The 226,717-nt window shown below is 69.2% G+C and carries 210 protein-coding genes, 1 tRNA gene and 3 pseudogenes (1 of these 214 only partly in view); 92 read left to right on the plus strand and 122 right to left on the minus strand.

Annotation, left to right across the window (positions count from 1 at the left end):
• Positions 1–161 carry the final stretch of a DUF998 domain-containing protein gene (locus QFZ26_RS07150; RefSeq protein WP_307040621.1) on the plus strand. Its footprint begins 529 nt before the window's first position, so the window shows 161 of its 690 coding nt (coding positions 530–690); its start codon lies off the left edge, out of view; it ends in the stop codon at positions 159–161.
• Positions 162–228: 67 nt separating this feature from the next.
• Here the strand turns inward: QFZ26_RS07150 and QFZ26_RS07155 are convergent, their stop codons facing one another.
• Positions 229–840, minus strand: a complete 612-nt coding sequence (locus QFZ26_RS07155) for a TetR/AcrR family transcriptional regulator (RefSeq protein ID WP_307040623.1) — start codon at positions 838–840, stop codon at positions 229–231.
• A 68-nt stretch (positions 841–908) separates the two neighbouring features.
• Between QFZ26_RS07155 and QFZ26_RS07160 the strand changes: the two genes are divergently transcribed.
• Positions 909–2,402, plus strand: a complete 1,494-nt coding sequence (locus tag QFZ26_RS07160; protein ID WP_307040625.1) for a DHA2 family efflux MFS transporter permease subunit — start codon at positions 909–911, stop codon at positions 2,400–2,402.
• Between the two features lie 76 nt (positions 2,403–2,478).
• Here QFZ26_RS07160 and QFZ26_RS07165 read toward each other — a convergent pair whose 3' ends face one another.
• Positions 2,479–2,772 carry a DUF4190 domain-containing protein gene (locus QFZ26_RS07165; RefSeq protein ID WP_307040627.1) on the minus strand — a complete coding sequence of 98 codons (294 nt, stop codon included), beginning with the start codon at positions 2,770–2,772 and terminating at the stop codon, positions 2,479–2,481.
• A gap of 207 nt (positions 2,773–2,979) precedes the next feature.
• The gene (locus QFZ26_RS07170; protein ID WP_307040629.1) at positions 2,980–3,432 is read right to left on the minus strand and encodes a hypothetical protein; all 453 of its coding nucleotides are present in this window, start codon (positions 3,430–3,432) and stop codon (positions 2,980–2,982) included.
• Between the two features lie 383 nt (positions 3,433–3,815).
• Between QFZ26_RS07170 and QFZ26_RS07175 the strand changes: the two genes are divergently transcribed.
• Complete coding sequence (locus QFZ26_RS07175; protein WP_307040631.1) at positions 3,816–5,276, plus strand: DUF6421 family protein; 1,461 nt, start codon at positions 3,816–3,818, stop codon at positions 5,274–5,276.
• Positions 5,269–5,940: an SDR family NAD(P)-dependent oxidoreductase gene (locus QFZ26_RS07180; protein ID WP_307040633.1), complete on the plus strand. Its 672-nt coding sequence runs from the start codon at positions 5,269–5,271 to the stop codon at positions 5,938–5,940. The genes QFZ26_RS07175 and QFZ26_RS07180 overlap by 8 nt, the downstream gene beginning before the upstream one ends.
• Before the next feature lie 32 nt (positions 5,941–5,972).
• On the opposite strand, the gene QFZ26_RS07185 is transcribed toward QFZ26_RS07180, so the two are convergent.
• The 7 genes from QFZ26_RS07185 to QFZ26_RS07215 all read right to left on the minus strand — a co-directional run bounded on the left by QFZ26_RS07185 (position 5,973) and on the right by QFZ26_RS07215 (position 13,650).
• Complete coding sequence (locus QFZ26_RS07185; protein ID WP_307040635.1) at positions 5,973–6,665, minus strand: hypothetical protein; 693 nt, start codon at positions 6,663–6,665, stop codon at positions 5,973–5,975.
• Between the two features lie 130 nt (positions 6,666–6,795).
• Positions 6,796–8,091: an MFS transporter gene (locus QFZ26_RS07190; RefSeq protein ID WP_307044978.1), complete on the minus strand. Its 1,296-nt coding sequence runs from the start codon at positions 8,089–8,091 to the stop codon at positions 6,796–6,798.
• A gap of 29 nt (positions 8,092–8,120) precedes the next feature.
• On the minus strand, positions 8,121–8,375 hold the full coding sequence (locus QFZ26_RS07195) for a hypothetical protein (RefSeq protein WP_307040637.1): 255 nt from the start codon (positions 8,373–8,375) through the stop codon (positions 8,121–8,123).
• Between the two features lie 83 nt (positions 8,376–8,458).
• The gene (locus tag QFZ26_RS07200; protein ID WP_307040639.1) at positions 8,459–8,851 is read right to left on the minus strand and encodes an SHOCT domain-containing protein; all 393 of its coding nucleotides are present in this window, start codon (positions 8,849–8,851) and stop codon (positions 8,459–8,461) included.
• Positions 8,852–8,951: 100 nt separating this feature from the next.
• A complete protein-coding gene (locus QFZ26_RS07205) occupies positions 8,952–9,509 on the minus strand; it encodes an EXPERA domain-containing protein (protein WP_307040641.1) in 558 nt (185 codons plus the stop codon).
• Positions 9,510–9,564: 55 nt separating this feature from the next.
• Complete coding sequence (locus tag QFZ26_RS07210) at positions 9,565–10,380, minus strand: DeoR/GlpR family DNA-binding transcription regulator (RefSeq protein WP_307040643.1); 816 nt, start codon at positions 10,378–10,380, stop codon at positions 9,565–9,567.
• 108 nt (positions 10,381–10,488) lie between these two features.
• Positions 10,489–13,650: an NPCBM/NEW2 domain-containing protein gene (locus QFZ26_RS07215; RefSeq protein WP_307040645.1), complete on the minus strand. Its 3,162-nt coding sequence runs from the start codon at positions 13,648–13,650 to the stop codon at positions 10,489–10,491.
• Between the two features lie 237 nt (positions 13,651–13,887).
• Here QFZ26_RS07215 and QFZ26_RS07220 point away from each other — a divergent pair, with 237 nt between their 5' ends.
• From QFZ26_RS07220 to QFZ26_RS07235, 4 genes are all read left to right on the plus strand, one after another.
• Positions 13,888–14,220 (plus strand): YciI family protein, encoded by a 333-nt coding sequence (locus QFZ26_RS07220; RefSeq protein WP_307040647.1) that lies wholly within the window; start codon positions 13,888–13,890, stop codon positions 14,218–14,220.
• A gap of 2 nt (positions 14,221–14,222) precedes the next feature.
• The gene (locus QFZ26_RS07225; RefSeq protein WP_307040649.1) at positions 14,223–15,476 is read left to right on the plus strand and encodes an RNA polymerase sigma factor; all 1,254 of its coding nucleotides are present in this window, start codon (positions 14,223–14,225) and stop codon (positions 15,474–15,476) included.
• A gap of 86 nt (positions 15,477–15,562) precedes the next feature.
• Positions 15,563–16,903, plus strand: coding sequence for a sensor histidine kinase (locus QFZ26_RS07230; protein ID WP_307040651.1), 1,341 nt, complete (start codon positions 15,563–15,565; stop codon positions 16,901–16,903).
• The gene (locus QFZ26_RS07235) at positions 16,900–17,658 is read left to right on the plus strand and encodes a response regulator (RefSeq protein WP_307040653.1); all 759 of its coding nucleotides are present in this window, start codon (positions 16,900–16,902) and stop codon (positions 17,656–17,658) included. The genes QFZ26_RS07230 and QFZ26_RS07235 overlap by 4 nt, the downstream gene beginning before the upstream one ends.
• 17 nt (positions 17,659–17,675) lie before the next feature.
• On the opposite strand, the gene panD is transcribed toward QFZ26_RS07235, so the two are convergent.
• Entirely contained in the window at positions 17,676–18,086 is a 411-nt protein-coding gene (gene panD, locus QFZ26_RS07240) for an aspartate 1-decarboxylase (RefSeq protein WP_307040655.1), read from the minus strand.
• A 306-nt stretch (positions 18,087–18,392) separates the two neighbouring features.
• Here panD and QFZ26_RS07245 point away from each other — a divergent pair, with 306 nt between their 5' ends.
• From QFZ26_RS07245 to QFZ26_RS07255, 3 genes are read left to right on the plus strand one after another with little or no spacing between them, the layout of a single operon-like run.
• On the plus strand, positions 18,393–18,734 hold the full coding sequence (locus QFZ26_RS07245; RefSeq protein WP_307040657.1) for an ArsR/SmtB family transcription factor: 342 nt from the start codon (positions 18,393–18,395) through the stop codon (positions 18,732–18,734).
• On the plus strand, positions 18,727–19,203 hold the full coding sequence (locus QFZ26_RS07250; protein ID WP_307040659.1) for an SRPBCC family protein: 477 nt from the start codon (positions 18,727–18,729) through the stop codon (positions 19,201–19,203). The genes QFZ26_RS07245 and QFZ26_RS07250 overlap by 8 nt, the downstream gene beginning before the upstream one ends.
• Positions 19,203–19,763: a dihydrofolate reductase family protein gene (locus tag QFZ26_RS07255; RefSeq protein WP_307040661.1), complete on the plus strand. Its 561-nt coding sequence runs from the start codon at positions 19,203–19,205 to the stop codon at positions 19,761–19,763. The genes QFZ26_RS07250 and QFZ26_RS07255 overlap by 1 nt, the downstream gene beginning before the upstream one ends.
• Before the next feature lie 10 nt (positions 19,764–19,773).
• Here the strand turns inward: QFZ26_RS07255 and QFZ26_RS07260 are convergent, their stop codons facing one another.
• Positions 19,774–21,165 (minus strand): MFS transporter, encoded by a 1,392-nt coding sequence (locus tag QFZ26_RS07260; protein WP_307044980.1) that lies wholly within the window; start codon positions 21,163–21,165, stop codon positions 19,774–19,776.
• Between the two features lie 216 nt (positions 21,166–21,381).
• Between QFZ26_RS07260 and QFZ26_RS07265 the strand changes: the two genes are divergently transcribed.
• Positions 21,382–22,266, plus strand: coding sequence for an ABC transporter ATP-binding protein (locus QFZ26_RS07265; protein WP_307040663.1), 885 nt, complete (start codon positions 21,382–21,384; stop codon positions 22,264–22,266).
• Positions 22,263–23,396: an ABC transporter permease gene (locus tag QFZ26_RS07270; protein WP_307040665.1), complete on the plus strand. Its 1,134-nt coding sequence runs from the start codon at positions 22,263–22,265 to the stop codon at positions 23,394–23,396. The genes QFZ26_RS07265 and QFZ26_RS07270 overlap by 4 nt, the downstream gene beginning before the upstream one ends.
• A 24-nt stretch (positions 23,397–23,420) precedes the next feature.
• On the opposite strand, the gene QFZ26_RS07275 is transcribed toward QFZ26_RS07270, so the two are convergent.
• Positions 23,421–27,452, minus strand: a complete 4,032-nt coding sequence (locus tag QFZ26_RS07275; protein ID WP_307040666.1) for a phage tail protein — start codon at positions 27,450–27,452, stop codon at positions 23,421–23,423.
• A 111-nt stretch (positions 27,453–27,563) separates the two neighbouring features.
• Here QFZ26_RS07275 and QFZ26_RS07280 point away from each other — a divergent pair, with 111 nt between their 5' ends.
• Together QFZ26_RS07280 and QFZ26_RS07285 are read left to right on the plus strand one after the other, a co-directional pair.
• Complete coding sequence (locus QFZ26_RS07280) at positions 27,564–28,637, plus strand: threonine aldolase family protein (protein WP_307040668.1); 1,074 nt, start codon at positions 27,564–27,566, stop codon at positions 28,635–28,637.
• Positions 28,638–28,825: 188 nt separating this feature from the next.
• Positions 28,826–29,428, plus strand: a complete 603-nt coding sequence (locus tag QFZ26_RS07285) for a nitroreductase family protein (protein ID WP_307040670.1) — start codon at positions 28,826–28,828, stop codon at positions 29,426–29,428.
• A gap of 15 nt (positions 29,429–29,443) precedes the next feature.
• Here the strand turns inward: QFZ26_RS07285 and QFZ26_RS07290 are convergent, their stop codons facing one another.
• From QFZ26_RS07290 to QFZ26_RS07300, 3 genes are read right to left on the minus strand one after another with little or no spacing between them, the layout of a single operon-like run.
• On the minus strand, positions 29,444–29,926 hold the full coding sequence (locus QFZ26_RS07290; RefSeq protein ID WP_307040672.1) for a heme-degrading domain-containing protein: 483 nt from the start codon (positions 29,924–29,926) through the stop codon (positions 29,444–29,446).
• Positions 29,923–30,972: a zinc-dependent alcohol dehydrogenase family protein gene (locus tag QFZ26_RS07295; RefSeq protein WP_307040676.1), complete on the minus strand. Its 1,050-nt coding sequence runs from the start codon at positions 30,970–30,972 to the stop codon at positions 29,923–29,925. The genes QFZ26_RS07290 and QFZ26_RS07295 overlap by 4 nt, the downstream gene beginning before the upstream one ends.
• A 26-nt stretch (positions 30,973–30,998) precedes the next feature.
• Positions 30,999–32,558, minus strand: coding sequence for a carboxylesterase/lipase family protein (locus tag QFZ26_RS07300; protein WP_307040678.1), 1,560 nt, complete (start codon positions 32,556–32,558; stop codon positions 30,999–31,001).
• 69 nt (positions 32,559–32,627) lie between these two features.
• Between QFZ26_RS07300 and QFZ26_RS07305 the strand changes: the two genes are divergently transcribed.
• Entirely contained in the window at positions 32,628–33,890 is a 1,263-nt protein-coding gene (locus QFZ26_RS07305; protein WP_307040680.1) for an MFS transporter, read from the plus strand.
• Between the two features lie 15 nt (positions 33,891–33,905).
• Here QFZ26_RS07305 and QFZ26_RS07310 read toward each other — a convergent pair whose 3' ends face one another.
• Positions 33,906–36,131: an ATP-dependent Clp protease ATP-binding subunit gene (locus QFZ26_RS07310; RefSeq protein WP_373460695.1), complete on the minus strand. Its 2,226-nt coding sequence runs from the start codon at positions 36,129–36,131 to the stop codon at positions 33,906–33,908.
• 149 nt (positions 36,132–36,280) lie between these two features.
• Positions 36,281–36,784: a hypothetical protein gene (locus tag QFZ26_RS07315; RefSeq protein WP_307040682.1), complete on the minus strand. Its 504-nt coding sequence runs from the start codon at positions 36,782–36,784 to the stop codon at positions 36,281–36,283.
• 106 nt (positions 36,785–36,890) lie between these two features.
• On the opposite strand from QFZ26_RS07315, the gene QFZ26_RS07320 reads away from it, so the two are divergent.
• Entirely contained in the window at positions 36,891–37,601 is a 711-nt protein-coding gene (locus QFZ26_RS07320) for a YceI family protein (protein WP_307040684.1), read from the plus strand.
• 77 nt (positions 37,602–37,678) lie between these two features.
• Here the strand turns inward: QFZ26_RS07320 and QFZ26_RS07325 are convergent, their stop codons facing one another.
• Complete coding sequence (locus tag QFZ26_RS07325) at positions 37,679–38,551, minus strand: alpha/beta fold hydrolase (RefSeq protein WP_307040686.1); 873 nt, start codon at positions 38,549–38,551, stop codon at positions 37,679–37,681.
• Between the two features lie 116 nt (positions 38,552–38,667).
• On the opposite strand from QFZ26_RS07325, the gene QFZ26_RS07330 reads away from it, so the two are divergent.
• The gene (locus tag QFZ26_RS07330; protein ID WP_307040688.1) at positions 38,668–39,108 is read left to right on the plus strand and encodes a nitroreductase family deazaflavin-dependent oxidoreductase; all 441 of its coding nucleotides are present in this window, start codon (positions 38,668–38,670) and stop codon (positions 39,106–39,108) included.
• 30 nt (positions 39,109–39,138) lie between these two features.
• Here QFZ26_RS07330 and QFZ26_RS07335 read toward each other — a convergent pair whose 3' ends face one another.
• The 8 genes from QFZ26_RS07335 to QFZ26_RS07370 all read right to left on the minus strand — a co-directional run bounded on the left by QFZ26_RS07335 (position 39,139) and on the right by QFZ26_RS07370 (position 46,735).
• Positions 39,139–40,323 (minus strand): FAD-dependent oxidoreductase, encoded by a 1,185-nt coding sequence (locus tag QFZ26_RS07335; RefSeq protein ID WP_307040690.1) that lies wholly within the window; start codon positions 40,321–40,323, stop codon positions 39,139–39,141.
• A complete protein-coding gene (locus QFZ26_RS07340) occupies positions 40,310–41,044 on the minus strand; it encodes a methyltransferase domain-containing protein (protein ID WP_307040691.1) in 735 nt (244 codons plus the stop codon). The genes QFZ26_RS07335 and QFZ26_RS07340 overlap by 14 nt, the downstream gene beginning before the upstream one ends.
• 1 nt (position 41,045) lies before the next feature.
• Entirely contained in the window at positions 41,046–42,188 is a 1,143-nt protein-coding gene (locus tag QFZ26_RS07345) for a type III polyketide synthase (RefSeq protein WP_307040694.1), read from the minus strand.
• Positions 42,185–42,550 (minus strand): SHOCT domain-containing protein, encoded by a 366-nt coding sequence (locus QFZ26_RS07350; RefSeq protein ID WP_307040695.1) that lies wholly within the window; start codon positions 42,548–42,550, stop codon positions 42,185–42,187. The genes QFZ26_RS07345 and QFZ26_RS07350 overlap by 4 nt, the downstream gene beginning before the upstream one ends.
• Positions 42,551–42,553: 3 nt before the next feature.
• The gene (locus QFZ26_RS07355) at positions 42,554–42,982 is read right to left on the minus strand and encodes a DUF6325 family protein (protein ID WP_307040697.1); all 429 of its coding nucleotides are present in this window, start codon (positions 42,980–42,982) and stop codon (positions 42,554–42,556) included.
• Positions 42,983–43,066: 84 nt separating this feature from the next.
• Positions 43,067–43,738, minus strand: a complete 672-nt coding sequence (locus tag QFZ26_RS07360) for a GAP family protein (protein WP_307040699.1) — start codon at positions 43,736–43,738, stop codon at positions 43,067–43,069.
• A 30-nt stretch (positions 43,739–43,768) separates the two neighbouring features.
• On the minus strand, positions 43,769–45,418 hold the full coding sequence (locus QFZ26_RS07365; protein WP_307040700.1) for a SulP family inorganic anion transporter: 1,650 nt from the start codon (positions 45,416–45,418) through the stop codon (positions 43,769–43,771).
• A 30-nt stretch (positions 45,419–45,448) separates the two neighbouring features.
• Positions 45,449–46,735: an ion channel protein gene (locus QFZ26_RS07370; RefSeq protein ID WP_307040702.1), complete on the minus strand. Its 1,287-nt coding sequence runs from the start codon at positions 46,733–46,735 to the stop codon at positions 45,449–45,451.
• A gap of 166 nt (positions 46,736–46,901) precedes the next feature.
• On the opposite strand from QFZ26_RS07370, the gene QFZ26_RS07375 reads away from it, so the two are divergent.
• On the plus strand, positions 46,902–47,306 hold the full coding sequence (locus QFZ26_RS07375) for an SHOCT domain-containing protein (RefSeq protein WP_307040704.1): 405 nt from the start codon (positions 46,902–46,904) through the stop codon (positions 47,304–47,306).
• 69 nt (positions 47,307–47,375) lie between these two features.
• Here the strand turns inward: QFZ26_RS07375 and QFZ26_RS07380 are convergent, their stop codons facing one another.
• Positions 47,376–47,870, minus strand: a complete 495-nt coding sequence (locus tag QFZ26_RS07380) for a DUF2017 family protein (RefSeq protein ID WP_307040706.1) — start codon at positions 47,868–47,870, stop codon at positions 47,376–47,378.
• Positions 47,867–48,157, minus strand: a complete 291-nt coding sequence (gene clpS, locus QFZ26_RS07385; protein WP_307040708.1) for an ATP-dependent Clp protease adapter ClpS — start codon at positions 48,155–48,157, stop codon at positions 47,867–47,869. Before clpS ends, QFZ26_RS07380 begins: the two co-directional genes overlap by 4 nt.
• 223 nt (positions 48,158–48,380) lie before the next feature.
• Between clpS and QFZ26_RS07390 the strand changes: the two genes are divergently transcribed.
• Genes QFZ26_RS07390 through QFZ26_RS07410 form a run of 5 tightly spaced genes read left to right on the plus strand, consistent with a single transcriptional unit; the run spans position 48,381 to position 51,674 of the window.
• Positions 48,381–49,208, plus strand: a complete 828-nt coding sequence (locus tag QFZ26_RS07390; protein ID WP_307040710.1) for an alpha/beta fold hydrolase — start codon at positions 48,381–48,383, stop codon at positions 49,206–49,208.
• Positions 49,205–50,653, plus strand: a complete 1,449-nt coding sequence (locus QFZ26_RS07395; protein WP_307040711.1) for a sensor domain-containing diguanylate cyclase — start codon at positions 49,205–49,207, stop codon at positions 50,651–50,653. The genes QFZ26_RS07390 and QFZ26_RS07395 overlap by 4 nt, the downstream gene beginning before the upstream one ends.
• A gap of 50 nt (positions 50,654–50,703) precedes the next feature.
• On the plus strand, positions 50,704–51,006 hold the full coding sequence (locus tag QFZ26_RS07400) for a DUF7882 family protein (RefSeq protein ID WP_307040713.1): 303 nt from the start codon (positions 50,704–50,706) through the stop codon (positions 51,004–51,006).
• 43 nt (positions 51,007–51,049) lie between these two features.
• Entirely contained in the window at positions 51,050–51,364 is a 315-nt protein-coding gene (locus QFZ26_RS07405; protein ID WP_307040715.1) for a DUF7882 family protein, read from the plus strand.
• A gap of 40 nt (positions 51,365–51,404) precedes the next feature.
• Positions 51,405–51,674, plus strand: a complete 270-nt coding sequence (locus QFZ26_RS07410) for a hypothetical protein (protein ID WP_307040718.1) — start codon at positions 51,405–51,407, stop codon at positions 51,672–51,674.
• Here QFZ26_RS07410 and QFZ26_RS07415 read toward each other — a convergent pair.
• Together QFZ26_RS07415 and QFZ26_RS07420 are read right to left on the minus strand one after the other, a co-directional pair.
• Positions 51,666–52,442, minus strand: a complete 777-nt coding sequence (locus QFZ26_RS07415; protein WP_307040719.1) for an EAL domain-containing protein — start codon at positions 52,440–52,442, stop codon at positions 51,666–51,668. The two genes, QFZ26_RS07410 and QFZ26_RS07415, sit on opposite strands and share 9 nt — an antisense overlap.
• A gap of 121 nt (positions 52,443–52,563) precedes the next feature.
• Entirely contained in the window at positions 52,564–53,694 is a 1,131-nt protein-coding gene (locus QFZ26_RS07420; RefSeq protein WP_307040721.1) for a class I SAM-dependent methyltransferase, read from the minus strand.
• 104 nt (positions 53,695–53,798) lie between these two features.
• Between QFZ26_RS07420 and QFZ26_RS07425 the strand changes: the two genes are divergently transcribed.
• Positions 53,799–54,515 (plus strand): hypothetical protein, encoded by a 717-nt coding sequence (locus QFZ26_RS07425; RefSeq protein WP_307040723.1) that lies wholly within the window; start codon positions 53,799–53,801, stop codon positions 54,513–54,515.
• A 9-nt stretch (positions 54,516–54,524) separates the two neighbouring features.
• On the opposite strand, the gene QFZ26_RS07430 is transcribed toward QFZ26_RS07425, so the two are convergent.
• The 6 genes from QFZ26_RS07430 to QFZ26_RS07455 form a co-directional block, all read right to left on the minus strand.
• Positions 54,525–54,941, minus strand: a complete 417-nt coding sequence (locus tag QFZ26_RS07430) for a heat shock protein transcriptional repressor HspR (protein ID WP_307044984.1) — start codon at positions 54,939–54,941, stop codon at positions 54,525–54,527.
• 9 nt (positions 54,942–54,950) lie between these two features.
• Positions 54,951–55,937 (minus strand): DnaJ C-terminal domain-containing protein, encoded by a 987-nt coding sequence (locus tag QFZ26_RS07435; protein WP_307040725.1) that lies wholly within the window; start codon positions 55,935–55,937, stop codon positions 54,951–54,953.
• Positions 55,938–56,035: 98 nt separating this feature from the next.
• Positions 56,036–56,701 (minus strand): nucleotide exchange factor GrpE, encoded by a 666-nt coding sequence (locus QFZ26_RS07440; RefSeq protein ID WP_307040727.1) that lies wholly within the window; start codon positions 56,699–56,701, stop codon positions 56,036–56,038.
• Between the two features lie 2 nt (positions 56,702–56,703).
• Entirely contained in the window at positions 56,704–58,578 is a 1,875-nt protein-coding gene (gene dnaK, locus QFZ26_RS07445) for a molecular chaperone DnaK (RefSeq protein ID WP_307040729.1), read from the minus strand.
• 186 nt (positions 58,579–58,764) lie between these two features.
• On the minus strand, positions 58,765–59,394 hold the full coding sequence (locus tag QFZ26_RS07450) for a TOPRIM nucleotidyl transferase/hydrolase domain-containing protein (protein WP_307040731.1): 630 nt from the start codon (positions 59,392–59,394) through the stop codon (positions 58,765–58,767).
• 30 nt (positions 59,395–59,424) lie between these two features.
• Positions 59,425–62,475 carry a helix-turn-helix transcriptional regulator gene (locus QFZ26_RS07455; protein ID WP_307040733.1) on the minus strand — a complete coding sequence of 1,017 codons (3,051 nt, stop codon included), beginning with the start codon at positions 62,473–62,475 and terminating at the stop codon, positions 59,425–59,427.
• A 29-nt stretch (positions 62,476–62,504) separates the two neighbouring features.
• Here QFZ26_RS07455 and QFZ26_RS07460 point away from each other — a divergent pair, with 29 nt between their 5' ends.
• From QFZ26_RS07460 to QFZ26_RS07470, 3 genes are all read left to right on the plus strand, one after another.
• Positions 62,505–66,314: a S8 family serine peptidase gene (locus QFZ26_RS07460; RefSeq protein WP_307040735.1), complete on the plus strand. Its 3,810-nt coding sequence runs from the start codon at positions 62,505–62,507 to the stop codon at positions 66,312–66,314.
• 264 nt (positions 66,315–66,578) lie between these two features.
• On the plus strand, positions 66,579–67,484 hold the full coding sequence (locus QFZ26_RS07465; RefSeq protein ID WP_307040737.1) for a serine protein kinase RIO: 906 nt from the start codon (positions 66,579–66,581) through the stop codon (positions 67,482–67,484).
• A 78-nt stretch (positions 67,485–67,562) separates the two neighbouring features.
• The gene (locus tag QFZ26_RS07470) at positions 67,563–68,159 is read left to right on the plus strand and encodes a hypothetical protein (RefSeq protein WP_307040739.1); all 597 of its coding nucleotides are present in this window, start codon (positions 67,563–67,565) and stop codon (positions 68,157–68,159) included.
• Between the two features lie 45 nt (positions 68,160–68,204).
• Here QFZ26_RS07470 and QFZ26_RS07475 read toward each other — a convergent pair whose 3' ends face one another.
• From QFZ26_RS07475 to QFZ26_RS07490, 4 genes are all read right to left on the minus strand, one after another.
• The gene (locus QFZ26_RS07475) at positions 68,205–69,890 is read right to left on the minus strand and encodes a fucose isomerase (protein ID WP_307040740.1); all 1,686 of its coding nucleotides are present in this window, start codon (positions 69,888–69,890) and stop codon (positions 68,205–68,207) included.
• 11 nt (positions 69,891–69,901) lie between these two features.
• A complete protein-coding gene (locus QFZ26_RS07480; protein ID WP_307040742.1) occupies positions 69,902–72,439 on the minus strand; it encodes a GH116 family glycosyl-hydrolase in 2,538 nt (845 codons plus the stop codon).
• The gene (locus QFZ26_RS07485; RefSeq protein WP_307040744.1) at positions 72,436–73,935 is read right to left on the minus strand and encodes an FGGY-family carbohydrate kinase; all 1,500 of its coding nucleotides are present in this window, start codon (positions 73,933–73,935) and stop codon (positions 72,436–72,438) included. Before QFZ26_RS07485 ends, QFZ26_RS07480 begins: the two co-directional genes overlap by 4 nt.
• Positions 73,936–74,101: 166 nt before the next feature.
• Positions 74,102–75,091 (minus strand): LacI family DNA-binding transcriptional regulator, encoded by a 990-nt coding sequence (locus QFZ26_RS07490; protein ID WP_307040746.1) that lies wholly within the window; start codon positions 75,089–75,091, stop codon positions 74,102–74,104.
• Between the two features lie 159 nt (positions 75,092–75,250).
• Here QFZ26_RS07490 and QFZ26_RS07495 point away from each other — a divergent pair, with 159 nt between their 5' ends.
• The gene (locus QFZ26_RS07495; RefSeq protein WP_307040748.1) at positions 75,251–76,375 is read left to right on the plus strand and encodes a glycoside hydrolase family 172 protein; all 1,125 of its coding nucleotides are present in this window, start codon (positions 75,251–75,253) and stop codon (positions 76,373–76,375) included.
• Positions 76,376–76,449: 74 nt separating this feature from the next.
• On the opposite strand, the gene QFZ26_RS07500 is transcribed toward QFZ26_RS07495, so the two are convergent.
• From QFZ26_RS07500 to QFZ26_RS07525, 6 genes are all read right to left on the minus strand, one after another.
• Positions 76,450–77,520, minus strand: a complete 1,071-nt coding sequence (locus QFZ26_RS07500) for an epoxide hydrolase family protein (protein ID WP_307040750.1) — start codon at positions 77,518–77,520, stop codon at positions 76,450–76,452.
• 23 nt (positions 77,521–77,543) lie between these two features.
• Positions 77,544–77,846, minus strand: a complete 303-nt coding sequence (locus tag QFZ26_RS07505; protein ID WP_307040752.1) for a DUF7882 family protein — start codon at positions 77,844–77,846, stop codon at positions 77,544–77,546.
• 143 nt (positions 77,847–77,989) lie between these two features.
• On the minus strand, positions 77,990–78,814 hold the full coding sequence (locus QFZ26_RS07510) for a carbohydrate ABC transporter permease (RefSeq protein WP_307040754.1): 825 nt from the start codon (positions 78,812–78,814) through the stop codon (positions 77,990–77,992).
• Between the two features lie 15 nt (positions 78,815–78,829).
• The gene (locus tag QFZ26_RS07515) at positions 78,830–79,810 is read right to left on the minus strand and encodes a carbohydrate ABC transporter permease (RefSeq protein ID WP_307040756.1); all 981 of its coding nucleotides are present in this window, start codon (positions 79,808–79,810) and stop codon (positions 78,830–78,832) included.
• 68 nt (positions 79,811–79,878) lie between these two features.
• A complete protein-coding gene (locus QFZ26_RS07520) occupies positions 79,879–81,219 on the minus strand; it encodes an ABC transporter substrate-binding protein (protein ID WP_307040758.1) in 1,341 nt (446 codons plus the stop codon).
• A gap of 65 nt (positions 81,220–81,284) precedes the next feature.
• The gene (locus QFZ26_RS07525) at positions 81,285–82,415 is read right to left on the minus strand and encodes a DUF4185 domain-containing protein (protein ID WP_307040761.1); all 1,131 of its coding nucleotides are present in this window, start codon (positions 82,413–82,415) and stop codon (positions 81,285–81,287) included.
• Between the two features lie 233 nt (positions 82,416–82,648).
• Between QFZ26_RS07525 and QFZ26_RS07530 the strand changes: the two genes are divergently transcribed.
• The 4 genes from QFZ26_RS07530 to QFZ26_RS07545 all read left to right on the plus strand — a co-directional run bounded on the left by QFZ26_RS07530 (position 82,649) and on the right by QFZ26_RS07545 (position 89,306).
• The gene (locus tag QFZ26_RS07530; RefSeq protein ID WP_307040763.1) at positions 82,649–83,626 is read left to right on the plus strand and encodes a hypothetical protein; all 978 of its coding nucleotides are present in this window, start codon (positions 82,649–82,651) and stop codon (positions 83,624–83,626) included.
• A 161-nt stretch (positions 83,627–83,787) separates the two neighbouring features.
• Positions 83,788–86,904, plus strand: a complete 3,117-nt coding sequence (locus QFZ26_RS07535) for a right-handed parallel beta-helix repeat-containing protein (protein ID WP_307040765.1) — start codon at positions 83,788–83,790, stop codon at positions 86,902–86,904.
• Positions 86,905–86,962: 58 nt separating this feature from the next.
• Entirely contained in the window at positions 86,963–87,751 is a 789-nt protein-coding gene (locus tag QFZ26_RS07540) for an endonuclease/exonuclease/phosphatase family protein (protein WP_307040768.1), read from the plus strand.
• A gap of 148 nt (positions 87,752–87,899) precedes the next feature.
• Complete coding sequence (locus QFZ26_RS07545) at positions 87,900–89,306, plus strand: MFS transporter (RefSeq protein ID WP_307040770.1); 1,407 nt, start codon at positions 87,900–87,902, stop codon at positions 89,304–89,306.
• A 51-nt stretch (positions 89,307–89,357) separates the two neighbouring features.
• Here QFZ26_RS07545 and QFZ26_RS07550 read toward each other — a convergent pair whose 3' ends face one another.
• Positions 89,358–89,999: a TetR/AcrR family transcriptional regulator gene (locus tag QFZ26_RS07550; RefSeq protein ID WP_307040772.1), complete on the minus strand. Its 642-nt coding sequence runs from the start codon at positions 89,997–89,999 to the stop codon at positions 89,358–89,360.
• A gap of 154 nt (positions 90,000–90,153) precedes the next feature.
• Here QFZ26_RS07550 and QFZ26_RS07555 point away from each other — a divergent pair, with 154 nt between their 5' ends.
• From QFZ26_RS07555 to QFZ26_RS07580, 6 genes are all read left to right on the plus strand, one after another.
• Entirely contained in the window at positions 90,154–92,652 is a 2,499-nt protein-coding gene (locus QFZ26_RS07555; protein ID WP_307040774.1) for a beta-glucosidase family protein, read from the plus strand.
• 62 nt (positions 92,653–92,714) lie between these two features.
• Positions 92,715–94,370, plus strand: a complete 1,656-nt coding sequence (locus tag QFZ26_RS07560) for an ABC transporter substrate-binding protein (RefSeq protein ID WP_307040776.1) — start codon at positions 92,715–92,717, stop codon at positions 94,368–94,370.
• An 81-nt stretch (positions 94,371–94,451) separates the two neighbouring features.
• Complete coding sequence (locus QFZ26_RS07565; protein ID WP_307040778.1) at positions 94,452–95,459, plus strand: ABC transporter ATP-binding protein; 1,008 nt, start codon at positions 94,452–94,454, stop codon at positions 95,457–95,459.
• A complete protein-coding gene (locus QFZ26_RS07570; RefSeq protein ID WP_307040780.1) occupies positions 95,456–96,436 on the plus strand; it encodes an ABC transporter permease in 981 nt (326 codons plus the stop codon). The genes QFZ26_RS07565 and QFZ26_RS07570 overlap by 4 nt, the downstream gene beginning before the upstream one ends.
• Before the next feature lie 5 nt (positions 96,437–96,441).
• A complete protein-coding gene (locus QFZ26_RS07575; RefSeq protein ID WP_307040782.1) occupies positions 96,442–97,476 on the plus strand; it encodes an ABC transporter permease in 1,035 nt (344 codons plus the stop codon).
• Positions 97,473–98,570, plus strand: a complete 1,098-nt coding sequence (locus QFZ26_RS07580; protein WP_307040784.1) for an ABC transporter ATP-binding protein — start codon at positions 97,473–97,475, stop codon at positions 98,568–98,570. The genes QFZ26_RS07575 and QFZ26_RS07580 overlap by 4 nt, the downstream gene beginning before the upstream one ends.
• Positions 98,571–98,677: 107 nt before the next feature.
• Here QFZ26_RS07580 and QFZ26_RS07585 read toward each other — a convergent pair whose 3' ends face one another.
• Both QFZ26_RS07585 and QFZ26_RS07590 read right to left on the minus strand, forming a co-directional pair.
• Positions 98,678–101,881: an ExeM/NucH family extracellular endonuclease gene (locus QFZ26_RS07585; RefSeq protein WP_307040786.1), complete on the minus strand. Its 3,204-nt coding sequence runs from the start codon at positions 101,879–101,881 to the stop codon at positions 98,678–98,680.
• Positions 101,882–102,086: 205 nt separating this feature from the next.
• Positions 102,087–102,680: a nucleoside deaminase gene (locus QFZ26_RS07590; RefSeq protein ID WP_307040787.1), complete on the minus strand. Its 594-nt coding sequence runs from the start codon at positions 102,678–102,680 to the stop codon at positions 102,087–102,089.
• 409 nt (positions 102,681–103,089) lie between these two features.
• Between QFZ26_RS07590 and QFZ26_RS07595 the strand changes: the two genes are divergently transcribed.
• Together QFZ26_RS07595 and QFZ26_RS07600 are read left to right on the plus strand one after the other, a co-directional pair.
• Positions 103,090–103,686, plus strand: a complete 597-nt coding sequence (locus QFZ26_RS07595; RefSeq protein WP_307040789.1) for a CGNR zinc finger domain-containing protein — start codon at positions 103,090–103,092, stop codon at positions 103,684–103,686.
• Between the two features lie 77 nt (positions 103,687–103,763).
• A complete protein-coding gene (locus QFZ26_RS07600; protein WP_307040791.1) occupies positions 103,764–104,498 on the plus strand; it encodes a sirohydrochlorin chelatase in 735 nt (244 codons plus the stop codon).
• Here QFZ26_RS07600 and QFZ26_RS07605 read toward each other — a convergent pair.
• Positions 104,495–104,596 carry a hypothetical protein gene (locus tag QFZ26_RS07605; protein WP_307040793.1) on the minus strand — a complete coding sequence of 34 codons (102 nt, stop codon included), beginning with the start codon at positions 104,594–104,596 and terminating at the stop codon, positions 104,495–104,497. The genes QFZ26_RS07600 and QFZ26_RS07605 overlap by 4 nt on opposite strands.
• Before the next feature lie 142 nt (positions 104,597–104,738).
• On the opposite strand from QFZ26_RS07605, the gene QFZ26_RS07610 reads away from it, so the two are divergent.
• The 4 genes from QFZ26_RS07610 (at position 104,739) to QFZ26_RS07625 (ending at position 108,953) form a co-directional block, all read left to right on the plus strand.
• Positions 104,739–105,968, plus strand: a complete 1,230-nt coding sequence (locus QFZ26_RS07610) for a DUF222 domain-containing protein (protein ID WP_307040795.1) — start codon at positions 104,739–104,741, stop codon at positions 105,966–105,968.
• 68 nt (positions 105,969–106,036) lie between these two features.
• On the plus strand, positions 106,037–106,342 hold the full coding sequence (locus QFZ26_RS07615; protein WP_307040798.1) for a hypothetical protein: 306 nt from the start codon (positions 106,037–106,039) through the stop codon (positions 106,340–106,342).
• 70 nt (positions 106,343–106,412) lie between these two features.
• Positions 106,413–107,840, plus strand: a complete 1,428-nt coding sequence (locus tag QFZ26_RS07620) for a hypothetical protein (RefSeq protein ID WP_307040800.1) — start codon at positions 106,413–106,415, stop codon at positions 107,838–107,840.
• A 447-nt stretch (positions 107,841–108,287) separates the two neighbouring features.
• Positions 108,288–108,953 (plus strand): rolling circle replication-associated protein, encoded by a 666-nt coding sequence (locus tag QFZ26_RS07625; RefSeq protein WP_444876238.1) that lies wholly within the window; start codon positions 108,288–108,290, stop codon positions 108,951–108,953.
• Positions 108,954–109,129: 176 nt separating this feature from the next.
• Here the strand turns inward: QFZ26_RS07625 and QFZ26_RS07630 are convergent, their stop codons facing one another.
• Positions 109,130–110,533, minus strand: a complete 1,404-nt coding sequence (locus QFZ26_RS07630; RefSeq protein ID WP_307040804.1) for a recombinase family protein — start codon at positions 110,531–110,533, stop codon at positions 109,130–109,132.
• A 439-nt stretch (positions 110,534–110,972) separates the two neighbouring features.
• On the opposite strand from QFZ26_RS07630, the gene QFZ26_RS07635 reads away from it, so the two are divergent.
• The 11 genes from QFZ26_RS07635 (at position 110,973) to QFZ26_RS07685 (ending at position 122,129) form a co-directional block, all read left to right on the plus strand.
• Positions 110,973–112,697 (plus strand): nitrite/sulfite reductase, encoded by a 1,725-nt coding sequence (locus tag QFZ26_RS07635; protein ID WP_373460696.1) that lies wholly within the window; start codon positions 110,973–110,975, stop codon positions 112,695–112,697.
• Entirely contained in the window at positions 112,694–113,437 is a 744-nt protein-coding gene (locus QFZ26_RS07640) for a phosphoadenylyl-sulfate reductase (RefSeq protein WP_307040806.1), read from the plus strand. Before QFZ26_RS07635 ends, QFZ26_RS07640 begins: the two co-directional genes overlap by 4 nt.
• Entirely contained in the window at positions 113,434–114,357 is a 924-nt protein-coding gene (cysD, locus tag QFZ26_RS07645; RefSeq protein ID WP_307040808.1) for a sulfate adenylyltransferase subunit CysD, read from the plus strand. The genes QFZ26_RS07640 and cysD overlap by 4 nt, the downstream gene beginning before the upstream one ends.
• On the plus strand, positions 114,357–115,745 hold the full coding sequence (locus tag QFZ26_RS07650) for a sulfate adenylyltransferase subunit 1 (protein WP_307040810.1): 1,389 nt from the start codon (positions 114,357–114,359) through the stop codon (positions 115,743–115,745). The genes cysD and QFZ26_RS07650 overlap by 1 nt, the downstream gene beginning before the upstream one ends.
• On the plus strand, positions 115,742–116,866 hold the full coding sequence (locus tag QFZ26_RS07655; RefSeq protein WP_307040812.1) for an ABC transporter substrate-binding protein: 1,125 nt from the start codon (positions 115,742–115,744) through the stop codon (positions 116,864–116,866). Before QFZ26_RS07650 ends, QFZ26_RS07655 begins: the two co-directional genes overlap by 4 nt.
• 8 nt (positions 116,867–116,874) lie before the next feature.
• Positions 116,875–117,618, plus strand: coding sequence for an ABC transporter ATP-binding protein (locus QFZ26_RS07660; protein ID WP_307040814.1), 744 nt, complete (start codon positions 116,875–116,877; stop codon positions 117,616–117,618).
• A complete protein-coding gene (locus QFZ26_RS07665) occupies positions 117,608–118,528 on the plus strand; it encodes an ABC transporter permease (protein WP_307040816.1) in 921 nt (306 codons plus the stop codon). Before QFZ26_RS07660 ends, QFZ26_RS07665 begins: the two co-directional genes overlap by 11 nt.
• 113 nt (positions 118,529–118,641) lie before the next feature.
• Entirely contained in the window at positions 118,642–119,436 is a 795-nt protein-coding gene (gene cobA / locus QFZ26_RS07670) for a uroporphyrinogen-III C-methyltransferase (RefSeq protein WP_307040819.1), read from the plus strand.
• Positions 119,433–120,848: an FAD-dependent oxidoreductase gene (locus tag QFZ26_RS07675; RefSeq protein ID WP_307040821.1), complete on the plus strand. Its 1,416-nt coding sequence runs from the start codon at positions 119,433–119,435 to the stop codon at positions 120,846–120,848. The genes cobA and QFZ26_RS07675 overlap by 4 nt, the downstream gene beginning before the upstream one ends.
• Complete coding sequence (gene fdxA / locus QFZ26_RS07680) at positions 120,845–121,174, plus strand: ferredoxin (RefSeq protein WP_307040822.1); 330 nt, start codon at positions 120,845–120,847, stop codon at positions 121,172–121,174. The genes QFZ26_RS07675 and fdxA overlap by 4 nt, the downstream gene beginning before the upstream one ends.
• Entirely contained in the window at positions 121,167–122,129 is a 963-nt protein-coding gene (locus QFZ26_RS07685) for an NAD(P)/FAD-dependent oxidoreductase (RefSeq protein ID WP_307040825.1), read from the plus strand. The genes fdxA and QFZ26_RS07685 overlap by 8 nt, the downstream gene beginning before the upstream one ends.
• A gap of 128 nt (positions 122,130–122,257) precedes the next feature.
• On the opposite strand, the gene QFZ26_RS07690 is transcribed toward QFZ26_RS07685, so the two are convergent.
• Positions 122,258–123,181, minus strand: a complete 924-nt coding sequence (locus QFZ26_RS07690) for an NADP-dependent oxidoreductase (protein WP_307040827.1) — start codon at positions 123,179–123,181, stop codon at positions 122,258–122,260.
• A gap of 231 nt (positions 123,182–123,412) precedes the next feature.
• Between QFZ26_RS07690 and QFZ26_RS07695 the strand changes: the two genes are divergently transcribed.
• Both QFZ26_RS07695 and QFZ26_RS07700 read left to right on the plus strand, forming a co-directional pair.
• Positions 123,413–123,679 carry a hypothetical protein gene (locus QFZ26_RS07695; RefSeq protein WP_307040829.1) on the plus strand — a complete coding sequence of 89 codons (267 nt, stop codon included), beginning with the start codon at positions 123,413–123,415 and terminating at the stop codon, positions 123,677–123,679.
• A 154-nt stretch (positions 123,680–123,833) separates the two neighbouring features.
• The gene (locus tag QFZ26_RS07700) at positions 123,834–124,484 is read left to right on the plus strand and encodes a uracil-DNA glycosylase (RefSeq protein ID WP_307040831.1); all 651 of its coding nucleotides are present in this window, start codon (positions 123,834–123,836) and stop codon (positions 124,482–124,484) included.
• A 32-nt stretch (positions 124,485–124,516) separates the two neighbouring features.
• Here QFZ26_RS07700 and QFZ26_RS07705 read toward each other — a convergent pair whose 3' ends face one another.
• The 4 genes from QFZ26_RS07705 to QFZ26_RS07720 form a co-directional block, all read right to left on the minus strand.
• Positions 124,517–125,317: an ABC transporter permease gene (locus QFZ26_RS07705; RefSeq protein WP_307040833.1), complete on the minus strand. Its 801-nt coding sequence runs from the start codon at positions 125,315–125,317 to the stop codon at positions 124,517–124,519.
• Positions 125,318–125,325: 8 nt separating this feature from the next.
• Entirely contained in the window at positions 125,326–126,228 is a 903-nt protein-coding gene (locus QFZ26_RS07710) for an ABC transporter permease (RefSeq protein ID WP_307040836.1), read from the minus strand.
• Positions 126,228–127,406, minus strand: coding sequence for an ABC transporter substrate-binding protein (locus QFZ26_RS07715; RefSeq protein WP_307040838.1), 1,179 nt, complete (start codon positions 127,404–127,406; stop codon positions 126,228–126,230). The genes QFZ26_RS07710 and QFZ26_RS07715 overlap by 1 nt, the downstream gene beginning before the upstream one ends.
• 106 nt (positions 127,407–127,512) lie before the next feature.
• Entirely contained in the window at positions 127,513–128,562 is a 1,050-nt protein-coding gene (locus QFZ26_RS07720) for an ABC transporter ATP-binding protein (RefSeq protein WP_307040839.1), read from the minus strand.
• A 135-nt stretch (positions 128,563–128,697) separates the two neighbouring features.
• On the opposite strand from QFZ26_RS07720, the gene QFZ26_RS07725 reads away from it, so the two are divergent.
• Positions 128,698–129,471, plus strand: a complete 774-nt coding sequence (locus tag QFZ26_RS07725; RefSeq protein ID WP_307040841.1) for a FadR/GntR family transcriptional regulator — start codon at positions 128,698–128,700, stop codon at positions 129,469–129,471.
• A 4-nt stretch (positions 129,472–129,475) separates the two neighbouring features.
• The gene (locus QFZ26_RS07730) at positions 129,476–130,261 is read left to right on the plus strand and encodes a PDC sensor domain-containing protein (RefSeq protein ID WP_307040843.1); all 786 of its coding nucleotides are present in this window, start codon (positions 129,476–129,478) and stop codon (positions 130,259–130,261) included.
• A gap of 18 nt (positions 130,262–130,279) precedes the next feature.
• On the opposite strand, the gene QFZ26_RS07735 is transcribed toward QFZ26_RS07730, so the two are convergent.
• Together QFZ26_RS07735 and QFZ26_RS07740 are read right to left on the minus strand one after the other, a co-directional pair.
• Entirely contained in the window at positions 130,280–130,915 is a 636-nt protein-coding gene (locus QFZ26_RS07735) for an alpha/beta hydrolase (protein ID WP_307040845.1), read from the minus strand.
• A gap of 61 nt (positions 130,916–130,976) precedes the next feature.
• Positions 130,977–131,627 (minus strand): TetR/AcrR family transcriptional regulator, encoded by a 651-nt coding sequence (locus tag QFZ26_RS07740; protein WP_307040847.1) that lies wholly within the window; start codon positions 131,625–131,627, stop codon positions 130,977–130,979.
• A 95-nt stretch (positions 131,628–131,722) separates the two neighbouring features.
• On the opposite strand from QFZ26_RS07740, the gene QFZ26_RS07745 reads away from it, so the two are divergent.
• Positions 131,723–132,628, plus strand: coding sequence for an alpha/beta hydrolase family protein (locus QFZ26_RS07745; RefSeq protein WP_307040849.1), 906 nt, complete (start codon positions 131,723–131,725; stop codon positions 132,626–132,628).
• A 49-nt stretch (positions 132,629–132,677) separates the two neighbouring features.
• Here QFZ26_RS07745 and dcd read toward each other — a convergent pair whose 3' ends face one another.
• Positions 132,678–133,283 (minus strand): dCTP deaminase, encoded by a 606-nt coding sequence (dcd, locus tag QFZ26_RS07750; RefSeq protein ID WP_307040851.1) that lies wholly within the window; start codon positions 133,281–133,283, stop codon positions 132,678–132,680.
• 129 nt (positions 133,284–133,412) lie between these two features.
• Here dcd and QFZ26_RS07755 point away from each other — a divergent pair, with 129 nt between their 5' ends.
• Together QFZ26_RS07755 and QFZ26_RS07760 are read left to right on the plus strand one after the other, a co-directional pair.
• On the plus strand, positions 133,413–134,957 hold the full coding sequence (locus tag QFZ26_RS07755; RefSeq protein WP_307040853.1) for a glucoamylase family protein: 1,545 nt from the start codon (positions 133,413–133,415) through the stop codon (positions 134,955–134,957).
• Positions 134,958–135,031: 74 nt separating this feature from the next.
• Positions 135,032–135,102 (plus strand) — tRNA-Gly (locus QFZ26_RS07760).
• 43 nt (positions 135,103–135,145) lie between these two features.
• Here the strand turns inward: QFZ26_RS07760 and QFZ26_RS07765 are convergent.
• From QFZ26_RS07765 to QFZ26_RS07775, 3 genes are all read right to left on the minus strand, one after another.
• On the minus strand, positions 135,146–135,991 hold the full coding sequence (locus tag QFZ26_RS07765) for a carbohydrate ABC transporter permease (RefSeq protein WP_307040855.1): 846 nt from the start codon (positions 135,989–135,991) through the stop codon (positions 135,146–135,148).
• Positions 135,988–136,938: a carbohydrate ABC transporter permease gene (locus QFZ26_RS07770; RefSeq protein WP_307040857.1), complete on the minus strand. Its 951-nt coding sequence runs from the start codon at positions 136,936–136,938 to the stop codon at positions 135,988–135,990. The genes QFZ26_RS07765 and QFZ26_RS07770 overlap by 4 nt, the downstream gene beginning before the upstream one ends.
• Positions 136,939–137,008: 70 nt before the next feature.
• A complete protein-coding gene (locus QFZ26_RS07775) occupies positions 137,009–138,298 on the minus strand; it encodes an ABC transporter substrate-binding protein (RefSeq protein ID WP_307040859.1) in 1,290 nt (429 codons plus the stop codon).
• A gap of 167 nt (positions 138,299–138,465) precedes the next feature.
• Here QFZ26_RS07775 and QFZ26_RS07780 point away from each other — a divergent pair, with 167 nt between their 5' ends.
• Positions 138,466–139,611 carry a mandelate racemase/muconate lactonizing enzyme family protein gene (locus QFZ26_RS07780; protein WP_307040861.1) on the plus strand — a complete coding sequence of 382 codons (1,146 nt, stop codon included), beginning with the start codon at positions 138,466–138,468 and terminating at the stop codon, positions 139,609–139,611.
• Positions 139,612–139,640: 29 nt separating this feature from the next.
• Here the strand turns inward: QFZ26_RS07780 and QFZ26_RS07785 are convergent, their stop codons facing one another.
• Positions 139,641–140,321 carry a GntR family transcriptional regulator gene (locus QFZ26_RS07785; protein WP_307040863.1) on the minus strand — a complete coding sequence of 227 codons (681 nt, stop codon included), beginning with the start codon at positions 140,319–140,321 and terminating at the stop codon, positions 139,641–139,643.
• Between the two features lie 35 nt (positions 140,322–140,356).
• Positions 140,357–141,400 (minus strand): aldo/keto reductase, encoded by a 1,044-nt coding sequence (locus QFZ26_RS07790; RefSeq protein WP_307040865.1) that lies wholly within the window; start codon positions 141,398–141,400, stop codon positions 140,357–140,359.
• A 167-nt stretch (positions 141,401–141,567) separates the two neighbouring features.
• Between QFZ26_RS07790 and QFZ26_RS07795 the strand changes: the two genes are divergently transcribed.
• From QFZ26_RS07795 to QFZ26_RS07830, 8 genes are all read left to right on the plus strand, one after another.
• Entirely contained in the window at positions 141,568–142,608 is a 1,041-nt protein-coding gene (locus QFZ26_RS07795; protein WP_307040867.1) for a phosphotransferase family protein, read from the plus strand.
• Positions 142,605–143,918, plus strand: a complete 1,314-nt coding sequence (gene eno / locus QFZ26_RS07800; protein ID WP_307040869.1) for a phosphopyruvate hydratase — start codon at positions 142,605–142,607, stop codon at positions 143,916–143,918. Before QFZ26_RS07795 ends, eno begins: the two co-directional genes overlap by 4 nt.
• A 31-nt stretch (positions 143,919–143,949) precedes the next feature.
• Positions 143,950–144,807 carry a fumarylacetoacetate hydrolase family protein gene (locus QFZ26_RS07805; protein ID WP_307040871.1) on the plus strand — a complete coding sequence of 286 codons (858 nt, stop codon included), beginning with the start codon at positions 143,950–143,952 and terminating at the stop codon, positions 144,805–144,807.
• A gap of 15 nt (positions 144,808–144,822) precedes the next feature.
• Positions 144,823–145,695: an SMP-30/gluconolactonase/LRE family protein gene (locus QFZ26_RS07810; protein WP_307040873.1), complete on the plus strand. Its 873-nt coding sequence runs from the start codon at positions 144,823–144,825 to the stop codon at positions 145,693–145,695.
• Positions 145,692–146,543: an SDR family NAD(P)-dependent oxidoreductase gene (locus tag QFZ26_RS07815; RefSeq protein WP_307040875.1), complete on the plus strand. Its 852-nt coding sequence runs from the start codon at positions 145,692–145,694 to the stop codon at positions 146,541–146,543. The genes QFZ26_RS07810 and QFZ26_RS07815 overlap by 4 nt, the downstream gene beginning before the upstream one ends.
• Positions 146,527–147,549: a mannonate dehydratase gene (locus QFZ26_RS07820; protein WP_307040877.1), complete on the plus strand. Its 1,023-nt coding sequence runs from the start codon at positions 146,527–146,529 to the stop codon at positions 147,547–147,549. The genes QFZ26_RS07815 and QFZ26_RS07820 overlap by 17 nt, the downstream gene beginning before the upstream one ends.
• Positions 147,546–148,295 carry an SDR family NAD(P)-dependent oxidoreductase gene (locus QFZ26_RS07825; protein ID WP_307040879.1) on the plus strand — a complete coding sequence of 250 codons (750 nt, stop codon included), beginning with the start codon at positions 147,546–147,548 and terminating at the stop codon, positions 148,293–148,295. Before QFZ26_RS07820 ends, QFZ26_RS07825 begins: the two co-directional genes overlap by 4 nt.
• A 148-nt stretch (positions 148,296–148,443) precedes the next feature.
• Entirely contained in the window at positions 148,444–152,067 is a 3,624-nt protein-coding gene (locus tag QFZ26_RS07830; protein ID WP_307040881.1) for a galactose-binding domain-containing protein, read from the plus strand.
• An 89-nt stretch (positions 152,068–152,156) separates the two neighbouring features.
• Here QFZ26_RS07830 and QFZ26_RS07835 read toward each other — a convergent pair whose 3' ends face one another.
• From QFZ26_RS07835 to QFZ26_RS07885, 12 genes and pseudogenes are all read right to left on the minus strand, one after another.
• A complete protein-coding gene (locus QFZ26_RS07835) occupies positions 152,157–152,525 on the minus strand; it encodes a hypothetical protein (RefSeq protein ID WP_307040883.1) in 369 nt (122 codons plus the stop codon).
• A 154-nt stretch (positions 152,526–152,679) separates the two neighbouring features.
• On the minus strand, positions 152,680–153,654 hold the full coding sequence (locus QFZ26_RS07840) for a hypothetical protein (protein ID WP_307040885.1): 975 nt from the start codon (positions 153,652–153,654) through the stop codon (positions 152,680–152,682).
• Complete coding sequence (locus QFZ26_RS07845) at positions 153,651–156,098, minus strand: glycoside hydrolase family 38 N-terminal domain-containing protein (protein ID WP_307040887.1); 2,448 nt, start codon at positions 156,096–156,098, stop codon at positions 153,651–153,653. Before QFZ26_RS07845 ends, QFZ26_RS07840 begins: the two co-directional genes overlap by 4 nt.
• The gene (locus tag QFZ26_RS07850) at positions 156,077–156,871 is read right to left on the minus strand and encodes an amidohydrolase family protein (protein WP_307040888.1); all 795 of its coding nucleotides are present in this window, start codon (positions 156,869–156,871) and stop codon (positions 156,077–156,079) included. Before QFZ26_RS07850 ends, QFZ26_RS07845 begins: the two co-directional genes overlap by 22 nt.
• A 26-nt stretch (positions 156,872–156,897) precedes the next feature.
• Positions 156,898–157,221, minus strand: coding sequence for an L-rhamnose mutarotase (locus tag QFZ26_RS07855; protein WP_307040890.1), 324 nt, complete (start codon positions 157,219–157,221; stop codon positions 156,898–156,900).
• A gap of 68 nt (positions 157,222–157,289) precedes the next feature.
• Positions 157,290–157,601 (minus strand): GH36 C-terminal domain-containing protein, encoded by a 312-nt coding sequence (locus QFZ26_RS07860; protein WP_307040892.1) that lies wholly within the window; start codon positions 157,599–157,601, stop codon positions 157,290–157,292.
• 66 nt (positions 157,602–157,667) lie between these two features.
• A pseudogene (locus QFZ26_RS18850) lies at positions 157,668–157,883 on the minus strand (alpha-galactosidase); the annotation flags it as partial.
• A gap of 40 nt (positions 157,884–157,923) precedes the next feature.
• Positions 157,924–159,423 (minus strand): annotated as a pseudogene (locus tag QFZ26_RS07865) (alpha-galactosidase); the annotation flags it as partial.
• Between the two features lie 30 nt (positions 159,424–159,453).
• Positions 159,454–160,545, minus strand: a complete 1,092-nt coding sequence (locus QFZ26_RS07870) for an enolase C-terminal domain-like protein (RefSeq protein WP_307040896.1) — start codon at positions 160,543–160,545, stop codon at positions 159,454–159,456.
• A gap of 30 nt (positions 160,546–160,575) precedes the next feature.
• A complete protein-coding gene (locus QFZ26_RS07875; RefSeq protein WP_307040898.1) occupies positions 160,576–161,529 on the minus strand; it encodes a carbohydrate ABC transporter permease in 954 nt (317 codons plus the stop codon).
• Positions 161,529–162,416 carry a carbohydrate ABC transporter permease gene (locus tag QFZ26_RS07880; protein WP_307040900.1) on the minus strand — a complete coding sequence of 296 codons (888 nt, stop codon included), beginning with the start codon at positions 162,414–162,416 and terminating at the stop codon, positions 161,529–161,531. Before QFZ26_RS07880 ends, QFZ26_RS07875 begins: the two co-directional genes overlap by 1 nt.
• 129 nt (positions 162,417–162,545) lie before the next feature.
• Positions 162,546–163,862, minus strand: coding sequence for an ABC transporter substrate-binding protein (locus tag QFZ26_RS07885; protein WP_307040902.1), 1,317 nt, complete (start codon positions 163,860–163,862; stop codon positions 162,546–162,548).
• 208 nt (positions 163,863–164,070) lie between these two features.
• Here QFZ26_RS07885 and QFZ26_RS07890 point away from each other — a divergent pair, with 208 nt between their 5' ends.
• A complete protein-coding gene (locus QFZ26_RS07890; RefSeq protein WP_307040904.1) occupies positions 164,071–164,769 on the plus strand; it encodes a GntR family transcriptional regulator in 699 nt (232 codons plus the stop codon).
• 38 nt (positions 164,770–164,807) lie between these two features.
• Here the strand turns inward: QFZ26_RS07890 and QFZ26_RS07895 are convergent, their stop codons facing one another.
• From QFZ26_RS07895 to QFZ26_RS07905, 3 genes are all read right to left on the minus strand, one after another.
• Complete coding sequence (locus tag QFZ26_RS07895) at positions 164,808–165,371, minus strand: dihydrofolate reductase family protein (RefSeq protein ID WP_307040906.1); 564 nt, start codon at positions 165,369–165,371, stop codon at positions 164,808–164,810.
• A 41-nt stretch (positions 165,372–165,412) separates the two neighbouring features.
• On the minus strand, positions 165,413–166,654 hold the full coding sequence (locus tag QFZ26_RS07900) for a serine hydrolase domain-containing protein (protein WP_307040908.1): 1,242 nt from the start codon (positions 166,652–166,654) through the stop codon (positions 165,413–165,415).
• 167 nt (positions 166,655–166,821) lie between these two features.
• Positions 166,822–168,135, minus strand: coding sequence for an ATP-dependent DNA helicase (locus QFZ26_RS07905; RefSeq protein WP_307040910.1), 1,314 nt, complete (start codon positions 168,133–168,135; stop codon positions 166,822–166,824).
• A gap of 154 nt (positions 168,136–168,289) precedes the next feature.
• Between QFZ26_RS07905 and QFZ26_RS07910 the strand changes: the two genes are divergently transcribed.
• Positions 168,290–169,336, plus strand: coding sequence for a hypothetical protein (locus QFZ26_RS07910; protein ID WP_307040912.1), 1,047 nt, complete (start codon positions 168,290–168,292; stop codon positions 169,334–169,336).
• 23 nt (positions 169,337–169,359) lie between these two features.
• Here QFZ26_RS07910 and QFZ26_RS07915 read toward each other — a convergent pair whose 3' ends face one another.
• The 5 genes from QFZ26_RS07915 to rpmB all read right to left on the minus strand — a co-directional run bounded on the left by QFZ26_RS07915 (position 169,360) and on the right by rpmB (position 172,740).
• Positions 169,360–171,336 carry a cytochrome c oxidase assembly protein gene (locus tag QFZ26_RS07915; RefSeq protein WP_307040914.1) on the minus strand — a complete coding sequence of 659 codons (1,977 nt, stop codon included), beginning with the start codon at positions 171,334–171,336 and terminating at the stop codon, positions 169,360–169,362.
• Between the two features lie 106 nt (positions 171,337–171,442).
• Positions 171,443–171,730 (minus strand): HU family DNA-binding protein, encoded by a 288-nt coding sequence (locus tag QFZ26_RS07920; RefSeq protein WP_307040916.1) that lies wholly within the window; start codon positions 171,728–171,730, stop codon positions 171,443–171,445.
• A gap of 297 nt (positions 171,731–172,027) precedes the next feature.
• Positions 172,028–172,333 (minus strand): 30S ribosomal protein S14, encoded by a 306-nt coding sequence (gene rpsN, locus QFZ26_RS07925; RefSeq protein WP_307040918.1) that lies wholly within the window; start codon positions 172,331–172,333, stop codon positions 172,028–172,030.
• A 3-nt stretch (positions 172,334–172,336) separates the two neighbouring features.
• Complete coding sequence (rpmG, locus tag QFZ26_RS07930) at positions 172,337–172,504, minus strand: 50S ribosomal protein L33 (protein ID WP_022892462.1); 168 nt, start codon at positions 172,502–172,504, stop codon at positions 172,337–172,339.
• The gene (gene rpmB, locus QFZ26_RS07935; protein ID WP_307040925.1) at positions 172,504–172,740 is read right to left on the minus strand and encodes a 50S ribosomal protein L28; all 237 of its coding nucleotides are present in this window, start codon (positions 172,738–172,740) and stop codon (positions 172,504–172,506) included. Before rpmB ends, rpmG begins: the two co-directional genes overlap by 1 nt.
• Before the next feature lie 250 nt (positions 172,741–172,990).
• On the opposite strand from rpmB, the gene QFZ26_RS07940 reads away from it, so the two are divergent.
• Positions 172,991–173,383, plus strand: a complete 393-nt coding sequence (locus QFZ26_RS07940) for an MmcQ/YjbR family DNA-binding protein (RefSeq protein WP_307040928.1) — start codon at positions 172,991–172,993, stop codon at positions 173,381–173,383.
• Here the strand turns inward: QFZ26_RS07940 and QFZ26_RS07945 are convergent.
• The 8 genes from QFZ26_RS07945 to QFZ26_RS07980 all read right to left on the minus strand — a co-directional run bounded on the left by QFZ26_RS07945 (position 173,380) and on the right by QFZ26_RS07980 (position 179,756).
• Positions 173,380–174,039 carry a hypothetical protein gene (locus QFZ26_RS07945; RefSeq protein ID WP_307040931.1) on the minus strand — a complete coding sequence of 220 codons (660 nt, stop codon included), beginning with the start codon at positions 174,037–174,039 and terminating at the stop codon, positions 173,380–173,382. The two genes, QFZ26_RS07940 and QFZ26_RS07945, sit on opposite strands and share 4 nt — an antisense overlap.
• Before the next feature lie 46 nt (positions 174,040–174,085).
• Positions 174,086–175,426, minus strand: a complete 1,341-nt coding sequence (locus tag QFZ26_RS07950) for a glutamate decarboxylase (RefSeq protein WP_307044988.1) — start codon at positions 175,424–175,426, stop codon at positions 174,086–174,088.
• Between the two features lie 230 nt (positions 175,427–175,656).
• The gene (locus QFZ26_RS07955) at positions 175,657–176,052 is read right to left on the minus strand and encodes a Fur family transcriptional regulator (protein ID WP_307040932.1); all 396 of its coding nucleotides are present in this window, start codon (positions 176,050–176,052) and stop codon (positions 175,657–175,659) included.
• Entirely contained in the window at positions 176,049–176,891 is an 843-nt protein-coding gene (locus tag QFZ26_RS07960) for a metal ABC transporter permease (protein WP_307040934.1), read from the minus strand. The genes QFZ26_RS07955 and QFZ26_RS07960 overlap by 4 nt, the downstream gene beginning before the upstream one ends.
• A complete protein-coding gene (locus QFZ26_RS07965; RefSeq protein WP_307040936.1) occupies positions 176,891–177,859 on the minus strand; it encodes a metal ABC transporter permease in 969 nt (322 codons plus the stop codon). The genes QFZ26_RS07960 and QFZ26_RS07965 overlap by 1 nt, the downstream gene beginning before the upstream one ends.
• 14 nt (positions 177,860–177,873) lie before the next feature.
• Positions 177,874–178,662, minus strand: coding sequence for a metal ABC transporter ATP-binding protein (locus QFZ26_RS07970; RefSeq protein WP_307040938.1), 789 nt, complete (start codon positions 178,660–178,662; stop codon positions 177,874–177,876).
• A gap of 4 nt (positions 178,663–178,666) precedes the next feature.
• Complete coding sequence (locus QFZ26_RS07975) at positions 178,667–179,389, minus strand: metal ABC transporter substrate-binding protein (RefSeq protein ID WP_307044991.1); 723 nt, start codon at positions 179,387–179,389, stop codon at positions 178,667–178,669.
• A complete protein-coding gene (locus QFZ26_RS07980) occupies positions 179,349–179,756 on the minus strand; it encodes a metal ABC transporter substrate-binding protein (RefSeq protein WP_307040940.1) in 408 nt (135 codons plus the stop codon). Before QFZ26_RS07980 ends, QFZ26_RS07975 begins: the two co-directional genes overlap by 41 nt.
• Positions 179,757–179,909: 153 nt before the next feature.
• Here QFZ26_RS07980 and QFZ26_RS07985 point away from each other — a divergent pair, with 153 nt between their 5' ends.
• On the plus strand, positions 179,910–180,395 hold the full coding sequence (locus QFZ26_RS07985) for a GNAT family N-acetyltransferase (RefSeq protein WP_307040942.1): 486 nt from the start codon (positions 179,910–179,912) through the stop codon (positions 180,393–180,395).
• Positions 180,396–180,399: 4 nt separating this feature from the next.
• Here the strand turns inward: QFZ26_RS07985 and QFZ26_RS07990 are convergent, their stop codons facing one another.
• The 4 genes and pseudogenes from QFZ26_RS07990 to QFZ26_RS08005 form a co-directional block, all read right to left on the minus strand.
• Positions 180,400–181,854: a dihydrolipoamide acetyltransferase family protein gene (locus QFZ26_RS07990; protein ID WP_307040944.1), complete on the minus strand. Its 1,455-nt coding sequence runs from the start codon at positions 181,852–181,854 to the stop codon at positions 180,400–180,402.
• A 61-nt stretch (positions 181,855–181,915) separates the two neighbouring features.
• Positions 181,916–182,876: pseudogene (locus QFZ26_RS07995) on the minus strand (alpha-ketoacid dehydrogenase subunit beta).
• Positions 182,877–183,001: 125 nt separating this feature from the next.
• Positions 183,002–184,135: a thiamine pyrophosphate-dependent dehydrogenase E1 component subunit alpha gene (locus QFZ26_RS08000; RefSeq protein ID WP_307040946.1), complete on the minus strand. Its 1,134-nt coding sequence runs from the start codon at positions 184,133–184,135 to the stop codon at positions 183,002–183,004.
• 16 nt (positions 184,136–184,151) lie between these two features.
• Positions 184,152–185,330: a histidinol-phosphate transaminase gene (locus QFZ26_RS08005; protein WP_373460698.1), complete on the minus strand. Its 1,179-nt coding sequence runs from the start codon at positions 185,328–185,330 to the stop codon at positions 184,152–184,154.
• Here QFZ26_RS08005 and QFZ26_RS08010 point away from each other — a divergent pair.
• Positions 185,329–185,718: a phage holin family protein gene (locus QFZ26_RS08010; RefSeq protein ID WP_307040950.1), complete on the plus strand. Its 390-nt coding sequence runs from the start codon at positions 185,329–185,331 to the stop codon at positions 185,716–185,718. The genes QFZ26_RS08005 and QFZ26_RS08010 overlap by 2 nt on opposite strands.
• A gap of 33 nt (positions 185,719–185,751) precedes the next feature.
• On the opposite strand, the gene QFZ26_RS08015 is transcribed toward QFZ26_RS08010, so the two are convergent.
• The 3 genes from QFZ26_RS08015 to QFZ26_RS08025 all read right to left on the minus strand — a co-directional run bounded on the left by QFZ26_RS08015 (position 185,752) and on the right by QFZ26_RS08025 (position 188,694).
• On the minus strand, positions 185,752–187,239 hold the full coding sequence (locus tag QFZ26_RS08015; RefSeq protein ID WP_307040952.1) for a hypothetical protein: 1,488 nt from the start codon (positions 187,237–187,239) through the stop codon (positions 185,752–185,754).
• A complete protein-coding gene (locus QFZ26_RS08020; RefSeq protein ID WP_307040954.1) occupies positions 187,224–187,709 on the minus strand; it encodes a hypothetical protein in 486 nt (161 codons plus the stop codon). The genes QFZ26_RS08015 and QFZ26_RS08020 overlap by 16 nt, the downstream gene beginning before the upstream one ends.
• 97 nt (positions 187,710–187,806) lie before the next feature.
• The gene (locus QFZ26_RS08025; RefSeq protein ID WP_307040956.1) at positions 187,807–188,694 is read right to left on the minus strand and encodes an aminoglycoside phosphotransferase family protein; all 888 of its coding nucleotides are present in this window, start codon (positions 188,692–188,694) and stop codon (positions 187,807–187,809) included.
• A 135-nt stretch (positions 188,695–188,829) separates the two neighbouring features.
• Between QFZ26_RS08025 and QFZ26_RS08030 the strand changes: the two genes are divergently transcribed.
• Both QFZ26_RS08030 and purB read left to right on the plus strand, forming a co-directional pair.
• Positions 188,830–189,357, plus strand: coding sequence for a low molecular weight protein-tyrosine-phosphatase (locus tag QFZ26_RS08030; RefSeq protein WP_307040958.1), 528 nt, complete (start codon positions 188,830–188,832; stop codon positions 189,355–189,357).
• On the plus strand, positions 189,354–190,733 hold the full coding sequence (purB, locus tag QFZ26_RS08035) for an adenylosuccinate lyase (protein ID WP_307040960.1): 1,380 nt from the start codon (positions 189,354–189,356) through the stop codon (positions 190,731–190,733). The genes QFZ26_RS08030 and purB overlap by 4 nt, the downstream gene beginning before the upstream one ends.
• Before the next feature lie 21 nt (positions 190,734–190,754).
• On the opposite strand, the gene QFZ26_RS08040 is transcribed toward purB, so the two are convergent.
• The 5 genes from QFZ26_RS08040 to QFZ26_RS08060 form a co-directional block, all read right to left on the minus strand.
• Positions 190,755–191,045, minus strand: coding sequence for a hypothetical protein (locus QFZ26_RS08040; RefSeq protein ID WP_307040962.1), 291 nt, complete (start codon positions 191,043–191,045; stop codon positions 190,755–190,757).
• Positions 191,042–191,650: an HdeD family acid-resistance protein gene (locus tag QFZ26_RS08045; RefSeq protein WP_307040965.1), complete on the minus strand. Its 609-nt coding sequence runs from the start codon at positions 191,648–191,650 to the stop codon at positions 191,042–191,044. The genes QFZ26_RS08040 and QFZ26_RS08045 overlap by 4 nt, the downstream gene beginning before the upstream one ends.
• Positions 191,651–191,715: 65 nt before the next feature.
• The gene (locus QFZ26_RS08050) at positions 191,716–193,089 is read right to left on the minus strand and encodes an NAD(P)(+) transhydrogenase (Re/Si-specific) subunit beta (protein ID WP_307040967.1); all 1,374 of its coding nucleotides are present in this window, start codon (positions 193,087–193,089) and stop codon (positions 191,716–191,718) included.
• Positions 193,086–193,376: an NAD(P) transhydrogenase subunit alpha gene (locus QFZ26_RS08055; protein WP_307040969.1), complete on the minus strand. Its 291-nt coding sequence runs from the start codon at positions 193,374–193,376 to the stop codon at positions 193,086–193,088. Before QFZ26_RS08055 ends, QFZ26_RS08050 begins: the two co-directional genes overlap by 4 nt.
• The gene (locus QFZ26_RS08060; protein ID WP_307040971.1) at positions 193,376–194,593 is read right to left on the minus strand and encodes a Re/Si-specific NAD(P)(+) transhydrogenase subunit alpha; all 1,218 of its coding nucleotides are present in this window, start codon (positions 194,591–194,593) and stop codon (positions 193,376–193,378) included. The genes QFZ26_RS08055 and QFZ26_RS08060 overlap by 1 nt, the downstream gene beginning before the upstream one ends.
• A gap of 340 nt (positions 194,594–194,933) precedes the next feature.
• On the opposite strand from QFZ26_RS08060, the gene QFZ26_RS08065 reads away from it, so the two are divergent.
• Together QFZ26_RS08065 and QFZ26_RS08070 are read left to right on the plus strand one after the other, a co-directional pair.
• Positions 194,934–195,137, plus strand: a complete 204-nt coding sequence (locus tag QFZ26_RS08065) for a DUF1905 domain-containing protein (protein ID WP_307044993.1) — start codon at positions 194,934–194,936, stop codon at positions 195,135–195,137.
• A gap of 91 nt (positions 195,138–195,228) precedes the next feature.
• Complete coding sequence (locus QFZ26_RS08070) at positions 195,229–195,942, plus strand: IclR family transcriptional regulator (RefSeq protein WP_307040973.1); 714 nt, start codon at positions 195,229–195,231, stop codon at positions 195,940–195,942.
• Positions 195,943–195,951: 9 nt separating this feature from the next.
• On the opposite strand, the gene QFZ26_RS08075 is transcribed toward QFZ26_RS08070, so the two are convergent.
• Positions 195,952–197,844 carry an FAD-binding monooxygenase gene (locus QFZ26_RS08075; RefSeq protein WP_307040975.1) on the minus strand — a complete coding sequence of 631 codons (1,893 nt, stop codon included), beginning with the start codon at positions 197,842–197,844 and terminating at the stop codon, positions 195,952–195,954.
• Between the two features lie 149 nt (positions 197,845–197,993).
• Between QFZ26_RS08075 and QFZ26_RS08080 the strand changes: the two genes are divergently transcribed.
• The gene (locus QFZ26_RS08080) at positions 197,994–198,953 is read left to right on the plus strand and encodes a hypothetical protein (RefSeq protein ID WP_307040977.1); all 960 of its coding nucleotides are present in this window, start codon (positions 197,994–197,996) and stop codon (positions 198,951–198,953) included.
• Here QFZ26_RS08080 and QFZ26_RS08085 read toward each other — a convergent pair.
• Positions 198,919–200,301: a pyridoxal phosphate-dependent decarboxylase family protein gene (locus QFZ26_RS08085; protein WP_307040979.1), complete on the minus strand. Its 1,383-nt coding sequence runs from the start codon at positions 200,299–200,301 to the stop codon at positions 198,919–198,921. The genes QFZ26_RS08080 and QFZ26_RS08085 overlap by 35 nt on opposite strands.
• A 204-nt stretch (positions 200,302–200,505) precedes the next feature.
• On the opposite strand from QFZ26_RS08085, the gene QFZ26_RS08090 reads away from it, so the two are divergent.
• Positions 200,506–201,912 carry a ricin-type beta-trefoil lectin domain protein gene (locus QFZ26_RS08090; protein ID WP_307040981.1) on the plus strand — a complete coding sequence of 469 codons (1,407 nt, stop codon included), beginning with the start codon at positions 200,506–200,508 and terminating at the stop codon, positions 201,910–201,912.
• Positions 201,913–201,994: 82 nt separating this feature from the next.
• Here QFZ26_RS08090 and QFZ26_RS08095 read toward each other — a convergent pair whose 3' ends face one another.
• The 4 genes from QFZ26_RS08095 to QFZ26_RS08110 are packed head-to-tail and all read right to left on the minus strand — an operon-like array spanning position 201,995 to position 204,298.
• Positions 201,995–202,759 (minus strand): ABC transporter permease, encoded by a 765-nt coding sequence (locus QFZ26_RS08095; protein ID WP_307040982.1) that lies wholly within the window; start codon positions 202,757–202,759, stop codon positions 201,995–201,997.
• Entirely contained in the window at positions 202,756–203,574 is an 819-nt protein-coding gene (locus tag QFZ26_RS08100; RefSeq protein ID WP_307040984.1) for an ABC transporter ATP-binding protein, read from the minus strand. The genes QFZ26_RS08095 and QFZ26_RS08100 overlap by 4 nt, the downstream gene beginning before the upstream one ends.
• Positions 203,571–203,945, minus strand: a complete 375-nt coding sequence (locus QFZ26_RS08105) for a DUF1048 domain-containing protein (RefSeq protein WP_307040986.1) — start codon at positions 203,943–203,945, stop codon at positions 203,571–203,573. The genes QFZ26_RS08100 and QFZ26_RS08105 overlap by 4 nt, the downstream gene beginning before the upstream one ends.
• A gap of 2 nt (positions 203,946–203,947) precedes the next feature.
• Positions 203,948–204,298: a PadR family transcriptional regulator gene (locus QFZ26_RS08110; protein WP_307040988.1), complete on the minus strand. Its 351-nt coding sequence runs from the start codon at positions 204,296–204,298 to the stop codon at positions 203,948–203,950.
• A gap of 258 nt (positions 204,299–204,556) precedes the next feature.
• On the opposite strand from QFZ26_RS08110, the gene QFZ26_RS08115 reads away from it, so the two are divergent.
• The gene (locus QFZ26_RS08115) at positions 204,557–205,180 is read left to right on the plus strand and encodes a M15 family metallopeptidase (RefSeq protein ID WP_307040990.1); all 624 of its coding nucleotides are present in this window, start codon (positions 204,557–204,559) and stop codon (positions 205,178–205,180) included.
• Between the two features lie 402 nt (positions 205,181–205,582).
• Here QFZ26_RS08115 and QFZ26_RS08120 read toward each other — a convergent pair whose 3' ends face one another.
• A complete protein-coding gene (locus QFZ26_RS08120) occupies positions 205,583–206,191 on the minus strand; it encodes a TetR/AcrR family transcriptional regulator (RefSeq protein WP_307040992.1) in 609 nt (202 codons plus the stop codon).
• Positions 206,192–206,262: 71 nt separating this feature from the next.
• On the opposite strand from QFZ26_RS08120, the gene QFZ26_RS08125 reads away from it, so the two are divergent.
• Together QFZ26_RS08125 and QFZ26_RS08130 are read left to right on the plus strand one after the other, a co-directional pair.
• Complete coding sequence (locus tag QFZ26_RS08125; protein WP_307040993.1) at positions 206,263–208,503, plus strand: MMPL family transporter; 2,241 nt, start codon at positions 206,263–206,265, stop codon at positions 208,501–208,503.
• Positions 208,500–208,640: a hypothetical protein gene (locus QFZ26_RS08130; RefSeq protein WP_307040995.1), complete on the plus strand. Its 141-nt coding sequence runs from the start codon at positions 208,500–208,502 to the stop codon at positions 208,638–208,640. Before QFZ26_RS08125 ends, QFZ26_RS08130 begins: the two co-directional genes overlap by 4 nt.
• Before the next feature lie 530 nt (positions 208,641–209,170).
• Here QFZ26_RS08130 and dnaB read toward each other — a convergent pair.
• The 6 genes from dnaB to QFZ26_RS08160 all read right to left on the minus strand — a co-directional run bounded on the left by dnaB (position 209,171) and on the right by QFZ26_RS08160 (position 214,417).
• Positions 209,171–210,544: a replicative DNA helicase gene (gene dnaB, locus QFZ26_RS08135; protein WP_307044995.1), complete on the minus strand. Its 1,374-nt coding sequence runs from the start codon at positions 210,542–210,544 to the stop codon at positions 209,171–209,173.
• Positions 210,545–211,036: 492 nt separating this feature from the next.
• Positions 211,037–211,489: a 50S ribosomal protein L9 gene (gene rplI / locus QFZ26_RS08140; protein ID WP_307040998.1), complete on the minus strand. Its 453-nt coding sequence runs from the start codon at positions 211,487–211,489 to the stop codon at positions 211,037–211,039.
• Positions 211,490–211,500: 11 nt separating this feature from the next.
• The gene (rpsR, locus tag QFZ26_RS08145) at positions 211,501–211,761 is read right to left on the minus strand and encodes a 30S ribosomal protein S18 (RefSeq protein ID WP_022892391.1); all 261 of its coding nucleotides are present in this window, start codon (positions 211,759–211,761) and stop codon (positions 211,501–211,503) included.
• Between the two features lie 75 nt (positions 211,762–211,836).
• On the minus strand, positions 211,837–212,358 hold the full coding sequence (locus QFZ26_RS08150; RefSeq protein ID WP_307041000.1) for a single-stranded DNA-binding protein: 522 nt from the start codon (positions 212,356–212,358) through the stop codon (positions 211,837–211,839).
• A 5-nt stretch (positions 212,359–212,363) separates the two neighbouring features.
• Positions 212,364–212,783: a 30S ribosomal protein S6 gene (gene rpsF / locus QFZ26_RS08155; protein ID WP_307041002.1), complete on the minus strand. Its 420-nt coding sequence runs from the start codon at positions 212,781–212,783 to the stop codon at positions 212,364–212,366.
• 191 nt (positions 212,784–212,974) lie between these two features.
• Positions 212,975–214,417 (minus strand): CCA tRNA nucleotidyltransferase, encoded by a 1,443-nt coding sequence (locus QFZ26_RS08160; protein WP_307041004.1) that lies wholly within the window; start codon positions 214,415–214,417, stop codon positions 212,975–212,977.
• 127 nt (positions 214,418–214,544) lie between these two features.
• Between QFZ26_RS08160 and QFZ26_RS08165 the strand changes: the two genes are divergently transcribed.
• The 6 genes from QFZ26_RS08165 (at position 214,545) to QFZ26_RS08190 (ending at position 222,502) form a co-directional block, all read left to right on the plus strand.
• Positions 214,545–216,929 (plus strand): DUF6049 family protein, encoded by a 2,385-nt coding sequence (locus QFZ26_RS08165; protein ID WP_307041005.1) that lies wholly within the window; start codon positions 214,545–214,547, stop codon positions 216,927–216,929.
• A complete protein-coding gene (murJ, locus tag QFZ26_RS08170; RefSeq protein ID WP_307041007.1) occupies positions 216,922–218,544 on the plus strand; it encodes a murein biosynthesis integral membrane protein MurJ in 1,623 nt (540 codons plus the stop codon). Before QFZ26_RS08165 ends, murJ begins: the two co-directional genes overlap by 8 nt.
• Positions 218,545–218,706: 162 nt before the next feature.
• Positions 218,707–219,681: a thioredoxin-disulfide reductase gene (gene trxB / locus QFZ26_RS08175; RefSeq protein WP_307041010.1), complete on the plus strand. Its 975-nt coding sequence runs from the start codon at positions 218,707–218,709 to the stop codon at positions 219,679–219,681.
• A gap of 40 nt (positions 219,682–219,721) precedes the next feature.
• On the plus strand, positions 219,722–220,045 hold the full coding sequence (gene trxA, locus QFZ26_RS08180; RefSeq protein WP_307041012.1) for a thioredoxin: 324 nt from the start codon (positions 219,722–219,724) through the stop codon (positions 220,043–220,045).
• 151 nt (positions 220,046–220,196) lie between these two features.
• A complete protein-coding gene (locus tag QFZ26_RS08185; RefSeq protein ID WP_307041013.1) occupies positions 220,197–221,525 on the plus strand; it encodes an aminotransferase-like domain-containing protein in 1,329 nt (442 codons plus the stop codon).
• A 17-nt stretch (positions 221,526–221,542) separates the two neighbouring features.
• Complete coding sequence (locus tag QFZ26_RS08190) at positions 221,543–222,502, plus strand: D-alanine--D-alanine ligase family protein (protein WP_307041015.1); 960 nt, start codon at positions 221,543–221,545, stop codon at positions 222,500–222,502.
• A gap of 54 nt (positions 222,503–222,556) precedes the next feature.
• On the opposite strand, the gene QFZ26_RS08195 is transcribed toward QFZ26_RS08190, so the two are convergent.
• The 4 genes from QFZ26_RS08195 to QFZ26_RS08210 all read right to left on the minus strand — a co-directional run bounded on the left by QFZ26_RS08195 (position 222,557) and on the right by QFZ26_RS08210 (position 226,575).
• Positions 222,557–223,537 carry a ParB/RepB/Spo0J family partition protein gene (locus QFZ26_RS08195; RefSeq protein ID WP_307041017.1) on the minus strand — a complete coding sequence of 327 codons (981 nt, stop codon included), beginning with the start codon at positions 223,535–223,537 and terminating at the stop codon, positions 222,557–222,559.
• Positions 223,537–224,454 carry a ParA family protein gene (locus tag QFZ26_RS08200; RefSeq protein ID WP_307044997.1) on the minus strand — a complete coding sequence of 306 codons (918 nt, stop codon included), beginning with the start codon at positions 224,452–224,454 and terminating at the stop codon, positions 223,537–223,539. The genes QFZ26_RS08195 and QFZ26_RS08200 overlap by 1 nt, the downstream gene beginning before the upstream one ends.
• A 1,260-nt stretch (positions 224,455–225,714) precedes the next feature.
• Positions 225,715–226,125 (minus strand): VOC family protein, encoded by a 411-nt coding sequence (locus tag QFZ26_RS08205; protein WP_307041019.1) that lies wholly within the window; start codon positions 226,123–226,125, stop codon positions 225,715–225,717.
• 9 nt (positions 226,126–226,134) lie between these two features.
• On the minus strand, positions 226,135–226,575 hold the full coding sequence (locus tag QFZ26_RS08210) for a helix-turn-helix transcriptional regulator (RefSeq protein ID WP_307041021.1): 441 nt from the start codon (positions 226,573–226,575) through the stop codon (positions 226,135–226,137).
• Positions 226,576–226,717 lie beyond the last annotated feature (142 nt).

Genomic DNA, 226,717 nt, shown 5'->3' on the forward strand with positions numbered 1-226,717 from the left:
CGGCGGCGACGTCGCGCGTGATCGGCGTGCTCTGCCTCGTGCTCTGCATCCCCTTCGGCCCCGCGATGAGCGTGCGGCTCTTCCTGGGCGTCGCGCTGGGCTTCGCCTGGATCGCGGCGTACGGGATCTCGCTGCTCCGCGAGCGGCCGAGCGCGCGGTAGCGACAGCGGGTCGGTGCGGGACGGATGCCTCAGCGGCATCCGTCTCGCGCCGCTGCGCCGCCGAAGCTCACCAGGGCTCGCCCGCCCCCGGCAGGAGGGTGCGCACCTTCTCGACCGCGTCGGGGAAGCACGCCTCGAGCACCTCGGTCGCCGAGACCTCGGTGCCGTACTCGCCCGTGAGGCGCAGGCCGACGACCGTGTTGATGACCATGCCGGTGGCGATGAACGCGCGGGTCTCCTCGGTCGTGAACCCGGCCTCGTCGCGGGCGAATCGCCAGATGTCGCTGAAGCCCGCGCGTGCGACGCGGCCGATCTCGGGCTCGCCGCCGAGCGCCGTGGAGTTCGCGATGACGGGGAGCATGCCGCGCTCGGCGAGGAGCCCGGTGTACGCCGTACCCATGCGTTCGGCACGGGTCTCGATGGGACCCGGCAACGCCCGCCGGAACTCGTCGATGAGCCGGTCGTAGGCGCGCTGGATGACCTCGATGAAGAGCTTCTCCTTCGTGCCGAACATGCGCACGACGTAGGGCTGGCTGACGCCCGCAGCGCGCGCCACCTCGTCGGTGGTCGTTCCCACGTAGGTCTTCGCGCCGAAGACGGCGGTCGCCGCCCCGAGGATGAGCTCGCGACGGTCGGCGGCCTTCATGCGCGTGACTGGACTGACTTCTTCGGCCGACATGCTTGACATGTTATCAGCTGATTACTTATCGTCTCTAGTAATCATCCGATAACCACAAGGGAGCATCCGTGTCCACCACCCTCGAAGCCGCCGTCGGGCGGTCGACGCGCCGGCCGAGCCCGCTCTGGCTCGTGCTCATCGCCACCGCCCTGCCGATGTTCATGGCCACCCTCGACAACCTCGTCATGACGAACGCGCTGCCGGTGCTGCACGCCGAGTTCGGGGCATCCGTCGAAGAGCTCCAGTGGTTCATGAACGCCTACACACTCGCCTTCGCGAGCACGATCCTGATGGCCGTCGCCCTGGGTGACCGCTTCGGGCGCCGAACCGTCTTCGTCATCGGCATCGTCGTGTTCACTCTCAGCTCGGTGCTCGCCGCACTCGCCACCGACCCCGGCCAGCTCATCGCGGCTCGCGCGGCACAGGGCTTCGGCGCGGCCGCGGTCATGCCGCTCTCGCTGACGCTGCTCGCCGGTTCGGTGCCGCTCGCGCGCCGACCCCTCGCAATCGGGATCTGGGGCGGCGTCGCCGGCCTCGGCGTCGCGACCGGTCCGCTCATCGGCGGTGCCGTGATCGAGGGATGGGCATGGCAGGCGATCTTCTGGATCAACGTGCCCATCGGCGTGATCTCGGTGGCGCTCGCGCTGGTCGCGCTGCCCAACAGCTTCGGTGCGCGGCTCCGGGCCGACGTCATCGGCCTCGTGCTCTCGGGCCTCGGCCTGCTCGGCGTCGTCTACGGCATCGTGCGCGGCAACGACGCGGGCTGGAGCAGCTTCGAGGTGCTCGGCAGCCTCATCGTCGGCGGTGTCCTGCTGCTCGCGTTCATCGCGTGGGAGGCACGCTCGTCGGCTCCACTGCTGCCGCTCCGGCTCTTCCGCGACCGCAGTTTCACCGTCGCGAACCTCGCGGGCTTCGGCTTCAGCTTCGGCGCGTTCGGCTCGATCTTCATCCTCATCCAGTTCCTGCAGGTCGTGCAGGGGTCGACGCCGCTCGAGGCGGCGCTGCAGACCTCGCCGTGGACCCTCGCGCCCATGGTCGTGGCGCCGCTGGCCGGCCTCTTCGCCGCACGCGTCGGCACCCGCGCGCTGATCGTGGCCGGGCTGCTGCTCTTGAGCGGCGCCCTGTTCTGGCTCTCGCAGCTGCTCGACGCGGACATCGAGTACTCGGCGTACGTCGTGCCGTTCATCGTGGCGGGCATCGGCATGGGCCTCGTCTTCGCCCCGTCGTCGACCGCGGTGCTCGCGACGATGGTGCCCGACGACCATGCGAAGGCGAGCGGCACGAACTCGATGCTGCGCGAGGTCGGCGTCGCGCTCGGCATCGCCGTGTCGACGGCCGTCTTCACGGGCGCCGGTGGCGCCCTCACCCCCATCGACTATGCGGTCGGCGCCCAGCCCGCGGTGATCGTGGGTGCTGCGGTGCTGCTCGTGTCGGGGCTCGTCGCGATGCTGCTGCCCGTGGGTCGCGCCGTCGCCGTGAACTCAGCGCGATCGTCAACGACGGCTCCGCCGACCGGCCGCACCCAATCCGAGCCCGAGCCCGAGCCCGAGCTCGTGCACTGAGTCCCGCGCGTGGAACGACGGAGTCCCCGTCCGGCTCGGCCGGGCGGGGACTCCGTCTGCGTTCAGACCTGTGGACCTAGTTGGTCGTGATGAGGTCGGGGTTCGCCGCCATCGCCGCGAACACCGTGATGTAGATGATGATCCAGAAGGCGATCGACGCGAAGCCGATGATGATGGCGGCGATGGCGAGGCCGCGGCCGCGCTCACCCGTCTTCTTCACCTGGCTGAGGCCGATGAAGCCGAGGATGATCGCGACGACGTTGAGCTGGACGATCGCGAGCACGAAGGCGACGATCGAGAGGACGTTCCACTTCTCGGTCGGGGCCGGCTGCGCGGCGGGTGCGGAAGCGGGAGTGGTGGGTTCAGTCATGTCTGAGTCCTTGCTGTGTGTGATCGAAGAGTGCCGAACGCATACTGACAGTGCTGAACTCCGCTGTCAACGAACGTGAGGGAGCGTCGCATCATTCGCCGACGCGCGCGGAACGCGGCGCGCACCTCGAGCACGCGAACAGGCGCGGTGGTCGGGGTCGACCGCACCGCGCCTGTCAGCGATCTGCAGGGGTGTATCCGATGGTCGTCAGTCCGTGCCGTTCAATGGCGACTGGTCGTCATCGACCGTGACCGACGGCTCGCTGTGGAACTCGCGGCGCGCTTCAGCGGTCCACGGGGTGGGGGTGGGTGACTGCTGCTGCGCGTCCGCGCCGTGGAACTCGCGACGCGCTTCAGCGGTCCACGGGGTGGAGGCCCGCCGCTGCACGGCGGGCGCGCCGTGGAACTCCCGGCGCGCCTGAGCGCTCCAGGCGCGCGCCGCGCCGGGTTGCACCGCCTGCTCGATCGACCCTGTGAGGCGGGTCGGCGAGAGGTCGTCACGCACGATGACGTGACCGCGTGCCAGGCCGAGCGAGGCGCCGGCCACCGGGCTCAGGTCGTCGTGCACCTGGCCGCCCTGCGCGGCTGCTCCTGCAGAACCGCTCATGAGTACTGCAAGCGTCGCGACGATGGCCACCGTCGGCGCTGTCCTTCTGTTCATGGCTCCATTCCTTCCGGGTGGGGTGCCACTCCTTCGAGTGGGGGATGCCACGAAGCTACGAGCGGCCGCGACGGGCGACATCCGGGCGGTCACGGTCCGGATGCGCCGAAAGCACTGAGGATTTCTCAGTGCCTGTGCCGGAAAGGGACTCCATACGGAGCCTCGACCGAACGAGGTGAGCCGGCCGTCCCGACCTGTCGCCGAGGAGCCGCGCGCGCCGTCTGGCGATCTCGGTCGTGAATTCTTGCGGTGGCGCAAGAATCCTGCGCCGGGGGACAACCAATCGCGGACGCCCGGCTCGTAGCCTTGGAGGGGCCGGCGAATCCCGCCGCACCCATTCACCGCGCAGACGCGCACGCCCTCACCGAGGAACGGAGGTTCACATGTCGAGCACCACCAGTGTCGACGCCATCATCGGCGAACCCGAGGTCCTCGAAGACGAGGTCACCGCCGCCGACCTCGCGCTCGCCGACGGCGTCGAGACCGATGCCGCATGGCTCCGCCTCAAGCAGGCGGCGACCGCGCTGCAGTCACTCCAGGTGAAAGACGGGTCCGTCCCCGAGGCCGGCGACCGGCCAGAGGCCTCCGCCCTCGTCGACGCCATCGTCGAGTCGATCGAGACGCTCGCGCCGCGTTTCCCGCACGAGCGCGCGTACCTCGCGGCATCCGTCACCGACTTCCGCCGCTGGCAGGCTGAGGGCTTCGGTGTGCCCGACTTCCTCGACTCGCTCCTCGAGTTCCAGCCGCAGCGCCACCGGGTCGACGGCATCCGTCACCTCGTGGTGTTCCCGATGTACACGCAGAACGGGTCGACCGACCGGCACGTCGAGGCGCTCGTGGTCGAGACGATCTGGCCCGAGTTCATCGCGGCGCTCGAAGCCGGCGACTACGGCAACAAGCTCTTCGTGAGCCTGCGGCTCGTCGACTTCACTCCGGGCTACGACACGAACTCGGCGGTGCTGTTCCCCGAGACGGTCGCGATGCGCGAGATCCCGCCGTTCACGTGGGGCGCGATCTTCCAGGACCGGGAGGCGGCGCGCTACCGCAAGGTGGTTCGCGCAGCATCCGAGATCACGAAGCTCGAGCTGCCCGCCGACGCCACGGCACTGCTCGACGACCAGGGGCTCGCAGAGCGCACCTTCGTGATGTGGGACATCATCCACGACCGCACGCACATGCGCGGCGACCTGCCGTTCGACCCGTTCATGATCAAGCAGCGCATGCCGTTCTTCCTCTACTCGCTCGAGGAACTGCGGTGCGACCTCACCGCGTTCCGCGAGTCGGTGAAGATCGAGCGGCAGCTGCGCAAGCGGGCCGATGCCGACGAGTACCTGACCGAGGTCGAGCAGCAGCTGCTCGAACACGGCAAGCTCGTGCAGTACGCGGTGATCTTCGACCGCATCTTCCGCTTCGCGATCACCGGCTCTCGCGTGCGCAACTACGACGGGCTCGGCGGCCAGCTGCTGTTCGCGTGGCTGCACCAGAAGCACGTGCTGAACTGGACCGACACCGCGCTCGACTTCGACTGGGCCGGCGTGCCCGACGCCGTGGTCGAACTGGGCGACGCGATCGACGAGCTCTACTGGAAGTCGATCGACCGGCCGAAGACGGCGCACTGGCTCGCCGCGTACGAACTCGTGCGCAGCGTCGTCACGCCGAACCCGGCGTCGGTGTGGGCCGAAGGCCTGCCGCGCGAGGTGCTCGCCGGTGCGCCGAAGGGCTACACCGACCTCGTGATGGACGACGAGTTCCCCCTGTCGATGTTCTACGAGGCGCTCGACAAGAAGATGAAGTCGGTCATCGAGTCGACCGTCGGCATCACGGCGGCGACGCCCGATGCCTGACAGGCACGACACGGCTGACCTGTCCGGCCGGACCGTGCTCATCGCGGGAGCGACGAGCACCTCCGGCCGGGCGGTCGCCCGCGCCCTCCTCGACGCCGGGGCCCGCGTGGTCGCGGTCGGCAGCGACGAGGGCCGCATCGAAGCCCTCGAAGCCGAGCTGCCCGGCGTCGTCGGTGAACGCGCCGATCTCACCGATGGCGACGACGTGCTCGAGCTCGCCATGCGCGTGCACGCGCGCGTCGGCGACGTCGACGGGGTCGTGCACCTCGTCGGCGGCTGGCGCGGCGGCGGCGGCATCCCCGGCCAGACGCAGGAGGACTACCTCGTGCTCGAGCGCTCGTTCACCGCGCTTCGATACGTGAGCCGTGCCTTCTGGGACGACCTCATCGCCTCGACGGCAGGCCGCATCGCGATCGTCTCCTCGACGACCGTCGAGCACCCCACCGCGGGCGGCGCGAACTACACGGCAGTGAAGGCCGCGAGCGAGTCGTGGATGCGTTCGCTCGCCCAGGGTTTCGCGAAGTCCGGGTCGCCTGCGGCGGCGGTCACGTTCCGCGTGCAGGCGCTTGCGGGGCTCGAGGCACAGCTCGCGGCATCCGTCGTCGACCTGTGGAACTCGGATGCCTCTGCGCTGAACGGCGCGGTCACGACGCTCGCGCCCTGACCGGCGCGCGGCAGCGGTGCCGGCACCGCGGCTCAATCGCCGCCGGTGCGCGGCGTGGGTGTCGGCGTCGGCGTGGACAGCGGCGCATCGGGCTGCGCCATGGTGCGCCGCTGCTCGCTGGTCCAGTGCACGGCGGCTCCCCAGCAGCCCGCATCCTCCCAGGCGACGTCGTCGCCCGTGCCGGCGGTGCCCGAGAAGGCGAGCTCCCAGGCGGCCGCCGCCTGGGATGACAGCCCGGGCGGCCTCGCCGGCGCCATCGCGTCGGGATCCTTCGCCTCGGTCGTCCACCACTCCCAGTGGCGGTACTCGTGTCCGGCGTCAGCCATGCAGTCACGCACGACCTGCTGGAAGGCCAGCCACGCCCGCTGCTCTTCGGGGCTCGGCGGGCCCTCGGGGGCACCGGTCTCGGGCACCGGCGACGGCGGCGGCGACGCGGAGGGCGGCGGTGCGCCGGCTGAGGGCGGTGGGAGCATCGGGGTGTCGTCGGACGCCTCGGCACCATCGGCCTCGTCGGCGGCATCGGACTCGGCGGACCCACCGGTCGAGCCATCGCGTGCATCGCCGGCCTGGACCTCGAATCCCTCGGCGGACGCCGTCGGGACGGGTCGCGGCGACCGTGCGTCGTAGAGCACGGGAGAACCGGTGGTCGCGACGGCGACGCCGATGAAGACCGAGCCGACGAACAGCACGCCGGCCCCGGCGCTGAGCAGGAGGATCTTTCGCACGCCGCCCTCCCCACTGCCGCCCGGCGGGATGGCTCGGCCGCCCGGACGTGTCCGGCCATCGTACTCGCCCCCCGAACGGGGGTCTATGGTGTGACGGAGATCCGTGTCGGCGAGGGTTCCGCGTGGGGGCTCACGTGGTGGGCGGCGCCGTGGGCGCGTCATCCGTCTGCGGCTGCGACGCGACCTCGGTCGCGACATCCGCCGGGTCTCCCTGACGCCGGCTGAGGAACAGGAACGGCACCGCGAGCACTTGCACGACCCCGCTCACGAGCATCGAGCCGGGGTACCCCCAGATGTCGGCCGAGCGTCCGAGGATCGGCTGGAAGACGGCACCGCCGGCACTGCCGAGCAGCGAGTCGAACGAGAGGACCGTCGCGCGCTGCTTCGACGGGATCATGTCGTTGAGGTACGCGCGGTGCACGGGATCGTCGATCGAGGACGCGATGCCCCACGCGGCGAGCAACAGGAGCGCCACCCAGAAGTTCGTCGTGAACGCCAGGGCGATGAGCACCACCACGCTCGAGAGGGTCGCGAGCAGGATCGCCGAGGTGCGCTTGCGGAAGAGCCGCCGCACGTACGGCGCGAGGATGCCGCCGACGATGCCCGCCCCCGAGAGGATCGCGGCCGCGAGCCCGGCGATCGAGTAGGCGCCCTCGTCACCCCAGAGCTCGAGCAGGTACGGCTGCAGGGCGTAGAACACGTAGAAGCCGACACCGGTGGTGAACGGCGTCGCGAGCATGAGCCAGCGCACGGGCGGATTGCCGAGACCGTAGCGGACCGACGCCTTGAACACCGTCTTCGTGGCCGAGATCGGCCCGGCGCCGCGTTCGGGTGTGAAGCCCTGGTCGCGCATGAGCAGCGCGGCGACGATGAACATGAGCACGAGCACCCCGCCGCGGATCAGGAACGGCACGCCGAGGTCGGTCAGCTGCGCCACGATGCCGCCGAGCACCGAGCCCGCGAGCATCGCGACGCTGCCCACGATCATCGCCCGGCCGAACACGGTCTCGAGACTCCCGCGGTACTCGGTCGCGTGGAGCGCATCGACGAGCCACGCGTCGACTGCACCCGAGAAGAACGTGAACCCGAGCCCGAGCAGCATCGAGACGACCGCCCACGCCCAGAACGGCGACTCCCAGACCCACAGCAGCCAGTAGAGCACCGTCGTCGCGGCGAGGGTCACGGTGCCCAGCAGGTACGACGCGCGTCGCCCGAGCGTGTCGGCGACGACGCCCGTCGGGATCTCGAAGATGAACATGCCGAGGCTGAAGAACGCGTTCGCGGCGAACGCCTCGAGGTTCGACAGCCCTGCGTCGAGTAGGAACAGGGTGTTGATGCCCCAGATGAAGGAGGCGGCGAGGGTGTTGCCGAGCGTCAGGGTGTAGTAGACGGCCTGCACCCGGCGCGCGGCCGGGTTCGGCGGCATCGACTCCGCGGTGGCGTGCTGGCGACGTGTCACCCGTTCATCATGCTCGCCTCGCGGCCGGCAGCCAAGACCCGGTCTTCCCGGGCGTCGCCCGACCGTGCAGGGCGAGTGGGCGAGAGCCTCCGCACATGGCGCCCTTGCTGATCGCCGCGACGCCGACTGAGGTCGCTCGTGTACCAGCGGCCCCACGCGAGCACGGCACGGTCGATGCGAGGCACGGATGGCGCGAGCTGTCGCGCCTCGAACAGCGGCTCGCCGAGCGGCGCGGTCTCGTCGGCGGTCATGCGCGAGTTGGCAAGGGGCTCTCCCGCGACGACGCAAAGGGCCCGTTCGGCGGTTGCACGAACGGGCCCTTCGACGTGTACTCCTATCCGGCGGCCATGGCCTTCGACTTCAGCAGGTCGAACTCGCCCTGGCTGATGGTGCCCGCGTCGAGCAGGGCCTTGGCCTTCGCGATCTCGTCGGTCGAGCTCGTGCTCGCGACGCTGCGGATGTAGGCGTCGGTCTCGCTCCGAGCCTGCTGCTGCTCCCGAGCAGACCGCTCGGCCATGCCGCGGCCGCGCGCGATCAGGTAGACGAGTGCGCCGAGGAACGGGCAGAGCACCAGGAAGATGACCCAGAGCGCCTTGACCCATCCGTTCATCGTGTGATCGCGGAAGATGTCGGCGATGATCGAGAACAGCACCATGAGGTACGCGATGAACACGTACACCCAGAAGAACCACCAGATCACATCCCAGAAGCTGGTCCAGATGCTCATGCGAACCTCCATCGTCGTCGTGGTGCCCGGGCATCCGGCGGAGTCGGTCCGCCGTGATGTGAGCACAAGCTAGCACCGCGGTTCGCTCGGCCGATAGAGCTCAGAACCGCCGCGTGAAGGGCATCGGCCTGCGCATGCGAATCAGCAGCACGATCGGGATGAGCACGTAGGGCAGGTTGAACGCGAGGAACTTCACGGGATTCGGGGTCAGGAACTCGGGCTCACCGAAGAACTCGACGCCGAACACGATGATGCCCGTGATCGAGGCGATCATGGTCGCGTAGACGACGCTCGGCAGCTGGATCCAGTTCCAGGCCCTGATGAGCGAGATGACGAGCAGCAGGTAGAAGACCGGGTAGACGAACGCCGAGAGACCCGTGACGATCCGCATCCACACGGGTGGGTCCATGAAGAGCGGGTCGGTGTCGTGCGCGTACCAGTGGTTGGCGTTCACGAGGAAGTTCGTCGACGGCTGCGAGAAGTCCACGCCGAGCGTCGGCAGCATGTCGCTGATCATGCTCGTCACCGTGAACAACGAGAACACGACGATGAGGAACCAGTCGAAGGGGCGCTCGCGCAGGCGGAGGTTCGGGGGCGGCACCGGTTCGGTGGATGCCGCAGCAGGGGTCGATGCGTCAGGGGTCGTCACAGCGGTCATGCGCCCAGAGCGTAGCGGTCGGACGTCCCGCGACGCCACGATCCGCGTGCGACGGTCACGGGAGGGCCGCGCCGATCGCCGATGAGGTGCGCTCCGCGAGTCCGCCGGCGGGCACTGCGACCCGGAGTTGCACGCCGGCCGCGACCAGCTGGTCGAGTTCCCCCTGATCGGCAGCCACATCGGTGACGAGCATGTCGATGCGCTCGGTCTCGACGGTCTGCACCATCGAGTCGACGCCGACCTTCGTGTGATCGGCGAGCACGACGACGCGCTTCGCGGAGTCGACGGCCGCGCGGTCGATGCTCGCCACGTGCATGTTGGGCGTGCTCAGCCCGTTCGCCGCAGTGAGCCCGTTGCCCGAGAGGAACACCTTGTGGAATCGCAGGCGGGAGACCGCCTTCTCGGCCTCGCCGCCGATCACGCCGCGGATGCTGCCACGGAGGATGCCGCCGATGAGCAGCACCTCCACGTCGGGCGCATCGAAGAGGGCGTTCGCGACGAGCACCGACGTCGTCGCGACCATGAGCCGCCGACCGGTCAGCCGCTGGGCGAGCGCCTGCGTGGTGGTCCCCGGGCACAGCATGATGACATCGCCGTCATCGACGAGCTCGGCGGCGAGCGCCGCCATCGCGAGCTTCTCCTCGGCCGCCACCACGGCCTTCTCCCGGTAGCTCGGTTCATCCATCCTCGAGCGGCCGACGGATGCCCCGCCGCGATGCCTGACGACGAGGCCGACCGCCTCGAGGGCCTTCAGGTCGCGCCGGATGGTGATCTCGGAAGCGCGCACCATACGCGCGAGGTCGGCGACCGACGCGGATCCGTGCACGGAGAGCGCCGACAGGATCACCTGGCGGCGCTCCTCGGTGAACATCTGGGACCCTCCCCTGCGAGGCTTCAGCCGGTGGCTGTCCGGTCGTCATCCAGCCTAGGCGGATGGTGCCGGGGGCACCGGATCCGGCGATCCGGTGCCCCGGCCAGGTCAGCTCCCGCTGCAGGTGACCTTCGCGTCCGCCCAGTCGGCGTGGTCGAAGTTCTTGCCGTTGGTCGCCTCATCGGCCACGAGGCGCAGACGCTGCACGCCACTGACGTCGATGCTGAGCGGCATGGCCGCGTCGTCGTTCGTGAGCACCCGCGTCTCGCCGAGCAGCACGCCGTCGCCGTAGACGAGGAACTTCACCGAGCCGATGCCGCTCTCGCCGGGCGTCTCGAGCACCTCGTCGTCGATGCCCACGACCGCGTCGAAGGCCGAACAGGTTCCGCCGAGCCACGCGGTGATCGCACCCGTGGCGTGCATGCCGACGCCCTTCGGGTAGGTCACGTCGTCGATCTCGATGGGACGTCCGTCGTTCGCGGCAGCCTGCCCGTTGGACAGGTCGCGCTCGACCGGGCCGTAGCCGTTCGACTGCTCGAGCCACTCGAGGTCGGAGACGAAGTTCACTCCGCTGAGCGGCCTCGGCGTCACCCACAGCGTCGATTGGCTCGCCGCCGTGCGCACTTCGTTGCCGATGCGGTACGTGACCTCGACCGGGATCTCGACCCTGCCGCTCACGCCGTCCTCCGGAACGGTGAGGGTCCAGGATGCCTCGAGCGCCTCGCCCGTGGCGAGCGACTTCGCTGTGACGCTCTCACCCTCGACCCCCCATCCGTCGGGAACCACCGGCGAGACGGCGACCTTCTTCGCGTCGGCGTCGACGGCGAACGAGGCGTGGAGCTCGACCGTCGACCCCGGCGCGACGTCGGCGGAGGACGGCTCGACCGTGAGGTCGACCGCTGCCCATGGCTCGGCGGGGTCGAGGCAGCTCTCGCGTCGGGGCTTGTCGAGGCAGACGATCGCGGCGAACCCGCCGTTGGTCGCCGTCGGGATCGAGATGGTCTGGTCCTTGGTCGTGTGCGTCGTGGTGAGCACGGTCGCGGAGCCGTTGGTCCCGTCATCCGTCAGCAGGTCGACGATGAGGTGCTTGCCCCCGAACTGCGCGAGCGGCAGCTGCAGCGCATCGCCGGATCCGGCGCGCATGCCGCCGATGTACCAGCGGTCTCCGGCGCGTCGTGCGAGCACGATGTCACTCGCCGGGGTGCCGCTCACGAGCTGGGTCTCGTCCCAGTGCGCGGGCAGGCTCTGCAGGAAGCGCTCGGCGTTCGGCTCGGCGGCGTACGCCTCCGGCTTGTCGGAGAGGTGCTGCCAGCCCGACTCGTAGACGATGCTCATCGCGACCTCGTGCGCCTTCGACGAGTTGCCGTTGCCGCGCGAGAAGGTGACCGGCGTCCAGTCCATCGATCCCACGACGTTGCGCGCGAACGGAACCATCAGGCTCCGGGCGGGGCTGATTCCGTTCTCCGCCCCGCGCACCGCCTCGTAGCTCATGATGTGCGGCCAGGTGCGCTGCATGCCGGTGGGCAGCGATGCGCCGTGGAAGTTGATCATGAGGTGGTTGGCCGCGGTGTCGGCTGCGATCTGGTCGTACCACTGGTGGATCACCTGGCTGTCGGTGTCCATGAAGTCCACCTTGATGCCCGTGACCCCCCACGAGGCGATGCGGGGCAGCCACTCGTCGCGCTGCTCCTGCGTGCGAAGGTCACGGCTGTGGAACCAGATGATGACGTCGACGCCCTTGGTCTCGGCGTAGCGCACGGTGCGCGGCACCCAGCTCGCGTCCCAGCCCTCGTCGAGGAGCACGTACTCCCAGCCGTTGCGGGCGGAGAGGTCGATGAAGTCGCGCTGGCGCGCCTCGTCCTTCGGGCTGTTCCAGTCGGTGAGCCAGCTCCAGCTCGAGACGCCCGGCTTGATCCACGACGCGTCCTCGTCGTCGAGCTGGTTCGGCGTCGCGAGGTCGTCGACCAGCGTCGACTCGACGATCGTGTCGAGGCCGCCCACGATGGCGACACGCCACGGGGTCGAGAGGTCGCCGGTGGTCGTGACCGGTGCACCCTGGAAGAGGTCCACGCCGTAGCGCAATGTGCCCGCGGCGTGCGCGAGGTGGGAGCCGGAGTAGTCGCCGTGCAGGTCCGCCTCCGTGAGCAGCACATAGTGCCCGCCCTGCTGGAACAGGGCCGGGTAGCCGACGTTGCCCGTGCCGTTCGAGGCCGTCGCGGAGGTCTGCATCCATTCGGCCTCGTAGTTCACGGCGTAGGAACGCTGCATCCACGCGGCGCCGTCGACCGGGAGCTCCCATGCTCCCGACTCATCGTCGACGCGGTGTTCACCTTCGCCGGCGACGAGGTAGCGGTAGGCGGCACCGTCGTCGGAGAGTCGCACGGCGATGGCGAACCGCCCACCCGCTTCGTTCGCGAACTCGAACACCGACTCGCTGAAGGTGTACGCGCGCTCCTCCTGCTTGCCGGTGACCATCGTGTACGCATCGGCGACGACGCTGTCGGTGCGCCCGACGAACGTCAGTCCGTCGCGGAAGTCGCCGTCGCTGCCCATGATGCCCAGACGAGTCGCCTGCACGAGCGTGGTCTCACCGTTCACGACGTCGAGCGCCACGCGCCCGGCGGAGTCGAGCTTCAGCACGCCGTCGATGGTCGAGCCCTCGGGTCCGTCGAGGTCCCACTGCTCGACGACGACCGGCTCCTCGGGAGCCTCGTCGCCGCACGCGAGCTTCGCGTCGCCCCAGTCGGCGTGATCGAAGTTCTTGCCGTTGGTGGCCTCGTGAGCGACGAGCCGCAGCACCTCGATGCCCGTGACATCCGCCGCCAGCTCGACGGCCGGGTCGTTGCCCGTGACGACGCCGGTCTCGGCCAGCAGCGCCCCGTCGCCGAACACCTGGAACCGCACGGTGCCGACTCCCGACGTCACCTCGTCGTCGAGTCCGACCATCGCGCTGAACGCGGTGCAGTTCGCGCCGAGCTCGACCGACAGCGCACCCGTGGCGTGCATGCCGATGCCCTTCGGGTAGACGATGCCGCCGATGGTGATCGGTTTGCCGTCGCCGGCGGCGGATTCCCCGTTCGACGCGTCGCGCTCGATCGGCCCCCAGCCGTTCGATTCGTTCAGCCAGGGAAGGTCGGAGACGAACACGTCGCCGATGGGCACGTCGGCGAACGCCGGTGGGGCCGAGAGGGCGACGAGACCGCCACCGATGAGTGTTCCGGTCACGACGGCCGCGATGGCGGTTCGCCGGCGATGAGTGTGGCGGGGCACGAGGTCTCCTTCGACGGTCGCGACCCTCGTTCGAGGGCCCGGGCTCAGGCTAGGAAGCGGTGATCGAATCGGTCAACGAAGTGATCGGTATCGATCAGAAGTCGACCGTGCAACGATCAGTTCCGATCACGGGATGTCGCCGAGTGCCACGTATTCGGTGGAGCTGTCGATTCCGCCGATCGGTCGGCGTCGGTATGGTGACGGCGTGATCACGCGCCGCACGAGGAGGATGACCACATGTCGAAATACCTGATCCTGATCTTCCAGGACGCGGCGGCCGCACAGCCCCCGGGCGACACGGTGAGCGTGCGCTACCGCGAGTTCATGGAGCGTCACGGCGCATCGCTGCGCGGCGGCGTCGCGCTCGAGAATCCCGACACCGCCACGTCGATCCGGCGCGACGAAGCCGGGGAGCCGATCGTCACCGACGGCCCGTTCGCCGAGTCGAAGGAGGCGCTCGGCGGCACGTTCCTCATCGAGGCGGCCGATCTCGACGAGGCACTCGCGATCGCCAGGGAGGTTCCCGCCGGGATCGGCGTGGAGGTCCGGCCGGTTCGGCTGGTGAGCTGAACGTGTCGGCCGCCAGCTCCGAGGTCACCGAAGCGGTCGAGCGGGCGCACCGCGAGTGGGCCTTCGTGCTGGCGGCCACGATCCGGGTTGCGGGCGACATCGAGTCGGCCGAGGAGGCGGTGCAGGACGCGTACGCGAGCGCGCTCGCGACCTGGGGAAGCCGCGGCATCCCGTCGAATCCGGCCGCGTGGCTGACCGTCACGGCGCGCCGGCGGGCACTCGATGTCCGACGGCGTGAGGCGACCGCGCGGCGGGCGCTGCCGAAGCTCCTCGAGCCGGAACCGGCGGCGGTCGACGAGCTGGCCGACGTCGGAGACGACATCCCCGACGAACGGCTCCGCCTGATCTTCACGTGCTGCCACCCGGCACTCGCCCCCGAGGCGCAGGTCGCCCTGACCCTGCGCCTCGTGTGCGGCCTCTCGACCGCCGAGATCGCCCGGGCCTTCCTCGTACCCGAAGCCACCATGGCGGCGCGCATCACCCGCGCGAAGCGCAAGATCCGCGTCGCGGGAATCCCGTACCGCGTGCCCGAGGGCCGCGAACTCCGCCCTCGCCTCGAACAGGTGCTCGCGGTCGTGCACCTCGTGTACACGACCGGGCACACGGCTCCATCCGGGGCCGAGCTGATGCGACGAGACCTCGCCGAGCGCGGTCTCGAACTGGCACGGATGCTTCGCGCGCTGCTCCCCGCCGACCCCGACGTCGCCGGGCTGCTCGCGCTCATCATCCTGACCGACGCGCGCCGGGACGCCCGCGCCGACGCCGACGGCCGACTCGTGCTGCTCGAAGACCAGGATCGGGCCCGCTGGGATCGCGACGCGATCACCGAGGGTGTCGCACTGGTCCGGGCGTCGTTGCTCGCGCTGCCCACCGGCCGGTTCGGCCTGATGGCGGCCATCGCCGCTGTTCACGATGAGAGCCCGTCGTGGGCGCACACCGACTGGGGCGAGATCCTCGCGCTCTACGACCTGCTCCGCGAGGTCTGGACGTCGCCGGTCGTCGAGCTGAACCGTGCGATCGCGCTCAGCTTCGCCGTCGGCCCGCAGCACGGCCTCGAGCGGCTCGACGAGCTCGCCGCGGATCCGCGGCTGGCGCGGTATCCGTACCTGTCCGCCGCACGAGCGGACTGCCTCAGGCGCCTGGGCCGCATCGCCGAGGCACGGATCGCGTACGACGAGTCGCTGATCCTCACCGACAACGAGGTGGAGCGAGAGTTCCTCACGGCACGCTCCCGCAGTCTCGACGCCGGGCCCTGATCCCGGGCATCCGTGAGCGCGTGCTCGACGCGCATCTCCGCCATGCGGCGGAGTCGGCGGCGGCACCCACTCGCTAGCGTGGAGCGATGACCGCCATCGCAGCGTCGCCCGTCGAGGGCGTCGAGTGGGTCCGGCCGCGCCCCCGACGCCGCCAGCGCCGCAACGACCTCGTCCTCGCCGTCGTGCTCGCCGTCGGCACCGCCGCGAGCGTCGTGCTGTACCGCGTCACCGGATGGGGCGAGGATGCACCGTGGTGGGGCTCGGTGCTCTGGGTCGCGGCGATGACGCTGCCGCTCGCAGCACGGCGGTGGTGGCCCGAGATCGTGGCGCTCGTGGCATCCGTCGCCTTCATCGTCGGCGCCCTCGCCGAGGTCGGCGAGGCGCTGTTCTCGAACATCGCGTTGTTCATCGCGATCTACACGGTGGGTGCGTGGGGCCGCAGCCGCCTGCGGGCGAACGTGGTGCGCGGCGTCATCGTGGCTGGCATGTTCGCGTGGCTGTTCTGGGGCCTGATCGTCGGCTCGATGACGCCCGACCAGATGCCCGAGATGTCCCGCGAGGGCATCATCTCGCCGTACCTCGCGTTCGGCCTGATCAACGTGCTGACGAACCTGCTGTACTTCGGCGGCGCCTGGTACTTCGGCGACGCCGCGTACCGGTCGGCCCGCTCACGAGCCGAGCTCGAGGAGCGCACGGCAGAGCTCGCGGCCGAGCGCGAACGCACCCGAGCGCAGGCCGTGGCGATCGAGCGGCTGCGCATCGCGCGCGAGCTGCACGACGTGGTCGCGCACCACGTCTCGGTGATCGGCGTGCAGGCCGGCGCCGCCCGGCGGGTGATCGCGAGGGATCCGGATGCCGCCGCCGCATCGCTCTCCGCGATCGAGTCGAGTGCCCGCGACGCCGTCGACGAGCTGCACGGGCTCCTCGGAACACTCCGGGGCATCGACACCGGCGGCGTGCCCATGCCGTCGCTCGACGGACTCGCCGACGATGAGCCGGCCCAGACCTCCACGAGCACCCGCGGCCTCGACCGCATCGACGAGCTCGTGGCCGAGTCGGCCGCGGCGGGGCTGCCGACCACGCTCGCCATCGTCGGCGAGCCGCGCGACGCCTCACCGATCATCGGGCTGAGCGCCTATCGCATCACGCAGGAGGCCCTCACGAACGTGCGCAAGCATGCGGGCGCCGCCGCCACCGCCGACGTGCGTGTTCGCTGGTCCGACGACGTCGTCGAGGTCGAGGTGACGAACACGGGGGCGGTCGGCACCGGTGAGGCGCCGGGGGGCGCGCCCCGACTCGGCCAGCTCGGCATGCGGGAGCGGGTCGCGGCGGCAGGCGGCACGCTCGAACTCGGCGCCCGCGCCCGGGGCGGCTACCTCGTGCGGGTGCGGTTCCCGCTGCGCCGCAGCGAAGAGGCGCACGCGTGATCCGCGTGCTCGTCGTCGACGACCAGGCCCTCGTGCGCGGCGGATTCCGCACGATCCTCGACTCCGAAGACGGCATCGAGGTCGTCGGCGAGGCGTCGAACGGTGATGAGGCGATCGTGCGCGTCGCCGAGCTCGACCCCGATGTCGTCTGCATGGACGTTCAGATGCCAGGCATGGACGGGCTCGAGGCGACCCGGCGCATCACGGCGGACGCGGCATCCGCTGCCGCCGTGCTGGTGCTCACGACGTTCAACCGCGAGGACTACCTGTTCGCGGCGCTCGAGGCGGGCGCGAGCGGGTTCCTGTTGAAGAACTCGAGCCCCGAGCAGCTCATCGAGGCGGTGCAGGTCGTCGCGCGGGGCGACGCGCTGCTGTCACCGGATGTCACGCGGCGGGTGATCGAGGCGGTGGCGGTCCGCGCGCCGCGGGGTGCCGCAACCGCAGACGCGCCGAATGGAGGGGGACACGGCGACCCGGATCCCATGACCGGCAGCACCGACAGTACCGACCTGTCTTCGGCGCCACGTCCTGTTCCCGGAGCGGAGACCCTCGGCACACTCACGAGCCGCGAGCGCGAGGTGCTCGAGCTGCTCGCCGAGGGCATCTCCAACGCCGAGGTCGCCGAGCGGCTCTGGGTCGGCGAGGCGACCGTGAAGACCCACGTCTCGAAGGTGCTCATGAAGCTCGGCCTGCGCGACCGCGTGCACGCCGTCGTGTACGCCTACGAGCACGGAGTGGTGCGGCCGCGGAGCTGAAGTGCCGGCTGCGCCGGTCAGGCCGCGTTCGGGGAGGGTTCCACCCCGGGCGCACCGGGCTCCGCGGCATCCGAGCCGAGCGCGACGATCGCGTTCGCCGCGTCGACGTGCACGATGCGCGGGCGGAAGGTGCGGGCGGCTGCCTCGTCGAACTGGGCGTACGAGATGAGGATGACCAGGTCGCCCTCATGCACGAGGTGGGCCGCGGCCCCGTTGATGCCGAGCACGCCCGAGCCACGCTCACCCTCGATGACGTAGGTCTCGAGGCGGGCGCCGTTCGTGACGTCGACGATCGAGACCTGCTCGCCGGGCAGCAGGTCGGCGGTATCCATGAGCTCACGGTCGACCGTCACCGAGCCCACGTAGTGCAGGTCGGCGTGCGTCACGGTGGCCCGGTGGATCTTCGACTTCAGCATGGTGCGCAACACGCGTTCCAGCCTATGGGCGGGCAGCCCGGGCGATCGTGCGTCACGTCACGCAGGACCTGCGCCGTCACAGCGCCACCTGCGGCTCATGACGGCGGATCTCCTGCGCAACTCGCCCGCGCGGCGAGTCAGGCGTCGAGGTCGAGTACGCGCAGCTGCGCGGTGCGCTCGCTCGGGGCGTCGCCCGTGTCGAGGGCGGCCTGCACGTTGCGAACCTGAGGTGTCATCTCACGATTCTGGCGCAGGGGTTGACGGACACCTCCCCTCGTTCCTATAGTTAAGCGAATCATTAATTAAGGAGTTGCTTACGTGGCGGACGCGACCGACGAGCTCAGCCTCGTGTTCCAGGCGCTCGCCGATTCGACGCGACGCGCGATCATCTCGCGCCTCCGCGCCGGGCCGGCGACCGTCGGTGAACTGGCCGAGCCGTTCGCCATGAGCCGACCGGCGATCTCGCAGCACCTCAAGGTGCTCGAGCGCGCGGGCCTCATCGAGCGCACCGCCGACGCGCAGTGGCGCAGGTGCACCCTCCGCACGGCACCGCTCGACGAGGCATCCGCCTGGGTCGACCGACACCGCGACGAGTGGAACGAGCGCTTCGACCTGCTCGATGAGCGACTCCGCGAGCTGAAAGGACAGACGGATGCCTGAGCAGACCGCCTCCGCAACGAAGCAGTTCACCATCACCCGCGTCTTCGACGCACCGCGCGACGTGGTGTGGCGCGCGTGGACCGACCCCGACGAGGCCGCCATTTGGTGGCACCCCCGTGGCATCGCCACGCCGCGCGAGAGCGTCGAGCTCGACGTGCGCCCCGGCGGCCGCTACCGCTACACGATGATCGCGCCCGACGGCACCGAGTACCCGACGGCTGGCGTCTACCGCGAGATCACCCCGCCCGAGCGACTCGTCATGACCTGGGGTTCGCCCGGCGACGCCGACGACATCGCGCCGGTGCTCACGATCGACCTCGCCGAACACGGCGAGCGCGGCGAGCAGACGCGCATGACCTTCCACGTGCTCGGCATCGAGGCCGCGCCGGGCGACGAGAACGTCTACGACGGCTGGGACTCGGCGTTCGACGTGCTCGTCGAGCACCTCGATGAGCAGGGGGCGCGCTGATGGGCCGCCTCACGGTCGAGCAGGTGGTGACGGTCGACGGATACGCGGCCGAGCCCGACGGCGGGATCCGGTTCTTCGAGGCGTTCGGGCCGGGAGACCTGAACGACGCGGAGCAGCTCGCGTTCATGGAGCACGTCGATGCGATCCTCTTCGGCGCGACCACCTACCGGATGTTCGCCGACTACTGGCCGACCACCGACCCAGCAGCCGAGCGGGTCGCCGAGCCGATCAACCGGCTGCCGAAGTTCGTGATCTCGAACTCGCTCGACGAGGCGCCCTGGGGCGATGGCTCGATCGAGATCCTGCAGGGCGACGGCGCCGAGTCGACGGCCGCGCTCAAGGAGCGGTTCGAGCACATCATCGTATGGGGCAGCCTCACCCTCGCCGACGCGCTGCTTGAGGCAGGCCTCGTCGATGAGCTGCGGCTCCGCACGGTGCCCATCCTCATCGGCGAGGGACGATCATTCACTCCGGCGACACTCGGCTCGCGCCGCCTCGAGCTCGAGGGCGTCACGCCGCACACGAGCGGCTACGTGGGCATCTCGTACCGCGTGCGCTGAGCAGGAGCGTTCACGCCCGTCGGTCGGCCGATTCCTGAGCGGCGTGCGGCGCCGCGGCCTCGGCGGCGTCGGCATCAGCGCCGGCCTCGGGCGCATCGGGCTCCGCCTCGCGACCGCGCTGGTACTCCTCCGACAGCAGCCGATACGAGCGGGTGCCGAAGGCGAGCAGGGCGAGCGCCACCATGATGAGCCCGGAGAAGAAGAACACGAGGGCGATGCCGCGGGCCTCGCCCTCACCGAGCAGCCAGCCCCAGGTCGCCTGCCCCGCGTCGGACTCCATGTACGGGATGATCCAGAACTCCGCGATGGGCGCGATGAGGAACGCGGTGATCGGGGCGGCGGCGGCCTCGAACGCCTGCGCGAAGCCGAACACGCGGCCCTGCCGCCGGAACGGCACGACCTTTTGGATGACGGTCTGCTCGGCGGCCTCGACCACCGGGATCAGCGTCATGTAGAGCCAGATGCCGAGTGCGTAGAGCGGCCACCACTCACGGATCGTGAACAGGGCACCGAGCAGGCCCATGACGATGACGACATGCAGCATCGTGCGGATCGGGTTGCGGCCGAGCCCCCACTTCGCGATCGCGAGTCCACCGATGATGAACCCCGTCGCGGTGACCCCGAGCACGACGCCCCACGCCTCGACGGGGAACAGCGTGAGGCCGTATGGGTCCATCAGCGCCATGTAGACGCCGCCGATGAGGTTGTTGAACGTCGAGAACAGGATGAGGGCGAAGAGCCCCGGCGCACTCCGGATCGCGGCGATGCTGCCGCGGAGGTCGATGGCCGGTGGCCGCCCGCCCTCGGTCTCGGGCCGCGCTTCGGGGATGCGCACGAAGAGCAGGTGCACGAGCGCGAGCAGGGTCGCCGCGATCGCGATGACGAGGGTCCAGCCCATGCCGAGGAAGCCGATCGCGAGACCGCTGAACACGCTCGTCACGATGAACGCGAGGCCCTGCACCGTGCCGACCATGCCGTTCGCGTTCGCGTGGCGCTCTTCGGGCACGAGGAGCGTGACCGTCGTCGAGAGGGCGATGTTGCGCATGTTCTCGACGACCGAGCCGAAGAGGATGATGCCGGAGAAGAGCCAGAACCACGGCCCGCCGAGGTCGACGAGCTCGGACTCGGGATGCGCGAGGTACAGCAGGCCGGCGATGACGAACGACACGAGCGTGATCACGCTCGAGAGCACCATCACCCGGTGCTTCTTGTGCCGGTCGACGATCGTGCCGAAGAAGATCGAGAACACGGCGATGAGCAGCATGTACGCGCCGCCGATGATGCCCGTCGCGAGCACCGACCGCGTCTCGAGGTAGACCCAGAACGTGAGCGCGAACCAGAGGAAGCTCGTCGTGACGTTCGCGAGCATCGTGTTCGCGAGCACCTGGATGAAGATGCGCATGCCGTTGGGCGGCGGCGACACGCTCGACGGCCGCGCCGGCGCCTGCTGCTGCACCTCGGACTCCCCTGATCCGTTCGTCACCGTGCGATCGTAACCAGCGCCCCCGACATCCGGGAACCCCCCATCCGCCGCACGGCGGAGGCCGGTCCCGTGCGGGACGGTGAAACCCGTCGGGCGGTGGATGCCCCCCCCACGCGGCATCCGTAGCGTGAAGGCATGCTCGAACTCCACGACGTGACCAAGCGCTACGGCGAGCGCCTCGCCCTCGATGACGTGAGCTTCACCGTCGGCGACGGCCGGCTCACCGGCTTCGTCGGCGGCAACGGCGCCGGCAAGACCACGACCATGCGCATCATCCTCGGCGTGCTCGCCGCGGACTCCGGCAGCGTCGCGATCGACGGCACCGCGGTGACGACCGCCGATCGGCGCCGCTTCGGCTACATGCCGGAGGAGCGGGGCCTCTACCCGAAGATGCGAGTACTCGAGCAGACCGTCTACCTCGCGCGCCTGCACGGCTGGAGCGCCGCGGCCGCGCGCCGGAACGCCCTCGAGCTGCTCGAGCGCCTCGGACTCGGCGAGCGCGTGAACGACACGATCGAATCGCTCTCGCTCGGCAACCAGCAGCGCGCCCAGATCGCCGCCGCACTCGTGCACCGGCCGGAGGTGCTCGTGCTCGACGAGCCCTTCTCGGGCCTCGACCCGATGGCCGTCGAGACGGTGCAGGGCGTGCTGGCGGATGCCGCGGCATCCGGTGCCCCGGTGCTCTTCTCCTCGCACCAGCTCGACATCGTCGAGCGCCTCTGCGACGACCTCGTCATCATCGCCGGAGGGCGCGTCGCCGCGGCCGGCACCGGCGACGCCCTGCGTGCCGAGCACGGCTCGGAGCGCTGGGAGCTCCTGACCTCGGGCGACGCCGGGTGGCTCCGGCAGCAGCCCGGCATCAGCGTCGAGGCGTTCGACGGCGGATGGGCCGTGTTCGAGGCCGAGACGGATTCCGCGCGCCAAGCGGCCCTCGCCGAAGCGGTCGCCCGCGGCGAGGTCATCAGTTTCAGTCGCGAGCAGACGTCGCTCGCCCAGATCTTCAAGGAGGTCGTGCGATGAGTCTCGACAGCCGCGCTCCGCGCAGCACCCGGCCGGCCGGCGAGGAGCGGCGGGCTCCCGGCTTCACCGACAACGTCGGCCTCATCGCGGGGCGCGAGATCACGATGCGCGTTCGGAGCAAGGCGTTCCTCATCTCGACCGGAGTGCTGATGCTCGCCGTCCTGGCGTCGGTCGTGCTCGGCAGCATCTTCGGGGCGCAGGCCGAGACCACGAAGGTGGCCGTGGTCGCGGGCGCGTCGGCCGTGGTCGACGGCGACGAATCGCTCGATGCGGTGCCGGCCGCCAACGAGGCGGAGGCGGAACAGCTGCTGCGCGACGGCGAGGTCGAGGCGATCGTGGCGCCCGCGGCATCCGACCCCCTCGGCATCGTGGTGATCGGACTCGACTCGGAGCCGAAGTCGGTGGTCTCCGCGCTCTCGGTGAGGCCCACGGTCGAGCTGCTCGACCCGGCGGCCGTCGACCCGACGCTCGCGTACCTCGTCGCATTCGGATTCGGCATCGTGTTCTTCATGTCCGCCCTCACCTTCGGCACGACGATCGCGCAGTCGGTCGTCGAGGAGAAGCAGACCCGCGTCGTCGAGATCCTGCTGTCGACGGTGTCGGCGCGGGCCCTGCTCACCGGCAAGGTGATCGGCAACAGCGTGCTCGCGTTCGGCCAGATCATCGCCATCGCGGTGCTCGCGATCCTCGGGCTCATCGTGACCGGCCAGCGCGTGCTGCTCGGCGGCCTCGGGACATCCGTCGTCTGGTTCGTCGTGTTCTTCGCGATCGGCTTCGTGATGCTCGCCGCCCTCTTCGCCGCGACCGCTGCCATGGTGTCGCGCGCAGAGGACATCGGTTCGGTCACCACGCCCGTGACGATGCTCGTGATGATCCCGTACTTCCTCGTGATCTTCTTCAACGACAACCCCACGGTGCTCGCGATCATGAGCTACGTGCCGTTCTCCGCGCCGGTCGGCATGCCGATGCGGATCTTCCTCGGTGACGCGGCGTGGTGGGAGCCGTTCGTCTCCCTCGCGATCCTGCTCGCGACGGCGGCGCTCGCGGTGTGGGTCGGCGAGCGCATCTACCGCAACTCGCTGCTGAAGACGGGCGCCCGGGTGAAGCTCGCGGAGGCGCTGCAGGGCTGACCGGGCACGCGGCCGCCGTCCGGGTCACCGGCGGCGGCCGCGCGGAGTGAGCTCGAGGCGCTCGGCCTTCTCCTTCACGGATGCCTCGTGCATCACCTCCTGCCGCACCAGGTCCATGATGTTGTCGTACTGCTGCCTGGCTGCGGCCTCCACCAGGCCCGAGGCGGGACTCGGCGGCTCGTTGCCGCGGCGTTCACCGTTCGTCTTGGCCGCGCCGCCCTCCTTCATCTCGTTCTCGGCCCGGATCGCGTCGATGGTGCGGGACACCGCGTCCTTGCGGGCGGTCTCGACGGCTCCCTGGATGCGGGCCAGGGCGTCATCGGCATCGCGGTCCGACAGTCCGACCTGACCTGAGACGCGGCCCCGGCTGATGTTCTCCACGATGCGCGAGTCCACCAGCAGGTTCTTGATGGTGTAGCTCATGGCATTGTCGGCGGGCGTCTTGATGCGGGCCGCGCGCTCGTAGATCATGATCGTCGTCTGCCGGTTGTCGGCGCGCGAGCCGCGCCACGGCATGTACTGCTTCAGGGCCGCCCAGACGGACTTGCCGACCGCGAACGGGATGACGTGCTCGGACTCCGTCCAGTGCAGGCGGTGTCCGCCGCGGTTGCTCGGCGGCTTCGCCCCGTGCATGCCGATCGTTCCGATCCCCGGCGCAGGCCCGACGGGCTCGCCGCGGCTCTTGCGTCCCGACGTGGTGACGAAGGCGGTGGTGGCATCGACCAACTGCCGGAAGAGCGCGGCGGCCTGGTCCTTGAGTCCTTCGGCACGGGCCTTGGCCGCGGCGTCCTGCGGCGAGGCATCCAACGTCCTGACGGTCGCGACGTAGTCCCTGATCGTCGCCCGGTAGCGCGCCTCGAGCTCTCGCACGGTGGGGGTTGGCGCCGCCTGCGCGCTGGGCTGCGGCGTCGAGGCGGTGTAGAGCAGCTCGGGTGCACCCTTCTTCGAGTACACGGAGTGCTTCTCGCCGTTCGCCTCGAACTCCTGGCGGAACGCGATGCCGAGCATGCGGTCCTTCAGCTTGCGGATGGCTTCGCCGGCTCCGGCGACCTTGCCCTTGGCCCACGCCTTCCCCGCCTCCGCCTTGCCCTTCACCCAGGCCCTGCCCGACTCGACCTTCGCCTTCACCTTCGCGCTGATGCCCTTGGCCGCGCGGATGATCGGGCCGGCGAGCTTCAGCCCGGTCTTGATCACGAAGTCGAGTGCCTTGTTGACCGGCTTCTGGAGCGCCTGCACGATCGAGCGGATCTTCTCGCCGATGCCGCCGATGCCGAGCACGCTGGCGATGAAGCCGATGAGGATCGGCACCATCTGGCCGAGTGCGCTCTCGATCTTGTCGACGACCGCCGAGACGTTGCCCTTCGCGATGTCGACGACGCCGTCGATGACGGTGTTCACGAACTGCGCGATGCGCGCCGCGTTGTTCACGAAGAACATCACGACGTCGTAGATGAGCTTGCACGCCTTGATGAAGGCGGCCGCCGGGTTCAGCAGGCTGATGAGCCAGGTGATGCCCGCGGTGATGATCTTCGTGATCACGAAGTCCTCGAGCTGCGTCAGGATCATGTCCTTGATGTCGCCGACCTTCTCGACGAGCTTGTCCCAGAGCCCGGCGACACCCTGCTCCTTCATCACCTGGAAGATCTCGACGCCCTTCTCCACTGCGGCCATCGCCTTCTCGCCGATCTGGAGCACGATCCGGTTGCGGATGTTCGCCCACGTGAGGCCGAAGACCGACGCGAGCAACTTGACGACGCCCTTGAGGTCGAAGGTGTCGGGGATCTCGATGCCGGCGTCGCCCAGTTGGCCGAACAGCCACCCCATGAGTCCCTTCTTCAGGTGGGTGGTGATGTTGGCGAAGAACTTGTCGATGCCACCCTTGATGCCGCTGATCAGGTTGCCGAGGAAGCCGACCGGGTCGCCGATGATGTCGCCGATGACGCTCGCCGCTCGCGCCAGCACGTTCGCGAGCATCGAGGCGAGCTCGCGGATGGTGTTGATCACGGCCTTGATCGCGCCGATCGCCTTGTCGACGAGCCCCTTGTTCTCGGCCTGCAGCGCCTCGATGCGCTCGTCGAGGCCCTTGCGAGCCTCGACGTACTTCGTGGCGAGGGTCTGGACGACCTCGTTCTCCTTGTCCTTCACGTCGCTCTCGAGCTGCTCGAAGCGGTCGCCGATCTCCGTGGCGGCCTCGGAGCCGACCTTCTGCAGGTCTTGCGGGAGCGACTTCACGTAGCTCGCGATCTCGGCCCGGCCCTTCGCGATGCGCTGCTTCGCCGCCGTGAGGTCGGCGGCCACGATGTCGGCCACGCGCGAGATGACGCCGTCCATCTTCGCGAGGTACAGCTCGCGACCGGCCTCGTAGAACTCGTTGACCTTGTCCGGCATGCCGAAGAGCTTGTCCTTCGCCCAGCGGATGCCTCCGAGCCATCCGCCGTACCGGTCCTTCTTGTAGGCCGACATCTTGGCTGCGACATACGACTCGAAGGCGGCCTTCGCGCCGGCCTCGCCACGCTCGAACTCCGCCTCGACCTTGGGGTCGAGCCCCTCGAGGATCTTCTTCACGTCGGCCTCGGTCGCGTTGAAGATGCCCTGGATCTTGGCCGTGACCTCGGCGCGCTTCTGCTCGTCCTTGGACTTCGCCTTGCCCTTGTCGGCGACGAGCTTGGCGAGCGCGGCGCCCTTCGCGCCCTGCATCCCCTGCACGCCGGCCGCGGTCGCGGCGCCGGCCTGCACCTTCCCCTGCGCGATCGTCGCCTGCTCCTGCTGGCGGTATTCACCCGGCGCCGTGTCGGCGTGCTCGGCGGCGGTGCGCTTGTCGGCCAGCGCACCCTGGAACGACGGCTCGCCGGACTTCGCGAGCTGCTCGTCGGTGACGTGGGCGTCGGTCATCTCCTGGCCGACCTCGTGCTTGCCGGCCTCGAGGTTGACCTGTTCGGGCGGTGCCGTCTTGGGCACCGCGCCTGCCGCCGGGATCGGAGCGACCTGGCCGGGGTCCTCCTGGGGCATCGGCGTCACCGGCTTCGCCACCGCCTTGGACTGGTCGGGTGGCGCCTCGGTCGCCGTTTCGATGTCCTTGGCCGATCCCTCCTTGCCCTGGGTGACGAGGCCCTTCACCTCGCCCTTGACCTCGCCGGCCTTGCCGGACTCCGCGTAGTCGTCGGCCTCCTTCAGCGTCTTCGGCGACTTCGCCTCGATCGCCGCCTTCACCGCGGCGATGAACGCCTTCTTGTCGAAGCTGCCCGGCTGCTGCGCGTCCATCGAGTCGGCCTTCGCGGCCTTCGCCTGACCTGCGATGTCGTCGGTGGGCGGCACGGCGGCATCCTGCGCCTCCTTCGCCTTCGACGCGGCGGGCGGATGTGCGCGCTTCGCCGAGGCGAACCCCTTCACGCTGCCCGTGACCTGCGCGAACGCCGGGTCCTGTGCGGGTTTCACGCCCGGCGGCGCCACCGGTGGCAGCAGCAGCTTGTCCGCCGTCAGCGGCACGGGTGCTGCGGCCGCCGCGATGGCACCGGACATCGAGGCGACGGATGCCCCGCCCGCGCCCTTCGCCGCAGCGCCCCGCAGCTTCGGCTTCGCGGCGGCGGCCTTGCCGAGCGGCGAGACGGCGGGCACGGGCTTCGGCGGCGGAACCGGCTTCTTCGGTGGGACGGAGCCCGGGCCGAAGCCGGTCCGCGTCACCGAGAGCGCGGAGGCGGGCGGCTTCACGCCCTCGAGGTCGACCGGGATGCCGACGGCCTTGGCCTCCTTCAGCCCCTTCTCGACGGTGTCGACCTCCGGCTCGTCGCGCTTGACCTCGCGGATCGCGGCGTCGATCTCGACACGGGCTTCGTCGCCGGGCCACTTCAGCTTCGCGGCCATGAGGGCGCTGACGGCGGCGTTGCCGGCGCTCCGCTGGAGGGCGAGCATCGCAGCCGGGCCGCCCGAGCCGCCCGAGCCGCCCGTTTCACGCGGCGAGGCGCGCCCTCCTGCACCGGCGGTCCGTTGTCGGCCGTCGGTGAGGGCGCTGGTCATCGCAGCCCGAGTGGCGATGGCCGAGTGTTGTGCGCCGGCCATGCTTCGAGCGTGACCCGCAGGGTCGTGCTCGACGCGCCCGGGCAGGCCGGCGGCGGGGCATCCTCAGCTGCCCGAACGGGCAGCACTGCGCCGAGGTGGGAGGATGGGTCGGTGACCGATCAGCTCCACGACAGCGCCCTCCGCGGCTTCGCCTCCGACAACTACTCGGGCGTGCACCCGGTGGTCCTCCTCGCGATCGCGACCGCCAACAGCGGCCACCAGGTCGCCTACGGCGAAGACGTCTACACCGAGCGCCTCCAAGAGGTGTTCGCCCACCACTTCGGCAACGGCGTCGAGGCGTTCCCCGTCTTCAACGGCACGGGGGCGAACGTCACCGGCCTGCAGTCGATGCTGCCCCGCTGGGGAGCGGTGATCTCGGCGTCGACCGCGCACATCAACTCCGACGAGGGCGGTGCGCCCGAGCGCGTGGGCGGCATCAAGCTCCTCACGGTGCCGACGCCCGACGGCAAGCTCACCCCCGAGCTCATCGATCGCGAGGCATGGGGCTGGGGCGACGAGCACCGCGCACAGCCGCTCGTCGTGTCGATCACGCAGACCACCGAGCTCGGCACGGCGTACTCCGTCGAGGAGATCCGCACGATCGCCGACCACGTGCACGAGCACGGCATGAAGCTGCACATGGACGGCGCGCGCATCTCGAACGCCGCCGCCTCGCTCGACCTGCCGCTGCGGGCCTTCACCCGCGACGCCGGCGTCGACGTGCTGAGCTTCGGCGGCACCAAGAACGGGGCGCTCGGCGCCGAGGCGATCGTGGTGCTGAACCCCGCGGCATCCGAGGGCCTGAAGTACCTGCGCAAGCTCAACATGCAGCTCGCCTCGAAGATGCGCTTCGTCTCGGCGCAGCTCATCGCGCTGCTCGAGGGCGACCTCTGGCTCGAGAACGCGAGCCACTCCAACGCGATGGCCCGGCGGCTGCGCGACGCGCTCGATGCGGGCATCGCCGCGGGTGAGCTGCCCGGCCTCGGCTTCACCCAGCAGACGCAGTCCAATGGCGTCTTCGCGACCCTGCCGGCGGGCGTGGCCGACCGGTTGCGCGAGCGCTTCCGGTTCTACGACTGGGATGCCGCGCGGGGCGAGGTGCGCTGGATGTGCTCGTTCGACACGACCGAAGACGACATCGACGCGTTCGTCGATGGCATCCGCGAGGAGCTCGCGCGCGCCTAGCCGCGTTCGCGTCGGCCTGCGCGCCCGCCCTGGGCCCGCCCTGAGCCCGCCTCGGCCCGCTCGAGTGCGGGCTCGGCTGCCTTCCTGAGAGCATGCATAAACATGGAATAACGGATGGCCCGCGGCGTTGTACCGGGCGGGACGACGATGCCCCGGCATCCATTCGCTCGCCAGAAAGCCGCACTCGCATGACGCTCATCACCGACCTCACGTCCAACAGCTCGCGCAACGCCGACACCGACGCGCCGCTCATCACCCCACTCGTCGAGCGCTGGAGCCCACGCGCCTACGATCCGACCGCCGAGGTCGCCCCCACGGTCATCCGCACGATCCTCGAGGCCGCGCGCTGGGCCCCGTCGGCGAACAACGTGCAACCGTGGCGCTTCATCGTCGCCCGCCGCGGCACCGCCGCGTTCGCGACCGTGCACGACGCGATGGCCGGCTTCAACCAGGCTTGGGCCGACTCGGCCGCGCTTCTCATCGTGAACGTCGCCGAGACCGTCGACGTCGAAGGCAAGGCCCGGCCGTGGGCACGGTACGACCTCGGCCAGGCGGTCGCGCACCTCACGGTGCAGGCGCAGCACGAGGGCCTGCACACCCACCAGATGGGCGGCTTCGACGCGGCGAAGATCCACGCCGCATTCCACCTCGCCCCGAGCCTCGAGGTCGTCTCGATCACCGCGATCGGCGTGCTCGGCGACCCCGACACGCTGCCCGCCCCGCTGCGTGAGCGCGAGGTCGCGCCGCGGCTGCGCAAGCCGCTCGCCGAGCTCGTGCTCGCGGGCGAGTAGTCGGCGCGAGCCGACTCAGCCGGCGCGCTGCTCGCGCAGGTACGCCCGCAGCTGCTCGACCACCAGGTCATGGTCGTCTTCCTGGGGCAGCCCCGAGACGCCCACGGCCCCGATGATGCCGGCACCGACGATGCGGATCGGCACCACCCCGCCGTGCGCCGCGTACTCGCCCGGGTCGAGTCGGGCGTTGGTGTTGAAGTCCTCGCCCTTCGCGCGGAACTCCTCGCCCACGAGCATGGACGCATGCCCGAAGCGCTGCACCACGCGGTGCTTGCGATCGAGCCACGCGTCGTTGTCGGCACTCGCGCCGGGAAGCGCCGTGTGGAAGACGCGCTGGGGACCGAACCAGATCGCGATGGCGACCGGATGCCCCGCCGCCACCGCCGCGGCACGGAGGCGACCGCCGAGCTCCCAGGCATCGTCGAGCGTGAAGCGGCTGAACTGGAGTTCCGCCTCTTCGGCGAGGAGCCGGTCGAGCAGGTCGAGTGAGCCGCTCATGGCCGCAGCAGCACCTTGATCGCGCGGCGCTCGTCCATTGCCGCGTACGCCTCGGCCGCGTCGGCGAGCGGGAGCTCGAGGTCGAACACCCGGCCGGGCTCGATCGCCCCCGAGAGCACGTCGGGCAGCAGCTCCTCGATGTAGCCGCGCACCGGTGCGATGCCCCCGTTCACGCCCACGTTGCGGTTGAAGAGCGGTCGCACGGGCAGCTCGGGCCCGCCGTTCGGGGCGCCGACGTAGCCGACCATGCCGCCAGGGCGGGTCGAGCGGATGGCCTGGTCCATCGACTCCTTCGTGCCGACGCACTCGAGCACCCGGTCGGCGCCGATGCCGTCGGTGAGCTCCTGCACGCGGGCGATGCCCTCGCTGCCGCGTTCCTCGACGATGTGCGTCGCCCCGAACTCCCGGGCGAGCGCTTGGCGCTCCGGATGTCTCGACATCGCGATGATCGTCGTCGCCCCCAGTCGCTTCGCCGCGATGATCGCGCACAGCCCGACCGCGCCGTCGCCGACGACGGCAACCGAGTCGCCTGGCGCGACGCCGGCCGAGACCGCGGCGTGGTGCCCGGTGCCCATCACATCGGAGAGCGTGAGCAGCCCCGGTACCTGCTCGTCGGCGATCGGGCCGGGCACGGACACGAGGGTCCCGTCGGCGAGCGGCACGCGCACGCGCTCGCCCTGGCCGCCGTCGGCGAACCCCCCGAGCTGGTCGTCGCCGCCCCACCAGCCGCCGTTCAGGCACGAGGTGGTGACGCCGTTGCGGCAGTTGATGCAGGTGTTGTCGCACACGTAGAACGGGGCGATCACGAAGTCGCCCACGGCGACAGCGGCGACATCCGGCCCGACCGCCTCGACCACGCCGACGAACTCGTGGCCGATGCGGTGCGCCTCGTGCGTCGGGGTGATGCCGCGGTAGGGCCACAGGTCGGAGCCGCACACGCACGCGGCGACCACCCGGACGATCGCATCGCCGCCGGTCGAGAGCGTGGGATCGGGCACGGTCTCGACGCGGATGTCACGTGGGGCGTGGATGACAGTCGCAAGCATGACCCCGAGCCTACGCGTGGCGCCCCTCAGACGTGCGGCACGAACTCCTGCCACGCGAGCCGCTTGCCGCGTCGCGGGTCGAACTCGACGCGGTCGACGCGATCGAACACGAGGGTCCGTCGTTCCCGCTCGTCGTAGTGCGGCCAGTCGGGCCCCGGAGCGCCGGATGCCGCGAAACCGGCCCAGTGCCGTTGCATCCGTCGCCCGACCTCGCGGAACATGCGTCGCCCGCCGAGCAGCGTGAGCGCCGCGCCGACGGGGGTGTCGAACTTCTCGAAGAGGGCGAAGAGCTCGAGCCCGTGCGTGGCATCGAGGCCGAGGAGCCTGGCGGTGCGCGGCGCTGCGTCGAAGCGGTAGCAGTACACCGGCGCGAAGCGCGAGTGGCGTTCGGCGACCTTCACGGTGGGGAACCAGAACGTGAAGTCGCCGCCGAAGTCGGCGGCGGGTCGTCGCTCGGGCAGGCCCGGGTACTGCCGCTTGATCGCCTTGCGCGCCTTCTTGCTCGTGTTCGCGAAGATGGCACGGATACGTGTCTTCGTCGTCGGCAGGATGCCGATGCGTCCTTCGAACAACGAGCCCTCCCGGTCGTTCGTTCCGATGACGAGCGGCACCCGGTGCGCGAGGCCGTCGCGGAACGCGTCGAGTGGGCGGTGCGGCAGGACGTCGCCATCGATGACCGGGGCGAGGCTGATCGTGCCGGGGTGCTCATCAGGCGTGCGGATGCTGAGCGCGGTCGTCGCCTCGGCGAGCAGCATCGGGTCGGCCGCGCAGAGCATCGCCGCCGCGGCATCCGTCGATTCGCTCTCGACGTCGTCGTCATCGACGAGCCCGCTGAGGATCCCGACGTACTCGCGCGCCCACTGCGCGGCCGTCTCGGGAAGGTAGACGGCGTTCGCGGGCGAGCTCTGGGCGATCGCGCGCGCGAACAGCCCTTCGGCGGCCGGCACGGTGAGCAGCGTCGTGACGGCGTTGGCGCCCGAGGACTCGCCGAACAGCGTCACGTTGCCGGGGTCGCCTCCGAACGCGCGGATGTTGCGGCGCACCCAGTCGAGGGCGGCCACCTGGTCGCGAAGCCCGAGGTTGCACTCGATCGGTCGCTCGGACGTCGAGTAGGCGCGGAAGTCGATCCAGCCGAGTGCGCCGAGCCGGTAGTTGAGGCTCACATAGACGACGCCATGGCGGCGCGCGAGGCGCTCACCCTGGCGCGGGTACTCGCCCGATGAGCCGACGCTGTACGCGCCGCCGTGGATGAACACCATGACGGGCCGCCCTCGACCCGGCGCATCGCCGTCGTCCGGGGAGATGACATTCACCGTCAGGCAGTCCTCGCTACGCGGCAGGTGGCCGGCGGCGCCGATGAACTGACCCTTCCGCTTCTGCGGAGCGACCGGGCCGAACTCCTCGGCATCGCGCACGCCGTCCCAACCGGGTACCGGCCGCGGCGCACGGAAACGAGCGTCGCCGGCGGTCGACGCCGCGTACGGGATGCCCCGCCAGCGCCGCACCCCGTTCGTCCGCGTTCCTCGCACGGCACCCGCGTCCGTCTCGATGACGAGCTCGCGTGGCGTCCCCTCACGCAACAGCATGACGGCAGCGTAGAGCCGGAAGGTGAACCCCGGGTGTGCGATGTCGGTGGAGTCCGGCAGAATGCTCTGGTGATCAGCATCAGGAGCTTCTGGGGCGCACTGCCCCGTGAGGGGCGATGGCTGCTGTCGACCGTCGCGATCCAGACGCTCGGCCGTGGGCTGACCCTGCCGTTCACGATCATCTACCTGCACGAGGTGCGCGGCTTCGACCTCGGCCTGTCCGGCGCGCTGATGAGCCTCATCGCCATCGTCGGTCTCATCGTCACGGGCCCGGGCGGCACCCTCATCGACCGGTTCGGCGCCCGCAAGATCCTGCTCGTCGGGCTGGCGGCGATGATCGCCGGCTGCACGCTGCTCGCCTTCGCGACCCACCCCGCGGTCGCGGCCGTCGGCCTGATCCTCATCGGGGTGAACTTCGGCGTCTCGTGGCCCGGCTTCAACGCTTTGATCGCCGCGGTGGTCAAGGGCGACCTTCGTCAGCAGTACTTCGGCGTCAACTTCGCCCTCGTCAACCTCGGCATCGGCGTGGGCGGCATCATCGGCGGGTTCTACGTCGACGTCGACTCCCCCGAGACGTTCACGGTGATCTTCCTCGTCGACGCCATCAGCTGCCTCATCCCGGCGGCGCTGCTGCTCGGGCCGCTCCGACACGTGAGAACCCAGTCGGTGCCCGACCACGGCGCGCCGCCCGTCGGCGGCTACCGCGAGATCCTTCGCCAGCCCGCTGTGCTGTGGCTGACGCTGCTCACCTTCCTCGCGATGTTCATCGGCTACGGCCAGATGGAGGCCGGCTTCCCGGCCTACGCGCGGCAGGTGGCCGAGGTCTCCACCCAGGTGATCGGCTTCGCGTTCGCCGTCAACACCGTGGTCATCGTCCTGCTGCAGTTCACGGTGCTCAGGCTCATCACCGGCAAGCGGCGCACTCGCGTCATGTGGGTGATGGCGCTCGTGTGGGCGGCATCGTGGTTGATCCTGGGCGCGGCGGGGCTGCTGCCCGACTCGCTGGCGGCCGCGATCGGAGTGCTGGCGTTCATGGGCGTGTTCGCCTTCGGCGAGACCCTGCTGCAACCCACCGTGCCCGCGATCTACAACGACCTCGCCTCCGATCACAACCGCGGCCGCTACAACGCCATCAACTCGGCGGCGTTCCAGGGTGGGGCGATCGCCGGGCCGATCGCGGCCGGCCTACTGCTCGACCAGGGTCTCGACGCCGTCTACATCGGTGTCATGGTCGTCGGATGCCTCGGCATCGGCGTCCTCTCCACCGCGCTCGAGCGCCGCATCCCCGCGAGCGCCAACGGCGTGCCCACGCCCGAGTCGGTCAGCGGCTGACGCCGCCCACCAGCCTCACTCGTCGATGATCTCGGCATCGACGACGTCGTCGTCGGCCGGCCCTGCGTCACGGTCGCCGAGCACGACCTCGGCCTTCGCGACCGTGAGCGATTCCCCATCGTCGGCGAGCGCGACCATGACGTGGTCGCCGTCGCGGATCTCGCCCGTGAGCAGGGCCCGCGCGAGGCGATCGTCGATCTCGTGCTGCATGAGCCGGCGCAGGGGCCGCGCCCCGTAGAGCGGGTCGTACCCGCGCTCGGCGAGCCACGCCCTGGCGTCGGGCGTGACGCCGAGCTCGAGGCGACGCTCGTGCAGGCGGGTCGAGAGCCGGTCGATGTAGAGGTTCACGATCTCGCCGAGCTCGTCCTCGGTGAGCGACGAGAAGACGACGATGTCGTCGAGCCGGTTGACGAACTCGGGCTTGAACGCCTGCCGCACGGTCTGCAGCACCGCCTGCTCCTTCTCGTTCCACGAGAGCGTCGGGTCGATGAGGTACTGCGATCCGAGGTTCGAGGTCAGCACGAGGATGACGTTGCGGAAGTCCACCGTGCGCCCCTGGCCGTCAGTGAGGCGCCCGTCGTCGAGCACCTGCAGGAGCACGTCGAACACCTCGGGGTGCGCCTTCTCCACTTCGTCGAGGAGGATCACCGAGTACGGGCGCCGGCGCACGGCCTCGGTGAGCTGGCCGCCCTGCTCGTAGCCGATGTATCCAGGGGGCGCTCCGACCAGGCGTGAGACCGAGAACTTCTCGCCATACTCCGACATGTCGATGCGCACCATGGCGTGCTCGTCGTCGAAGAGGAAGTCGGCGAGGGCCTTCGCGAGCTCGGTCTTCCCGACACCGGTCGGGCCGAGGAAGAGGAAGGAGCCGGTCGGCCGGTTCGGATCGCTGATGCCCGCGCGCGAACGACGCACGGCGTCGGCGACCGCGGCGACGGCGCGCTTCTGGCCGATGAGCCGCTTGCCGAGCTCGGACTCGAGGTGCAGCAGCTTCTCGGTCTCGCCCTGGAGCAGTCGGCCGACGGGAATGCCGGTCCACGCGGCGATGACCTGCGCGATGTCCTCTTCGGTGACCTGCTCGTTCACCATGCGCGGCTCGTCGGGCGCATCTTCGGCCTGCTCGGCCTCGACGAGGTCGCGCTCGAGCTGCTTGATGGTCTCGTACTCGAGCTTCGAGGCGCGAGCGTAATCGGCCTCGCGCATGGCGCGGTCGCGCTCGGTGATCGCCTCGTCGAGTCGCTTCTTGAGTTCGCCGACACGGTTCAGTCCCATGCGCTCCCGCGCCCAGCGCGCCTCGAGCTCCGCGAGCTCGCGCTCCTGCTCGACGAGGGTCTCGCGCAGCTTCGCGAGCCGCTCCTTCGAGGCGTCGTCCTTCTCCTTCTTCAGTGCGAGTTCTTCGAGCCGCATGCGGTCGACCTGGCGCTTGAGCTGGTCGATCTCGACGGGAGAGGAGTCGATCTCCATCTTGAGGCGCGACATCGCCTCGTCGACGAGGTCGATGGCCTTGTCGGGCAGCTGCCGCGCTGAGATGTAGCGATTGGAGAGGGATGCCGCGGCGACGAGCGCGGCATCCGAGATGGTCACGCCGTGGTGCGCCTCGTAGCGTCCCTTGAGCCCGCGGAGGATCGCAACGGTGTCTTCGACGCTCGGCTCGCCGACGTAGACCTGCTGGAAGCGGCGCTCGAGCGCGGCGTCCTTCTCGACGTACTCGCGGTACTCGTTGAGGGTCGTGGCGCCGATGAGGCGCAGCTCGCCGCGGGCGAGCATCGGCTTCAGCATGTTCGACGCGGCCACGGAGCCCTCGCCGCCGCCCGCGCCCATGAGCAGGTGCAGCTCGTCGACGAACGTGATGATGCGGCCCTCGGCGTCGTTGATCTCCTTCAGCACCGCCTTCAGGCGCTCCTCGAACTGGCCGCGGTACATCGCTCCGGCAACGAGCGCCGAGATGTCGAGCGCGATGAGCTGCTTGTTCTTGAGCGACTCCGCCACGTCGCCCGCGACGATGCGTTGCGCGAGCCCCTCGACGACCGCGGTCTTGCCGACGCCGGGCTCGCCGATGAGCACCGGGTTGTTCTTCGTGCGCCGGGTGAGCACCTGGCTGACGCGCCGGATCTCGGCGTCTCGCCCGATGACGGGGTCGAGCTTGCCCGCCTTCGCGATCTCGGTGAGGTTGACGCCGTACTGTTCGAGCGCCGACTTCTGCTCCTCTTGCGAGCTCGGCGCGCCCTGCATGTTCGCCACGGGAATCCCTTCTTCAAACTTGAGCCTACTAGACTCAACTTTGCCGGGAGGGTTGATATTCCGGATTCCGACCGAATCTCCCCCGATTCACGTTAGGCGGATGCCTCGGGGCACGCCAGCCCCTGGCCGCCAGCGCGGGTGCCGTCGCTTCAGCCGCGCACGTCGGCGACCATCTTCGTGCTTACCACGCCGTCGGGCGTCGGCACGTCGAAGCGCACGGGCATGCCGGCGTGGCCGAGCGCGAACCAGAACGTCGCGACCGGGCTCTCGGCGCCGGGCCCGAGCCGGGTGTCGTAGCGCAGGCAGTCGACCCGCCCGATGGGCAGCTCGAGCGTCTCGCGCGAGCGCGTCGTGCGATCGGATGGGAACGCCGCGTGCTCCTGCAGCTCGAGCCACGTCGACCGCTCCCGCTCGATCTCGCCCTCGACGCCGCCATCGGCGCCGACCCGCCAGTGCTCGATGACCGCGCCGGACTCGTCGCCCTCGGCGAATCGGTTCACGCGTTCGAACGGCTCGCCCTGCCCCGGCTCCACGAGCAGTCGGATGAGCCGCCCGTCGGGGCATCCCGCCCGGATCTCGTCGGCCGTGAAGGGCGTCGGGAGCAGGCCGGGGCCGAGGACGTGCGGATCGGACAGGTCGGGCGCGTCGCTCATGGCGCCATTCTGCGTCATCCGCCGTCATGCGCGCAGGTTCGCGGCGAATTCCATGGTTCCTCAGACGTTCGTCGGCAAGGCTGGAAGCCCGACGACTTGGAGCAGCATGCAGCGACGTACGAAGATCATCACCGCCTCGATCGTCGCGGGCGCCCTGCTGCTCGGTGGCGTGGCGGCGATAGCGGCCCCGATCTTCTATCGGGACGTCATCGTCGGCGAAGCGGATGCCGCGCCCACCGTCACTGCGGCGCCGAGCGCGACCGATGCTGCGACCGACGCCGCGATCGACCCGGCCGACCTCTCCGGCGACTGGACGGTGGCCGACGGCTCGTTCGCGGGCTACCGCGTCGACGAAGTGCTGAACGGCACGGATGTCACGGTCACGGGCCGGACCGACGAGGTCACCGGATTGCTCACCGTCGAAGGGCTCGAGCTCACGGGAGCCGAGCTCACGGTCGACGTCGCCTCGATCGCCACCGACTCGAGCTCGCGCGACTCCTACTTCCGCGACAACGCGCTGCGGGTGTCGCAGTTCCCGACGGCGACGTTCGTGCTGACCGACACCGTCACCGCGGCCGCCCCGCCCGCCGTCGGCGGCGTGCAGACCATCAGCGCCACGGGCGACCTCACGATCGCCGGCGTGACGAGGTCGGTGACGGTCGAGCTCGAGGCGGTGCTGAACAGCACCGACGGACAGGTCGCCGGCAGCATCCCGATCACGTTCGCGGACTTCGGGGTCGAGGCGCCGAACCTCGGGTTCGTGTCGGTCGAGCCCGACGGCTTCATCGAGTTCTCGCTCGTCATCCGCCCCGCCTGAGTTGCGCGATCACCACCGATCGCGCACGCCCATCCGCTGCCGACGCTCCGTGACGCCTGCGGGCCTCGCGGCGGCGGTCACCGATCCCTGCTGAAGAACTCCCCGAGCACATCTGCCACCTCGCGAGGCGCCTCCTCCGCCATGTGATGGCCCGATTCGATGCGGTGCCCTTCGACGTCGTCGGCCCAGTCCTTCCAGATCAGTCGTGGATCGCCGTGCAGTTCCTCGAGGTCGTCTCGCGTCGACCACATCAGGCACAGCGGAACCTCGATCCGGCGCCCGGCCGCGCGGTCGGCCCGCTCATCGTCGGCGTCGATCGTGAGGCCCGCACGATAGTCCTCGAGCATGGCCCGGACGGTGGCCGGGTCGCGGATCGCGGTCATGAGCTCGGCATGGTTGGCCGCGCCCATCGTCGCGGGGTCGGCCTTCGGCCGGTACCACGCCTCGGGATCGGCCATGATCACCCGCTCCGGCACGTCGGGCTGCGCGAAGAAGAACCAGTGCCACCAGGCGGTCGCGAAGCGTGCATCGGTCCGCCGAAGGTGCTCGGTGATCGGAATGCAGTCCATGAGCGCGACCCGCTGGACGAGGTCGGGGTGGTCGAGCGTCAGACGCATCGCGACGTAACTGCCGCGATCGTGTCCCGCGAGCAGGATCCGGTCATGACCGAGCTGGCGGGCCACCTCGCGGATGTCGGACGCGGCCGCCCGTTTCGAATGAGGCGCATGGTCATCTTGGGGTGCCGGTCCGCGTGAGCGCCCGTACCCGCGCAGGTCGGGGCAGACGACGCTGAATCCGTGCTCGAGCAGCAGGGGTGCCACTCGGTGCCACGTCGCCGATGTGCGGGGATGCCCGTGCAGCAGGTACACGGCAGGACCGCTGCCGGCGTGACGCACGAAGATGCTCGCGGCGCCGGTGTCGACCACGGTCGTCTGGAACTGTTCGAACACCCTGCCGAGCCTGCCATCGTCGCACGATCGGCGCCACCGGGTCTGCAACGGTGGATGGCGCATCGGAATGCGCCGCGGCCGCAATCGGTTGCGATGAGAAGACGACAGGAGGGCACATGCCACTCGAGGGAGAGTACGCGCCGAGCACGTCCGCCTGGGCGCGCAAGCAGGCCGAGGCGTTCGAGGCATCCGGCGGCACTGAGGCGAACATGTTGCGGGGCAAGCCGATCGTCGTCGTCACGAACGTCGGTGCGAAGTCGGGCAAGCTGCACAAGAACGGGCTGATGCGCGTCGAGCACGAGGGCGAGTACGCAATCATCGGCTCCGATGGCGGCGCGCCGAGGCATCCGGCCTGGGTGTTCAACCTGCGCGCGCACCCGCACGTCGAACTGCAAGACGGCGGCGAGAAGCACGACTACGTCGCACGCGAGGTGTCGAGCGACGAGCGCGAGCTCTGGTGGGCGCGCGCACTCGAGGTCTGGCCCGCGTACGCCGGTTACCAGGAGAAGACCGACCGGCTGATCCCGGTGTTCGTCCTCACGCGCATCGTGGTCTGAGCGGGGAAGAGCGGTGCACGGGCTGCGCGCTCAGAGCCAGCGCATCGTGAACGCGTTCGCGAGCACCACCCGCAGCGGCGGCACGGCGAGCACGCGCACCACGGCATTGCGAGCGGTGAGGCGGATGCCCCGGGCCGGGGCGCCCATCGCCATGTTGAACGCCGCCTGACGGATCGCTCGCGTGGCCGCGCTGCGACGCGCGCGATCGTAGGCGCCGAACGCCTCGAACGGCGCACCGATGTCGAGCGCCGCGGCGAGCTCGTGGTCGAGTCGCACGGCGTCGAGCCATCCGAGGTTCATGCCCTGCCCGCCGATGGGACTGATCTCGTGCGCGGCGTCGCCGACGAGGGCGACGCGTCCACGCGACATCCGCTCGGCCAGGTGCTGCCGCGCCTCGAACGCGCTCGGCTCGCCTGCCGCCTCGACGTCGAACGCCGCGCCGGTGCGCGATCGCACGATGGTCGCGAGCTGCTCGGCCGATGGCGCGACCGGCGGGCGACGCAACCTCGCGACCCAGCGCCGGCCGCCGTCGGGAAGCGGGAACGACTCCACGACGCCCGCCCGCTCGAAGTGCAGCAGGGCTGTCGAGGGCTCGCCGGTGTCGTCGCGAGTGTCGCACATCACGTAGTGCGCCCGCCCTCGCCTCGGCCGCCACGACAGGCCGAGCAGGTCACGGATGCCGCTGCGCACCCCGTCGGCACCGACAGCGTAGCGCGCCCCGACGCGCACCGGTGCGCCGGCCGCCTCGCCCGTGACCTCGATGTGGGTGCCGCGGTCGCGCAGCCCGGTCACCTCGACACCGCGGCGGAGGCTGTCCGGCCGCAGCTCCTCGAGCCGGCGCTCGAGGAGCTGCTCGGTCTCGAGCTGCGGCAGCGACCACACCGTGCCGGCCCGCGCGAACGAGAGGGCCCCGAGCACGCGCCCGTCGCACGTGACCCGGCCGCTGCGGATCTCGACGCCACGGGCGCGCACGGCGGGCTCGAGCCCGACGAGCCCGAGCGCGCGGAGGCCGGGCGGGTGGATGCCGATGGCGCGGGAGCGCCCGCCGCGCTCGATGCGCCGCTCGAGCACGACCACGTCGATCCCGCGCTTCGCGAGGAGGCAGGCGAGGAGCAGGCCCACCGCGCCGGCGCCGACGATGACGACGTGGCGGGGCTCGTGCGGCTCGGCCGGCTCGTGCGGCTCGGCTGCGGCCGACGGGTCAGCCGGCGGCATCCGCGCTCCAGATGACCTCGAGGCGAGACGGGAAGGCTCGCCGCACGCGCCAGCCCGGCGGCAGCGTCGCGGCGAGCTCGGCGGCCGTGTGGCTGCGGCGGATCGACGTGAGCCCGTCGGGGCGGATGTAGGTGCCCGAGAGGAGGTTTCCGGCGAACGGCAGCGTGCCGAGCGCGAAGCCGGCATAGCCGAGGCGGCTGCGTTCGATGTCGCCGTGCACGGCGATGCCGCCGGGGCCGAGCAGCCGCTCGGAGTCCGCGAGGAGCGCGCCGAGCTCGTGCCCCCCGAGGTGGTGCAGCACGTGGTTCGAGACGACGAGGTCGAAGCGCTCGCCGGCGTCGGCCAGGTCGCTGCTCATGGCGCGCCGCAGGATGAGCCCCGGCGGTGAGGGTTGCGCCGAGGCCCAGGCGATGGCTCGCGCGTCGGGATCGATCGCGGTGACCTCGAGCCGGAGTCCGTCGGCCTCGGCCCAGCGCAGCAGTCGTCGCGGAAGGTCAGCGCTGCCCGTGCCCACGTCGAGCATTCGCGTGGTACGACTCGAGGTGAGCCGTGGTCGCACCCAACGGCGGTACACGGCGCGCTCGCCCGAGACGACGGCGTTGACGAGCCGGAACCGCGCGTAGGTCTTGTCGAGCATTGCGGGGTCGGCGCCGGCGTCGTCCATCAACTCGCGCGCGCCGTCGTCGCGCACCGCGAGCGCCGCGAGCCCGGCCCGTGTCATGTCAGGCGCGCACCGTCATGAGCGCGGTCTCGACCGTGAGGCCCGGGCCGAACGCCATCGCGGCGACGCGATCGCCGTCGCCGGCGGCCTCGGACTCGAGGATGTTCTGGAGCACGAACAGCACGGTCGCGCTCGACATGTTGCCGTAGTCGCGCAGCGTCTCACGCGCGGGCACGAGCTGCGCCTCGGTGAGGCCGAGCCGCGACTCCACCTTGTCGAGGATGCTGCGGCCGCCCGGATGGATCGCCCAGTGCTCGACGGCGTCGCTCGAGCCGTCGGTCGCGAGCGCCTCGGCGAGCGCGGCGTCGTGCTCGAACAGCGGCTCGAGGGCCCCCGTGATGTGCTCGTCGATGATCGCCGGGATCGCGTTCGAGAGCACCATCTCGAAGCCGTGGTCGCCGATCTTCCACGCCATGTCCCCCTCGCCGACGGGCGTGATGCGGGTGGCGAAGCGGTCGAGGTCGAGCGTGCGCTCGCCGTCGGCGGGCGGACGCGACGTGACGATGCCCGCGGCGGCACCGTCGGCGAAGAGCGACGAGGCCACGATCGTGTCGGGGTCGTTCGACGAGCGCAGGTGCAGCGTGCACAGCTCGACGCTCACGACGAGCACGACCGCCGAGGCATCCGCTTCGCAGAGCTGTGCCGCGAGCCGGAGCGCGGGAATCGCCGCGTAGCACCCCATGAAGCCCAGGTGGTAGCGCTGCACGCCCGCCGGCAGCCCGAGCTCGCGGGCGACCATGAAGTCGGGCCCTGGCGCGTAGAAGCCCGTGCACGAGACGGTCACGACATGCGTGACGTCGGATGCCTCGACGCCCGGGCACTGCTCGAGCGCCGCCCGGCCGGCGCCCACGTAGAGCTTCGTCGCCTCTTCGGCGTAGATCTCATTGCGGGCCTTGGTGCCCGGCAGCAGGAGCTCGCCGCTCTCGACGTCGAAGAAGACCGGCACCTCGGGGTGCGCGTCGCGGCTGAGCTCCTCGAGCACCGTGTAGCGGGTCTCGATGCCCGACACGTTGAAGGAGGTCGCCACGATGCGCTGTGCGAGACGGTTCAGCCCGGGTTGCGACGCGAAGACGTCGCGCACCTCGGGCTGAACCAGCGTCGTCGACGGCACCGCCGTCGAGATCGCCCGGAGGGATACCGTCACCCGAGCAGCTTCGCCTTCGCCGCCGCGAACTCGTCGTCGCTCAGGATGCCCTGATCGCGCAGCGCCCCGAGCTTCTGCAGCTCGGCGACGAGGTCGGTGCCGCCCGCGGCGGCGGGTGCCACGGCAGCCTGCTGCGAGGCGACGCCCATCGCGGCCTGCTGCTGCGCGACCGCGTTCGCCGCCGCAGCATCCATCTGCGCCTGCTGCTGCATCGCCTCGTACTGCTGCGCCTCGTACTCCTGGTTGGCCTTCGCCTGCTGGTGGTGCGCCACTCCGCCGCTCACGACGGCGGCGGTGCCTGCGACGACGGCGGTGCGCGCGGCGATCCTGAGTGCCGGGCGTCCGAATCTCCTGAATGGCATCTTCTACTCCACTTCGGCTTCAGCCAGTACGGCGTTCACGACCGGCGCGGGAATGCGCTCGGTGTGCAACACGACGCCGCCGGAGGCGGCGAACTTCGACGCGAGGCGCTTGGCCCACAACAGCTCGACCGCGAGGAGTGCACCCGATGTGCCGGGCGGGATGCCCTGTGCGAGCTCTTGCGCGTCGTCGTCGGCGACGAGACCGACGGCCTCGAGTTCGACGGTGCCGAAGCCGTATTCGTCGCTCACGTCGGCGAACTCGGTGACGGTCACCTCGCCGTCTTCGGCCCGGGAGATCACGAGCAGGTCGAGCAGCCTGATCTCACCGCCCTCGATGAGTTCGCCGATCGCCTCGAGCGTGCTGTCGTCGGGCCGGTCGCCTGCGAACCCCACGAGGTACAGCTCGACAGGACCGTACTCGAAATCCGCCATGATTCCCCCTTCAGCCGGTGTGATTGCAGACTAACCGCGCGCCCTCGGCCGCGCTAGCGCCGGATTGGAACTCAAGGCCAGGGCTCAGAAGCTGCCGAGGCCCTTGCCGATCAGGACCACGCCGATCACGAGCAGCAGCACCGCCATGACCGTCGCGTTGTTCTGCACGAGCCACGTGCGCAGCCCTTCGAGCGGCGCGGCCATGCGCTTCGACGCGAGCAGGTACGCGATCACGGGGATCGCAACCGTCGACGCCGCGATCAGCGTGAAGACCACGATCGCCCAGGTGATCTCGCCGCCCGTGAGCCCTGCGGTGCCGATGACGACGCCCGCGGCGATCGCCATCAGGAGGTTCTTCGGGTTCACGGCCGAGAGCAGGAAGCCGAGGCCGAACGACTTGCCGGCGGTCATCGTGTCGATGGCCGCCATCCACTTCGGGAGTGCGGCGTCCTCGCCGGGCTTCGGGCGGCTGCGCCACTGCCGCAGCGCGAGGAAGAGCAGGGCAGCGCCGAGGAGGATCTTGATCGTCCCGGCGATCGGCTTCGAGGCATCCGGATCCTGTTCGGGGATGACCGATGCGAGCAGCGTGAACAGCACGATCGCGACGACGATGCCGAGCACCCAGCCGATGAGGAACCCGACGCTCGTGCCCTTCGCCTTCGGCGAGAGCAGCATCAGGATGGCGGCGATGATCGGCACCGGGCTGATCGCGACGCCGAGGGCGAGCGGGAGGATGTCTCCGATTGCGGATCCCATGAGGTGTCCCTTCGTGCGGCGCGGCCGCGTTCAGTTCGTTCGGTCGGCGAGCGCGGCGATCGCGGCACGGTTGGTGTCGAAGACCGGGCTCTCGCCGAGGAGGCCGAGTTGCTCGAGCCGCGACCGGGCGTCGACCCGCACGCGGCTGAATCCGAGGGCGATACCCCGGGCGGTGAGCCAGCTCGCGAGCGCCTCGAAGCTCTCGGCACCGGTGACGTCGACGTCGGTGACCGCCTCCATGTCGACGACCACGTGCCGCACGGACCCCTCGGGCGCCGCCAGCACCGCTCGCTTCACGGCATCGGAGAAGACCGAGCCGTTGGCGAAGAACAACGGTGCGGCGAGTCGGACGACGACGACGCCCGGCGCGGTCACGCTGCCCCTCGGCGCCTCGTCGAGGAGCGACTCTCCCGGCTCGCCAGTTCCGGCCAGCACGTCGATGGCGGGACTCGCGGCGCGCTTCGCGAGGTTGATGAGGGCGAGCACGAAGGCGACGAGGATGCCGGGGATCGAGCCGATGAAGAGCGTCACGAGGAAGCACGCCAGGCCGATGAGGAACTCGAAGCGGTCGGTGCGCCAGAGCCGCACGAGGTCGCGGATGCCGAGCAGGGGGATGATCGCGATGGCGACGATCGCGCCGATCGCCGGCGATGGGATGTCCTCGAGCAGCGCGGTGCCGAAGACGAGGAGCAGCAGCGTGCCGGCCGCCATGATGAGCGAGGGCAGCTGGGTGCGCGACCCGGCCTGGTCCATGGCCGCCGTGCGGGAGGTGGAGGAGCCCACGGCGAACCCGCCGGTCGCGCCCGACGCGATGTTGCCCAGGCCGAGCGCGAAGAGGTCGCGGTTCGGACTCGTCGCGTACCCCCGCTTGTCGCCGTAGGCACGGGAGATGAGGAGCCCTTCGGCGGTCGTCACCATGGTGAGCGCCATCGCCGACGGGATCAGGGCGAGCCACATCATCCAGTCGATGGCCGGCCACGTCAGGGCCGGCGGACCGGCCTCGACCGGCCCGAGCACGGCGACCCCTGCGCCGTCGAGGTCGGCGACCGCCACGAGGACCGTGGCGAGGATGAGCACCACGAGCGCCCAGGGAACGGCGCGGGCGAACCGGCGCCCGAGCAGCAGCACCGCGATCGAGGCCGCCGAGATGAGCATCGACCAGCCGTTGATCGTGCCGAGGCCGGTCACGAGCCCGACGACCTTGTCGACGAACTCGCCGCCCGAGTCGATCTTGACGCCGAGCATCTTCGCGACCTGGCTCACGAGGATGTCGAGGGCGAGTCCGCCGACGAAGCCCACGAGGATCGGCTTCGACAGGAAGTTCGCGAGGAACCCGAGCTTGAACACCGCGAGCAGCAGGAACATCAGGCCGCTGAGGATCGCCTGCGCGAGCGCGAGGGTCACGTAGTCGGCGCTGCCGGCCATCGCGAGCCCGCCGACGGATGACGCGACGAGGGCGGCGGCCGCGGCATCCGGTGACGCGACCAGTTGTCGCGACGACACCGTGAGCACGTAGATGATCGAGGGCAGGATCAGCGCGTAGAGCCCCGCTGTGGGCGGCAGGCCGGCGATCTGGGCGTAGCCGATGTTCAGGGGGACCGCGATGGCGAGCAGCGTGACGCCGGCCATGCTCTCGCGCAGGAAGTTCTTGCGGCTGAGCCCGACGAGCGGTTTCTGCACCGGATCCCCCACTTCCGTTCGAGTTCGACCCTAGCGATCGGATGTCGCGGGCGACATCGTCGCCGCGGGCAGGATCCGGAACTCCGGCGCTCGCGTGACGAGCAGCCACGCGGGAAGCACGATCAGGCAGAGCAGGGGGATCAGGGTCACGTCGCCGGGGATCGCCACGGCGACGAAGAGCGCGATCCAGCCGTCGCGAGTGACCACGAGCAGGATGCCGAGCACGGCGCAGGCGACGGCGAGGCTGATCGGCACCGACGGCAGCAGCGCATGCCCGAACAGCCCGAGGGCGACACCGATGAAGGTCGCAGGGAACACGCGCCCCCCTCGGAACAGGGCACTCGCCGCCACGAGCAGCGCGACGATCTTGATGCCCGCGATCACGGCGAGCTGGGAGGCGTCGTAGTCGTCGACGTTCTGCAGCAGGTCGCCGATCTGCACGAGCCCCTTGAACATGGTGACCGGGCCGCCGAGCATGCCGAGGAGCCCGAGGAGCACCCCGCCGGCGGTCGCGATGAGCACCGGATGCCGCAGTGCGTGCAGTGTGCGGTAGATCCACGGGAACGCGGCGAGCGCGGCGAGGCCGACCGCCGCGGCCCCGCATGCGAAGAGCGCGCCGGTGACGAGGTCCATCGCCTGCGGTGCGCCGTAGGCCGGCATGTCGAACGAGAGCGGGGGAGCGCCGAGCAGGTGCATCGTGATGGCGCCGGCGCCGGCCGACGCGACGGGCAGGAACAGCCGGTCCCAGAGCGAGCCGCCGGTCTTCAGGGCGGCGACGATGCCGGTGAAGACGAGCGCCGCCGCGAGGGGCGTGCCGAACAGGGCGCCGATGGTCCCGGATGCCGCGAGCATCGCCGCGAGCGCCGGCGGCACCTCCGGCATCAGGCGGGCGAAGACGGCGACCATGATCGCCGCGTTGATCGCGATGATCGGGTTCTCGGGGCCGAGGCTGACGCCGCCCGCGAGGCCGAGGACGGTGACGAGCGCGAGCCCCGGCAGCGTGCCGATCGGCAGCGGAGGCTCGACGAGCTCGGTCGTCGCGGAGTCGGGGCCGCCGTGCCCCGGCAGGTAACGCAGCGCGAGTCCCACGGCGAACCCCGTGCAGGTGAGCACGAGGAGGATCCACCAGCCCGACGCGTCGACGCCGAGCGCATCGGGCAGGGTGTCCCACAGGAAGCCTTCGAGGAGTCCCGAAACCTGGTCGAGCACCCAGAGCACGAGCGCCGAGACGGCGCCGATGAGAAGCGCCGGGACGGAGAGGACGAGGAGGCGTCGCAGCGCGGCATCCGCATCGGCCGTCGGTGGTGCCAGCGTCATGTCTCCCGCCCTTCGAGCTTCCCGATCCACTCCCCCATGGCGACCTCCCGCGATGAGCGTAGCGCTGCGGCTCGCTGAGTTCTGGACGTGTGCGCCCGCCACGCGGTAGGTTCACCTCAGCAGCGCTCATTGGGGGGCGCTCAGGGGAAAGATCGGATAGCTGCACATGAGTCTGTGGGAAAACTTCTGGGACCTGATCTGGTGGTTCTTGTGGATCTTCGCTTTCACCGCCTACCTCTTCGCACTGTTCGCGATCATCGGCGACCTGTTCCGCGACCGGGAGCTGAACGGATGGTGGAAGGCGATCTGGATCATCTTCCTGCTGTTCGTGCCGTTCCTCACGGCGCTCGTCTACCTCATCGCGCGCGGGAACGGCATGGCGGAACGCTCGCAGAAGGAAGCGACGCAGTACCAGGCTGCGACCGACGACTACATCCGCGGCGTCGCCGGTGCGAGCCCCGCCGACGAGATCGCGAAGGCCAAGGGCCTGCTCGACTCGGGCACCATCACCCAGGGTGAGTACGACCTGCTGAAGGCGAAGGCCCTCGCCCACCCGACCCAGAACGTCTAGACGACGGTTCCAAGACGGGGTCGGATGCCGCGGCATCCGGCCCCGTCTTCGTGCCCGCGCCGGCCGTGCCTACGGCTTGATGGGGTCGAGCACCTCGAGCATCGAGCCCTGTACGAAGCCGGCCCATTCGTAGGCCGCGCGCAGGTAGTCGTCGCGGGTCTCGGATGCCGCGTCTTCGCCCTCCTCGATGATGCCGACACGCTCGGCGAGGATCAGCCGCAGGTCGGTGAGGAAGGTGAGCCAGCCCCACGCCTGGGCCTGGTCGAGTTCGATCTGCACGACGCCGTCGCTGCCGTCGTCGACGGCCGTCGCGTCGCGCACCGATTGCGCGGCCTGGCGCTTGCCGTCGACGAGGCTGTCGCGCGTGTACCGGGTGAACTCCTGCGCGGCTGCGACGTCTTCGGGGTAGGCGCTCGGCAGCAGCCGGCCGAGCGCGGGGTCGTCGGCCTCGCCGAGCAGCAGCACCGAGTCGACCTGGTCGGCGAGTTCGGACAGCAGCATCGCCTCTTCCGACTCGAGCACGAGGCGAACGCCCTCGCCGCCACCGCGGCCCGCGACGATCACGTCTCGGCCCTCGACACCGTGGCCTGCAGGCCGTAGCCGTGCATCGCCTGCACGTGGCGTTCCATCGCTTCTCGATTGCCGTTCGCCACCACGGCGCGGCCTTCGGTGTGCACCTGCAGCATCAGGCGCTCGGCCTCTTCGCGCGGGTAGCCGAAGTAGCTGCGGAACACGTAGCTCACGTAGCTCATGAGATTCACCGGGTCGTCCCACACGATCGTGCGCCACGGAAGCTCGGCCGCGGTGTGTTCGCGGAGTTCCGTGTCGTGCTGTTCGAGCGTGGAGGTCACGCTTCCAGCCTGACACGACAGTGAGCCCGACGGAACCCGCATGACCCTGCTGCACCTCGCAAATACCGTCTGCCGGCACCCTCTGTCAAGGGGTCTTGACTTCCGAGCCCAAACTGTGCGCGCGCGACGGCCGCCGGTAGAGTCCCTGAACTGAGGGGCGCCCGCTCCTCCGGCCCGGGTGCCGCCGGCATTCCCGACTCCCTCGACCTGGACCTGGAGCAGCGTGACGATCACCTCACCCCTGAGCAGCAGTGGCGTCGACGTGCGCCGACGGAACAACGTGACCGAGACCGGCGACCCCGCCGGTCGTCCGGTCGTGTTCGCGCACGGCTTCGGGTGCAGCAAGGAGATGTGGCGAGACGTCGCGCCGCAGTTCGAGGCGAGCCACCGCGTCGTGCTGTTCGACGCCGTCGGCGCCGGAGGCTCCGACACCACGGCGTACGACCCGGCCAAGTACGACTCCCTGCACGGCTACGCCGATGACGTGCTCGAGATCGTCGAAGCCCTCGACCTCGTGGACGCGGTGTACGTGGGCCACTCGGTCGCTGCGATGGTCGGCGTGCTCGCCGCCACGCACGATCCCTCGCGCTTCGGCGCCCTCGTGCTCGTCGGACCGTCTCCGCGCTACATCGTCGACGGCGAGTACACCGGCGGCTTCGAGCAGGCGGACATCGACGGGCTGCTCGATGCCCTCGACGAGAACTACCTCGGCTGGTCGGCGGCGATGGCGCCGCTGATCGTCGGCAACGCGGAACGCCCTGAGCTGGGGCAGCGGCTGACCGACAGCTTCTGCAGCATCGATCCCGAGATCGCGCGACACTTCGCACGCGTGACGTTCCTCTCCGACAACCGACGGGACCTCGAGGCGGTGCGCACTCCGACGCTCGTGCTGCAGTGCTCCGACGACATGATCGCCCCGACGTCCGTCGGCCACTACGTGCACGAGCAGATCGCCGGGAGCCGGTTCGTTCAACTCTCCGCAACCGGGCACTGCCCGAACCTCTCGGCCCCCGACGAGCTGGCGGAGCAGATCCGGATGTTCCTCGGATGACGATCCCATCCGCTCGCTCACCGGTGGGCAGCGAGCAGACCCAGCAGGAGCAGACGTACACGGAGCTCTTCGAGGGCGCGCCGTGCGGATACCTGACCACCACGCCCGACGGAATCATCACCCGAGTCAACGCCACGTTCGAGAAGTGGACGGGCCATACCCGCGAGTCGCTGGTCGGGACCTCCTTCGTCGAACTGCTGGCGCCCTCCGGCCAGCTCTTCTACGAGACGCGCTACGCGACGGTCCTCCGGCTCGCCGGCGAGGTACGAGAGGTCGCACTCTCCATTCGCCGCGCCGACGGGACCGAGCTGCCCGTGTTGGTGAACGCGGTCGTGGTGACCGATGCAGACGAGCAGCCGGCGGGCATCCGGACCGCCGTCTTCGACGCCACGGAACGACAGGACTACGAACGTCAGCTGCTCTCGGCCCGTCGCGAGGCCGAGGCATCCGAGGCCCGGGTGCGGGTGCTGCAGGACGCGTCGAGCGCGTTCGGCGTCGCGACCTCCGCCCAGGAGCTCGCGGTCGCCCTGGCGGAGAGCGCACGCACCGCTCTCCGCGCGAGCAGTGCCGCCGTGCTGCTCACCGGCACGACCGGCGACCTCGCGCCGGCGGTCGATGACGAGACACTGAGCTCGCTGCTCGACGCAGGCCTTCGCGAACTGTCGGAGCAGGCCATCGAGAGCGGCGAGATCATCACCATCTCGAGCCTCGAACAGGCGGCCGCGATCATTCCGGGGCTCGATGACGCGCTTCACCGACAGCGCCTGGCCGCGCTCAGCATCGCGCCGCTCCGCTCCGACACGACGGCATCGGGCGTCGTCGTCGGATTCTTCGGTCGTGATCGGGCCTTCGACGACGACACCCGCAACATCCAGGCCGCACTCGCCCGCCAGGCCGCACAGGTGCTGCGGCGGGTGATCCTGCAGGAGGAGCTCGAGCACCGTGCCCTCCACGACCAGCTCACCGGACTGGCCAACCGCAAGCTGCTGCAGGAGCGGCTCGAGGCGGGCCTGTCGGCTGCGGCCCGCGGCGGCCGGCCCCTCTCGGTGGTGTTCGCCGACCTCGACGGCTTCAAGACGATCAACGACGAGCTCGGCCACCGGGTCGGCGACGAGGTGCTGGCCGAGGTGGCCAGCCGGCTTCGGGAAGCGGCCCGTGCCGGCGACCCCGTGGCCCGATACGGCGGCGATGAATTCGTCGTCGTCTGCGAGGACGCCGATTCCGACGCCGGCGTGGTCATCGCCGAGCGCTTGCAGCTCGAGGTGCGGCGACCGCTCGCCACCGTTCCGCCGGCCTATGCACTCGCCGCGAGCCTCGGGGTGGCGACCTGGAACCCGACCGGGCCCACACCGCCGAGTGCAGGAGCGATGTTGCGTGCAGCCGACGAAGCCATGTACATGTCGAAGCACGCCGGCCGCGACCGGGTGACGGCGGTGACGGTCTGACATGGCGACACGCACGATGCCGAGATCACGGCGATATTCGAAAGGGCGACATGGGAACGCTGAACTACGACTCCAGGATCACCGTCGAACTCGACGACCGCACACTCGCCCACCTGCAGCTGGTGATCTGGTCGAAGCTTCGCCGCGGCGAGCATTTCTCGTTCACCTGGACCGTTGAGTCGGCCACGCCCCGACGCACCTCGGTGTGGTGCGCGCCCAACATCCCGATGGTCTTCGAGTACGACCAGTCGGAGCCCGCGGAGCTCAATCCGCGCTGGATGGAACTGCTCACGAAGTCGGCCAACTCGGGAGCCGGCCTGCGTCTGCTGCCCGAGCCGGAGCCTGGATCGTGAGTGCCCACGTCCGTGAACGACCAACAGCACGAGGAGGACCGATATGGGAGTGCTGATCTACGGGTCGCGCGTCTCGGAGCTCGAGATCGAAGACCGCACCCTTGCGCACCTGCAGTTCGTCGTCGCAACGAAGTTGCGACGCAATGAGCAGTTCATGCTCACCTGGAATCATGGAGTGGAGCGAGGCAGCGGTCGCAGTGCGATCTGGATCAGCCCGTACATTCCGGTGCACTTCAAGTTCAACGGCGGGCGGGCCCCGAAGCTCAATCGGGCGTGGCTCGAGGCGCTGCTCGACGGCGCCAACAGTCCGGCCGGGCTGCATCCGATTCCAGAGGCCGGCGTCGGAGCGCCCGAATGACCGGCGCTCCTCAGCGCATTCGAGAGAACGGAGATGCGGCATGAAGATCAATCGCCTGACGGTCGACGGCAAGGACTACTTCCTGCCCGAATCGGTCGAGGAGCTGCGCGGCAAGATCCTCGCCGCGATCCAGGCCGGCGGCGGCTACGTCAACATCCCGCCGCTCCGCGACGGCCCCGGGATCGACATCCTGTTCTCGCCCGGGATGCCGGTGACCTGGACCCAGATCGACGTCGGCGGCGAGGCCGGCGAGAACGGCGGCGAAGCAGAGGCCGACGACGACTACGAGGATCCGTACAGCTCACTCTGAGCCGGTAGCGCCCGCGATCTCGGCGAGTCGGTCCGTCATGCGTCGCGGAGTCATGGGACGGCCGAACAGATAGCCCTGGGCACGGTCGAATCCCAGCGCTCGCACCGCCTGCCATTGCGGTGGCGTCTCGACGCCCTCGGCAACCGATTGCAGGCCGCGCTCCCTGGCGAACTCGACGAGGACCGCAGCATCGTGCGGGTCATCCGGAAGCCGCTGGATCACGGAGCGGTCGACCTTCAACTCGGTGACGGGAAGAGACCGGATGCGGACCTCGGCCTCGTCGATCGTGCGCACGTCATCGACGGACACCCCGACTCCGAGGCTCCGGAGCGCCGCGAGTGTTCCAGCGGCTGACGCCGGGGCCGGACGTGACTCCGTGAGCTCGAGCGTCAGCAGCGCGGCAGGCAGGCCGGACTTCTCCAGATGGTGCGCCACCTGTTCGACGAACCGTCGCTGCGAGAGCTGTGCGGCCGCGACGTTCACCGCGATGCCGATGCTGCGACCGGCGCGCACGAGTGCCGCTCCGTAACGGCAGGCGGCTTCGAGCATCGCGTCGCCCACGGCGTTGATGGCGTCGCCGGCTTCGGCGAGCGGGATGAAGACGTTCGGCTGGACGACGCCCAATTGCGGATGCTGCCAGCGGCTCAGTGCCTCGATGGCGACCACCAGTCCGCGACGCACGTCGACCTGCGCCTGGAACCTCGCGGTGATCTCACCCCGGGCGGCGGCGAAGCCCAGCTCGCGCGTGAGCGTCTGACGGTCGTGCATGGATCCTCCCCTGGCCGTCGCTATTGCGGGGCCGATGGAATTCTGCGCGGCACGGGGAATGAGAGCAAATGGGCGACAACAGGACGCTTGATGCGTATACTCCCGCTCCTGCGGTCCGACGTCATCGTGCTCGCTCCGACGCCGTGACGGTGAACTTGGCGTTGCGGGCGACCTGCCGGGTCGGTCCGACGACGCGCTCGAGCAGCGGTCGGTATCGCAGGTGCGAGTTCCACACGCACCAGAGCTCACCGCCCGGCTCGAGCACGCGCGCCGCATCGGCGAAGAGATGGGCGGCGATGCCCGTGTGCAGCGCGGCTTCGGAGTGGAACGGCGGGTTCAGCACGATGAGGCGCTCGCTTGCGTCGCCCAGCTGTTCGAGCCCGTCGGCCTGGGTCACGTGCACCCGGTCGGCGAGGTCGTTGGCCTCGGCGGTGAGGCGAGCGGATGCCGCGGCCGCCGCCGAGCGGTCGGTTGCGGTGACCCGCAGGGCCGGTCGCGTGCGGGCGAGCCACGCCGCCACGACACCCGTGCCGCACGCGAGATCGACGGCCGTCGGGGCATCCGGCACCGCAGCGTGGAGCTGCTCGAGCAGGAAGCGCGTGCCGATGTCGACGCCGGCGCCCGCGAAGACGCCGCCGTGCGCGACGACGGTCACGCCGAGGTCGTCGTGCCGTTCGCCCCGGGGCCAGCCGGGCGCGCCCGGCGAGCGCTGCGTTCGCGGTCCGCGGGCGGTGAGCACGCGCGACTTCTGCCGGGCGTGCGACACGTCGACGCGGTCGAACCAGGCGGCGAGCACCTCGTTCATCGCGAGGGACATGTGCTTGATGCGGCCGCCGGCGACGAGCACGACGTCGGATGACGCGGCGCCGGCCATGAGGCCGGCGAGCTCGTCGAGCCGATCGAGCGATCGCGGCAGTCGCAGGAGCACGAGCCGGGCGCGGCTGAAGAGCTCGGGACCGAGCGGCATCGGCCGAACGGCGCCGGCGAGGCCCGCGTGCTCGGCGTTCATGGCGAGCGCTCGGGCACCCGTGACGAGGTCCTGATGCACGCGGACGTCCCGCGCTCCCGCCGCCGCGGCACCGAGTGCGAGCGCCCCATACGAGTCGTCGACGACGACGATCTCGCCCGGTCCGGCATCGCCGATGAGCCCTGCCGCTTCATCGAGGATCAACCGGTCGGCGGCATCCGACGCCTCGAGCCCACGCCCCTCGACGTCGGGGCGGCGCCGCAGTGCGCCGAAGTCGAAGGGCATGCTCCAAGGGTACGCCGCCGCCCGCCGTCGAGCGCGCGTGCCTGATCACGCCGGATTTCTCTCTGGGTGCGGCTCCCGGCGGGGTTTGCTACCCTCAGTGCCGCATGCACGACGCACAGATCGGCGGACGACGGGCGGCGCGACGAGAGATCGCGACGCCCGTGCCGCGCACCCCGACTCGAACGCGTACGCCGAGGCGTTCGCTCGCGGCCGCGGCCGTGCTCTCGGTGCTCGGCATGCTCGCCGGCGTCGCCCTCGTGCCGCCACCGCAGGCCGGTGACGCGCTCCCCTTCGCCGCCGCGGATGCCCCGCACCTGGGTGACGTCCAGAAGCTCGACGTGGCTGCGGATGTCTCCGTCCCGGCCGTCTCGCACGAGTCGTACGTCGCCACGACCGGCGAGAAGACCCTCGTCGCCGGCGGCACGAACGTCGACTGGGCCAAGCTCGTGCTCGTCGAGGGCGGCTGGCCGCTCACCGAGGAGAACATCACGTTCATGATGCGCTGGATGCGGCAGGAGAACGGCCCCGACAACTGGTGGAACCGCAACAACCCGCTGAACAACGGGCAGGGTTCCGGCGGCGGCTCCGGGCTCGGCAGCTACCCGACCCTCATCGAGGCGGCCTACTACGCGGCCGAGAACCTGCAGTCGGGCCGCTACCCCGCGGTCGATGCGGCGCTCGCCCGCGGCGACTCCGCCGACGCCACCGCGCAGGCGATCTGGGCTTCGGCGTGGGCTTCGAGCCACTACGGGTACGGCACGCACTGGAGCTCGCGACCGTACGAGGTCGTCGAGGCGCCGCCCTCGGCCTGGGGCCGCTGAGCCCGCCGGCTACTCGCGCTCGAGCGGTCGCCAGACGACGACGGCGTTCTCGCGACGCACCCGGGTGCCGGCGCGGAGCGAGACGACCTCGCCTTGGGAGCCTGCGGCGAACACCCGCCGGCCGGGGCGGTTGAGCATCTCGTCGGCGAGTGCCGCCTCGAGCTCGCGCACCCGCGTGCGGAGGTTCGCGACCTCGTCTTCGAGCCCGAGCACCCGGCGGATGCCCTCGAGGCTCACGCCCTCACTCGAGAGCTGCGCGATCTCGCGAAGCTGTACGACGTCGCGCATCGAGTACCGCCGGGACTTGCCGGCGGTGCGCGTGGGCGAGACCAGGCCGAGCCGGTCGTACTGGCGCAGCGTCTGCGGATGCATGCCGGCCAGCTCGGCCGCGACCGAGATGACGAAGAGCGGGCTCATCTCGTTCATGTCCATGGCCTAGCCCTTGGCCTTCGCGATGAGCTCGGCGCGGGGGTTCTCGTCGGGCAGCTCGGCCACGAACTGGGCGAGCTTCTCTTCGGCGGACTTCGACAGGTGGGACGGCACCGCGACCTGCACGACGGCGAGCAGGTCGCCAGTGCCCTTGGAGGTCTGCACGCCCCGGCCCTTCACGCGAAGGACGCGGCCGCCCGGCGTACCGGGAGCGACGCGGAGCTTTACGGGGTCGCCCCCGAGCGTCGGCACCTGGATCGTCGCGCCGAGTGCGGCCTCGGCGAAGGTGACGGGCACGGTCACGCGGAGGTTGAGCCCGTCGCGCTCGAAGACCGGATGCTTGCGCACGTGCACGGTGAGGATCAGGTCGCCGGCCTCGCCGCCGTCGGGCGACGGGTGGCCCTTGCCACGAAGCTTGATCTTCTGACCGTCGGCGACCCCGGCGGGAATGCGCACCGTGATGGGGCGGCCGTCGGAGGTCTCGAGGGTGATCTGCTCGCCCTTGGTGGCCGTGATGAAGTCGAGCGTCGTGGAGGCGATGACGTCGCGACCCTTCGAGGGACCGCCGAACCCGCGATAGCCGCCCGTGGTCTGGCCGAAGCGCCCGCCGCCGAAGAGGCCGCCCAGCAGGTCGTCGTACTCGCCGCCCTGCTGGAACGTCTGTCGGCCACCGGGGCCGCCGCCGAACATGCCGCCGAAGACGTCTTCGAAGCCACCGCCGGCGCCTCCACCGCGCGGGGCGGTGAACCGGGCGCCGGACCCCATGGCGCGGATCGCGTCGTACTCCTTGCGCTGCTCGGGATCGGAGAGCACCGAGTGCGCCTCGCTGATTTCCTTGAACTTCGCCTCTGCAGCCGCATCGCCCGGGTTGGAGTCGGGGTGGTACTTGCGCGCGAGCTTGCGGTAGGCCTTCTTGAGGTCTGCGTCGCTCACGTCTTTGGAGACGCCGAGCAGCTGGTAGAAGTCCTTGTCGAACCAATCCTGGCTGGCCACCGGCACCCCCTCTCTCGAGTCCTGCTGAAAGTCTGTCTGAAAATCACGCCGGCCGGGTGGCGTCGGGCGTCCAACGCCACCCGGCCTGCGGGAGGTGCCTACTGCGGCGTCTTGACGACGACCTTCGCCACGCGAAGCAGCGTGCCGCCGAGCATGTAGCCCGTCTCCACGACGTCGGCCACCGTGTCGGTGTCGACCTCGTCGGACGGCTGCTGGAAGATCGCCTCGTGGCGCTGCGGGTCGAACGGCTCGCCCACCTCGCCGAAGGGCGTGAGGCCGAGCTTCTCGACGGCGCCGCGGAGCTTCGCCGCGATCGTCGCGAACGGCGCATCGCCCTCGAGGTCGCCGTGCTTCTCGGCACGGTGCAGGTCGTCGAGCACGGGCAGCAGCACCGCCACCGCCGCGCCGACCGCGCGCTCGCGCTCGATCTCACGGTTCGCCTCCGTGCGCTTGCGGTAGTTCGCGTACTCGGCGGTGACACGCTTGAGGTCGGCGAGGTGCTCGTCGCTCGGCTCCCGAACCTCGGCGTTCGCCGCGTTCAGGATGTCGTCGACCGTGAGCACGTCGTCGGCCTCGGCGTCAGCCGATTCCGTCGAATGGGATGCCGCGGCATCCGTCGCACCGTCGGCCGCCTCGGGAGCGCCCTGCTCGGGTGCCTCCTCGGCTGCGGCATCCGGCTGACGAACCTCACCCGTGTCGGGGTCGACCTTGCGCTTGTCGCGAATGACCGGCTCTTCGTGGTTCTGGTTCTGCTCGTCGGACATGGCTACTTCTTGTCTTCCTCGTCGTCGATGACCTCGGCGTCGACCACGTCCTCGTCGGACTCGGGCTCGCCCGCGGTGCCCGACGCGTTCGCGTCTTCGCCAGGGTTGGCCGAGGCGTCGGCCGCCTGGCTCTGCGCGTAGATGGCTTCACCGAGCTTGCCCTGCGATTGCGTGAGCTTGTCGAACGCGGTCTTCACCGCGTCGTCGTCTTCGCCGGCGAGTGCGCTCTTCAGCGCGTCGACATCGCCCTGCACCTCGGACTTGACGTCTGCGGGGAGCTTGTCGTCGTTGTCCTTGATGAGCTTCTCGATCGAGTACACGAGCTGCTCGGCCTGGTTGCGGGTCTCGGCGGACTCCCGGCGCTTCTTGTCTTCGGAGGCGTGCTCCTCGGCGTCGCGGACCATGCGCTCGATGTCCTCCTTCGGCAGCGAGGAGCCGCCGGAGATGGTCATGCGCTGTTCCTTGCCGGTGCCCTTGTCCTTCGCCGACACGTGCACGATGCCGTTGGCGTCGATGTCGAAGGTGACCTCGATCTGCGGGATGCCCCGCGGAGCCGGCGCGATGCCGGTCAGCTCGAAGGTGCCGAGCGGCTTGTTGTCGCGGGTGAACTCGCGCTCGCCCTGGAAGACCTGGATCGCGACCGACGGCTGGTTGTCGTCGGCGGTCGTGAAGGTCTCACTGCGCTTCGTGGGGATGGCCGTGTTGCGCTCGATGAGCTTGGTCATGATGCCACCCTTGGTCTCGATGCCGAGGCTGAGGGGGGTGACGTCGATGAGCAGCACGTCTTTGCGCTCGCCCTTCAGGACGCCCGCCTGGAGGGCCGCGCCCACGGCGACGACCTCATCGGGGTTCACGCCCTTGTTGGGCTCCTGACCGGTCTCTTTCTTCACGAGGTCGCTGACGGCGGGCATGCGCGTCGATCCGCCGACGAGCACGACGTGCGCGACATCCGACAGCTTGATGCCGGCCTCGCGGATGACGTCTTCGAAGGGCTTCTTCGTGCGGTCGAGCAGGTCGGTCGTCATGTTCTCGAACTCGGCGCGCGTGAGCGTCTCGTCGAGGTTCGCCGGGCCGTTCTCGGTGAGCGAGAGGTAGGGGAGCTGGATCGAGGTCTTCATCGAGGAGCTGAGCTCCTTCTTGGCCTGCTCGGCAGCCTCCTTCAGGCGCTGCTTCGCGATCTTGTCGTTCGAGACGTCGACCCCGGTGGTCTCCTTGAACTTCTTGATGAGCCAGTCGACCACGCGCTGGTCCCAGTCGTCGCCGCCGAGGCGGTTGTCGCCGGCGGTCGCCTTCACCTGGATGGTCGAGAAGTCGTCGTCTTTGCCCACCTCGAGGAGCGAGACGTCGAACGTGCCGCCACCGAGGTCGAAGACGAGGATGAGCTCGTCCTCCTTGCCCTTGTCGAGGCCGTAGGCGAGCGCCGCAGCGGTGGGCTCGTTGATGATGCGGAGCACGTTGAGGCCTGCGATCTCGCCTGCCTCCTTCGTGGCCTGGCGCTCGGCGTCGTTGAAGTACGCCGGAACGGTGATGACCGCGTCGGTGACGGTGTCGCCGAGGTACTGCTCGGCGTCGCGCTTCAGCTTCTGCAGGATGCGCGCCGAGATCTCCTGCGGCGTGTACTGCTTGCCGTCGATCTCGCTCGACTTCCAGTCGGTGCCCATGTGGCGCTTGACCGATGCGATGGTGCGGTCGACGTTCGTGACGGCCTGGCGCTTGGCGGTCTCGCCGACCAGCACCTCGCCGTCTTTCGTGAATGCGACGACCGAGGGGGTCGTGCGGAAGCCCTCGGCGTTCGCGATGACGGTGGGCTCGCCGCCCTCGAGGACCGCGACGACCGAGTTGGTGGTGCCGAGGTCGATTCCTACTGCACGTGACATGTGTATTCTCCTTCTGCCAGGGGCGTTCGCGAGCGGATGCCGCGTGCTCCATCGGCGGTCGGCTCGGCCGTCGTGGCCGCAACCGAAGTCTGTTCACCGGGACTTGAGTCCCGACGACTCAAGTGTTTCAGCGGCCTCCGGACGTGTCAAGTTGAGGCGTCGAAAGTTGAGTGTACTTGGCTCAACTCACAGCGCACGTTCAGTATTCCGCTTGGCAGCGGCGACGGCGACGGCGACGAGCGACGACAGGGCCGCCGGGATGCGCGACTCCTCGAGCGCCTCGACGAAGACGGGGGCGAACAACACCTTGCGACCGCTGTGCGTGCCCATGAACCGTCGCAGCTGTGCTTCCACCGGCCTCGGCCGCTGATACGGCTGCTGCTGGAAGGTGCGGAAGCGGGCCAGCTCGCCATGCTCGGCGAGCAGCTGCTGCACGCGATCGGCACCGAGCGCGCGGATCAGCTCGCCCTCGAGATCGGGGTCGCACGCGAAGAAGCCGATCGACGCGAGATCGGCATCGGCCGCTCCGAGGCCGGCCCCGGCGACGGCGCCCCGCACGTAGGCGGCCTCTCCGACGTCGAAGAGCCCGACGATGCGTCGGGGAACCGGATCGCGGGCGAGCAGCGCCAGGTGATGATGCAGATTCGTGATCCCGTGCATCGAGACCACGGCAGCGCCCGCTGCTGCAAGATCGTGGCCGAGGCGCCTGGCGACGGCTTCGACCGCGAGCCGGTCGCTCTCGCCCTCGACGAGCACGACGGTGACGGATGCCGCATCCAGCTCGCCGCCCCACATGAGATCCGACCCTACCCGCACGCGCGACGAGCGTGCGCCTTCCTCTGCACCCTACGAATCGCCCGTGGCCGCGTCGGGCAGCGCGTCGGCCAGCTCGCGCCGGGACCGGGCACCGAGCTTGTGCAACGCCTTGGACATGTGGCTCTCGACGGTGCGCATCGAGAGGAACAGCTCGGCGGCGATCTCCTTGTTCGTCAGCCCCGCGGCCGCCAGCTCGGCGACCTCGCGCTCTCGTTCCGAGAGTTCGACACCAAGTGACCGCCGGCCGCCTCGCCACCGGGACGGGATGGCGATGCCGTGCTCGCGCATCGTGCGGGCGACCCGCGAGAATTCCCGTCGAGCACCGAGTTCGCCGAAGATCCCGAGTGCCGACTCGAGCGACGCGGACCCCCGGTCGTCACCGTGCGACAGCCGGAACCCGCCGAGGCGCTCGGCCGACCTACCCTCTGCGAGACGTACTCCGGCACGGTGCAGCGTCGACACCGCCTCGGCGAGCATGCGCTCCACCTCGGCATCGCCGGTGCGGTGGGCCATGATGGCCCGGCAGCTGAGCAGCGCGGCATGCGCAAGTGGTGCGTCGGCGCCCTCGATATTGGCACCCAGCTGCTCGACCAGCGACTCGATCTGCGCCACGTCGTCGAGCGCGACCCGGGCCTCGACGATGCACTGCACGGGTTCGCCCGCCCACGCCCACAGGCCCTTCGCCCGGACCAGGTCGAGCGCCCGTGCCGCCTCCTCGAGGGCGGCCTCCAGATCTTCCACGGTCAGCAGCAGCCGGGCCAGCGTCGTCCGGGCTGCCAGCAGTGGCCAGACCGCGCCCAGCTCCTCGGCGTCCTGGATCAGGCTGCGCAGGGCTCGTGCCGCCTCGGTGGCACTCCCGGTGGAGGCCAGCAACGCGCCCTGCAGCAACCGGGCGTCGAGGACCGCGCCACCGAACTCGGCCGGCTGGTCGACGAACGCGTCGACGCGCTCGGAGATCGTGTCCCACCGGCCCGCCGAGAAGTCCGTCGCGAGCGTCACCAGATCGATCACTCCGACGACCCTGACGTAGTCGGCACGGGCCATCACCTGCTTCGCCTCGGCGAGGAGCGCATCGGCGCGGTGGACGTGCCCGATGTGCAGCGCACCCTGAGCCCAGTTGACGCACGCCCGTGCGTGCTCGCGGGGATTGGACTCCAGCGCCGGGCCGCCGCGCACGTCGTCGATCAACCGCCAGGCGGCCGGGTCGCCCTGCTCGAGCAGGAGGGACGCCCGGGCGATCCGCACGGCGAGCTCGACATCAGGGTCCTCGGCCGACCGGGCCGCCTGCTCGGCCTGCTCGCACCAGTCCGCGTGCTCACGGACGTGCGCGCCCAAGACGGTCTCGGGCACTGCCAGCACCGCGAGCGCCTTGGCGGCCAGCGCAGGTCGGTCGTGCAGGTCGGGCAGCGACAGCCGGATCAGCTCGAATCCGGCCCGGGCCAGTCCCTGCTGGCGCAGCATCCGCCCCAGAGCGAAACGCAACTCGCCGCGCAACGCGGGCTCGAGCGACCCGCCGTCGAGCAGCCGGGTGAGGATGGGCACCGCCTCGGCGTGCGCCAGGCCGTCGATGGCCACCCGCCCGAGCCTGGCAGCCAGCCGCAGCCGCGTCGCGAACGGCACGCGACCGGACTCGACCACCTCGAGCAGGAACCGGGCCGCGGCGGAGTCGTCGCCGCGGGTGACCGCGAGGTCGGCCGCCTGCTCGGCGTAGCGGACGAACTGCACCGTGTTGCCGGCCCGCTTGCTGTGATAGGCCAGCCGCGCGCTGGGAGCGGCGCCGGGCAGTGCCGAGATCGCCACCGCGGCCCGCTCGTGAAGCCAGCGGCGACTGGTGGCCGGCAAGCTCTCGTAGACCACCTGCTGCGCCAGCGCGTGCCGGAACTGCGGGTGGTCGTTCTCGTCTTGGAGCAACCCCACGGCCTGAGCGCTCGCGATCGCACCGACCACCTCACGCGTGGAGCGCTCGGCAACGGAGGAGAGCAGTTCCACATCGACCCGCCGCGCCAGCACGGACGCGACCCCGACGATCTCGCGAGCGACGGGGTCGAGCGTGGACAGCCGCTGCAGCATCACGTCGCGCAGCGCAGTGGGCACCGCGAGACTGTCCAGCAGATCGGGCCGCTCGGGGAGTCGCTCGAGCAGCGTGCGAAGCACCTCCTCAAGGACGAACGGGATGCCGCCGGTCTTCTCCCGGAGCTCGTCGGCGACCCTGGCCGGCAGGTCGACACCCAGGATCCGCCGCGAGAATTCCTGCACCTCCGCGCTGTCGAGCGGTGCCAGCGTGAGTACCTTCGCGGGGCCGGCTGGAGCACGGGCGAAGGCTTCGACCACCGGCAGCGGCCCCGACTCCACGCGCGTCGTGAGGAGCACGGCGACATTGGCCGGCTGGTGGAACGCCAGGAAGCTCAGCAGGTCGAAGGTACCGCTGTCGGCCCAGTGCGCGTCCTCGAGGACGAGCGCCACAGGGCCCAGGTGCTCCAGGAGCGCGGTCGCGGCGCGGAAGACCTGGTGCCTGGCGGCCCCCTCCTCAGCCGCCGCCGGGGGCGGTGGCGGCAGCAAGTGGGCGATCTCGGGCATGAGCGGGGCCAACGCCCCGGTCACGGCTCCGAGACTCTCCGGCCTGATCGCCGGCGCGGCCTGCTGGAGCGCGTCGAGGACCGGCCCCAGCGGGAACGGTTCGTGCAACTGCTCGCACTGACCGATCAGGACCAGCATTCCGGACAGTGCAGGGTCATCGGCCAGCTCGCGCACCAGTCGGCTCTTGCCGATGCCGGCCTCGCCCTCGACGATCGTCAAGGACGGGGGCGTCCTGAGCGCCGTGCGGAGAAGGCCCAGATCGCGGTCCCGCCCCACGAGTCCCGGGGCTGTCGATGACGGCCGGGATGCGGGGCTGTGGTGGGCGCTGATCTCGGGCAACTCCCATCCCTGATTCGGTGCCGAACCCGCTGCTTTGAGCAAAGTCCAGTGTAAGACACGGATGCTCCCGCGGTGCTTCTCCGCATAGCGTCCGGACAGCGGACCCGCGGAGTGCGGGCGGACTCGAAGGGGACACCATGCGAAAAGCGGGCTGGACAAGGTCACACAGCGGGCGGCGCTGGTGGTTGGCGGCTTTGGCCACCACTGCCATGCTGGCGACCGGGGCGCAAGCCGGCCTGGCCGCCCCGAACCCCGGTCAGGGCGCCGAGTCGGAAGACGAGGCTCAGGTGGACGTGACGACTCCCGGCCTCCATGCAGAGCCGTCCGTCGCCGGACCGCAGACCTATATCGTGCAGATGGCGCTGGACCCGGTGGCCTCGTATGACGGCGGGTCGCCCGGCCTGAAGGCCACGCGACCGGCGCCCGGCAAGAAGGTGGACCCGCAGTCGTCGGATGTCGCGGCATACTCGGACCACCTGCGCGGCGCGCAACGCGCCGCCCTGGCGAAGGTGAGCAAAGGCGAGCCGCAGCAGCAGTACGTGTTCGCGTTCGATGGGTTCTCCGCCGAGCTGACCGCGGCGCAGGCGGCGGAGCTGGCCGGCCAACCCGACGTCGTCGCGGTCACCCCCGATGAGCTCGTCGAGTCCACGACCGCCACCACGCCCTCGTTCCTCGGGCTCGATGAGTCCGGCGGCATCTGGGAGCAGCTCGGTGGCCCAGAGGGCTCCACGAAGGTCACGGGCGCCGGCGGCGACATCGTGATCGGTGTGATCGACTCGGGGATCTGGCCCGAGAGTCCGAGCTTCTCCGACCGCGACGTCAACGGCGAGAACGGCAAGCTCGTCTACAAGCCGCTCGGCTTCGCAGGCAAGTGCGATTCCGAGGAGACCGTCGGCGACGACTCGTGGGACGCGAACCTGTGCAACAAGAAGTTGGTGGGCGCGCGGCACTTCAACGCCGGGTGGGGCGGCGACGAGGGCGTGGCCGAGCAGCTGCCGTGGGAGTTCCTGTCCGCTCGTGACTTCAACGGGCACGGCACGCATACCGCGGCGACCGCCGCCGGTAATCACGGTGTCGAGGTGACGGGGCCCGCCGCCGCGCTCGGTCCGGTCAGCGGTATCGCCCCGCGTGCTCGGGTGGCGGCATACAAGGCGCTGTGGTCGGCGGAGGATGGCTCCACCGCGAACGGCTACAACTCCGACATCGTGGCAGCCGTCGACCAGGCGGTCGCCGACGGCGTGGATGTCATCAACTTCTCCGTCTCGGGCTCGACGACCGATGTCCTCGACCCCGCCCAGGTGGCGTTCCTCAACGCTGCCGCGACCGGCATCTTCGTGGCCGCCTCGGCCGGGAACGACGGCCCCGCGGCGGGCACTGTGGCGCACCCGTCACCGTGGGTCACGACCGTCGCGGCCGGCACGCACAACCGGAGCCTCAACGGCTCCGTCGCCCTGGGCGACGGCTCCGAGCACACGGGTGCCTCCTCCGCCGCCGTGAGCGTCGGCCCGGCCCCCTTCCTCGACGCTGCCCGCGCCGGTTTCCGCGGCGCGGCCGACTACAAGCTGGAACAGTGCTTCGCCGCGGTCGACAACGGTGGTCAGCCCGTGCTCGACCCGGCGCTCGTCGCGGGCAAGATCGTGCTCTGCGATCGCGGCGAGACGCCGCGTGTCAACAAGAGCCGTGCGGTCGCCGAGGCCGGCGGCATCGGCATGGTCCTCGTCAACCCGGCCCCCGACAACGTGGTGGCCGATTTCCACGCCGTGCCCAGCGTGCATGTTGCGCACACCGAGCGCGACGCGCTCAAGGCCTACTCGGCCACCGCTGGGGCGACAGCGACGATTGCCAAGGGCGAGGTGAGCCTCGATGCCCCGGCACCCCTGGTCGCGGAGTTCTCCTCACGCGGCCCGAGCAGCGCCGCCGGCGGCGATCTGCTCAAACCCGACCTCATCGCGCCCGGGCAGGACATCCTCGCCGCGGTCGCTCCCCCCGGCCAGGCCGGCATGGAGTTCAACCTGATGAGCGGCACGTCCATGTCGGCGCCGCACGTCGCCGGCTTGGCGGCGCTGCTGGCCGACCGTCATCCGGAGTGGTCGCCGATGATGATCAAGTCGGCACTGATGACGACCGGCACCGATGTCCTCGACGCCGACCCGACCGACCCCACGACCCTCTACGGGCAGGGCGCCGGCCACGTGGCCCCGAACACCGCCGTGGACCCCGGCCTGGTCTACGACAGCGACCTGGACGACTGGTTCGCCTTCCTGTGCGGCACCACGAATGGCGTCGAGCAGCAGTCCTGCGACGACCTGGAGGCCGACGGACACTCGCTCGACCCCAGCGACCTGAACCTCGCCTCGATCTCGATCGGACGAGTCAACGGCATGGAGCAGACCGTCACCCGCTCCGTCACCAACGTCGGCGCCACGGCGAGCACCTACAACGCCGAGGTGACCGGTCTCGACGGGCTCACGGTGACGGTGGAGCCGCACACGCTGACACTCCAGCCGGGTGAGAGCGCCGACTTCGAGGTGACGTTCACCGTGCCGGAGGGCATGCAGAGCGGCGCGCTCGCCGGCCAGCTCACGTGGAGCGACGGCAGCCACAACGCCCGAAGCCCCATCGTCGTGCGCGGGCTGCGCAACGGCGCTGAGGCGTGGGAGTCTCGCTTCGACGGGCCCCCGAACGCTGCCGGTGCTCCGGATGACAGTGCCCACAGCATGGATGTGACCTCCGACGGTGAACGCCTGATCGTCGCCGGGAACAGCTTCCCCGCCGGTCCGGGGACGTTCCGTCCGGACTTCGTCACCGCGGCGTACGACCCGGAGTCCGGAGAGGAGCTGTGGTCGGCGACGTATGACGGGCCGCTCCAGGGCGGCGACGAACTGAACGGCTTCGGCCTGAGCCCTGACGGCTCGACCGTGTTCGTCGCGGGCAGCTCCGGCGGTGACGGCACGCAATCCGACTTCGTGACGATCGCGTACGACTCGGTCACGGGCAAGCAGCTCTGGCTGCAGCGTTTCGACGAGAAGGGAGAGGGTGACTTCCTGGGCGGCCTGACCGTGAGTCCCGACGGTGACCTGGTGTTCATCACCGGCATGGCCACGCGGGAGCTCTCGACCGACTTCGCGACGATCGCCTATGACGCTGCAACGGGCGAGCAGGAGTGGATCTCCTACTTCGATGGACCGGGCAAGGAGACCGAGGACCCGCGCGACATCGCGGTCAGTCCCGACGGCTCGACGGTCGTGGTCACCGGTCAGAGCGCCGGGCCCGAAGGGTCGGGTCTCACGAACTTCGGCACGGTCGCCTACGCGGCCGGCACCGGAGCAGAGCTGTGGTCGGCGCAGCACGACGGCCCGGCCCACGGGATCGACATCCCGACCACCGTGACGGTGGCCGAGACCGGTACGGTGTTCGTCTCCGGCTCGAGCGGGGGCGAGAGCAACGACTGGGCCACGATCGCCTACGACGGCACGAGCGGTGCGGAACTCTGGACCAGCCGCTACGACGGCTCCGGTGCAGCCACGGACACGCCCCGCACCGCGGTCGTGTCGCCCGACGGAGCCACCCTCGTGGTCACCGGCAACTCCGACGGGGTCAGCACCGACGCGGACTACGCCACCGTGGCCTACGACCCCGTGACGGGCGAGCAGCTGTGGCTCGCGCGGCACTCGGGCGCCGCGAACTCGCTCGACATCTCGCAGGCCGTCACGGTGACCCCCGACAGCAGTCACGTGATCATCACCGGGTTCGTGGACAACGGCGACTCTCGCCGCGACTACGAGACCATCGCCTACTCCATGGCGACCGGTGAGGAGGTCTGGTCGGCGGACTACGACGCCGGCTCGGGCACCGACGCCGCAACCGCGATCACGAGCGACGTCACGGCCGAGGGAGTGCTCCGGGTCTTCGTGAGCGGTCAGAGCTCGGTGCTGGAGGGCTTCTTCGAGAGCGACTCCGACATGACCACCCTGTCGTACACCAACCCGCTGCCGACCCGGTAGCCGACCGGTTGTCGAACGAGCGGCGCCGTCCAGTCGGGCGGCGCCGCTTCGGCAATCCATGAAAATCGGCACTGGACGCGAGAGCGCGAAGCGTCCTAAACTGCCGAAGCTGCGTCGATCGCGCGGCTCAGGTCCGGAGCATCCGGGTGAGGAAAGGAGTCGATCATGGCTGTCGTTGTCGTGAACCTCCACGTTCCTTCCTGTTGTGAGGCCTCCACCCGCTGAGCGGTTCGGTGGCCTCCGCGAATCCTTCGGAGATCCACCTTGCACATCACCTCGTCACTCGACGAATCCGCCGTCGTGCGCTCGCACGTGGCATCCCGCCCCTTCACGACCCCGCGCTTCGACGCGGGCGACCTCGCGTTCCAGCTCACGGAACCCGGCGAGGACCAGCGCTGGTCGACCTGGCCGGCCACCACCCCCTCCGAGCGCGGCCCGATGCCGCGCCCCGCATGGCTCGTGACAGATGCCGCGGCGATCGACACCGAACTCGGTGTCGTGAAGACCGGCAAGGAGGCCGACCTCAACCTCATCGAACGCGCGGTTCCCGGAGCGGAACCGGGCACGCCCGGCAGGAGCGTGCTGCTCGCGGCGAAGCGCTATCGCGGCACCGAGCACAGCGACTTCCATCGCTCGACCGTCTACACCGAGGGCCGCGGCACCCGCCGCAGCCGTGACGCACGAGCCGTCGCCAGGGGCTCGACCTTCGGCCGTGAGGTCGCACGCGTGCAGTGGGCGTATGCCGAGTTCGAGGCGCTGAAGCGGCTCACCGAGCTCGGGGCATCCGTGCCCTACCCGGTGCAGGTGAGCGGCACGGAGGTGCTCATGGAGTTCATCGGCGAGGGCAGGGTCGCCGCACCGCGGCTCGCCCAGGTTCGAGCGACGCCCGACGAGCTGCGCGAACTGTTCCACCAGGTCGTCGACTTCATGCGCACGCTCGCGCGGTCGGGGCTCGCCCACGGCGACCTCTCGCCGTACAACCTGCTCGTGCACGAGGGGCGCATGGTCGCGATCGACCTGCCGCAGGTCGTCGACCTCGTCTCGAATCCGCAGGGGTTCGACCTGCTGCACCGCGACTGCGTGAACGTGTGCGACTGGTTCACGAGACAGCGGCTCGAGTGCGACGCCGAGCAGCTGTTCGGCGAGCTGGTGGGCGAGGTCGGGTTCTGATCCGCTCGGGGGAGCGTGCCGAGGAGCGCCGGCCCCAGCCGAGTTGGATAGCGCAGCGGCGAAGCTAGGCTGTCCGTCATGCCCCGATCCCGTTCGCTCGCCGCCGCGAGCGGCCTACTCCTCGCGGCCCTCGTGAGCGGATGCGCAACTGCTGACGGCACCACGGTCACCGGCACGGCGCCCGCGCCCGTTGCGTCTTCCGAAGTAGCCGACGTGCAACACACCTCCTCGGCCGAGCCCGTCCCCGAGCCCGTCCCCGACGACGCAGCGATGCTCGACTGCACGAACATGCTGACGACGGACGCGTATGCGGCTCTCGACGAACAGGGCATGGAATATCGACCGAACGTGGCGAGCTATCCGCCACTCGCGGGCGCAGAGCTCGTGGCTGACGGCGCGCTCGAGTGCCTCTGGGATGTACCACCGGGGGACGCCCGGGTCTGGATCGCCCGGCTCATGGAACCTCAGGAGCTGTGGGACGCTCGCGTCGCCGAGCTCGCGCGTGCCGGCTGGACCGCTGCCGACGGCCCAATGGCGGGGGCGTTCATCCGGTATCCGGAATTCGACGAGGAAACCCAGCCGGCGATCGCACACATCGATGGCGTCACGTACTTCGCCGCGCCGGGTCGTGACCTTCGATGGATCGCCGCGATCGCCGACCGATTCGGCGACTGAACTCGTCTGGTGTGCCCGAGCCCGTGACTCGGGCACACTTCGGGCCTACGCTTCGGTCGGCTCGTGCTCCTCGGCATCCGATCCGGCGTCGAGCTGAACGTCACCGCACAGGTGCACGTGCACGCCGAGCCCATCGAAGAACGCAGCTTTCGCCACGAGCGCCCGGTCGGCGGTCGCGGCATCCGGGGCGTAGGCGACGTTCAGGTGGTTCGCCTTGTGGCGGCCCATGAACTGGTCGCGCGAGACGCCGTGCAGCACGGCGTGCATGATCGGCCACTCGGGGTTCGTCGCCTGCCAGCGCCGCTCGGTCTCCGCAGCGGGGAGCTCGACCGAGGTCGCGCGTCCGAGGTCGACGTGCAGCTCGCCGTCGGCGATGTAGACGCGAGACCAGACGATCTCGCCGGGCCGGGAGACGCCCTTGATCGTCGATCCGCCGAGCGGGAAGTAGACGGGATTCTGCCGCCAGCCGACCGCGCCGGCGTAGCCGCCCTCGAGGTGCGACGGCGGCACGGACCCCGAGATCTCGAACACCCACACGAACTCGCCGTCGAACTCTTCGCCCCAGCGCACGTCGTGCAGGGTCGTCGCCGGGTCGAGTCCCATCGCGGTCCACACCCGGTTCGTGATGAGCGCGTCGATCGCGACGCCCTCGTCGGCCTCGTTGAAGTGCGGCAGGGCGCGACCCTCCCACAGCACCCGGGAACCGTCGCGGCTCGTCACGGGCGGGCGCTCGACGTTGTTGAGGAGCCCCTCGGCGAGGTCGGATGCCGGCGAGAGGTCTTTCAGTCCCTGCTGGTACTGGATGCCGATCGCGTCGACGCCGAAGTCGTCGGCGATGCGGAGCGCGGCGATGTACATCTTGAACTGCCAGCGCAGCTGCGCCTCAGTGAGCTCCGTCGCCTCGTCGGTGCCGAGCCGGAAGGTCATGCCCTGCGCCCCGAGCCAGTCGCCGACGGCGGCGGCCTCGTCGTCGCCGACCCGCTGCATCTCGGCCCAGAGTGCGCTCTGCGACATCCGTTCCTTGTAGATGCCGAGCCGATTCATGAGCTCGTCGTCGATGATCGCGTTGTACATGCCCATGCAGCCCTCGTCGAAGACGCCGATGATCGCCTTGTCGGCCCTGAGCTCCTCGGCGAGCGCCTCGCCGAGCCGCGCCTCGTCGCTCGGGGGCAGCGTCGGCAGCTCGCGCACGTGGGTCGCGTCGTGCTCGATGCGGCCCGTCTCGGTCCAGCTGCGGAGACCGGCCTTGAACCACTCGTCGGTGAAGTCGACGCTCCAGATGGTCGAGTACTCGACGCCCATCTTCGTCATGCCCGCGTTGAGCCCGAGGAGGCCGACGAGTCCGGGCCAGTCGCCGACGAAGTTCGCGACGGTGAGGATCGGCCCGCGGTGGGTTCGGAGGCCGGCGAGCACGTGGTGGCTGTACTGCCAGACCGCCTCGGCGACGATGAGCGGGGCGTCGACCGGGATGTTCTTGAACACCTCGAGGCCCATGCGCTGGCTCGAGATGAAGCCGTGCCCCGTCTCGGGGTCGACGGGGTTCGCCCGCACGATCGACCAGCCGAGCTCGGCGAAGGCGGCCTCGACGGATGCCTCGAGCGCAGCCTGGGTCGGCCAGCCGGCGGCGTTCGCGGATTCGCGCAGGTCGCCGCTCGAGATGAGGTACGCGGTCTTCGGCGCGGCATCGGGTCGCGCGACGACGGCGGGGAGGGTGTAGGTGGTGCTCGACATGTGGTGCTCCTTCATTGCGTTCGAAGTTCGGGGATCGGGTAGCGCAGGCTCGTGCCGGCGCCGATCACGTTCGGATGTCGGTGCTCGGGCAGCAGGGTGCGGCCCGAGAGCGAGAGGCTGGTCAGGTGCAGTTCGCCGCCGAGGACGGTGAGTTGGAGCATCCGTTCGCCGATCTCGGCCCGGCCCCAGGCGGTGCCGGTACTGAAGAACCAGCGCTGGTCGCCTGGTGTCTGCGGTGCGAACGCCAAGGCGCCGGCGGCGACGGATGACGCGGCCCCCGTGAACGCGGGCAGCAGCGCCCAGCTGGCGAGCGAGCGAGCGTAGTGGTTGCCGCACTCGACTTCGTTCCACGGGTTGCGGTTCGCGCCGGAGTGTCGGGCTCGCGTGGCCTCGACGATCGTGACCGCCTCGTCGGTGAGCCCCTCGAAGGCGAGGTGCGCCGCGACCTGGTACTCGATGCCGGTCCACACCTCGTCGGAGTAGACGAAGGGGATTCGTGGGCGGCCGCCGCGAGGCCAGGTGCAGAGCAGCAGTCCGCCCTCGTCGTTCAGGGCGTAGGTGCGCTGCACGCTGTGGTGCTCGCTCAGGTCGGCGCGGAAGTTGTGGCGGAAGACCGCGCCGATGGCCGACCGCACATGCTCGGCGGGCAGCACGTGGCCGAGCCCGACGACGTGCGCGAGCAGCTGGCCGAGCAGCTGGTCGCTGAGCACGCCCTCGCCGTACTGGTAGCGGTGCTCGTCGACGTCGTCGATACGCTGCGCGTAGTACTCGCCGTTGTAGAGGAGGGCGTCCATGCGCTCGGCGCCGGTCTCGGCCGCGGCGCGCCAGGCTTCGGCCCGCTCGCCCTCACCGAGCCGATCGGCGAGCGCCGCGCCCGCCTGCAGCGCGGCGAAGAACATCGAGTTGGCGAGCGAGTTCTCGCCGAAGAACTCGATGTCGTACGTGTTGTGCTGCTTGCTGTCGAGCACGCCGTCGCCGTTCGCATCCCACTCGGCGAACGCGTAGTCGAGTGCTCGGCAGACGCCGGGCCAGACCTCGTGCACGAACTCATCATCGCCGCTCAGCAGCCACTCGCGGTAGACGCGGACGATGGCGCCGAGCTGCCCGTCGACGGCCGGGTGGAAGTCCCACGCCGGGGAGCCGAAGATCTGGTTGGTGCGGAAGTTCATGCGCCCGTCGTGGCGCGTCTCGAGCAGGAACTCGGTGCGCCGGGCGCTCCGCTCGAGCTCGGGGAACAGCCAGGCGAGCGACTGCGCGTAGTTCCAGACGTGCGTGCAGGTGCCCTCGCAGCTGCCGACGTGATCGAAGCTGCCCTCCCACGCGGCGAAGACGCCGCCCTCGAGCCGGAAGCACGTGCTGCTGCGGATCACCGCGAGGTTGGAGCCGATCGCGTCGATCACGGCGTCGGGCAGCGTCGAGTCGTAGAGCGCGTCGACGAACGCGCGCGTGGTCGCCTCGAGCTGCGGGAGCCGCCGGTCGAGGTCGGCGGCGACGGCCCAGGCATCCGGATGCCGCGTGGCGTAGTGGTTGCGCACGACCTCGCCGAGGTGCGGGTCGTCGTGGATGATGTTGCCCGCCCAGCCGCGGGGCCGATTCGGGAAGTGCCACGTCAGCCGGAACTCGAAGTCGTGCGCCTCGCCCGGCTCGAGCACGTGCTCGATCGCGAGCGAGCCCACGCGAAGCCGGGTCATCCACTCGGGATGCGGCGGCGGGTCGAGCGTCGCCACCGGCTCGGGCTCGAGTCGGCCGTCGTCGCGGAAGTCGTCCCAGAACCGCTGTGCGCCGTCCTGCCAGAACCCGTACAGCCACTGCGGCTTCGCGGTAACCTGCGTATCGGGTGTCGTCAGGGTCGCCGTGCCGTGCGCGAGATGGTCGGCGGGCAGGTCGGAGGAGCACACCAGGCCGCGGATGCCGTCGGCATCGCGCCACTCGATGCGCGGATGCCCCTCGAAGCTCGGGAAGTGGAACACGTCGCGGTCGGCGCTCGCCCCGACCGGGTTCGCGATCGACCCCGCGATCGCGACGCGCATCGGCCGGTCGGACCGGTTCTCGACGCGGTAGCGCAGCACGGCGCACGGCAGGCCCGAGTCGTCGGCGTCGAGCGGCACGAACGGCGTGAACGCGGTGAGCGACACCTCGACGGGCAACCCGTCGTCGACGAAGTCGAGCTCGAGCAGCGGGTACCGGCCGCGCAGGCTCGAGCCGGCCAGGCGCGGGAGCCCGCCGACGGCGTGCGCAGGGTAGCCCTGGTCGGCCTCGTGCGGGGCGCGAAGGCGAGCCTCGAGCACGCGGGTGATGGAGCCGACGGATGCCGCAGGGCGGCTGCGCACCGCGGCATCCGGAACCGTCGCGTCATCGGGGGCGGCCTCGTCATCCGCCACGTGGATGGCGAAGAAGCTGAACGGGTTCGTGCCGCCCTTGTGCGGACGGTTCGAGAGCTCCCAGTCGCGGAGCTCGCCGCGCGCACCGATCGACACGTTGCCCGTGCCGATGCCGCCGAGCGGGAAGGCCGCGGCCGTGGCCGTCGCGTCGAGCACGCGCGGGCTCATGCTGCGACCTCGAGCTGGATCCGCGCGAGCCGGTGCGCGACGTCGGCGGTCGCGGGGTAGAGCTCGCGGTAGATGCGGTAACCGCGCTCGTAGGCGTGGGCCGTCGACGGGTCGGGACGCACCGTGTGCGTGATGGGATTCCAGTCGGCGATGTCGGGGGCGCGATCGCCGGCGATCGCCGATGCGGCGAGGAACGCCGCACCGTAGCTCGCGCCGACCGAGGTGCGCGCGAGCTGCTGCTCGAGGCCCGTGACATCCGACACGATCTGCGTCCACAGCGAGCCCTGCGTGCCGCCGCCCACGGCGATGATGCGGTCGATGCGGGCACCGGCCCCACGCATCGTCTCGACGTTGTGGCGCACGCCGAACGCGGTGGCCTCGAGCGCGGCCCGGTAGAGGTCGCCCCGCGAGTGCGAGAGGGTGAGGCCCGCGATGACGCCGCGCGCGTCGGGGTCGAGCAGCGGCGTGCGCTCGCCGGCGAAGTAGGGGAGCATGACGAGTCCGCGGGCGCCCGGGCCGGAGGCATCCGCCTCGGCGAGCAGTTCGGGGTAGTCGGCGTTCGTGAGGTCGCGAAGCCACGAGGTGATCGCACCCGAGGTCGCCATGCCGCCCGCCAGCGAATGCGTGCCGCGGAACGCCCCGGTCGTCGTCCACATCGAGGGCGTGCGCAGGATCTCGGGCACCGTCGCCACGAGGAACATCGTCGTGCCGTACATCAGCATGAGGTCGCCGGGGCCGACGGCGCCGACGCTCACGGCCTCCGACCAGGCATCGATCGTGCCCACGATGACGGGCGTGCCCTCGACCAGTCCGGTCGCCAGCGCGGCCGACGCGGTGACGGTGCCGGCGACGTCCCCCGGCCACGCGAGCGGCGGCGCCTCGATGCCGGGTGCGACGGCGTTCCACCACGGCTCGTGCCACCCGCCCGCCTCGATGTCGAAGAGCGGCGTGCACTGGCTCGCCGAGTGACGGTCGAGCACGTACTCGTCGGTGAGCCGGTGCGCGAGCCAGGATGCCGGCATGAACAGGCGTCGGGCGCGGGCGTAGGCATCGGGCTCGTGGTCGGCGATCCACGCGATCTTCGGTCCAGCGGCCTGGCTCGAGAGCCCCGATCCGCCGACCCGCACGATCTCGTCGACGCCGAACTCCGCCTCGAGTCGATCGACCTGCTCGCCCGCCCGCGAGTCGACGCCGTAGAGGATCGCGGGTCGAATCGGCATCCCCTCGTCGTCGGCGAGGAGCACGCACGGGCCCATTCCGCTGACGCCGACCGCTTGGATGCGGGTGCCCGATGCCGCGCCGCCGATGAGCTCAGTGGCGATCGAGCAGAACTCCGCCCACCAGGTCGCGCCGGACATCTCCACCCAGCCGGGGTGGGGCCGTTCGACGCGATGTTCGCGCACGGCCGAGGCGAGGATCGTGCCGTCTTCGGCCACGAGAACACCCTTGCTGCTCGACGTGCCGATGTCGACACCGAGCACGCATCGCTCGCCCACTGCATCCTCCTCGATCGTGTGCCAACTGTTACAGAAATCGATTTCAAGATCAAGTCGACGGATGCCGCGAATCGGCGATTCGACACTTGCATGCGCGGCCTGGCACACGGCGCGGCGGCTTCCATCACCCGTCGGATCCCCGGTCAGCGGCGCAGCGTGCGGTGCGTCAGGCTCGAGCCGGGTACGACGCGGGCATCAGCTCGTTGCGCAGCACGATCGTGCGCGCCGGCTCGACGTCACCGTTGATGCGCTCGATGAGCATGCGAGCAGCGGTCACGCCCATGTGCCGCGCGGGCAGCCGCACCATGGTGACCGCCGTGGGCGTGAGTGTCGTGAATGGGAGGCCGCCGACCACGGCGACGCCGATTCGCGGCGGAATGAGGCCCCGCTCCGAGAGCACCTGCAGCACCCCGACGCCCATGAGGTTGTTCGCCGCCACGACCGCGTCGGGCGGCTCCGGCAGCGCGAGCAGGTCTTCCATCGCGGCCCGGCCGCCGTCGACGCGGAACGTCGAGTACCGCACGAGCTCGTCTTCGTCGCCACCGCCGTCGAGTTGCGACACGACACTGCGCCATCCGCCGGCGCGCTCGAACGCCGTCTCGATCTCGCGCGGACCCGTGATGCAGGCGATGCGCCGGTAGCCGGCCTTCACGAGCGCCTCTGCGGCGGCCTTGCCCGCTGCGCGGTTGGCCATCATGACGCCGTCGATGTCGTAGCCGGTGCTGCGGTCGACCGCGACGACCGGCCGGCCACTGGCGATCACGTCATCGAGGTTCGTGTGGTCGGACGCCGGGGCGAGGATGACCCCCGCCATGTTCTCGGAGATGGCGATGTCGAGGTATGTGCTCTCCTTCGAGAGCTGCTCATCGGTGTTGCAGAGCACGACCGAGTAGCCCGCCTCCTGGGCGACGTCCTCGACGCCGCGCGCGAGCTCGGTGAAGTAGGGGTTCTCGATGTCGGGAATGACGAGCGCGATCACTTCCGAGCTCTGGCGACGTAGCGTGCGTGCCGTGCGATTGGGCGTGAACTTGAGCTCGGCCGCGGCATCCCGCACCGACTGGGCCTTCGCCTCGGAGACTCGCACGCCGTTGAAGACCCGCGAGACCGTGGCCGGGGAGACACCTGCGCGCCGCGCGACCTCGTAGATGGTGGCCATCGACTCCCCCTCTCCGGCAGTCTCGGGTGTTCGACGCCCGGCGACACCCTCGGGTCGCACGTTTGACACGCCTGTAGTGCCACCCTACAGTGGTGAAATCGGTTTCAGAAGTCGGGCCTCCACGGCTCGCATGACACGAGGAAGTGTGGTGGTGTCCGCGTGGCCAATCCCGATCTGAGCAGCATCTCCGGTCTCCGGCGGTTGCAGACCCGATCGATCAGCCCCGAGAACTTCGACGGATCCGTCGGCGGCGGCGGTCGCGCCACCGAAGGCACCGGCGCGTGGAATGCGCGCGACCTCGGCCCCGGCTGGAAGATCTCGCCGAGCGTCGACATCAAGGCGGGCGAGACCTTCGACCTCGCGACGATCGAGGGCGCCGGCAAGATCACCCACATCTGGATCACCACGCACACCGACAACTGGCGCACGCTGCTCTTCCGCGCCTACTGGGACGGCGCAGAACAGCCCGCCATCGAGGTGCCCTACGGCGACTTCTTCTGCAACGGCTGGGGCGTCTTCGCGCAAGTGAACTCGCAGGTCATCGCCGCGAACCCGCATGGCGGCTTCAACTCGTACTGGCCGATGCCGTTCCGCGAGGGCGCCCGCCTCACGATCGAGAACACCTCGGTCGTCGATGTGCGCATCTACTACCAGGTGACGTACGAGACCGGCGGCGACTACTCGAACGAGGGCTACTTCCACGCCCAGTGGAACCGCTCGAACCCGCTCGAGGAGCTCGTGCCGCACACGATCGTCGAGGGCGTCGAGGGTGCCGGCCACTACGTCGGCACCTACATCGCGTGGGGCGTGAACTCGAACGGCTGGTGGGGCGAGGGCGAGATCAAGTTCTACCTCGACGCCGACGACGAGTACCCCACGATCTGCGGCACCGGGACCGAGGACTACTTCGGCGGCGCGTGGAACTTCGACGTTCCCGGCCAGGGCTACACCGAGTTCTCGACGCCGTACCTCGGCATGCCGCAGGTGCTCCGCCCCGACGGCCTCTACGTCAGCCAGCAGCGGTTCGGCATGTACCGCTGGCACCTGCTCGATCCGATCTTCTTCGCCGACCGACTGCGCGTCGACATCCAGGCTCTCGGATGGCGCAGCGGATGGCGCTACCTGCCGCTGCGCGATGACATCGCGTCGACGGCCCTCTTCTACCTCGACCGGCCGACCGCGCGGCGGCCCAAGACGCCGACGGCCGACGACCTGGAGGTGCACCTGGCATCCGCGCCGGTTCCCGACCTCGGCTCGACGCCGATGCGCCCGCCGCAGGGGTGAGTGAGCGGATGCCCCGTGCCGCCGTCGCGGTACTCCTGATCATCGCGTCGGCGACAGCGGCCTCACCCGCCGGGTCAGCCGACCTCGCGCATGAACGCGCTCAGCTCGCGAGCCACGAGATGCGGTTCCTCGAACGCCATGAAGTGTCCGCCGCTCTCGGCCGCGGAGTAGCGCCGGATGTCGCTCGCGGCGCGTTCGGCGATCGAACGCGGGAAGAGCGGCATGTTCCACTCGTGGCTCTGCGTCACCGCGACGGGCACGGTGATCGTCGGCCGCTTGCCGTTGTGGGCGCTGTCGAGATCTTGACGGAACGAGGTGCCGATCGAATCGGTGACCCAGTAGAGCGTCAACAGCTCGCACAGGCTGTCGCGGTCGAAGCGTGACTCGAGGTCGCCGCCGTGGTCACTCCACTGCCAGAGCTTGTCGATGATGAACGCGGCCATGCCGGCCGGAGAATCCACGAGCGCGGCCGCGATGGTGTCGGGTCGCGTGCCGATGATCGCCCCGTAGCCGCTGTCCTGCTCGTCGCGCTCGTCTTCGGAGTCGAGCCAGATCTGCTCGGCCGGAGTGATCGGCTCCACGTAGTCGGCGGGGAACGGTCCGTGGATGACGTGCAGACCGGCGACCTCGTCGGGATAGAGCGTGGCGAGCCAGCCGCAGGCCGAGCCGCCGATGTCACCGCCGAACGCGAAGTACCGCTCGTAGCCGAGGGTCTCGGTCATGAGCGTGTGGAAGCTCTCGGCGACGGCTGCGCGGGTCACCGGGCCCTCGATGAGGTCGGAGTACAGGTAGCCCGGCAGCGAGGGGATGACGACGTCGACGTCGAGCAGGTCGGCCAGCGGCAGCAGCTCGAGGAAGGTGCTCGGCCAGCCGTGGGTCAGCAGCACAGGCGGCCGGGTCGGATCCCGGCGCAGGTGCACGAAGTGCTGGCCCCGGTCGCGGAACTGCGGATAGGTGTTGAGCCGCGCCTCGGCCGCGCGCCAGTCGAACTCGTTCGCCCAGTAGCCGACGAGCGACCGCAGGTATGCCGGATCGACACCGGCCTTCCATCCCTCGGCACTCGGTTGCGTGAACCGGGTGCGCGAGAGCCGCGCGCGCAGGTCGTCGAGAACCTCGGACCCGACGGAGATCGTGAAGGCTTCCATCTGTTCTCCTCTTCGAACCGCGACTACGCCACGAGGACGATCCCGCCGGGCGTATCGGCTTGGGCCATGAGGGCATCCAGGCGATCGACGTCGAGCGCATGGCCGTCGGCCTCGTCGATGACGAAGCGCAGCGGAATCGAGGGGTTCATCCACAGCGCTTCTCGTTCTCCGAGCCCCCGGTCGAGTGCCGGCAGCGTCACGATGAAGCTCTCACCGCGCCGGAGTTTCGCGACGATGACCTGCTTCAGGTGGGCCAGCAGCTCATCGTCCAGGTCGAAGCCGACCGGCCGGCGATCCTGGCCGCCGCCATAGTAGAACGTGCCCATCTCGGCCGACGACCTCCACTTCGGGACATGACTCACTTCACGACATGACGACCTTATCCGGGCTCAGCCGGCCGGGGCGGCCCTCGTGCGACTTCCAGTCGAGTGACGACAGCGCAGGCGCACGCATGCGCCCGCGGCATCCGTCACTTCATTCCCGCGATGCGGATGCCGTTCACGATGTACCGCTGGAACACGAGCACGAGGATGATCGTGGGCAGCGCCGCGATCGTCGAACCCGCCATGAGCAGGCCCCATTCGGTGCTGCGCTCCGACATGAAGCTCCGCAGCAGCTGCATGATCTGGTACAGGTCCTGGTTCGCCGAGATCGTGAGCACCGGCCATACGTACGCGTTCCAGTACACGAGGTACGACGCGACGCCGACGATCACGAACGGCGCCTGCGACTGCGGCAGGAAGATGCGGACGAAGATCTGCCAGCGGTTGGCCCCGTCGAGCAGCGCCGCCTCCTCCATCGCCACGGGGATGTTCAGGTAGAACTGCCGGATGAAGAACATCTGCAGCGAGCTCGCGGCACCCGGGATGATGAGCACCCACAGCGTGTCGATCATGCCGAGCTGCGAGACCACGACGAACGAGGTCAGCAGGATCGCCATGCCCGGGATGAACATCGGCGCCAGGCAGTAGATCCAGAAGAACCGCTTGCCCGCGAAGTCGAGCCGCGCGAAGACGTAGGCCGCGAGCGAGTTGATCGCGAGGCTCAGGGCGGTGAAGGCGACAGCACCGACGAACGTCACGCCGAGGGCGCGGAGGAACGCCGGGTCGTTCAAGATCGCGACGTAGTTGTCGAGGATCCACACGTCGGGGAAGAACTGGAACGGCGTGCGCAGCACCTCGGTCTTGCCCTTGAAGCCGGCGATCGCCATCCAGGCGAGCGGCAGGAGGCACGACACCGCGATGAGGGCGACGAGGACGTACTGGACGATTCGGTTCGGGATGCGTGTTCTCATGGTGCTCTCTCGGCGTCAGCCGTCGATGGCCTTGTCGGACTTGACGAATCGGAAGATCAAGGCGCTGATCGTGCCGAGCACGACGAACAGCAGGAGCGCCGCGGTGAGCGAGAAGCTCGTGGCATACGGCGTCGGATCCTTGAACTGGTTGAAGATGTACAGGTTCGGCGTCGTGGTCGACTCGTACGGCCCACCCTGCGTCATGACGAGCGGCAGCTCGAACTGCTGGATGGTCGCCGTGACGAGCGTGACGAGCAGGAACAGCCACACGTTCTTCAGCAGCGGCAGCGTGATGTACCAGGTCTTCTGGAAGTAGCCCGCACCCTCGAGGTCGGCGGCCTCGTAATAGCTGTCGGGGATGTCGAGCATGCCCGCGAGCATGATGAGCGTCGTCACGCCGACGCCGATCCAGAGCGCGGGAACCGCGATGCCGCCGAGCGCGAGGTCGGGGTTCGAGAGCACCGCGATCGGCTCGATGCCGAACCAGCCGAGCACGCCGTTCAGGAGGCCGCCGCGCTCCCGGTAGATGAACACGAAGATGATGGATGCCACGACGAACGAGACCACCGTGGGCACGTAGATCGTGGTCTTGAGGAAGCCCGAGGTGTGCCGGCTCAGCACCCGCAGCAGGCTCGCCACGAGGAACGCGACGATGAGCTGCGCGGGGACGACGAGCAGCACGAGCGTGATGCCCACCCAGATCGAGTTCCAGAACTTCGCCGCAGTGAGCACGTACTCGTAGAACTGGAGGCCCACGAAGGTGGGGTCCTCGTAGAAGGAGATCTCGAAGAGGCTCAGGTAGACCGAGTTCGCGAGCGGGTACCAGACGAAGATGCCGAGCAGCACCACCATCGGCGAGAGCATCACGTAGGCGATGAGATTCGAGCGATTGAGACGCCCCGATCTGCGCGGCTTCGGCCGCTCGGCGTCGGCGCCGATCAGGGCGGCCTGCTCCTCGAAGACGGCCGGCTGCGGGTTGGCCTGGATGGCGGACATGGATCCTCCTCAGGCGGAGCCGGCCCGGGGTTCGCCCGGCGCCGGCTCCGCGGTGCGGTTCAGTGTGGTCAGCCGGCTTCGGGAGCCGTGCCTGCCAGCTTCTGCTTCTCGATGATGTCGTCGATCTCGCTGTTCGCCGTCTCGAGCGACGCCTGGATGTCCTCGCCGCGCATCGACTTCTCGATGGCGGTCGCGAACGAGAGGGCGATCTCCCACGGGTAGGTCGGCTCCGCCTTCGAGAACGGCACGATGTCTTCGGAGACCGTCTGCATGAACGGGTTGGCGGATGCCTCGGGGTCGGCCGAGAGCGCCTCGGAGACCGAGACGCGGGCGGGGTACTTCGAGTACCCGCTCGTCTTGAAGAAGTCGACCAGGTGTTCGGTCTCGCCTCCGAGCAGCCACGCGATGAAGTCCGCGCCCTCCTGCTGCACCTTCGACTTGCCGTCGACCGTGAGCGTCCAGCCGCCGAGCGTCGACGTCGGCTTGGTCGGGTCGCCGTCGATCGACGGGAACGCCGCGACGGCGGTGTTCGGGATCATGTCGGGGTAGTCGTTCGTGAGCTGGCCGATCGCCCAGGAGCCGCACGCAGTCATCGCGACCTGGCCCTCGCCGTACGGTGCGCAGTCGGCGTACGGGTACGCGGCCTCCTGCGGCATGAGCTTCTCGCCGTACAGCGTGCGGTAGAACTCCGCGAGCTCGATGTAGGCGGGATCGGTCGCGTCGGCGGCCGACCAGTCGTCGGCGACCGGCAGGTGACCGGCGGCGTTGTACTGCAGGCCCCAGCTCGACCAGCCGAGGTCGGCGGCGGTCTGCGCGATGTTCATGCCGTAGACGCCGTCTTTCGTGAGCGCACGAGCGGCGTCGACGAGCTCCGCCCACGACGTCGGCGGGCTGGCCGGGTCGAGTCCGGCCGCCGCGAACAGGTCGGTGCGGTAGAAGAGCACCGTCGAGGGTTCGACGAGGAACGGATAGGCGAACGTGCCGTCGGCGGTGCTCACGAACTCGCGCACGTTCGGCTGGATGTCGTCGAGGACGTCGGGGTCGACGAGTTCGTCGAGCGGGGCGAACTGTCCGATCGCGACGCCCGGCATGATGCGGCCGTAGCTCGTGGTCGCGACATCCGGAGCATTGCCGGCGGCCTGGGCGGCTTTCAGCTTCTGGTCCCACGTGTCGGCGGGGACCACCTGGTAGGTGACCTTCACCTCGTCCTGGCTCGCGTTGTACGCGTCGACCTGCTCCTTGAACCAGGCCTGCTGGTAGTCCTCGAACTTCTGCTGCCAGAAGATGACCTCGGTCTTGCCGTCTGCGGTCGTGTTGCCGTCGCCGCCCGCCGTGCAGCCCGACAACGCGAGCCCGGCCGCGACGACCGCGGCGAGTGCCGTGACCGTCTTCGTGTGCCTCTTGTGCATTCTCTCCTCCTCGGGAACCGGCTCTGCAGTGAGCCGACATCTTGTGTGCGGGAACCTCAGGGCGTTCAGTCCCGGTCGAGGTCCGCGCGGTACCAGAACACGTTGTACGGATCCCAGACCGACAGCGTGAAGTAGATCGTGCGCCCACCGTCGGCGGTGTAGCGGTCGAGCATGTACGGCGCATACGGCCCGGGCAGCTCGGACTGGGCGATCATGAGGTGCGGCTCGCTCCACGGGCCCCACGGGGTGACGCCCTCGCGCAGCTCGATGCCGCGACCCTCGGCGAGCGTCGACATGATCCAGCGCTCGAGGTAGGGGTTCCACACGACCGACAGTTCGCCGACCGTGTCGTCGACGACGAGCGTTGCGGCATCCGGGTCGCCCGACCACTGCGGACCGCCGGCGGCATCCGTGCCCGTGAAGTACTCCCAGGCGTCGGATGCCTCGACCTTCGCGGTCTCCACGCGGGCCAGGCCGACGCCGCCGAACCTGCCGTGCGTGACCCCCCAGACGTAGAGGCGTTCGACCCCGTCTTCGGTGACGGTGAACGGGCTGACCTGCACGAAGCGGGAGTCTCCGCTCCAGCGCGGCTCGTCGAGGGGCGCCCAGGTCTGGCCGCCGTCGCTGGACTTCGACAGGCCCGCTTCGTTGACCTCCCACTCGCCGGGTTCTCCCCAGTGCTTCACCGACATCCAGTGCAGGTACATCGCGTCGTTCGCGGCGAAGCCGTGCGTGGGGATCACGGTCATCTCATCGTGGTCGACCTTCTTCGACGGCAGCACCTCGGCGGCGGTGGAGGTGTCGTCGAGCACCATCCCCTCGATGGCGATGCCGTCGGACGGGTCGTCGTCGGTCGTGAAGCCGAGCGTGTTCGAGCGCCAGAACGACCCGCCGCCGCCCGTGAAGTCGGGGTCGCGTTCGCCGAACGTGTCGCCGAAGACGAACCAGACCTTGCCGTCGGCCTCGAACATGGAACCCAGGTCGGTGTGATTGACGGCCCAGCGATCGGTGGCGCCCGGCGCCTCGGCGCCCGTGACCTGGCCGAGCTGCTCGACGTTCGAGACGCCGCGAAGCACGAAGGGCTCGTCGCCCTGCGAGGCCAGCTGCGGTGCGGTCGTGGCACAGCCCGGCAGGGCCAAGACGGCCACGGCCAGCGCACCCGCGACGGTCGCACGCCTGGCTTCGCTGGTTGCCACGAATCCTCCTCGATCGGTGCGGTCGGACCAAGGTTCACAGAAATCGATTTCAAAGTCAAGCGACGACGATCGGGGTCCAGTGGATGCCCGGCGCCCCGGCGCATCACCCCTGCCCGGACATCCGCGGACCCCGTTCTCACGGGCCGCGCACTGCCCGCCCGGGCAGGCTATTGAAATCGATTTCCCACCGCGCTACGGTGAACCGGTCATCGCAGTCGAGCGAGAGGGGCCGGATGAGTCGCGACCGCGAGTCGAACGACGACCGCATGCAGCCAGGGGAACCCGAGGTGGCCGGCGGCTGGCTCCGACCCGCCGGCGGCACGCCCGCCGAACCCCGTTGGGGCCACTCCGACGGCCTGCAGGTCGGCCTGCACCCACTCGGAGGGCCGCGCGGACTGCTGCGCCTCTACACGCCCTACCTCGACCACCACCGCGACCGCCTGGTCAACTTCATCGCGGTCGAGCCGGTACCGGCCGGAGCCGACGAGCGCGGCTACTCCGAACTCGAGGCGAGCCGGCTCGACGGCGAGCCGGGGCTGCGGTTCTGGAGCGCCGACGATCCGTCGGACCCGACTCCGCGACCCGCCGACGAGCCCGCACGAGGCATGATCGAGGTCGTCGACGGCATCGAACGCCTCCGCGTCTGGATCCTCGTCGAACCCTTCGCCAACGGCGCCGACGTCGCAGTCTCGGTGACCTTCCGCGCCGACCGACCGCACGAGATCGAGCTCGCCGCGCATGCGGGGGAGACATCCGTGCCGCTCGGCCAATGCGTGCTCACGGCGACGATGGGGAACTGGGCGAGGTTGCGCCGGCTCCACCTCGCGGAGCGCACGGTCGTCGCGGGCGAGCTCTGGCCCTCGTATCGCGACGCGCACTTCGCCGACCACGCTCGGTTCGGTCTCCCCGAGCTCACGGCCGCCGACGGCGCCGTGACCGTGTCGGCCACGCCCGACGAAGCGGCACCGCACGAGGCAGAGTACGCCCCGGGCACCAGCGAGCACTGGCACTACGTCGGCCGGCGGGCGGTGCAGACCTGGCGCGCGGCGGATCCGCACCCCGAACTCGCCGTGCAGGTGAACGGCCGGTACACCTACTGGATGAGTGCCGCGCCGATCCCCGGCGGCATCGCGTTCGAGAACTTCGAACTCGTCGAGCCGTTCCGCCAGGGGCGGCCGCTCACCTTCGCGATCGAGCCGCTCGACGTCTGATCAACCCCACCGGGACGAGAGCGGCTCGGCGATCGCCGCAGGGTAGCGCCACGGCGGAGTAAATCGCTACGCTCGATTAGCGATCGCGCTTATCGATTAGCGATTGCATGTTCTGCTTCGTATGACCAACGAATCTTCAAGGGAGAAGTTCGATGACAGCGTTGACCAGAAGAACCGCCGCGATGACACTCGCCTGCGCGATCGGGATCGGCCTGTCGGTCACCGTCGCGCACGCCCCGGCCACTGCCGTGCCCCAGCACGAGTTCCATGTCGCGACCACCGGCAGCGACACGACCGGCACCGGCTCGGCCGCCTCGCCATGGGCGACGATCGAGCACGCCCGCGACCACATCGAGTCGAACGGGCTCAACGACGGCATGACCGGCGACATCGACGTGCTCGTCGCCGCCGGCGACTACTACGTCGACGAGACCATCGCCTTCGACGAGACCGACTCCGGCAGCAACGGCTTCACGGTCAACTACAGGAGCAAGGACGCCGTCGGCAGCGCACGCTTCATCGGCGGCGAAGAGATCACCGGGTGGACCCAGCACTCGGGCGACATCTACAAGGCGTTCGTCGGAACGGACTGGCGCTTCGACACGCTCTCCGAGAACGGCGCGCGAGCGACGAAGGCCCGCTATCCGAACTCCGCTCCGAACGCCGGCTATGCGATGTCGAAGGCGCCGTACCTGTACAGCGAGAACAGCGGCCAATACAACGTCCTGCAGTACAAGCCGGGAGATCTCGACCCGACCGGCTGGGACCTGGCCGACGCGCAGGTCTTCGTCTGGGCACTCGGGCCCGCAGCCTGGTTCACCGACACCACGCCGATCAGTTCCATCAACGCCTCGACTCGGCAGATCTCGCTGTCGCACGACGCCCGGTACCTGCTCAGGGCCAACTCACGCTACGTCGTACAGGGAGCCTTGGAGCTCCTCGACCAGCCTGGCGAGTTTCATCTCGACACGTCGTCGGGATACCTGTACTACTGGGCGAAAGACGGGGCGGCGTCGGCCCAGACCATCATCGCGCCGAAGGTGCAGACCATCGTCTCCCTGCAGGGTTCATCGGAAAGCAGCAGAGTCCATCATGTCCGGTTCGACGGATTGAGCTTCGAGGACTCCGACTTCACCGACTGGTACCGGCACGCGTGGCCGCTCGACGGCGCCTCGGGAGAAGGACACACGTATCCGCAGTACGACCGGCAGATCAACATGCCGCAACATCGCACGGGGATGTTCTTCTTGCAGAACACCGACCACATCGCGATCCAGAACTCGCGCTTCGTCAACTCCGGCTACTCGGCGATCTACCTGTTGTTCTACAACCAGAACAACACGATCAGCGGAAACCTGATCGAGCACAGCGGGCATTCGGGCATCTACCTCGAAGGCCGGTATCCGGGCGAGGGCGATGTCAGCAAGAACAACGTCCTCACCAACAACGTGATCCACGATGTCGGCGAGCTCGTCGGAAACGGCAGCGGCGTGTACCTGATGAACAGCGGAGGCAACGAGGTCTCGTACAGCGAGATCTACAACTCCCCTCGCTACGCCATCGCCTTCGACACCTACATCGGCATACCCCTCGCGGACATCTACCTGCAGGGCAACGTGATGAAGAATCTCAAGATCTCCAACATGGCGCAGGACAGCGGAGACACGGCTCCCATCTACTCGTGGGGGCGCAGCAAGGCGGCCAACACGGTCGAGCAGGTGACCATCGACCGGGTCTACGCTCATCCCTCGATGCAGGACTACGCGCCCAATGGCGTGTTCATGGACAACGAGTCGTCCGGACAGGTCTTCCGCAACATCAAGGTGACGAACACGCAGGGCGCCGCGTATCGAACGAACTCGTCGACCGGCCACACGCTCACCAACGTGAGCTGGCAAGCCGGCTTCAATGACGCGCTCATGGACTATGCCAACATCGGATCCACCGTGGACTTCCCGTACGCCGTGACGCCCGCGGGCTTCACAGCCGGGTTCACCGGTTCCCACGTCGCTCTGGCCTGGCAGGCGGTGAAGAACGCGGCGAGCTACGACGTGCTGCGTTCCACCACTCCAGGCGGCCCGTATTCGACAACGGTCTGCAGTGCGACGACCGCGACCTCCTGCACCGACGCGACGGGCACGCCGGGAACGACGTACCACTACGTCGTGAAGGCGCGCACCTCGGCCGGCGATCTCAGCGACAGTTCCAACGAGTCGTCCGCCCTGTTCGGCGAACTGATCTTCGACGGATTCGAGAACGGTCTCGGCAACTGGACGACCGCCAAGGGAACCGCGACGGTCAGCACCGCTCAGGCTCATTCCGGCAGCAAGAGCTACGCCATCGACCAGGACACGGATGTCATCGCGCATTCGTTCAGTTCGAGCAGGAACCGGGTGGTGTCGCTGTGGTTCTATGACGACGCATCCGACACCTCGCTGCAGACGATGGCCAAGGTCGACGACACCCCATGGAGCGACGGCACGCAGTGGCGGGGGCTCGGCGTGAACACGCCGACCTCGGCGACCAAGTACGTGACGCGCCTCGCCGGCGTGACCGCGGCGACAACCGTGATCCGCACCACCGGCTGGCACGAACTGAAGTGGGACTATCGGTCGGGCACGAAGGTCGACATGTACATCGACGGAACGCTGGTCGCATCCCCGACCGGCGTGACGAGCTTCAACCAGATCTCGATGGGCGACTGGTGGACCAGCAACTCGGGCACCGTCTACTTCGACGATGTCCTCGTCAACGATCCGTTCGCCGACGGCTTCGAGAGCGGACTCGGTGCGTGGACGACCGGCAGCGGGACGGCATCGGTCAGCACGACCCAAGCTCATTCCGGCAGCAACAGCTATGCCATCAACCAGGATCAAGACGTCATCACGCGGGTACTGAGCTCGAACGAGAACAGGGGCGCGACGGTGTGGTTCTACGACGACGCGTCGGACACCTCCATGCAGGCCATGGCCAGAGCGGATGGCATGGTCTGGAGCGACGGGACGCAGTGGAGGGGCCTCGGCGTGAACACGCCGAGCTCGGCGACCAAGTACGTGACGCGCATCGGTGGCTCGTACGCCGTGACATCCGTCACCCGCACCACGGGCTGGCACGAGCTCAAGTGGGACTACTCATCGGGCACCAGGGTCGACATGTACATCGACGGCACCCTGGTCGCCTCCCCAACGGGCGTGACGAGCTTCGATCACATCTCGATGGGCGACTGGTGGACCGGGAGTTCAGGCGCGGTCTACTTCGACGACGTGAGCGCGAAGTAGTCGTCGGATCCGCGGCGCCGGGTTCCGGCGCCGCGGGTCGCGTCGTAGCCTTACGACCGTGCGACTCGTCACCTGGAACGTACTGTGGCGCTTCGAGCCCGAGTGGCGGGCGAGGGAGCGGGCGATCCTCACGACGCTCGAGCGCCTCGCGCCCGACGTGATCGGGCTCCAGGAGTGCTGGGGAACGGCCGACCAGTCGCAGGCGCACCTGTTCGCCGAGCGGCTGGGAGGCGTGCACGCCGCCTTCCTCGGCCCGTCGCTTCCGCCCGTGCCGCAGCCGCCCGAGCATCCCGACCAGGCCGGCGTGCTGATGGGCGTGGGGCTCGTGAGCCGGTGGCCGATCCGCTCCGTGCGGCGCCACGACCTGCCAGTCAGTCATCGGCAGATCGCGCCGGTGGCGCTCGAGGCGCGCATCGAACACCCTGAGGAGCCATTCGACGTCATCGTGGCTGCGACGGAATGGGAGCCGGAGTTCGCCGACGATCACCTCGCGCAGACGCGGCGGCTCGCCGAGCTGCTCGACGCAGCTGCCGCGGGCGAGCCGAGGTTCCTCCTCGCCGACCTGAACTGCGACCGCACGCAGGCTGAGTTCGCGCCAATCGCGGCCGCCGCCGACGACACCTGGGAGCTCGGCGGCGGCGATGCCGATGCCGTGACGCTCAGCTCGGAGGTTCCGTTCGCCCCGCTCGAGGCGACGAAGGAGATCGACCGGCGCGTCGATCACATCCTCGTGAGCCACGGCTCGGGCGTCGCGGTCGAGTCCGCGTTCACGGTGGATGCGCCGGTCGGCGACCTCTTCCCGTCGGACCACTTCCCGGTGGTCGTCGACGTGCGACTGGGCTCGTGAGAGCGCCGGCGGCGGCGGCTCGGGCGGGCCGCTATCGCTGCGGCATCCGTCGCGCTACAGTGCACGAAGATCAGCGCCGATCGACCGGGATGCCCGCCTCACCGAGGCGCGCCACCTCCCGTTCATCCGACCGAACGAGGCTTGCACCATGACCGAGCATCCCGAGCTCCCCTCCGACCCCGCTCCCCGCAACTTCCCGCCGTCGCGACTCACGCCGCCCGACGGCGCCGCCGCGACGATCGGCGTGGCGACGGAGCAGGTCGAGGCGGTCGAGGAGGCCGGCGCCCGCAAGGGCCGCATCCTCGCGTGGGGCCTCTGGGACTGGGGTTCGGCGGCGTTCAACGCGGTCGTCACCACGTTCGTCTTCACCGTGTACCTCACGAGCGAGTCGTTCGGGCCGACGGGCACCGTCGAGGCGCAGCTCGGGTTGGCGCTCACGATCGCCGGGCTCCTGATCGCGCTCCTGGCGCCCATCACCGGCCAGCGATCGGACACCAGCGGCCGGCGCAAGTTCTGGCTCGCGGTGAACACCTACATCGTCGTGGCGCTGACCCTCGCGATGTTCTTCGTGCTGCCGGCGCCCGAGTACCTCATGCTCGGGCTCTTCCTCGTCGCCGCGGGCAACATCTTCTTCGAGTTCGCCGGCGTGAACTACAACGCGATGCTCGTGCAGGTCTCGACGCCCCGCTCGATCGGCAGGGTCTCGGGCTTCGGCTGGGGCATGGGGTACGTCGGCGGCATCGTGCTGCTGCTCATCGTGTACTTCGGCTTCATCCAGCCCGAGGTCGGGCTCTTCGGCGTGACGGGTGACCAGGGGCTCGACGTGCGCGTGACCGTGCTCGTCTCGGGCATCTGGTTCGGCCTGTTCGCGCTGCCGTTGTTCTTCGCGGTGCCCGAGTACCGCAACCCCGCCGCGGTGGATCGCGGCAAGGTGAGCTTCTTCGGCTCCTACGTTCGCCTCGGCCGCGACATCAAGCGGCTCTGGAAGGAGCAGCGCAACACGGTGTGGTTCCTGCTCGCGAGCGCCGTCTTCCGCGACGGCCTCGCGGGTGTGTTCACGTTCGGCGGCGTGCTCGCGGCATCCGTCTTCGGGTTCTCGGCCGGCGAGGTGATCATCTTCGCGATCGCCGCGAACGTGGTCGCAGGCATCTCGACGATCGCGGTCGGCGCCCTCGACGACCGGCTCGGCGCCAAGCCGGTCATCATCACGGCGCTCATCGGCCTCGTCGTGAGCGGCCTGCTCATCTTCCTGCTGCACGACGGCGGCCAGATCGTGTTCTGGACGGCGGGCCTCGCGCTCTGCCTCTTCGTCGGCCCGGCCCAGTCGGCGAGCCGCACGTTCCTCGCCCGCCTCATCCCCGCCGGCCGCGAGGGCGAGGTGTTCGGCCTCTACGCGACGACGGGCCGGGCCGTCAGCTTCCTCGCGCCGATGGCCTTCACGCTCTTCGTCGTGATCGGCGGCGCGCCGTACTTCGGCATCCTCGGCATCGTGCTCGTGATCGCGCTGGGGCTCGCGCTGCTCATCCCGGTGAAGGCGACGCCCGTGCGGCGGTAGCCAGGGGGCGGATGCCTCGAGCCGGGGCCCGGCGCCGGGGCATCCGCTCGCTCAGGCCGTCGTCTGCGACCGCAGCCGCTCGACGATCTCGTCGAGGGTGCGACTCACGATGCGGGGCATGTCGACCGCGTCGGGGTCGAGGAGCCACTGCACCTGGAGGCCGTCCATGACGGCGATGAGCGCCGAGGCGGAGTCGCGCAACTCCTGCTCGTCGGTGTTGCCCGAGACCTCGCCGAGCACGCCGGCGATCTTCGTGCGCAGCCCCTCGGTGCGGCCGAGGAAGTACTCGTGGGCGGGATGCCCGTCGGTGACGGACTCGCCGGAGAGCACCGAGTACGCCTGGACGACGCCGCGCCGGTGGGTGTTCTCCTCGACCGTGTCGACGAGGTGCTGCAGGAACGCCGGGCCCTCGGTCTGGGCGCGCGCGGGCACGCCGGCGACCTCTTCGCCGTCGCGGTACTTCAGCATCGCGATCAGCAGGCCCTCCTTGCTGCCGAAGTGGTGCAGCACGCCCGCGTGCGTCATGCCCGCCTGCTCGGCGATCTCGACGAGCGCGCCCTTGTTGTAGCCGCGGGCGCCGAACACGTTCATGGCGGCCTTGAGCACGGCCTCGCGGCGCTCCGTGGTCTTGGCCTGCGGGCGTTGCACTCGCTCGGCCGCCGCCTTCGGCGCTCCGTCTCGCGCTGTGTCCACCACTGGGGTTCCTTCCTGTACGGACTGCGCAGAGGCATCCGCTTCGCTGCTGCGGCGTTATCGAACCGTTACGGTTCTTAGCTTACTTACAAGTCAGTAAGTGTGCCAGCATGGCCGAGTCACTCGACGACGAGTTGTGAATTGGAGTATAGGCGTGAGCTCAACGACGACCGCCCCCGGCGCCCTCGCCACCGACCTCCCGCTCGGGGAGAAGGTGCAGCTGCTCACCGGCGCAGCCACCTGGACGCTCCGGGCGATCCCCGAGCTCGGCCTGCGCACGATGACCGTCTCCGACGGTCCGATCGGCGTGCGCGGCACCGGCGATGACGGCGAGCCCTCCGCACAGCTGCCCGCCCCGTCGGCGACTGCCGCGACGTGGGACCTCGACCTCCAGGCCCGCCTCGGCACCCTCATGGCCGCCGAAGCGCGGCGCAAGGGCGTCGACGTCGTGCTCGCCCCCGTCGTGAACCTGCAGCGCAGCCCCGTCGGCGGACGCCACTTCGAGTGCTTCTCCGAAGACCCGCTGCTCACCGCGCGGCTCGCGGTGGCCTTCATCTCGGCGATCCAGGAGCAGGGCATCGCGGCGTGCGTCAAGCACTTCGTCGGCAACGAGACCGAGACCGACCGCACCGAGTACCTCTCGCGCATCGACGAGCAGACCCTGCGCGAGGTCTACCTCGCACCCTTCGAGGCCGTCGTCGACGCCGGCGTCTGGACCATCATGGCCGCGTACAACGGCCTCACCCGCGAGGGCGTCGACGCGACCGCCACTGCGCATGGCCCGCTGCTCAACGGCGTGCTCAAGGGCGAGTGGGGCTTCGACGGCATCGTCATGAGCGACTGGCTCGCCACGAAGACCGTCGTCGAGCCGGCGCTCGGCGGCCTCGACCTCGTCATGCCCGGCCCCGGAGGCCCGTGGGCCGACGGGCTCCTTTCCGCCGTCGAAGACGGGCGCGTGCCCGAGTCGGTCATCGACGAGAAGGTCGCGCGCATCCTGCTGCTCGCCGAGCGAGTCGGTGCGCTGAGCGGCGTCGCGGGCGAGACGGTTCCGTACGACCCGAGCGGCGCCACGGAGCATCCGACCGACGACGACGTCGTGGCGCTGCTCCGCGAGGCGGCGGCCCGCTCGACGGTCGTGCTCCGCAACGCCGGCCCGCTCCTGCCGATCGAGCCCGCCGACGCCGCGACGCGCGGCCGCATCGCCCTGATCGGCCACAACGCCGTCGAGCCCTTCACCCAGGGTGGCGGCAGTGCGTTCGTCACCCCGCCGCACGTCAGCGAACCGCTCGCCGCGCTGCGCGAGGCGTTCCCCGACGCCGAGGTCACGCTCCACCGCGGCGGCGCGACCACACTGGGTGCGCCCCTCGCGCCGACCGAACTCCTCACGACGCCCGACGGCGAGCCCGGCATCCGCATCGACCACCTCGACGCCGCCGGCGCGGTCATCGCCTCTGAGCAGGTGCCGGATGCCGCGAGCCTCTGGTTCCCGATCGACGACGATGCCGTGGCATCCGTTCGCCTCAGCACGGTGCTCGCACTGGCCGCTCCGGGCCGCCACACCATCGAGCTCGGACCGGTGGGCGCGCACCGCATCACCGTCGACGGCGTGCTGCGCGCCGAGTCCGACGCGCGCGTCGGGGTGGAGGTCGTGCTGAACTCGAGCTACGCCAACCCTGCGTCGGTCGAGACGCACGTTGACGTCGAGGCACCGCGTGCGGTACACGTCGAGGCCGACCTCCAGGTGATCGACGGCGAATCGTACGGCCGCTTCGTGCGACTGCACTTCCGCTACCGCGCGCCGAGCCGGTCGATCGACGAGGAGCTCGACGACGCCGTCGCCGCGGCATCCGTCGCCGATCTCGCCGTCGTCGTGGTCGGCACGAACTCCGAGACCGAGTCCGAGGGGTGGGACCGGCCGAACCTCGACCTGCCCGGCCGCCAGAACGAGCTCGTGCGCCGGGTCGCCGCCGCGAACCCGCGCACCGTCGTGGTCGTGAACGCCGGCGCACCGGTGCTGCTGCCATGGCTCGAGGAGGTGCCCGCCGTGCTCTGGTGGTGGCTGCCCGGCCAGGAGGCGGGCGGCTCGCTCGCGGCCGTGCTCACCGGCGCGATCGAGCCGTCGGGCCGGCTGCCGTGGACGCTTCCCGCCGACCATCGCGATGTGCCGGTGCCGAACGGGCTTCCCGTCGACAACATCATCGACTACGTCGAGGGCGTGCACGTCGGGCACCGCGCATGGGACCGGCTCGGCCGCACCCCCGCACGCGAGTTCGGCTACGGGCTCGGTTACACCGAGTGGGAGTACCGCGGCCTCGAGCTCGCCGACGAGGCATCCGGCGCTGAAGCGGTGCTCGCCACCGCACGCGTCACGCTCGCCAACACCGGCGCGCGCGACGGCCGCGAGGTCGTGCAGGTCTACCTCTCGGCCGCTGGCGACACCGGCCGCCCCGTGCGCTGGCTCGCCGGATTCGCCGTCGCCGACGTCGCCACCGGCAGCACCACCACCGTCGACATCCCGCTCGCCCGCCGGTCGTTCGAGACCTGGTCGACGGATGCCGCGACCTGGACCCTTCCCACCGGCACGTATCGTGTCGCCGTCGGCAGGTCCTCGCGAGACCTCCGCCTCGAGACCGCACTCGCGGTCGGGGGCTGAGCCCAACAGCAGCACCGAGCACCACACGCACCACCACAACCGAAATGCAAGGAGGCATTGAAATGCGAAAGAACATCCTCGCCGCGGGGGCCGTACTGGTCGTCGCCGGCCTGGCTTTCACGGGCTGCAGCGCCGACACGGGCGGCGGTGACACGGGCACCAAGGTGCTCACCGTCGGCATGCCGAACGGTCCCCAGCAGGAGAACCAGAATCCGCTCGCCACCGGTTCGGCGTCGCTCTCGCTGGGCTACGCGTTCGCCGTGTACGAGTCGCTCATGCAGGTCAACGAGATCGACCCGACCGAGGCGCCCACCCCGTGGCTCGCCGAATCCGTCGAGTGGAACGCGGACTCCACGCAGGCCGTGATCACGGCCCGCGAGGGCGTGAAGTGGTCGGACGGCGAGGACTTCACCGCCGACGACATCGCGTTCTCGATCCAGCTCCGCAAGGACAACCCGGAGTTGAACATCGACTTCCCCGACCAGTACGGCGACATCACCGTCGACGGCAACCAGGTCACCGTGAACTTCACCACCGGCCAGTACGTCAACCAGGTGAAGCTCTACAAGCTCCTCATCGTGCCGGAGCACATCTGGGCCGACGAGGACGCGGTGACGTTCGCGAACACCGAGATGATCGGCACCGGCCCGTTCACCCTCAAGACGTTCACCCCGCAGGCGGTGACGCTCGAGCCGAACGAGGACTATTGGGGTGAGGAGCCCAAGGTCGCCGAGCTGCGTTACGACGCATTCAACGACAACGCCGGCCTGACGACCGCGCTCACGTCCGGTGAGGCGCAGTGGGGCTGGACGTTCATCCCCGACTACGAGCAGACCTTCATCGCTCAAGACCCCGAGCACTACGCGCAGGTCGCCGGCGGCGGCTTCGGCGTCGACGTGCTCTACCTCAACAACGAGACGAAGCCGTTCGACAACGTGGCATTCCGCCAGGCACTGAACATGGTCGTCGACCGCGGCGACATCTCGCAGACCGCCGGCTACGGCGTGTGGCCCGAGATCACGAGCGTCACCGGACTGCCACAGCCCTCAGGCGACGCCTTCATCTCCGAGGCGTACCAGGGCGAAGAGCTCTCGGTCGACGTCGATGGCGCCAAGCAGGTGCTCGCCGACGCCGGGTACACCTACGACGGCGACAAGCTCATCGACCCCGACGGCGAGCCGGTGACCTTCACGCTCACGAACCCGAGCGGCTGGACCGACTACCTCGACGCACTCGGCATCATCGCCGAGGGCGCCGCGTCACTCGGCGCCGAGGCGACGGTCGAGCCGATCGTGCAGGACACCTGGTTCAACGACACCATCCCGTTCGGGAACTTCCAGGCCTCGCTGCACTGGACCGACGGCGGCTCGACGCCATGGAACATGTACTCGAACATCATGGACGGCGCCTCGTACGTGCCGCTCGGCGAGACGGCGAACTGGAACTTCGGCCGCTACCGGAACGACGAGGTCACCCAGGCGCTCGCGACCTACAAGGCGGCCGCGAGCGACGAGGAGCGCCAGGCGGCACTCGACGTGGTGCAGGAGCGCTTCGTCGAGGACGTCCCGGGCATCGTGATCTGGTCGCGGCCCGCCGTCGCCCAGTACTCGACGGCCAACTACACGGGATTCCCGACCGCCGAAGACCCCTACGCGAACCCGCAGCCCACGGGCCCGCAGGCGGCGCTCATCCTGTCGAAGCTCACCCCCACGGAGTGATCCGGAGCTCCGACACCCCGGTCGTGCGGCGGGTGCACCACCCGCCGCACGACCACCCCTACCCTCTCCCCAGGTGATGTGATGAGTAACGAAGCTCCCGTGCTGCAGGCCGTCGAACTGCGCAAGCACTTCAAGCTGCGCGGCGTCGGTTCCCGCGATGTCGTGCACGCCGTCGACGACGTGACCTTCGAGTTGCGCCGCGGTCACGTGCTCGCCCTCGTGGGCGAGTCGGGCTCGGGCAAGTCGACGATCGCGCGGCTCCTCGCCCAGCTCATGCCGGCCACCGGCGGCAGCCTCCTGCTGCACGGCGAAGACGCCACCGCACGCGGACGACGCGCCTTCCGCCGCTATGTCGGCCGCGTGCAGATGATCTTCCAGGACCCGTTCGGGTCGCTGAACCCGGTGCACACCGTGCGCTACGTGCTCACCCGGAGCATCCGGATCCATCGCGGCCGCCTGCGCGGCACCGAGCTCGACGACGCACTCGTCGAACTCCTCGAGCGCGTGCAGCTGCATCCCGCCGAGCGCTACATCGACAAGTTTCCCCACGAGCTCTCGGGCGGCCAGCGCCAGCGCGTCGCCATCGCCCGCGCACTCGCGGCCGACCCCGAGGTGCTCCTCGCCGACGAGCCGATCTCGATGCTCGACGTCTCGATCCGCCTCGGCATCCTGAACCTCCTCCGCGACCTGCGCGACCGGCTGCAGATCGCGATCCTCTACATCACGCACGACATCGCGTCGGCGCGCTACTTCGCCGACCGCACGATGGTCATGTACGCCGGACGCATCGTGGAGAGCGGCGATTCCGAGTCGGTCACGCAGGATCCGAAGCATCCGTACACCCAGCTGCTCGTGCGGTCGGCACCCGACCCCGACGACCTCGAAGCCCGTGCCCGCGGTGCGCGCGGCGAGGCCCCGAGCCTCGTGAATCCACCGAGCGGATGCCGGTTCAACCCGCGCTGCCCGTTCGCCACCGAGCTGTGCCGCATCGAGGTGCCGCCGCTCCTGTCCGTCGGCGAGGGCCGCGAGGCCGCGTGCTGGAGCTACTCCGATCGCGCCGACCGCCCCGTGCTGGAGGTGCGCGCATGAAGTTCTTCCTGCGTCGGCTGGCCTTCTACGCGATCACGTTCTGGGCCGCCGTCACCATCAACTTCTTCATTCCGCGCATCATGCCCGGCGACCCGGTCAGGGCGCTCATCGCGAAGAACCAGGGGCGCATCTCGACCGACGCCGAGGCAGCGCTGCGCGTGCTGTTCGGACTCGACGCGGAGACCTCGCTCTGGCAGCAGTACCTCGACTACTGGGCCCTGCTGCTGCGTGGGGAGCTCGGCATCTCGTTCACGTACTTCCCGACGCCGGTGCTCGAGGTGATCCAGCAGGCGCTGCCGTGGACCGTCGGACTCGTCGGCATCGCGACGATCATCAGCTTCACGATCGGCACCCTGATCGGCACGGCCGTCGGCTGGCGCCGCGGCACGTGGGCCGACTCGCTGCTCCCGATCTCGACGTTCTTCTCATCGGTGCCCTACTTCTGGCTCGCGCTCGTCGCCATCTCGATCTTCTCGGTGACGCTGGGCTGGTTCCCGGCGAGCGGCAGCTACGACCGCTCGCTCGTGCCGGCGTGGTCGTGGGAGTTCGTGGGCTCGGTCATCTACTACGGCACGCTGCCAGCCATCACGATCGTGATCTCGTCGATCGCCGGCTGGATCCTCGGCATGCGCAACATGATGGTGACCGTGTCGTCGGAGGACTACGTCACGGTCGCCCAGGCCAAGGGGCTCAGCGAGCGAACCGTCATGCTCGGGTACGCGGCCCGCAACTCCGTGCTGCCGCAGGTCTCGAGCTTCGCGCTGTCGCTCGGCTTCATCGTGGGCGGCACCCTCGTCATGGAGATCGTCTTCTCGTACCAGGGCATCGGGTACTTCCTCTTCACGGCGGTCGCCGCGAAGGACTACCCGCTCATGCAGGGCATCTTCCTCGTCATCACGCTCGCGGTGCTCCTCGCGAACATCGCGGCGGACATCGTCTACGGGGTGCTCGATCCGCGCACCCGACAGGAGGGCTGACCGACATGACGATCGACACGAGCATCGTCGAGGAGACGAACGAACTGGCGCGGCCGTCGCAGGCGCCGGCCACGGGCGCGTTGTCGGTCGCGTCGCGTCGCTCGAAGCGAGGCGGGCCGCGCAAGTTCCTGTTCCTGCGCAACGCGAAGGCGCTCACCGGCCTCGCGATCCTCGCCTTCTTCCTGCTCATCGCGATCATCGGGCCATGGATCGCGCCCTACGACCCGAGCGCCCGTAGCGACGACGTGCTGCAGCCGCCGTCGTGGGAGCACTGGTTCGGCACGACGCACCTTGGTCAGGACGTGTTCTCGCAGATCCTCGTGGGTACGCGCGGCGTCATCGTCGTCGGCTTCGTCGCGGGCATCGTCGCGACGACCATCGGCGTGATCGTCGGCGTCACGGCCGGTTACGTCGGCGGTCTCGGCGACGAGAGCCTCTCCGTGCTCGCGAACGTGTTCCTCGTCATCCCGCAGCTGCCGCTCATCATCATCATCGCCGGGCAGCTGCCCACGGTGGGCGGAGTGACGGTCGCCCTCGTCATCGCGATCACCGGTTGGGCGTGGGGCGCCAGGGTGCTGCGCGCCCAGACACTCTCGTTGCGGCGACGGGACTTCGTCGAGGCGGCCCGCGCGAACGGCGAGCGCACCTGGCGCATCATCACGGCGGAGATCCTGCCGAACCTCACCGCGATCATCGCGGCGGGCTTCGTCGGCACCGTCGGCTTCGCGGTGCTCTCGCTGATCACCCTCTCGTTCATCGGCATCGGCAACACGGGCGAGTGGAACTGGGGCACCGTGCTCTACCAGGCGCAGTCGCAGCTCGCCCTGCAGCGGGGCGCATGGTGGTGGTTCGTGCCCGCCGGCCTCTGCATCGCCCTCCTCGGCATGTCGCTGACGCTCATCAACTTCGGCATCGACGAGTTCGTGAACCCGCGGTTGCGGTCAACGGGCCTGAACGCGAAGACGCTGCGCAAGCGCGGCATCCGACCCCGCATCGGCTTCACGCCGGTCGTGCGAGAAGCGAAGGAGGACCGGGCATGACGCTCACGAACCCCGGCAGCCCGCAACAGCTCACCGCGGTGAGCGACCCGGTGCTCGAGATCAGGAACCTCTCGGTCGACTACGGCTACGACGACGACCCCGTGCACGTGTTGCGGCAGGTGTCACTGACCCTCGGCCGCGGTGAGGTGCTCGGCCTCGCGGGCGAGTCGGGCTGCGGCAAGTCCACGCTCGCGTATGCCGCGACCCGCCTGCTGCCGCCGCCCGGCCTGATCACCGGCGGCGAGGTGCTCTTCACCGATCGCTCGGGCGTGCAGACCGACCTCCTGCGCCTGAACGACGCGCAGCTGCGCGCCTCACGGTGGCAGGACCTGGCGATCGTGTTCCAGGGTGCGATGAACTCGCTGAACCCCGTCTTTCGCGTCGGACGGCAGATCGCCGACGGCATCCGCGCGCATCGGCCGAACGTGACCCAGAAGGAGGCGCTCGAGCGTTCGGCGGAGCTGCTCGAGCTCGTCGGCATCGCACCCGACCGCCTGCGCTCGTACCCGCACCAGCTGTCGGGCGGCATGCGTCAGCGTGTGATGATCGCGATGGCGCTCGCGCTCGACCCGCAGGTGCTCATCATGGACGAGCCGACCACGGCGCTCGACGTCGTCATGCAGCGCCAGATCGTCGAGCAGATCGCCGACCTGCGCCAGCGGCTCGGCTTCTCGGTGATCTTCATCACGCACGACGTGTCGCTGCTCATCGAGATCGCCGACCGCATCGCGATCATGTACGCGGGCGAGATCGTCGAGGATGCCGCCGCGCTCGACGTCTACCACCGCCCGCGCCATCCGTACTCCTCGGCGCTGCTGCACTCGTTCCCGCCGCTTCGCGGGCCGCGACGCGAACTCATCGGCATCCCGGGCTCCCCACCCGACCTGTCGAAGCTCGGCGGCGGATGCCCCTTCCGCGACCGGTGCGCGTTCGCCTTCGACGCCTGCTCGACCGTTGGTCCCGAGCTCGTGCATCCCGCGGTGCCGGGCGACGACCCGCGCCGCTCGGTCGCGTGCCTGCGGCACGACCCGGCCGCCGTCGTCGCGGCGGGCGAGGTGCCCGCGCCAGTGCCCGCCGAGCTCTCGCTGCGCTGACGGTCGTCGTAGCCACCGAATCGGAGACGCGTGCATCGACCATCAACGGTGAAGGGGCCCGCTCACCAGAGCGGGCCCATTCATCCATGCCGAGGGTCAGTCGCCTCTCACGGGGCGACGCGGATGGTCACCGTGTCGGTCGTGGAGTTCCCGGCCTCGTCGGTGGCCCGGTAGACGAGCGTGTACACGGCTCCGACCCGGGCGCGCACCGCGAGCTCGGTGTTCGACACCACGGAGAGCTCGGCCTTGTAGCCGTGGGCCTGCGCATCGATGAGCTCGACGGTCACCGGGCCGCCCGAGTCATCCGTCGCCTCGATGTCGAGGGTCACCGTGCGCCACTTGTTGTTCGGCGGGAAGATCACGCTGGGTGAGGCCGTGACGTCGAGCTCGGGTGCCGTGGTGTCGGGCGGCGTGAGGTCGAGTCCGACGAGCACGGGGTCGTGATCGCTCGAGCGGAACGCGTCTGGCGCGTAGAGGGCGTCTTGCGCGGCCTTCTTGAACGTCATGTCGTAATCGATGAGGCTCGGCTCGTCGGCGTTGATGTGCCACACCGCGGCCTCGGTGACTTCGTCGGCGAGCTCGCTGCCCGCGAGGGCGTGGTCGAGGTAGCCGAGCTGTCCGTCGAACACGTACGAGTAGGCGAACTCGCCCTGGTCGCGGAGCAGCAGGTCGGTGTAGCCGGCGCCCGTGAGCACCTGGATCGGGTCCTCCTGGTCGTACGAGTTCAGGTCGCCGATGATGAGCTCCCGACCCGGCTCGGCTCCGGTCGGGCCGGTGGCGAGCCAGTCGACCATCGCCTGGGCCGCCATGGTGCGCACCCCGTTGCAGTTGCCCTGCCCGTTCGGGTCTTCAGGGTCGCCGACCGCCTCACAGCCGGAGCCCTTCGACTTCAGGTGGTTGACCGCCACGGTGACCTCTCCGCCCGTCTCGAGGTCGGTGAAGGTCTGCGCGAGCGCCGGCCGCTGGATGTCGAGGAATCGCGCATCGACCGACAAGTCGAGGGTTGCGAACTCGCCGACGAGCGCGACCTCCGACGGCTTGTAGATGAAGGCCGTCGTGATCGCGTCGGTGCCGAGCTTGCCGGTCTCGATCGCGTCGTACGTGCCGGCGCCCATCGTCGCGTTCAGCGCGTCGACGAGCGCGTTCACGGCGATGTCGGCGTTGTTCTCGATTTCGATGAGTCCGACGATGTCGGCGTCGAGCTGCGAGATCGCGCTGACGATCTTGGCCTCTTGGCGGTCGAACTCGGCGGCGGTGTCGGCACCGCGGTCGCCGAGGGTCGTGAAGTAGTTCAGCACGTTGAAGCTCGCGACCGTGGTCGTGCCGCCGACCTCGGGCACCGCGGGGCGCGGGTTCGCGACCTGGAAGTCGGCGCCCTCGGTGGGCTGCACGCGCCACAGGTCGAAGCGCCAGTCGAGCACGCCGGTGGCGTTCGTCACCAGGTCGCCGCTGCGGAACGTGTTCGTCAGGGAGAAGACCTCGCCGTTCGGGTGGATCGCCGGGTCGGGGTTCTCGCCGCTGCGACCGTCGTCGAGCGTGATCGCGTTGCGGGCGTTCGCCGCGGCGAGCGCGACCGCCTCGGCTGATCCGGCGTCGAAGACGGCGGTCGGCTGGTTCAGGCGCTCGGTTCCGAGCGTCACCTCACCGAAGCGGGCGTACTCGAAGGTCTCGCCGATGGTCAGCGCCTGCGGGAGGGTCACGCGCATGCCCTCGAGGGGCTCGTACGCTTCTGGCGCGGCGGGGAGCGTCAGCGCGGCGGCCTCGGGCAGTGCCGAGCCGGTCGCGCAGACGGCGATGTCGGATGCCGTGACCTCGGTCATGCCGAAGAACTCGCTCACCGTGCCGACGACGTGCACGACGTGACCCACGGCGACGTCGACCCCGCCGGGCGCGTAGACGAAGATGCCGTCGGAGGTCGTGGCATCCGAATCGCCCGCGTCCTGCACGTAGTACCCGTTGAAGCCGCCGGTCTGGAAGTCGCCGACGACGACGCCCTCGATCTCGACCGACTGGCCGGCGGCGGGTGAGACCGCGCCTGAGCCCTGCACGGAGCCGATCGTCACGAACGGCGCCTCGCAGTTCGCGCCGCCGGGCGGCTCAGGGTCGTCACCGACGGCGTTCGCCGCACCTGGGGTGTTCAGCGCCTCACCCTCGCTGAGGGTGCCGGTGTTGCCGGGGATACCCGCGAGGTCGAAGTCGTTGCGCACCCAGTCGGCGGAGGTGTCGGTGTCGGTGCCGTCGGCGATGCGTGACGCGCCGCCCGGGAAGGAGGAGAGGCCGTCGTAGGCGACGCCCAGAGTCGGCGTGCCGTATGCGCGGTCGCCCGTGCCGCCGTCGGTGACGGCGATCGAGTCGACGACGGTCAGGCCGGCGGAGGCGTCGAGCACGCCGTCGTCGTCGGCGTCGAGGTCGTTGCCGAGTGCGCCCGCGAAGTCGCGCACGAGCAGGAGCGAGATCGTGCCATTCTCGAGCGCGCCGTTGGCGAGTGAGGCGAGCGCACGCCCGTCGGCGTCGGGAGCGCCGAAGGCGATCACCTCGTCGACGAAGCCGAGGCTCGTGCCCGCGTCGCCCTCGACCTCGAGCACGCGGTAGGCGCTGAGGTCGGCGCCGGGCTCGGCGAGGAGCTCGACGTACTCCACGTCGGCGGTGCCGACCGTGTTCGCCGAGAACTCGTTGATCACGGGATCGGCCGGATCGACGTCGCCGCACGTCGCCGTGTGCGCGCCGAGTCCGTCGAACGTGTCGGTCGCGAACCCGACCCACTCGGCGGCGGGGTCGAAGGCGTCGTTCGTGACGGTGTCACCGGCGCACACCGTGGCTGCGCGCCGCAGGGTGTTGTCGGCGGTCGAGGTGAGCCCGGTGCCCCACTCGGTGCCGGGGTCGACGCCGACCTGCCCGAACGAGTCGACGATCACCGCGCCGCGCATGAGCACCAGGGCGTCGTCGCCGTTGAACCATCCGGCGCCGTTGGTCTGGTCGGCGACCGCGAGGATCGCCGGGCCCGCCGCCGACTGCGCCAGCACGTGCACCTCGCCCGCCGCGACCGTTCCGGTGAGCGGAATCGTCAGGCCCGCGGTCGTGGCGCCGTTGAAGTAGATCTTCACCGCGTACCCGCCGGCGGTGAGGTCGACGGCGGCCCCCGTGGCATTGGCGATCTCGATGGCCTTGTTGTTGGAGGTGCCCTCGATCACCTCGCTGATGATCAGGTCGTCCGCCGGCTCGGCCGCGGACGCCGGCGCCGCGGCCAGGCCGACGGCGAGCAGCGAAGCCGCCGCGATGGTGACGGTGACACGACGAACAGAGCGGATCATCAGGACTCCCTGCCTCACTGCGCGGAGGCCGACATGACTCCCGAGACGTCGCCAGACTAGGCGAGCGGTCGGCCGCGGGGAAGACTCGCCGGCGTCGCCGGCGTGCTGTTCCGCTGAATACCGGGTGAACGTACGCGGATGCGCGGGCGCAGGGGCATCCGTCGCTCAAGTGAGCAGGTCGCCCTCGAGACGCTCGACGGGCGGCTCAGACACCGCCGCGCGCGTTGTAGACGACCGCGTCGGAGGCGCCGAACGCGCGGAACACCTCGATCGCGTCATCGTGCCCGAGGCCGACGGCGACGCGGATGCCCCGACGCTCGAACTCGCCGACCCAATCGGCCGGCATCGGCCCCTCGTCGAACCCCGTGAGCTCCTCGACCTCGCGGCCCTCGCCCGCGATCGCGAGGCTCCGCACCCCCGCCCACATGGCGGCGCCGTAACACATCACGCACGGCCGCCAGTTGACGACGAGCTCGAGTTCGGCGCCGTCGGCGCCCAGGTCCCACCGGCCGAGCGCGCGCTGCGCGAGGCTCAGCGCCATGACCTCGGCGTGCATCGTGCTGAGGTTCGTGCCGAGCACCATGTTCACGCCCACCGAGACGAGGGCACCGGATGCCGCGTCGACGACGATCGCGGCGAACGGCCCGCCGTTGCCCGCCCGCCAGTTTCGGTCGGCCAGGCGGTTCGCGAGCCGCATGCGCTGCTCGGCGGTGGTGAGCGGCTCCGCGGCGAGCGCGGGCAGCTCGTCGACGAGCCACGGCGGCAGGGATGCGGAGAACTCGTCGCTGAGCGTGGACATACGCCACATTCTCCGCCCCGGCGCATCCGATCGCCAGCAGCGGGCACGGCTGGGTGCGTGTGCGGCGGCATCGACACAGCACGGACCTCGGTTACCTGTGCAGTATCCCGAACGCCCAAGGCGGGATCTGGTCGACCCACTCCTGACGTCTGGTGCGCCGCTCTGCCCTGGTCTCACGTCGTCTCGCGCGCCACTCCGCGAAGCGCGGTCGACGGGATCGCTCCTGCTCTGTTCCCCCGCGTTCGCTTGCGGACGCGCTGGGAGCCTGGAATCGAGCGTCGTTTCCGCTTGCTCCATCGATCGCTGACATCGCCCCGTCTCCGTTCCTAGTCACACCGGCTATTTGCATTCACCGGTGTCACCAGCTTGACGTTGGGAATTACACCTGTCAAGTGCTTATACTGGTGTCATGGGTGTGCAAACGGATCTGGCATTCCAGAAGGAAGACGACGTCATCCCGCCGGCTCTCCGGCTCGTGCGGGACTTCGTCAACACCGTCGAGTACCAAGTCGACGACGAGCGCTTGAATGAACCGAGCGATCTCAGCGAGTGGCTCGTCGAGCGGCAGCTCCTGAGATCAGCGGTCACCGTGACAGTTGAAGATCTCGACTTCGCGAAAACCCTGCGGGAGGGACTTCGCGGTGTGCTCGAACTGCACGCGGGCCACGATGCAGATGCATCGGCGATCCGACGACTCAATGAAGCGCTCGAAGAGCTGCCGGTACGCGTGTCATTCGGCGAGACCGAGACGTTCGGCCTCGTCCCTGCGAGCGCGGACCCGATTCGCGAAGCGCTCGGCGGCATGCTCGATGCGGTGCGCCAGTCGAGCGAGGACGGCACCTGGGCTCGACTGAAGGCCTGCGCTCGTGACTCGTGCCGCTGGGCGTACTACGACCACTCTCGCAACCGGTCGAGCAGATGGTGCACGATGGCGGGTTGCGGCAACGCCGTGAAGATGAAGAAGGCCTACGCCGCCCGAAAGGCACGCCCGCACGCGACCACCTGACAATCCGTGACGCCGACGCTGCGTCACGGATGGTCGCGACGGATGCAGCGACCGCGCATCTTTGCAAGCATGGGCGGATGGCCGCACGACCCCCCGCCCTCGTCGGAATCTCGCATGGCACCTCGTCGCCCGAGGGTCGCCGCGCCGTGCGTGGGCTGCATGACGCCGTCGTGGCCGCGGCCACCGAGCGGCATCCGGATGCCACGCCCACCGTTCGGCTCGGACACGTCGACGTCGAGCAACCCGACGTGCCGACGACGCTCGCGTCGCTCGACCCCGGCGAGCCCGCCGTCGTCGTGCCGCTGCTGTTGTCGGCGGGGTACCACGTGCATGTCGACCTGACCGAAGCGATCGCGGATACCGCGGGGTCCGGGCGGCGCGTCGTGCTCGCCGGTGCGCTCGGCCCCGACGACCGGCTCGCGGCGGTGCTCGCGCGACGGCTCGCCGCGGCGGGCGTCCGCGACGACGACTCCGTCGTGCTCTCGGTCGCCGGCTCGAGCGACGCGCGCGCCGTGCGTGATTGCCGCGACATGGCCGAGCGGCTCGCCGCGGCATCCGGTCGGGACATCCGCATCGGGTTCCTCTCGGCGGCCGAGCCGCTGCTGCCCGACGCTGTCGCCGCGGCACGAGCGGATGCCCCGGGCGCGCGCGTCGTCGTCGCGAGCTACCTGCTTGCGCCCGGGTACTTCCAGGATCTCGCCGAGCGCGCGGGCGCCGACGTCGTCACGCGGCCGCTGCTGGTCGTCCACGCGCCGGTGCCGCACGAGCTCGTCGAGATCGTGCTCGACCGCTACGACGCGGCGGTCGTCTAGCGGGCGTCTTCTTGCGTGATGTCGCGCAGCGCGTCGAGGTGACGGGAGAAGGCGGCGTGGCCGCTCGGCGTCAGCCGCAACCAGGTGCGCGGACGCATTTTGGCAAGTACTTTCCACCAAGGTCAAGATCGACTTGTCCTCCACATGCCCACTTGCGACAGACTTGTCCACAGCATAAGCGCTGATCAACCGCTATTTCTGGCGCACTCGAATGTCGGTGGATGGGTGCAGGATCAAAGCATGGAACAGCCACTCCACCAACTCGAGCGAGACTTCGCGGCGCTGCGAGACGGGTGGGCAGGGGCGCTGCCCGCGTTCGGTGCCATCGCCGGTTCGACGCAGGCGGAGTTCGAGCAGATGAGCGACGCCGGCCTGGTCGAGGTGACCGACCGGCTCGCTCGCATCCATCGCGAAATCGAAGCGATCCTGACCCGGGCCGCCGGCGAGATCGCGCGGCGGTCGGGCCCGGAGTTCGGCGACGCCGGCCTCGCGAAGACGCACGGCTTCCACAACGCGGCGCGGCTGATCGCGGCATCGCTCGGTGGGTCGCGTGCCGACGCTGCGAGACTCGTCGCGGTCGGCGCGGCCACCGCCGAGCGGCTGACATTCGGCGCAGAGCGGCTGCCGTCGAGGCATCCGCACGTGGCCGCCGCCCTGCACGACGCGGTGATCAGTGTCGACGCCGCTGCCGCGATCACGGGCATGCTCAACCGGGTCGCGCTCCGAGCCGACCCGGTCATCGCCGACGTCGTAGAAGCCGCACTCGTCGAGCTTGCCGCGAACGCGCCGCTCGAGCTGCTCCTGCGCGGAGTCCGCGAGGCCGAAGCCCGTCTCGACCACGACGGCGTCGAACCACGCGACGAGCTCCTCAGCCGAGCACGATCGCTCACGATGCGTGAAGACGGCAACGGCATGCTGCACCTGCATGCTCGGCTCGACCCTGAAACGGCCGCGCCGGTCAAGGCGGCGATCGATGCGCTCGTGAGCGACGTGCTCCGCCGCGAGCCCACTGCCTGCGACACGTCGCCGGTCATCGACGACCCGCGATCGATCCCGCAGATGCAGGCCGATGCACTTGCGGCGCTCGCCCTGCACGCGCTCGGCTGCACCCAGACCCTCACCCCGCTCGTGAAGACGACGGTCGTCGTGCGCATGAGCCTCGACAGCCTCACCGGTGCGCTCGGTCACGCGACCATCGACGGGCTCGACCAGCCGGTCTCCGCCGCCACGGCGCGTCGCATGGCCGCCGACGCCGAACTCATCCCAGCGGTCTTCGGGGGCGACAGCCTCCCGCTCGACCTCGGTCGCACCGCTCGCCTGTTCACGCGCGCTCAGCGCCTCGCCCTCGCCGAACGCGACGGCGGCTGTGCATCCTGCGGCCACAACATCACCTACGCGCACGCGCACCACATCCGCTGGTGGCAACGCGACACCGGGCCGACCGACCTCAGCAACGGCGTCAATTCCTAATACACCCCGTGCGAGTTCCGCCATGATTGCCTTGCCACAGGAGACTCACGCAATCGAGAGGTGGAGGAATGAGCGACGACTGGAACCTGAAAATTGAGTTGTCTGAGCTGCGACGAGCAATTGACCGCGTTCTTGATCACGTGGAGGAGGAGAACGGCGGCACGGTCACTATTCCAGCCGACTACTTCTGGTCCGTGCCCGCGTCGGACATCTACGACGTCAGCGCGCCGCCGGAATTGACCATCGGACAGTTGTCGGAGTCGTGGGACAACCTGAACGAAGAGCGTGCAGGGATGAGCAAGCACACGATCTCATTCGCCTCGGTCTGGCTGGGCGACATCATGAAAGCGATCGGGCACCACTCGGTGCCGTAATAGCGTCAATCGTCAAAAAGCCCTCATCGTGCATGGCTTGTCAGCGCGCCTGTATTGACATACTGACGGCATGGCGGAAATTGCTGGTCGCGAAGAGCTTTACGTGCCCGATCGATTCGAGCAGCTCCGCGAGGTGGGGACCGGGCAGTTGCAGTCGGTTGTATTTCCCGTCGAGAGCACTCTGTCTCGCTTTTCGGAGCGCTTCACCGACATGAGGGGCGCCCGCCGTGGAGGGTTCTGGATCGTCCGCGGCGCTCCTGGCTCCGGCAAATCGACATTCCTCGATACTGTTGGCCTCTTTCGAAGCCCGGTGACAACGATTCGTATCCCTTTTGACGCGGACATCGGGACTGAATTGCGCACCACCCCTCCGTCGCCCACCGCTCGCATCGTGGTGATCGAAGGTCGTGAAGCATTGCTCGATGTCAGCGAGGCGGCATTGGAGGCGTCGATGCACGCGATCAACACATTTGTGAGGTCGCCCGCTGGCTTGAACACCCTTGTCGTGTGGCCGACAAACACGGATGACTTGACGGACGCGCTTCTCGCACTCGGGAACCGGCTCGGCGGCCTCGCGCTTATGTCCGCGGATCCGGTCGTCCAATTCACGGGGCCAGATCCAAGCACATACATCCAGATTGCTGAGCGGACAGTCGGCGCACTCAACGAAGGTGCTTCCCTTACTGCGCTGGGTGTTTCTCAGGAGGAGGCTCAGGACTTGGTGTCGGCGGCACCCACTGTCGGTGACTACCTGACACTCCTGCGGGCGAAGCTGATTCAGAACGGCGCTCATGTGCGCGAACTGCTAGCAAACGAGCAGCCTCGTGTCTGGACTGTCGTGATCGCAGGAAATGATCCAGAGGGCGACGTGGCTGCACTGACGCGCGGCGGATTCGCGTATGCGGACGTGGATCGGCTGCTGACCGCTACAAACGCAAACGTCGTAGCCGAGATCCGGTCGCAGCCGGACACCATCGGCATCCTAGGTACGGTTCTCGACGCCAAGATCTTGCACATCGAGATGCTGGCGATTTTGGCCATCGCACGCACGTTTGCTGACGACGCACTTCGTGCCGAGATGCGAGCCCAGGGCCTTTCGGTTAGCAGAGACGCTTCGGCCTCCGAACGGCTGAGGGCAAGTCAGCTCGGGCTCATCCTCAATGGGGATTCACTGGGCACGCGTCGGCGGGGCGGGCGAGCTGGCAGCAGCACACTGACAGCCTTCCGAGGCCTCGCGAGCATTGCGCAGAATAGGGACGGGCTATTGAACCGCGCGATCGGCGAAGCAGTTGTTCAAACTGGGCTAGCGGATTCATATGAACTGGAAGTTGAGATCGGAAGCGACTTCAGATTTCAAAGCGACGTGCTTCTCCGGCGCGGAGACGATCGGATTCGTCTCGAAATCATGTGGCGGACCGAGACTGGGCAAGCAGCCATCTCCAACTATGTGCTCGGCAAGCTCCGCAACTACGCGAGGGCAATCGGACTGATGTCCTAAGAACGCGCCCTAGGCGCGCCCTTGACTTGAATCTGCAACATAACTCGGGAGTCCTGTAACGCCGTCGTCGGCAAGCGTTCACCCCCGCCAGGGGGTGAACGCGCGGCAGTTTGTGCCCCGCTCGTGGTGTTGATGAATGTCGGTGGGCTCGGGTTTACTGGAACCAATCTCGGTTAAGGGGCATCCCAGATCCCGTCGGGAGGACAAATGAGACTGAGCGAGGAGCCCTTGTCTGGGAGGGCTGCGCGACACTAATCGGCCAGTGCCCGTCGCGCGAAAGCTACCCATCCCCGTTTGGGCCGACCTCTTGTCGGCGCCATCGAACGGGTTCTCGTGTCAGTCTCTCCCGCACCCTCATCTCTGTCCTTTCTCGCACGCCCGGACGCGGGTTGGTCCTTCACGCTCTGCCCAACCGCAGGCGAGGGCGGCGGCTCGTTCCAACGTTCAGTGCGCCACGTTCCGGAGTACGTCGCACGAGGCGCAGCGAAGGATCCCGAACGCGCCATAGCGGAGGCAGGTCGGCGTGCGAGGTCACGTCTTCGTCGGTACTGCGCTGCAAACCGGTTGAACCGACTGGGCACGTTGACGTATCGCGGCGTGGGCAATCATGACCCGGCGCTGCTCCGCGAACATCTGGGTGACTTCTTCCGGAACCTCCGGGATGGTCTGGGCGGCAACCCGTTGCCGTATGCGTGGGTGCCGGAGTGGCACAAGACCAACCACGGGCTGCATGCGCATTTCGCGGTGGGGAAGTACATCAAGCGGCGGCTGATCGATGAGGCGTGGGGTCACGGGTACATCGGAATCAAGTTGATCGGCGACCTGCCGGTCGGTGCGGGCGCCTTGTCCGAGGCCCGCATCGCGGCGACGTACCTGTCGAAGTACGTTGCAAAGACGTTCGCGGATCCGGTCGCCCGTGACCTGGGCTTGCATCGGTATGACGTCGCGCAGGGCTTCCAGCCCGAACGGATCGGCCTCACGGGCACGTCGGCGCAGGCCGTGGTCGATGAGGCATCGGAGTTGATGGGCGGCGACCCGTTCACCCGGTGGTCGTCGTCGGAGAATCCGGACTGGCAGGGCGCTCCCGCGATCTGGGCTCAGTGGGGCCGCTGATGCTCAACGTTGATCTGGAATCAGTGCGGGCATGGTTGGTCGCCTCGTGTGTGGCACAAGGCGTGCCGGTGCACCTGACAGATCCGGCAATCGTGTCCCGGCTCGGGGTGCTGCTCGGGGCGTCCGGGGGACGCGGCGTGCAGCCCCGGAGGGGCGCCGCCGCGACCCCGGAGCCCCTAGGAGGCCCAGTGGGGAACGATGCGGGAAGGGTCGAGGGTTCGGGCTCCTGACCTGCCCGGAAGGATCGTCGCGTGCTCCACGACGGCACGAACGATCGCATGCTGCCGGTCGAGGTTCAGCTGATCCCACGAGCCCATCAGCGCGGCGCCATTCCCGACGAGCCCATCGAGGGCGTGGGTTCCGCTGATCTGATCGAGTTGTCGTTGTGCAGCGACCACGCGTGATTCAGCGGGCTTGCGCGCGGCGAGGAGTTCGGCTCGGGAGATCTCGCCTGTACCGAACATCTCGGCGAGCTCGCTCAACGTTGACTGTGCCGCCGCAAGCTCGGTCACGAGTGCGGAGTGTCGTTCATCTGCGGCGGCGCGTCCGGCAAGGGTGTCGGACATTGCGGGGGTGTCCAGCCGGAGCAGCACGGCAGCCGCGATCCATTCCTCGACCGGCTGGGCCACAACGGTCAGCCCGCCGCAACCGCCGTGATCGGGGCCGGACATGCACACGTAGCGGCGGCGATCCTGCCTGGCGGAACTGTAGAGCCGATTCCCACACTTACCGCATCGGAGGAGCCCGCTGAGCAGGTAGCGGCGGGGTGCTCGGCGCCCGGTGCGCTGCTTCGATCGCATGGTAGCGAGGATCTGCTCGTGCTCGCCCGGGCTGATGATCGCCGGCCACGCTGCGGGGCCGGCGGGTTCGCCGAGATGATCCCGGATCCCGGCGATCCGCCCGCCTGCGAGGATCTGGCGCAGAGTCGGCGTGCGCCATTCCGCGGCCTTCGCCATTGTTGGGATCTGCTGCTCGTTCATCCACGTCACCAGCGACCGCAGCGATTCACCCGCGAGGAACCGAGCCACCAGTTGGCGAATGATCTCGGCCTCGGATTCCCGGACCGTGAGCTTGTCGGGCTCATACCCGAACGGGCGCTGTGCCCCGCCGTTCGGCTTGCCCTGCTCGACGTTCTGCTGGATCTTCCGTTTGATGCGCGCCGACTTCCGGGCGGACTCGTTCGCCGCGACGGCTGCCGTGATCCGGGCAACGAGCATGCCGTTGTCATTGCCGAAGTCGATATCCGACGTGACGGTCGCCAACTGTTCGACCCCGGCCCGATCGCACAGCTCAACGAACTGCTCCCACTCCATCGGGCGGCGCGTCAGCCGATCCTGGTGATACGCGACGACTGCATCGATGCGGCCCGCTTCGATGTCGGCGAGCATTCGGGCGTACTCGGGTCGCTGCTTGCCCCGGTAAGCGGAGACGTCATTGTCCACGTACTCGGCGGCGACGGTCCAGCCTCGGTCGGCGGCGAGTCGGCGGCAGTCCTCGAGCTGGCGTGCCACACCCAAACCTTCGCCCGTCTGATCGCTCGATATGCGGGCGTAGATTGCTGCAGACTTCACCGTCTTCATAGAGGTCACATTAGTGATTGACGGGCAACGGGGTGATGCTGTGCAGCTTCTGCCACCGCCAGATCCATCGTCACGGATGCGAGATTCGCGGCGATCGCAACCGGATCTGGTTCATCCCACCGCCGCACATCGACCCGCACCGTACACCTCGGCCCGGCGGACGGGCACGATTCGAGGTGGCTGCGGCGCTGAGCGCGTGAGCGGCTGACGCGGCATCCGGCCGCCTGCCCCCGGCCAAGGTGTCAAGACTGTGACGCAATGCGACGCACTGCGACGGGCCGTGACGCAGCGTGACAGGGGCAGTCGTCACGAACGTGCCGCTGCCGCCCGCCTCGCTTAGCGTCTCCCCATCGGCGGCGAACCCGCCACGTCCGGCTGACACAGGACCGGATGACACAGAACCAGACGACACAGACCGAGCACCATCGGGGAGGCAGACGTGACGCTGCGCGAAGCGAGCACCACCACGCACCGTGCCGAGGCGCGCCCGCCGCGGCCCCCGAGCCGTCCGAACGGCCAATGGAAGATCGACGGCACCGCTCCGCTCAACGGCAACGAGGAGTGGAAGCAGGCCGACAACGGCCTGAGTGTGCGCGACCGCATCGAGAAGCTCTACTCGAAGGGCGGGTTCGCGTCGATCGACCCAACCGACCTGCACGGCCGTTTCCGCGTGTGGGGCCTGTACACGCAGCGCAAGCCGGGCATCGACGGGGGCCGCACCGCGACCCTCGAGCCGCACGAGCTCGAAGACGAGTACTTCATGCTCCGCGTGCGCATCGACGGCGGGCAGCTCACGACCGAGCAGCTTCGCGTGATCGCCGACATCTCGATCGACTTCGGGCGCGACACCGCCGATCTCACCGACCGCCAGAACGTGCAGTTGCACTGGATCCGCGTCGAGGACGTGCCCGAGATCTGGCGGCGCCTCGAGGCCGTCGGACTCGGAACGACCGAGGCCTGCGGCGATGTGCCCCGCGTGGTGCTCGGCTCGCCGGTCGCCGGCATCGCCGCCGACGAGTTGATCGACCCGACCGCGCAGATCGACGCGATCACGAGCCGGTTCATCGGCGACGAGACGCTCGCCAACCTTCCGCGCAAGTTCAAGACGGCCATCACCGGCCACCCCAGCCAAGACGTCGTGCACGAGATCAACGACGTCGCGTTCGTCGCGGTTGCTCACCCCGAACTCGGCATCGGCTACGACCTGTGGGTCGGCGGCGGGCTCTCCACCACGCCGCGGCTCGCCGAGCGCCTCGGCGTCTTCGTCGCCCCCGACCGCGTGGCCGAGGCCTGGCACGGCGTCGCCCAGATCTTCCGCGACTACGGCTACCGGCGCTTGCGCAACAAGGCGCGCCTCAAGTTCCTGCTCGCCGACTGGGGCACTGAGAAGTTCCGCCAGGTGCTCGAGGCCGAGTACCTCGAGTCGCCGCTGCCCGACGGCCCCGCGGCGCCCAAGCCGCTCGCGCACGGCGATCACGTCGGCGTGCACCGCCAGAAGGACGGCCGGTTCTACGTCGGCGCGACGCCGATCGTCGGCCGCGTCTCGGGCCCGACCCTCGCCAGGCTCGCGGAACTCATCGAAGCGCACGGCTCATCGCGCCTGCGCACGACGCCGCACCAGAAGATCGTCATCCTCGACATCCCCGAAGATCGCGTCGAGTCGCTCATCACGGGCCTCGACGAGCTCGGCCTCTCAGCCCGGCCGAGCCTCATCCGCCGCGGCACGATCGCCTGCACGGGCATCGAGTTCTGCAAGCTCGCGATCGTCGAGACCAAGGCGTTCGCGACCGCGGCCGTGCTCGATCTCGAGCGCACGCTCGACGGCTTCGACCTGCCGCACCCGATCAGCCTGCACGTCAACGGCTGCCCGAACTCGTGCGCGCGCATCCAGACGGCGGACATCGGCCTCAAGGGCCAGCTGATCATGGATGACGACGGCCAGCAGGTGCCCGGCTACCAGGTGCACCTCGGCGGCGGGCTCGCGACGGCCGATCGTGAAGAGGCGGGTCTCGGCCGCACGGTTCGCGGACTCAAGGTGGCCGCCGACGGCATCGCCGACTACGTCGAGCGGGTCGTCAAGCGCTTCCTCGACAGCCGTGACGCCGAGGCCGACGAGACGTTCGCCGAATGGGCGCACCGCGTCGACGAGGAGGAGCTGCGATGAGCGTGTCACTCGCCCCCCGGGCCGCCACGCTGCGGTCGCGCGACGAGCTGCGGGCGATCGCCGAGGCGGGCAACGTCGAACTCGGCAGCCTCACCGGCCACGAGGCATCCGCTGCCGAAGTCGTCGCCTGGGTCGCCGAGCACTTCGCGACGGATGCCGCAGCGATCGCCTGCTCGATGGCCGACGCCGTGCTGCCGCACGTCGTCGCCGAACGCCTGCCCGGCATCGACGTGCTCTTCCTCGACACGGGGTACCACTTCACCGAGACGCACGTCACGCGCGACGAGGTCGCCCGGGCGCTCGACGTGCGGGTCGTCGACGTGCTGCCCGAGCGAACCGTCGCGCAGCAAGAAGCCGAGTTCGGCGCGAAGCTGTTCTCCCGCGATCCGGCGCAGTGCTGCGCCATGCGCAAGGTCGCCCCGCTGCAGCAGGCGCTCTCGGGCTACGAGCTGTGGTTCACGGGTGTGCGTCGTGAAGAGGCGCCCACCCGAACGACCACCCCGCTCGTGCAGTGGGACGACCGCAACGGTCTCGTCAAGGTGAACCCGCTCGCCGCGTGGAGCTTCGACGAGCTGACCGACTACGCGGGCGTGCACCAGGTGCCTGTGAATCTTTTGATGTCGCACGGCTACCCCTCGATCGGTTGCGAGCCGTGCACGAAGCCCGTCGCCGCGGGCGAAGACCCGAGGTCGGGCCGCTGGGCGGGCCTCGCCAAGACGGAATGCGGGTTGCACCTATGAGCGCCACCGACACGATCGCCACGAGCACGCAGCTCGACGCGCTCGACGCACTCGAGTCCGAGGCCATCCACATCATCCGCGAGGTCGTCGCCGAGTTCGAGCGGCCCGTGCTGCTCTTCTCCGGCGGCAAGGACTCCGTCGTCGTGCTGCACCTCGCCGCCAAGGCGTTCTGGCCGGCGCGCGTGCCGTTCCCCGTGCTGCACGTCGACACGGGGCACAACTTCCCCGAGGTCATCGCGTTCCGCGACGAGACCGTCGCGCGCCTCGGCATCCGTCTCGAAGTGGCATCCGTTCAGGACTACCTCGACGACGGCCGCCTGCAGGAGCGTGCCGACGGCACCCGCAACCCGCTGCAGACGCAGCCCCTGCTCGACGCGATCGCGGCGGGGAGGCACGACGCCGTCTTCGGCGGCGCCCGCCGCGATGAAGACAAGGCCCGCGCCAAGGAGCGCATCCTGAGCCTCCGCGACGAGTTCGGCCAGTGGGACCCGCGCAACCAGCGCCCCGAGCTCTGGGACCTCTACAACGGTCGTCACACCGTCGGCCAGCACGTGCGCGCGTTCCCCATCTCGAACTGGACCGAGCTCGACGTGTGGCGTTACCTCGAGCGCGAGCAGATCGCGCTGCCGCCGCTGTACTTCGCGCATGAGCGCGAGGTGTACCGCCGCGACGGCATGTGGCGCGCCGTGAGCGACGTGTCGCCCGCGCGTCCGGGCGAGGTCGTCGAGACGCGCACCGTGCGGTACCGCACCGTCGGCGACATGAGCTGCACGGGCGCGGTCGAGTCCGACGCGGCATCCGTCGCCGACGTCGTCGCCGAGGTCGCCACGTCGACCATCACCGAGCGGGGCGCGACCCGCGCCGACGATCGCATCTCCGAGGCCGCCATGGAGGACCGCAAGAAGGACGGGTACTTCTGATGACCGACGCCACGCATACGACGCCCGCCCAGAGCACGCTCTTCCGCTTCGCGACCGCCGGTTCCGTCGACGACGGCAAGTCCACGCTCGTCGGCCGCCTGCTGCACGACTCGAAGGCGATCCTGGCCGACCAGCTCGAGTCGGTCGCCCGCACCTCCGCCGAGCGCGGCTTCGGCGGCGAGCCGGGCGCGATCGATTTCGCCCTGCTCACCGACGGGCTCCGCGCCGAGCGCGAGCAGGGCATCACGATCGACGTCGCCTACCGCTACTTCTCGACGGGCCGCCGCTCGTTCATCCTCGCCGACTGCCCCGGCCACGTGCAGTACACCCGCAACATGGTCACTGGCGCGACCACGGCCGACGCCGTCGTGGTGCTCATCGACGCGCGCAAGGGCGTGCTCGAGCAGACCCGCCGCCACCTCGCGGTCGTGCAGCTGCTGCGAGTGCCGCACGTGATCATCGCCGTCAACAAGATCGACCTGCTCGGCTACGACGAGCGGGCCTTCACGACGGTGGCCACGGATGTCTCCGCGCTCGTGCGCGAGTTCGGCCTGCCCGAGGCGCACGTCATCCCGGTGTCGGCCCTTGCGGGCGACAACGTCGTCGACCGCTCGGCGAACACGCCCTGGTACACCGGGCCGAGCCTGCTCGAGCTGCTCGAGTCGCTGCCCTCGCTCGATGAGTTCGAGACCGAGCTCGAGGCGCTCCGGATGCCGGTGCAGCTCGTCATCCGCCCGCAGGGCGCCGTGGCGCCCGGCGTCGACGACCCCGAGCTCTTCCGTGACTATCGCGCCGTGGCGGGCCGCATCGCGTCGGGCACCGTGCGGGTCGGCGACGCCGTGCAGGTGTTCCCTGGCGGCGCGACCACGACCGTCACGGGCATCGACGCCGGGCCGCGCGAGCTCGACGAGGCATCCGCCCCGCAATCCGTGTCGCTGCGCCTCGCCGACGAGCTCGATGCCGCTCGCGGTGCGGTCGTGGTGGCCGCCGGCGCACTGCCGGCGCCGCGCCGCGAGCTCGACGCTTCGCTGTTCTGGCTCGCCGCGACGCCGCTCCGGCCCGGCGCACGCGTGCTCGTGAAGTCGGGCACGAGCACCGTGCAGGCGATCGTGGCGACCATCCACGGCCGCCGCGACCTCGACTCGCTCGCCCTCGAACCGGCCGACGGGCTCGAGGTCAACGACATCGGACAGGCGACCATCCGCCTCGCGTTCGAGCTGCCCGTCGACGAATACGCCGCGCACCGCCGCGCGGGCGCGTTCCTCGTCATCGACCCGCAGAGCGGCGCCACCCTCGCCGCCGGGATCGTCACCGCACCGGTGACCCACCAAGCCGGCACCGCCGGAACCAGCACGACCACCACCGACACCGAAGGAGCAGCAGCATGACCGCATCATCACGCGTCAATTCCCGCCTCGGACTCGTCGGCGGCATGATGCTGGCCATCGCGATCGTCGCCGCGGCCGTGCTCGCCCTGAGCGGATGCGCTCCTCAGGCGGCCGCAGGTGAGGGGGCGGATGCCTCGGCGAACGCCTCGACCGAGCCAGCCGCCGAGCTGCGCCTCGGCTACTTCGCGAACGTCACCCACGCGCCGGCGCTCGTCGGCCTGGAAGAGGGCCTCTTCGCCGACGCGCTCGGCGACGCCACGCTCACGACCCAGGTCTTCAACGCCGGGCCAGCCGCGATCGAGGCCCTCTCGGCCGGCGCGATCGACGCCACGTACATCGGCCCGAACCCGTCGATCAACACGTTCATCCAGTCGGGCGGCCAGTCGGCGCACATCGTCGCCGGTGCCGCCACCGGCGGCGCGGCGCTCGTCGTGCGCGACGGCATCGACTCGGCCGACGACCTCGAGGGCACGACGCTCGCGACGCCGCAGCTCGGCAACACGCAAGACGTCGCGCTGCGCTCGTGGCTCGCCGGCGAGGGCTTCGAGACCGACACGACGGGCGGCGGCGACGTGCACATCACGCCGACCGACAACGCGCAGACGCTCACCCTGTTCCAGCAGGGCGGGATCGACGGCGCGTGGCTCCCCGAACCGTGGGTCTCGCGCCTGCTCGCCGACGGCGGCAACGGCGCACACGTGCTCGTCGACGAGGCCGACCTCTGGGACGACGGTGCGTTCCCCACGACCGTGCTGCTCGTGCGCGCCGAGTTCCTCGCCGAGCACCCCGAGACCGTCGAGGCGCTGCTCGAGGGCCACGTGGCATCCGTCGCCTGGCTCGACGAGCACGCCGACGAGGCGCCGACCGTGATCAACGCCGCCCTCGAGGCGGAGACGGGCAAGCCGCTCGCCGATGACGTCATCACCCGCGCACTCGAGCACGTGACCTTCTCGGTCGACCCGCACGCCGAGACCTTCGCGGCACTCGTCGAGAACGGCCTCGAGGCCGGCACGCAGAAGGAGGGCTCGATCGACGGGCTCTTCGACCTACGCCTCCTCAACGCGCTGCTCGAGGCCGACGGCGGCCACCCGGTCTCGGCCGGCGGCCTCGGCGAGGAGTAGGAGCACCCATGAGCGGGCAGACGGCCATCCGCATCGAGCAGGTGGGCAAGCGCTTCGGCGCCGGCCCCCTCGTGCTCGACGACGTGAACCTCGAAGTCGCGTCGGGTGAGTTCGTCTGCCTGCTCGGCGCCTCCGGCTGCGGCAAGTCGACGCTGCTGAACCTGATCGCGGGACTCGACCGACCGACGAGCGGCAGCATCGACGTGCCCGCCGAGGGCGCCGCCGTGATGTTCCAAGAGTCGGCGCTCATGCCCTGGCTCACCGCTCGGCAGAACGTCGAGCTCGCGCTGCGCCTCCGCGGCGTCGCTCGCTCGGCCCGGCGCGGCGAAGCCCTCGAACTGCTCGACACCGTGAACCTCGCGGATGCCGCCGAGAAGCGCCCGCACGAGCTCTCGGGCGGCATGCGACAGCGCGTCGCCCTCGCTCGCGCCCTGGCTCAGGACCGACCGGTGCTCCTCATGGACGAGCCGTTCGCCGCGCTCGACGCCATCACCCGAGACCTCCTGCACGAGGAGCTCGAACGGGTGTGGCGCCGCACCGGCCGCACGATCGTGTTCGTCACCCACAACGTGCGCGAGGCCGCACGGCTCGGGCAGCGCGTGGTGCTGCTCTCGAGCCGCCCCGGACGCGTCGCGGGCGAGTGGCGCATCGCCGAGACATCCGGCCGCCGCATCGAGTCGCCCGAGGTCGCGGCGCTCTCGATCGAGATCACCGACGAGCTCCGAAAGGAGATCCGCCGAAATGCCGCATGACACCGCAGTGCTCGAGGCGGAGGCCCGCACCCCCGAGGCATCCGCCCATGACGACCTCCGCAGCCTCGAAGCCGGCCTCGACCGCCTGCAGACCGACCCTGATCGCGTCCCGAGCTTCTGGCGTCGCTTCACGACGAGCGTGCTGCCGCCCATCCTCTTCGTGGTCGCGCTCGTCGCGGCGTGGCAGCTCTACGTGGTGATCGCGCAGCCCCGCCCCGACATCGTGCCGAGCCCGCTCGCCGTCGCCACCGCGATCGGCGACGCCTGGGAGAGCGGGCGCCTGCAGCTCGCGGTCGTCACGAGCCTCGAACGTGGCGTCTTCGGCTTCCTCATCGCGGTGCTCGTCGGCACGCCGCTGGGCCTGCTGCTCGCCGAGGTGAAGCCGTTGCGCCGCGCGATCGGCCCGATCATCTCGGGCCTGCAGGTGCTGCCGTCGGTCGCGTGGGTGCCCGCTGCGATCCTCTGGTTCGGCCTCACGGATGCCACGGTGTACTTCGTCGTGCTCATGGGCGCCGTGCCGTCGATCGTCAACGGCCTCATCGCGGGCGTCGAACAGGTGCCCCCGCAGCTGCGGCGGGTGGGCACGGTGCTGGGTGCGGGTCCGGGACGCCTCGCCGCCCTCGTCGTGCTCCCCGCCGCCCTCCCCGGCTACGTGGCCGGCCTCAAGCAGGGCTGGGCGTTCTCGTGGCGCTCGCTCATGGCCGCCGAGATCATCGCCACGGGCGGCACCATCGGCTTCGGGCTCGGCTCGATGCTCGACCAGAGCCGCGAGCTCGCCGACCTCGCGAGCGTGCTCGCGACGATCCTCGTGATCCTCGCGATCGGCATCCTCATCGAGCTCGTCTTCTTCGCCCCCCTCGAGCGGCGGATGCTCCGCCGCCGGGGCCTGCTCCAGGGAGGCACGAAGTGAACCGCCGCGAAGCGGCACCGCAGGTCTCGGCGCTCCGCGTCAAGCGCATCCGTACTGCAGGAAATTGGGAGGCAAAGGCACGTGACAGCGCGCGTGGGTCCCAATCTCCTGAATTGGGCGAGGCGACCGCGCCGCTCGACGAGCGGAAGGGCCGCGTCACGCTCGTCGGCGCCGGCCCCGGCGACCCGGGCCTGCTCACGATTCGCGGCTTGCGCGCCCTCGAGGCGGCCGACGTCATCGTGGCCGACCGGCTCGGCGCCCGCGCGGTGCTCGACGAGTTCGGGCCGACGCTGCGCGCCGAGGTCGTCGACGTCGGCAAGCTCCCCGGCCACCACGCCGTGCCGCAGGACGCGATCAACGCGCTGCTCGTCACCCTCGCCCGCGACGGCAAGCACGTCGTACGCCTGAAGGGCGGCGACCCGTTCATCTTCGGACGCGGCAGCGAGGAGGTCGCGTTCTGCCGCGACGCCGGCGTGGCGGTCGAGGTCGTTCCCGGGGTCACGAGCGCGATCTCGGTGCCGGCGATCGCCGGCATCCCCCTCACCCATCGCGGACTCGCCACGACCTTCACCGTCGTCACGGGCCACGACCAGATCCAAGCGCTCGGCGGCGCACGCGACCACACCGTCGTGCTCCTGATGGGCATCGGTACGCTCGCGAACTCCGCCATCACCCTCGCCCGCGGCGAGCGCGGCCCGGGCTGCCCGGTCGCGATCGTCGAGGACGGCTACGGGCCACGCCAGCGCGTGACCGTCGGCACGCTCGACACGATCGCACTGCAGGCGGCCCGCCGGGGCATCCGCTCGCCCGCCGTCGTGGTCGTCGGCGACGTCGTCACCCTCAGCCCGTACGCACCCGAGGCGCTCGAAGCGCCCGCCGCACACCATCGAAAGGCACCGCAGCAATGACCCGTCCCCTCCGCGTCGCGATCGGCGGAGCCGGCCCCGCCGGCATCTACGCCGGCAACATCCTCCGCCGCCAGGTCGCCGAGTCGGGCGGCGAGGTCGCGATCGACCTGTTCGAGTCGCTGCCGGCGCCCTACGGGCTCATCCGCTACGGCGTCGCACCCGACCACCCCCGCATCAAGGGCATCGTGAACTCGCTGCACGAGATGCTCGACTCCGGCGACCTGCGCCTCATCGGCAACGTCGAGATCGGCCGCGACCTCGAGGTCGCGGAATTGCGCGCACGGTACGACGCCGTGATCTTCGCGACGGGCGCGCTGCGCGATGCACCCCTCGACATCCCGGGCATCGAGGCCCCCGGGTCGTACGGCGCCGCCGACTTCGTCGCCTGGTACGACGGCCACCCCGACGTGCCGCGCGAGTGGCCGCTCGAAGCGCAGTCGATCGCGGTCATCGGCAACGGCAACGTCGCCCTCGACGTCGCGCGCGTGCTGGCGAAGCATCCGAAGGACCTGCTGCCGACGGATGTCCCGGCGAACGTCGTCGCCGGGCTCGAGGCGTCGCCCGTCACCGACGTGCACGTCTTCGGCCGTCGCGGACCCACCCACGTGAAGTTCACCCCCATCGAGCTGCGCGAGCTCGGCGAGGTGCCCGACGTCGACGTGATCGTCTACGACGACGACTTCGAGCGCGCCGCGAACGACCCGCACGCCGAGCAGCTGCTCGCCTCGAACAACCAGGTGAAGGTGATGACCCGCACGCTGAACGGCTGGCGCAAGCCCGCCGACTGGCAGCCGACCGCATCCCGCCGCCTGCACCTGCACTTCCTGCACGCACCGGTCGAGGTCGTCGGCGATGGTCGCGTCGAGGCCGTGCGGTTCGAGCGCACGCGACCCGTCGGCGACGGCAGCGTCGAGGGCACCGGCGAGTTCGTGGAGTACCCCGTGCAGGCCGTGTACCGCGCGGTCGGCTACGCGAGCTCGCCGCTGCCGGGAGTGCCGTTCGACGAGCGGCGGGCCGTGATCCCGAACGACGGCGGGCGCGTGCTCGACGCCGCCGGTTCACCGCTGCCCGGCGTCTTCGCGACCGGGTGGATCAAGCGCGGGCCCGTCGGACTGATCGGCCACACGAAGGGCGACGCGCTCGAGACCGTCGCGAACCTGCTGGCGGATGCCGCGGCCGGCGCGCTGCCCGCACCGGCCGTGTCGCCCGGCGCCGACGGCGACGAGGTGCTCGAGCTGCTCGAGGCGCGCGGCGTGCCGTTCACGACCTGGGCCGGCTGGCTCGCGCTCGACGCGCACGAGCGCGCGCTCGGCGAGGCATCCGTCGCCGCCGTCACCCGCGAGCGCATCAAGGTCGTGCCCCGCGACGAGCAGGTGTCGATCTCGCGCGACGGCGCGCTCGCACTGTCATGACGTACGTCATCGCACTGCCGTGCGTCGATGTGAAGGACCGCGCGTGCATCGACGAGTGCCCGGTCGACTGCATCTACGAGGGTGAGCGGTCGCTGTACATCCACCCCGACGAATGCGTCGACTGCGGCGCCTGCGAACCGGTCTGCCCCGTCGAGGCGATCTACTACGAAGACGACCTGCCCGACATGTGGGCCGACTACTACAAGGCGAACGTCGAGTTCTTCGACGAGATCGGCTCACCCGGCGGCGCCGCGAAGACCGGCATGCTCGACTTCGACCACCCGCTCGTCGCCGCGCTGCCGACGCAGGTCGAGGCGCATGGCTGAGGCGCCGGGCGCAGAGGTCGTCGTCGACGCGCTCGTCATCGGCGGCGGACCCGCGGGCCTCTCGGCCGCGCTGAACCTCGGCCGCGCTCGCGCGAGCGTGCTCCTCGCCGATGCCGGACGCCCCCGCAACGCGGCAACGCTGCGCTCGCACGGCTTCCTCACGCGCGACGGCGTGCCGCCGATCGAGCTGCGCAAGCTCGGGCTGGCCGAGCTCGCGGCCTACCCCGACGTGCAGATCGCCGCGCGCACGCCCGTCTCGACGCTCGCCTCGGTGACGGATGCCCCCGACGGCATACGCTTCCTCGCAACGCTTGCGGGCCGCGGCGCCAGCGCACCCGCCCGTGTCGCCGCCCGCTCCGTACTCGTCGCCACCGGACTCCGCGAGACGCTGCCCACCATCCCGAGCATCCGCGCCTACTACGGCATGACGCTCTTCAGCTGTGCCGCGTGCGACGGCTGGGAACTGCGCGACCGCCCCCTCGCACTCATCGGCGAGACCGGCGACCTCGCCACCCGCGCGCTCCTCATCTCACGCTGGACCGATGAGCTGACGGTGTTCACGGGCGGCGCGCCGGTCGTCGACGTCGCCGAGGAGGCGCATCTCGCCAGTCGCGGCATCCGCGTCGACCGCCGTCCGATCGACGACCTCGAGGGCGAGCGCGGCACCGTCTCAGCGGTGCGCCTCGCCGACGGCGACCGCGTGCCCATCGCGGGCGGCTTCGTGCGGCCCGCGTGGCATCCGTCGCTCGAGTTCCTCACGGGCGTCGCGCCCGAGGTCGATGCCGACGGTCACCTGGTGACGGATGCCTCGGGGCGCACGAGCATCGTCGGCCTCTACGCCGCGGGCGACGCCGCGTGCCCGGGGCCACAGCAGCTCATCGTCGCCGCCGGAGCCGGCGCTCGTGTCGCGGCCGTGCTCACGCACGACCTCCTCGGCGTCACGACCGCGCACTGAGCGCGGGCATCCGCGCCCGCACCCCGCACCCCGCACGCCGCATCCGGTTCCAAGACAGGCACCTCGAACGGCGTGTCGCCGCGCTCTTCCTGTCTTGAGCACGAGAGCCATGCAATGGCGCCCGCTGCTCACTCGTCTTCGCTGACCTTGATGATCGTCTTGCCGTTGACGCGATGCTCCGGTGCGAAGGCGGCGGCGGTCTCGGCGAGGGGGCGCACCGCGCCGACGATCGGCCTGAGGCGCCCGTCTTGGAGACGGCGGCCGAGGTCAGCCAACCGGGCGCGGTCGGGCTCGACGACGAAGAATATCGCCTGGCCGTTCTCGGGCTGTCGTGGGGCAGGGCCGGCGATGGTGACGATTCTTCCGCCCGGGCGCAGCACGCTGAGGGAACGATCGAAGACGTCCCCGCCGATGACGTCGAGGACGACGTCGACCTGACCGATGTCTTCGAGCCGGTCGGATTGGAGGTCGACGAATTCATCCGCTCCGAGTCCGCGCACGGTGTCGCGGTCGCTGCTGCGGCCGGTGCCGATGACCCGCGCACCGACCTCCCGAGCGAGCTGCACGGCGATGGAGCCGACACCGCCGGCCGCGCCATGGATGAGCACGGTCTGCCCGGTCACAAGCTGCCCATGCTCGAACAGCCCCTGCCACGACGTCAGCCCCGAGATGGGAAGTGCCGCGGCAGCGACGAGATCCACACTTGCCGGCAGCGGTGCGAGGTTGCGGGCCTCGACGGCGGCGTATTCGGCGAGGGAGCCGTTGCGCGTCCAGTCCGTCAGCCCGAACACACGCTGTCCCACGGTGAGGCCCGTCGTGCCGTAGCCCAGTTCGACCACATCACCCGCCAGCTCATGACCGGGAACGCTCGGAGTGCGGTCCCGACCCGCGCGGTCCGTCCAGGTTCCAGGCCAGGCCAGCTCGCCGGGCGTGAATCCTGCAGCGTGAACTCGCACGATGACGTCGTTCTCCGCGGCATGGGGGTCGTCGATGTCGGTCAGCGTCATCCCGCTGACGCCTGCCTCCGCGTCGCTCACAGTGATGGCTTTCATGTCTCCCTCTCCGTGGTGGACCAGCTCGGCGCCCAGTGACGGGACTGGTGCTGGGAATCGTCACTGAGAGACGTTAGTCGTCAAGATCGAGAACGACCACGTGGTCGAGGAAGGGGCGAACAGGCCGACCCGCGGCATCCGCCCCCGACATAGGCACTTCGACCGGCGTGTGGCACGGATCGGCCTGTCTTCGGCACCGCCGCACACGGCGCACATCGATAAGGTGGCGCCATGGCAGGAGTTGAAGGCGAGGAGCGACCGGTCGAGCCGGAGGCCCAACCGGAGGTCGAGCCCGGCGAACCCGGCGAACCCGACGAGGCAGCCAAGCCCGAGCCGCCGTACCAGGCGCTCTTCCCGAACCTCGACCGGGTCTCGCGGTCCTCGTTCGACCAGGGCACGGTCAGCCGGCGTCGCATCAACCGCGCACTCGCCGTGCTCGCGGTCGTCGCGGTGCTCGTCGTGCTCGCCGTCGTCCTCATCCCGGTCCTGACGCGCTGAGCCGCCACGGCCGCATGCCGAGACAGGCCGATTCGTGGCATCCGTCACCAAGACAGGCCACTCACACGGCGCGTCGCACGCTTCGGCCTGTCTGAAGCGACCCCGACCGGGTCGCGAGCGCGTCAGGATGGTGGGGTGGCAGAAGGGATGCGTGATGGCTCGAGATTCGATCGACGGGTTCGTTGAGCGGCTCGCCACGAGCGGCGGCGGCCCGAACAGCGTGAACCCGTTCGACCACTCTCGACCTGGCAACACGATCCGGCGCCGCAACCTCCGGCGATATCTCGAGCAGCTGGCCGACCACCGCCCGACCACGCTGCTCGTCGGCGAGGCGCCCAGCTACCGCGGGATGCGGATCACCGGCGTCCCGTTCACGAATGCCGCCATACTGCAGCAGGGAGTTCCCCACTTCGGCCTGTTCGGATCCGCGAACGGGTACTCCGTGCCCGATGACCTGCCGACGGTCGCGGCCGAGCCGACGGCGACCGTGATGTGGCGCGCGCTCGCGGAGCTCGACTTCCTGCCGGTGCTCTGGAGCGCCTACCCGCTGCACCCGCACCGGCCGGGCGACCCGCTCTCGAACCGCAGGCCGTCGACCGTGGAAGCGGCGCAGTGGGCCTGGTCGTGGCGCGCGCTCATGGACCTGTTCGCGATCACGTCGGTCGTCGCGGTCGGCAACGTGGCACACGACACCTTGGTGCGAAACGGCATCGCGGCCCCTCGCGTGCGGCATCCCTCCCACGGCGGCAAGATGCTGTTCACGCAGGGCCTGCGGGAGCTGCTCGCCCAGGGCACCATCGCCTGAGACAGGAACAGCGCGCGGCCGCGAGGCATCCGTTACCGCCGCTCCACCTCCGAGCCGGACAACCGCTGTGCGATGTAGATCGGGATGATCGACACGAGCACGAGCACGACGGCGATCACCGACACGACCGGCGCCTGGCTCGGCCGGAACATGTTGTTCAGGATGAAGATCGGCAGCGTCGTGACCCCCGACCCCGCGGTGAACGTCGTCACGATGATCTCGTCGAACGAGAGCGCGAACGCGAGCAGGCCGCCCGCGAGCAGCGCCGAGCGCAGCTGCGGGAACGTCACGAGCCGGAACGTCGTCCAGACGCCGGCGCCGAGGTCGGCGGATGCCTCTTCGAAGTTCATGCCGAGCCGCCGCAGCCGAGCGATCACGTTGTTGAAGACGGTGACGATGCAGAACGTGGCGTGTGCGATCACGACCGTCCAGATCGAGAGGGGCACGCCCATGATCGTGCGGAAGAAGTTGTTCAGCGCGATGCCGGTGATGATGCCCGGCAGCGCGATCGGCAGGATGATGAGCAGGCTGATCGCGTCGCGCCCGAAGAACGAGAACCGCTGCAGCGCGAGCGAGATGAGGGTGCCCAGTACGAGCGAGATGATCGTCGCGATCACGGCGATCTGCACGCTCGTCACCACCGCCTCGATGGCGCCCGCACTGTTGAACGCACGCACCCACCACTCGAGCGTGAAGCCGGGGGGCGGCCAGGTCAGCGACGTCGACGTCGAGAACGAGTTCACGAGCACGACGAACAGCGGCACGTAGACCACCACGAGGATCAGCGCGGTGACGATGCCGAGCGTCGTGCGGGAGAAGCGGGAGAGGCGCATGCGTTTCCCTACAGGTTGTCGAGCGCGCCGGTGCGACGCACGAGGAAGAGGTAGCCGAAGATGATCACGATCGGGATGAGCGCGATCGCCGACGCAAGTGGCAGGTTGTTCGCCGCGCCCACGTTCGTGTAGACGAGGTTGCCGAGCATCTGGTTCGCACCGCCCACGATGTTCACCGTGATGTAGTCGCCGAGCGAGAGCGAGAAGGCGAAGATCGTGCCCGCGATGATCGCCGGCAACGCGAGCGGGAAGACCACGAGCCGGAGCGTCGGCCAGGTGCGGCCGCCGAGGTCGCCGGATGCCTCGAGCAGCGAGTCGGGCACCCGCTCGAGCCCCGCGTAGATGGGCAGGATCACGTAGGGCAGCCAGAGGTAGGAGAGCGTGATGATGGTCGCCGGCAGGCCGTAGCCCGGCGTGTGCCCGCCGAACGGCGCGACGAGCCACTCGAGGATCCCGTCTTGGGAGAGCACCGAGCGCCACGCGTACGCCTTGACGAGGTACGACGCCCAGAGCGGCGTGAGCACCGCGATGACGAGGATGCGTTGCATGCGCGGCGTCGCGACCTTCGCCATGAAGAACGCGATCGGCAGCGCGAGCGCGACGTCGATGATCGTCACGAGCAGGGCGACGCCGAGCGTGCGCAGGGTGACGGTCTGGTAGAGCGAGCCCGTGACGACGGTGATGATGTTGTCGAGCGTCCAGGTCTGGCTGATCTGCCCCGTGAAGCTGTCGACCGACCAGAACGCGGTGACGAGCAGCAGCACGAGGGCCACGATGTAGACGAGTCCGAGCCAGAACAGCGGCGCGCTGAGGAGCAGCGCGAGCCGCGCCCGCGGGTGGGTCGCAAGGAAGGCGGAGCCCGCCCTCGCCGCACTGCGACGAGGGCGAAGCTCCGCGGAGGCCGACGTCATCAGCCCTTGATCTCCGACCAGGCCTCGGTCCAGCCGGAGTAGTCGACGCACTCAACGTCGGTGCGTCCGTCGAGGCACTCGGCGATAGGGGTCGACCAGTACCAGATCTGCGACGCGTAGTCCTCGTCCCCGGCGTGGAACGCCTCGCACGAGCCTTCGGAGCGGAACTCGCACGCGGCCTCGTTCGAGGGCGCCTCACCGAAGTACTCGGTGGCGGCGGCGTTCGCCTCGGGGCTCGCGATGTAGTTCAGCCACGCGTACGCGCAGTTGGGGTTCTTCGACTCGGACGCGATCATCCACGTGTCGGACCATCCGGTCGTGCCCTCTTCCGGCAGCACGACCGCGGTCGGCGCTCCCGAACCCTCGAGCACGTTCTGGATGACCTGCCAGCTCGTGCCGACGACGGTGTCGCCGGTCTCGAACGCCTGGATCTCCTTCAGGTAGTCCGACCAGTACTCGCCGATCGAGGCGCGCTGCTCCTTGAGCAGGTCGACGGCCGCCGCGAACTGCTCCTCGTCGAGGGCGTACGGGTTCTCGATGCCGAGCTCGGGCTGGTGGTGCATCAGGTACACCGCGGCATCCGCGATGTAGATGGGCGAGTCGTAGGCGGTGACCTTGCCGGCGTTCTCGCTCGCCTTGTCGAACACGACGTCCCATGAGGTGGGCGCCTCGGGGAACAGCTCCGTGTTGTACATGAGCAGGTTCGCACCGTAGCCGTGCGGCACGCCGTAGGCCTCGCCGTCGACCGAGTTCCACGACTGCATCTTCAGGAAGTCGTAGATGCCCTCGTAGTTCGGGATGAGGTCGGTGTTGACGGGGGCCACATCGCCGGCGGCGACGAGGCGCAGCGAGGCGTCACCGGATGCCGCGACCACGTCGTAGTCGCCGGTCTTCATGAGGCTGAACGCCTCGTCGGAAGTGCCGTAGGTCTTGGAGGTGACCTTGCAGCCGGTCTCCTCCTCGAACGGCGTGACCCAGTCGACCTCGGGGTCGTTGGAGCCGTCTTCGACGTAGCCTGGCCACGCGAGGAGCGAGACCTGACCCTCCATCTCGCCGAGTTCGGTGGCGGCCTCGCCGCCGCCATCGGTGCCGCCGGAGGTGGTGCCGCAGGCCGTGAGCATCGCGATCGAGGCGATCGCGAGCCCGACGGTCGCGCCACGGCGTGCCGTGTGCGTCATCCGCTTCATTGTTCTCTCCTGTTCTGTGTGGTGCAGGTGTCGTGCAGGTGTCGTGCGGGTGTCGTGCGGAGGTGGTGCTGGTCTGCTGGTCGAGCGGGCGGATGCCTCAGCCCGAGATGCCCGGGAGCACCTCGGTACCCAGGTGCACGACGTCGTCGTCGTGCCATGAGACGACCACCAGGTCGCCGCGCTCGTCGTCGTGCACTCGGTCGCGGTCGTTCTGCTCGAGCACGGTGACGCGCGTGCCGTCGTCGAGATCGACGACGAGGCGTACCCCGCTGCCGAGGTAGATCGCCTCGACGACCGTGCCCGGCACGTTGCGCACGCCGTCGCCGCGGAGTCCGTCACGCGTGACGGTCATCTTCTCGGGACGCACGGAGTGGTGGCCGTCGCGTCCGAGGATGCTGCGCGACCGCGCGTCGTCGAAGAGGTTCGAGGTGCCGACGAAGTCGGCGACGAAGCGCGAGCCGGGCCGCTCGTAGAGCTCGGCGGGCGTGCCGAGCTGTTCGATGCGGCCGTTGTTGAACACGGCGATGCGGTCGGAGAGGGTGAGCGCCTCCTCCTGGTCGTGCGTGACGAAGATGAACGTGATGCCGAGGTCGCGCTGGATCTCCTTGAGCTCGACCTGCATCTGCTCGCGGAGCTTCAGGTCGAGGGCGCCGAGCGGCTCGTCGAGCAGCAGCACCTTCGGCTCGACGACGGTCGCACGGGCCAAGGCGACCCGCTGCCGTTGTCCGCCCGAGAGCTGCGAGGGCTTGCGGGCCGCCATCTGCTCGAGCCGCACCGCGGCGAGTGCGCGCATCGCCCGCTCGCTGCGCTCCTTGCGCCCGATGCCGCGCACGCGCAGGCCGTAGGCGACGTTGTCGAGCACGCTCATGTGCGGGAACAGCGCGTAGTCCTGGAACACCGTGTTGACGTCGCGGTCGAAGGGCGCCCGCTTCGTGACGTCTTCGCCGAAGAGCTCGATGGTGCCGCCGGTGGGCTGCTCGAAGCCGGCGATGAGGCGCAGCACGGTGGTCTTCCCCGAGCCCGAGGGGCCCAGCATCGAGAAGAACTCGCCCGCGGCGATCTCGAGGTCGACACGGTCGACCGCGGTGACCGCGCCGAACTCCTTCGTCAGCGCGGTGAGGCGGATGGCCGGCTGCGGCTCGGTCATGGGCATCTCCTTCGATGGGCAAAACATCTGGAACCAGAGGTTCGGTGCTTGAAATCATATGACTCCAGATGTCAATGTCCAGAGGCGCGTGTTACGGTCGTGTCACAGATTCCGATTCGGATGCCGGGAGGTCGGATGCCGCAGGCCACCGGCCGCGCCGACGCGGCTCGCGCGGTCGTCTTCTCGCCGCTCGAGGGCGCGGGCCGCGCCGAGCTCGTCGAGCAGCGCATCACCGACGCGATCGTCGCCGGCGTGCTCCGCGACGGCGAGCGGCTGCCGAGCGAATCCGACCTCGCCCGCAGCCTCGGCGTCGCCGTCGTCACGGCCCGAGAGGCCCTGCTCTCACTCCGCGACAAGGGGCTCGTGCTCACCCGGCGCGGCCGTGACGGCGGAAGCTTCGTCACCCACGACCGCGAGGCGTCGATGCGCATGGTCGACGAGCGGTTGCGCGCCCAGAGTCGCATCGAGCTGCGCGACCTCTCACTGCACTACGCCGCGATCGCCGGCATGGCCGCCGAGGTCGCGGCTGATCGCGCGAGCGACGACGACCTCACGAGCCTCGCCGAGATCGACGCGCGCGCCGACCTCGCCACCCCGGGCGGCGCGCGCCGCGCCGTCGGTCGCTTCCAGCTCGAGATCGCCGCGGTCAGCCAGTCGCCGAGGCTCGTGCACGAGGAGCTGCGGCTGCAGGCGGAATCCGGGCCGCTGCTCTGGCTGTGCCTGCGCGAGCAGGCGTATCGTGACCGCAGCAGGCAGGCCCGGCTCGAGGTGATCGAGGCCATCCGCGTCGTCGCTCCCGAACGGGCCCGACAGATCACCACCGACCACATCGCTTCGGCCACCGAGTGGCTGATCGACGAGAAGGTGCGGCTCGAGTCGGGCGCACCTGCCGACGAACGGAAGGAGTGAGGCCATGACCATCACCGTCGCCATCACCGCCGAGGCGATGGCGCGCCGCATCGCCTCGACGATCGACCCGCTCTTCATGCTGGTCGACGGCTGGCGCGACGTGCTCGAAGCACAGCTCGCCGCGGCCTCCGGTGCCAACGCCGCGGACCTCGATCCCGTCGTCGCGGCGCTCGTGCGCCCGGCGCTCGACGACCCGCGCGGGCTCATCACCGGCGCCGGCTTCGTGGCCGCGCCCGGATTCCTCAACGATGCACCGTGGCACCTCGCCTGGTGGCTCAGCGGCACCAACACGTTCCGCGCCGCTCCCGATGCCGGGGTGCGCCGCCTCGACGCGGTGAGCGATCCCGACTCCGAGCAGTTCCGCGACTACACGACGCTCGAGTGGTGGCGGGTGCCCGCGCGCACCGGCACCCGGCACCTCACCGGCCCCTACGTCGACTACCTCTGCACCGACGATTACACCGTCACGATCACGACGCCCGTCACCGTGGGCGGCGAGCTCGTCGGCCTCGTCGGCACCGACGCGTACGTGGCCCGCCTCGAGCAGGAGCTCCTGCCGGTGCTGCGCGAGTCGGGGCATCCGTGCACCCTCGTGAACGCCTCGGGCCGCATCGTCGCTTCGTCCGACCCCCGCCGAGCCACCGGGGCGCTGCTCCGCCTCGAAGGACTCGCCGAGGTGCTCGCCCCCCTGCACGAGGGAACCGGGTCGACGGAGGTCGCGGCGCTCGCCGGCGGGCAGACCGTCGTGCCGTGCGGCGACACCTCGCTCGCGCTCGTCGTCGAGGCCTGAGGCGCTCGCTCCCGCTCCTCAGCGAAGTCGGTGCCGCAGGAACTCGGCCACATCCTCGATCTCGTGCGGCGAGGTCGAATGGTCGAGGCCCTCGTACACGTGCGACTCGAGCGCGGTGTGCCGTTCGAGCCAGCCGGCGGTGCGCTCGGTGATCTCGGCGTCGAACAGCGGGTCATCGGCTCCTCGCCCCCAGAACACCGGCGGTCCGCGCTCGGCGAGCACGGCGTCGGAACGTTGCTCGCCGCGCACGACGTAGCCCGCGAGGTTGACGGCGAACCCGATGCGTTCGGAGCGCCGGAGCACGTGAGTGGCCATCGCCCCGCCCTGCGAGAAGCCGAGGGTCCCGATGAGCGACGGCGTGAACGTGAGGGCGTCGAGCCATCGGAGCACCGCGTCGGCCGCCTGGTCGGCATCTTCGGCGAGCGGATCGCCCGAGGGGTTCCTCGCCGGGTCGAACCACGACCAGGTGCCCTCCTCGGCGATGGGAGCGCGCAGCGACACGATCACGAACTCCGAAGGCAGGGCGGATGCCATCGCGAACCGATCGGCCGGATCGCCGCGCCGCCCGTGCATGAGCACCAGGAGCGGCCGGCCCGCGCGGCTGCCCGGGTCGGCGTTCCACAGCGCGGCCTCGGGATCGATCGAGATGCTCATCCGCCAACGCTACCGAGCCGCGACGAAGGCGTCGAGGAGATCCCGGCGGGCGGGCAGCGCGTCAGTCGACGTGCTCGGCGAGCGGGCGCAGCACCTCGGCGTCGGCCCCGGCGTCGAGCAGTCGCGACACGAGAGCGCGTCGCGCGAGCCGGTAGGGCTCGTTCGAGCCGGTCATGACCGACCGCGTGTTCGAGGCGTCGAGCAAGGCCATGAACTCGAACGCGAGCTGTGCGGCATCGGCGTCGGCGGCGAGCTCGCCCTGGTCGACGGCGTAGCCGAGCGAGACCCGCACGTAGTCATTCCAGCTCTCGTACGCCTGGGCGATCGCGTCACGCACCGCCCCCGGCTTCGAGTCGAAATCGGCGGCGGCCGCGGCGAAGAAGCATCCGCCCGGGAACACGCGGTCGCGGGAGTACGCGATCCAGGCGTCGAGCAGGGCCACGATGCGGCGGATGCCCCGTGGCTCGACGCGCGCGGGCTCGAGCACCGTCGCGACGAATCGCAGGCGCGCCGCCTCGACGGCCGCGAGCTGCAGGCGCTCCTTCGTGCCGAAGAGCGTCGCGACGCCGCTCTTGCTGACGTTGGCGGCTGCGGCGAGGCGGCCGATCGACAGCCCGTCGAGCCCTTCGACCGACGCGAGGTCGGCGGCGCTCGCGAGCACCACGCGCCGCGAGGCATCCCCTCGCTGGCGTCGTCCGTCGATCTGCTCCATGTCTTGTATTTTACGCACGATCGTTCGTATAGTGTACGTACGACCGTTCGTATTCATTGAGTGGATGCCCCGGAGCATCCGCGATCGGAGCCACCATGCACCCCGTCATCAGCACCCAGGTCGCTGTGATCCGCGCCGCCGACCGCGTCTCCCCCGAGCTCGCCGGTCGCCTGGCGATGCCGCTCTTCCGCCAGGTGCTGCCCAAGCTCCCGCTGCGCCGCGAAGACCGCGCCGTGCACGAGGGCGCCGAGCGCGGCACCCTGCGCGTGCGCGGTCGCGACGTCGTCACCTACTCGTGGGGCCGCGGCCCGGACACCGTGCTGCTCGTGCACGGCTGGCGCGGCAGGGCGTCGCAGTTCGGCCCGATCGTGCGCGAGCTCCGCGCCGAGGGGTTCCGGGTCGTCTCCTTCGATGCCCCCGCGAACGGCGAATCCGCGGGTCGGCACACCGACATCCGCGACTACCTCGCCGCCATCGATGCGCTCCAGGCGCGGCACGGGCGGTTCCATCTCATCGTCGGGCACTCGTTCGGCTCGCTCGCAGCGCTCACGGCGGTGCGTGAGGGCACCGCGACGGGCGGCGTCACGGCGATCGCCGGCATGGCCGATGCCCGATACCTCGTCGACGGCTTCGCCGCCAAGGTCGCGTTGAGCGCCGCGACCGCCGACGTGCTCGCGCGGGAGTTCACACGCCGCGTCCTGCCCGGCGTCTCCGACCCGTACCGCCGGTTCGACGCCATCGCCGCTCCCCTGCCGGCCGCGGTGCCGCTCCTCGTCGTGCACGACCGCGCCGACCGCGAGGTCGCCGCGGCCGAGGGCCTCCGCCTCCACGCCGCCCACGGCGAGCGTTCGCGGCTCGTGCTCACCTCAGGGGCGGGGCACTCTCGCATCCTCGGCGCCGATGTCACGCTCGACGCCGTCACGGCGTTCGCGACCGGCGGCCTGCCGGCGGTCGACCGGGCGGGCCTCGGGCAGGTCGGCGTCGGGGCATCCGTCGCCTGACCGGCGTTTCGACCGACCGGCCTGCCCGACTGGCCGGCCGTCACCGGCATCAGTTGCCGTGGGCTCCCGCATCGGTCACGCCGACGTCGGTGCGGTGGAAGTTGTGGAACGAGCGCGACGCGGTGGGCCCGCGCTGGCCCTGGTAGCGGTTCGCGTACTCCGCCGAGCCGTAGGGGCGCTCGCTCGGCGACGAGAGGCGGAAGAAGCACATCTGCCCGATCTTCATGCCCGGCCAGAGCTTGATGGGCAGTGTCGCCACGTTCGAGAGCTCGAGCGTGACGTGGCCGGTGAACCCGGGGTCGATGAAGCCGGCCGTGGAGTGCGTGAGCAGGCCGAGCCGGCCGAGCGAGCTCTTGCCCTCGAGGCGGGCCGCGACATCGTCGGGCAGGGTGACCGCCTCGTAGGTCGACGCGAGCACGAACTCGCCGGGGTGCAGGATGAACGCCTCGTCGGGCCGCACCTCGATGAGGTGGGTGAGCTCGGGCTGGTCTTCGGCGGGATCGATGAAGGGGTACTTGTGGTTGTCGAACAGCCGGAAGTACCGGTCGAGTCGGACGTCGATCGAGGAGGGCTGGATCATGCTCGGTTCGTAGGGTTCCAAGCCGATGCGCTGCTGGTCGAGTTCGGCCCTGATGTCGCGATCCGAGAGAAGCACCTGCCCAGCCTACTGCGGTGCGGGGCATCCGCTCAGTCCACTCGGCCCGAAAACCTTCCATCCGTCAGGTATTAATGCGAAGCTGTCACACGTCTCCCCATCGGGGAATCGAGAACGAAGGAGTTCCGCATGCGATCGAATCTGCGCGCGCTGATCGGCGTGGCCGCGGCCGTGGCATTGCTCGTGCCACCGACGGCCACCTTCGCCGGCGATGAGAACGGCAGGAAGCCGGGATCGTCCACCCAGGTGCTCCGCGAGTACGCGGCCGACACCTGGACCTCGCTCGTCGCGATGACCGACGAGCAGACCGGTCTCGTCGCCGACAACATCGAAGGCGACCTGAGCGCCCCGGCCGAATACACGAGCCCCACGAACATCGGCGGCTACCTCTGGTCGACCGTCGTCGCCCGCGACCTGCACCTCATCACGAGAAAAGAGGCGCGCGACCGCATGAGCACGACGCTCGCCACGCTCGCGACGCTCGAGCGGCACGAACCGAGCGGCATGTACTACAACTGGTACTCGCCCACCGACGGCACGAAGCTCACGACCTGGCCCACGAACGGCAGCGCGGTGCATCCGTTCCTCTCGACCGTCGACAACGGATGGCTCGCCACGGCGCTGCGCGTCGTCGCCGCGGCCGAACCGAAGCTCGCGAGCGACGCGACCGCCCTCTACGACAGCATGGACTTCGGCTGGTACCACGACCTCAACGCTCGCCCCGAGGTCGGCATCAACCGCGGCGGCTTCTGGGTCGAGGCGCCTCCCGGCTGCTCGGCGCCCGGCAACTACGGCGATGACGGACCCGCCGTGTACTACACCTGCCACTGGTACGACACGACTGTGAGCGAGTCGCGCATCGCGACCTACCTCGGCATCGCGAACGGGCAGATCCCCGCCGAGGGGTACTACGGCACCCTGCGCACGATGCCCGACCAGGGCTGCGACTGGGATTGGCAGGAGCAGAAGCCCACCGGCGAGTGGCGCGAGTACCTCGGCGTGCCGGTCTTCGAGGGCGTGTACGAGTACCGCGGCATGAAGCTGGTCCCGGCCTGGGGCGGCAGCATGTTCGAGGCGCTGATGCCCGACCTGTTCGTGCCCGAGTCCGACTGGGGCGCCGAGTCGTGGGCCGTCAATCACCCGGCGACCGTGCGGGCGCAGCTCGAGCACGGCCTCGACGAGGCCGGCTACGGGTACTGGGGCTTCTCACCGGCATCCGACCCCTTCGGTGAATACCGCGAATACGGGGTCGAGGTGATCGGCATCAGCTCAGACGGCTACGCGAGCGACGTCGAACGCACGAACGTCGACGTCGGCTACGAGGGATGCCGCGAGGCCACGAACCCGACCCCCGAATTCGGCGACGGCGTGGTGACCCCGCACGCCGCGTTCCTCGCGCTCCCCTATGACAAGCACGCGGTGCTCGAGAACCTCGCGGGATTGAAGAACGACCTGGGCGCCTACGGGCCCGGCGGCTTCTACGACTCGGTCGCCGTCGGCAGCGGCACGCTCGCCGAGCGCTACCTGAGCCTCGACCAGTCGATGATCATGGCCGCCATCGGCAACGAGCTCGGCGACGACCTGCTGAAGCACTACTTCGTCGACGACTCGTTCGAGCAGGCCGTGCGACCGCTGGTCGAAGCACTCGACTTCGGTTCGGTGCTGCCCGAGTAGCGCGCGAACGGAATGAACAGCGCGGCACGTCTTGCTAGCATGGTGACCGTGCATCTGCCAGGCGGATGCCGCGCGCGGATGTAGTTCAATGGTAGAACTTCAGCTTCCCAAGCTGATAGCGCGGGTTCGATTCCCGTCATCCGCTCTGATCAGGACTCGTTGCCCCGCCGAAGTCGATCGGGGGCTGGCTACTTCGAGGCACCCGACATGAGCCCGTGAATGAACTCCCGCTGGCTCACCAGGTACCCGACGAGGGGCACGATCGCAGCAAGGAACATGATTCCGAACAGCTGGCCGTAGTCCGTCGAGTACGTACCGAGCGACACGTAGATGCCGGTGGTGATGGTTTGGCCTTGCAGCGGTCCGAGGATGAACAGCGGGTTGAGGAAGTCGTTCCATACCCACAGTCCCAGGAAGATCGCCACCGTGGCCGTCGCCGGGCGCACGAGGGGCAGGACGATCGTCCACCAGATCCGCAGGTCGGAGGCTCCATCGACTCGGGCCGCCTCGATCGTCTCCTTCGGGATCGTCCGCAGGAACCCGACGTAGACGAAGACGGCGAATGACATGTAGCCGCCTCCGATGTTGGAGAGGATCAGACCGGGATAGGTGTTCGCGAGGCCGATCGTGTGCAGCAGCCCGACGATGGGCTGGAGCACGACCTGCGGCGGTGCCATCAGGCCGAAGGCGAACACCGCGAGAAGGATCGCTTGAATACGTGGCCGTCGTTCCGAGATGTACAAGCTCAATGCGGAGGCGAGCGGAATGAGGAGGCCGACCGTGAGCGATGTCACCACGATCGAATTGAGCAGACCGGTCTGCACCAGCTGATCGGGGCGCTGAAGCGCTGTGATGACGTTCGTCAGTGTGAAGGGCGCGGGAAGGGACAGCGGATTCTCGAGGATCTGCTCTTGGCTCTTGAACGCGCTGGACAATGCCACATAGATGGGGAAGACGAAAGCGATCGTCACAAGCCAGGCCACCACGAGGTGGCTGCCGCGGCCCACCAGGCCGCCGGATCTCGAGCGCCTCACAGGTTCACCTCTCGACGTCGCAGGAGCGCCGTCAGGCCGAACGCGGCCGCGGCGGTCAATACCAGCAAGAGCATCGCGATCGCGGACCCGTAGCCGAATCGGTTGTCGGTGAAGGCCACGGTGATCAGGTAGAACGCGGTCGACTTGGTCGATTCGGCCGGGCCTCCGCCGGTCAGGACGGCGATCACGTCGTAGAGCTTGAAGGTGGTGATCAGGCACAGCACGACGCTGATGGTCGTGCCGGGGGCGATCATCGGCAGGGTGACGTTCCGGAATCTGCTCCAGACCCCCGCCCCGTCCATGCGCGCTGCCTCGTACAGCTCCGCCGGCACCGACTGCAGCGAGGCCGTGTAGACGACGGTGGCGAACGCGATCGTCACCCAGCTCACGACGACGCAGACGGCGAGCGCCGCGAGCCCGGGGGTACCGATCCACGAGACCGGCGCGTCGATGAGACCGAGGTTCTGCAGCACCGAGTTGAGCAGGCCGTTCTGGGTGAGGATGCTCCTCCAGATGAAGGCGACGATCACCCCCGAGAGCACCTGCGGGATGAAGATCAGCGTCTTCATGACCCGGTAGTTCGTCGTCGAGCGGTTGAGCAGTAATGCGAGGGCGAGTCCGATCGCATTCGCCGCGACGGTCACGAACACGGTCACGAGGAGGGTGAAGCCGAGGCTCGAGAGCAGGCGGCGATCGGTGAACAAGTCCACGTAGTTGTCGAGGCCCACGAAGGCGCTCGAAAGCGCGAGCGGGCTCGCATTCGTGAAGCTGTTGAAGAGACCCTGCACGATCGGATAGATGAGGAACGCCGCGTAGAGGGCCATTGCCGTCCACGCGAGCGGGGCGAGGCCGAGAGGTCTGCGCGCGCGGAGGGCGAGCCCGACCGACCTCCGCGCGAACGGGGCGACTGCCGGCGATCTCCGCGTCAGGGTTAGTCGATCAGCCATCTGTGGTCCTTTCGTCGAGAGGTCCCGCGGGCATGGGCCGCGCGGGACCTCTCGTTGAGTGATTCGGTGACTACTCGGCTACCGCGGCGTCCCAGTCCGCATCGAGTTGCGCGAGCTGGCCTTCGACATCGGCGTTGGAGAACAGCGACTGCGACAGCGAGTAGAACTTGTCGGCGACGCCCGGAGGGAGCGCATCATCATTCGTGACCCACCCGAAGGCGCTGACCTTGACGGTGTCCTCGGTGACGTAGGCGTACGCGTCGTCGTACAGGGGTGTCACCGTCGCACCGAAGTCCTCGAACGCGATGTTCTTGAAGAGCGGGAATGCACCGTCGGTCTCGATGAGCGTCTTCATGCTCTCGGGGGCGAGGGTCCAGGCCTTTGCGAATGCCATCGACTTCTCTGCGTCCGCGGCCTTCGAGCTGACCGACATCGTGCCGCCGACGTTCAGCGGTACGACGACCGATCCGTCGTCGGTGGGGAGCGGGAAGGCGCCGAAGTCGGCGGCCTGATCGGCGGGGAACGCACCGACCAGCCAGCTGCCCATGATGTACATGGCCGACTTCCCATCGAAGAAGTTGGTGTTGGCCGTGGCGTAGTCGACGCTGAGTGCCGAATCGGAGTACGCCCCGGCCTCGATGAGGTCGCGCTGCTTCTGCATGGCGGAGACGAACTCCTCGTCGGTGAAGCTCACGGACTCGTCGTAGCGATCCTGGATCCACTCGGGGTTCGATCCGAGCACGTCGGCGCTCGCGAGGGCGACGACGGGCATGCTGGCCGACCAGGGGTCGAGTCCGGCGAGCTCGATCGGCGTCACAGCGCCTGCGCTGAACGTCTCGACAGCGGCGACGAACTCATCCCACGTGGTGGGCAGGTCGACGTCGTGCTCCTCGAAGATCACCTTGTTGTAGAACACCATCGGCAGCACCTGCGAATTGCTCGGCGGCTGATAGGTGACGCCGTCGATCGAGTTCGCGTCGGGCTCGAGGAAGTTGGCCTCCAGCCACTCCTGCTCGAACGGAAGGAGGAGATCGGCGTCGATGAAGTCCTTCGGGCTGATCGAGGCGAGGAGATCTGGGAACTGGCCTGATGCCTGAAGCTGCTTGGCATACGCGTTGCGGTCGGCGTCAGGGGTCACGATCCGCTCCACCTCGAACCCGGGAACGCTCTCGAGGGCCGCGGCGATCGAATCGTCCCAGAACTCGGGGGTGATCGCGGGAGTCTCGAAGGTCATGAACGTGGCGGCCGAGCTCTGATCCGACGCCGGGGCTCCGCCACAACCCGCGAGCGCCACGAGCGCCGCTGTCGTCACGACGCCGGCCACGAGCGACCGGCGCATATTTCTGGGATTGCTGCTCATCGACATCCTCCTTGATGTGGTGCAGTGCAGGTCTTGTGTGAACCTGAAATTGAAGATTCAATAGAATCTACGAAAGTGTATCGGACAAGTCAATGCGCTCCGATGACGACCAGACCACCCCGGATCCGCTGGCACGAACTGTCGCGGGGAAACACCGAAAGGCTGCAATGCCAGTGCAAACGACCGGCGCGCGCTCACAGACGCCCGCCGCGAACACCTATTCGACCGCGACGATCACCTCAGCCGAGGCCTGGTTGTGTGACCTTCCGGTCGAGACGGTGCGCACCGATGCCGTCCAAGCATTCATCAAGCAGGAGACGATCTTCGTGCGGATCGTCACCGCCGACGGATCGAGTGGTCTCGGCTACAGCTACACGATCGGCACCGGTGGCCAGGCGGTGTTGGCCATGCTGCGAGGCGGAATGCTCGAGGCGGTCATCGGCGAAGACGCCGATCGCCCCGACGCCGTCTGGTACGCCGCATTCAATTCGACGAGAGCCACGACCGTGGGCGCGATCTCGTCACTCGCCCTTGCGGCGATCGACACGGCCGTCTGGGACTCCCGCTCACGCCGGGCCGGCGTCCCATTGTGGAAGCTCGCTGGAGGAGCATCCGCCTCAGTGCCGCTCTACGACACCGAGGGTGGGTGGCTCCATCTCACGCCCGACGAACTCGTGCACCAGGCGCAGGCCACAGTCGAACGCGGGATGCCGGGCGCGAAGTTGAAGGTGGGGCTGCCCAATGTCCACGACGACCTCGAGCGGCTCCGTGCCGTCCGCGACGCGGTCGGGCCCGACTTCCACCTCATGATCGATGCCAACCAGTCCCTCAGCGGCGCGGAGGCGATCCGCCGAGCGCGACTCTTCGACCCGCTCGACATCTTCTGGTTCGAGGAGCCGCTCCCCGCCGAAGACCTCTCGGGTCACGAACAGCTCGCGCGCTCGACTCCGATTCCCATCGCGGTCGGCGAGAGCATGTACTCGATCGGCCAGTTCAAGGAATACCTCCACCGGGGAGCGGCATCCGTCATTCAGGTCGACGTGGCGCGGGTCGGCGGCATCACGCCGTGGCTCAAGGTCGCGCACCTCGCCGAGTCGTTCAACGTGCGCGTCGCACCCCACTTCCTCATGGAGCTGCACTTGTCGCTCGCGTGCGCCGTCCCCAACGCGCTGTACCTGGAACACATCCCGCAGCTTCGCGCGATCACCACGTCGGAGATCATGGTTCGCAACGGGCGTGCGCTCGCACCCAGCTCGCTGGGCCTCGGAATCGACTGGGACTTCGACGCGATGGAGAACCTGCGGGTCCGGTGAGGACTGCGGCGAGCCCGCCGGGGCCGCGCCTACTCCTGCTTCTCGAAGCCGGCGAGGACGCGGTCCCGGGCTCGGGTCAGGTGCGTGCGCATCGCGTCTTCGGCCGCCACGGGGTCGCGACTGAGCAACGCCTCGACCAGGTGCTCGTGTTCGGTGAGAGAGTGCTCGCCGAAGCGGCCGTCATAGGCGAGGCGATAGAGGTGGAGATGGCCGTGCAGCCGGATGAACGCACGCGTGACCATCTCGTTGCCCGCGATCGTCAGGATGAGCTGGTGAAGGCGCGCATCGTGATCGACGAAGGCCCGATAGGACTCGTATTGGGTCTCCTCGGGCGCCTCGCTGACGCTCGAGAGCTCTTCCTTCAGAAGGTTCGCCTGGGCGTCGGTCAGCCGCCCGGCGGCCCGGCCCGCGGAGGGCACCTCGAGCAGGAGCCGCAGGTCGTAGAGGTCCACGATCTGGCCGGCGTCGAGCAGGTTCGTCGTCGTGTAGCCGCGCAGCGGAAGCTTGATCGCGAGTTCTTCGGATTCGAGGCGCGCCAATGCCTCACGGACCGGGGTCGGGGAGACGTCGAGTCGGCGCGAGAGGTCTTCGATGTTCATGCGCTCGCCCGGCCGGACCTGACCATTCATGATCAAGCTCTTCAACTGCAGGTACACGTTGTCGGAGAGGATCTCGCGGCGTGGAGCCTGTAGGATATCCGCTTTGGCCATGCCGTCACTATATTCCATCGACGATCGTGCCATCATCACGCCACCACGGCCACAGGTGTCGGAACGTCTTCAGGCAGGAGTTCCGCGGCAACGAGATCGGCCCAGAACTCCGCGGGGATCTCCGCCTCGAAGAGCCGGGCGTTCCGCTCGACCTGCGCTCGAGACCGCGCACCGAGGCACACGGTCGCAACCGCGGGATGGCCGAACGGGAACTGCGCAGCCGCGGTCGGGAGGGTGATCCCGTGCTGCTCGCACACGTCCGCGATGCGGTGTGCACGCTCGACGACGGCAGGCGCCGCCGCGGTGTAGTCGTAGTTGGCGTCACCAGTCGGCCGGTCGACCGCCAGAAGTCCCGAGTTGAACACGCCAGCGGCGATGACGGACACCCCGCGTTCGAACGCGAGCGGCAGCAGATCGTCGAGGGCGCGATGCTCGAGCAGGGAGTAGCGCCCCGCGACCATGACCACGTCCGAGTCGGTCTCGCGAATGAAGTCGGCGAGCATCCTGGACTGATTCATTCCGGCCCCGTACGAGGTGATCACCCCTTGATGTCGAAGCTCTTCGAGCGCGGGAAACGCACCCTCGAGTGCTTCACGAGAGTGGTCGTCGGGATCGTGGACGAGGGCGATGTCGATTCGATCGAGGCCGGTGCGCTGCAACGACGCCTCGATCGACCGGAGGACCCCGTCGCGAGAGTAGTCGCGAACTCGCACGTGTGTTCGTTCGACGTCGAAGCCGTCGTCGTCTCGTTCTCCTGGGTACGCATCCGTCTCGACGAGAAGTCGCCCGACCTTGGTCGAGATGATGAACTCCTCTCGCGGACGGCCGGCCAACGCCGCGCCGAGTCGCTCCTCGGCCAGGCCCAGCCCGTAGTGCGGAGCCACGTCGAAGTAGCGCACGCCGGACTCCCATGCGGCGTCGACGGCATCGTGGGCGACCTCGGGCTCGACGGCCCGATACAGGTTGCCGAGCGCTGCCACACCGAAGGCGAGCGGACCCACGTGCAGTCCGCCCCGCCCGAGTGCCTTGGACGTGTTCGTCGGGGCGTGGTTCGCCATCGCCGCAGCAATCGGTCTCATGATTCCCTTTCCTATAGGAGATAGGATACTATCCTCATCGATGCAATGCCGCATCGTCCCAGTGTCTGCGGCAGGCCTGCTCCCGACAGGGAAAGCAGCAAGCGACCACGGAGGATCCACATGACCGCAATCGGGCACCGCGCCCTCGTCGCGACGTGCGATGCCCGGTGAGTGACCCGCTGGCCACCGGCCGCACCCAGCTGACCGTCGAGTCCGTTGTGGACTACGTCGCCGACCGCGGGATCGAGGTGGGCGGGCGCAACCGGGTGACCGCGCTGGTCGGCGGCGTCTCCGGCAGCGTCTTCCTGGTCGAAGGCACTCACCGGCGCATCGTCGTGAAGCAAGCGCTCGACCAGCTCCTCGTGAAGGACCCGTGGTTCGCCAAGCCCGAGCGCGCCCAGACCGAAGCGGCGGCCCTCGACCTCTTCCACAAGGTCACCGGCGGGCACGTTCCTGAGCTCCTCGATTCAGACGACGATCGATTCACGCTCGTGATGACCGCGGCCCCTTCGACCTGGCGCCCCTGGAAGACCGACCTCCTGGCCGGCGACTTCGACGCCGATGCGGCGAGGGCCACCGCCTGGGTGCTGGGCTCTGTGCTCGCGAACTGGCACCGCGCGACTCACGACGACCGGGCGACCGCCGAGCGATTCGCTGACGACGAGGCCTTCGAGCAGCTTCGTGTCGGGCCGTTCCACCGAACCGTACTGGCTCGGCATCCCGATCTCGACGACCCCATCGAGCAGTGCGTGCGCGACCTGGTCGAGCGACGCGAGTGCCTGGTGCACGGGGACTTCTCACCCAAGAACGTCCTCGTCGATCCCATCGATCCCGAACGAGGGTGGGTCCTCGACTTCGAGGTCGCGCGCTATGGCGCCGCGGTGTTCGACCTGGCCTTCCTGCACTGCCACCTGATCCTGAAGGCGATCCACAACGTCGCCAGATCAGCGGCGCTCGGCCAGGTTGCCACCGAATTCCAGGCGTCGTATGCCGCGGCGGCCGGCCCAGCCCTCACCGAACTGGCGTCATCGCGGCTGGGCTGGCAGACCGCTTGCCTGCTGCTCGCGCGTGTCGACGGGACCTCGCCCGCCGGCTACCTGACCCCGTCAGAGCGCGCGCTCGTCAGCGAGTTCGCGATCGAGATGTTGAGCACCCCCGACCGTCCGATCCACGAACTCTGGGCACACCTCCGGGAGAGAACTCCATGACCACAGCAACCACCATCGCCGAGTTGATCTCCTGGGAAGCACTCGACTCCCGCGGTCGCCCCACCGTCGCGGTCCGGGTCGTCTTGAGCGGGGGCGTGAGCGCGAACGCCTGCGTTCCCTCCGGGGCATCCACCGGCTCGCATGAGGCCCTGGAACTGCGCGACGGCGGCGGGCGGTACGGCGGTCGTGGTGTGCGGACCGCCGTGAACAACGTGAGGGTGGCGCTCGCCGATGCCGTCGTCGGCCTCGACGTCGCCGACCGCGACGCCGTCGACCTCGCCTTGCGTGCCGCCGACACCAGCCCGGGGTTCGCGAAACTCGGCGCGAACGCCATCCTGGCCGTCTCGGTCGCCTCGGCGAGGGCGGCCGCCGCCGCCGCCGGAACCTCGCTGGCACGCCACATCCGGGGTGACGGGCCGCTGCCGATCCCCATGCCGATGGTGAACATCCTCTCCGGGGGCGCGCACGCGGGCGGGCTCATCGACATCCAAGACCTCCTGGTGATCCCGACCGCATCCAGCAGCTTCGCCGAAGCGATCGAGTGGGCCGCCGCGGTCCGTGAAGCCACCGCCGACCTCGCCCGGCACTGCGCATTCCGCGAGGCCGTGCTCGTCGCCGATGAGGGCGGCCTCGGGCTGGCGCTCGACTCGAACCGCGAGGCGCTGGAACTCCTCGTCGACGGCATCGTCCACGCGGGGTTCACCCCAGGCGAAGACGTGCATATCGCGCTGGATGTCGCCGCGACGGAGTTCTACCGCGACGGGGCGTACGACCTCGCCACGGAAGGACGACGTCTGGGCTCCGCCGAACTCGTCGACGAGGTGCGGGCGTGGTGCTCCGACTTTCCCGTCGTCTCGGTCGAGGACGTCGTGGCCGAGGACGACTGGGACGGCTGGATCCGAGCGACCGAGGCGCTCGGGGCATCCGTCGATCTTGTCGGCGACGACCTCTTCGTCACGGACGTCGACCGGCTCAAGCGCGGCATCGAAACGGGTGCAGCAAACTCGGTCCTCGTGAAGGTCAACCAGAACGGCACCCTCATGGGCGCACGAGAAGTCCTGAGGCTCGCGCACGACAACGGATACCGGACCGTCGTCTCCGCCCGCTCCGGCGAAACCGAGGATGCATGGCTCGTCGACCTCGCCGTCGGGTGGGGTGCCGGGCAGATCAAGGTCGGCTCGACGCACCGTTCGGAGCGCGTAGCCAAGTGGAATCGGCTCCTCGAGCTCGAGGCGACCGAAGACACGGCGTTCGCCGGTCCATGGCCCGACGGCCGACCGACGCGAACCGTGCTCTCGCGAACCGCCTGACGGAAACACGCAACAAAGGAGAGAACGCCAGATGAAACTCATGCGTATCGGCCCGGTGGGCGCCGAACGACCCGTCGCGCTCGATGGGGAGCGGTACTTCGACCTCAGCCGGGTGACTGCTGACATCGATGCCCGATTCTGGTCGAGCGGCGGCCCTCAACGGGTTCGGACGGCTCTTCTGCGGGAGGAGCTGCCAGAGATCGATATCGCCGGACAGCGGATCGGCGCGCCCATCGCCCGCCCCGGCGCGGTGATCTGCATCGGCTTGAACTATGCAGCACACGCGGCGGAAACCGGCGCTCCGCTTCCTCAGGACTTCGTCATGTTCTACAAGGCGCCCAACACGGTCGTCGGGCCGAATGACGACATCCTCCTTCCGCCCGGATCGGTCAAGACCGACTGGGAGGTCGAGCTCGGCGTCGTGATCGGGAAAGAGGCTCGCTACCTTGGCTCCCCGGAGGAGGCGCTCGACCACATCGCCGGCTACTGCATCTCGAACGACCTCTCCGAGCGGGCGCTGCAGCTCGAGGTGAGCGGTGGCCAGTGGTCGAAGGGCAAGAGTTGCGAGTCGTTCAATCCACTGGGGCCGGTGCTGGTCACGCCCGACGAGCTGGCCGACCCACAGCAGCTTTCGATGCAGACCTGGGTGAACGGCGAGATCCGGCAGGACTCCGCGACCGCGGACATGGCGTTCGGCGTCGCATCGCTCGTATGGCGACTCAGTCAGGTCACGGTGCTCGAACCCGGCGACCTCATCAACACGGGCACCCCGCAGGGCGTGGCCGTGTCGGGACGCTTCCCGTACCTCCAGGTCGGGGACACCGTGGAGATGCGCATCGCCGAACTGGGCGCACAACGCCAGGTCGTGCGCGCAGGCGGCAGAGACTGACGAAGGAGCAGTGCGATGAGTGAGGTCACAGTGCTCGAATCACCGGACGTGGTGATCGAGGGTGACGCCGCGGTCGGCGAGGGGCCGGTGTTCGATGCCCGCACGGGCCGGCTGGTCTGGGTCGACATCACCGGCGGGATGATCTTCGAGAACGACCTCGCCTCGGGCGAGCAGCAGGGGACGAAGCTCGACACCCTGGTCGGTGGGGTCGCCCCGCGAGCCTCGGACCCCGGCTTCGCCGTCGCGGTCGGTGACGGCTTCGGGTTCGTCTCTGCGGATGGTGTGCTCACCTACTCGGACCCGGTGCTCCCGGAGCCCTTCCGGCGCATGAACGACGCGAAAGTGGATTCGCGGGGTCGGCTCTGGGCCGGCAGCACGCACACGGAATTCCTTCCCGGCGAGGGATCGCTCCACCGCTGGGACGGTGGGCGGTCGAGCGTCATGGCCACCGGCTTCATCCTCCCGAACGGCCTCGGGTGGGATGCCGCCGATACCACCATGTACCTGATCGACAGCTATGCGAACACCCTCCTCTCGGCGCCGTTCCGAGCCGACGACGGCGACATCGGGGACTTCACGCCCATGGCCAGGATCGAGGGGGGTTACCCCGACGGCCTGGCCGTCGACGTCGATGGGTGCATCTGGGTCGCGATCTGGGCTGGGCACGAGGTCCGTCGCTACAGCCCGACCGGCGAGCTGGTTGCCGTTGTGCCCATGCCGGTCGCCCAGCCCTCGAGCTGCGCGTTCGGCAGCGACGGGACGCTCTACATCACCTCGGCGCGCGCCGGCTTGTCCGAGGCGGAACTCGTCGCCCAGCCCCATGCGGGTTCCGTCTTCGCCCTGAGCACCGACACCCAGGGCGTACCAGTGAGGGCGTTCGCATCATGAGCGAGCATGCAGGGAGAGTCGCGCTGGTCACTGGTGGTTCCCGGGGAATCGGCCGGGGCGCAGCGCTCGAGTTGGCGCGGCAGGGTTCCGCCGTCGCCGTGCACGGGCTGAACGATGGGTACGCCGACGAAGTGGTCGACGAGATCATCGCTGCCGGCGGACGGGCCATCGCCGTAGTCGGCAACATCGAGGATCCCACCGTCGCGGAAACGGCGGTCGCCGCGACGATCGATGAGTTCGGCCGGCTCGACACCCTGGTGACCTCCGCAGGGATCCAGCGGTACGGCGACGTCGTGACCACGAACAGGCAACTGTGGGACGAGGTCTTCGCCGTGAACGTCACCGGCGTCTTCCTGGCCTGCCACTTCGCCATGCCCCACCTGCGGCGGAGCCCTGCGGGCAGCGTGGTGATCGTGGCATCCGTCCAGGCCACCGCGACGCAGAGACAGGTGGTCGCGTACGCCGCGAGCAAGGGCGCCTTGGTCTCGATGGCCAGGGCGATGGCGATCGACGAGGCGCAGTACGGGGTTCGCGTCAACACCGTCAGCCCCGGGTCGGTCGACACGCCGATGCTCCGCGCCTCGGCGGCCGGGTTCAGCGACGGGTCGGCGGAGGGAATCGAGACCGTGCTTCGCGGCTGGGGCACCGCTCACGCGCTCGGCCGCGTCGCCCAGCCCGAGGAGGTCGGCGCCGCCATCTCGTTCATCTCCAGTCCCCGCGCGAGCTTCATCACCGGGGACGACATCCGGGTCGACGGCGGCCTGCTCGCACGCGCCGCCGCACCGATCCCCACCACGCAGTCCGGTCACGACCACACGAAAGGCTCCACCCATGATTCAACTCGCTGAGATGTCATCGCCACGGCCCGAACCGATGTGGGAGCTGATCAAGCAATGCGGCGTCACGAACGTCGTGGCCATGCTGAACGGTGCGGAGCAGGAGCAGCGCATGTTCGCCTCGGTGGGAAAAGGAGTGATCGCGCGAGCCGGAAAGGACGACGTCCCCTGGGGTGAGGCCGCGATCAAGCGCGACATGGACCTCTTCGCGCGGAACGGCCTGAAGGTCATCGCGATCGAGGACACCGCCCCGATGGACAAGGTGCGGCTCGGCCTGCCCGGCCGCGACGAGGAGATCGAGAACGTCATCACGCAGCTGACCGCCATGGGGAACCTCGGCATCGAGGTGCTCTGCTACAACTGGATGGCGCTGTCAAGCTGGGCGCGAACCGACGTGGCCGTCCCGAGCCGCGGCGGGGCGCTGGTCACGGGCTTCAACCGTGCCGCCGCCGCCGCGTTGCCGCCGCTCGTCGCACCCGGGGAGGTCACCGAGGAGCAGTTGTGGGATTCCCTGGCGTACTTCCTCGACGCGGTCCTGCCCGCCGCCGAAGCCGCGGGCGTGCGCATGGGGTTGCATCCGGATGACCCGCCACTCGCGCTCGTGCGGAACCTGCCGCACATCATGGTCTCGCCCGACGCGTATCGACGCCTGCTGAGTCTCAACTCGTCGCCGAGCAACGGGATCACCTTCTGCCAGGGCAACTTCGCCCTCATGGGCGACGACCTGCCGACGCTGATCCGCGAGTTCGGTTCCGCGATCGCGTTCGTGCACTTCCGGGATGTTCGGGGCACGGTCGACGACTACGTCGAGACCTTCCAGGACGACGGCCAGAATGACATGGCGGCCTGCATGCGCGCCTACCAGGAGATCGGATTCAGCGGCCCGATGCGCCCCGATCACGTTCCGACGATGTACGGCGAGACGAACGACCGGCCAGGATACGAGACGCTCGGCCGTTTGTTCGCACTCGGCTACATTCGCGGCCTCGAGCAGTCGACCTACGGACGCGCGCGATGAGCGGCTTCGACGGCCTGGTCGCGATCGTGACCGGTGGGGCATCCGGCATCGGTGCAGCGGTCGCCACGACGCTCGCCTCCCAAGGAGCACAGGTCGCCGTGCTCGACCTCACTGTCGAGCACGTCGACGAGGGGACGTTCGCGGTGCGGACCGACATCGGGGACAGCACCTCGGTTCGCGCGGCGGTCGACGCGGTCGTCGCCCGCTTCGGCAGGATCGACATCCTCATCAACAACGCGGCGATCGGGGCGCAGGGCACCGTCGAGACCAACGACGACGACGAATGGGCGCGAGTGCTGAATGTCAACGTCACCGGTCTTGCCCGGATGTCGCGGGCAGCGCTCCCCTACCTTCGCCAGTCGGACTCCGCGGCGATCGTGAACACCGCCTCCGTCGCCGCAACGGCAGGCATCGCCGACCGGGCGCTCTACAGCGCCTCGAAGGGAGCGGTGCTCGCACTGACCCGTGCGATGGCGGCCGACCACCTTCGCGAGGGCATCCGTGTCAATTGCGTGAATCCCGGGACGGCCGACACTCCGTGGGTCGCCCGCCTGCTCGAGAAGGCGGCCGACCCCGAGGCGGAGCGAGCGGCGCTCAACGCGAGGCAGCCGCACGGACGGCTGGTCTCCATGGACGAGGTCGCGGGGGCCATCGCGTACCTGGCGAGCCCCTTTTCGGGGTCCACGACCGGAACGAGTATCGCGGTCGACGGTGGGATGGAGGCGCTCCGCCTGCGGCCCGCGTGACGCCGTTCAGCGCGGCAACATACCTAGACTCCTATGAGATATAGGCTATAGAATCACCTCGCCGTCGATGGAGTCGGCAGACGTGAGGTAGATCGTGATCGGTTCCTCCAGGCGACGTGCTGCAAAGCCAGTCCTCGCTCTGTGCGCAATGGCGGCACTCGTCGGCGGGTTCTTCATCGCCACTCCGGTTCCGGCCTCCACGGCGGATCCGTTGGCGCCGTATCTCGCCGAGTGGCCGGCGGTCCAGGAGGTGTTGAGCCGCCATACGCCCGTGCGCACCACTCCGCCGACGAGCGTGGTGACCGACCGCATCTCGGATGGGATGCTGCTGGGCAACGGCGACACCGCCGTCGCGGTGGGCGGCACCCCCGCGTCCCAGACGTCCTACATCACGAAGTCGGATTTCTGGACTGACGGCACCTACGCCACTGGCGACCTCCCGCGCCACGTCACGGTCGGCGGAGTGACCGTCGACACGGCGGCCTTCGCCGGGGCCACCTACCGGCAGGAACTCGACCTGGCGACGGGCATCGTGACCTCGACCTTCGTTCAGGGCGCCGCAACCTTGACGATGAAGTCGTGGGTCTCTGCGGTGACCGACAGCGTCATCGTGCGCCTCGAGCTCACAGGTATCGGCTCCGCCGCGGTCTCGGTGAAGACCTGGGCGAAGTCCGGGAGCGCCAAGATGCCGACGTCTGCCGGTGCCGACGCGGCGCTCACGTGGGCAGGGCGGTCAACGTGGGCCGGGGTCGGGAGCCGCTGGGTCTCGAGGGCCGCGCTGGCGACGAAGGTCATCGGTGCGAGCACGACGAACACCTCGGATTCGGTGGATGACGCGACGGCGAGCTTCACGCTCACCGAGGGCACTCCGGTCACCGTCGCCACGGCAGTCACCGGTGCGCGCGACGAAACCGGATCGACAACGGATGTCGCAACGGTCGCGGCCGCGAAGGCTGACGCCACCTCGTTCACCACGGCATCCGTCGACGCGACGCGCGGCGATCACCTGGACTGGTGGAGGGACTTCTGGCTCAAGTCGTGGATCAGCATCGATGAGCCGATGGTGCAGCAGTACTGGTACGGCAGCACCTACCTCCTGGGGGCGAGCACCCGTGAAGGCGCCACCGCATCTGGTCTCTGGGGGCCGTGGATCACCACCGACAACCCGGCGTGGGGCAGCGACTATCACCTCAACTACAACTTCGAGGCACCGAACTACGGGCTTGCGAGCAGCAATCGCCACGAGTTCATGAACCCGTACTTCACGGCCATCACCGACTACGTGCCGTCGGGTCGAACTCAAGCCGAGACGTTGTTCGGTGAAGCGGGTCACGGTGTGTACTTCCCGGTCGGCATCGCGCCCGGGGGAATCACCGAGTACTCCACGTACCACGGCCAGCGGTCGAACGCCGCGTTGGCCGCGGTTCCGTTTCTCGACTATTACCGGAGCACGCATGATGAGGAGTGGCTGTCGACGGTCGGCTACCCCTACGTGAAAGAAGTCGCCCAGTTCTGGGTGAAGTCACTTGGCGCGAAGAATGCCGCCGGCACGTACGACGTCACCGACTCGGCCTGCTACGAGTCGGCGCCGAACACGGCCTATCCGAAGACGAACTCGATCATCGACCTGAGCATCTTGAAGACCCTCTTCCCGACGGTGATCGAGATGAGCGAGGATGCAGGACTCGACTCGAACCTGCGTGCGACCTGGCAGGAGATCGCCGACAGCCTGAGCGATTTCGGCCAGGGCAATCAATCGACCCGCAGCGTGTTCCTCCCCTGCTCCGACTGGAATGTCTCGCACACCGGCCTCCCGGTCGGCGGAAACCCGATCAGCGTGTGGGCGTCGTGGCCGTCGACGGTCATCGGCAACTCGTCACCGCCGGAACGACGCGCCACGCAGATGGACACCATCTACCTGCAGAACAGCTGGAGCCACGCGAACGGCTTCGCCGAGATCTTCTCATCGGCCACTCGCGTGGGGTACGGCGCCGATAACGTGCTGAGCCGGTTCGCGTCACGCGTCGTGGGCCTCCGCGCGAACCAGACCATCGACCTCTCCGTCGCCGGCGGACTGGAGACGATCGCGCCCATCTCGGCGGTCAACGACATGTTGATGCAGAGCCACGACGGCGACATCACCGTCTTCCCGCAGTGGCCGACAGATCGTTCGGCCGAATTCCATCGCCTGCGTGCCTACGGCGCATTCCTGGTGAGTTCGGCGTACGCGAACGGCAACGTCTCGTACATCGACGTCACGAGCGAGAAGGGCAAGACCGCCTCAGTGGTGAGCCCGTGGTTGGCGGGAAGTGCCGCGGTCATCGACCAGACCACCGGTCTGCCGGTCGACACGACGGTCGTCGGGCAGAAGCTCACCTTCGACACCGAGACGGGTCACACGTATCGCATCGCGCCGTCGGCGGCGATCACCGCGGTCGACATCACCGAGCGGGCAACCGTGACCGCGGGCAGTGTCGCGGGTGCCGGGTATGAGTCTGACAAGGCCGTGGATGGGCGCCTTGGCGTCAACCTCGGCTGGAAGAGCTCCACCCTCTCGGGGAGATGGCTCCAGTTCGACTTCGGCACGGACGCCACAGTGTCGCGTTGGGTCGTGAAGCACGCTGCCGACGGCGGAGAGGCGCCGTGGCTGAACACCCGCGACTTCACGCTCCAATGGAGCGCGGACGGCTCAACCTGGTCTGCTGTCGACAGCGTCACCGACAACGTGAGCTCGGTCACGAACCGGCCGGTCGCCGCCACCACGGCGCGCTACTTCAGAATCGACGTATCGACAGCGAATCAGACGGTGGACACACCGGCGAATCCGAACGATACCGCGCTGGATACGATCGCTCGCATCCAGGAGATCGAGCTGTACGGGCAGGTGGCGAGCGCGCCGGCAACCCCCACCAATCTGGCGAGGGGCAAGATGGCGGCATCCGACAGCGATTTCAGCACCGGCACGGTGGCGGCGAAGGCCGTCGATGGAGCATCGGCGAACGCGAACACCGACAAGTGGGCATCGACGCGCACGGCGGGCGACCACTGGTTGTCAGTGGACCTCGGGGGCACCTATCCGATCAACCGATGGGTGGTGAAGCATGCCAGCACGATGGGAGAGACCAGCACCTTCAACACGAAGAACTTCCGGCTCCAGGTCAAAGACGTTGGAGGGGTCTGGCAGGACGTCGATACGGTGACGAACAACGTCGCGGCCATCACCGATCGAAGCTTCGCCCCCGTGATGGCCCGCCATGTGCGCTTGTACATCACCACGCCCGCCCAAACCTCAGAGCTTGCCGCTCGCATCGGTGAGCTCGAGGTGTACGGCACCGCGCCCCGATTGACGAATGTCGCCCTCGGCAAACCTGCAACGGCGAGCACCTCCTACAACAACGGCCAGTCTGGAGAACGAGCCGTCGACGGGTACGAGTCGCTCGTCAGCGACAAGTGGATATCGGAACGAATCGCCGCGACGCATCAACTCGAGGTCGACCTGGGAACGACCTACGAGATCAGCCGCTGGGTGGTCAAGCACGCCGGATGGCTGGGCGAGACGGGCACCTTGAACACGAGAGACTTCAGTCTCCAAGTCAGCGTCGATGGTGAGCAGTGGGACACACCGGATGCCGTCGTGTCCAACATCTCCGGCATCACCGATCGCACCTTCTCTGCGGTGACGGCACGGTATGTGCGACTGGTCATCACCAAGCCGGCACAGTCGACGGAGCTCGCGGCTCGAGTCGCGGAACTGGAGATCTACGGCACGTGACGCTCGTGCGGCGCTCACGGCCGCCCGAGCAGACGCGAACACCCCGGCCCCCGCGGTAGCGGGAGCCGGGGTGTGTGGTGCACGGTGCGTCAGCCGCGGAAGAACTCGTTCGCGCGCGCCGAGTAGAGCAGCACCAGGCCGATGAGGGCGAGCAGGCCGGTGATGATCGCCGACCAGATCTGCCCGGGGATGGCGATCGCCACGTAGATGGCCCACCCGAGGTTCAGGACGAACACGATCGTCGCGAGGATGCGCGCGAAGTTGTTGCCGCGCAGCAACCCGATGCCGACGAGGATCGTGATCACGCCGATCACGATCTGGACCCAGGCCGCGGTAGTGACCGCTGCGTCAGCGGGTCCCGCGGTGAGCAGGAGGATGCCGGCGATCAGGGCGAGCAACCCGTTGATCCAGGCGATGACGGCGACGAGGGTGACCCCTCCGGGACGCGGACCAGCCACGATGACTCCTTCGATCATTGGAAGAGCAGTTCGCTCACCGTACTGCTCGGTCAGCTGCGCCGTCCATCACCTTTCTGTGCGCCATCGACTGCGCCCGCGGTGCCACCGCGCCTTCGGTGATGGGCATGGCCCGAGAGCGGGAACCGCGGCTGGGTCACCCGCTCCAGGTGACCGCGCCCTCCGCATCCACTCCGACGATCTGCTGGTCGGGCACCGTCGGGACGATGGCCAGGCGGACCCAGCTCGTGCGCCGCTCCTGGGCACCGAGCAGGATCTCCTCGTTGCGCTGTTCGGCACCGACGACCCCGTCGTCCACCGACGAGGAGCACGGCTCGATGCCCAGGAGGCGCGAGGCGCCGAACCACGGAAACTCCGCGCCTCCGATCTCCATCCACAACCAGGCGAACGGATGCACCGCGCCGTTCCAGCTGACACCGACGCTGAACCCCGGCTCGTTCTCCGTGAGACCCGCCCAGCTCTCCGTGCCGGTGTGCACGGTCATGAATCGCTCGCGTGACTCCTGGGGAATCGTCTCGAGGTCGACGTCGCCGGCTCCGGTCACCGTGGGCCACGTTCCGACCGAGCCTGGCGCGAGGTCGCCGAGCTCCGGATCGAAGTCGACGGCGGTGCGGAACGACCGGCCGCGCGGAAGCTGGATCACCGCGCCGGGGACCGCGTCGAGGATGAGATGCTCGCCCCAGCAGACGGGAGTCTCACGTGCTTCCAGGTTCTCGATGGTGCTGGTCACGAGCACGGTGTTCCCGTCGAGCCGTGCGGAGCGGGTCATCCGGACCCCGATCACCGAGGTGCACGACATGGTGACCTCGTCGTCACCCTGTCGCGTGATCTCCCATTCCGACCGCATGAGGTCGCCGTGGAACGGCAGACGGGTGTCGTGCACGCGACTCGCTCGGCCGACGTTCGGGAAGAGGACATGCCAGCCGCCAGGGTAGTCGCGCAGGAGCGTGATCCGGTCGTCGGTGGCGTCGACGTCGGTGGGCGTCGAACCCTGCACGGGCCAGGTTCGCCGGCCGAGCACATTCGCCCCGTCGTGGCGTCCGATGTGCGCGATGACGCCTTGGTGCGGATTGACGACCGCGACGATGGCCTCGTTGCGGAGCTCGATCATGCGGGCACGTCGGCGGCGGGCGCCGGAAGGGCACCTGAGCCGTCGGGCCGCCCACCCGTCGTGATCGGCCAGACGAGAGGCGGCTGGCGGAGCGCACGCGCCTGACGCTGGACGGCTTCGAGATCCGCCGTCGGCGCCGTCACCAGGCCGTAGGCGAGCGAGATCCTGCCCGGCTGCAGTTTCGCGTAGTTCGTGTCCCAGTAGTTGTTGACCGGCCAGGCGAGCATCAGGGGATTCTCGGGCCGAGGGATCGAATCGAGCGGGGGCCCGAAGTGGAAGTCGCCGAACTGCACCATCGGCGCATCCGGGGTCAACAGCGCGACCATTCCGTCGTCGTCCCACATCGCGGCGAGCGATTCGGTGGTCGCCCAGTTCCGGCAGGCGCCGGGGATCTGGTCGGCGTCGAGCTCGACGAGCTGTCCTGCGGTGTCGAAGGCGGCTCGCCAGCCGGCCTTCATGGCCAGCGGGAGCGCGAAGTAGAAGCCCTGCGGCGACTCTTCGGGCGCGAGCTCCATCTCGATCTGCACGCCGATGACCGGCTCATCGGCGTGGAACGTGAACCGCTGCACGAGGCTGAGCAGTCCGGGGGCGTCGAGTCGACGTTCGAAGGTGATGCCCTCGGCCGATTCCGTCACGGCGCAGGCCGTTACCCGCGTTGCGCGCTCACGAATCACCGCCCAGGGCTTCCAGCACGACTCGTCGAACTTCTCGCGCATCATGTCGCGGTCGTAGTACGCGAAGCGGGTGCCGTCGACGAGGGAGTCCGGCCGCTCGCGAACGAAGGAGAACAGGTCGAACCCGCTCGCGAGATCGAGCAGCTCACGCTGCTGGAACCGGTCGATCAACGACAGGATGCGCCCGGTGGCCGGATCGTACTCCAGCACGTGCCACGGCGATTCGATCCTGCCGGTGCGACGGAGATCTCCGGTACTGGCGACGCCATTCGCCTCCCAGCGGGTGCCCGCTCGGCTCAGGACCTCGTGCGTGACGGTGCGCCCGCCGTCGTCGGCTGGCGGAAGGTCGTCGAGGGAGATGCTGCGCCAGGAGTACGGCTCGAGCCGGATCGGCCCGAAGCACTTCGCATCATGCCCCGGATACTCGTGTCCCCATGGGCGGCGGTTGAAGAACATGCGACTCGGGCGGTAGGTGCGCTCCAACGGCTCACCCGGTTCGGGGAACCATGCAGCGGGAAGCTGCGGGCGAATCGTGACGGTGTCGGGGCCCGGGTTCGCGAGCAGGACACCCTTGACGCCCCGATCGGCGACCGGGTTGCCCGCGAGCCGTTCCAGCCCGTCCATCAGGGCGAACGAGGCGAACTCGTGCCCTTCGTGCGCCATGGCGGCCTTCAGGATCTCACCGGTCTGGGCTTGAGGGTGCGACGGGCTGGTGTCCCAGTGACCCCACGTGTGCTCGTCGTACAGGTCGATGCTGTCGCGCGCGCGCTGCAACACGGGGTGCTCGGCGCCCGCGGTGAGCCGTTCGGCGGCGGCGAGCATCGGCTTCGCCCGCTGGTTGACGGCGGTGGCGATGGGGGTGCTGGCGTAGCCATGGCTCCAGTACTCGGTCCAGTCGCCCCGCACGACCGGCAGCTTCCCGGAGGGCACGGCGAGCGCGCGCTCGCGAAGGTCGTCGAACGTCGCGTACCGGATGCGCGGCCCGACTCCTGCCTCGTTCCACCGCTGGATCAGGTTGGGCAGGTAGGGGTTCGGTGGTGCGTTGTCCCACATCACCGGCGAGGCGGTGCTCGTGAGGTAGACGAAGTCGAGGCCGTACCCGCGCCGTGTGAGGTGCGACGAGAGTTCAGCCCAGCCTTCCGCCATGCGGTCGACCGAGTCCTCCCAGGAATAGAAGTTCTGGTCGAACATCGTGTAGTGGTGGCCGTTGAACACCCGAAGCTGCTGGCCCGAGGGCGTCTCCCACAGGAACATGCCCGGACGCGAGTCGAGCGGACGACCGAGGTAGGGGTTGACCCCCATGACGAGCAGGTCGACTCCGGCCTCGAGCAGGAGGTCGGACATCGGCCACGACACTCCGTTGACGTCGTGCTGGCAGGCCACCTGCACCGGTCCGCCGAGGAACTGCTCGAGCTCGTCCTTGCCGTCGAGCAGTCGCCGGAGCCCCGCACGATCGGCGAGGCCACCCGCATGCCAGCGCAGGGCGCCGATGCCGATGCGTCCGGCTGCGAAGAGGCGCCGGAAGCGCCGGGCATCGGCCGGCGTCGCCTCCTTGAGCCAGCGGTAGACCGGCTCGGTCGCCTCGCACGTCCACTTCGGCCGGCTGTCGTCGGGCAGATCACCCGTGCGCTCCAGCCAGTCGAGCGCTTGCGTGATGAACTCCTTCTGGAGTTCCCACACGATCGGCTGGGAGTGGGTGTACCCGACGTCCAAGTGACTGTGTTGCAGCACGAGGATCTCGTCGATGGTCAACGACGGTGTCGAATCCATGGCGGGCGCCTTTCGGAATTGAGGTGGTCTTGCGTGCTAGTGACGAAGCGCATAGGTGCGAACCGCGGTCGCGAAGAGGATGTCGTCCTGCTGCTCCGGTGCGAGGTGCGAGGTGACCTCGCGCTGTGCGCTCCACACGCCGGCGCCGTGCTGAGGCCCGAGAGTTTCACGAAGAGGTTCGGTCGCACGGCGCAGCCCGCGATCAGGCTCGCCCACGGTTCCCAGCCGCCATTCGCGATGTCGGGCCCCGCCAGGTGGTCGATGACGATCGTGAGCGACGGATGCCTCGCCGCGAGCTCCGGCAGGAGCTCGAGGTGCTCGGGCAGCACGCTCACGTAGTCGAGTGTGTACCCGTGCGCGCTGACGAGGTCGAGCGAGGTGGTGACGTCGGCGCGCAGGATCCACTCGGGGTCGTCATACGTATGGGTGAGCGCGCGGACACCGCGGATGATCGGGGTCGTCGAATACAGTTCGAGCGCCGCCCGAGCCTCATCCGGTCGATCGAGCGGGACCCAGCCGACCACTCCGTCGATGCCGGGCACGCACGACGCGATGCTCAGCATGTAGAACGTGTCCTCGTAGGTGTCGGCGGCCTGTACGAGTAGGGTCCCGGTGATTCCGGCCGCCACGATGTCGGCGGCCACGGCGCCGGGCCCGAAATCGGCGTGGAGCACGCCGTGCTCAGGCTGGATCCAGTCGTAGCGTCGCTCCGACAGCATCCAAAGGTGCTGGTGGGTGTCGATCATCCGCAGGGGGACGTGCAGCCCGGTCATCCTCAACTCCTTGGTCTCCGGCATCGCTAGTCGAGGTGGAAGACTTCGGGCAACTCTTTCCACCACTCGCCGTCACGACGATCTTCCAACGGGCGCTGGAGCGGTTCGCAGAGCGCCCACCATTCACGGGTGGTCGGGTCCGCCGCCATCGCGGCCATGTCGGCTTCGAAGTCGTCTCCGACGTACTCCATGTACGCGAAGAGCAGCTCTCCATGCCGGAAGATCGAGTAGTTCGTGATGTTCGACGCCGTCAGCCGTGCGAGCACGCCCGGCCAGACCTCCGCGTGCAGCCGCAGGTACTCGGCTGCGTTGTCGGCCGGGAGACCGATCACCGAGGCGATGCGTTTCATGCTGGACCTTTCGTAAGGGGTGTTGTTTCACCGACGACGTTCGGAGATGTCGTCGTGGCCTGTCGCGTTCACTCGACCCGGTCGAACACGAGGACGTCGGCGTCTGCGGCAACGGCCCAGGGCACGATGACCCCTGCGCTTCGGAGCGCTGCGCCACTGTGGAGTGAACCGTCGCTCCGAAGGCGGTAGTGCCGCGCCGGGTCGGCGGATGCGAGCCGGATACGCGTCACCGGCGGGATGCTCTGTTCGGAGATCGCGTCGGGGCCGGTGCGCTCGCGGCTGCTGTCGTAGGCCAAGATCACGATCCGGCCGTCGAGTTCCGCACCGGCGGCGTACTCGAGCGCGTAGCCATGGAGCGACGGCGTGGAGTGCCGGTACACGTCACCGTTGTGCAACACCAGCCTGAGCTCGCGGTACAACGCGATCATCGACCGTGCGGTGGCGAGTTCGTCGGGCGTCCACCGGAGCAGGTCGACGCTGAGGCCGAGCACGCCCGCCATCGCGACGACGAACCTGAACTCCAGGGAGCACGGCGCCCGATCGAGCATGCCCTGCGCCGTGGTGACCCAGGACGACATGATCGCCGGAGGGTAGGCGCGGAGGAACCCGTCTTGCACGAGCAGGCGATCGCGGGGCGCGGTGGCGTCGCTCGCCCAGACCACGTCGACCAGGCCGAGGACCGCGTTGTCGGACCCGGCCCCCGCCGCCGGCGCACCCTTCGACGGTCACGTGCGGGAACTCCCGCCTGATCATCTCGAGCAACCGGTAGTACGCGTGCGTGTGCGCCAGCGACCACTCGAACGACGGGCCGCCGCCGTGGGATCCCGGCGACGTGACCGGACGGGTCATGTCCCACTTCAGGTAGGTGATCGGGTGATCGGTGAGCAGCCGCCGGAGCGTCCGCTCGATCCACGAGTACGCCGCCGGATTGCCGAGGTCGAGCACGTACTGGCTCCGCACCGCCGCCTGCGGGAGGCCGTTCTCCTCGTAGACCCAGTTGGGGTGCTCGCGGAGCAGATCGCTGTCGGGGCTGACGCCCTCCGGTTCTATCCACAGGCCGAACCGCAGGCCCCGAGCGATGACCCGCTGACCGAACGCAGCGAGCCCGTCAAGAAACGCACCGGGATCCGCGGTCCAGTCGCCCAGCCCCGAATTCCCGTCGATCCGCCCCGCGAACCAGCCGTCGTCGACGACGAAGACCTCCGCGCCGAGTTCCGCCGCGACATCCGCCAGTTCGAGCTGGTGATCCGCGCGGACGTCGAGCTCGGTCGCCTCCCAGGAGTTGTAGACCACCGGCCGGTGGTAGCCCGACGTGGAGCGCAGGACCTCCGTGCGCTGGTAGCGATGCCAGGCGCGGGCGAGCTCGTCGGGTCCGCCCGACGTGTGCAACGCGAGGATGCGGGGGCTCTCGATCTCCCGCCCCGGGGTCAGCACGAGCGTCGTGCCCTCGTCGTCCAAGCCGGCGGACACGCGCACGAGACCGTTCGGATGCGCCTCCGCTTGCATCGCCCACGAACCGCTCCAGGCGAGGGCGATGCCGAGGACACCCGCCGCGGGGTCCGGCTCGCCGTCGTGACCCAGGACGCGAACGCTCATCGTCGGTGCGAAGAGATGACTCGTCAGCCCCTGCCGGCTCCCGATCCGCAACGTCCCGACCTCGAGGTCCACCGAACGGGGGAACATCTCACGGAGGTATCCGCCCGCGAGATAGTCGATCCGCGCCCCAGCCGGAGCATTGATCGAGACGGCACCCGTGAACGCCCGCGCGAGACGGATCGGCTCGCCCGTCTCCCGGGCGTCTCGGAACACCACCCAGCGTTCGACGACATCTGACGAGCTCCGGGCACGGATGTGCTGCTCCACCTCGAGACCACGCTCGTCGGCGAATCTCACCGCCAGGTGGGTTCCTTCCGCACCCTCGTCGAATCGGTGGTCGACATACCGGAACCGCGAACCGCGCACCGCATCCGGGTACTCGACGATCAGCTCGCTCCCGTGCACGTTCCGCGTGCCCAGCGCGGCGAACTCCACCGGCGCGTAGTCGGCGAACGTCGACATGATGGGCGGCATCGACTGCGGCTCCCACGCCGGGACCAGGTCGGTCGCCGGCCCGAAATAGTCGAGCACGAGCACCGTGTCATCGAGGGCGAGGCTCACGGCATACGTCGAACGTGCGGTGTTGAGCACCCAACGGCTCGTCATTGCTTCCTTCGTTCCGCTCAGCTCTGCAGGTCAGGCCACGACCACCCGCGCGTCATCGCTGATCGGCGGAGCATCCGCACCCCACTCCTGCTCGTAGCCCATGCCGGGCGTCGTGGGAGCGTGGACGAGCCCGGATGCATCGACCTCGGGCGCCGGACGAACGGGATTCGAATCGACGAGGCTCTCGTAGTACGTCGTGTTGGGGATCGACATGCACAGGTGCGTGCTCACGAGTCCCCCGCCGTGCACCTCGGCCCGCAGGAGGAAGGAGTCGGCGAGGTGGGCGACGCGGAGGGCTCCGGTCACGCCGCCCTTGAAGGTGCTGCTCGTGCGCACCGACGAGGCGCAGCCCGAGGCGATGAAGTCCGCGGTGTTCATGTGCGCGCCGTCACTGGTCTCGGCGACCAGCAACGGGACATCCACCCGCTCACTCAGACGCTGGTACGCATTGACGCTGAACTCGCGCATGGGCTCTTCGTACCAGCCGAAGTTCGCCTCGCTGAGCACCCGCCCGAGATACACGGCGTCGCTCAGGTCGAACGCGGCGGAGCCGTCGTACATGAGCGGCACGTCATCGCCGACGTGGCTCCGCAGTGCGGCACACAGTTCGGCGTCGCGTCGCACGTCACCCCATGCATGCAACTTGATGGCGGGATAGCCGAGCTCGAGACATTGGTCGGCGACGTCGAGGTACTCTTCGATGCTGCCGAAGGTCACGGTCGACGCGTAGGCCGGGATCTCGGTGCGATACGTGCCGATGAGCTCGTGGACGGGAAGCCCGGCGATCTTTCCTGCGATGTCCCACAGCGCGTCGTCGACGGCGCCCTGGACGTACACCGGGAACTCCTCGATGCGGTCGAGCTCCCACATCCGGTGCCACAGCCACTCCCGGCGGAGGGGGTCGGCGCCGACGAGCTCGTCGCGGATCCTGCGGTCGACGAGGTCTCGGAGGATCTCGCCCCGGCGAACGTACGCGTAGCCCACGAAGCCCTCGTCGGTCTTCAGAACCAGCCAAGCGCCCGTGTGCGGCCCGTCCGACCCGGGAAGGCCGGCGCGCCAGCGGAAACTCGGCGCCACGGCCGGCTGCTCGACGAGGCGCACCTCGACAGCGACGATCTTCATGCTTCTACTCCAGGTCGGTTTGCATCGGGTTCAGCCCTTCGTCGAGCCCGCGAGGATGCCGCGGACGAGGAAGCGCTGGAAGAACAGGAAGAGGATCGCGACGGGCACCACCACGATGAGGCCGGCCATCGCCGCCTCGGGGTAGGTGATCGGGAGGATCGAACCGCCGGCTGAGGGGTTCAGGGCCGGGGTGCTGGCGATGAGCGTGCCGAGCCCGACCGGGAGGTTGAACATGCTGCTGTCGGTCAGCATCACGTAGGGAAGGAAGTAGTTGTTCCAGTTCGCCACGAAGCTGAAGAAGACGAGCAGCCCGATGACCGGCTTCGAGAGCGGGAGCACCACCCTGAGGAAGACGCCGAGCTCGCTGCATCCGTCGATCCGGGCCGCTTCGAGGAGTTCCTTGGGCATCGACGTCGCGAAGAACACGAAGGCGAGATACACCCCGAAGGGGAAGAAGGCGGCGGGCAGGATGACCGACGCGGCGGTGTTGATCAGGCCGACGGCGTTCAGCTCGAGGAACAGCGGCAGCACCATCGCGGTGGCGGGGAGCACGATCGCGAGCAGCGTCGTGAGGAGGATGACCTTGCGACCCGCGAATCGCATCGTCGCGAGGGCATACGCGGCGAGGAGCGAGATGACGACCGTGATGACGAGCGGCACGATCGAGTAGAGCACCGAGTTCGCCATCCAGCGGAAGATCACCCCGTCGGAGTACTCGGCGAGGTGCTGCCATGAGAGCGCATAGCGTTCGAAGGACCCCCACGAAAGTGGGGTCGACAGCATCTCGGCGTTGTCCTTCGACGGCGCCAACACGAGCCAGAGGAGCGGAACGAGGCAGAAGACGGCGAACCCGTACATGGTGATGAGCCGGAGCGCCGACCCGGGCCCGAACCTGAGGCGGCGGCGACGACGCGGGCGTTCGGTTGCGCGAACGGTTTCCTGCGGGTCGCCGACCACGACGACGGGCTCGATCTGAACGACCATCAGTCGTCCACCTCCGTCTGGAAGAAGTTCGTGCGGAACACGAGGATCATGGCCGCGAGGATCGAGATGACGAGGAGCACGACGGAGACCGTCGCCGACATCCCGAAGTCGCCCTGCGCGAACGCGAAGCTGTAGCCGAGCTGGTTCAGCGACCACCAGCTGGATCCCGCCTTGGTGATCGAGTAGAAGAGTGACGGTTCCACGAAGATCTGGAGCGCCCCCGCGAACGAGAGGATCACCATGTAGGCCACGTACTTGCCCACCAGCGGCAGCTTCACGGAGAGCGCCGTGCGGATCGGACCGGCACCGTCGATGCGGGCGGCCTCGAGCACCTCGGTCGGGATCGACTGCAGTGAGCCGAACATGATCAGGATCCACTGTCCGACGCCCGTGATGAAGGCGACCAGGGCGAAGATCCACGGGAGGTTGCTCTCGGAGAACATGTCGTTGTTCGTCTCCCAGCCGAACGCCTCGAGCGCTGGGGCGAACGGGCTGAGCTCGGGACTGAGCATGAAGTACCACAGCATGACCGCGGCTGAGCCGGTGACTGCGCCGGGGAGGAAGTAGACGAGGCGCAATGCGCCCGTCGCCCGGCTTGCCCGCTCGTGGAGCAGCAGGGCCAGCAGGAGGGTGCCGAACACCATGACCGGGATCCAGATGACCATGAAGGTCAGGACGTTGACGACCGCCGGAAGGAAGCGGAAGTCGGTGAACACCGTCACGTAGTTGTTGAAGCTCCACTGCCCTGGAGCGAGCGCCAGGTGGAGGGATTCGTAGATGGCGTAGATGACCGGGATGAGGCCGAAGACCAGGAGGAACGCGACGTACAGCGCGGAGAACGACCACCCGGTGACGTTTCGACGGAGTGCGGCTCGTTGGCTCTGCATGCGGGGTTCCTTTCGCTCTCGAGGCGGGAGAAGGCGGACGACGTAGCGACCGGGTGGTGGGATGGTTCGCGAGCGGCCACCCCGGCCGGCTCCGCCGGGGCGCGACCGTCGCGCCCCGGCGGAGGGATGCTACTTGTCGGACACGCTGTAGCCCGAGCTCGCGGCGAGCCCGGCGAGCTGGGTCTGCAGTGCCTCCAGCGCCGACTCGATCGTCTGGCCGGCCTTGACGGCCGCGACCACGGTGGCGTTGATCGACCCTTCGACCGGGTATCGCGTCGCCGAGGCGGCGGGGTTGATCTTGTCGGCAGCGTCGATCAGGACCGCGGACGGGTCCTCGGCGTAGAACGGATCGGTCGAGACCTTCTCGAGCCACAGCTCGGCGGCGGGCTTGTACGCCGGGTAGGTCGGCGCGGTTTCCTGGTAACCCGGGTCGGTCGCGGCGAACACGGCGGCGGCGACAGCGCCCTCGATGTTCTTCGAGTGGGCGGACACGACGTAGATGCCGCCTCCGCGAGCACCCGACCAGTTCGTCTCCTCGCCGGGCCAGCTCGGCATGGCACCCGCAGCGAGGGCGCCGGCGGGGAACTTGTAGCCGGTCTCGGGCTTGAAGATGTACTCGCCGTACCACGACGGGCCGGGGAGCATGAGGAGGTTTCCGGCGGCCGCGAGCTCGTTGAACTTGGGGTCGAACTGGCTCAAGGCTGAGACCGAGCCGTTCGCGATCAGCCCATCGAGCATGGTGGCGACGCGGGTGCACTTCTCATCGGCAGTGTTGATCACCACTTCGGTGCTGCTCTGCACATCTTGAATCGGGCATCCGCTCGCCCAGAGGTATTCGTAGTAGAGCGTGGCCTCTCCGGCCGCGCCGATGACGTACCCCGGGTGCTCGACGGCGAGCTTCTCGCCGAGTTCGGTGTACTCCTCCCACGTCGTGGGCAGCTCGTAGCCGAACTCCTCGAGCAGCGGCTTGTTGTACCAGAGCACATCCTGCGCGAGGTCATTCTGCAGGCAGTAGAGGTGGCCGTCGATCGTGCACAACGAGTTCTCGGTGGCGAAGTCCTTCTGCACGTCGGCGTCGACGAGGTCGTCGAGTTCGAGTGCGTAGTCGAACAGCGGGCTCTGGAGTGCGGCGATGTCGTTCGGGCTCGGGTCGAAGATCAGGTCGGGCCAACCCTTGCCGACCTTGTTGGCGAGCTGGATCTTGCTGAGGTAGGTGGCCGGGTCGATCGTCTCGAACTTGAGATCCACGTCGGGGTTCGCCTTCTTGAAGGCCTCGAACGCGGGCTTGCGGGTCGCGTCGCCCCAGACGACGATCTGCGCGTCGGGATCCTGTTCGGTGCTTGCACTCGGGCTCGCCGTGCATCCGGCGAGCGCAATCGCTGCGACGGCGAGGACGGCGGGCACGCCGGCCCGCCGCGCCCACGTGGACTTGGGTTGCGAATTCATCGTGTTCTCCATTGAAGGTGATGGATCGGGCTTGAAAGGGTATGGATCGGGCTGGTGCGGTCATGTGCAACGCGAGTAACCGTACTGGAAACTTCGTACATGATTCAGCTATGTTGTGCGCAAGGTGCTATGGCCGTCAATCAACAGCACATGATCTACACGATTCGTCGCTGGATCGTTCAGATCATGTCTACCCGAGGAGACCAGCATGACGACGACAACGGACACGGGGTCGAGCTCGGAGGAAGGCCGCGGACAGCTGCGAGTGCCTGCCCGGAACATCCTCGCCGACGACGTGTACGGAATCCTGAGAGACAGCTTGGTGTCCGGTCGCACTGCACCCGGCTCGCGACTGAATCTCGACCATCTGGCTCGTGAATTGCACGTCTCGAACACTCCCGTCCGGCAAGCACTCGCACGTCTCGAGGCCGAGGGGCTGGTGACGAAGGAGCCGTACCGAGGGTTCACTGCCTCACGGCTGCTCGATTCACAGACGATCGCGGAACTCTACGAGTACCGCCTCATCCTCGAGCCGGCGACCGCCGCCCGTGCCGCCGGGAACGCGGCCGTCGCCGGAGTGACCGAGCTCGCGGAGCTCTGCGACACCGACGTGGTCGATCGCCTGCTCGCCGACGGCGCCATCACCGAGCTCGGGCAGCGCGACATCGACTTCCATTGCGGCATCGCCCGTCTGGCCGGCAACAGCGTGGTGCTCGAGAATCTCACCCTCACACTCACCCGCATGCGGCTCTACACGACCTATGACCGGCACGGCTCGGGCGAGCAGGCCTGGCACGAGCATCGCCTGATCGCCGAGGCGTTGCGCGCTGGTGATCCGCATGCGGCGGCCGCGGCGATGCGCGACCACCTCCGAGGCGCCTACGACCGCATGCGCACGAGTGCGTAGTGACACCGTATGGCGGGCGGCGCGACCCGGTAACCCGTTCAGCGGGTGACATTGCGGTAGCGGACGAACACGACTCCGTTGCCGAAGCGGTGCTCTTCGAGCAGCTCGAGGTCGAGCCGCACCCCGTCGGGCAGGAACGACGTTCCGCCGCCGACGATGACGGGATTCACGTACAGCTGGAACTCGTCGACGAGCCCCGCCTTGATCGCCTGCGCCGCGAGCGTCGGTCCGGCGATCGAGAGGTCGCGATCGGCCTCCGCCCTCAGGCGCTCCACCGCCGCGGCATCGAATCGTCGCTCGAGGCGGGTGCGCGCGGTGGAGACCTCGTCGAGCGTCGCCGAGTACACGATCTTGTCGGCGTCGAGCCAGACCGCGGCGAAATCGCGTTCGACCTCGGAGATGCTCGGATCATCGGCCAGGTCGTCCCACACTCGCAGGACCTCGTACATGCGGCGACCCAACAGGTAGGTACCGACGGAGCGGTCGCGGTCGTTCACGAACGCGTGCACCTCGGCGTCGGGTGCACTCCAATCGAACCCGCCCCGCTCATCGGCGATGTAGCCGTCGAGCGAGGCGATGCCGGTGCAGATCAGTTTCGCCATCGGATCCTCCATCGGTCGGCGAGCAACCCGCGCCGACAGCCTCAGCCCCCGGCAGTCGTCTCAGCTGCGGCATCCGTCGCCGTGGGGCACTTCGCGAGCTCGTGCATCTTCGCGGTCGCCTGCTCGAGCGACCAGGGCAACTCCACGAGCGGCTGCTCGTGATCGGGAGCCGGCGGCGCTTTCGACCCGATCGACGCGAGCGCGAAGGCGACCTCGCGCACGAAGGCGTCACCCGAGGTGGAGTTGTTGAGTGCGACCGCCACCGTCAGCCCGCTCTCGGGATCCGTGAACGCGGCGGTGATCGCGCCCGGCGCCTCGCCGGCACTCCCCCGCATCGGGCCGTACTGGGCGCCTCCGATGCCCCATCGCTGCCACGCGGGCGTGTCGCCGCCGAGGGGCGTCGGCTCCCACCGCTCTCGCAGGCTCTGCTCGCTGATGAGCGAACCCGTAGCGAACGCCTCGCTGAGCCGATGCAGGTCGTCGAGGGTCGTCACCGCCCCGGCCGCCGCACCGCCAATGGAGCTGGACTGCTTCGAATCGTCGAGCACGACGGCGCAGTCGACCGTTCCATCCTGCGCGACACTGGCCGAGTACGCGCCGAGCGCATCGTCGTGGACGGTGTCCTCGGGCGAGGGCAGCTCGGTGTCATCGAGGCCGAGCGGGCCGAGCACGTATTGCTTCGCCAGGTCGTTCCATGAGCGTCCGGTGGTGCGCTCGAGCGCGAGCGACAACAGGAGGACACCGGTGCGCGAGTACGACCACTGCTCCCCCGGAGGACCGACGCGCGACATTGCGAGGCCGCTCGCGACGAGTTCGCCGGCCGGCCAGATGCGCTCAGGATTGCGCAGGAAATGTGTGCGCAGTGCGGGGTAGTAGTCGGGCAGTCCAGAGGTGTGTCGGCAGAGCTGCTCGAGCGTGATTCCATCGAGGCCGGGAATCCAGTCGACGTACTTCGTGACCTCGTCGTCGAGGGCCACGCTGCCCTCGTCGACGAGGCGCAGCAGGATGGTGCAGGTGATCTCAGTCGTCACGGCCGCCATGTGGAACCGCGTCTCGGGCGTGACCGCGGGTGCGCCCTCCTCGAAGCTCACCGAGCCGGACGAGCCCTGCCATTCACCGGCCCACGGCGCCCACACGCCGGCCACGCCGCCACTCGAACCGCTGAGCGCCACCGCCTCGTCGAGCAGCGCCTGGAGACTCGTCGACAGGTCATCGCCGACGGCGACGTCGACGCGGTTGAACTGGGTGGCTGGATCGATCGTGCCGCCGGTGCATGCCGACATCGCGAGCACAGTGAGGAGGACGGCGGCGGGTGCGATCCGTCGCCGTCTGGCCCCCAAAAGGTCAGCCACGAAGCCCCCTGCCGTGTGTCCGCTCAAATTGTAACCCGGCGGGTGGGCGAAATCGGGTTGTGCTGGCCCTGATGCGCCGGGTCGTGAAGAGGGGTAGTCTACGCGCCGGATGCCGCGGCGCCGATCTCGCGCATCGCCCCCGTCATGAACCGCTCGACGTTGCGGTCGACGATGATGTCACTGGGCCGCAGCGGACGCGCAAGGTAGAGCCCGTCGAGCGACGTGAGCCGGCTGAGCGCCACATAGGTCTGACCGGGACTGAACACCCGCTGCCCGAGGTCGACGATCGCGGTGTCGTAGCTCGCGCCCTGCGACTTGTGGATGGTCACGGCCCATGCGAGCCGCAACGGGAACTGCGTGAACTCGGCGACGACCTGCCGTTCGAGCTTCTTGCGGGTCGGATCCCAGCTGTACTTGTACTTCTCCCACGTGACGGGCTCGACCTCGTGCTCGTCGCCGTCGACCTCGACACGCACGGCGCGATCGAGCGAGGTGACGGTGCCGATCGTGCCGTTCACCCAGCGCTGGCCGTCGGGGCCGATCGCGCTGTCGTTGCGGAGGAACATCACCTGCGCGCCGACCTTCAGTTCGAGGCGCTCGTCGGCGGGGAATGCGCGGCCTCCGAAGTCGCCGTTCACCTCCGCCTCGTTGGCCTGCGAATGTCCGGGCAGCCGGTGCAGCTGTGTCGCATTGATGCGGTTGACGGTGTCATTGCGGGTGGCGAGCGTAATCGCGCCCTGCTCGGGCAACGGCCGGCGCGCGCCCACGCTGTTCAGCACCCCGGCGATCTCGGCCGTGACCCGCCCGTGCCGTACGGCGTTGAGCATGAGCTTGAACTCGTCGTCGTGCTGGCGGTGGATCTCGCCGAGTTCGAAGATGCGCAGGTCGGCCTCGCGCCAGACCCTCGCGTCGAAGAACCACATCGAGTCGTAGGTGTCGGCGAAATAAGCGCGCTCGTCACCGTCGCCCGGCACCGGCGCCAGTTGGTACGGGTCGCCGAAGAGCACGACCTGTGCGCCGCCGAAGGGCTCGAGCGGACGCTGCCTCGCCTGCCGGAGCGAGCGGTCCATCGCGTCCATGAGGTCGGCGTTCACCATCGACACCTCGTCGATGACGAGCGTGTCCATCGCGTTCAGGATCTTGCGCACGGCATCGTTCTGATCGATGTCGTGGTCGGCGATGACGCCGATCGGCAGCCGGAACAGCGAATGGATCGTCTGCCCGCCCACGTTGAGCGCGGCCACCCCGGTCGGGGCGCAGATGACGATCTGCTTCTGGGTGTGCCAGTTCAGGTGGTTCAGGAGCGTCGACTTGCCGGTGCCGGCCCGCCCCGTGACGAACACATGCTCACGCGTGCCCTCGATCGCTTGGAACACCGCCGACTGTTCGCGGCTGAGAGTGACGTTCTGCACGAGGGGTACTTTCGGAAGAGGCGACGGATGTCGCGAGCCGGCAAGCGGGCAGGCGCCCCTGCGGGCGCGCTCCAACTGTAACGCCGCCTCGGTGCCCGCCCCGGGGCTGGGGATATCCTCAGCTTCCCATTCTCGCCCCCATAGACTTGGGCGGGTGGGGGATTCCAGCGTGCGAGGCAGTCGGTTGTCGCCGATGTCCGTCGTCGGATGGATCGGGCTCGCGCTGCTCCTCTGCGGCGCGTTCTTCGCTGCCCTCGGTGCGCTGAACCAGACGATCTACGGCGCATCCGGCTTCGTCGAGCGCTACCTCGAGGCGATCGCGAACGACGACATCGCCACGGCCTCCACGACACCCGGTGTCGCACTCGATGCCGCCGAGCTCGAGGCGCTCGGGCTGCCGGCGAACGTGTCGACGGCGATGCTCCGCTCGGGCGTGATCGAGTCCGGTCCTGAAGACGTCAGCATCGTCAGCGACATCGCCAAAGACGACGGGACGCACACCGTCACCGCCAGCTACCGTCTCGAGACGGCGATCATCGAGACGGCGTTCGACGTGCGCCCCATCACCCCCCTCTACGGCGTGCTCAACCGCTGGGAGTTCGCGGTCAGCCCGCTCGCGGTCATCGACGTGACAGCCGCCCACAACCCGATCTTCACCGTCGGTTCGCTCTCGCTCGACGCACGGGCGGCGAAGCCGGTCGACGAACTGCTCGCGTTCACCCAGGTCACGCCGTACCTGGCGATGGCACCCGCGGTCTACGAGTTCCGCTACGACTCGACGCTCCTCACCGCAGCACCGGTCGCCGCGCAGGCCGACCCGTCAGCCCGGGTGGCGGTCACCGTCGACGCCCAGCCCACCACCGTGTTCGTCGAACGGGTGCAGGTGAAGGTCGACGAGTACCTCGCGGGCTGCACCGAGCAGCACGTGCTCCTGCCGGCGCAGTGCCCCTTCGGCATCGAGATCGACGACCGCGTGGTCAGTGAGCCGCAATGGAGTATCGTCACCTCGCCGGTGGTCACGCTCACGCCAGGCGAGACGGCGTTCGACATGCCCCCCACCGAGGGCATCGCCCACATCAGCGTCGAGGTGCAGTCGCTCTTCGACGGCGAGCTCTCCACGGTCGAAGAAGACCGTCCGTTCACCCTGGCGCTGAGCGCGACGATCAACCCCGACGGCAACATCGCCATCCAGCTCAAGTAGCGCGCCGGGGCATCCGGTGACCGCTACTCGGCGCGGAGGTCGTGATCGGCGATCGCCGCCAGTCGCGCGTTGTACTCCTCGAGCTCCGCGTCGCCCGTGCGGTCGGCGTGCCGGTCGCGGCGCTTCGACTCCTTCTCGTCGCTGCGCGACCACTGCACGGCGACCGTGATCGCGAGGGCGACCGTCGGGATCTCGCCGATCGACCACGCGATGCCGCCACCGAGCTGCTGATCGACGAGCGCGTCGGTGCCCCACCCCATCGCGCCGTACCAGTCGGCGAGCAGCAGGCCGGTGCCCGACATGATCGCGAGGCCGAAGAACGCGTGGAACGCCATGGTGCCGAGCAGGAGGACGAGCCGGAACGGGTAGGGCAGGCGGTAGGGCACCGGGTCGATGCCGATCAGGGACTGCACGAACAGGTAGCCCGTGATCAGGAAGTGCACGATCATCCACTCGTGGCCGATGTGGTCGACCATCGTCCAGCGGAACAGGGGCGAGTAGTAGAACACCCAGAGCGAGCCGGCGAACAGGACCGCCGCGACGATCGGGTTGGCGATGACGCCCGCGAACTTCGAGTGCACGGCGAGCAGGATCCACTCGCGGCCGCCACGGCTGCCGTCATCGCGCGGGCGGATGGAACGCGCCGCGAGCGTGACCGGTGCGCCGGGCACGAGCAGCACCGGCACGGCCATCGTGAGCACCATGTGGCCGAGCATGTGCGCCGAGAAGAGGTACTGCTCGTAGACGTTCACGCCGCCGTTGGTGACGTAGGCGAGCAGCACGAGCCCGGCGACCCAGAGCACTGCGCGGTAGACGGGCCAGCGGTCGCCGCGCTTGCGCAGGCGGCGGACACCGGCGAGGTAGAAGAAGATGCCGAACCCGCAGGCGAGCAGCCAGATGAGGTCGGGGCTCCACTCGGTGAAGTAGCGGGTCCAGTCGGGCCACGGCGGCAGGGGCTCGCCGGTGAGGATCTCGGCGGGGGTGCGGGCGAGCGAGCCGGCCTCGGCTTCCGAGACGGGTGTCGCGGTGCGGGCGAGGGCGGCCGCGACACCCGACGCGAGGCCCATGAACGCGAGCTCGACGACGACGAGGAGCCAGAACGTGCCGGTTCCGGATGCCCCGGCGCGCGACATCCGGCCGATCAGGAATCGGCGCTGGGCCGCGCCGAACAGTCCGAGTGCGACGAGGGCGGTCAGCTTCACGAGCACGAGCACGCCGTAGGGCGTCGCGAGCTCGTCCAAGGTGCCCACGCGGAGGGCTGCGCTCGCATATCCCGAGAGCGCCACGACGATGAAGCAGACGAGAGCGACCGTCGAGTAGCGGGCCAGCACGACGGGCAGCCGGTCGACGCCGAGCTCGCGTCGGAGCAACACGATCGTGACGAGCCCGCCCACCCAGGCCGCGGCGAACACGAGGTGCAGGCCGAGGGCGGTGATCGCCTCGGAGTGCCCGGCCGAGCCGGCCGCGTGACCCTGTTGCGCGAGCGGCACGAGCGACGTGACCGCAAGCACCGTGACGAAGACGAGCGCGGTGTGGTTGCGCACCGCGAAGCAGAGCACGGTCACCGTGGCCGCGACGAGCGTCGTCGTGAGCCACGCCTGGCCGAGTTCGATCGTGGTGACGAACTGCCCGAGCTGCTGCCCGAAGGTATCGCCGATGTCGAACGGTGCGCCGGTCACGACGAGGAAGGTGAAGAGACCGCTCGCGGCACTCGCGACGGTCATGACAGCGGCGGATGCCGCGGCCACGTCGAGCGCGAGGTCGAACTCGCGCCGTTTCGGGGTGAGCGCCCACACCGCGAGCACGAGCGCGCCGATCATGCCGGCCGCGCCGAGGTTCACGAACAGCTTCGCGACGGGGACGCCGTACCGGGCGACGGGCCCGGGGTCCTGGATCAGCTGCTCAGCCGCTCCCCCGCCGTAGGCGAGGCCCGCGAACGTCGCGACGAGGGCGACGAGGGTGAGCACGGCAGGGCCGAGCACGCGGACGGAGCGGGGCACCGGACCAGCCTATGCGGTCGTGCCCGAGCGCCCGCCCAGCGGAAACGCAAGGAAACGACGAAGGGGCGCACGGCTCACGCCGCACGCCCCTTCGTGAAGACCTTGGTTACTTCGCAGCAGCCTTGAGCTTCGAGCCGGCCGAGACCTTGACCGAGTAGCCGGCCGCGATCTGGATCTCGGCGCCGGTCTGCGGGTTGCGGCCGGTACGAGCTGCACGGTGCGTGCGCTCGACGGCGATCCAGCCCGGGATGGAGACCTTGGTGCCGGAGCCGACGGCCTCGGCGAGCGCCTCGAAGAGGCCGCCGAGCACGGCATCGACGGTGGCCTGGCTCTGTCCGGTCGACGCTGCGACCTTCGCGACGAGCTCGGTCTTGTTGAGCGACTTGTCAGCCATTGAATGTCCTCCTCGGACCTTCGCTGTTCGGTACAGCAATTTGTGAGTTCTCGGGAACGATCGTTCAACCGCCCCCGGTGGCCGGTCGGGCCGCCTCGAATGTAGCAGAGATCCGCGGATTTCCGCGGATTTCCGGTACTTTCGGGCACCTTCGTGCCCGGCGTGTCGCCGAGCGGATGCCTCGGCGGACCCCACGATCGGACGAACGGGATGCTCCAGCGGGCGAGGAGACGACGAAAAGGGGCGCCCCTCGCGGGACGCCCCTCTCGGTGAAGCGGTGAAGCCTGGAGCGGTGAACTACCAGCTCGACTTGGTGATGCCGGGCAGCTCGCCACGGTGCGCCATGTCGCGGAAGCGAACACGCGACACACCGAACTTCGAGAGGTTGCCGCGGGGGCGACCGTCGATGGCGTCACGCGAACGGACGCGCACCGGCGACGCGTTGCGCGGAAGCTTCTGGAGGCCCTGACGAGCCGCCTCGCGGCTCTCGTCGGTGCCGTTCTCGTCGACGAGCGCCTTCTTCAGCTCGAGGCGCTTGGCCGCGTACCGCGCGACGATCACCTTGCGCTGTTCGTTGCGCGCGATCTTGCTCTTCTTCGCCATGTCTTAGCGCTCCTCTCGGAAGTCGACGTGCTTGCGCACTACGGGGTCGTACTTCTTGAGCACGAGACGGTCGGGGTTGTTGCGGCGGTTCTTGCGGGTCACGTAGGTGTACCCGGTGCCGGCGGTCGACCGAAGCTTGATGATCGGCCGAATGTCTTGCGCCTTCGCCATTAGAGCTTCACCCCACGTGCCTGCATGTCCTTGACCACTGACTCGATGCCGCGAGCGTCGATCACCTTGATGCCCTTGGCGGACACGTTGATGGTGATGTTCCGACGAAGCGACGGCACGAAGTACGTCTTCTTCTGCACGTTCGGGTCGAAGCGGCGCTTCGTCCGGCGGTGCGAGTGCGAGATGTTGTGTCCGAAGCCGGGAATGGCTCCGGTCACCTGGCACACTGCTGCCATTGGTTTCCTCCAATACCGAGGGGCGGATGCCCCTCCCAAGGTCTCTTGTCTGCTGACCTTCCCCATGCGAACGCCCACGATCTCTCGTGGATTTCTGCGGGGAGTGTCGCGGCATGGACAGTGGAAGTGCCCAGCCAAAGAGCCAGCTTACCAGACGGCGGGCGAGCGTCGGAATCGAGCCGATGCCGCGTGCGGGCAGAGCGACCGGGCAGGGGTGCGGCGCGGCATCCGGAAGCGTACCCTGACGCGCATGGCGACGTGGGACGACGTACGCGAGCTCGCGCTCGCCCTCCCCGAGACGAGAGAGCATGTCTCGCGCGGGAGCCTGCACTGGAGGGTGCGCCTGAAGAGCTTCGCGTGGGAGCGCCCCCTTCGGCGCGCCGACCTCGACTCGCTCGGCATCGCGGCACAGACCGGCGCGGTGCTCGGCGCCGCGACCGAGGATGAGGCCGTGAAGCGGGCGCTCATCGCCGAGGACCCGACGGTGTTCTTCACGACGTCGCACTTCGAGGGGTACGCGGCCGTGCTCGTGCACCTCGATCGCATCTCGCGCCGGCGTCTCACGGAAGTCGTCGCGGAGGCGTGGGCGGCCAAGGCTCCCCCGCGTCTGCTGCACGAGCACCTCGAGCGAAATCCCGACTAGTTCGCTGCGGCCGGCTCGTCGACGTCGATGGCGCGGCGCGACAGGAGCGCCGCGACGAGGAAGCACAGCGCCCCGATCAGCGTGCCGAGATTCGCCCAGAACAGGCTCACGAAGTCGTCGGTCCTCGGCGACACGAATGCCCCGACGGCCGATACCCCGAACGCGATCGAGCCCAGCATGTTCAGGAGGGTGCCGTGCCAGGAGCGCGCGTCCCGGTCCCAGAGCTCGCCACGATCCTTGGTCGCGACCACCGCCAGGGCGCTCGAGATGAGGAATGCCGCCGACCCGAAGGCGTCGGGCCGCCACCCGGCGCCGATCTCGTTCGGGTCGCGGATGGCGGCGGCGAGCGCCTGCCAGGTGCTCACGTTGAAGAAGAGCGTGCCGGCGAACTGGATCGCGGCCGCCCACCAGTCGTAGCGGTCGGCCTGGTTCGTGCCGCGCCGCGGTGGCCGGCGCCCGCTGAGGCTCAGCTGGATGAACCCCGCCGCGGTGAAGAAGAGCGAGCCGATGAAGAACGTCACGCCGACGACGACCGCGCCCGCCCACTCCGCGTAGAAGGGCACGGCGCCGACGAGGAAGCACACCGAGCCGATCGCGAAGCCCCAGGCCTCGCGGCGCAGGCGGAGGCGGCGGGAGGCGGGGGCTGCGGCCCTCACGTCCCCCGCCTCGCCCCTCGGCTCCGCGGCCTCGGCCATTCCCGCCCTAGTGGGTGAAGGAGGACACGAGGCCCTCGGTGGGCATCGGCGATTCGAGCCGATCGAGGTAGTCGACGGCCTCCGTGATGTCGACGATGAGGGACTCGGCGAGGTTGCGGCTGAGTCCGTTGCGCACGACGATGCGCTGCACGGTGAGGTCGGTGAGATCGTCCGGCATCGGGTACGCGGGAATGAGCCAGCCCTTCAGCCGCAGCCGCTCCGACAGGTGGTACAGGTTCCATTTGTCGGTGTGGCCCTTCGCCAGCTGCCAGGCGAACACCGGGATATCGGTGCCGTCGTTCCACAGCTCGAAGGCGGGCATCTTGCCGATCTCGCCCGAGAGGTACACCGCGACATCCTGCGAGGCCTTCTGCACCTTGTAGTAGCCGTCCCACCCGAGCCGGAGGAACAGGTAGTACTGCAACAGCACCTGGGCGCCCGGGCGCGAGAAGTTGAGGGCGAAGCTCGGCATGTGGCCGCCGAGGTAGGTCACGTCGAAGACGAGCTCCTTCGGAAGGTCGTCGACCGAGCGCCAGACCACCCAGCCGAGGCCCGGGTACACGAGTCCGTACTTGTGCGCAGAGGTGCTGATCGAGATGACCCGATCGACCCGGAAGTCCCACTCGAGCTCGGGCTGGAGGAACGGTGCGATCATGGCGCCGGATGCCCCGTCGACATGGATCTTCACGTCGAGCCCCGTGTCGGCCTGGATCTTGTCGAGCGCGGCCGCGATCTGCGCGACGGGCTCGTACATGCCGGTGTACGTGACCCCCATGATCGCGACGACGCCGATGGTGTTCTCATCGACGTACTTCTCGAGCTCGTGGCCGTCGAGCACCTTGTGCTCGTCGGTGATGGGCACGTAGCGCGCCTCGACGTCCCAGTAGTTGCAGAACTTCTCCCAGCACACCTGGACGGCGCTCGAGAGGATGAGGTTCGGCTTCTCGGTCGACCTGCCTTCGGCCCGGCGCGCGAGCTGCCAGCGTCGCTTCATCGCGAGGCCGCCGAGCATGCATGCCTCGGAGGAGCCGATCGTCGACGTGCCGATGGCGTTGTCGGTGTCGGGCGCGTTCCAGAGGCTCGCGAGCATGTTCCAGCAGCGGGTCTCGATCGCCGCGGTCTGCGGGTACTCGTCTTTGTCGACCATGTTCTTGTCGGCGGATTCCGAGTACAGCCTCGTGGCGTACGGGTCCATCCACGTGCCGACGAACGTCGCGAGGTTCAGTCGCGCGTTCCCGTCGAGCATCGCCTCGTCGTGCACGATCTGGTAGGCGGTCTCCCCCAGCGATTCACCCTCCGGCAGCCGATTCAGCGGGAAGTCGGTCGCCTCGCCGGCGCGAGCGAACATCGGGTTGAGCTGGTTCGTGTCGCCGGTGCCGCTGAATCCCCTCGGTGAGTCGATGTGCGTGGATCCTCTGGCGCTCGAGTGCTGAACGGTCATCGAAATCTGCTCCCCTGTGTGCAGGCGTTCGACGTCAGACGGCGCGGAGCGGGTACCCCTCATCGAGCGCATTCCCCGTGCACAGTGTGCTCGCCGGGGCACCGTTCTCGCAAGGGATCGTGAGGAACGTTCGGCTGTCAGACGGCAGCGAGCTTCGTGCAGTTCGCGCACAGGCCGAACACGTCGACGACGTGGGCGGCGCCGGTGAAGCCGTGCTCGGCGGCGACCCGCTTGGCCCAGGTCTCGACCTCGTCGGCAGCGATCTCGACGGTCAGCCCGCAGTTGCGGCAGATGAGGTGATGGTGGTGGCCGGTCGTGGTGCACGCGCGGTAGAGGGCCTCGCCGTCGGGCGACTGCAGCGAGTCGGCCTCACCCGTCGAGGCGAGGTCGCCGAGCGCCCGATAGACGGTCGCGAGCCCGATGGGTGATCCGCTCGAGTGCAGCGAGGAGTGCAGCGCCTGGGCGCTGATGAAGCCCTCGGTGTCGTCGAGCGCCTCGCGAACGGCTTCGCGTTGCCAGGTGTTGCGCTTCATGCGATTCGTGCATCCTCTGCGGTCTCGACCGGTATGGAGACTCGATTCAACGGTAGCCCGCGCACCTTGGAGATTCCCAGTGCGAGGAGGAAGAACGCGGTGGCGGCGATCGCGATCGCCGGGCCGGCCGCGATCGCGAGTGCGCGAGAGGCGAGCACGCCGACGACGCCGGATGCCGCACCGATCAGCGGCGCCGCGACGAGGATGCCCCCGAAGGTCGGGGCGATCAGGCGAGCCGCGGTGGCCGGTGCGGCGATGAGGGCGATCGCGAGGATCGCGCCGACCGCGGGCAGCGAGCTGACGACGACCGCCGCCGTGAGGCCCAGCACGAGCAGTTCGACGGGCCACTCGCGGTAGCCCGCGGCGCGGAATCCCGGGGGGTCGAACGTCGAGAACGCGATCTCCTTGCCGAAACCGGCGACCACGATCACGGCAATGACGGCGACGGATGCCGCCAGCAGAATATCTCCGTCGCTCACCGTGAGGATCGAGCCCACGAGCAGCGAGTCGGCTCGCACGGGCAGGCCGGGCAACGCCGCCTGCAGCAGGGCGCCGGCCGCGAAGCCGCCGGTCAGCACGATGCCCGCCGCCACTTGGGCTCCCTGCCGGCGCACGCGGGCGATGCCCGCCATGACGGCGACGATGACGACGGATGCCACGGCCGCTCCCAGCGGCACGCTCACGCCGATCGCGGCCGCCGCAACTGCGCCGGGGTAGCTCGCGTGCGTGAGGGCCTGCGCGAAGAACGTGCGGCGGCGCAGCACGACGAGGGCGCCGACGAATCCCGCGCCCGCGCCGATGACGATCGATGCGAGCAGTGCGCGTTCGAAGTAGCCCATCAGCGCCCCTCCCCCGCTGCCGACGGCCGGATGACCGGGTCGGCCAGGTCGGCCGGCTCGGCCGGCTCGGGTCCGATCGCCGCGCGGTTGTCTCCCGCCGCCCGTCGATCGAGCAGCCACCGCGCGAACAGCACGAGTCCGTAGCCGAGCACGAACACCGCGACGATGGTGGCGCCCGCCGGCAGTTCGAGCCCGGCGCCGACCGACATCCCGAACCCGGCGGCGAGCCCCAGCCATGCACCGAGCGCGGCGAAAGCGGCCGCGGCCGGGAAGAGCCACCACAGCCGCTCGGTGACGAGCCGTGAGACGGCGCCGGGCACGATCAGGAGGGCGAGCACGAGGAGCGTGCCGATGGTGCTCGCCGCGGCGACGACGACGAGCGCGACGGCGGCGTTGAGCACGAGGTCGAGCGTGAGGCCCGAGTCGCCGGCGGCGCGGCTCGCCCGTGCGTCGAACGCCCGGAACACCTGCTGCTTCAGCGTGACGGCCACCGCAGCCAGTGCGATGAGGCTCACGAGGACGAGGGGCAGCACCTCGGCAGGCGGGATCGTGAGCACGCGACCGAAGAGGAGGGCCTCGAGCTCGCCGGCGTAGTCGTCGCTGCGCGAGACGACGATGACGCCGACGCTGAAGGTCGCGGTGAGCACGATCGCGATCGCGGCATCCGAGGTGACCCCTGCCCGCGCCAGCAGCGTCAACGCGACCGCGCCCGCCAGCGCGGCGATCGCAGCCCCCGGAAGCAGCCCGGCTGTTCCGCCGATCGCCAGCCCGATCGCGAGTCCCGGGAACACGGCATGGGTGAGCCCATCACTGATGAACTCGAGCCCGCGCAGGTTCACGAGCACGCCGACCACACCCGCCACGAGTGCGAGCACGAGCATCACGACGAGGGCGCGCCCCATGAACGGGATCGCGAACGCCCCGAAGAGCACGTCGCCGAGGCTCACCGGGGCATCGCCGAATCGCATGCCGTGAGGAGCATTCAATGCCCCTCGTGACCGGGCACCACGAGCGTGTGCTCGTCGATCTCGACCTCGACGCCTTCGAAGCACTCCTGCACGTTGCCGAGCGTGAGCACCTCGTCGACGGGGCCGCTCGCGAGCTGGGTGCCGTTCACGAGCACGACCGTGTCGCACACGAGGCGAGCGAGTTCGAGATCGTGCGTCGAGACGAGCACCGAAACGCCGCGCTGCTTCAGCCTGCGGATGGTGTCGATCAGGGCGTCGCGATTCGCCTGGTCGAGGCCGTTGAACGGCTCGTCGAGCAGGAGGAGCCGGGGCTCGGATGCCAGGGCGCGCGCGAGCAGGCCGCGCTGGCGCTGCCCACCCGAGAGCTCGCCGAACCGACGCTTCACGAGGGCGCCCAGGCCCACGGTCTCGATGGCGTCGCGGACCGCGGCCCGATCGGCTCGACCCGGCCAGCGGAAGAGCCCGAGCGAGCGATACCTGCCCTGCATCACGACCTGCTCGAGGTTGATGGGGAAGTCGGCGTCGAGTTCGGCCGACTGAGGCAGGAACCCGACCATGCCGTCCGGAGCATGTACCGGTCTCTGGGCCGCTGCAGCGTCGGCATCGGCGAACGACATGTGCCCGGCGGTCTGCGGCACGAGGCCGAGCACGCCCTTCAGCAGCGTCGACTTGCCCGCGCCGTTCGGCCCGATGAGTGCGACCGCCTCGCCGGGTGCGATCGAGACGTCGAGCCCGCTCACCCCGGCGCCGCCGGCGTAGGTGAACGCGACGCCGTCGAGGCGAAGCACGGGGGAGTCGGTCATCAGGTCATCCTTGCAGGGCCGCCGGAAGCGCGGAAGGCTCGACTCCCCACGATTCGAGGATCAGCCGCGCATTGTGCACCTGGCTGTCGAGGTAGGTGGCGCCGTCGGAGCCCGGTGCGCCCAAGGAGTCGCCGTACAGGGCGTCGGGCCCGGAGTACACCGTCACGCCCGCCTCTGCGGCGATCGTCTCAGCCGCCTTGGGCGAGATCGACGCCTCGGAGAAGACCGCCTGCACGCCCGTCTCGGCGATCTTCGCCACGAGGGCGTCGATCTCGGCGGCGCTCGGCTCGGCGTTGTCGTCGAAGCTCGGGATGACGCTGCCCACGAAGGTGAGGTCGTAGGCGTCGACGAAGTAGGTGAACGCGTCGTGGTTCGTGACGAGCAGCCGGCGCTCGATCGGCACCTGGGCGACGTTCTCCTCGATCCAGGCGTCGAGTGCGTGGAGGCGTTGAAGGTAGGCCGCCTCGTTCGTCTCGAGCGCGTCGGCGTCGACGCCAGGCACCTCGATCAGGCCGTGCGCGATGTTCTCGACCATGTGCTCGGCGAGCTCGGGGTCGGTCCAGATGTGCGGGTTGCCGTCGCCGTGGTCGTGGCCTTCGTGGTCGTCGGCCTCGGCCTCCTCGGCGTGGTCGTGATCGTCGGTCGCGTCGGGTTCATGATCCGCCTCGTCGGCGTGGTCGGCATGGTCATCGGTGCCGAACAGCTCGATGCCCGTGCTGGCGTCGATGAGCTCGCCGTCGAAGCCCGACGCCCGCGATCGCGTCGTCGAGCCAGCTCTCGAGCCCGCCGCCGTTCACCACGAGGGCGTCGGCATCGGAGAGGGCGAGCAGCTGTGCGGCCGACGGGTCGAAGCTGTGCGCGCTCTGGCCCGCTGAAAGGAGCTGAGTGACGTCGGCGGTGTCGCCGAACAGTTCGCGGGTGAAGTCGCCGACCTGGGTCGTCGTGGCGACGATCGCGGGGCCGCTTGCGGCTGCGTTCTCGGACGCCGCGGGTGCTGCGCACCCGGCGAGCACCACTGCTCCCGCTGCGAGCACCGCGCCTCCGGCGAGGGGTGCGAGCAGTCGGCCGGTGGAGAGGCGAGGACGTCGGGTCATGAGAAGGACGCTACGCTTATTGATAATGATTGTCAAAACCATCCGGCGCGTCAGTCGACTCCAGCAAGGACAACGCCACCGCCGAGCCGACATTTCCCGTCATCCTGTGGAGAGGTCTGGCGAGTGTCGCACCGACATGCAAGGCTGAAGTACGTGGACACGACGACGACCCCCCTCACGTTGCATCCGTTCACCGTCGCCGATGCCGAGCGCGTGCTCTCCGGCGAGGTCGACCCGCACGACGGGTGGGAGGGCGGCTACGCCTTCACCGATGAGCCCGAGTTGCTGAGCGCCTACGTGCACGCCGCTCGCGAGTCCGGCGACCCGGCGCCGTACGGCCCCTACCTCGTGCGCCGTTCCGCCGACGATGCGACCATCGGCGGCGTGAACCTCTTCGGCCCGCCCGACCCCGACGGCGCGATCGAGTTCGCCTTCGGTCTCGTGCCCGCCGTGCGCGGCCAAGGGCTCGCATTGCACGCGGTGCTCGAGACCCTCGCACTGGCTCGCTCGACGGGCGCGTCGAGCGCCCGGGCAGAGGCCGAGGTCCACAACCTCCCCGCGCGGCGCGTGCTCGAGCGCGCCGGCATGAGCGAGGCCGGGCGCACCACCGACACCGTGACCTACGCGATCCGGCTGTAGCGGACTACTCCAGCAGCAGTGCAGGCTCCTCGATGATCGAGGCCACGTCGGCGAGGAAGCGCGAGGCCACGTCCCCGTCGACCACCCGGTGGTCGAAGGACGCACCGATCGTGGTGACGAATCGCGGTCGCACTTCGCCGTCGACCACCCACGGCTTCTGCTTGATCGTGCCGAGGGCCACGATCGCGACCTCGCCGGGGTTCAGGATGGGCGTGCCCGTGTCCATGCCGAATACGCCGATGTTCGTGATGGTGATCGTGCCGCCCTGCATCTCGGCCGGCTGCGTCTTGCCCTCCCGCGCAGTGAGCGTCAGCTGCTCGAGCGACGCGGCGAGCTCGACCATCGTCATCGCCTGCGCCTCCTTGATGTTCGGCACGATCAGGCCGCGAGGGGTGGCCGCGGCGACGCCGAGGTTCACGTAGTGCTTGACGACGATCTCCTCGTCGGTCCACTGGGCGTTCACCGAGGGGTTGCGGCGCACTGCCCAGATCATCGCCTTGGCCATGATCAGCAGCGGCGAGATGCGCAGGCCCGCGTAGTCGGGTGAGGCCTTCAGGCGCTTCAGGTACTCCATCGTGCGGGTGGCGTCGACGTCGACGAACACGCTCACGTGCGGCGCGGTGAACGCGCTGTGCACCATCGCGTTCGCGATCGCCTTGCGCACGCCCTTCACCGGGATGCGGTCTTCGCGCCCCTCGGGCCACTCCGGTGTCTGGATGTTGCGGAAGACGCTCACCTGGCTCGCGTCGCGGATCACGTCGTCGCGCGTGATGTCGCCGATCGGACCCGTGGGCACGACGCGGGAGAGGTCGACGCCGAGGTCTTTCGCGAGCTTGCGGATCGGCGGCTTCGCGATCACGGGCACCCCGGTGTCGAGTCGCGCAGCAGGCGCGCTCGGACGAGCGGCGGGGGTGCCCGCCGCAGCCGCGGCGGCGGACGCCGGGGGAGCGGTCGGGGCAGCGGTTGCCGGCACGGTGGCGAAGTTCTCGTGCGCGCCACCCGGTGACGGATGCCGCTTGCGCCGTGTGGGCGCCGGCCCCGACGATCCGTGGCCCACGAGCACCGCGCCACCGCCCTCGGACGCGGTCGGCGCATGCGACGCGACGGTGCCCGACGGGGGAGCGGGAACCGCGGGGGCGGCCGGCGCCGTCGACGGGGCCGGTGCGGATTCGGCCGGCGTGGCACCCGGCGCGGGGGAGGCAGACCCGGGGCCCGGGGCATCCGTCTGGATCACCAGGATCGGCGTGCCGACGTTCACCGTGTTGCCCTCGTCGACGAGGAGCTCGGAGACGACACCCTCGAACGCGCTCGGCAGCTCGACGAGCGACTTGGCCGTCTCGATCTCGACGAACACCTGGTCGAGCGCGATGCGGTCGCCGGGGGCGACCCGCCACTGCACGATCTCGGCCTCGGTGAGACCCTCGCCGACGTCAGGGAGGGGGAATCGGATCTCGCTCATGTCTACACCCTCGCAGTCGATCTATGCCGTCGTCGTCATGTCAGTGCGCCGCGGCGCGCCGTCAGTACTTCAGTGCCCGGTCGACGGCCTCGAGCACCCGGTCGGGACTCGGCAGGTACTCGGTCTCGAGCGCGGCCGGCGGGAAAGGGGTGTCGAAGCTCGACACGCGCAGCACCGGCGCCTCGAGGGAGTAGAACGCCCGCTCGGCCACGGTCGCCGCGATCTCGGACCCGATGCTCACGAATCCGTAGGCCTCTTGAGCCACCACGAGCCGACCCGTGCGCTGCACCGACGCGAGCAGGGGGCCGTAGTCGATGGGGGAGAGCGAGCGCAGGTCGACGACCTCGATGCTCGTGCCCTCGTCGGCCGCGATGTCGGCGGCCTGCAGCAATGTCGAGACCATGGCGCCATGGCCGACCACCGTGACATCCGTGCCCTGACGGATGACCCGGCTCGCGTGCAGCGGCATGCCCGAGTGATCGAGGTCGACCGGGCCCTTCGGCCAGTACCGGCTCTTCGGCTCGAAGAACAGCACGGGGTCGTTCGAGGCGATGGCCTCTCTGGATCATCCAGTACGCGTCGTGCGGGCTCGACGGGCTCACCACGCGCAGGCCCGGAGTGTGCGCGAAGTACGCCTCGGGGCTCTCCTGATGGTGCTCGATCGAGCCGATGTGGCCGCCGTAGGGCACCCGGATCACGACCGGCATCGACAGCGCGCCGTCGTGGCGCAGCGTGAGCCGGGCGAGCTGCGTGGTGATCTGGTCGAACGCGGGGAAGATGAAGCCGTCGAACTGGATCTCGACGACCGGCCGGTAGCCGCGCATCGCGAGGCCGATCGCGGTGCCGACGATGCCCGACTCGGCGAGCGGGGTGTCGAGTACGCGCTTGTCGCCGAACTCGGCCGAGAGCCCCTCGGTCACGCGGAACACGCCGCCGAGCGGACCGATGTCCTCGCCCATGAGCAGCACCTTGTCGTCGGCGCGCATCGCGTCGCGGAGGCCGGCGGTGATCGCCTTCGCCATCGACAGGGTCTGCACGCCGCGGCGCTCGGGCTCGGCGACGGATGCCTCGGCGGGCGTCGCGGCAACGGACTCGGGCGCTGCGGCATCCGTGACCGCGACCTGCTGCTCGTGGTCGGTGCGTGCGCTCATGCTGCGCCTCCCTCGAAACCCGACTCGTAGGCGTGGAGCCACGCCGACTGCTCATCCATGAGCGGGTGCTGGTCGGTGTAGACATGCGCGAAGATCTTCTCGCGGGTCGGCGCCGGCACGTCGAGCGCCCGGCGGCGAAGGTCGGCAGCCACCTCGGCGGCCTCGGCGTCGACGTCGGTGAAGAACGCGGCGGATGCCCCGCGGCCCTCGAGCCACCTGCGGTAGCGCGTGATCGGATCACGCTCGGCCCAGTACTCGACCTCGCCGTCGGTGCGGTACTTCGTGGGATCGTCGGCGGTCGTGTGTGCGCCCATGCGGTAGGTGACGGCCTCGATGAGGCTTGGGCCGTGGCCGCCGCGCGCCTCTTCGAGCGACTGCCGCGTGACGGCGTAGCTCGCGAGCACGTCATTGCCGTCGATGCGCACGCCCGGCATGCCGAAGCCGTGACCGCGCCCGGCGAGCGGGCTGCGCGACTGCCGCGAGACGGGCACCGAGATCGCCCACTGGTTGTTCTGGATGAAGAACACCTGCGGCGTCTGGTAGCTCGACGCGAACACGAGGGCCTCGCTCGCGTCGCCCTGGGAGGTGGCGCCGTCGCCGTAGTACACGATGACCGCGGCATCCGTCTCGGGGTCACCCGTGCCGGTGGCGCCGTCGAACTGCATGCCCATGGCGTAGCCCGTGGCGTGCAGGGTCTGCGAGGCGAGCACGAGCGTGTAGAGGTGGAAGTTGCCGTTCTCCTCGGGGTTCCACCCGCCGAGCGTCGCGCCGCGGAGGAGGGCGAGGATGCGCACCGGGTCGAGTCCGCGGATGATGCCGACGATGTGCTCGCGGTACGACGGGAAGAGATGGTCTTGCGGGCGGGCGGCGTGTGCCGAGCCGACCTGCGCGGCCTCCTGGCCGTGGCTCGGCACCCAGAGCGCGAGCTGGCCCTGCCGCTGCAGGTTCGCGCACGCCAGGTCGATGCGTCGCGAGACGGCCATGTCGCGGTAGAACCGCTCGAGGGTGGCGTCGTCGAGCGCCTCGACGACGGGGAGGTACGGCTCGGCCTCAGCCGAGGGACGCAACTCGCCCTCTGGGGTCAGGAGCTGGACCGTCGGCGCGGTGAAGTCTCTCTCGCGGGCTGCCACCGTTCCACGCTACCCGCTATGCGGGACGCCCTTCTTGTGAGACCGGAACAAGCTCCCCGAGAATCCGGAGGAGGGTATCGACAGATTCCTCCTCGCCGACCGACACCCGGATGCCGTCGAGCGGGAACGCGCGGGTGACGAGTCCCGCGTCGAACAGTCGCTCGGCGACCGCGGTCGTCTCGTTGCCGGTGGGCAGCCAGACGAAGTTGCCCTGGGCGACGGGCACCGGCCAGCCCTGCTCGACGAGAGCGGCGCGGAGCCGGTCGCGACGCTCGACGATGACGTCGACCCGGTTGAGCAGCTCGGCCTCGGCGTCGGGCTCGAGCGAGGCGATCGCTCCGGCGGAGGCGGTGGCCGTGACGCCCAGCGGGATGGCCGTGGAACGCGCGGCGTCGAGGATCGGCACGGCACCGATGGCGTAGCCGACGCGAAGCCCGGCGAGTCCGTAGGCCTTCGAGAAGGTGCGCAGCACCACGAGGTTCGGGTAGCGGCCGAGCAGAGCGGTGCCATCGACGGCTCTGCCCACGGCTTCTGGCTCGTCGCGCACGAACTCGATGTAGGCCTCGTCGAGCAGCACGAGCCGGTCGCTCGGGACCTTCGACATGAACGCCTCGAACTCGACCGCGGTGACGATCGTGCCGGTCGGATTGTTCGGCGAGCAGACGATCACGACGCGGGTGCGATCGGTGACGGCCGCAGCCATCGCGTCGAGGTCGTGGCCGTGGTCGGCGTTGTTGGGCACGGTGACGCTCGTGGCGCCGGCCACCGTGACGAGCCCGGGGTACGCCTCGAAGGAACGCCACGAGTAGACGACCTCGTCGCCCGGGCCGGCAGCGGCCGCGATGAGCTGCGCGAGCAGCGACACGGAGCCCGCGCCGACGAGCACCTCGTCGACGGAGACGTCGTGCCGAGCGGCGAGGCGTTCGCGGAGGGCGAGGGCCGAGGCATCCGGATACCGGTTGAGGTGCGAGGCGGCGTCGCTGACCGCCGCGGCAACCGACGGCAGCGGGTCGAACGGGTTCTCATTGCTCGAGAGCTTGAAGCCGTCGGCGGGCGCTGGACGCCCCTGCCGGTACGCGGGAAGGGCGGCGATCTCGGGGCGCAGGCGAACGCTCGCCCCCGTGGGCTCCGGTGCGGTCACGTTTTCCACCGTACCGCTTCGCCGGCCGCGGGCCGTCTGCCAAAGTTGAGCCATGCGCTTCTTCGTCAAGGTCATCGTGATCGCATTCGCCCTCTGGCTCACGACATTCATCGTCTCTGGGGTGAACGTGGTGCCCTACGACGACACCACGATCGCCACGGTGCTCACCTACCTGCTCGTCGCGCTCATCTTCGGGCTCGTCAACGCGTTCATCGGCACGTTCATCCGCGTCGTCGCCTTCCCGATCTACGTGCTCACGCTCGGCCTCATCTCGTTCATCGTGAATGGGCTGCTGCTGCTCATCGTCGACTGGATCAGCGGCCTCATGGGCTTCGGGCTGCGCATCGACGGATTCTGGTGGGGCGTGCTCGGTGCCCTCGTGCTCGGCCTGATCAGCTGGCTCATCGGACTCCTCGTCCGACCGCGGTCGGGCAACGACTGACGCCGCGGCGGGCGATTTCGAAGCGGCCGTGACTCATCGTCGCGTTGCGGTCCACGTCGTCATCGCGCCATCGCCGCCGCCCGTGAACTCCGTGAGGCGCTCACGGAACTCCACGAGCCGTGCCTCCTCCGAGGCGTCGACCAGCGCGGCGGTCTCGCGGTAGCGCACGAGCTCGTGAGCCGGCACGGCGGCTGCGTACTCGCGTCCGGCCTCGAGCACGCTGCGAGAGACCGTCAGTCGGTCGGGTGACGGATGCCCGCGGCCTCCGGTGGCGGGCACCAGGTCTTCATCGTGCTCGATGGAGAGCAGCGGCACGCCCTCGGCGAGCGGGGCGGACGCGACCGGGCCACCGAGGCTCACGGCACCGACGACGTTCAGCGTGGGATCGCCGGCGAGCGCGGCGACCACCTCGCCACCACCGGAGTGTCCGGCCGCGAACAGCGCGTCGCCGGGCCGAGCGCCCGCTTCCTCGAGCGCGAGGCGTACCGCCGCCTCGGTCGCGCCGGAGTCGGCACCGGCCAGGCGCAGGGCGTCGAGCGTGGAGTCGTCGGCGATGCCGTGCACGTTCGCGGTCATGTCATTCGTCTCGGCACCGGCGGTGAGGCTGAAGTCGACGGTGCCGCCGACGTAGACGATCCATCGGGGATCACCGGCGTCACCGTATCGCTCGACGCGGATCTGCGCGCCGCCGTCGGACGTCGGGATGCGGTCGGCCAGCTCGCCGATGCCGTTGGGCGCCGGCACGCGTCCCTGGACCGGCTGCGCGACGTCATCGGCGTTCGGCGGCCCCATGCTCTGGTCGGCCCGACGGTCGGGCAGTGGTCGCGAGCGCTCCACCTTCACCGGGCCGTCGACGAGCACTCGACTTCCCGCGACCACGCCGAGGAGGCCGGCCGCGCCGAGGAGCATCGAAGCGTTCTCTGGTGCGCCGATCTGCTGCCCGAGCGGGCCGAGCACGCCGGGAACGTCGAGTGCCCCGCCGGCGAGTTCGTCGGCGGAGTCGGCCACCGTGCGCACGAGCCGCACGAACGCGGGGTCGGAGAGCAGGCCCCGATGCTCTGCTACCAGCGTTTCGAGCGGCTTGGTCAGGCCGAGGCGCTCGGCGAGCGAATGTGCGCCGGTCGCGACGACGGCAGGGACGATCAGGAAGGGGGCCGCCACGCCGAGCATCCATGCGCCGATGCGGCCGCCGAGTTGCCACGCGAACTCGATCTGGCGCTCGGTGGCGCCGTAGTGCTCGGCGCTCTCGATGAGCGCCGAGCGAAGCGAGCCGGCACGTTCATGCACCTCACGGAGATGCTGGAGTGCTCTCGCCATGCTCCAGCCGGGAGAGGTCGTGTCCCACCGAGCGGCGGGCTCTCGCAGGTCGAGCTCGTGAAGCCCTCGCGCGATGATCCCGGCGCGCTCGAGCCAATCGGCCGTCGCCCCCTCGAGGCTGCCGAGGCGTGCGGCATCGACGAAGAGCTCGTCGGTCGCCACTGCGGTGGTCGCGCCGCTCGTGATGGTCAGCGCGTCGTCCACAGGGCGGCCCCCAGCTCGTTGTTGCGTGCAAGCGTTCGTCGCGAGTCGGCCGAAGGCAGTGAAGGCGCCGGATGCTTCGGAGCCGCTGCCGGGGCGGCATCCGGAGTGCCCGCGACCCCCGCGACCCTCTCGACTCCCTCGGCTTCCGCCGTGCGCGCGGCCTGCGCCGCCTGCACGTCGAGCTGCGCCTCCATGCGCCGAATGCGGTCGACGAGTTGCGCCTCGGCGTCTTCGAGCGACTGCCGAGCACCTACGGCCCAGTTGCGCAGCTCGTCGAGGCGCTGCGAATAGCGTTCAGCGGCCGCGGATCGCCAGCGGCCGAGGCCTGACGGCAGCGAGCCGGGCACGGCACCGCTCACCTCCGCGACGAGGTTCCGCAGCATCAGGAGCAGGGCGCGCGCCGCCTCGACCCGATCGGGCGTGATGGGCCGACCGCCGAGTGCGGCGACGAACGGATCGGAGTCGTACACGCGACGAGTCTCGCGCCCACGCCGGCTCGAGATCGCCCGCACGCCCGCTTCCGTGCAGGCCGCCTCCGACGGTCACCGTGTGGAGGACCACTCCCGCTCAGTCGAGCAGCACCTGCTCGAGCGCGTACGCCCCGACCCTGCCGAAAGCCGACGACGTGCCGGCCTGCTCGACGATCGATGAGGCGATCACGAGCGCCCAGCCGCGCGCCCGATGCCACGTCGCCTCATCTGTGGCACGACGTCGCTCCACCTCCGCCCGGAACACGCGACGAGCCGCCGGGTCGAAGGTCAGCCAGGCCGTCGCGAGGTCGGTCGCCGGGTCTCCGGCCGTCACGTCGCCGAAGTCCACGACCGCCGCGAGCGAGCCAGTCGGCGTGAGCAGCAGGTTGGTCGGATGCAGGTCGGCGTGCAGCCACAGCTTCGGACCCGACCAGACGGATGCCGCGAGCGCGCGATCCCACACGGCGACGAGTCGCTCGGCGTCGGGTACCCTCCCGCCCGTCAACCGCGCTCGCACGGTGTCATCCCGCTGCGAGAGCGGCACCCCTCGGTACACGTTCACCGGGGCATCCGGCGGCGCCGGGACGCCGATCGCGGTGACGAACTCCGCGAGCGGCGTCGCGGCCAGGGCGCGTGCGGACGCGTCGAACTCGAGGGCGCTCACGCCGTCGAGCCACGGCACGATGCTCCACGGCGCGTCGTAGCCGAGTTCGGGCGCGGGCAGTCCGACGCGCACCGGCGTCGGGATCGGGAGCGGCAACCGGTGCGCGAGCAGTGGAAGCCACCGTTGCTCGTTGAGCGCGAGCCCGACGGCAGACGTGCGCCGCGGCATCCGGATCGCGAAGCGCTCACCGAGGCGGAACATGGCGTTGTCCCAGCCGTTGGCGACGAGACGCACCGGGCCGGCGAGGTCGGGGTGCTGCGCCGCCACGAGCCGCGCCGCGAGCGCCTCGTCGACGTGCAGGTCGGGCGCAGGGGCATCCAAGACCGAATCACCTCGCTCGAAATTCGCCGCCGGGCGCGTCCGCGACGGACCGACCAGCCTAGCGCGCGGGGCGCCCGGCCTCACGCGTGAGGATTCCTGCTGTGCACCGCGCCGATCTCCACCACAATGGAACCCATGACGCGAGCGGAACCCGCCGGGGACGCCGCGCAGCCCTTCCGGGTCGCCTTCGTGTGCACGGGCAACATCTGCCGCTCGCCGATGGCCGAGGTGGTGCTGCGCGCCCACGCCGAACGTGCCGGGCTCGCCGGCCGCCTCGCCATCGAATCGGCGGCCACCGGCGACTGGCACGTCGGCGAGCCCGCCGACCAGCGCACCATCGACGCGCTCGCCCGTGCGGGCTACGACGGCTCGCACCATCGCGCACGCCAGTTCGACGCGACCGACTTCCCGGGACTCGACCTCGTGGTCGCCTTCGACCGCGGCCAGGCCCGGATCCTCCGCAATTGGGCGCCGACGACGCTCGAGCAGGAGAAGGTGCGGTTGCTGCTCGAGTTCGAGCCCGAGCTCAGCACCCTGAACGACGTCCCCGACCCGTACTACTCCGACGCGGCGATGTTCGACCGAGTGCTTGAGATGATAGAGCGGTCGACGTCGGCGCTCTTCCGGCAACTCGCTCCCGCTCTCAGACAAGGAATCCGATGACTTCGCTGCCTCCCCAGCCGCTCAGCCCGCTCGACGGCCGGTACCGTTCGGCCGTCGGAACGCTCGGTGAGCACCTGTCGGAGGCCGGCCTCAACCGGGCGCGCGTGCAGGTCGAGGTCGAGTGGCTCATCGCGCAGACCGATCGCGGGTTCTTCGGCACCTCGCCGCTCTCGCCCGACCAGCGTGCGCAGCTGCGGTCGGTGGTCACCGAGTTCGGGCAGGCCGACATCGACGAGCTCGCCGCTCTCGAGGCGACCACCCGGCACGACGTGAAGGCCGTCGAGTACTACGTCCGCCGCCGGCTCGAACTGCTCGGCCTCGACGCCATCGCCGAGCTCACGCACTTCGCGTGCACGAGTGAAGACATCAACAACCTCTCCTACGCCATCACCGTGCGCGACGCGGTGCGCGAGGTGTGGCTGCCGAAGTACCGCGCGGCCATCGACGCCCTCGAGGCCCTCGCCGTCGAGCACCGCGATGCGGCGATGCTCTCGCGCACGCACGGCCAGCCTGCGACGCCGTCGACCATGGGCAAGGAGCTCGCGGTCTTCGTGCATCGCCTGACGCGCATCGCGAAGCAGGTCGAGGCCACCGAGTATCTCGGCAAGTTCTCGGGCGCGACCGGCACGTTCTCGGCGCACGTGGTCGCGGCTCCGGATGTCGCGTGGCCCGAGGTGTCTCGTCAGTTCGTCGAGTCGCTCGGCCTCACGTGGAACCCCCTCACCACGCAGATCGAGTCGCACGACTGGCAGGCCGAGCTCTACGCACGCATCTCCCACGCGAACCGGGTGCTGCACAACCTCGCGACCGACATCTGGACCTACATCTCGCTCGGCTACTTCCGCCAGATCCCGCAGGCCGGTGCCACGGGCTCGTCGACGATGCCGCACAAGATCAACCCGATCCGCTTCGAGAACGCCGAGGCCAACCTCGAGCTCTCCTGCGCCGTGCTCGACTCCCTCGCCGCGACCCTCGTGACGTCGCGCCTGCAGCGCGACCTCACCGACTCGAGCGCCCAGCGCAACATCGGCGTCGGATTCGGCCACTCGCTCCTCGCGCTCGACAACATCCAGCGCGGCCTCGGCGAGGTCGACCTCGACGAGTCGCTCCTCCTCGACGACCTCGACGGCAACTGGGAGGTGCTCGGCGAGGCGATCCAGACGGTGATCCGCGCCGAGGTCGTCGCCGGCCGCTCGACGATCTCCGATCCCTACGCGCTCCTCAAGGAGCTCACGCGGGGCAAGCGCGTCGGCGCGGCCGAGCTCGCCGCGTTCGTCGAGGGCCTCGAGATCGGGGATGCCGCGAAGCAGCGCCTGCTCGCCCTGACTCCCGCGACGTACACGGGCATCGCGTCGAAGCTCGTCGACGAGCTCTAGGGCCCCGCCCGACGGCCGGCGTCAGTGGCGCGTCGGCCCCTCGGGAGCCGGCGGCGGCGCGTCGCCGTCGCCTTCGTGCAGCTCTGCGGACTCCTCCGCGTTCGGCTTCACGGCCATCGCGAGAAGCGCGAGCACGACGAGCACCACGATGAACACGATGCCGGCGAGGATGAGCGCGAGCGTGAGCTCACGTGCCGTCACGAGCACCACGACGCCGGTGAAGATCGCAGCGATCGCGGCGCCGCCGACGTACTCGACGGGACGCAGCACGTCGCGACGGCTCGGCTTGTAGTCGCCGGAGGGCTGGGTCACGAGTGCTGCTCCGTTTCAGATGCCGTGGGGTCCGCGGAGGCGGGTGCGGGCACGACGGGCGCCGCCGCCCACTTCAGTGAGAATCCGGCGATCAGCAGGTAGACGCCGACGATCACGAGGTACCCGCCGAGGAAGCCGACGGCGGCGACGGCGTCGAGCGGAACGACGAGGAAGACGAGCGCCAGCACGGCGGTGGACACGCCGACCGCGATCCAGTCGCGAGCGACGGCGGAGTGCCCGCGGGCGCGAAGCCCGGCGAAGAGCTCGACGATGCCGGTCACCGCGGCCCACACGCTCACGAGGTAGAGCAGGAACGGCAGCACGCCCGGCAGGGTGACCGCGAGGATGCCGGCGACGACCGTGGCGACGCCGTTCACGGCGAAGAGCGTGCGGATGCCGCGCTCGACGGTCAGCCGCAGCGAGAGCGCCCCGACCACGAGACCCGAGACGATCGCCCACACGCCGAACACCAGGAGCCCGAACGCGGGCGAGTGGTTCGGCGAGAACGTGATGACGGCGGCGGGCACGAGGGCGAGGATGCCGCGAACGACCGGGACGGCCCAGTACTGGGCGCGCTCCGGGGCGGCATCGCGGGCGGTGGCCACGGCGACCTCTTTCACGTCGGAGGGGGGTACCGATCCATCCTACGCGTCGTGTGCTGACCGCCCCGTCAGAGCGCCTTCACGGCGGCGAGCACCTTGCCGAGCGACTCCTTCGCGTCACCGAAGAGCAGTGTCGTCTGCGGCTCGAACAGCAGCTCGTTCTCGATGCCCGCGAACCCAGGCCGCATCGACCGCTTCAGGAACACGACCTGCGGCGCCTGCTCGACCTCGAGGATCGGCATGCCGTAGATCGGCGAGCCGGGCGAGGTCTTCGCCGCGGGGTTCACGACGTCGTTCGCGCCCACGACGAGAGCGACATCCGCCGTCTTGAACTCGGGGTTCACCTCGCTCATCTCCTTCAGCGACTCGTAGGGCACGTTCGCCTCGGCGAGCAGCACGTTCATGTGACCGGGCATGCGGCCGGCCACCGGGTGGATCGCGAACACCACCTGGATGCCGCGCGACTCGAGCTCGGACTGCAGCTCGGCGATCGTGTGCTGCCCCTGCGCGACCGCGAGGCCGTAGCCGGGGACGATGACGACCTTCTGCGCGTAGCCGAGCAGCACGGCGACGTCCTCGGCGCTCGACGAGCGCACCGGGCGATCGGATGCCACGGTCGAACCCGCGGTCGAGCCGCCCTTGAACGCACCGAACAGGATGCCGGTGACGCTCCGCCCCATGGCCGACGCCATCGCGCGGGTCAGGATGGTTCCGGATGCCCCGACGAGCGTGCCGGCCACGACGAGCAGCACGTTGCCGAGCACCAGGCCCGAGGCGGCGACCGCGAGGCCCGTGAAGGCGTTCAGCAGCGAGATCACGATCGGCACGTCGGCGCCGCCGACCGGCAGCACGAGTAGCACGCCCGTGAGCAGCCCGAACACGAGGAGCAGCACCGCGAGCCAGCCGTTGCCGGTCATGATGACGGCGACGGATGCCCCGACCGCCGCGAGCAGCGCGGCGGCCATGATCACCGGCAGGCCGGGAAACACGATGGGGCGGGTCGTCATGAGCTCCTGCAGCTTCGCGAAGGTCACGAGCGAGCCCGAGAACGAGATCGCGCCGACGAGCAGCGTGAAGACGACGGCGAGCCGCACCCACGGGTCATCCGTGTGACTCAGTTCGAGCAACGCAACGAGCGCGGCCGCACCGCCGCCGACGCCGTTGAAGAGGGCGACGAGCTGCGGCATCTGGGTCATCTGCACCCGGCGTGCGACCGGCGCCGCGATGGCGGAGCCGACGGCGATCGCCGCGAGGATCCACGGGATGTTGTCGAGCTTCATCGAGAGGAAGACGGTCACGACGCCGATGAGCGCGCCGGCCGCGCCGATGAGGTTGCCGCGGCGTGCGGTCTTCGGCGAGCTCAAGCCCTTCAGGGCGAGGATGAAGCAGATCGCGGCGACGAGGTAGAGCACGGCCGTCGAGGTGGGGGAGAGGATGGTCATCGACGCGCCGCCTTGCGGCCGCGGAACATCTCGAGCATGCGGTCGGTCACGACGAAGCCCCCGACGAGGTTGGCGGTCGCGAGCACCACGGCGAGCAGGGCGAGGGCGAGCGTCCACCCGTCGGCCGCCTGGCCGGCGACGATGATCGCGCCGACCAGGATGATGCCGTGGATCGCGTTCGCCCCCGACATCAGCGGGGTGTGCAGGGTGCTCGAGACCTTCGAGACCACCTCGAAGCCCACGAACACCGAGAGCACGGTGATCGTGAGCAGGGCGATGCCATCCATCAGAGCTGTCCTTCCGGGTCGGTGCGGGGCGCGGTCGTCTCAGCGGCATCGGCCGGTGCGAGCGATCCGCTCTCGACGGCGGCGCCGAGGGCCTCGGCAGTGGGCGGATGCCGCACCTCACCCGCGTGCGTGAGGCAGGCGCCGGCGATGACCTCGTCGCCGAAGTCGGGTTCGACGAGTCCATCGGCGGTCATCAGGGCGAGCAGGTTCGCGACGTTCTTCGCGTAGAGCCGTGAGGCGTCGGCGGGCATCGTCGACGCGGCATCCTTCATGCCGACGATCGTCACCGTGCCCTCGCCGCTCGCCGTCGGAACCAGGACGTCACGGCCGGCGACCGAACCCTCGACGTTGCCGCCCGACTCGGCCGCCAGGTCGACGACGACGGAGTCGGGGCGCATCGCGGCCACCATCTCGGCGGTGACGAGGAGCGGCGCGGGCCGGCCCGGGATCGCCGCGGTGGTGATGAGCACATCGGCGTCGGCGATGTGCGGAGCGAGCAGTCGTCGCTGCTGGGCGGCGCGGTCTTCGCCGAGCTCCTTCGCGTAGCCGCCGGCCGCCTCGGCGGTCTCGAGGTCGAGCGAGATGAACGTGCCGCCCATCGAGGCGACCTCGTCGGCCGAGGCCGGCCGCACGTCGTTGGCCGACACACGAGCGCCGAGCCGCTTCGCCGTGCCGATCGCCTGCAGCCCCGCGACGCCGGCGCCGAGTACGAGCACCTTGGCCGGCGGGATGGTGCCCGCCGCGGTCATGTAGAGGGGGAAGAACCGGGGCAGCCGCATCGCCGCCTCGAGCACGCATCGGTACCCGGCCACGAGCGCCTGGCTCGTGAGGGCGTCCATCGACTGGGCGCGCGAGATGCGCGGCACGAGCTCGAGGGCGAACGCCGTGACGCCCGCGTCGCGCAGCGCCCGCACCGTCGGCAGCTCGGTCGACGGCGAGCCGAGACCGACCGTGATGGCCCCACGTCGAAGCCGGCCGGGCGTCGCCGGTGTGAGCGGGCGCACGTGCACGAGCACGTCGATCGCACCGAGGTCGAGTGCGTCGACGAGCTCTGCGCCCGCCTCGGCGTATCTCGAGTCCGCCTGGCCGGATGCCTCGCCCGCCCCCCGCTCGACGACGAGCGTCAGCCCGAGCCCGGTCAGTTGTCGTACCGTCTCGGGCGTCGCGGCGACACGTCGCTCGCCCTCGCGGCGTTCTCTCGGGATGCCGACTCGCACACATGCTCCTTCTCGCACGGGAGTGCAGCGGTGCCGCCGGTGGGTCGGTGCGGCGGCTCTGCTGCACGTGTCGTTCAGCGTACGTCGCCGCGGGGCATCCGTTCGATGGATTCGCCGCGATCCGAGTGGAAAGATCGGCGGTTCTTTCAGCGGGCGAAAGCGGTGCGCGTTGTCGAGATCGGCATTTCGGCTCCGACTCACTGGTATCACCCCCGAGGAGGAGAGATCATGACCATCATGACGAAGGCACCAGCATCACGGATCCCAGTCGGCCCGATCGACGAGTCGTTCGACGCCGTGCTCGAACGCAGCCCGGCGGCCAGGCGGGTGGACATATCTGATCTGGCCCCGGTCCGCGGAGTTCTTCGGCACGCGCGGGCTCGTGAAGGTATCGGGCGAGGTCGACGGTCACCTGTTCCACGGGTCGTTCATGGCGCTCGGCGACGGACGGCACAAGCTCGCGGTGACCGCCGAGGCGAGGCGTGCGATCGGCAAGGAGGCCGGTGCCACCGTGCACGTTCACCTGACCGCGCGCCGCTCCTGACCGGGTCCGTGGCCGACGACGGTCGGTCATCCTGTTCGATTACCGGTCGGCTCGTCCTAGTATCGGACGAACGGGGAGAGGTGTGTAGCGGATGGCGGAGAGAGCGGCGACGCAAGCGGGCTCGCAGACGCTGAGTCGCGGCATCCGCATGCTCGAGGTCCTCGCCGCCGCCGACCGGAACCTCTCGATCGACGAACTCGCGGCCGCACTGGGAGTGCATCGCTCGGTCGCCTACCGGCTGCTGCGCACCCTCGAGGACCACGGCCTCGTGACCCGCGACGCGGCGGGCCGCCTCGCGCTCGGCACCGGCCTCGCGGCGCTCGCGTCGGGCGTCGCCCGCGACCTCCAGCACCTTGCGCTGCCCGAGCTCAACGAGGTCGCGAACGAGCTCGGCATGACGTGCCTGCTCGCCGTGCTCGTCGACGGCGACGAGGCCGTCACGCTCGTGAGCGCCTCGCCTCGCCAGTCGGTGGCGGTGGTGTCGTACCGGCCGGGGCACCGGCATCCGATCACCCGCGGCGGCCCGGGCAAGGCGATCCTGCTCGCGCTCCCCGACGGTGCGTGGCCGCCCGACGTGTCCGAGGCGCTGCGTGACGAGATCGCCGAGAGCCGCAGTCGCGGCTATGCCCGCAGTCACGACGAGGTGGTGCCGTCGCTCCGGTCGGTCGCCGTTCCGCTCACGCTGTCGGGCCAGCCGCCGGCGGCGATCGCGGTGATCCACGTGTCGTTCCCCCGGCCCGAGGCCGAGATCGCCGAGCGCCTCAAGCTCGCCGCCCAGCGCGTCGCCCGAGCCTACGGCGCCTGACTCGCCGGCTCAGCGGGGGAGCAGGAGCCCCCGGAAGTAGTCGGCCAGCTCGCCCGTCGCGCCCAGCGGCAACACGTTCGCCACGTAGTGATCGGGGCGCACCACCACGACCGCGCCGCCTCGGTCGATGCCGCGGAGCTCGAAGATGTCGTTCCGCGGGTCGGTGGCGTACACCTTCTCGTAGTCGATGAGCCCGAACGGCCCGGTGCGCGGGAGGAACACGTCGGGGACCTTCCCGAGATCGACCGCGGTGTGGTCCTGCTGGTACACCACCTTGACGTCGAACACGCTGTCGAGCTCGGCGCCCTCGGGAGTGAAGGCGAGGAGCGGCGAATCGGATGCCTCGGCCAGCCACTTCGCCCACTCGGCGAGCGCCGAGGCATCCGACGTCCCCGACCCCGCCGGGTCGGCGAACGCGTAGATGCGCCACCGACCATCGGCGCGATGGTGGTGACCGACGTGCACGGGATTGCCGTCGGCGACCCGCTCGACCGGTGCCGACTTGAAGCGCTTCCCGACCGGGAAGCCGGTGGCCAGCTCCTGATACGTCGCCTCGGCGATGATCATCGACGGTGCGTACTGGGTCATGAAGCCGGCCGGGAACTCGGCGGTGCGCACGTAGAAGTCCTCGAGCTCCGACGGGCTGTCGAACTCCTCGGGCTTCTTGGCCATGAGCGTCGACCACTCCCGGTCGAAGTCGATGAGGTCCTTCGCGACCACGTGACGCTCGGCGTGATAGGTCTCGAGCAGGCGCTCGGGGCTGCGACCGTCGAGCACGTAGCCGAGCTTCCAGCCGATGTTCCAGCCGTCTTGGATCGAGACGTTCATGCCCTGGCCGGCCTTGGCGCTGTGCGTGTGGCAGGCGTCGCCCGTGATGAACACCCGCGGCGCGCGGCCACCCTCGTGATCGACGGGGACGTCGTCGAACCGGTCGGTGAGCCGGTGACCGACCTCGTACACGCTGTGCCAGGCGACGTTCCTCACGTCGAGCGTGTAGGGGTGCAGGATCTCGTTCGCCTTGGCGATGACCTGCTCGAGGCTCGTCTGACGCACGGCTCCGTGGTCGTCGGGCGGCACCTCACCCAGGTCGACGTACATGCGGAAGAGGTACCCGCCCTCTCGCGGGATGAGCAGGATGTTGCCGGCTTCCGATTGGATCGAGCACTTGGTCCGGATGTCCGGGAAGTCGGTGACGGCGAGCGTGTCCATGACGCCCCACGCGTGGAATGCCTTCACGCCGAGGTGCTTGGCGCCGATCGCGTCACGCACGGCGCTGCGGGCACCGTCGGCGCCCACGACGTACTTGGCGCGCACGATGCGCTCTTCGCCCTGGTGCTCGCCGGTCGTGTGCACGAGCGTGACGGCGACCGGGTACTCGCCCTCGCCCGTCACCGCGAGCGTGCGGAACTCGTAGCCGTAGTCGGGCCGGATGCGGGCCGGCGAGTTCGCCGCGAACTCGGCGAAGTAGTCGAGCACGCGCGCCTGGTTGACGATCAGGTGGGGGAACTCGCTGATGCCCGTGGGGTCGTCGACGGTGCGCGCCGCACGCACGATGCGCGAGCGGTCGTCGGGGTCGGGCTTCCAGAACGCCATCTCGGTGATGCGATACGCCTCCGCCGTGATGCGCTCGGCGAAGCCGAAAGCCTGGAAGGTCTCGACGCTGCGCGCCTGGATGCCGTCGGCCTGCCCGATCTCCAAGCGGCCGCCGCGACGCTCGACGATTCGGGTCCTGACACCGGGGAACTGCGCGAGTTGTGCCGCGGCGACCATGCCGGCCGGACCGGAACCTACGATGAGCACGTCGACCTGGTCGGGCAGCTCATCGGGTCGGTCGATGCCGACGCCCGCAGCGGGCTGCACCCGCGGGTCACCGGACACGTAGCCGTAGTGGTGGAACTGCACGGCCTCTCCTCACTTCATTGTGGGTCGTATTCGATAAACGAACAGTGCATTCTTATATCGCGCAGTCAGTGTAAGCCCGCGTTGAACGCCAGACAAGCGCTCGACGCGCGGCATGCTCGCGAAGCGCCTCGATGCCAAGATGGCTGAGCATGACGACCGGTCACGAAGTCCAACAGCCGACCATCACGCCGGCGAGCGATCATCCACGCTCAACGCGACCACTGCCGAGATGGCTCCTCCTCCTGATCGGGGTGGGTTCGGCGGTCTTCGGTCTGCTGCCGTGGCTCATCACGGGGCTGCGGCTCCCGCTGCAGAACCTCTGGGCGACTGACACGCTGCCCGGCGACATGCCCCTCGTGCTGCTCCCGTTCAGCCAGTATGCGGTGTCGCTCATCGTTGCCGTGATCGTCATCGGTTCGGCCGCCGCCGGCGTCGTCGCGCGTTCGATCCGTCGCCGAACGCCGAAGGGAGGGCTCGCGATGTTCGTGCTCGGCGTCGCTGTGGTGGATCTCGTCGCACTGACGCAGACGGCGGTGGTCGTCGGCGGTGGCCTGCGCGACGATTCGATGTCGTCGCTCTATCTCACGGCACTCCTCGCCTGTGCGGGCACCGCCATCGTGCTGGGCCTCGGCGTGCTGGCGCTCATCGCGCGCGCCCCGCGCGGCGGCGCGGTCATCGGGTTGGCTGTGCCGGCGCTGCTGTCGAGCGTCTGGCTGCACGCCCTGCTCTCGCCGCAGGGTCCTGCGTTCATCGGCGAACCGTCGTGGCTGTTCGATGCCGTGCGCTGGGCGCCTCCGGTGCTCATCGGTGCGGCGATCGCGTGGGGCGGCGTCAACACCGTCGGCCGGCTCATCGCCGCGGTTGCGAGCCTCCTGATGCTCTGGATCACGCCGGCGCTGCTGACCGCGGTGGCGAATGCGGTCGGCAGCCGGGTGCTGGCCCGCTACCTCGGCGAGATGCTCGACTACGGAATCAGCGTGTTCCGCGCGGCGCTGTTCGAGCCGAACCTCGCAGTGCCGCCGCTCGTGGTCGCGGTCGTCGTCGCGGGCGCCGGCATCGCCGCGCGAATGCTCCTCACGCGTCGCGCACTGCGGCAAGTGCGCTCCTGACGGCGCCGATCGTGCGTTCGACGGCCGTGGCATCCGTGCCCCGATTGCTCACCGAGAAACGCACGATGGCGCGATCATGCCACCGCGACGGCGAGGCCCAGGCCACGCCGTCAGCGCGAAGGCGATCGGCGAGCGCCCCCGTGAGCGTGTCGTCGTCTGCGGCGACGCACACCTGGGTGAACACCACGTCGTTCAGCACCTCGAGTCCCGGCGTCTCGGCGAAGCCGTCGGCGAGCCCCTTCGCCGCCGCGACCATCCCGTCGACGAGGTCGGCGACTCCGTGCCGTCCCAATGTGCTGAGCGTCGCCCACACGGGGATGCCGCGCGCGCGCCTCGAGAGCTCGGGCGTGTGGTCGTAGGGTTCGGCCACGGCGCCGACCTCCGGCAGGTACGCGGCATGGATGGCGAGCGCGGCACCCATCGCCGCTTCATCGGCGACGATCGCGACCCCGCTGTCGTAGGGCACGTCGAGGGTCTTGTGCGCGTCGGTCGCCCACGAGTCGGCGGCCTCGTAGCCGGCGACCAGGTGCCGCAGCGCCGGGCTCGCTCCAGCCCAGAGACCGAAGGCACCGTCGATGTGCACCCACGCGCCCGCCGCATGCGCGACGGCGATCGCTGCGGCGAAGTCGTCGAACGCTCCGGAGTGCACGTCGCCCGCCTGGAGAGCGACGATCACCGGGCCGTCGTCTTGACCCAATGCGGCGACGAGCCCGTCGACGTCGATGCGTCCCTGCGGATCCGCGCCGACCGTGCGGGGCAGGCCGAAGCCCGCCATTCGGCCCGCGACGACCATGGAACTGTGCACCGCATCGCCGGCGAGGAACCGGACGCGCGGGGCGCCTTGCAATCCGTGCCGTTCGACATCCCACCCCGCTGCCCGCAGCACACTCCCGCGCGCCGCCAGCAGGCAGGAGAAGTTGGCCATCGTTGCTCCCGTGACGAACCCGACGCCTGATCCCGCGGGAAGGCCGAGCAGGTCGAGCAACCATGCGGCCGCGAGCTCCTCCACGGCGGCGGCGCCGGGAGTCGGGGTGCGCGACCCCGTGTTCTGATCCCACGCGGAGACCAGCCAGTCCGCGGCCAGGGCTGCCGGATAGGTGCCGCCGATCACGAACCCGTAGAACCGGGGCGACGCCATCGCGATGAGGCCGGGTTCGATGGCGGTCGCGAGATGGTCGACGACGGCCGCGGCATCCTGCCCCTCGTCGGCGAGTATGCGACCGAGTGCGTCCTTGATCTCATCGACGTCGGCGTTCGGGTTGATCGGACGCTGGGCGACTGACGCGAGCCAGTCGCGCGCCCGCTGTTCGGCCACGCGCAGCGCCTCGGAATACTCGTCTTCGGGCATGGACGCTCCCCTCGTACAACGAGCCCATCTTGCTCCCAGGTGGCCGGTGCGGCAATCGGTGATCTCCTTCGCGGCCACCGAATTCATCGGGACGGTCGGACGGGACCGCTTGCGCCCGATGGCCGAGATGTGAGACCTTCGGGACGATGTTGACGTCAACATCCCGCATTCAGGCGCACCGATGCGCCGAATGATTGGAGACCGATGAGAAACGCACTCGGAATCGTCCTCGGGGCAGCCCTGCTCGTCGCGGTGGCCGCTCCGCTCCCGGCCGTCGCCGCTCCCTCGACCGGGCCCGACGGCACGAGCGAGTTCCGCGGGGTCAACTGGGCCGACCCACGCGACAACTACGCCGACGACGAGGTCGTGCCCTCGGGCTTGAGCACTGCTGACGACTACCGCACGACGTACGCCAAGGCGTCGGATATCGTCATGGAGTTCCGCCACGAGGTGGGCGCCAACACGGTGCGGCTGCCCATCAATCCCTCGAGCGTGGGCACGGACTGGTGGGAATCGTACCAAGGCGCTATCGACGCCGCCGCCCGACACGGGTTCAAGGTCATCCTCAGCTACTGGGAGGGCGACGACGCCAAGGACGGCCGGGCCGACGACCAGGCGGCGTTCGACGCGATGTGGGACATCGTGGTCGCGGAGTACGGGAAGAACCCCCACGTGTACTTCGAGCCGATGAACGAGCCATTCGGGTACACCCTCGACGAATGGGTCTCCATCAGCTCGGACTGGCTCGATGCCCACAGTGACGTCCCGCGCAAGCGAGTGATCATCTCCGGCACCGGCTACAACGACGACGTCACGGGCGTCGGCGGGGCCGAAGAGCTCGACGGGACACTGCTGTCGTTGCACTTCTACGGGTTCTGGGCGAGCCACACCACCGAAGACGAGTGGAAGCAGAACCTGCTGCCCCGAATCGGCGAGTACGGCTGGCGCACCGTCGTCTCCGAGGCGGGCTCGCCGATGACGACGGGACTCAACTACGGCAATCACGAGGGCGACGTCTACACGTCGTACCTCGGTGCGCTCACCGAGGTCGCCCGCGACCAGGGCATCGGCCTCGTGTACTGGCCGGGCCTGCGCACCGACGACGCGTACACGCTCACGACCGTGAGCGCTGATGGCGGCCTCGACGTGACGAACGAGTCGGGCCTGGCGCAGATCCAGTGGGGCTGGGGCCTCGTCAAGGACGAGCAGCTCAACACCCTGCCTCCCGCCCCTCCCGGCGAGCCCCTCGTGAACGTGAAGCACGGAGTGTGCGTCGACGTGCCGGGATTCTCGACGACGGCGGGCACCACGCTCGGGCTCTGGTACTGCAACGGGGGCGGGAACCAGTCGTTCGACTGGACGGCGGAGCACGAGCTCACGATCTACGGTGACATGTGCGTGGCGCCGGTCGGGCCCGTCGTCGCGGGCGGCTCCCTCATGATCGCCGACTGCACGGGCGCGATCGACCAGCAGTGGGCGCTCAACGGCGACCTCACGATCAGCAGCGGCGCGAATCCCAGCCTCTGCCTCGCCGCACCGGAGAACGACTGGGGTCTCGCGCTCGCGACGTGCGACGCGACCACCGCGACCCAGCAGTGGACTCGCGGGTAGCAGCCGGCTGACGACTGAAGCGCGCCTGCCTCCCCATCGGGTGGCAGGCGCGCTCCTCTCGGTTCGCGAACAGCGCCCCGCGTCAGCTGAGCTTGCGTCGGTAGATCGCGATCGCGAAGGCGTAGGCGACGACGAGTATGCCGACGAGCCAAGCGAGGGCGATCCAGATGTCACTGCCGACCGGTTCTCCGGCGAACAGCGCTCGGATCGAGTTCACGATCGACGTCACGGGCTGGTTCTCGGCGAACCAGGCGACCGGGGCGGGCATCGTGTCGGTGGGCACGAACGCCGAGCTGATGAACGGCAGGAAGATCAGCGGGTAGCTGAACGCGCTCGCGCCATCGACCGTCTTCGCCGAGAGCCCGGCGATCACGGCCAGCCAGGTGAGAGCCAGGGTGAAGAGGATCAGGATGCCGGCGACCGCAAGCCACGCGCCGACGGATGCTCCGGTGCGGAACCCCATGATGAACGCGACGCCGATGACGATCGCGACCGAGATCAGGTTCGAGACGAGCGAGGTCAGCACATGCGCCCAGAGCACGCTCGATCTCGCGATCGGCATGGACTGGAAGCGTTCGAAGATGCCGCCCTGCATGTCGAGGAACAACCGGTACGCGGTGTACGCGATGCCCGAGGCGATGGTGATCAGCAGGATGCCGGGGAGCATGTAGTTGATGTACGACTCATCGGATCCGGTGTTGATCGCGCCGCCGAGCACGTACACGAAGAGCAGCATCAGCGCGATCGGAGTCACCGCGGTGGTGATGATCGTGTCGGGGCTTCGCAGGATGTGGGTCAGCGAGCGGCCGGTGAGGACCCGGGTGTCACTGAGGACGTGGGTGGTCATCGTGGTTCCCTTCCTGCCTGGACCACGCCGTCGGTGCGGTCGTCTTCGGTGTCGGTCTCGCCGGTGTCGCCGACGAGGGTGAGGAAGACCTCTTCGAGAGAGGGCTGCTTCTCGATGTACTCGACCTTGGCCGCCGGGAGGAGGCGCTTCAGTTCGGCGAGGGTGCCGTTCTGGATGATCGTGCCCTTGTGCAGGATCGCGATGCGGTCGGCGAGATGCTCGGCCTCGTCGAGATACTGCGTCGTGAGCAGCACGGTCGTGCCGCTCTCGGCAAGCTTCTTGATCGTCTGCCACACGTCGATGCGCGCCTGCGGGTCGAGACCCGTGGTCGGCTCATCGAGGAAGATGATCGGCGGGTTGCCGATCAGGCTCATCGCGATGTCGAGCCGGCGTCGCATGCCGCCGGAGTAGGTGCCGGCCTTTCGGCCACCCGCTTCGGTGAGTGAGAAGCGGGCGAGCAGCTCGTCGGCGATCGCTCCGGGGTTCTTCAGGTGACGGAGCTTCGCGATGAGCACGAGGTTCTCCCGACCGGTGAGCACTTCATCCACCGCGGCGAACTGGCCGGTCAGGCTGATCGACTCACGCACATCGCCGGCGTTCGCGTCGACGTCGAAGCCGTGCACCGTGGCCGAGCCCGCGTCGGCCTTCAGCAGCGTCGACAGGATTCGCACGAGCGTGGTCTTGCCGGCGCCATTGGAGCCGAGCAGCGCGAAGATGCTGCCCCGCTTGACCTCGAAATCGACGCCCCGCAACACCTGCAGGTCTTTGAACGACTTCTCGATGCCTTGTACGCGGATGGCTGCTTCGGTGGTCATCGCTCTTCCTTCCCTTCGAGGTTCTGGATGGTTTCGGTGAGGCGGTTGCGCTCCTTGTCGATCCAGCGCTTGCCGGCGTACGCCGCGGCGAATGCCTCGGCGAACTCGACCGGGTCGTCGCCGACGATGTCCTCGATCGGCGTCCCGTCGACGGCGGCCCGCTCCCACAGGTCGGCGAAGTCGTTCAGCATCGTGATCATCACCGCGGAGTCGCCGTCGGTGATGCCGCCGTTGTACATGAAGTAGCGCTCGAAGGCCTTCGCGGCGGTGCCGTAGGGCTCGGGCAGGGCCGCGATGCGGGCCTTGTACTGGCGGTACGCCTTCTTGTCGTCGAGCGATCCGGTGATCAGCTCGTACCACTTCGCAGCCATGACTACTCTCCCTCTTCGTTCGTTCGTTCGATCCGGTGGTGGAGCTGTTCGATCCGTTCTGCGAGGAAGCTCCACGTCCTCCAGAACTCCTCGAGGTAGGCGCCGCCCTGTGCGTTGATCGTGTAGACCTTGCGCGGCGGCCCCTTCTCTGACGGGACCTTCTCGACGTCGACGAAGCCGCGCTGTTCGATCCTGACCAGCAGGGCGTACACGGTGCCTTCGGCGATGTCGGAGAAGCCCTGGTCGCGCAATCGTGCAGTGATCTCGTAGCCGTATGCCGGCTGCACTGCCAGGATCGCGAGGACGATGCCCTCGAGCGTGCCCTTGAGCATCTCGGTCGTCTGCTTGCCCATGGAACCCCTCCTTTCACTATTCGGTGGTGATGAGTACTAGTACTCGGTGTCGTTGACTACCGGTACATAGTAAGCATGAGTACCGGTAGATAGCAACACTGAATACCAAACTCGTGAAGGCGTGCAAGCGCCGGCGCATATCGGGAACATATGCGTTTCACGAGACGCCGAGGCAACAGCCCACTTGGTGCACTGGAGTGACCGAACCTGCGCAACCACCGATTCCACCCGCCCCACGCGGGGGAGAGCGAGCCTCCCTTGACCCTGTTCGACACGACGCGCCGTCGGCACAGCCGGCGTGTTCTCGCCGCAGCTCTCGTCGTCTTCCTTCTCATCGGACTGACGCTCGGCGTTCTGGTCGGCCTTCACGCCCTCGGCGCACGCGGACTGTCCGGTGACGCTCTGCCCGGTGCTCTCCAAGGCCAAGACTCCGCAGCGTTCGGCGTCGACGACGGATACATCGAGGAAGGCGAGTCGGTTTCGCCGTTCGCAGACGAACTGCCCGCGATTGCACGGCTCGAACCAGGGTTGCGTGCGGCGATGCAGGACGCGGCCCGAGCCGCGATCGCAGAGGACGTCGAGTTCGTCGTGACGAATGGATGGCGTAGCGCCGCCTACCAGAAAGTACTGCTGGACGCCGCCATCGCGGAGTACGGCAGTGAGGAGGAGGCGAGACGATTCGTCTCCACGCCCGAGACGTCGAAGCACGTCACCGGTGAAGCGGTCGATATCGGCCGGACGGATGCGAACAGCTGGCTGAGTCAGCACGGCTCCGACTACGGCCTCTGCCAGACGTATGCCAACGAGATGTGGCATTTCGAACTGGCGACGACGCCGGGCGGGGAATGTCCCGCACAGTTGAGCGATGCGAGCGCGGGGTGACACCGCAACTCGACCCGAACGCATCGCAGCCTCGGCCATGGGCTCGGGCTGTCCGGGCGCTGGCTTTCATCGGCGCCGTTCTCGCCTTGTCGGCTGCAGCGATGGTGCTCGTCGTCGTCCTGGGCTGCCTCACCCTCACCCCGTCGCTCGGAATCCTCGGTGGCATCGCATCCGAGTTGCTCCCGTGAAGTGAGCTCGTCGGTGGCGCGAGGCGCGTTTCGGCGACGAGTACCGGCGCTATCGCTCGGCGGTGCGGTGCTGGTGCCCGAGACTCAACGGGTTCACCGCCGAGGCCGTCGGCCGGTAGCTGACAAGCACGCGTGGAGTTGCACCTGTTCCGTCGGAACTGCGCACATGCCAGTCGGGTCAGTCAAGTCGGCATGACTCGTTGCAGCCGCAGGATCAGCCCTCCGCGACCGATTGCAGGTAGGCCACGAGGCTCCGCTCGAGCTCGCGCATGAGCGCGGCGCGCTCGGCGTCGGGCGCGCCGACGATCAAGGGCATGAGTCCCTGCACCATGTGCATGACGACGAGCACCGTGCGTTCGAGGTCGCCGCCGTCGAGTTGCGGCAGGAGGCGCGCGACTCCAGCGCGGATGCGCCCGTGAAGGTTCTCCCTGACGGGGGCGACCGCCTCGCGCATGCTCGCCGGCATGTCGGTGCGTGCGAAGAGCGCCTTGTAGCCGGGGTTCGCCCGGTTGAACTCGACGATGGGCACGATGGTCGCGTGCACGGCGGACTCGAGGGTCGGCGGCTCGACGCCACCCGTGCCGAGCTCGACGCCGCTCAGCTGCTCGGCATATCGTTCGGACAGCGCGTTCGCGATGTCCTCCTTGTTCTTGAAGAACTGGTAGAGGGAGCCCGGCGAGATGCCGGCTCGCGCGGCGATCGCATTCGTCGTGGCGGACTCGTAGCCGAGGTCGCCGAAGGTCTCGGCCGCCGCGAGCAGGATCAGGTCGATCCGCGCGCGACCGCGGGCCTGCCGCTTCGTTTCTTGGGAATCCGCTGACATCGCACTCCATACGTCGACAAACACGAGTAATTACTCGTATTCTTTGGCGACTACTTACTCGCATATTCTAGGTGAGGTTCGACGTGATCGCCCGTGTGGTGTCCAGGTTCCCCAAGTCCGTCGTCGCGGCATCCGTTGCCGTGTTCATCGTGTTCGCGGCGCTCGCCGCCACCGCCATCGAGTCGCTCTCGCTCAATCGCTACGACGCACCGGGCTCGGAGTCGGTCATGGCGCGTGAGCTCCTCGCGGAGCGCTTCAACACGAGCAGCCCGAACATCGCCGTGCTCGTCGAAGCGAAGCAGGGCGACGTCGACGATGCCGACGTCGCCGCGGCCGGAGCGGGGCTCACCGAGCAGATCGCGGCCTTCGATGGCGTCGAGGATGCCTGGTCGTACTGGTCGCCCGACGGTCCGGCGAGCCTCGCGAGCAACGAGCGCGACTCCGCGCTGATCCTCGCCTGGGCCGGCGGCGACGCCGATCACGTGCGCGGCGAACTCCTGCCCGCACTCGAGGCGGAGGTCATCGCGGGTGCCGACGATGGGGCCATCGCCGTGCAGCTCGGCGGCAGCGACGAGGTGTTCCGAGCCGTTGCCGAGCAGGCGCGAACCGACTTCCTCCGTGCCGAGCTCATCATCCTGCCGCTCGTCATCGGGCTGCTCTGGCTCGTCTACCGGAGGTTGAGCGCCGCGCTCGTCACGATGGCCGTCGGGCTCTTCTCGGTCGCCGGCACGCTCGCAATCCTGCGAATCGTGTCGGAGTTCACCGACATCTCGACTTTCGCGTCGAACATCGCGCTCGTCATGGGCATCGGCCTCGGCGTCGACTATGGGCTCTTCATGACCTACCGTTTCCGGGAGGAGCTCGCCGCCGGCCGCGAGGTCGCCGACGCGGTCCGAGCCGCAGTGCACGCGGCCGGGCGCACGATCGTCTTCAGTGGCGCCACGGTCGCGGCGGCGCTCGCCGTGCTCTTCGTGTTCCCGTTCCCATTCCTCTCGTCGTTCGCCTACGCAGGCATCGCTGTGGTCGTGACCGCGGTCATCGGCTCGACGGTGCTGCTCCCGGCCGCGCTGCGGTTGTTGGGACACCGGGTCGCGCGGCCCGAGCGGGCGGCGTCGGCCGGCACGGCCGTGGCGGCACCCGAGCAGGGTTTCTGGTACCGCACCGCGACGCGCGTCATGCGCCGTCCCGCACTCGCGGGCGGGCTCGGGCTCGTCGTGCTGCTCGCCCTCGGGGCGCCGGCGCTCGCAACGAACTTCGGCCCGCCCGACGATCGGATCCTGCGCGCGACGCAACCGGTCCGCGCGATGTACGACACGATCCGGTCGGACTTCGCTGCGGAGGACGCCGACGCCGTCTACATCGTGACCGAGTCGGCGACGGATGCCGCGATCGCAGCGTACGCCGAATCCGCCTCACGGCTCGACGGCATCGAGCGCGTCGATGCCGCGACCGGCGCGTACGTCGACGGTGAGCGCATCGGCGACCCCGGGCCGTTCGGTGCCGACCGCTTCGGCGACGGTGACGCCGCATGGATCGCCGTGCTCCCGACGACCGAGCGACTCGCCGCCGACCCGATCGACCTCGTCAGCGACATCCGTGCCCTCGATGCGCCGTTCGACGCGATCGTCGGCGGCTACCCCGCCGAGCTCGCCGACTATCGCGCCGGCGTCCTCGAGCGCTTCCCGCTCGTCGCGGGGCTCGTCCTGCTCGTCACCTTCGTCATGCTCTTCCTCATGACGGGCAGCATCGTCGCACCGCTCAAGGCCTCGATCCTGAACCTCCTGTCGCTCTCGGTGATGTTCGGGGTGCTCGTCTGGGGGTTCCAGGAGGGCGGCCTCAGCGGCATCCTCGGATTCGCGCCGACCGGCACGATCGAGCCGAGCATCCCGCTCCTCATGTTCTGCATCGCGTACGGGCTCTCGATGGACTACGAGGTCTTCCTCCTCGCCCGCATCAAGGAGGACTACGACCGCACGGGCGATGTCGTCGCCTCGGTGCCGCGTGGCATCGCACGCTCGGCGCCACTCGTGAGCGCCGCCGCGCTGATCCTCGCGATCTCATTCGCCGTCTACGCGACGAGCGAGGTGACCTTCCTCCAGCAGCTCGGCATCGGCATGGCCCTTGCGGTAGTCGTCGACGCCACCATCATCCGCGGGGTGCTCGTGCCAGCGTTCATGCGCCTGGCCGGACGCGCCAATTGGTGGGCGCCGCCGTTCCTCCGCCGCTTCCACGACCGCTTCGGGTGGCGTGAGGAGCCGGAGCTCGCGGACATCGCCGCACCGGCGCGCGCGACGGCGGAGGCGTTGTCATGAGCCGGCCCATCCTCGCGACCGGGGCGGCATCCGGTCTCGGGCTCGAGGTGTCGCGCGAGCGCCTCGCTCGCGGGTGGCACGTCAACGGGCACTCTCCGAAGTCTTGGAGCTCGACCCGAACGGGCAGGATCTGGTAGGAGACGCCTTCTCCGTTCGGCGGTGGGATGCGCGCCTCTATGAGTGAACCGTCAGCCTGCTCGAGCGTTACTTCGTTCAGCTCTGGGAAGCCGCGCCCACTGCCGCGACCCACGACGCGCCGTATTACTGCCTGGGTTGGTGCTTCCACCGACGCACCGCTCTCGCGGCTCCGATCAACGTCAGGAGGGCGCAGTGCCCGGTGCCCTCACGGCGTCGGTCATGGCCCCGATAGTACATCTGGCCATGAGACCGTCACATCTCGTGAGTGCGTCGCCGCGAGCGCATCGTGCGAGCGACGGTGGCCGGTGTCGATCGCTGATCGGGCGCGCCTGTCGGCTGGCTCGCCCGATGAATACGCCTACGCGAGCTCGCCTTATGCAAAGCGGCTGTAGCGGCCATCATCCGTCTCAGAGGCTTCAATTCTCGACCACTGTCAACTTGCCAAGTGCGTGACAAGTCATCGAGAAAATGACAGGTTGCGCGAGAACCTACACTGCCGGCACCGCGCGAACTCGGGTTCGATCTCGGCCTACACCTGCACCATGTCGGTGAACCGGGAGAAGTGTCCGTGGAACGCGACCGTGATGGTGCGCGTGGGGCCGTTACGGTGCTTGGCCACGATGAGGTCGGCCTCGCCCGCTCGCGGGCTGTCGCGCTCGTAGGCGCTCTCGCGGTGCAGCAGGATCACCATGTCGGCGTCTTGCTCGATCGAGCCAGACTCTCGCAAGTCGCTCAGGGCCGGCATCTTGTCGGCGCGCTGCTCAGGGCCACGGTTCAGCTGCGACAGCGCGATGACCGGCACCTGGAGCTCTTTGGCGAGCAGCTTCAGCGCCCGCGAGAACTCGGAGACCTCCTGCTGGCGGCTCTCGACGCGCTTGCCGCTCGTCATGAGCTGCAGGTAGTCGATGACGACCATCTTCAGGCCCACGCGCTGCTTGAGCCGGCGGCACTTCGCGCGGATCTCGACGAGGGTCATGTTGGGGGAGTCGTCGATGTAGAGCGGTGCATCGTTGATGCGGCCTCGCGTGGCCGCGATCGTGGTCCAGTCGCGCGAGTCGACCGTGCCCTTGCGCATGCTCTGCAGCGGCACCGATGCCTCGGCCGAGAGCAGACGCATGGCGATCTCGCTCTTGCCCATCTCGAGTGAGAAGAAGACCGAGGGCAGGTCGTGGGTGATCGAAGCCGCGCGGGCGAAGTCGAGGGCGAGGGTCGACTTTCCCATGGCGGGGCGCGCGGCGACGATGATCATCTGACCGGGGTGGAAGCCGTTGGTCAGGTCGTCGAGGTCGGCGAACCCCGTCGGCACGCCGGTGAACTTGCCGTCGGTGTGCGCTGCCGCCTCGATCTCGTCGAACGCGGCGGTGACCGCCTCCGAGAGCGGCACGTAGTCTTCGGTCTCGACCGAGCCGGTGACCGAGTAGATCTCGGCCTGGGCGTTGTTGACGAGATCGGTAACCTCGCCCTCGCCGGCGTACCCCATCTGGACGATGCGGGTGCCGGCCTCGACGAGACGCCGGAGCAGTGCGCGCTCGGCCACGATCGACGCGTAGAAGCCCGCGTTCGCCGCGGTGGGCACGAGGCTCGTGAGGTTGTGGAGGTACTCGACCCCGCCGGCCCGCTGGAGATCGCCGGTCTTCGTGAGCTCGTCGGTGACGGCGATGACATCGGTGGGTTCGCCGTGCGAGTAGAGGGTGAGGATCGCGTTGAAGATCACCTCGTGCTTCGGCACGTAGAAGTCGACGCCGCGCACCGTCTCGACCACGTCGGCGACGGCGTCTTTCGAGAGCATCATGCCGCCGAGTGCGCTCTGCTCGGCGAGGAGATCGTGCGGAGGCACCCGTTCGCCTCGCCGGGCGCCGCCATCGTCGTGCGGTTCAGCGAGCCCGATGTGCGCGATCGACAACTGCAACCTCCGATTCGGCTCCGACGGGTGAGCGACCCGCGCCCACACCTCAGTGTGGTGGGACCCACTGATAGTGGGGTTCCGACCGGAGTGACACACGGGGTGGAAGGGACGCGGCTTCACGATAGGGAAGCCTGATCCACAGCACAACCTCGCCTGTGGATAACTCTGGGGAGAATCTGGGCGAAACGCCGACGAAGGTGTGCACTCAGCCTGTGGACAACTGTGGAAATAGTGTGAATTACACGAGTTGAATTCTGCGTTCACCTGCGATTTTGTGTTTCCACACCTGTGAGTGAAAAGTTCTTCAGGATGGGATGTCAAGCAAGTGTCATCCTGTGCACAACCATGTGAGGGAAACGCGGCCCTAGACTTGCGCGCTGCTGCCTTCCGGGTGTAGGCGCAGCGGCCCAAAACGGCTGCGACAAGCCGGGGACGACGAGAACGGCGGCCCGGGCCGAAGCCCGAACCGCCGTCGTCTGCGTCTGCGAACTACTTCGCTGCGACCACCTGGAGGGTGATCGTCGCGGAGACCTCGTCGTGCAGACGAATAGTCGCCTCGTGCTCGCCGATCGACTTGATGGGGGTCGGGATCTCGATCTTGCGACGGTCGAGCTCGCCGAGACCGGCGGCCTTGACCGCGTTCGCGACATCCGCCGTCTTCACCGAACCGAAGAGACGGCCGCCGAGGCCAGCCTTCACGGACAGCTTGACCTTGCTCGACTCGAGCTTGGCCTTGAGGGCCTGCACGTCTTCGAGCGAGTGCAGCTCGCGAGCCGCGCGAGCGGCCTTGATCTGCTCGACCTGCTTCTGGCCGCCGCGCGACCACGCCACGGCGAAGCCCTGCGGAACCAGGTAGTTGCGTGCGTAGCCGCTCTTGACCTCGACCACGTCGCCGGCGGTGCCGAGGCCGGTGACCTCGTGCGTGAGAATAACCTTTGCCATTGTCGTGCTCCTTAGCGGCCGGAGCCCGAGTAGGGCAGAAGCGCCATCTCGCGTGCGTTCTTGACGGCACGGGCGATGAGTCGCTGCTCCTGCACGGAGACACCGGTGATGCGACGGGCGCGGATCTTTCCGCGCTCCGAGATGAACTTGCGCAGGGTGGCGACGTCCTTGTAGTCGATCACGCCGACCTTGATGGACTTCGCCGGGGCGGCGTTCTTCGCGCCCTTCCCGCGGGTCGGCTTGCGGCGGTCGCCGCTGCTCTTTCCAGCCATTGTTGTTCCTGTCTATTGAAATCGATGTGCGATCGGAGCTCCGGCTGGGGGCATCCGATCGCCGGCACTCAGGCCTTAGAAGGGGGTCTCGTCGCCGTAGTTCGTACCGGGGGCGTTCCAGACGTCGCCGCCGCTGCCCGACTGGGCTGCAGCGGGCGCGCTGGGCGACCAGGCCTCGTCGGACGAGCCGCCCCCGAAGGAGCCGCCTCCGACGGCGCCGGCGCCACGGTTCGACTGGGCACGCGTCACGGTCGCGGTGGCGTAGCGCAGGCTCGGGCCGATCTCGTCGACCTCGAGCTCCATGGTGGTGCGCTTCTCGCCTTCCTTGGTCTCGTAGGAACGCTGCTTGAGACGCCCGGAAGCGATGACCCGGGAACCCTTGGTGAGTGAACCCGCGACGTGCTCGGCGAATTCACGCCAGACGCTCGCGCGCAGGAACAGCGCTTCACCGTCTTTCCACTCGTTCGCCTGACGGTCGAACGTACGAGGAGTGGATGCGATGGTGAAGTTGGCAACCGCGAGTCCGTTCTGCGTGTAACGCAGCTCGGGATCTGCAGTGAGGTTGCCCACCACGGTGATGATGGTCTCGCCGGCCATGGGGACTAGGCGTCCTTCGTGGCCGCGGCAGGGGCGGCAGCTGCAGCAGCAGCCTTGGCACCGGCCTTGGCGGAAGCGGCGGCCTTCTTCGCGGCCTTCTCTTCCTGAGCCTTCGCGTGAGCGGCGACCTGTGCGATCGCCTCTTCGGCGCGGAGCACCTTCGTGCGCATGACGGCCTCGCTGAGGTTCAGCTGGCGGTCGAGCTCGTTGGTGGTCTTGGACTCAGCGGTGAAGTCGACGACGGCGTAGATGCCCTCGGTCTTCTTGTTGATCTCGTAAGCCAGACGACGACGTCCCCAGATGTCGACCTTGTCGACGGTGCCGCCATCATTCCTGATGACGTTGAGGAACTTGTCAAGGCTGGGAGCAACGGTGCGCTCATCGATCTCCGGATCGAGAATTACCATCAGCTCGTACTGGTGCATGACTAACCCACCTCCTTCGGACTCAAACGGCTGCAGTCTTTCTGCAGCAGGAGGGTTGTGCATACGTTGCGAGTGGAGGCCGCACTACGGCACACGGGCAACCTCGTAAGTGTAGCGGATGCCCCGCCCGCACACCATTCGGTGCTGAGGATGCCTCGCAGCCGCCACGCGTGCGGTGAGCGAGCGCGGCGTCAGCCGGAGGGCGACGACTCGCGCTGCGCCCACCAGGCGCGCAGGCGCTCGGTGGCGGCATCCGGGCCGATCGGTCCCTCGTCGAGGCGCAGCTCGAGCAGGAAGCGGTAGGCCTCGCCCACGACGGGGCCGGGCTTCACGTCGAGGATCCGCATGATCTCTGCGCCGTCGAGCTCGGGGCGCACGGCCGCGAGCTCTTCCTCTTCGGCGAGCACGGCGATGCGCTGCTCGAGGTCGTCGTAGGCGAACGCGAGCTGGTCTGCCTTTCGGCGGTTGCGGGTGGTCACGTCGGCGCGGGCGAGGATGTGCAGGCGCTCGAGCTGGTCGCCGGCGTCGCGCACGTAGCGGCGCACCGCCGAGTCGGTCCATGCGCCATCGGTGTAGCCGAAGAAGCGCAGGTGCAGCTCGATGAGTCGGGCGACGGCGGCGACCGTGTCGTTGTCGAAGCGCAGCGCGCGCAGGCGCTTGCGGGCGAGCTTCGCGCCGACGACGTCGTGGTGGTAGAAGCTGACCGCGCCGCCGGGTTCGAGGCGCCGCGTGGCGGGCTTGCCGATGTCGTGCAGCAGCGCGGCGAGGCGCATGACGAGGTCGGGGGAGTCGAGCACGCCTCGCGACTTCTCGTAGGCGATCGCCTGCTCGAGCACGGTGAGGCTGTGCTCGTACACGTCTTTGTGGCGGTGGTGCTCGTCGCGTTCGAGCTGCAGGGCCGGCACTTCGGGCAGCACCCTCGCGGCGAGGCCCGACTCGACGAGCAGGCGGATGCCGCCGCCCGGCGAGTCGGTCAGGAGGAGCTTCGACAGCTCGTCGCGAACCCGCTCGGCGGAGATCCGGTCGATCTCGGCCGCGAGCGTCGTCATCGCGTCGCGGGTCGCGTCTTCGACGTGGAAGCCGAGCTGGGCCGAGAACCGTGCCGCGCGGAGCATCCGGAGCGGATCGTCGCCGAATGACTGCTCGGGCGCTGCAGGCGTGCGGAGGGTGGTGCCGATCAGGTCCTCGATGCCGCCCGACGGGTCGACGAGAGCGAGGCCGGGCAGGCGGAGGGCGAGGGCGTTCACGGTGAAGTCGCGCCGCGTGAGGTCGTCTTCGAGGCTCGTGCCGAAGACGACCTCGGGCTTGCGCGAGTCGCCGTCGTAGGCATCGGCGCGGTACGTGGTGATCTCGACGGTCTCACCGGCGATCTTCGCGCCGATGGTGCCGAATGCTCGGCCGATGTCCCAGTGGGCCTCGGCGATCGGCTTGACGATCGCGAGGATCTGGTCGGGCGTGGCATCCGTCGTGAAATCGAGGTCGTTCACCGGCCGGCCGAGGAACGCGTCGCGCACCGGGCCGCCGACGAGTGCGAGCTCGTGGCCCGCCGCCTCGAACGCCGAAGCGAGTCGCGCGACCGTCGGCGAAGCCGCCAGCTCGCCCAGTCGGTCGAGGGCCGCCGCGACAGTCTGCATGCTCCCTATGTTAAGCGGGCGGGCTCGGCGGCCCCGTGCGGGCGAGCCTGCCGCGGTCCGGCCGCAGGGAGCCCCTGCCTGTGGACGCCGAGCGGACGCCCGGGGCCCACACCGTAGAATCGCCTGCATGGTGGCCGAGTCGAACCCTGCGCGCCGACGCCGCAGACGGTTCGAATCGGCGGATGCCCCGCACCGCTCGCAGCCATCACGGCGGCGTCGTGGCGTGATCGCCGCACTCGTCGCCGCCGGTATGGCGACGATCGTCGTCCCGTCGGTCGCCGCATCCGCGGGCGCCGACCCGCTCGACGCGGTGTCCGCCCGCGACGGCATCGCCGCCGTCGACGGCATGAGCGCCCGCGAGCCTGCCTCCCGCGAGGCGGGCAGGCAGGCCGCGGGGTCCGCTGAGAGCGGCCTCATCCTTCGCATCGCGCCGACCGCGTCCACCACGGTCACGATCGGAGCGCCGCTCTTCCTCGAGGTCGAGATCGTGAATGCGACCGCCGAGGCGCTCGCGGCGGGCACGGTCCGACTCAGTCGGTCGGCCGACCCGATCGACGACACTGCCGAGGTCGATGAGTGGGTCGGCGACGCCGGTGACGACTCGGCCGTGGAGTCGCCCCCCGCGAGCGTCGACCTCGCCGAATCCGAGTCGCGGGCGCTCACACCCGGCTCGGTCGGCATCGTCTCGTTCGCCCTCCCCGCCACGGCGCTCGACGATCTGGGCGGTTCGCCTCTCGTCGGGCTGGCAGCCGAGCTGCTCGTGGGCACGACGGTCGTCGCCACGGCCGCCGATGTCTTCGCGGCGACGGCGGCGACCGGCGAACAGCCCCTCAGCCTCGCCCTCGCCTACCCGCTGACCGTTCCCAATGGCGGCGGCGGGCTCTTCGACGCCGAGCAGCTCGCGGCGTGGACCAGCCCCGTCGGCCTGCTCACCCGGCAGCTCGAGGCGGTTTCGGGACGCTCGGTGGCGATCGCCGTCGACCCGCGCATCATCGCATCGATCAGGGTGCTCGGGTTGTCAGCTCCGCCGAGTGCGATCACTTGGCTCGATCAGTTGCGCGCGGTGTCGAACGAGATATTCCCGCTCGCGTATGCAGACGCCGATGTGGCGGTGCAGGCCCAGGTCGCGCTACCCGCGCTGCTCACGCCGACCTCGTTCGACGATGTGCTCGACCCGGCCGACTTCGCGCAGTCCGGCGAAGAGGGCCAGGTCGATGACGACCAGGCACCCTTCGCCACGCCGGCGGCGACTGCGACGCCGACGCCTCCGGCAGGGGAGCTCCCCACGACCGAGGCGCTCCTCGCGTGGCCGTACACCCGCACCGACATCGCCTGGCCGGCCGACGACACGGTCGCCGCGGGCAACCTCGCATTCCTCGCGGCGAACGGGCTCACGACGTCTATCCTCGCCCCGGGCAACGTCGAGCCCACCGCCGACCGCTCGAACGCCGCTGCGACCATCGACGGCACGACCGCGGTCGTCGCCGACGCGCGCATCACCGCGCCGTTGCGCGAGGCATCCGAGGCACTCACCGATACGAGTTGGCGCTCGGCAGCGGGTCGGCTCGAGGCCGAGCTCGCGCTGGTTGCGTCGTCCGGCGGCGAGACGACTCCCGCTACGGTGCTCGCCACGTTCGCACGAGGCGATCAGGTCCAGGCCGGCCGTGTAGCGGCCACGATCGACGAGCTCGCGTCGAGCGCATGGGCTCAGCCGACGCTCCTCTCGGCCGCGATCGGCGCACCGCCCACCACTCGCACGCTCGTCGACCTGCCCGAAGCCGACACGCGCCGCGCGAGTGTCCAGCGCTCGGTCGGGGCCGAGGCCCAAGTCGCCGCCTTCGCGACCGTGCTCGAAGATCCGAGGCTGCTCACCGGTCCGAATCGTCGCGACCTGCTCGCGCTCCTCGATGTCGCGTGGCTCGCCGAACCCGATGCCTGGAACAGTGAGATCGGCGACTGGCTCGCCGCCCAACGGTCGACGCTCGGAGCGGTTTCCATCGTACCGGGCAGCCCCATCACCGTGGTCTCGAGCCAGACCGGCGTGCCGACCACGCTGCTCAACACCCTGCCGTACCCGGTCACCGTCGTCGTCGACGTCGACCCGTCGAACGGCCGGTTGATCGTCGACGACCAGGTGACCCAGACCATCGAAGCCGAGTCGCGGAGCAACGTCGTGGTGCCGGTCGCCGCCGGCGTCGGCAACGGCGAAGTCGTGCTCACCGTCTCGCTCAGCTCCCCCGAAGGGGTCCCGATCGGCAGCGCGGTCGACCAGAGCGTGAACGTTCAGGCCGACTGGGAGGGCCTCGGCGCCGCGATTCTCGGCATCGTCGTCGTGCTCGTGTTCGGCATCGGCGTCTGGCGCAACATCCGTCGCCGTCGGCAACAGCGCGCAGCGGATGCCGCGGCAGCCGACGCCTCCGACACCGAGGCCGGCTCTGACGCCGAGCACACGGCCGGTGTCGCACTTGAGCCCTCGGGTGCCGACGAACGCGAAGATCCGCGCAATGACTGACGACCGCATCGGCCGCGCCAGCGTCTTCCTCGCCTCGGGCACGATCGTCTCGCGCCTGCTCGGCTTCGTCAAGACTGCGTTGCTCGCTGCGGTCATCGGCGCGAGTGGTGCCGGCGCGAACGCATTCGCTGCGGCGAATCAATTGCCCAACACGATCTACGTCGTGGTCGCCGGGGGCGTGCTGAGTGCCGTCCTCGTGCCGTTGATCGTACGCTCGGCGGCCCACTCCGACGGCGGGTCCGCTTACATCAACAAGGTCATCACGCTCGGGTTCACCATCCTCGCCGGTGCGGCGGTGCTCGCGACCGCGTTTACACCGTTGCTGACGCTCCTCATCGGTTCACGCATGAGCGATGGGGTGTTCTCCCTGGCCGTCGCGTTCGGCTACTGGTGTCTCCCGCAGATCTTCTTCTACGGCATGTACTCCCTCCTCGGCGAGGTGTTGAACGCCAGACGCGTGTTCGGACCGTTCACCTGGGTGCCGGTGCTGAACAACATCGTGGCGCTCGCTGGGCTCGCGGTGTTCGCCGTGGTCTTCGGCTCTGATCCCGACGGCCTCCGTTCGGCGGGGGAGTGGAGCAGCGGGATGATCGCGCTCCTCGCCGGCAGCGCGACGCTCGGCGTCGCCATCCAGGCGCTGATCCTCTTCTGGTTCTGGCGCCGTGCGGGTCTTCGGTATCGTCCCGACTTCATCTGGCGCGGGGTCGGGCTTCGGTCGACCGCCGGGGTCGCCGGATGGACGTTCGGAATGCTGCTGCTCACGACCGGCGCGGGCTTCGTCGAGACCTCCGTCGTCGGCGTCTCCGCTTCGGTCGCCGATGAGGCCTCTGTCTACGCGCTCCAGACCGCGTGGCTGATCTTCATGCTCCCGCACTCGGTCATCACCGTCTCGATCGCCACTGCCTACTTCACCCGCATGAGCGAGCACGCTGCGATCGGTGCCATCGACCGGGTGCGCGCCGATCTCTCCAGCGCCATTCGCGGCGTCGGCGTGATCATCGTCATCGCCGCTGCGGTGCTCATCGTATGCGCGTATCTCTTCGCCCGAGTCTTCACGACGGTCGAGCCGCTCATCTGGTCGCTCGGCAACGTCATCATCGCGTATGTGGTCGGGCTGGTCGGCTTCAGCATCCTCTTCGTCGTGCAGCGCACCTATTACTCGCTCGGCGACACGAAGACGCCGTTCTTCTTCACACTCATTCAGGTAGTGCTGTTCATCGCCGGCGCTCTCGCGTGCATCGCCCTGCCGAGCTCTTGGGTCGCGTTCGGCATCGCCCTCGTCACGACGATCGCCGGCACCGTCCAGCTCATCCTCGCCGTGGTGCTGCTCCGGCGTCGCATCGGTCCGCTCGACGGCCGCCGTATCACCGTCACCTTCGCTCGGTCTGGCATCGCCCTCGTGCTTCCGTTGATCGCGGGCATCGCACTGCTGGCCCTGCTCGGTGGCACCGATCCGCAAGGATTCGCCCTCTCGAGCGTCTTCGGGGCGATCGTCTCGATGGTGATCATCGGTGCAGTCATGGCGATTCTGTACTTCGGTATCCTCTGGCTGCTCCGTTCGCCCGAGCTGCGCGGCTTCGCCACCCCGATCTTCGCGCGCATCCGCCGTCGCTGAGCGCGATGGGCGGATGCCCTCTGGCCGCGGTCCGCGCGCGTCCGTCAACCCCCGCGCGCGCTCGCTGCCGCGGAATAGTCCCCGCCTAGACTGTGTTCACCATGTTGCGGAGTCCGTTTCCCAGCGGATGCCGCATGGCAAGCAGCTATCGGAGGAGCAGTCGTGCGCGACATCATCATCATCGGCTCAGGCCCGGCCGGGTTCACCGCCGCCATCTACGCCGCGCGCGCACAACTGAATCCTCTACTGATCGCCAGCTCGGTCGAGATCGGCGGCGAGCTGATGAACACGACCGAGGTCGAGAACTACCCGGGTTTCCCCGAGGGCATCATGGGCCCCGACCTGATGACCAAGTTCCAGGAGCAGGCTGAGCGCTTCGGCACCGAAGTCGTCTACGACGACGTCGTCGAGCTCGAGCTCGACGGGCCGGTCAAGCGCGTCAAGCTGGGCAACGGCGACCTCCACGAGGCGTCCACGCTGATCTACGCGACCGGCTCCGCATACCGCAAGCTCGGCCTCGCCGAAGAAGAGGTTCTGTCCGGCCACGGCCTGTCGTGGTGCGCGACCTGCGACGGGTTCTTCTTCCGCCAGAAGACCATCGCCGTCGTGGGCGGCGGCGACTCGGCCATGGAAGAGGCGACGTTCCTCACGCGCTTCGCCGACAAGGTCTACGTGATCCACCGTCGCGACTCCCTCAAGGCGTCGAAGATCATGCAGCAGCGCGCGTTCGACAACGAGAAGATCGAGTTCATCTGGAACGCCGAGATCGCCGCGATCCACGGCGCCACGGCCGTCACCGGCGTCACCCTCCGCGACACCGTGACCGGAGATGAGCGCGGCCTCGACCTCGACGGGCTCTTCGTCGCGGTCGGCAACGATCCGCGCACCCACCTGGTGCACGGCAAGCTCGACCTCACACCCGCGGGCACGATCGCCGTCGAGGGGCGCAGCTCGAAAACCTCCATCGCCGGTGTCTTCGCCGCCGGCGACGTGGTCGACCCGTTCTACCGGCAGGCCATCACCGCCGCCGGTTCCGGCGCTGCCGCAGCACTCGACGCAGAGCACTACCTCGCCGCCCTCGGCAACGAGAACGCCGCCGAGGCCGTGATCGAGAACGAATTCGCCGTCGTCAACTGACGACCGCGACATCCGACGTCCACCCAAAAGGAGAAACGCAATGACTGCACGTGCCGTGACCGAGGCCACCTTCGAGCAGGAGGTCCTCAAGAACGAGAAGACCGTGGTCGTGGACTTCTGGGCCGAATGGTGCGGCCCGTGTCGCGCTGTGAGCCCGATCCTCGACCAGATCGCGACCGAGCACTCAGAGAAGCTCGACATCGTCAAGCTCAACGTCGACGAGCACCCGAACCTCGCGATGAAGTACCAGATCACCGCGATCCCTGCGTTCAAGGTGTTCCAGGCGGGCGAGGTCGTGAAGACCGTCATCGGCGCGAAGCCGAAGCCCGCGCTCGAAGCCGACCTCGCCGCCTACATCGCGTAGTCGGCCGGTCTCGCACTTCCAAAGACCCGTCCGGCGCAAGCCGGGCGGGTCTTTCGCGTACCCCGGCCGTATGACAGGTGCCGCCGGCAGCCGTCATGGAACGGGCCGCCCAGAACCCAGCAACTAACATGGAAATCCTGAGCAGAACGGAATGGCAGTGACTTCTGACGGCCTCCCCCAGCGGACCGGCAACAATCTCGACCCCTGGTACGCGAATTACGCCGAGCGAGCCGCCGGGCTCGCCGCCTCCGAAGTCCGAGCCCTCTTCGCCGTCGCCTCACGTCCCGAGGTAGTGTCGCTCGCCGGCGGCATGCCGTTCGTGTCGGCGCTGCCGCAAGAGCTCATCGTCTCGTCGATGCAGAAGGTCATGCGGGAGCAGGGTCCGGTTGCGCTGCAATATGGCTCTGGTCAGGGCATTCCCGCGCTTCGTGAGCACATCCTCGAGGTGATGTCGCTCGAGGGAATCCGCGCGTCGGTCGACAACGTCGTCACGGCGACCGGATCGCAACAGGCGCTCGACCTCGTCGCGAAGCTCTTCATCGATCCGGGCGACGTCATCCTCGCCGAGTCGCCCAGCTACGTCGGCGCGCTCGGTGTCTTCCGGTCGTACCAGGCGAACGTCGTGCACGTCGCGATGGACGCCGACGGGCTCATCCCTGAGGCGCTCCGCCAGACGATCGCCCACCTCCGCGGTCAGGGTCGGCGCATCAAGTTCCTGTACACGGTCCCGAACTTCCACAACCCCGCCGGCGTGACGCTCTCGGCCGAACGACGACCCGAGATCCTCGAGATCTGTCGCACGAACGAGATCCTCGTGCTCGAAGACAACCCGTACGGTCTCCTGCATTTCGACGAGCCGGCGCCGAACGCGTTGCGTGCCCTCGATCCCGACGGCGTCATCTACCTCGGCTCGTTCTCGAAAACGCTCGCACCCGGATTCAGGGTCGGCTGGGCACTCGCGCCGCACGCCATCCGCGAGAAGCTCATCCTCGCTGCCGAGTCGGCGATCCTCTCGCCGAGCTCATTCAGTCAGCTCGTCGTGTCCGAGTATCTCTCGAGCACCGATTGGCGCGCCCAGATCGACACCTTCCGCGGCGTCTACCGTGAGCGCAAGGACGCGATGATCGAGGCACTGGGGGAGCACCTGCCGCAGTTGTCGTGGACGAACCCGAACGGTGGATTCTATGTCTGGGTCACGATGCCCGACGTGCTCGACTCCAAGCAGATGCTGCCTCGTGCAGTCAAGGAACTCGTCGCGTACACGCCCGGCACCGCGTTCTTCGCCGACGGCAGGGGGCGCCACGCGATGCGGCTGTCGTTCTGCTATCCGACGCCAGAAGCCATCCGCCTCGGCATCCGCCGCCTGGCGACCGTCGTGAACGGCGAACTCGATCTGCTCGACACGTTCGCTGGAACCGGCACCCTCCAATTGCCGCCGAGTGTCGGCTACGACTCCGCCCCGCCCTCCGATCTCAAGTAGTGGAGAGACACCTGATCATGAGTGATTCCAGCGCCTTGTACGTCGTCGTTCTCGCGGGCGGAATCTCGCATGAGCGCGATGTCTCGCTCCGTTCCGGCCGGCGAGTCGCCGACGCACTCACCTCCGCAGGTCATCGGGTGGTCCTGCGCGATCCGGATGCCGCACTGCTGCCGTTCCTCGCGGAGGAACGGCCAGACGTGGTGTTCCCTGCCCTGCACGGCTCGAGCGGCGAAGACGGGTCGCTCCTCGAGCTGCTCGCGGCGTTGGGTGTGGCGACGGTCGGCTCGTCGGGTGCGGCGGCGCGCCGCGCGTGGTCGAAGCCGGTCGCGAGTTCCCTGCTCGCCTCGGCCGGAATTGCAGTACCCGAGTCGATCGTGTTGTCGCACGAGGCGTTCCGTGAACTCGGCGCGTCGAGCGTGCTTCGGGTCGTGCGCGCCTCTCTCGAGGGCGATCTCGTGGTCAAGCCGGCATCGGGCGGATCGGCGCAGGGCGTCACCATCGTCCAAGACACGAACGACCTGGCGAGGGCGATGGTCGAGGCCTTCACGTATGACGACGTGGCGGTCGTCGAGCGCCGCGTCCTCGGCACGGAGATCACGGTCGCCGTCATCGACACCGGCGATGGCCCGGTTGCGCTCCCGCCCGTCGAGATCGAGCCCACAACGGGCGTCTACGGTTTCGAGGCGCGCTACAACGCGGGCGAGACGACGTTCTACGCGCCCTCTCGCCTCGATGCGTCCGCGATTGCTGCGGCATCCGACGCGGCAGTGCTCGCGCATCGTACGCTCGGCCTTCGTGATCTCTCCCGCGTCGACTTCATCGTCGACGGCAGCGGGCGGCCGTGGTTCCTCGAGGCCAACGTGCTCCCGGGACTCACCGAGACCTCGCTCGTGCCGCTCGCGATCGAAGCGTCGGGGACAGATGCCGCAACGGTCTACAGCGCTCTCGCCCGGGCAGCGTTCGCCCGCCGCGACTGACCTGCGAACAGGGTGTTTTCAGTTGCACAGGAGCCATCCTGAGCGTGTGAGCCGTCAGACGCCTTCGAGTTCCTCGCCGAGATCCGTGAGAATCCTGCGCAGGTCCTGAACCGTCGCGAAATCGATGCTGATCTGGCCTTTTCGAGACCCGAGCGCAATCTTCACGCGCGTGTTCAGGCGGTCGCCGAGGCGGGTCGCGAGGTCGTCGAGGAAGTCCTGTCGCTTGCCCGCGGAAGGCTTCACTCGCGACGGCTTGGGCTCCTTCGTCGCGATGGCTTCAGCGGCTCGAACTGAGAGCTCTTCGTTCACGATCTTGTCTGCAAAGCGCTGCATCTCATCTGCCTCGCCGAGCGAGAGGATGGCGCGTGCATGTCCCGCGCTCAGGACGCCGGACGCCACGCGGAGCTGTACCGGCTCCGGCAGCTTCAGCAGCCGGAGCGTGTTCGAGATCTGCGGTCGCGACCGGCCGATGCGGGAGGCGAGTTCCTCCTGCGTGATTCCGAAATCGGCCAGCAGCTGCTGGTAGGCCGACGCCTCCTCCAGGGGGTTGAGCTGGGATCGATGCAGGTTCTCGAGGAGCGCATCACGGAGCATGTCCTCGTTCGCGGTGTCCTTGACAACCGCCGGAATCGAGTCGAGGCCAGCCAACTTCGTCGCGCGAAGACGGCGCTCGCCCATGACGAGTTCGTACTTGCCGATCAGGTCGGGGTGTGGACGCACGACGATCGGCTGCAAGACACCGAACTCGCGCACGCTGTGGACGAGCTCGGCCAGATCCTCAGGATCGAAGTTGCTTCGCGGCTGCTGCGCGTTCGGCAAGATGTCATTCGGATCGAGGCGAGCCAGGTGAGCTCCGGGCACGGTGATGAGTCCCTCACCGGCTGCGGCCAGTTCGACCGCGGCCATCGCCGTGGCGGGCGGTGCCTCGCTGTCTGGGAAGAAGACGTCGACCGGGCGAGCCGCCCGGGAGTTGTCGTCGCCGCCCGGGATCAACGCGCCGATTCCGCGGCCGAGTCCGGTTCGCTTCGTTGCCATCAGTGGGACTCCTCGGGCTTGGGGGCGCCGCGTCGCGCAATCTCGGCGGCGGCCTCTCGATACGACAACGACCCGCTCGATGCGAAGTCGTAGCTGATGACGCTCTGCCCGTAGCTCGGCGCCTCGGAAACGCGCACCGATCTCGGGATGATCGTTTCGAGCGTCTGAACCGGGAAATGGTCGCGAACCTCTTGGGCGACCTGTTGGGCGAGGTTGGTGCGCGAGTCGTACATCGTCAGCAGGATCGTGGACAACCGCAGGTCGGCGTTCAGGTGCTTCTCGATGAGCTCGATGTTGCTCAGCAGCTGCGAGAGGCCCTCGAGGGCGTAATACTCGCACTGGATCGGGATCAAGACCTCGCGCGCTGCGACGAACGCATTGATGGTGAGGAGGCCGAGTGACGGTGGGCAGTCGATGAACACGTAGTCGTACGGACGCTCCATCGATGCGAGATGCGTGTCGAGGGCCCGGCGGAGGCGCTGCTCGCGTGCGACGAGCGAGACGAGTTCGATCTCGGCTCCGGCAAGGTGGATGGTCGCGGGCACGCAGTCGAGGTTCTCGTGCTCGGTGGACGGTCGGACCACCTCGCCGAGTGGGAGGTCGGCGACCAGCACCTCGTACACGCTCCGCTGCTCGGAACGATGATCGACCCCGAGGGCGGTCGAGGCGTTGCCCTGCGGGTCGAGGTCGACAACGAGCACGCGAGCGCCCGCGCGCGCGAGGGCAGCGGCGAGGTTCACCGCTGTCGTCGTCTTCCCCACGCCACCCTTCTGATTCGAGATGGTGAGGATTCGCGTCGCCGCCGGGAGCGGCAGCACAGCCTCATCGAGCGCGACCCGTCGGCGCGTCTCGTCGGCAAGTTCGTAGGCCAGGGGAGTTCCTCCGTAGTCGTGCGATGTTTCACGTGAAACATCGATATCTTCCCGCACTGTGTCAGCTGCGACGTCATCGTTCTGGCGTGTTGGTGTCGTCGCCACGCGATCGGGGGCTGGTGATTCCTGAGGCGCCACGGCGTCGGGCGGCACTTGATCAGCGGATGCCGGGTCGGGGTTCTCCGAGAGTGGGGCCTGAACCGATCCATCCACGTCGACATCTGCGGCAGCGTCTGCGACGCTCGCCGGCCGACCCTTCGGCGTCGCGGCATCGATGACCGATGAGGCGGGCCGTTCGGAGCGTACCTGGCGCGGCACCACCTCGGTCTTGGGCGACGTGGAGTCGGTGGAATCCTCGGGACGCGACGGGTGCAGTGACGACGCGGTCTCGGCGACTGCATCGCCGACGATCTCACGGATCAGGTCTTCGAGGAGCCGATCGCTCATCTGGGTACCGGCGGCGGACGGTGAAGAAGCTGCCGGCGTGACGGAATCCGGCTCGTCGCTGAGCGCTGCCGCGGTCGCCGCATCCCAATCGATGCCGGGACGCGGCGTGGAGAACGCCGTTGGTTCCGCGGATGCGGCTGTGGAGTTGGTGGACGCCGAAGCGTCGGTCTGGACGTGCGGTGAGGCAACCGCGTCAACCGGCGCCGGGACCGACGCGGGGGGAGCGACAGCCGGAGATGCAAGGGGCGTGACGGGAGGTCTGGCGTCGGCTCGGTCGAGCTCAGGAGTCGCGCGCCGCTGCTCGGGACTCCACTCGAGATGGTCCCGTACGACGTCGCTCCCCGGCTCGGCTGGCGGGGGAGTGGTCGGCGAAGATTCCGCTGTCGGCGACGGTGGGCCGGGGGCGACGGTGCTGTTCACGTGCACGGTGCCCGGCATCGGCTCTTCGGTGGCGGGCTGGGAGCGCTTGCGGTGGAACCATCCGCGTCCCGCGCCCTGTGCCATACCCAAAACTCCAAATCGCTGCGAGCCCCCATGGTGTTCGCGAACGATTCCACTCGCCCGACTCGCGTGTCCAGCCTAACTGCCCGCACTGTCCCCGACGTGGAGTTCACGCGATGTCGCGCCCATTCACACTGAATGTCCGGTGGGTGGGCACTCTTGCTTCGCATGTTTCACGTGAAACGGCACGGACGGCGTGCTAAGCGGCAGCTACGGCCGCGCCCCAACCTCTGTTTCACGTGAAACATGCTTCCGACACTCGACCAAAGGCATGCCGCCCGTCGCCGCCCCGTGCACGCGTCCTTGAGCGACGGAGATGAGCTGATCTCTCGCTGCCATCGACCCCGGTGGGTGGGCTCAGGCCTTCGGTGCCTGCGCGATGCGGACGGTGTTGCCCGACGGGTCGCGGAATGCGCAGTCGCGCGGGCCCCAACCTTGGTCCATGGGCTCTTGGAGCACCTCCGCGCCCGATGCCCGCACCCGCTCGAAGGTCGCGTCCACGTCGTCGGAGCGGAACACCATCAGCGGCAGGACCCCCTTGGTGAGGAGTTCCTGCAGCGCGTCACCATCGGCCTGCGAGCGACCGGCGTGGGGCACTGAGAGCACGATGCCCAGTCCGGGCTGCGCGTCGGTGCCGAGGGTCACCCAGCGGAACTCTCCGGAGGACACATCGTTCTGCAGGTCGAGGCCGAGCGCATCGCGGTAGAAGGCGATGGATTCGTCGACGTCGTTGACGGTGATGTTCGTGTACTGGAGTGCAATGGTCATGCTTCGACGTTACGCGGCCGCCTCGGGGGTCGCTTCTCCGATTCTGCTCGAAGCGTTGCGGGCCGGACGGGTGCGCATCTTGGCGACGAAGGGAGGCATCGCCATGACCACGTCGTGCTCGTGGCTGCGGTACTCGGTCGGCGTCTCGCCGACGATCTCGGTGAACCGAGAACTGAACGACCCCAATGACGTACATCCCACCGCCATGCACGCGTCGGTCACGCTCACCCCGACCCGAAGCAACGCCATCGCACGCTCGATCCGACGGGTCATCAGATAGCTGTATGGCGTCTCCCCGTACGCGGCTCGGAACTGGCGTGAGAAATGCGCGGGCGACATGAATGCCTTCAGCGCCATCGTCGGTACATCGAGCGGCTTCGCGTACTCACGGTCGATGAGGTCCCGGGCGCGGCGCAGATGAGCGAGGTTCTCGAGCTCCTGCGGAGTCATGATCACACGGTATCACCGGCGCACCCGGCCCCCGAGGCATGGGAGGCCCTGGCCGATGCGGGGCGCCCCATGCGACTGATGCCACCAACGTGATGGCGAGACATCGGGTCGAGTATGGCGACCGTCGAACTGGGACCCGCGG

The sequence above is a fragment of the Agromyces ramosus genome (assembly GCF_030817175.1).
Lineage (GTDB): Bacteria > Actinomycetota > Actinomycetes > Actinomycetales > Microbacteriaceae > Agromyces > Agromyces ramosus_A.

Excerpts from the sequence above, each read along its gene's own strand:
- QFZ26_RS07195 (WP_307040637.1), bottom strand. The coding sequence starts at position 8,375 with ATGACCGCCGACGAGACCGCGCCGCTCGGCGAGCCGCTGTTCGAGGCG.
- QFZ26_RS07600 (WP_307040791.1), top strand. The coding sequence starts at position 103,764 with ATGGCCGCACGACCCCCCGCCCTCGTCGGAATCTCGCATGGCACCTCG.
- QFZ26_RS07420 (WP_307040721.1), bottom strand. The coding sequence starts at position 53,694 with ATGCCCTTCGACTTCGGCGCACTGCGGCGCCGCCCCGACGTCGAGGGG.
- QFZ26_RS07270 (WP_307040665.1), top strand. The coding sequence starts at position 22,263 with ATGAGTCTCGACAGCCGCGCTCCGCGCAGCACCCGGCCGGCCGGCGAG.
- QFZ26_RS08005 (WP_373460698.1), bottom strand. The coding sequence starts at position 185,330 with ATGGCTCAACTTTGGCAGACGGCCCGCGGCCGGCGAAGCGGTACGGTG.
- QFZ26_RS08210 (WP_307041021.1), bottom strand. The coding sequence starts at position 226,575 with ATGACTCCGCAGGAGCTCGAGAACCTCGCTCATCTGCGCCGCGCCCGG.
- QFZ26_RS07180 (WP_307040633.1), top strand. The coding sequence starts at position 5,269 with ATGCCTGACAGGCACGACACGGCTGACCTGTCCGGCCGGACCGTGCTC.
- QFZ26_RS07560 (WP_307040776.1), top strand. The coding sequence starts at position 92,715 with ATGCGAAAGAACATCCTCGCCGCGGGGGCCGTACTGGTCGTCGCCGGC.
- QFZ26_RS07570 (WP_307040780.1), top strand. The coding sequence starts at position 95,456 with ATGAAGTTCTTCCTGCGTCGGCTGGCCTTCTACGCGATCACGTTCTGG.
- QFZ26_RS07825 (WP_307040879.1), top strand. The coding sequence starts at position 147,546 with ATGAGCGGCTTCGACGGCCTGGTCGCGATCGTGACCGGTGGGGCATCC.
- QFZ26_RS07440 (WP_307040727.1), bottom strand. The coding sequence starts at position 56,701 with ATGTCCGACGAGCAGAACCAGAACCACGAAGAGCCGGTCATTCGCGAC.
- QFZ26_RS07675 (WP_307040821.1), top strand. The coding sequence starts at position 119,433 with ATGACCCGTCCCCTCCGCGTCGCGATCGGCGGAGCCGGCCCCGCCGGC.
- QFZ26_RS08050 (WP_307040967.1), bottom strand. The coding sequence starts at position 193,089 with ATGACCATCCTCTCCCCCACCTCGACGGCCGTGCTCTACCTCGTCGCC.
- QFZ26_RS07880 (WP_307040900.1), bottom strand. The coding sequence starts at position 162,416 with ATGCAGAGCCAACGAGCCGCACTCCGTCGAAACGTCACCGGGTGGTCG.
- QFZ26_RS07595 (WP_307040789.1), top strand. The coding sequence starts at position 103,090 with ATGGGTGTGCAAACGGATCTGGCATTCCAGAAGGAAGACGACGTCATC.
- QFZ26_RS07820 (WP_307040877.1), top strand. The coding sequence starts at position 146,527 with ATGATTCAACTCGCTGAGATGTCATCGCCACGGCCCGAACCGATGTGG.
- QFZ26_RS08090 (WP_307040981.1), top strand. The coding sequence starts at position 200,506 with ATGAGAAACGCACTCGGAATCGTCCTCGGGGCAGCCCTGCTCGTCGCG.
- QFZ26_RS07690 (WP_307040827.1), bottom strand. The coding sequence starts at position 123,181 with ATGAAAGCCATCACTGTGAGCGACGCGGAGGCAGGCGTCAGCGGGATG.
- QFZ26_RS07870 (WP_307040896.1), bottom strand. The coding sequence starts at position 160,545 with ATGAAGATCGTCGCTGTCGAGGTGCGCCTCGTCGAGCAGCCGGCCGTG.
- purB (WP_307040960.1), top strand. The coding sequence starts at position 189,354 with ATGACTTCGCTGCCTCCCCAGCCGCTCAGCCCGCTCGACGGCCGGTAC.
- QFZ26_RS07815 (WP_307040875.1), top strand. The coding sequence starts at position 145,692 with ATGAGCGAGCATGCAGGGAGAGTCGCGCTGGTCACTGGTGGTTCCCGG.
- QFZ26_RS07630 (WP_307040804.1), bottom strand. The coding sequence starts at position 110,533 with ATGAAGACGGTGAAGTCTGCAGCAATCTACGCCCGCATATCGAGCGAT.
- QFZ26_RS08080 (WP_307040977.1), top strand. The coding sequence starts at position 197,994 with ATGACGACCGGTCACGAAGTCCAACAGCCGACCATCACGCCGGCGAGC.
- QFZ26_RS07840 (WP_307040885.1), bottom strand. The coding sequence starts at position 153,654 with ATGATCGAGCTCCGCAACGAGGCCATCGTCGCGGTCGTCAATCCGCAC.
- QFZ26_RS07775 (WP_307040859.1), bottom strand. The coding sequence starts at position 138,298 with ATGAGCAGCAATCCCAGAAATATGCGCCGGTCGCTCGTGGCCGGCGTC.
- QFZ26_RS07700 (WP_307040831.1), top strand. The coding sequence starts at position 123,834 with ATGGCTCGAGATTCGATCGACGGGTTCGTTGAGCGGCTCGCCACGAGC.
- QFZ26_RS07505 (WP_307040752.1), bottom strand. The coding sequence starts at position 77,846 with ATGGGCACGTTCTACTATGGCGGCGGCCAGGATCGCCGGCCGGTCGGC.
- QFZ26_RS07255 (WP_307040661.1), top strand. The coding sequence starts at position 19,203 with ATGGGCCGCCTCACGGTCGAGCAGGTGGTGACGGTCGACGGATACGCG.
- rpmB (WP_307040925.1), bottom strand. The coding sequence starts at position 172,740 with ATGGCAGCAGTGTGCCAGGTGACCGGAGCCATTCCCGGCTTCGGACAC.
- QFZ26_RS07230 (WP_307040651.1), top strand. The coding sequence starts at position 15,563 with ATGACCGCCATCGCAGCGTCGCCCGTCGAGGGCGTCGAGTGGGTCCGG.
- QFZ26_RS07175 (WP_307040631.1), top strand. The coding sequence starts at position 3,816 with ATGTCGAGCACCACCAGTGTCGACGCCATCATCGGCGAACCCGAGGTC.
- QFZ26_RS07275 (WP_307040666.1), bottom strand. The coding sequence starts at position 27,452 with ATGGCCGGCGCACAACACTCGGCCATCGCCACTCGGGCTGCGATGACC.
- QFZ26_RS07315 (WP_307040682.1), bottom strand. The coding sequence starts at position 36,784 with ATGAGCGACGCGCCCGACCTGTCCGATCCGCACGTCCTCGGCCCCGGC.
- rpsF (WP_307041002.1), bottom strand. The coding sequence starts at position 212,783 with ATGCACCAGTACGAGCTGATGGTAATTCTCGATCCGGAGATCGATGAG.
- QFZ26_RS07695 (WP_307040829.1), top strand. The coding sequence starts at position 123,413 with ATGGCAGGAGTTGAAGGCGAGGAGCGACCGGTCGAGCCGGAGGCCCAA.
- QFZ26_RS07205 (WP_307040641.1), bottom strand. The coding sequence starts at position 9,509 with ATGACCGCTGTGACGACCCCTGACGCATCGACCCCTGCTGCGGCATCC.
- QFZ26_RS07885 (WP_307040902.1), bottom strand. The coding sequence starts at position 163,862 with ATGAATTCGCAACCCAAGTCCACGTGGGCGCGGCGGGCCGGCGTGCCC.
- QFZ26_RS07970 (WP_307040938.1), bottom strand. The coding sequence starts at position 178,662 with ATGACCGACTCCCCCGTGCTTCGCCTCGACGGCGTCGCGTTCACCTAC.
- QFZ26_RS08160 (WP_307041004.1), bottom strand. The coding sequence starts at position 214,417 with ATGCAGACTGTCGCGGCGGCCCTCGACCGACTGGGCGAGCTGGCGGCT.
- QFZ26_RS07890 (WP_307040904.1), top strand. The coding sequence starts at position 164,071 with ATGACGACGACAACGGACACGGGGTCGAGCTCGGAGGAAGGCCGCGGA.
- QFZ26_RS07320 (WP_307040684.1), top strand. The coding sequence starts at position 36,891 with ATGCAGCGACGTACGAAGATCATCACCGCCTCGATCGTCGCGGGCGCC.
- QFZ26_RS08190 (WP_307041015.1), top strand. The coding sequence starts at position 221,543 with ATGAGTGATTCCAGCGCCTTGTACGTCGTCGTTCTCGCGGGCGGAATC.
- QFZ26_RS07900 (WP_307040908.1), bottom strand. The coding sequence starts at position 166,654 with ATGTCGGCATGCACCGGCGGCACGATCGATCCAGCCACCCAGTTCAAC.
- QFZ26_RS07210 (WP_307040643.1), bottom strand. The coding sequence starts at position 10,380 with ATGTTCACCGAGGAGCGCCGCCAGGTGATCCTGTCGGCGCTCTCCGTG.
- QFZ26_RS07430 (WP_307044984.1), bottom strand. The coding sequence starts at position 54,941 with ATGAACGAGATGAGCCCGCTCTTCGTCATCTCGGTCGCGGCCGAGCTG.
- QFZ26_RS07810 (WP_307040873.1), top strand. The coding sequence starts at position 144,823 with ATGAGTGAGGTCACAGTGCTCGAATCACCGGACGTGGTGATCGAGGGT.
- QFZ26_RS08110 (WP_307040988.1), bottom strand. The coding sequence starts at position 204,298 with ATGGGCAAGCAGACGACCGAGATGCTCAAGGGCACGCTCGAGGGCATC.
- QFZ26_RS07960 (WP_307040934.1), bottom strand. The coding sequence starts at position 176,891 with ATGGGCTACTTCGAACGCGCACTGCTCGCATCGATCGTCATCGGCGCG.
- QFZ26_RS07480 (WP_307040742.1), bottom strand. The coding sequence starts at position 72,439 with ATGAGCCCGCGCGTGCTCGACGCGACGGCCACGGCCGCGGCCTTCCCG.
- QFZ26_RS08195 (WP_307041017.1), bottom strand. The coding sequence starts at position 223,537 with ATGGCAACGAAGCGAACCGGACTCGGCCGCGGAATCGGCGCGTTGATC.
- rpsR (WP_022892391.1), bottom strand. The coding sequence starts at position 211,761 with ATGGCTGGAAAGAGCAGCGGCGACCGCCGCAAGCCGACCCGCGGGAAG.
- QFZ26_RS07895 (WP_307040906.1), bottom strand. The coding sequence starts at position 165,371 with ATGGCGAAACTGATCTGCACCGGCATCGCCTCGCTCGACGGCTACATC.
- QFZ26_RS07720 (WP_307040839.1), bottom strand. The coding sequence starts at position 128,562 with ATGACCGAGCCGCAGCCGGCCATCCGCCTCACCGCGCTGACGAAGGAG.
- QFZ26_RS08150 (WP_307041000.1), bottom strand. The coding sequence starts at position 212,358 with ATGGCCGGCGAGACCATCATCACCGTGGTGGGCAACCTCACTGCAGAT.
- QFZ26_RS07605 (WP_307040793.1), bottom strand. The coding sequence starts at position 104,596 with ATGCGTCCGCGCACCTGGTTGCGGCTGACGCCGAGCGGCCACGCCGCC.
- QFZ26_RS07740 (WP_307040847.1), bottom strand. The coding sequence starts at position 131,627 with ATGGAGCAGATCGACGGACGACGCCAGCGAGGGGATGCCTCGCGGCGC.
- QFZ26_RS07785 (WP_307040863.1), bottom strand. The coding sequence starts at position 140,321 with ATGGCCAAAGCGGATATCCTACAGGCTCCACGCCGCGAGATCCTCTCC.
- QFZ26_RS07170 (WP_307040629.1), bottom strand. The coding sequence starts at position 3,432 with ATGAACAGAAGGACAGCGCCGACGGTGGCCATCGTCGCGACGCTTGCA.
- QFZ26_RS08105 (WP_307040986.1), bottom strand. The coding sequence starts at position 203,945 with ATGGCTGCGAAGTGGTACGAGCTGATCACCGGATCGCTCGACGACAAG.
- QFZ26_RS07200 (WP_307040639.1), bottom strand. The coding sequence starts at position 8,851 with ATGAGCATCTGGACCAGCTTCTGGGATGTGATCTGGTGGTTCTTCTGG.
- fdxA (WP_307040822.1), top strand. The coding sequence starts at position 120,845 with ATGACGTACGTCATCGCACTGCCGTGCGTCGATGTGAAGGACCGCGCG.
- QFZ26_RS07490 (WP_307040746.1), bottom strand. The coding sequence starts at position 75,091 with ATGGCCACCATCTACGAGGTCGCGCGGCGCGCAGGTGTCTCCCCGGCC.
- rpsN (WP_307040918.1), bottom strand. The coding sequence starts at position 172,333 with ATGGCGAAGAAGAGCAAGATCGCGCGCAACGAACAGCGCAAGGTGATC.
- QFZ26_RS08120 (WP_307040992.1), bottom strand. The coding sequence starts at position 206,191 with ATGTCAGCGGATTCCCAAGAAACGAAGCGGCAGGCCCGCGGTCGCGCG.
- QFZ26_RS07475 (WP_307040740.1), bottom strand. The coding sequence starts at position 69,890 with ATGTCGAGCACCACCTACACCCTCCCCGCCGTCGTCGCGCGACCCGAT.
- QFZ26_RS07155 (WP_307040623.1), bottom strand. The coding sequence starts at position 840 with ATGTCGGCCGAAGAAGTCAGTCCAGTCACGCGCATGAAGGCCGCCGAC.
- QFZ26_RS07855 (WP_307040890.1), bottom strand. The coding sequence starts at position 157,221 with ATGAAACGCATCGCCTCGGTGATCGGTCTCCCGGCCGACAACGCAGCC.
- QFZ26_RS07725 (WP_307040841.1), top strand. The coding sequence starts at position 128,698 with ATGCCGCAGGCCACCGGCCGCGCCGACGCGGCTCGCGCGGTCGTCTTC.
- QFZ26_RS07845 (WP_307040887.1), bottom strand. The coding sequence starts at position 156,098 with ATGGATTCGACACCGTCGTTGACCATCGACGAGATCCTCGTGCTGCAA.
- QFZ26_RS07285 (WP_307040670.1), top strand. The coding sequence starts at position 28,826 with ATGACGCTCATCACCGACCTCACGTCCAACAGCTCGCGCAACGCCGAC.
- QFZ26_RS07395 (WP_307040711.1), top strand. The coding sequence starts at position 49,205 with ATGACGATCCCATCCGCTCGCTCACCGGTGGGCAGCGAGCAGACCCAG.
- QFZ26_RS07220 (WP_307040647.1), top strand. The coding sequence starts at position 13,888 with ATGTCGAAATACCTGATCCTGATCTTCCAGGACGCGGCGGCCGCACAG.
- QFZ26_RS08205 (WP_307041019.1), bottom strand. The coding sequence starts at position 226,125 with ATGACCATTGCACTCCAGTACACGAACATCACCGTCAACGACGTCGAC.
- QFZ26_RS07290 (WP_307040672.1), bottom strand. The coding sequence starts at position 29,926 with ATGAGCGGCTCACTCGACCTGCTCGACCGGCTCCTCGCCGAAGAGGCG.
- QFZ26_RS07640 (WP_307040806.1), top strand. The coding sequence starts at position 112,694 with ATGAGCGTGTCACTCGCCCCCCGGGCCGCCACGCTGCGGTCGCGCGAC.
- QFZ26_RS07520 (WP_307040758.1), bottom strand. The coding sequence starts at position 81,219 with ATGCACAAGAGGCACACGAAGACGGTCACGGCACTCGCCGCGGTCGTC.
- QFZ26_RS08010 (WP_307040950.1), top strand. The coding sequence starts at position 185,329 with ATGCGCTTCTTCGTCAAGGTCATCGTGATCGCATTCGCCCTCTGGCTC.
- QFZ26_RS07755 (WP_307040853.1), top strand. The coding sequence starts at position 133,413 with ATGCGATCGAATCTGCGCGCGCTGATCGGCGTGGCCGCGGCCGTGGCA.
- QFZ26_RS08055 (WP_307040969.1), bottom strand. The coding sequence starts at position 193,376 with ATGGATGGCATCGCCCTGCTCACGATCACCGTGCTCTCGGTGTTCGTG.
- QFZ26_RS07300 (WP_307040678.1), bottom strand. The coding sequence starts at position 32,558 with ATGCTGTTGCGTGAGGGGACGCCACGCGAGCTCGTCATCGAGACGGAC.
- QFZ26_RS07400 (WP_307040713.1), top strand. The coding sequence starts at position 50,704 with ATGGGAACGCTGAACTACGACTCCAGGATCACCGTCGAACTCGACGAC.
- QFZ26_RS07360 (WP_307040699.1), bottom strand. The coding sequence starts at position 43,738 with ATGGGATCCGCAATCGGAGACATCCTCCCGCTCGCCCTCGGCGTCGCG.
- QFZ26_RS07665 (WP_307040816.1), top strand. The coding sequence starts at position 117,608 with ATGCCGCATGACACCGCAGTGCTCGAGGCGGAGGCCCGCACCCCCGAG.
- QFZ26_RS07610 (WP_307040795.1), top strand. The coding sequence starts at position 104,739 with ATGGAACAGCCACTCCACCAACTCGAGCGAGACTTCGCGGCGCTGCGA.
- QFZ26_RS07355 (WP_307040697.1), bottom strand. The coding sequence starts at position 42,982 with ATGGCGGATTTCGAGTACGGTCCTGTCGAGCTGTACCTCGTGGGGTTC.
- QFZ26_RS07340 (WP_307040691.1), bottom strand. The coding sequence starts at position 41,044 with ATGACACGGGCCGGGCTCGCGGCGCTCGCGGTGCGCGACGACGGCGCG.
- QFZ26_RS07375 (WP_307040704.1), top strand. The coding sequence starts at position 46,902 with ATGAGTCTGTGGGAAAACTTCTGGGACCTGATCTGGTGGTTCTTGTGG.
- QFZ26_RS07830 (WP_307040881.1), top strand. The coding sequence starts at position 148,444 with ATGGCGGCACTCGTCGGCGGGTTCTTCATCGCCACTCCGGTTCCGGCC.
- QFZ26_RS07165 (WP_307040627.1), bottom strand. The coding sequence starts at position 2,772 with ATGACTGAACCCACCACTCCCGCTTCCGCACCCGCCGCGCAGCCGGCC.
- QFZ26_RS07330 (WP_307040688.1), top strand. The coding sequence starts at position 38,668 with ATGCCACTCGAGGGAGAGTACGCGCCGAGCACGTCCGCCTGGGCGCGC.
- QFZ26_RS07620 (WP_307040800.1), top strand. The coding sequence starts at position 106,413 with ATGGCGGAAATTGCTGGTCGCGAAGAGCTTTACGTGCCCGATCGATTC.
- QFZ26_RS08070 (WP_307040973.1), top strand. The coding sequence starts at position 195,229 with ATGGCGGAGAGAGCGGCGACGCAAGCGGGCTCGCAGACGCTGAGTCGC.
- QFZ26_RS07710 (WP_307040836.1), bottom strand. The coding sequence starts at position 126,228 with ATGACGTCGGCCTCCGCGGAGCTTCGCCCTCGTCGCAGTGCGGCGAGG.
- QFZ26_RS07575 (WP_307040782.1), top strand. The coding sequence starts at position 96,442 with ATGACGATCGACACGAGCATCGTCGAGGAGACGAACGAACTGGCGCGG.
- QFZ26_RS07515 (WP_307040756.1), bottom strand. The coding sequence starts at position 79,810 with ATGTCCGCCATCCAGGCCAACCCGCAGCCGGCCGTCTTCGAGGAGCAG.
- QFZ26_RS07850 (WP_307040888.1), bottom strand. The coding sequence starts at position 156,871 with ATGACCGGGCTGCACGTCCCCCTGCGGATGATCGACACCCACCAGCAC.
- QFZ26_RS07470 (WP_307040739.1), top strand. The coding sequence starts at position 67,563 with ATGCCCCGATCCCGTTCGCTCGCCGCCGCGAGCGGCCTACTCCTCGCG.
- QFZ26_RS07660 (WP_307040814.1), top strand. The coding sequence starts at position 116,875 with ATGAGCGGGCAGACGGCCATCCGCATCGAGCAGGTGGGCAAGCGCTTC.
- murJ (WP_307041007.1), top strand. The coding sequence starts at position 216,922 with ATGACTGACGACCGCATCGGCCGCGCCAGCGTCTTCCTCGCCTCGGGC.
- QFZ26_RS07265 (WP_307040663.1), top strand. The coding sequence starts at position 21,382 with ATGCTCGAACTCCACGACGTGACCAAGCGCTACGGCGAGCGCCTCGCC.
- QFZ26_RS07965 (WP_307040936.1), bottom strand. The coding sequence starts at position 177,859 with ATGCGATTCGGCGATGCCCCGGTGAGCCTCGGCGACGTGCTCTTCGGG.
- QFZ26_RS07500 (WP_307040750.1), bottom strand. The coding sequence starts at position 77,520 with ATGGAAGCCTTCACGATCTCCGTCGGGTCCGAGGTTCTCGACGACCTG.
- QFZ26_RS07705 (WP_307040833.1), bottom strand. The coding sequence starts at position 125,317 with ATGCGCCTCTCCCGCTTCTCCCGCACGACGCTCGGCATCGTCACCGCG.
- QFZ26_RS07715 (WP_307040838.1), bottom strand. The coding sequence starts at position 127,406 with ATGACGCACACGGCACGCCGTGGCGCGACCGTCGGGCTCGCGATCGCC.
- QFZ26_RS07425 (WP_307040723.1), top strand. The coding sequence starts at position 53,799 with ATGCACGACGCACAGATCGGCGGACGACGGGCGGCGCGACGAGAGATC.
- QFZ26_RS07295 (WP_307040676.1), bottom strand. The coding sequence starts at position 30,972 with ATGCTTGCGACTGTCATCCACGCCCCACGTGACATCCGCGTCGAGACC.
- QFZ26_RS08085 (WP_307040979.1), bottom strand. The coding sequence starts at position 200,301 with ATGCCCGAAGACGAGTATTCCGAGGCGCTGCGCGTGGCCGAACAGCGG.
- QFZ26_RS07940 (WP_307040928.1), top strand. The coding sequence starts at position 172,991 with ATGGCGACGTGGGACGACGTACGCGAGCTCGCGCTCGCCCTCCCCGAG.
- rpmG (WP_022892462.1), bottom strand. The coding sequence starts at position 172,504 with ATGGCGAAGGCGCAAGACATTCGGCCGATCATCAAGCTTCGGTCGACC.
- QFZ26_RS07650 (WP_307040810.1), top strand. The coding sequence starts at position 114,357 with ATGACCGACGCCACGCATACGACGCCCGCCCAGAGCACGCTCTTCCGC.
- eno (WP_307040869.1), top strand. The coding sequence starts at position 142,605 with ATGACCACAGCAACCACCATCGCCGAGTTGATCTCCTGGGAAGCACTC.
- QFZ26_RS07545 (WP_307040770.1), top strand. The coding sequence starts at position 87,900 with ATGACCGAGCATCCCGAGCTCCCCTCCGACCCCGCTCCCCGCAACTTC.
- QFZ26_RS07580 (WP_307040784.1), top strand. The coding sequence starts at position 97,473 with ATGACGCTCACGAACCCCGGCAGCCCGCAACAGCTCACCGCGGTGAGC.
- QFZ26_RS07990 (WP_307040944.1), bottom strand. The coding sequence starts at position 181,854 with ATGAGCGAGATCCGATTCCCCCTCCCTGACGTCGGCGAGGGTCTCACC.
- QFZ26_RS07350 (WP_307040695.1), bottom strand. The coding sequence starts at position 42,550 with ATGCCATTCAGGAGATTCGGACGCCCGGCACTCAGGATCGCCGCGCGC.
- QFZ26_RS07655 (WP_307040812.1), top strand. The coding sequence starts at position 115,742 with ATGACCGCATCATCACGCGTCAATTCCCGCCTCGGACTCGTCGGCGGC.
- QFZ26_RS07190 (WP_307044978.1), bottom strand. The coding sequence starts at position 8,091 with ATGCCGCCGAACCCGGCCGCGCGCCGGGTGCAGGCCGTCTACTACACC.
- QFZ26_RS07790 (WP_307040865.1), bottom strand. The coding sequence starts at position 141,400 with ATGAGACCGATTGCTGCGGCGATGGCGAACCACGCCCCGACGAACACG.
- QFZ26_RS07565 (WP_307040778.1), top strand. The coding sequence starts at position 94,452 with ATGAGTAACGAAGCTCCCGTGCTGCAGGCCGTCGAACTGCGCAAGCAC.
- QFZ26_RS07805 (WP_307040871.1), top strand. The coding sequence starts at position 143,950 with ATGAAACTCATGCGTATCGGCCCGGTGGGCGCCGAACGACCCGTCGCG.
- QFZ26_RS07585 (WP_307040786.1), bottom strand. The coding sequence starts at position 101,881 with ATGATCCGCTCTGTTCGTCGTGTCACCGTCACCATCGCGGCGGCTTCG.
- QFZ26_RS07780 (WP_307040861.1), top strand. The coding sequence starts at position 138,466 with ATGCCAGTGCAAACGACCGGCGCGCGCTCACAGACGCCCGCCGCGAAC.
- QFZ26_RS08165 (WP_307041005.1), top strand. The coding sequence starts at position 214,545 with ATGGTGGCCGAGTCGAACCCTGCGCGCCGACGCCGCAGACGGTTCGAA.
- cysD (WP_307040808.1), top strand. The coding sequence starts at position 113,434 with ATGAGCGCCACCGACACGATCGCCACGAGCACGCAGCTCGACGCGCTC.
- QFZ26_RS07955 (WP_307040932.1), bottom strand. The coding sequence starts at position 176,052 with ATGAAGCGCAACACCTGGCAACGCGAAGCCGTTCGCGAGGCGCTCGAC.
- QFZ26_RS07260 (WP_307044980.1), bottom strand. The coding sequence starts at position 21,165 with ATGCGCATCTTCATCCAGGTGCTCGCGAACACGATGCTCGCGAACGTC.
- QFZ26_RS07590 (WP_307040787.1), bottom strand. The coding sequence starts at position 102,680 with ATGTCCACGCTCAGCGACGAGTTCTCCGCATCCCTGCCGCCGTGGCTC.
- QFZ26_RS07730 (WP_307040843.1), top strand. The coding sequence starts at position 129,476 with ATGACCATCACCGTCGCCATCACCGCCGAGGCGATGGCGCGCCGCATC.
- QFZ26_RS07770 (WP_307040857.1), bottom strand. The coding sequence starts at position 136,938 with ATGGCTGATCGACTAACCCTGACGCGGAGATCGCCGGCAGTCGCCCCG.
- QFZ26_RS08095 (WP_307040982.1), bottom strand. The coding sequence starts at position 202,759 with ATGACCACCCACGTCCTCAGTGACACCCGGGTCCTCACCGGCCGCTCG.
- rplI (WP_307040998.1), bottom strand. The coding sequence starts at position 211,489 with ATGGCAAAGGTTATTCTCACGCACGAGGTCACCGGCCTCGGCACCGCC.
- QFZ26_RS07335 (WP_307040690.1), bottom strand. The coding sequence starts at position 40,323 with ATGCCGCCGGCTGACCCGTCGGCCGCAGCCGAGCCGCACGAGCCGGCC.
- QFZ26_RS07405 (WP_307040715.1), top strand. The coding sequence starts at position 51,050 with ATGGGAGTGCTGATCTACGGGTCGCGCGTCTCGGAGCTCGAGATCGAA.
- QFZ26_RS07615 (WP_307040798.1), top strand. The coding sequence starts at position 106,037 with ATGAGCGACGACTGGAACCTGAAAATTGAGTTGTCTGAGCTGCGACGA.
- QFZ26_RS08100 (WP_307040984.1), bottom strand. The coding sequence starts at position 203,574 with ATGACCACCGAAGCAGCCATCCGCGTACAAGGCATCGAGAAGTCGTTC.
- QFZ26_RS07920 (WP_307040916.1), bottom strand. The coding sequence starts at position 171,730 with ATGGCTGACAAGTCGCTCAACAAGACCGAGCTCGTCGCGAAGGTCGCA.
- QFZ26_RS07685 (WP_307040825.1), top strand. The coding sequence starts at position 121,167 with ATGGCTGAGGCGCCGGGCGCAGAGGTCGTCGTCGACGCGCTCGTCATC.
- QFZ26_RS07510 (WP_307040754.1), bottom strand. The coding sequence starts at position 78,814 with ATGAGAACACGCATCCCGAACCGAATCGTCCAGTACGTCCTCGTCGCC.
- QFZ26_RS07875 (WP_307040898.1), bottom strand. The coding sequence starts at position 161,529 with ATGGTCGTTCAGATCGAGCCCGTCGTCGTGGTCGGCGACCCGCAGGAA.
- QFZ26_RS07415 (WP_307040719.1), bottom strand. The coding sequence starts at position 52,442 with ATGCACGACCGTCAGACGCTCACGCGCGAGCTGGGCTTCGCCGCCGCC.
- QFZ26_RS07250 (WP_307040659.1), top strand. The coding sequence starts at position 18,727 with ATGCCTGAGCAGACCGCCTCCGCAACGAAGCAGTTCACCATCACCCGC.
- QFZ26_RS07745 (WP_307040849.1), top strand. The coding sequence starts at position 131,723 with ATGCACCCCGTCATCAGCACCCAGGTCGCTGTGATCCGCGCCGCCGAC.
- trxA (WP_307041012.1), top strand. The coding sequence starts at position 219,722 with ATGACTGCACGTGCCGTGACCGAGGCCACCTTCGAGCAGGAGGTCCTC.
- dnaK (WP_307040729.1), bottom strand. The coding sequence starts at position 58,578 with ATGTCACGTGCAGTAGGAATCGACCTCGGCACCACCAACTCGGTCGTC.
- QFZ26_RS07370 (WP_307040702.1), bottom strand. The coding sequence starts at position 46,735 with ATGACGCTGGCACCACCGACGGCCGATGCGGATGCCGCGCTGCGACGC.
- QFZ26_RS07980 (WP_307040940.1), bottom strand. The coding sequence starts at position 179,756 with ATGACCCGACGTCCTCGCCTCTCCACCGGCCGACTGCTCGCACCCCTC.
- QFZ26_RS08030 (WP_307040958.1), top strand. The coding sequence starts at position 188,830 with ATGACGCGAGCGGAACCCGCCGGGGACGCCGCGCAGCCCTTCCGGGTC.
- QFZ26_RS08185 (WP_307041013.1), top strand. The coding sequence starts at position 220,197 with ATGGCAGTGACTTCTGACGGCCTCCCCCAGCGGACCGGCAACAATCTC.
- QFZ26_RS07410 (WP_307040718.1), top strand. The coding sequence starts at position 51,405 with ATGAAGATCAATCGCCTGACGGTCGACGGCAAGGACTACTTCCTGCCC.
- QFZ26_RS07530 (WP_307040763.1), top strand. The coding sequence starts at position 82,649 with ATGAGTCGCGACCGCGAGTCGAACGACGACCGCATGCAGCCAGGGGAA.
- QFZ26_RS08130 (WP_307040995.1), top strand. The coding sequence starts at position 208,500 with ATGAGCCGGCCCATCCTCGCGACCGGGGCGGCATCCGGTCTCGGGCTC.
- QFZ26_RS07735 (WP_307040845.1), bottom strand. The coding sequence starts at position 130,915 with ATGAGCATCTCGATCGATCCCGAGGCCGCGCTGTGGAACGCCGACCCG.
- QFZ26_RS07950 (WP_307044988.1), bottom strand. The coding sequence starts at position 175,426 with ATGTTCGCTCGCGCCGGCGAGGCGACCGACTTCCCGCTGAATCGGCTG.